Source organism: Chryseobacterium sp. BGA-UO-ETr-SB22, assembly GCF_059567885.1.
On the sequence record NZ_JCAQOV010000001.1, the window covers coordinates 1 to 230686 of the forward strand.

The window sequence follows — 230686 nt, forward strand, 5'->3', positions numbered from 1 at the left end:
TAAAGTTTTTCGTCTGTCTCTTTTTGAAGTTTTATAATGTTTCTGCTTATCTAAAAGCTCCTCTGCGCTTACTGAACCTCTTTCGTTTTTCAGTGGGGCAAAGATAGAAACTTCTACCATAACCCGCAACTTTATTTAACATAAAATTTACCGTTTCGTAATATTTAACCCTAATCAACTGACTCGCAGTAGGAAAAATTTTAAACATTTGTTTTAAATTTAAACTTACCAAAAACAAAACGAGTAATAATACTGTTACAGCCTATTCTTTTAGATTATTTTCTTTGTAGATGGCACTCAAAAATTCGGCATAAGACTTTTCCAGACCAATAATGTCCCCGGATTTAAGATTCAAACCTCCTACTCCTGAGTTATCCGGCTTTACTTTTAAAGATGAAACCTGAAAGTATAGGTTATCATCATTCGCTTTGGGCTGAACTTTTATCGTAGAGCCTAAAAGTTTTTTAGTTGAAATTGTATAGACTTCGCCAGGAACAATTTTTAATTTTAAAAATGATCTGGGAGAGATCGTATAATCTTTACGATTGATACTTATTTTCTGATCTTTTTCAGAGGATGCAAATACATACATCATTCTATGCTGGGCAGCCAACTTTTCTTTAGGTGTATAGTATAAAGCAATTTTATAATTGGCAACATTGAATGACTGGGCTGTCCCATCCACATTTTCGAAAGGTTTTAATTCAAAGGTATTAGCACCGATTTCTTTTGCTTTTTTATAGACTAAGGAAAAAACGAGTGCATCGTCTTTTGAAAATCCCTGGACTTCAACTTCTCCTAAATATATGACATCTGTAGTGGCTGCTTCTTTTTTATATAAGAATTTATCCTGATTATCATTTGTTTTTTCAACCTTAGTGAGATAAACATTCTGTGCATTCCATAGCTGGATACACAATACGGAAAAGATGATTGCAATATTCTTCATATATATTATTGTTGTGAAAGTGTTTCAACACATTCTTCAAGACTGTTTTCCCAATGTTTGGGTTCTATTTTGTAAGTCTCTTCTATTTTGTCTAAGGACATCGTACTTCTTACAGGCCTTTTCGCGGGTGTTGGGTACTGTTCGGTTGTTAATGGATTCAATTTTACTGAAGATTTTGAAAATTCAGCAATTTTTTGGGCAAATTCAAACCAGGTTGTCTCCGGATAGTTTGAGAAGTGAAAGACTCCATAGATTTTATGATGAGCTGTGATGATCTCCATAATAGCTTCTGCCAGGTCGTTCGCGTTGGTTGGCTGTCCGAACTGATCAGCAACAATTCCCAATTCTTTTTTCTGAGAGAATAGGTTCAGCATTGTTTTCACAAAATTCTTATTGAACTCAGAGTACAGCCATGAAGTTCTCAGAATAATTGTTTTAGGATTCAGTTCCAGTGCAAGTTCTTCTCCTTTTCTTTTTGATTCTCCATACACACCTATTGGGTTCGTAAAATCGTCTTCAGAGTATGGAAGGTTTGTAGTTCCATCAAAAACATAGTCTGTAGAAACATGAATCAGGGTAGATTTATTATCTGCGCACGCCTGAGCAAGGTGAGCTACCCCGTCAGCATTTACTGCAAAAGCTTTTTCTTTTTCAGTTTCTGCCAGATCTACTGCTGTGTATGCTGAAGCATTGATGCAGTAATCAGGTTTGTTATCATAAAAGAAATCGTTTACCTGGTCTTCATTGGTAACATCAAGAGTGGATGAGTCTGTAAATAAGAATTCATATTGATGTTCAAAGTCCAGGGCTATTTTTCTAATGCAGTTTCCTAATTGTCCGTTACTTCCTATTACTGCTATTTTTTTCATTTATATATTATTAATTTTTAAGTTGGAATCTTCAATAAGAGTTGCTGATTAAGAATTTTTCGCGTTTTGACTTCTTAAAAACTTCACTCTCGACTGGAAGTCTTTCTGTATCAAATCTACATAAAACTTATCGAAAATTTCTTTGATATCTTCGGGATGAACTTCAGATTTTCTTGTTTTGACATTGAAATAGATAATAGTTACCCAAAGTACAGCATGAGTTGTCTTTTCATCCAAACTTTTCATCAGGATTTCAACTTTTGCAGTTCTATCCTGTACATCGATGGTTTTGCTGCTGATGACAACCTGCGTATTATATCTTACTTCTTTTAAGTATGCTATTTCATTTTGAATCGCAATCCAGGTACAGCCGGTTTTCTTGGTATATTCTTCGTATGTAAATCCATAAAATGTTTCTACATGATCTTCTCTGGCATTGAACATATAATCAAGATATTTTACATTATTCAAATGTCCTATCGGATCACAGTCACTAAACCTAACTTTTACCGTAGTTGATACTTCTTTTTCCATTCCGCAAAAATAAAAAAACCACCTCTAAAAGAGGTGGTTAGTTTTATAAATCTTTGTTAATTTGCTGAAATTATTGAATTCCTAATTCTTTCTTTACAGCTGCAGTAGCATCAGCTCCTGCTTTATAAAGGAATGCAGGTGAATTTGCATCCATAATGTAATCGTATCCACTAGCTTTAGCTACTTTCTCTACTGCATCATTTAACTTTTTCTCAACTGGTCCGAAAGCCAGGTCTTGCTTAGCTTGTAGATCTTTTTGAGCTTTGTCCTGCATTTGCTGGATTTCTTCAGCTAATTTTTTCATTTCCGCTTCTCTTGCTGCGTTTTCATCAGCAGTTTTTTTCGGAGCTTCTGTCTGATATTGCTGATATTTAGTCTGAGCAGCATCTGCTTTTTTCTTAATCTCAGCTTGTTTTGTATCTAAGAATGTTTTAAGATCAGCATCTGCTTTCTTTTTCTCCGGCATAGCGTTAAGAACTCCCATTACATCTAAAGTAGCAATTTTTTGAGCTTTTGCCATACCTACAGATACAACCATCATTACTGCTGCAAATAATACACTTAATTTTTTCATAACTGGTAAATAAATAATTTAATTTGTTTTTAGATTTTAAAATATAGCAAAAGTTAATTTTTATAATTTATTTTTTGCTTTTGCTATTTGTTTTTTCCTTCTTATCTGTTCCTTTTAGCAAAACAGACAATACTTTCTCGGTGTAATCATATTTTGACTGAAGGAAAATAACACTAATGTTATTGCTTTTATCAAGAACTATGCCCAATCCATTTTTCTCGGACATTGTTTTGATGGCTCCCCAGATCTGATCCTGAAAAGGCAAAACAAGGTTTGTTCTCAGTTTTGTAATTTCACCGTTAGCTCCAAAACGTAAGCTAGTAGTAGTTTTAATATTTTTATCAAGGTCTACAACTTCTTTTTCTCTTAGTTTAAGCTGATCTCCTATTAATAATATTTTTTCGCTTTCAAAAGCAGCCTTTTTTCTTTCATATTCAGATTGAAGACTTTGAAGTTCAGACTCCCAGGTATCGATCTGAGAATTCAGTCTTGCTTCTGCTTCTTTATACTGAGGTAATTTATTTAAAATTTCATTAGTATCCACCACTCCTATTTTCTGGGCATTGCTGAATCCAAAAAACAAAAGTAATGCGAATGTAAAAGTTATTTTAAGGTGCTTCATATCTGTAATTATAATGTTTGGTTCATCAAGAAGTGGTTACGCCATCCTGACTTATCACCTGATAACGTTTTATCAAGACCAAGTGCAAAGTCGAATCCGATCAATCCAAATGCTCCCATATATACTCTTACTCCAATTCCGACTGATCTTTTCAATTGGAATGGGCTGTAAGAACTCCACGAGTTCCATACGTTACCTCCTTCAGCGAATGTCAATGCATAGATTTTTGCAGTCTGGCTCATTGAGATCGGGTATCTCAATTCTAAAGTAAATCTGTTATAGATTGTACCACCACCTGTCTGGGTAATATCATCTGCCTGACCTCCTTCTGTACTGGCATTTTCATATCCTCTTAAAGGAATCAATTCTCTACCGTCATATCTACCTCCGAAAAGACCTGTACCTCCCATATAGAATCTTTCAAATGGCGGAGCTCCCAATTTACTGTTATATCCATCCATGAATCCCATTTCTGCAGAAGATCTCAAGACAAGTTTTCCAATGATTTCATTATAAACATCTGCCTTGAATTTAATCTTATAGAATTCCATCCACTTATACTTGTCAATAGCTGACATTGTGGAGTAATCTTTCTTTTTAAACAATGAGTATGGAGGTGTCAGTTTTGCTGAAAGCTCAATATTGGATCCCATTGTAGGGAAGATTGGGTCGATACCTGCTGAGTTTCTGCTCAACCCTAAGTTGATACTGAAGTTATTGGCAGTACCATTATTTTCTGTAGTATTTCCAAACTGGAACGGATAGTTATTGAAGTCATACTTCTGGAACTGTAATCCTGTATAAAGTGAGAAATAGTCATCCGGCCAGTTCAATAGTCTGTTTAAACCTGCTGAAGCTGAGAAAATGTTCAATTTCTGAGCTGCTCCGTATTGATCTGTATATCTTACTCTGGAGTTATTCAAACTTACTGAAAGGGCTGTTGCTCTTGTACCAAATAACCATGGTTCTGTGAATGACACTCCATAGTTCTGGAAGTACTGTCCTGCCTGAACCTGAATAGAGAAGGTTTGTCCGTCTCCCTGAGGTACTGGTTTGAAGTCTTTAAACTTAAGGAAGTTCTTTAATGAGAAGTTATTGAAAGTTAATCCTAAAGTACCAATGAAGCTGTTACCACCGTAACCAGCCTGCAGCTGCACCTGAGAAGATCCTTTTTCTACCAGTTTCCAGTTAATATCAACGGTATTATCTACCTGATTTGGCTGAATATCCTGTCCAATCTGCTGAGGGTCAAAGAATGACATCCCTGCCAGATCGAAGTATGTTCTTTTAATTTCCGTTTTCTTGAACAGCTCTCCCGGTTTTGTTCTTAGGGCTCTAAGAATTACGTGGTCATGAGTTGTTGTGTTCCCCTGCCATGATACTTTGTTCCAGGTAGCCTGCTCTCCTTCGTTAATTCTAACTTCAAGGTTTACGGCATCTCCTGATACTGATTTTTCAACAGGTGTTACATTGGAGAAAAGGTAACCATTGTTCATGTAAACAGATTTGATATCTGAATCATCTTCTTTACCACCGTCTTCTCCTACTTTTTTGTTGAATCCTACAGCATCGTAAATATCTCCTTTCTTATATCCCAGCAATCTTTGTAAATATTCTGTAGCGTATACTGTATTACCTGTGAACGTAACGTCCCCGATGTAATATTTTTTACCCTCGTTAAGTTTTACATTGATTTCGTAGTTATTTCTTTTGTTTCTCCATACTGAGTCTGAAACGATTTTTGCATCTCTATATCCCAGGGAGTTATAATAATTGATAAGACCTTGCTTATCTTCCTGATATTTATCTTCAATGAATTTTGAGGATTTCAAAATACCACCAATACCGAAACGTTTTTGCTTCGTTTCTTTGAAAGCCTTATTTCTAAGCTTACTATCGGTTACACTTTCGTTTCCTTCAAATTCAATATGATCAATCTTAATTCTTTTCCCTTTCTCTACAGTAATAGTCCAGTCTACTAAAGCAGGATCTCCTGCGTTTACTTTATCCTGAATACTGATTTTGGCATCTGCAAAACCTTTTTTAATATAGTCTTTAGGGACATTCGTTTTAAGGCTAGAAACTAAGTTTTGAGTAATCTTAGTTCCTGGTTTAAGGTTGTTATCCTTTGCCAGTTTTTCACTTTTAGATTTACCAATTCCTTTTCCTGTGAATTTCACTTCTCCAAGCTCTTTCAGATCCTGCAGGTGAAATTTCAGAACGATTGTCTGTCCTTCAATGCTTTGAACATACACTTCCACCTCAGAAAAAGATTGGGTATCCCAAAGTTTTTTAACAGCATTGCTGATTTTCTGTCCTGGAATATCTACACTTTCTCCTTTTGTAAGGCCTGTAAATCTTAAGATCTGAGCTGGTGTATATTTTTTTACCCCATCTACGACGATGTCTTTAAGTGTATAAGTGCCTGCCTCATTTTCTGCATGAACAGCATTATTTACTTTTGTGCTGTCTTGTGGAGTTACTTGTCCATAAAAATGTGCAGAAGCAGCAAACATAATGATGGGTAATAGTCTAAACTTCATTTTATCGAGTCTTTCTTTTCTTAAAATTTTATTGGCCTTTTACTTGCTCACCGGTTAAACCGTATCTTCTTTCTTTGTTTTGATAATCAACAATACATTGGAAGAAAATATCTTTGGTAAAATCCGGCCACAGAACATTTAAAAACTGTAATTCTGCATAAGCGATCTGCCAAAGCAGAAAATTGCTTATTCTTATTTCACCGCTGGTTCTGATCAGTAGGTCTACAGGAGGAAAATCTTTTGTATAAAGATAGCTTTCAAATAAACTTTCGTTAATATCATTTATCTCTACTTTTCCTTCTTTTACATCAGAACTTATATTTTTAACGGCTTCCAACATTTCATTTTGTGATCCATAGCTTATAGCCAATACAAGGTTCCCCTTTGTGTTTTCTTTTGTGAGTTCTACCACACGTTCCAACTGCTCTTTTACTAAAGTGGGCAGTTTTTCCAGATTCCCTATCACATGCATTCTCAATCCTTTGCTGAAGATCTCTTCTGCCTCAAGCAGTAAGGTCTCTACCAACAGATTCATCAGTGTATTCACTTCTTCAGTTGGACGGCTCCAATTTTCTGAAGAGAATGTATAAAGTGTTAGATAAGGGATATTAATCTCATTACAAGCATTAATGGCATTTCTTACTGCATTAATGGCATTTTTGTGACCGAAAGTTCTTTCTTCGCCACGAGATTTTGCCCATCTTCCATTACCATCCATAATGATGGCTACGTGTTTTGGTAAATTCTCAGAATTTATTTTATTTTTAATCAACGACATATTATTCACAATAACATGGAGGTCTTCCGAACGAATACGTGAGTCCTAAGCTGAAAGTATTCATCCAGTCGTTCGATCTCGTATCTCCAATATTTCTCTTTTTAATAAACTCTGCTTCTCTTTCTTTAGAAACTGCATAATAATTTCCTGACTGCAATAATGAACCTCCTGTAGCAGGGTCCAAAATATCCGCATTAAAGGAAGTCTTTACATCTTTGTCAAGGATCTTACTATGATCCAACTGATCTGTCAATGTATATCTTAATGTAGCTTCTGCAAATATTGCCCAAGAATGGTTGAATTTATATTTCAAACCTACCCCAAAAGGAATATGCATCGTTACTTTTTTCCCTAATGAATATTCTGTTTTCGTAGTAAAATCCAATTCATTGATTGGAGCCTGCGCTACACCATCCGCATCTCTTCTGAAGTCATTCACAAGATTTGCTTTAGGAGCATCAAACATTAAAGCACCAACACCTCCGAAGATATAAGGGCTTAGCATGCTGATCTGCTCATTATTTACTGGGAAAAAGTTATATTCAAACATTAAACTCGCCTCATACACATTATTTTTTCCGTATGAGTTTCTATTTCTTCTATAATCCTCTTTGGCAGCTTTATCACTAAACTGAATCTGGTTGTATCCTAAATCCAATCTAACGGTCTGATGTGGGTTAAAATTAAATCTATATAACAAACCTCCATAAAATGGGACGCCCAAATCTGACACTCTGTTTAAATCCAACGGCTTCTGTAAAATATAATTTGTCCTTCCTACATCTCCCACTAGGTTACTCATACCTAGACGAACTCCCAATTCGTTTCTTTGTGCTTTAACACTTACCACTCCAAGGAAGGCAAGGAAGCTAAACAATAGTTTTTTATTCATAAAAGAATATGGATTTATGGTTATTTTAAAATTTAATTTTTGCAAATATAAAACTTTTTTATATTAATGATAATCTTAATGTTTAGTTAAAAATAAACAAAAAAACATAATTTGTTATAAAGTAAACGGCAAAGTGGCAAAAATATTCTTTTTTTCATAGAATGAAAATACATTAAATATGAAAAAACCCCCATTAAATGAGGGTTTAATGCTTTATTTTTTATTAAATAATACCTGTACCTTATTTCTGATCCTTATTAATAAAGGCTCTTTATAGTTTTTATCTTCATCAAAATATCCGTAACCATAACCATATCCGTAGCCATAACCGTAACCTTGTTTCGTATTATAATCATTATAAACAAGTCCCAGATTTTCAATTTCATCATTATGATACTTTTCCGTAATCATTTTCAGCATGTACTTTTCTGTGTATTCATGACGTACAACATAAAGGTTGGCATCAGAATACTTCATCAGTTCATATGAGTCTGCCACTAATCCTACTGGCGGTGAATCTATAATAATGAAATCGTATCTTTCTTTCAGTTCTTCTATAAATCTGATATTTCTCTGGCTCATTAAAAGCTCAGAAGGGTTTGGCGGGATAGGTCCTGAAGTGGCAACATCAAGATTCGGGATTCTTGTTTTGTTGACAATCTGATCAATTCCTACTTCTCCTGTCAGATAATTTGAAATACCATATTTATTATCAATCTTGAAGTCTCCAAAGATTTTTGGTTTTCTAAGGTCCATCCCCAATAAGATAGTTTTTTTATCACTTAAGCCTATTACGGATGCCAGATTAATGGAAATATAAGTTTTTCCTTCTCCACCGATGGATGATGTAATTAATATGACTTTACCTTTTTGATCATCATTATCCATCAAAAATCTCATATTCGCTCTTATTCCCCTAAAGGCTTCTGATACTGACGATTTTGGTTGTTCCAGAACAGTAAGCATATTTTCATTATTGTTATTTCCGATAACCCCAAGAAGTGGAATTTTCGTAGCACTTAAAAGCTCTTTGATATTTCGGAGCTTGTTGTCAAGCACTTCACCAATCAAGATAAACAATAGCGGAAGCAACAACATTCCTGAAATAATAGCTGTTTTTGCCAGTTTTACATTAGGGCCAATTGGTCTTTGTCCTAAATTTTTAGCCGGGTCAATTACTGTAATATCAGACTGATTGGTAGCCATTCTCATCTGGGTATCACTCTGTCTGCCCAAAAGGCTGTTATAAGTAGCTTCAATCATGTTATAGCCTCTCTCTGCATCCAGATATTTTCTTTCTTTTTCAGGATAAGTTGCTAAATCAGAATTGGCACCAGCCATTTCACGATCTATTTTATTGATCTCTTCATAATATCTGTTATAATAGCTTCTCAAACTATTCGATGACCCCATTCTTGCTTCATCAATAAGCCTGTTGATTTCTTTCATAGGCTCTGATGACGGCTTATAAATGGTAGCCATCTCCGCTTTTTTGGTATATAAAGCTTTAAGTTCAGAAACCGTTGCTGAGAAAATACCATCTTCAAAACCGGCTGCATTTGTTCCGATCATTTTATCGAAATTCTGAGACTGAAGGGTGTTCTTGATGTTATTTAGAGAACTGATTTTGCTTATAATATCAGCTTTTTTAGCTTCAAGTTCTTTTATTTTTTCAAGAGATTTTTCGTCTCTGTCTTTAATATTATAAAGTTTTTCTGAAGTCTTTAAATAATTAAGCACATTTGCGCTTGAATCAAGTTTTTTACGGATGTTCGCAAGGTTGTCTTTTAAGAAAATATCTGTATTCTTATTAACAATATTTTTATCAGCAAGTCTCTTTTTCTGTAGTTCTGCAACGGATTTATTCAGAAAATTAACTGTACTATTAAGGTTGTATCCTGTTTTAGTAATAATCATAATAGACCTGATTTCTTTATCAAAGTCTACTCCTGTGGTAGAAACAATTTCATTTACACTCTGGTTGACAGAGTTTAGGTTAATGATAATATTATCCAGCTTAATTTTGGTAGGAACAGGGTTTTGAAGCAGTCTGAATCTCAGGTTAGGAGAAGTATACCACTCATTAATTTTAATGGTTTTATCCGCTGGCCTGCCATAAGAGTTAATATCCTGAAAGCCTTCTACTTCATAGCTATATAAGCTCGTAGATTCTCCTTCTTCAGGCAAAACCACTTCATAAGTCCCATTCCCTTTCGGTATCAGAGTAATAGGATAATTGATCTGTTGAAGGTGCTTTTTATCAATCTGAAGAAAGACTGGTGAATCATCTTTATCTAGGTAAGTAGATTTTATAAGTCCTTTGGTAGAATAGTTCACAAAAAGGTCTAATTCTTTTACCAAAAATTCGTTATGGGATCTGGATAAAAGCATTTTCTTCAAATAAAGCCCATCCTGATTTCCTGTATCTCCCCAAATGAAGTTAATAGATTGGTTAGACTGAGTGGGCAGAAACTCGGAAGCTTTACTGGAAGTACTTAATGATAAGTCTGATGCATAAATATTTTGTGCATAATATTTACTGTACACCCAAGACATCGCATAGCCAACGATCAGCATCAATACAAACCAGTACCAGTTTTTTAGAATCCTTCTTAAAAAGTGCTCTAAATCAAATAATGCGAATGTCCCAGATTTATCTTTCTGAGAATTATTCTTCTCTGCAGCGTTTACTCTTTCTGGAATCATGACTAAAGATTTTTAAGGAGTAAATAAATAGACAATGCAGTAGTAATTACAGAAACTCCTGTAGTCAAAGTCTGGATTGGGTCTTTTCCGAATCCATTCAAGCTTTTCGCTCTTGTATTCAGGTAGATTTCATCTCCGTTTTGTACATAGTAGTAAGGAGAGTTCATAACATCTTCACGGGTAAGATCTATTTTGGCAATTTTGATTCCTTCTGGAAGTTTTCTGTGGATAACGACTTCTTTTTTATCAATAGTTCTGTTTAATCCACCATTAATCGCCAATGCTTCAGTAATGGTAAGGGTATTTTTGTGTGCTACTTTTTCGCCTGAAAGTCCTGTAGTTTCCACATCCCCAAGAATATAATAAGTAATACCGTCCGTATTCAGTCGTACTTCAGATTTTCCTTCCTGGAAGTTTTCGTTTACTTTATCCTGTATCTCTTTTGTAATATCATCAAGGGTTCTTCCTTCAGCTTTTATATATCCTATTCCGAAAACATTGATATCACCATTGGAATCAACTTTCAGTCCGTTAAAATAAAAATTCATATTTCCACCTCTGTTTCCTCCGGAGTTAGCACCAATTCCACCTCCTACGGATCCTCCTCCTGATATTGCAGAACTTGTTGCACCTCCACCAGAAATTCCGCCTGAAACATTGTAAGAGGAATAAAATTGTGCGGCATCACCTTTGGGAGTTGTCACAATATTAAGATTAAGGATGTCATTTTTGGTAATCCTGTACACGGGAATATTGTAAGGAATAAGACCTTCTTCGTTAATGACAAGGCTTTCGCTTGGCTGCAAGTATCTCACATCCTTTGTTGTGATACATGAGGTAACTAAAAAAGGGAATATTAAAAATAAATACTTAAAATTCTTCATCATATTTGAATATTGTTTACAAAAGTAATATTTAATTGTTAATTTTTGTTATTTCTTAATCGATATAGCAAATCTGGAAGATAAGCTCCGAAAAAGCCTAATGAAAGAATCACCAATAATAACAGATTGACATTAATATGTCTTAAATAATAAGCAGCCCCCACAATCATTAAATAGTACAGAATGATATAAAAAGTAGATCTTCTGTGGGTAAGATTTAGCTTCAATAGCTTATGGTGAATGTGATTTTTATCTGCATCAAACGGTGATTTTTTATTGTAAAGTCTCACCACTATTACATTTAATGTATCTACAATGGGAAGAATAAGGATAGCTACAGCAACTACTGGAGCAGACTGAAGGTGATACCGTGGCACATCTGCCAGGTTTTTATCAATAAAAATATCTATGAAACAAATAGAGGTAAATGCCAGTAAAAAGCCAAGCAGCATGGATCCGGTATCTCCCATAAATATTTTAAGGGTACGATAGTTGGACAGGTTATAATACAGGAAAGCCAATACAGTCCCAATAATAATAACAGACAATACTACCAGCGGATAATTATATTCTCCCAACCGATAATAGCTTATTCCAAATAAAGCACTACAGATTACAGAATAACCGCCTGCCAAGCCGTCGATCCCGTCGATCAGGTTGAAAGCATTAATCAGAATAATAAAGGTGATAATACTGAACAGGACACTTACAAAATACTCCAGCTCATACACGCCCAATATCCCAAATAAGCTTCTGATTCTAATATCTGAACCAATAACCACCAGTGAAGACACTACAATTTGTGCAACAAGTTTTTTGTAAGCCCTCATTACAACAATATCATCCATTACCCCTACATAAAGCAGGATAATTAATGAAGCAAATAAAAATTTGTAGAGATCAAAAAGCTCATAGGCAAAAATAGAAGCACAGATTCCTATTGAATAGAAGATGGCAATTCCGCCAAGATTAGGAATTTCTCTAAGGTGCGAACTTCTTATTCCAGGCTCATCCATCAGGTTCTTTCTTCTTGAGATCTTGACAATGGTAGGAATGGAGAAAAAGGTAATTAAAAAAGCGAATACGAAACCAAGTCCTATTTTTATGTAGAAAATAGGTATTCCTGATCCGCTTAAGAACAATTCAAAATTTTTCATTCTTTTCTTATTCAGCACTTGTATCTCCCAATAAAACTCACAATGCAGAACTTATAAAGAACTTCATCATCATTTTTCTATTGCTCGAAACAACAGTACATACATTTGTGTTTATTAAACCAACTTTCTTATCAATCTTTTCTGTCCTCCAAAAAACAAGAGATAAAAAATTTTTTTCTTCAAAGGCAAAGATAAAAGATAATTCTTACCAAAACGACTATACTTCAATATATCTTGAATTTTTATTTGTCTTTCTTTCATAAAAAGAACCAACTGATCAGACATACTATAAAATAATTCTTCTTTTTTCACAAACGCCAGATAGGCCAGAAATGAATAAACTCCTTCAAAGATCTGGAAGTTTTTCAATTCCTCTTTTTTGTGGGAATATTGAGATTCATTAAAAATATTTTCTACATCAGCCACTGCCTTCAGCATATCAATTCCCTTTTCTGTATGGGTTTTTGTAATAGAATCAGTACGTTCAAGATATTGATAATGAAAATTCTGGGTTTGAGCGATGGTATCACATTCCAATAAAAGTTGTGGAATCAGCTGAATATCTTCAAAATGAACTCCTTTTTTGAATCTTCTCTGATTAAAAAGTTCTTTTTTGAACAGTTTATTGCATGCAAAGTAACTGATATCTGAGAATACTGAAAAATTACTTTCAAGAGCAATTTTCTCGGGCATGTTGGGAAGCTGAGTTAGTTTTTGAGTAACCTTCCCATTTTCATCCACTTTCTGAATATTGCAGATTACCATTTTTGCCTGATGTTTTTCTGCTAACAAAAACATTTCTTCAAACATCGTTTCGGAAACATAGTCATCGCTGTCTACGAAACCTATATAATCTCCGGCAGCTCTATCAATTCCAAAGTTGCGGGCATCACTTAATCCTCCGTTTTCTTTGGTAAAAGCTTTTATTTTTTCCGGATACCTTTGTGCATATTCTTCAATGATTTTTTCAGAATTATCTTTGCTTCCATCGTTTACTACAAGAATCTCGATATTAGGAAGACTCTGCTTCACCAGGGAGTCAAGGCATTTTGTCAAATAATTTTCGACATTATAAACAGGAACAATAATGGATACTTTTGGGGGAGCATTTGTCATACATTAAAATTTCGTCAGTCTTGCATTCAGCCATCCTTTTTTAGCTTCATCAAAATCTTTTCTGGAGCATGGAATGCAGTTTTCTATATTTTCATCATCACCAAAATACCACAAATTACTGAAAGTATCACGCTTGAAAGCATATTGTCTGTCGTCTATCAAAACATAGAACAGCTCATAATGTCTTTCCTTCGGATGCGAGTGCTGGATATTGATTCCTTCAATCAGATACCATAACATTTGTGCTAAAAGCTGGTGGTTCAGCTGATTTTCTGAATAAATATTATAATTAAAAATCCCTACAGATTTCAGATTTTCACTTAATCCAATTTCTTTCATGTAAGCGCAAATCTCTCTTCTGTTTAATCCATTTACCTGTGGATTCATAGAAAAAGGCTCACTGAAGCTTTCCACAGCATCACAGTTTAAGGTAACCAGATCTGTTTTTCTGAAGAAAGGTTCTGTTTTTTCTGTAGAATTCATCATTTCAGCAAGACGGATAATATCAAACTCTACTTCTTTGATCAATCTTACAGAATCCATTTCATTCAAATGTTTTTGATATCCTAAATGATGATAATTTTTAATGGAGAAATTCTTGGCACCGAAAATTTTGCCTAGAAAAGTATGTTCATTGATTGTTTCCCCCTGCTGAAGGGAGATAATATTACTGATCTGGGTATAATTGATGTTTTTCTGATGAAAATTCAAAGCAGAAAATAATGAAAAGGCAAAATCATTGGATCCACCTACAATCACAGGAATTGCTCTTTTATAGTGACATGCTGACAGGACTTCCTGCAAAATATAATGGGTATCCTGAACAGATTTCCCAGACACCAGATCTCCAAGATCCACAACAGGAATCTCAAAGTCCATCTGTGAAAGTTTATAAAACTCATTCCTTACGGCTGTAAAATCCTGCACTTCTGCATCTCCGCCCACTCCTCTGTAATCTGACACAAACAAAAGAACAATACTGTCTTCTTTGATCTCTTTTGTAATCCGATTTCCTATCTGCCAGCTTTCTGTTTTGAAATTCCTTGGTGAAATGATAAAGTCTTCGAAATCCATATTTTAATTTGAATGTAATAATTTATTAATTGCTTGATGTAACAAACATACAAAAAACATAGGAACTGAGTGGAGCGTGTTTCTTTCTGTTCACAAAAAAAGCCGTCAACAAATTGTTAACGGCTTTGTATTTTCATCAACCTTGTCAAAGTTTAAAACTTTGATAAGGTTCCATTCATGAAACCTGTAAAAACAAATCCGCCTCATATATGACATGAGACGGACTTTTATTTTAATTCGTGTACTTGTTAATTAGCACTTTCCGAATGACTGGCTGATAATCGTTATTCCACCTATAATAATAGTAACTCTGATTCCTGTTGGAATTCCCCAGGTAGTACAAATAGATAAACAAGCCTGACCAGCCGTTCCATTAGGAATACTTAATGGTATACTAAAACAATATTTCCCGAAACCTAATGGTAAGTTGATACAAACTTTGTTGTTCTCAACAGTAATTGATATACACTCTGCTGTTACAAGAAGATAACCTGCGCTGGCGTTGGCAAGGCTTAAGTCTGATTCCGCCCCAGATGAACGGCGACTTGCCTGACTGTCTTCGTGTGATCTTTTTGCTGCTTCTAATGCGTGCGAAATAGCTTCTTCGCTAAATTTAAATTCTGCCATGATTTTATAGTTTTGTTTTCTTACTCGTTTGGCTTTTCAGAATCCGCCTCGTTTTTAAAGTGGTTTCTGAACTCCACCGTTTGTAATATTACGATGTAAAACTAAAGAATTAAAATGCTGAAAATCATAGTTTTAGTACTGAATTTTCAATTTCCGTATTTATACTTAGAGCTAAGTAATCATCGTCATTCACAAGATTAAATCCCAGTAAAGGGAAATTAATTTAACATATTATCCTATGTAGTTTTATTTTTTTTAAACGATTTCAATGAAAATCATAAGACAGAAAACTATGTTATCACTTAGCAGCTAACTTTATAAAAACAAAAAAAGCACAGACCTAAATCTGTGCTTTCCTATTTTATTAAAAACTATTTATTTTTTAGCTGCCGGTTTCTTAGCCGCAGGCTTTTTCGCTGTCGTAGCTGCCTTCTTGGTTGTGGCTGCTTTTTTCGCGGCAGGTTTTTTCTTTTCTGCAAAGGCTTTAGGATCCTGATCTGTAATCCATTTTTTAACCTCATCTAAAGAAAGTTCTTTCAATTCATCAGCTTCGTATTTTGTATCGTCTGCTTTCTTCGGAATTTTGAACATTGCTTTTCCGAATTTGATGAAAGGTCCCCATCTTCCATTTTCAATAGAAATTTTTTCTTTTTCCCACTGCTGGATATATCGGTTGGCTTCTTTTTCAAGTTTCGCATCAATTAATTCATTGATATCGCTTTGAGAAAGATTTTCAAAGTCATATTTCTTTGGAACATTTACGAAAATAGCCTTGTACTTAATAAATGGCCCGAATCTTCCTGTTCCTTTTGTAACCGGCTCTCCTTTATAAGTGGCAATAGGAGCATCAGCAATTTTCTTTTCGTTGATAATTTCCTCTGCACGTTTCTGATCTATAGAAAGAGGGTCTTCCCCTTTCGGAATGCTGATATAAGTTTCTCCCCATTTCACATAAGGTCCAAATCTACCAACCCCTACAGAAACCGGCTGTCCGTCAACTTCACTTAAATCGAATGGCAATTTGAATAATTCTAATGCCTCTTCAAAAGTAATCGTTGCAATATTCTGCCCTGTCATTAATGAAGCAAAAACTGGTTTTTCTTCATCATCTGTTTCTCCAATCTGGATCATCGCTCCAAATCTTCCGATTCTTGCATGAACATTTTTACCCGTCTTCGGATCTACTCCTAATAATCTGTCTCCTGTTGCACGGTCTGCATTTTCTTCTACGTCTTCAATTCTCGGGTGGAATTTTGAGTAGAAATTCGTCATCATTTCTTTCCATTTCTGGTCACCACTTGCAATTTCGTCAAAGCTTTCTTCTACTCTCGCTGTGAAACCGTAGTCAAGGATTTCTCTGAAGTTATCTGTCAGGAAATCATTCACCACTTCACCTATATCTGTAGGAAGAAATTTATTTTTATCTCCTCCAAATTTCTCTTCAAGAACTACTTTTTTGATCTTATCTTTTGCTAAAGACATTTTGACCACTTCACGGGTATGCGGCTCAACTTCTCTCTTATCCACATATTCTCTATTCTGAATCGTTTGAATCGTTGGAGCATAAGTAGATGGTCTACCAATCCCTAATTCTTCAAGTTTTCGCACCAATCCGGCTTCAGTATATCTTGCACTTGGTCTTGTGAATTTTTCAGTAGCGGTAATGGTTTTATAGTTTAAAACCTCTCCTACGCTTACTTTTGGCAACAATTTATCATTGTTCTCTTCATCTTCATCCTCTGTCTTCACAATACCGTAAGCTCTCAGGAAACCATCGAATATGATCACCTCTCCCTGTGCTTCAAAATGATGGGGTAATGATGCATTTCCAATTTCGATCACTGTCTTTTCAATTTTGGCATTAGCCATCTGAGAAGCTAGTGTTCTTCTGTATATAAGTTGATATAATTTATTCAGCTGTACATCACCTATGCTTTTCACTCCAAAATCCGTAGGTCGGATTGCTTCGTGAGCTTCCTGTGCTGAAGCAGATTTTGTAGTATAATTTCTTGGAGAAGAATATTCTGCTCCGTATTCTGATGTGATTTGTTTTTTTGCTCCTTCAATTGCTTCCTGAGAAAGGTTTACGGAGTCTGTTCTCATATAGGTAATGTACCCTTCCTCATACAGCCTTTGTGCCATACGCATGGTATTGGTTACATTATACCCAAGTCTTGAGGAAGCCTCCTGCTGTAATGTAGAAGTTGTAAAGGGAGCTGAAGCGGAACGTGTACCGGGCTTGGTTTCAACATTCAGAACTTTAAATTCTGTAGTTTTTGCCTGCTCCAGGAATTTTTCTGCATCTTCTTCTTTTTCGAAGTCTTTCTTTAGTTTAGCAGCTATTTCCTGCTCTGTTTTATTTAAAAAGATTCCGTCAAGTTTAAAACTTGCTTTTGGCATAAACTCACGAATCTCCTTTTCTCTTTCAACGATTAATCGTACAGCTACAGATTGTACTCTTCCTGCAGATAGTCCCGGTTTTACTTTCTTCCATAAAACGGGTGACATTTCAAAACCTACAATTCTGTCCAGCACTCTTCTTGCCTGCTGGGCATTTACTAAGTTCTGATCTATATCTCTTGGATTGTCGATTGCTTTTAGAATGGCATTTTTGGTAATCTCATGGAAAACAATTCTTTTTCTGTTTTCAGGCTTCAATTTCAATTCATCCGCCAGGTGCCATGCAATAGCTTCCCCTTCGCGGTCCTCATCGGAAGCGAGCCATACCATATCGGCTTTCTTTACTGCAGCCTTTAATTCGGTTACCAATTTCTTCTTGTCTGCTGAAACTTCGTAATCAGGACTGAATGTAGTAAGGTCTATCCCCATCCCTTTTTTAGGAAGGTCCCGGATGTGCCCGAAACTGGATTTTACTTCAAAATCCTTTCCTAAATATTTCTGAATAGTTTTTGCTTTTGCCGGGGACTCTACGATTACTAAATTTTTCGACATTCTAACTAAAAATTTTTGCAAAAGTAAAGCTTTTTTATTATATACTTTTTGTAAAACGGGTTTAATTTAACAATTCAGATGGTTTATACCTCTTTTCAACTCACATTTTTTAAAGATTCAAGTCCTTTGTAGTATAGGTTTTAGACCTTTATGTAGATTAAACATTTATTATATAGAATTTTTCATCAACCATAATAGATATAAGATATATGCCTATATATGAAAAAAGCAGAACAAGAGACCTTATTCTGCTTTTTGAATCCTCATTTTCAGGATTTATCGTTTTATAATTTTAACAACTGCTTCTGAATTATTTATTCTTATCAGATACACTCCTGCATTCAAAGATGACAAATCCGCCTGATTATTTATAAAATGCCCGGATTTTACAAGCTGACCCAATGCATTAAAAATCTGGAAACGATATTCTTTATTTTCCGCAGCTTTAATATACAGGACATTGGAAACCGGACTTGGGTATAAAGTAATCCTGTTCTCCATCTCTTCAATCTTGGTATTGGCAGTACTCAATGTGGGACTATCTGGGATTACTGTAATTCTGGAAGCAGGCCCTTCTTCATTACCATTGGCATCATATTCTATTTTCACACATCGGCACCCCGCAGCAAAATACGGATCATTATTATCATGAAAGACCATGATCCGGTTGGTAGAAGCAGCAGCATCAAAAAGTACATTAACCGGTCTTCCCAGATAATTTGAAGTTAAAGCAGCCGTCCAGACAGCCGGATACTGAAAATTGAGAACACTGAATGTTCCCTGTGCGGTCTGATTGGCAATCACACTCCTGAATCCTCTTGATCCTGAATCCGGATAGTTTCCTAAAGGATAGACAGGATTATTAAACAGATATCCTATGGTAGAATTGGTAGAATTTCTCACTCTGGTTCCTGAGTAATCTGTAACAATACTATATGATGTGGCTACATTTTTATCTTTCTTATACCAGGGTGTCTGCCCAAAATCATTTCCTGAAACCAAAGCTGCATTCGTCAGGTCAGGAATTCGCCAGCCTTCCGGACAAGGATCGAAAGGAGATTTTTCACCTCCTCTTCCCCATCTGTCAGGAGCCAGGCTTGGCTCTGTTGCCAGCCAGTCTGTCCCGTTGGTATAATTGGGTGTTGCACTGTTAAAAGGAGCAAACGTACTTGGAATCATATATACCAAAGGGTTTTTAACGGAATAAGACAGTATCTTGGAAACCTTATCTCCCGGCTTGTCTGTAATCTGTACATTTGATGCAGCAGCATAGGTATTGTAAGGAACTATATAACTACCTGAAAGATTGTTGTAATCAGCTGGAGTAAGGACAGCGTATGAAACTGTTCCATGGGCAGCAGCAGTTCCTAAAGAAATATTGTAGAAGCTTCTGTTATCTGCATTCTGGAAGGTAGGAATAGGGTCTTTTCTCCCCCATTGATAGTGCAATCCCGTAGAAGCGCGTATCTTCAGGAGTTCATCAGCAGTAGGTGTAAGGGGATTTGCAACATTGGGAAAAGCATCTGTTGCCCCAAGATTACGATCCATAAAAGTGGTCTGTAATATCACATCCGCTTTGTTTACATAATTCACATAATTCGATACTACTACAGGAGGTTCTGTGGTATAAGTGTAAGATTGTATAGGAGAATCTGTAACCCAGATATGCCAGCTCCAATATACCGGAGCTGATATACTGCCGTTATGCAATGTTACCACAGCATTTCCACTCTGATCAGGAGCTATTTCTACAGCTATTTTTGAATTAGCAATGTTTTGCACTGAAGAGGGTGATGGATTTATTATTGAAATTCTATTGATAAGACCAGTATTTGTAGTCCAGAGAACGTTTCCTTTTAAATTATTAAAATTGGAAGGGTTTAATACCTCTGAATTATTCAGCAATTGACTCTGTACCGAAAATGCCTTACTCACTGGAATTTCAATAACAACCGCTGTACCGCTTTTTACAATCTGGTAGGTATTTGGATTATCAATTCCTTCTCTATATTCTGTTTCTGCAGGCAGATATTCCGTAGGAAAGTCATAATCATTCACGAGATATAAAGGATCTTTTATACATCTGCATCCATTCGCATCTGAGGTATACATTACTGACATAGGAAAGTAATAATAACGCCCTTTGATATTGGGGTAATTAGCATCCGGAATATCAGGCTGTGTCTTATCCGGAATCATAGAAAGTCCTCTAACGGTAACAGCAGGGGAAGCATCAAACTGCCGGGCCATAGTAGCCGTCCACAATGCAATATGATGCTGATCACTATACTGTCCCAAGTGCGCTCCTCTGATAAGCTGCCCGTTTCCCGGAAATATTCCCATATTGTAACCTCCAACTGCAGAAAGATCAAAACCGAGGTTAGGATACACCTTAAACCCTGTCATAAATGCGGGAACTCCGGCATTAGTAGGCTTTATAATATGGTATTTATTGGTTTCAAAAACATTTTTCGCCATATTTGTTTTCACTCCGAAAGGTGAAAAGTCTATTCTGATATCATCAATATAGGATCCTGAGGCCAGATTCGCAACCAGCATAGACGGTATACGCCATCCGTTGGGACATGGGTCATAAGAAGATTTATCCCGATAAGGTTTTGCTTTGTCATCGGTATTATAAACAGCTTCTATTTTCCCTTGTGCATTATCAGACCAAAGATTAAGCTCTGAAAGCCGGTTGGTAGGCAAAGTTGTAGACTTCCCAAACCAATTAACAGGTAAATTAACATTATTATTGTAGTAAGCCTGACCGGAGTTATCCTCTTTATTGACATAGATAAGGCTGAGTGGATTTTTCACAGAAAGTCTTAAATTATTGGTAACCTCTGCACCGGAAAGTAAAACGAATTTTCTAAGATCATCAATACTTACAGCATTGGTCATATTTTTTGCGCCTCTATGTCTGACTCTTCCTATAGATCCTGAAGCTTCGTAGAAATCATTCCCTCTGGTGACCAATGGTGGAATTGGGTCTTTTCGTCCCCATTGATACAGAAGTCCTATACTTCGATTCCAGTCTGAGGAGGTGATAGAACTGGTAAGCGCGCCGAGATTCCTATCCATCCATTTCCAATCTGTATCGGGGATGACTTCGGTTATGCCGTCTGATTTCATCCTTTTAATGTTATTGAAGCTTCTATAGACTGTTCCATTGGTAGGATCATCAGTAACCCAGATATGCCAGCTCCAATAGATTTCTCCATTTACTTTAAAGGCAACCACGGCATTTCCTTGTTTTGTTTTGTTGATGGGAACTTTTATTTTAGCATCCTGCCCTGTCCCTATTATTTCGAGAGCATAATTTACTCCTGATTTTATCAGGCCATGAGCATCTTCCCAAAGTACATCCGCCGTCACGGTTCCTACCGGAATACCATTCCCGTTGAGATAGCCACCTCCTTCCCACATCGCATATGCTTTCTTTACCGGAACAAGCAACCCTTCACTATTCTGATTAGGGTCAAAGATGTAGCTGTTAGGTGCTTTTTTCCAATCCGGAAGTAATACTTTTTTCAATTCACTCGCTGGTCTGGTGAGTGAGTCTATACGATGATTAATTAATACATTATGCTCAGCTGAGGGAATACTTTTTCTGACACTACCTTTAGAATATATCCCCAACAATATCAGGCAGATAGCTGCCGTTAATTTTCCAACTAACTTTTTCATACCTTATTGATTTGAGTGCAATTTGCAAAGTGCAATTTTTAAGCCCACATCAACAAAAATAGATTTATTTTATATATTAAAATAAAATATTTAAATTATGTTATTAATAACACAAACAAAACCCTTATAAACAGTACAAACCCCAACAATCTCATTCCACAAAAAAAGACAGCTAAAAAAGCTGTCTTTATATTTTTACTTCCAAAAATCTTATGGAAGAATATGATTTCTATAACGCTCTATCGAAAATCGTCCCGCCTTGATATTATTAAAGAGTGAGAAGACAACAAAATTGAAGACAACGAGCGAAATAATAAATGCATAAATCATGTTTTTGGTCCTCGCCGAAACCACATACATGGCATTCGGAATAATGATATACGAGAATCCAATGAACGCTCCTGCAAGTCTCGATGAGAAAATAGGGTTATTTCTAAAGATAAAGTACAGGCAAATCCCTATCACAGCATAGTTTCTATGGTATTCATAATAAGGGTAAAGTTCTTTCATCTTGGTATCGAAAACAAAAAGGAAGAAGGTCAGGATCGCCATCATCACCTCCGGAATTCCGATGCCACCATTCAATCGCTGTACTGTTTCATCCATATATCCGTTGAAACCTTCTACAAGTGTACTATTCGACGCCATCCCATCCAGGAAACCACCAAAGCTCCTGTATATCTCAAACGGGGACAGAAAGACAGAGCCAATGATCATAATCAGCATTATTGTTTTGTTCAGCGGAACACGGGCCAGCCAGTACATTGGCAGGAATAAATAACAGACACTGTGTATACCAGATCCTATGAATATGAAAAATAAGTAATGCCAGAATTTCCGTTCTTTGATATACCGTATCGCAAAGTAAACGATAAAGGTTCCCAGGTTTTGTCTGATCTGTCCGCTTTCTCCGATAAAGAAATTGGGAATAAACATAAAAAGGGTAAAGGTAAATGGATAAAATGTATTGTCTTCTGTATATTCTACTTTAAAGATCATCGCAAAAATAGCAATGACCAGGGTCAGCATATAAAAAGGTGCATTAAAAAAATTGAGAAGTATTTTATTAATCAGCGTATACAGCCACTCTACATCCAGGTTTTCAGACCCTTCCATATGGAGCATCTTCATAAAGATACTGTAATAGCTTTTGGTGTCAGAGTAAATATAAATCCCTTTGTAACTTCCATAGTCAGGACCTACCTCATTTCTAAGCCCGACAATAATAATAAAATAAACAGCAAGGAACCAGAACCATTTTTTATCAACCTTTTTCCCATACACCTCCTGAATACTGAAGAACAGCATATAGAGGATTGCAATAATATAATATGGATGTAGTAAACTCATGCTAATTCTCTGATGTTTTTTTAAACTGATGATATGCTGTGATAATTCCTGTCAGAACTAAAGGCAGAAAAAGCCTCACCTCCCAAAAAAGACCTACTAAAGTGATCATGATAAGGTAAGGAATTGAAAAGAAGAAATATTTTCCAAAAATGTTTCTGTTTTCCTCGTCAGTACAAAGCCTGTATATAAAGTAAATCACTATGATCGCAAAGACCAATCCTGCAAGATTGAAGGGACTTGAAAAATTTCTATTAATATAAAACCCTTCTACAAAGGTAGTTTCATCCTGTACAAGCAGAGCTCTCAATCCCAGATAAGGAACAATAAAAGCAGTAACCAGAGGTATTATTTTCCAGATCACCTGATAATTCCCTTTCTTCAATTCGCCAATATTGAAAAATACTGCGGCAAAAAAAGCAATATTCAGACAGGCAGTCTCTCTTACCAAAGTGGAAATTCCGATAAGGCCAATGAGAATAAAATAGAAGATTTTTTTATTGGTATCTAAATATTTCAGGGTTAAAAACACACCTGCCAGATAGCAGAAAAGTGCAATCGTATCACAATTTGTTGGTGCATACTGAGTTATTACGATAAAAAAAACGGATAAAAGATGGATAATCCTTCTTGCATTAAGATTCAGAAGAAGACCTGTCGACTTCAGTTTAAATACAGCATTTAAGATCAGTGAGCATCCAATAAAAAACACACTATTCATAAGGAAAAGCCCGTGATAGAAAGGCGTTCCGTTTTTTGATAAAAAATCTTTAAAGAAAGAAAAAGGACCGTTGATCAGATGATACATCAAATCTGTAATCTGCACACTCAGGTAATTGGGAATCACCCTGTAGGCATATACCGAGGAAAATAAGAAGTCGGGAGTGGTTTCTGATGTTTTCAGTCTTGTATAGGAAGATTCAAATCCATAATAAGACATCGCAAACAGAAGAAGCGGAAGTACTATTACAAATAGAAATCCGTTTATTTTTTCATCATTTCTTTTCAACATATCTAAAACAGATTCTTATTTTTTAATAATAATTGTGATTTAAAATACATTTTTTTAAAGGGGAACTTTTGCAAAAGTAGAATATTTTTTCATTCTTCCTAGAATATTTTATTGATTTTCAGTCAAAACTTATCTCTAACTATTTTGAACTAATGCTTAAAAATTTAAATTTGCAGACTTGATTTACATGCAATGCACCGCTTTTTTATATTTTTATATTATCTGATTTCCAGAAATAAAATCCTATCTGTAGTTACAGCCTTAGGAATTGCTGTTTTATGTCTATTTTTTGCTTCCAAGATCAATTTTGAGGAAGACATTAATCAGATCATTCCTAAAAATGAAAAATCTGATCTTACGGCAAAAGTTCTTAAGCAGCTTAATTTTTCGGATAAGATCATCGTTATTATCGAGAATAAATCCAATGAAGACAGCTTCCAGCTTTCTGAAACGGCAGATACTTTTTTGAAAAAGATAGAACCTTTACAAAAGTATATAGGTTCTGTTCAGGGCAAAGTGAATGATAATGAGATATCGGAAACATTTGATTTCGTCAGCCAAAATTTACCATTATTCCTCAATGAAAATGATTATAAGGAAATTGATAGAAAGCTTCAGAAAGACAGCATTGCCAAACAGGTAGAGAACAATTACATCTCATTGGTTTCTCCCACCAGTCTTGTTACAAAAGAATTTATCAAAAAAGATCCTTTGGGGCTTACTTTTTTAGGGATCAAAAAACTGAATGCCTTAAATATCAGTAAGGACTTTAAGCTTGAAGACAGCTACATTGTAACCAAAGACGGAAAAAATCTCTTACTTTTTATTGATCCGAAAAACAAAAGTAATGATACGAAAGCCAATGAAGTTTTCGTAGATCAGCTCAACTTAATAAAAGACGGCATTAATAAACAATTCAAGGGAAAAACAGAAATCAGTTATTTCGGTTCTCCGGTGATTGCCGTAGCCAATGCCAAACAGATCAAAAAAGATATTCAGAATACGGTAGTAATTTCTATGACGGTTCTTTTGATCCTTCTGATCTATTATTTCAGGAATTTCTTTACTCCCATCATTGTCTTTTTACCAACAGTATTCTCGGTACTTCTCGCCTTATTGATTCTGTATTTTATTAAAGATAAAATTTCAGCAATTTCATTAAGTGTGGGAGCCATTCTGATCGGGATTACGATAGATTATGCCCTGCATATTCTTACCCACTACAAGCACAATAATAATATTGAAGAGCTTTACAAAGAAATTACCCAGCCTATTATACTGAGCAGTGCAACGACAGCTGTTTCATTCTTATGTCTGGTTTTTGTACGTTCCGAAGCATTGAAAGACCTCGGGCTCTTTGCAGCGATCACTGTCATTCTCTCTTCAATTTCGGCATTGATTATTGTTCCTCAGCTATATAAACCAAAAGAAAAGGGAAAAGATCTCAATACCAATTTCATCGACAAAATAGGATCTTATCCTTATGAGAAAAACAAACCTCTGATCATAGGATGCTCTATTATCATTCTTGCCTGTCTGTTTGGATTCAGACATGTAGGTTTTAATGAAGATATTGGTGATCTTAATTATATTCCAAAAGATCTGAAAATCAGTGAAGCCAAACTACAGAAGCTTTCGGATATTACTTCAAAATCTATTTATACAATTTCTTATGGAAATTCTGAAGAGGAGGCATTAACCAGAAATTCTGAACTAAACAGCTTCCTTGAAAAAGAGAAAAAAGAAGGGAAAATATTAAGCTACAATTCTATAGGAAGCATTGTACTCTCAGAAAAAGACCAGCAAAAAAAGATTGAAAAATGGAACAGCTTCTGGAATGACTCTAAGAAAAATCAGACTATTTCTGAACTGATCAGCAATGGAAACAAATTTGGGTTCAATGGTTCAGCATTTGACAACTTCAATGAAGCTCTGCATAAAAATTACACTGCATTAAGCCTTAAAGATTATGAAAAGGTAAAAGCTCTTCAGATTTCAGAATTCATGAGCAGTGAAAATGGTTTTTACACGGTTTCCAATGTCGTAAAAGTAGACGAAAATAAAAGAGATACTTTCATCAAAGATATCGAAAAGAAACATGATGCTCTTGCGATTGACCGCCAGCAGATGAACGAAAATTTCCTGGGCTTGCTGAAGAGAGACTTCAATACATTAATCAATTATTCTCTTTTAGCAATTGTTCTTACGATTATTGTGTTCTTCAGAAATCTTGAATTAACTATTCTTACGATGTTCCCGATTGTTCTGACAGGAATTGTAACAGCAGGAATTCTTTATTTCTTAGGATTAGAACTCAATATTTTCAGTACCGTAGTATGTACATTGGTCTTTGGAGTAGGAGACGATTTCAGTATCTTCCTCACACAGGCTATGCAAAAAGAGCACACAACAGGAAAAAATGAATTACCAACCTATAGAACATCCATTATTCTTGCGGTTTTCACCACCATCCTCTCCATTGGATCTCTGATCTTTGCTAAGCATCCCGCGCTGCATTCATTAGCATTAGTAGCCCTGATCGGAATGTTCTCTGTCATTATTATTACATCTACCCTCTATCCTTTCTGGTTCAGATTATTCATTACCAACCGGGCGAGAAAAGGTCTCTCTCCCATTACTTTCAGATTATTTTTACGGGCTGTATTTTCGTTTTTATATTACGGATTGGGTGGATTGGTATTTTCAGCTTTCGGAAGTTTATTTATTAAAAATTCGAAAGGAAAAACGTTAGATATTATCAAACTGATTCTGGCTAAATTTTTAACATCAGTACTTTATTTAAGTCCTTTTGTAAAGAAAAGAGTCATTAAAAATACAACTGAAGATTTCAGCAAACCAGCCGTTATTATCGCCAATCATACTTCTTTCTTAGACACACTGGCCATTGCCATGGCGACCCACAAAATCATCTATCTGGTGAATGACTGGGTATATGAATCCCCCGTTTTCGGAAAACTGGTAAAAGCATTGGGCTTCTATCCAGTTTCACAAGGGATTGAAAATGGAATGGATAAGCTGAAAGAAAAAATTGCACAGGGATATTCTTTGGTGGTTTTCCCTGAGGCAGAACGTTCTTATACCAATGATGTCAAAAGATTCCATAAAGGAGCATTCTATCTTGCTGAGCAATTCGGGCTGGATGTCCTTCCGCTTTACATTCATGGAAATTCTGAAGTACTACCCAAAGGAGATTTCATTATCTATGACGGAAGTATTACCGTAAAAGTAGGCAGCAGAATCAGCAAAGACGATATGAGTTTTGGCAAGAATTATTCTGAAAGAACAAAGAAGATCAATGCTTATTTCAGGGAAGAATTTGCCAAACTGAGAGAAGAGATTGAGGATGAGAATTATTTTAAAAAGAAACTGTTCCTGAGCTTCCTTTATAAAGACAGTGAAGTGGTAAAAGAAGTAAAAGAAGACTTCAACACCAAAAAATCAGTATATTTCGAACTGAATAAGCATATTTCCAATGAAGCCAACATTCTTCACATAGCAGATGACTTCGGACAAAAAGATGCTTTATTGACTTTATATCAGGCCAGCCGAAGAATTTTTTCTCTGATGAAAAATGATGAAAAAAGAGCAATAGCGGCGCACAGCTATCTGGTAAAAAGAAGAAAGATACAATATATAAAAGACCTTTCGGAAGTGAGTAAAAAAATTGATGTTCTTTTGATCTCAGATGATATCTTTACCATGAATGATATACAGGACCTTCCTGAGACCATCATTTTTGTCAATACAAAGAACTCTTCTTTTGAAAATGATAATTATACATTGGAATTTAGTTCTGAATCATTAAAAGTATTTAAAACTAAATAATAAATATGAAAAACATATTTTTGTAAACGCTAAAGAAAACTAATGAAGAAAAATATACTTGTCATATATTATTCGCAAACCGGACAACTCGAAGATATCGTGAGGAACATTGCTAAACCTTTTGAAGCTCAGAAGGAGAAATACGATGTAACCTATTATAACATTCAGCTTAAGGAAGATTTTCCTTTCCCCTGGCCAGGTGATGTTTTTTTCAACACTTTTCCAGAGTCTTATTTACAGATTCCAAATGAAATTCTGCCGCCTTCGGAAGAAATTCTGAACAAAAAATACGACCTTATCCTTTTTGGGTATCAGGTATGGTATCTCACACCATCCATTCCTATCATTTCATTCTTAAAGAGTGGTTATGCAGAACGCATCCTTAAAGATACACCTGTAGTCACAATCTCCGGAACCAGAAATATGTGGATGCTTTCCCAGGAGAAATTAAAGGTATATTTAAGAGATTTACAGGCTAAACTTATTGGGAATATTGCATTGGTAGACAGACACGACAATTATACGAGTGTATTGACTATTCTTCGATGGCTTACAACAGGCCAGAAAGAAAAATCAGGAATGCTTCCTGCAGCAGGGGTTTCTGACGAAGAAATTACAGGCTCAGTAAAGTATGGCGAGATTATTGAAAGACATTTTAATAATAATGACTTTAATAATTTGCAGCCGGAACTCGTTAAAAACGGAGCCATTGAAATCCGTGCGTTTTTGGTACGGGTAGAGAAGGTAGGAAACAAAATTTTCACAGTATGGTCTAATCTGATTATCAAGAAAAAAGAGAAACGTCCATTGCTGATAAAATTCTTTAAGGTATATTTGATGGCAGCGATATGGATCATCTCACCTGTCGTTTTGGTTTTACACCTGCTTACAACCCCTATATTTTGGTTTAAAAGACAAAAACAAAAAAGATATTTACAAGGAATTAATTTAAAATAGAATGTACGACGTATTTATAACAAAAGCATCAAAATACTTACCCAATGAGCCGGTAGCGAATGATGAAATGGAGACTTATCTTGGGCTTATCAATGATGCGCCATCTAAAGCAAAATCACTTATCCTAAGAAATAATAAAATCACGACAAGATACTACGCTTTAGACAAAGAAGGAAACCCTACACACTCTAATGCGCAGCTTACTGCAAAAGCAATTGAAGGACTTTTTGATGAGAATTTCAAAAAGGAAGATATGAAATTATTATCCGTAGGAACTACTTCACCAGACCAGATCCAGCCTTCTCACGCTTCTATGGTACATGGTGAACTGAACATCGGAAAATCTATTGAGATTAATACTTCAACGGGTCTTTGCAACTCTGGGATGAATGCACTTAATTATGGATTCCTTTCTGTAAGAGCCGGTGTACAGGAAAGTGCTGTATGTGCAGGTTCCGAAAGAATGTCTGCATGGATGACTGCTGATAAATTCAACCATGAAGCAGAAAATTTAAAATTACTGGAAGAAAGACCTATCATCGCTTTCAAAAGAGAATTCCTGAGATGGATGCTTTCTGACGGCGCAGGTGCTTTTCTGCTGCAAAATAAACCAAGAGAAACCGGTATTTCTTTAAAAGTAGAATTCATTGATTTCTATTCTTATGCTCACGAAATTGAAGCATGTATGTATGCAGGATGTGACAAACTGGAAGACGGAAGCCTGAAATCATGGGCAGATTACCCTTCTGATGACTGGTTGAAGCAATCTATCTTCGCCATCAAACAGGATACTAAGATCCTTGATAAATATATCCTTGTAAAAGGAGCAGAAAGCTTAAGATCTTCCTTTGATAAACATAATCTGGATCCGGAAAAAATTGATCATGTATTGGCTCATATTTCTTCAGGATACTTCAAAGACGGACTGAAAGAAGAGTTTGCTAAAAAAGGTATGGATTTCCCTGCAGAAAAATGGTTCTATAACCTATCTGACATTGGAAATATTGGTGCTGGATCTATCTTCGTTGCGCTTGAAGAATTAATGAATTCCGGGACATTGAAAAAAGGGGAAAAAGTACTTCTTTGTGTTCCTGAAAGTGGAAGATTCGCTTATTCTTGTGCTTTATTAACAGTTTGCTAATGGAAAACAGACTGCCGACCTCCGATAGAGATTTTGTAGAAAGTCTAATCCCGCAACGTTTTCCTTTTGTGATGGTGCATGAACTATCAGAATATTCTGAAAGCCATCTTTTATCTGGTTTTGAGATCAAAGAAGATAACCTTTTCATCCAGGACGGATTATTTCAGGCTTCCGGACTGATTGAGCATCAGGCACAGAGTGTAGCGCTGCATACCGGATACAAATATTATCTGCTGGGAAAAGATGCTCCTACCGGATATATCGGAGCCATCAAATCTTTTGAAGCTGAAATATTGCCCAAAATAGGAGACCAGCTGAAATCTGAAGTAACCATCCTCAATGAAGTAATGGGAGTTACCCTGGTAGATATCGTTACCAAACTAAACGGTGAAGTGATTGCAAAATCTCAAATGAAAACCGCTGTAAAATAAACAGGAAATGGAAATAAAGGAAGATAATATCATCAATATACACAACTTTTTACCGCATCGTGAACCGATGCTTATGGCAGACTATATTCTGGAACTGACCAAGGAAAAAGTAGTGACTTCCTTTGAAATAAAAGAAGATAATGTATTTGTTCACAACAATGAGTTTGTAGAAGCCGGATTAATTGAAAACCTGGCGCAGACCTGCTCATCCATCCTTGGACAAAGCTTCTTTGAAAATCCTGAAGCAGATACAAAAGTGATCGGGTTTATTACCAATATCAAGAAAATTGAGGTTTTTGCCCTTCCAAAAGTGAATGACAAAATTATTTCAAAGGCATCTCTTATTTCACAGTTTGAGAACATCTGCCACATCTTCTGTGAAACCTTTCATAATGATGAATTATTGATCAGGGCGGAAATCAACCTGTTTATTCAGGAGGTGGAATCTTAGAAAAATTAAAAATATAAACCAGCCAAATAAAGGCTGGTTTTTCTATACATTTCATTCTACCATATTTTATTTACTCCGTTTTTGCTAAAAAATCCATCCAAGCCAATAGAATCTCTTTAAAATCTTTTGTGGGTAGTACACCTAGAGGAATAGCACTTTTAAAATCTTTATCAAAATCCTCTCCACTGTATATAGTAATTATAGAAGATTTTATAATCATGCATTCTAAACTTTGAGTAGTATAAATGACATCTTCTAAACTATTCTCTATTACATCATTTATAATTTCCAAAACATCATTACTTTTACGAAGACTCTGCATATCGGTAAAAACACGTCCTAATGCAGAACCCATAGTAGATTTTATAAATTTATATTCAGAATGGTGAATTTTCTGAACACCAAAGCTCACATTATATTCATCTAAAACACTCATACTATTATTTATTAATGAGTAATCAATTTATAATTATTTCCGGGCTTATTGTCCTATTATCACAAATATTTCACGTGAAACATTAGAGAAATCGGTGAAACTCTGATCATCAGGGAGAAAAGGATTCCAACAACAAAAAAGCGGAACATTTCTGTCCCGCTTTGAGCATTATTTCTATCAAAAAAATTAATATCCAAAAATCTCTTCAAGAGATACTTCGTTGAATTCACCCATTTTGTTGATCGATTCCATATTCAGGTTTTCTTTCTTACCGATGATAGCTGTATTGTATTTTACAGGCTTCACTTCCGTATTGTAGAATCCTGTAAGCTGTGGTAATGTCAGCCCTTGGATTTCAGCATAAACATCTTTTCTTAAATCATAGTCTACGCCTAGTTTTTTTAAGGCTAACTGATTGAAGAAAATATTCGTTCTGTTGATTCTGTTGGAAGCAATCTGTTTTAAGGCAGACCCTCTTGCGTTTTCAAACTGTGCAGGAATCTGTGGTAATGAAACCATCAGGTCATTCATCGCATTCACTGCCAAAGGAAGCTTGTTAGACTGTGTTCCGATATAGTTCATCACATAGTTGGCACGGTCTTTTTCCGAAGCATTGTTATAAGAAACATAAGCAGTATATGCTAAAGACTTACTTTCTCTGATTTCCTGGAAAACGATTGAAGACAAGCCTCTTCCGAAGTATTCATTGAAAACATTTGCTTTACCGAAGTTGCTAAGGTTTACTGTATTTGCTTTTGCCACTTTAGACATTTCCATCTGTACCATGTCATAGTTGGTGAAATATACTTTTCCTTCAGTAGCAGGTTCAGCATATTCTTTTGCCTGCGCAGGCTGAAGGCTTGTATTGGTGATAAAAGGCTTCACTGCTTTTTCCAGACCAGACTGATCCTGTCCATAAAGAAGAACCTGATAAGGATATTGGTTTAATGTTTTCACTTTCTTCATCAACTCTACAGCATCAATGCTCTCAAGACGTTCTTTGGAAACGATATCCGTCATTCTTGAGTTTTTACCATATTTAGAATAATTTGAAAGAGCAGCCATGATTCTCACTTTATCTTTCTTAGCAGACGCTCTAGACTCCAGAATTGTTTTTACAGTCTGTGCATAAACAGCTTTATCTGCTTTTACATTTGTCATCCAGTGGTTCATCAGCTCTACTCCTTTCTTCATATTGCTTTCAAGCCCGCTCAATGTGATAATCATCTGATCGTTGGAAGTTCTCAGACTATAGCTGATTCCCAGTTTATAAAACTCTTCTTTCAGCTTTTCAGAAGTATATTTATCTGTTCCAAGATATTCAAAAAGAGTTCCTGCAATAGAAAGTTCTTTGTCATTATCTGTTCCGAAAGGGAAAACATAACTTACCTGAGCAATCTCATTATACTTGTTTTTCACAAAACTTACTGTCTTATCCTTGATTTGTGATGTCTGAATAGCCGTTTTAAAATCAATAAACTCAGGCTTTATTTCTGCAACCTTTGTATTCAGAATATCCTTAAGGAAAGGAGATTGAGCTTCTCTGTTCAGTTTAATAGGGGTAATCCCTGGGTTCTGTACGCGAACAAGCTTATCATTCACTCCTTTTTCCTTATAAAGAACAACATAATTGTCTTTAAAGAAATCGTTCGTAAATTTCACCACATCAGCTTTAGTGATCTTGTCATACTGGTTGATCTCATCAAGCTCCTGCTCCCATGTTCTCACATTGATATAGGAATCATAAAGTTCGGTAGCTAATCCATCTGCTGTTTCCCAGCCTTTCATACGCTGAACTTTTTTATCATTTACGATAGCTTTCAGCATCCAATCCGGAAACTGGCCTTTTTTCACAAGCTCCAGCTGATCCATCAATAGTTTTTTAGCTTCGTCAAAGCTTTGCCCTTCTTTTGGAGTCACTACCAGCCCAAATGTACCATACATTTTGTAAGGCGACTCATAAGCACCAGCTCCAAGAGTTTTTTGCTTCTGGTTGATGTTAAGGTCAATTAATCCCGCATCTCCTCTGTTGCTTAAGATTTCAGATACTACATCTGCTAATCTTGCTTCCTGCGTTCCATAAGAATCTGTTCTCCATGCAATCGTCATTCTTGGAGTAGTAGGGCTTTTTACTGTTCTGGTAATAATGCCGGTCATAGGCTCTTCCGTAACCATTTTTTTCATCGGAAGCTCTTTATATTTGAACGCTCCGAAATATTGATCAACTAATTTTATAGTTTTATCAAAATCAAGGTCTCCCACCAATACTACCGCCATGTTATTAGGCACATAATACGTATCAAAATATTTATGAATAGCCTCCATAGAAGGGCTCTTCAAATGTTCAGAAGTACCTATTGTAGTCTGCTGCCCGTTTGGATGTTTTGGGAAAAGGGCCTGCATCAATGAATAATATACAAGACGGCTGTCATTATCCTGCGCTCTGTTGTATTCCTCATATACCGCCTCAAGCTCAGTATGGAAAAGACGCAATACCAATTCTGAAAAACGTTCTTTCTCCACTTTTAGCCATTTCTCCAATTCATTGGACGGGATATTATTTTTGTACACCGTCTCATCCAGAGATGTGTGGGCATTTGTTCCTGTAGCTCCTAATGAAGAGATGGCTTTATCATATTCATTAGCAATAGCATATTTAGAAGCTTCCTGAGAAACTTCGTCAATTTTTTTATAAAGCTCTTTCTTTTTTTCAGGATCTTTTTCTGCTTTATGCTGCTCATAAAGATCAGAGATCTGCTGTAGTAAAACCTTTTCTTTTGCCCAGTCCTGGGTTCCCAGGTGTGAAGTTCCTTTGAAGACCATATGCTCAAGGTAGTGAGCCAATCCGGTATTATCACTTGGATCATTGTTCGATCCTGTTCTTACCGGAATGTAAGTCTGAATTCTCGGGGCATCTTCATTTTTAGCAAGATAAACCTTCAATCCGTTTTTCAGTGTATACACACGAACTCCGGCACGGTCGTTCTTTACCGTTTCATAAGTGTACCCTTGAGCATCTGTAAGCTTTTGGGTCTCAAACTTCTGTGCCATAGCGCTTATCATACAGAAAAGCGAAACAGAAATAAAAAACTTTTTCATAGTTGTTATTTAATAATTATTTTTTTTATCCAAATTTCTAATCCATTAGTCTTACTTATATAAACACTTGTTACAAAAGAATTGTTACAAGCAAAAACAATAAACCTTCACAGATCCCCTTTAAGATTCTTATATATATGATTAGTTAAAGGTCTCTTTCAAAATGGGAAAAATAAAAATCCGTTTTTATCACGATTTTGGATATTTTTTTTTGATACTCCCTCTGTTTCATAGTAATAACTCCCTCAGATTTAATATGATTTACATATAATGTATTTTCACTATTTTAGCCACCTGATTAAAAGAATCAAAAAACAGGTGAATTTTATTTCATCTGGAATCTAAAAAAATTGACATTATTTAGATGAAAAAACAAGACCTGCCTCAAGACGAAAGTAACCTGAAATCCGCCAACATGACTGAAGTTCTGTATGTGACGGATGAGAATGACAACTACACGACAGCAAACAGTACAGGCTGGGATGCCAAGAAAGCTGCTCTGGATGAATCAATGGAGCTTATTTATGAAAGAATTGAGGAAGCAAAACAAAATGTTGCCAATCAAATAGTAAGTCCTATTGTTTATTTTATGGAACTGAATAAAATGGACCTGGGTGTTCTTGCATCTTATGTAGGAATGTGGCAATGGAGGGTAAAAAGACATTTTAAACCCAAAATATTTAAGACACTAAGCGAAACTGCACTGAAAAAATATGCCGAAGCATTCGGAATTTCAGTGGATGAATTAAAAAACTTCAACGGGAAATAAATGAAATGAGGCATATAAAATGCCGGATTCCATTTTGCCAATGAAAAGATACAATCTGCAAATGAAATTAAACTTTGAACACCATCAGACTGCGCATTGCGAAAACGGTGTTGCTTCTAATCTACTGCTTAATAAAGGCCTGAAACTAAGCGAGCCGATGATCTTTGGGATCGGTTCAGGATTATTTTTTGTCTATCTTCCTTTTTTAAAGGTAAATTTCGCTCCGGGCTTCAGCTATCGTCCGATGCCGGGTGCTATTTTCAGTAAAGCAGCCAAAAGATTAGGAATTAAAATCAAAAGAGAAAAATTCTCAAATCCTAAAGATGCCCAAAAAGCTCTTGAAAGAAATCTGGATCAAAATATACCTACAGGACTTCAGGTAGGCGTTTTCAATCTGACCTACTTCCCGGAGGAGTACAAATTCCACTTCAATGCCCACAATCTTGTGGTATACGGAAAAGAGGATGGAAAATTCCTGATCAGTGATCCGGTAATGGATTATACTACGTCTCTTTCCGAAGCAGAACTGGAAAAAGTAAGATATGCCAAGGGAGCACTTCCTCCAAAAGGACATATGTACTATCCTATTTATGTTCCTGAAAATGTAAACCTTGAAGAAGCTATAAAAAAAGGAATTAAAGACACCTGCAAAAACATGCTGGCTCCGGTACCGCTTATCGGCGTAAAAGCAATGAGATGGGTAGCTAAAAGTATCCCGAAATGGGCTGAAAAGAAAGGTACAAAAGTGACCAATCATTATTTGGGACAGCTGATCAGAATGCAGGAAGAAATTGGAACTGGAGGCGGAGGCTTCAGATTTATCTACGGGGCATTTCTTCAGGAAGCATCCGTTATCCTTAAAAATGACGAGCTGAAAGAATTATCAAAGGAAATCACTTCTATTGGTGACCTTTGGAGAGATTTTGCCGTAGATATTGCCAGAGTGTACAAAAACAGAAATTCAAAAAGCAATATCTACAATGAACTTTCAAAAACGATGCTGCATATTGCAGATCTGGAAGAAGCTTTCTATAAAAAACTGAGAAAAGCGATCTGATATGGCAGAAAATATGATTGAGATCAAAAACCTATATAAGAAGTACAAAAATTCTGATGATTTTTCTGTAAATGATATCTCTTTGAATATCAGCAAAAATGAAATTTACGGAATTCTCGGACCCAACGGAGCTGGAAAAACGACTTTGATTTCCATGCTTTCGGGACTGATAAAACCTACTTCAGGCCAATTTACAATCAATGGATTATCTCCCCATTCAGATGGATTCAAAATAAGACAGATTATCGGTATTGTACCCCAGGAATATGCATTGTACCCAACACTTACAGCTAAAGAAAATCTGATGTTTTTCGGAAGCCTGTATGGTTTGAAACATAAACAGCTTATCAAAACAATTGATGAATCTCTGGAAATTATGGGACTTTCAAAATTTGCAGATAAGCAGGTAGGGCAGTTTTCGGGAGGAATGAAGCGCCGCTGCAACCTCATCGCCGGCACCCTTCACAATCCTAAAATTCTATTCTTAGATGAACCCACCGTTGGTGTAGACGTTCAATCTAAAAAAGCAATTATTGACTATCTTCTGGATTTAAATAAGCAGGGGACGTGCATTATTTATACTTCCCATCACTTGTCGGAAGCAGAAGAATTCTGTACAAAAATTGCCATCATTGACCATGGAAAAATTCATGCTGTAGGAACTCCTGAAGAACTGGTTTCACAAATTGCCAATGCCGAAAACCTTGAAGATGTTTTCATTTCATTAACCGGAAAAGAACTAAGAGATGTTGTTGTATAAACTGTGGAGAAGTTTTATTAAAGAAATTCTTCTGCTAAAAAGAGATATCGGAGGGATTGTCATCATCTTTGTGATGCCGCTGCTTCTGATTGTCACCATTACCCTTATTCAGGATTCTACCTTCAAAAACCTTGAAGGATCAAAGATTCCAATTATTTTCATTGATAATGACAAATCTGATGTTTCAAAAAACATCAAAGCGGAACTGGAAAACAGCAAAACCTTCCAGCTGCTGACCAATTTCAATGAAAAGTCTGCTCAGGATGCTGTTTTCTCCGGAGATTATCAGATGGCAATTGTCATTCCTTCCAATTTAACAAAAGATTTAAATTCCAATATTGATTCTAAAGTTCAGACCATTGTAAGTTCATTTGGACTGGAAGGAGATTCAGCAAAAGTAAAAGCGGTTGCTCCGAAAACAAAAGAGATTCATTTATACTTTGATCCGGCCACCAATGCAGGATTCAAAAACTCAGTGATGAATTCTGTCAACAAAATGGTTTTTGAGATTGAAAATAAAAAGATCTACAAAGCATTCCAGGATCAGCTGGGAACAACGGAGAATCTTAATGAAAATAAAAACCTCATCAGCTTTAAAGAAATCACACCCAAGAAAGGAGCAATGGACGTCATGCCGAATTCTGTTCAGCACAATGTTCCTGCATGGACTCTTTTTGCGATTTTCTTTATTGTAGTTCCTTTATCCATCAATCTGGTGAAGGAAAAGAGCCAAGGAACAAGTGTAAGAGCAAGAATAAGCCCTACTCCCTATTTTGTACATATTTTAGGAAAAACATTTACCTATCTTATCATCTGTATCATTCAGTTTTTACTGATGGTTGCCGTGGGAATTTATCTTTTCCCATATATGGATCTTCCGGCCTTTGATGTATCCGGAAAAATGTTCCAGCTTATCACTGTAACGCTGTTTGCAGGATTGGCGGCCATCGGATTTGGAGTTTTACTGGGAACTATTGCTGATACACAGGAACAGTCTGCCCCATTTGGAGCAACTTCTGTAGTGGTTTTGGCAGCTATTGGCGGTATTTGGGTTCCTGTATTTTTAATGCCGGAATTTATGCAGACCGTAGCCCAATTCTCTCCAATGAACTGGGGACTGAATGCTTATTATGATATTATTTTAAGAAATAGCGGAATTGGTGGAATAGCTAAAGAATTAGCATTCTTATTATTATTTTATTTTGCCACCGTAGCAATTTCCATTTTTTACGAAAGAAAACAAAATGCAGTCTAAAGAAAATATATTAACCTGTACTGAAGAAGTAAGAGTACGATTCAATGAGACAGATCCACTGGGAATTGTCTGGCACGGGCACTACATTGTTTATTTTGAAGACGGAAGAGAAGCTTTTGGCCGTCAGCACGGCTTAACCTATCTTGATATTCAGAATGCAGGATTTGTAACGCCTATTGTAAAAAGTACCTGCGAACATTTTCTTCCTTTAAAATATGGAGAAACCTTCAGAATTGTAACAACTTATGTAAATTCGATATCTGCCAAGCTGATATACAGATATGAAATCTTCAATAAGGAAGATCAGTTAGTATGCAGCGGTGAGACCATCCAGGTATTTCTGGACAGTAACGGAAGCTTATGCCTGTACAATCCGGAATTTTTTCAAAACTGGAAAGATAAAATGGGATTATCATGAGGAAGGAAATTTATATCACAGACTACAATTGTGTAACTCCCCTGGGGTTAGATGCAGATTCCAACTGGAAGGCACTTTCAGAAGAAAAATCGGGAGTTGCTTTACATAAAATTATAGACAATCAGGATGCTTTTTATGCTTCCATGATTGATTCTGAAAAACTGAATGAAGAATTCAGCAGATTCTTTACCCAGAATACTATTGATTTTACAAGACTGGAAAAGATGCTTCTTTTAAGCCTCCTTCCTCTTGTTGAAAAACACACCATTTCGGAAGACACAGCTTTTATCCTTTCAACAACAAAAGGAAATATCAGCCTGTTAAAAAACCAGACTGAATTACCGGAAGGCGTTTATTTATCAAAATTAGCACAGAAAATGGCAGACTTTTTTGGATTTAAAACAAGACCAATCATTGTCTCCAATGCCTGTGTTTCAGGGGTAATGGCAATTGCAGTTGCCAAGAATATGATTCAGGCAGGAAAGTATAAAGATGCTTTCGTTATTGCGGGAGATGAACTTTCTGAATTTGTTATTTCAGGATTCAATTCATTTCAGGCAATAGGATCAGGACCTTGCAAGCCTTATGATAAAAACAGAGACGGAATCAATATCGGTGAAGCAGCAGCAGCAGTTTATATTACTGGTCATAATTCTGACGAAGAAAAAGTCTCACAAAATGAAAAATTCAGATTTAAAATCCTGGGAGATTCTGCAGTGAATGATGCCAACCACATCTCCGGACCTTCAAGAACGGGTGACGGTTTGTATGCCAGTATTAAAAATGCAATGACAGAAGCCAATGTTTCATCAGAACAGATTGATTTTATTTCTGCTCACGGAACAGCCACTTTATATAACGATGAAATGGAAGCCATCGCTTTCAACAGAATGGAACTTCAAAATGTTCCTCTCAACAGTATGAAAGGCTATTATGGACATTGTCTGGGAGCGTCAGGACTTCTTGAAAGTATTATTTCTATGGAAAGTGCTCTTCACAGTACGCTGCTTCCATCAAAAAATTTCGAAGAAACAGGAGTTACCCAGCCTTTGAATATTATCAAAGAAAACCAAACTGCAGATATTAAATATATTCTGAAAACAGCTTCAGGTTTTGGAGGCTGCAATGCCGCAGTTGTGCTGGAAAAATGTTAAAATGAACATGATGAAGAAAATAAACACCTGTACTATAGAACATTCAAAGATAACCGTTGACGGAAATCTTATTTTTGAAAGCCAAAGCGAAACTTTTCAGGAATTTGCTAAAGAAGCTTATAAAAGTTTAGACCTCAGCTATCCAAAGTTTCATAAAATGGATCATTTGAGTAAACTGGCTTTTCTTTCTGCTGAAACCATATTGAAAGACGAAGATCACAGCAGAACGGCCATTGTTTTCGCCAACAGATCTTCCAGTCTGGATACTGATTTCAAATATCAGGAAAGCATCAACGATCAGGATAACTTTTATCCAAGTCCGGCAGTATTTGTCTACACTCTTCCTAACATCTGTGTGGGGGAAATCAGTATTAAACACAAAATGCAGACAGAAAATGCTTTTTTCATTTTGGATGAGTTTGACGAAAAATTTTTAAACGAATATTCTGAACAAATCCTCTTGTCTGGGAAGGCTGACAAAGTATTGTGTGGCTGGGTAGAATTGTATCAGGAAAATTATAAAGCTTTTGTATATTTGCTAACCTTATAAAAATGCAACAATATAACAGTGTAATTAGTTAACAGGCTTCATTGCTGAACTGACACGTAGATTACACTGATAAATCAACTAAATTATGGAAAACTTAAAAACAGAATTGAAACACAAAATTATTGAAGTTCTTAATCTTGAAGATGTATCTGTAGAAGAAATCAAAGATACTGATCCATTATTCGGAGGAGGATTGGGACTAGATTCTATTGATGCTTTGGAACTGATCGTTCTTCTTGATAAAGACTACGGAATAAAATTAGCTGATCCTAAAAAAGGAAAGGAAATCTTTCAATCTATTGATACGATGGCAAAATTCATCGAAGACAACAGAACGAAATAAATTAATATAAAAATCTAACAGTGCAGCAATGTAGCCATTATTGATAGGTTGGTACACTGTTACATTATTTAATACCATGAGTCAAAAAATTGCCATAACGGGAATGGGCATCATTTCCTCCATCGGAAACAATGTGGAGGAAAATTTTATTTCATTGCAATCCGGAAAACATGGAATTTCAGATATTGAAATGTTTGAAACCAGACATGCCGGAATCATTAAAACAGGTGAAATAAAATTATCCAACGAAGAACTTGTACAGAAACTTCAGCTTGATGAAGACAACAACGTAACAAGAACTTCTCTATTGGGTATGATTGCTGCGAAAGAAGCTTTAGAAAGTGCAGGAATTTCAGATATCAATGGTTACAGAACCGGATTGATCTCTTCCACCAGCGTAGGTGGGATGGATATTACTGAAAAATACTTCTACTCTTACGAAGACTTCCCTGAAAAGCAAAAGTATATTGACGCTCATGATGCCGGTAGCTCCTCATTGGCAATTGCTGATTATTTGGGATTAAAAGGCATGGTTTCTACCATCAGTACAGCCTGTTCATCAGCGGCTAATGCTATTATGATGGGTGCTAAGCTGATCAAAAACGGAGTTCTGGACCGTGTCATTGTTGGAGGAACAGATTCTCTTTCCAAGTTTACATTGAACGGATTCAATACATTAATGATCCTTACGGATTCTTACAATACTCCTTTTGACAACAACAGAAAAGGACTGAATCTTGGAGAAGCTGCGGCTTTCTTAGTTCTTGAGTCCGAAGAAGTAGTCAAAAAAGAAAATAAAAAGGTTCTGGCTTATCTTTCCGGATACGGCAATGCTAATGATGCACACCATCAGACGGCTTCTTCCGAAAATGGGCAGGGAGCATTTTTAGCCATGCAGCAGGCTTTAAAAATCTCAGGATTAGCTAAAGAAAATATAGATTATATCAACGTTCACGGAACGGCTACTCCCAACAATGATCTATCAGAAGGAATTGCTATGATCAGAATCTTTGGAGAAAACCAGGTTCCTGAATTCAGCTCTACAAAAGCATTTACAGGCCATACATTGGCAGCGGCAGCAGGAATTGAAGCGGTCTTTTCAATTTTAGCGATGCAAAACAGCGTTATCTTCCCGAACCTGAATTTCAAAACAAAAATGGAAGAATTTGATCTCACCCCTGTTACCGAATTGAAAGAGAAAAACATCAATCATGTGCTTTCCAATTCATTTGGCTTTGGAGGAAACTGCTCAACCTTAATTCTTTCAAAATCATGAGTTCAGTATACATCAACAGTGCATCCTGTATCTCAGTTCAGGACACTTTAAACGAAAATATTCTTCAGAACCTTACCCCGGAGAATTCTTCCAATATCATCAAAGCAATAGAACCTAATTACAAAGAGTTCATACCACCTGCCATGATCAGAAGAATGTCCAAAACGGTAAAAATGAGTTCTGTAGCATCACAATATGCCTTAAAAGAAGCAGGTATTGAACAACCGGATGCCATCATCGTAGGAACCGGAATGGGCTGTTCTCAGGATTCTGAAAAGTTCCTGAAAAATGTGATTGATAATCATGAAGAGTTCCTTACACCTACCTTTTTCATCCAGTCTACCCACAATACGGTAGCAGGGCAAATTGCTCTGGGATTACAGTGTCATGCTTATAATTTCACCTATGTAAATACTTCTTCTTCACTGGAGTTTTCATTATTGGATGCTCAGCTTCAGATCAATGACGAAGAAGCGGAAAATGTTTTGGTGGGTTCTACAGACGAGCAGACTGCCAGAACAATGGAGCTTTATTGTTTAAATAATATCATAAAAAAAGAAGAAGATCTTCCTGCCGATTATTTACATTCCACCACCAATGGAGTGATCTGGGGTGAAGGAGCCAGCTTCTTTGTTCTAGGAAAAGATAAGACCGAAAATTCTTACGCAAAGCTTAAAAATATTAATATCACTAATAAAGTAGAGTTGAATGAAGTACAGAATTTTATCCAGAATTTCTTAACTCAGAATAATCTCTCTACTGGTGATATTGATGCTGTTATTTTAGGATTCAGTGGAGACGCAGATTCTGATGTGTACTATACAACAGCAATGGATCTGTTTCCGGACTCATCTTTGCTTTATTACAAACATTTGAGCGGAGAATTCAATACAGCCAGCGGCTTTTCAACGTTTATGGCCTGCCATATCCTTAAAGAACAGCAGATCCCGGAAATCATGATGATCAATGCAGAGAAAAAAGAACACGTAAAGAATATACTTCTTTACAACCATCTTGCAGGTAGTGATCACAGTCTGGTATTATTGGAAAAGGCATAATTGTTGAAAATTATACGGTCTATTTGTCATTCAGAGCGAAGTGAAGCGTGGAATCTAAATTAATCCAGACTCCTACGGAGTGACAATAATAGATATCATGACCATAACACTCATAATGACAAGTTTAACATAAAAACAGCCAGCAATGAAACACTATCCATTCATCCTGTTCTATCTTTTCTGTAACGTTTTTATTTATGCGTTCCACGGAAGTTTTTGGGTGTATCTGTTTTGTTTTTTTGCTTTTTCAGCGGTTGTAGTCTGGGGTTCATTTGACATTGAACTAGGATATTTTGTCAACAGTATTACTCATAAGCGGACCAGAATCAAAGAAGTTGCCCTTACTTTTGATGACGGCCCTACAGAGTTTACCCCAAAGTTTTTAGACTTACTTAAAGAACATCAAGTAAAAGCAACCTTTTTCTGTATTGGGAAACAGATTGAAAAATATCCTGAAACCTTTCAGAGAATCATTGCGGAAGGTCATACGATCGGAAATCATACGTTATCACATTCCAATTCCACGGGTTTTTTATCCACTTCAAAAATGATTGAGGAAATTGAAAAGTGTGATGAGGTGATTAAAAATATTGGAAATATAACGACTCATCTTTACAGACCACCTTTCGGCGTAACAAATCCCAATATTGCAAAGGCAATCAAAAAAACGCATAAAGAAAGTATCGGATGGAATGTCCGGTCTTTAGACACCATCATTGATGACGAAAAGAAAATCTACAGCAGAGTAACCAAAAGCCTGAAAAAAGGCAGTATTATCCTACTTCATGACACTTCGGAAAAGACCTGTCGTGTGCTGGTAGATTTATTAGTATTTTTGAAGGACAAAAAATATTCAACCTTTACTGTTGATACAGTTACAAATTCAAATAGAAATGATTAAAAATATTGCTTTCGGAGCATTCTTACTGGTTTCCGGTTTCTTTTTTGCCCAAAATACGGCAATGTCCGGCGCGGAAGCTAAAGCGTTTGTCTCGAAAGTTTCTTCGGAGACCAAAGAGATTAAAACTTTACAGAGTGACTTTACTCAGACCAAAAAAATGGACTTTCTGGATAAAAGCATTGTAACTTATGGGAGAATGTCACTGCAGACTCCCAATATGCTGAGTTGGAAATATACCAAACCTTATCAATACAGTATTGTTTTTAAAAGCAATAAGATCTTCATCAATGATCAGGGGAAAAAGTCATCTGTAGATGCCAAAAGCAAAACATTTGAAAAAATAAATAAACTGATTGTAGGAAGTTCAAACGGAACGATGTTCAACGATCCAGAATTTACGGTAACCTATTTTAAGAACGGAAATTACAATGTAGCTAAGTTTATTCCTAAAACATCACAGCTGTTGAAATACATCAAACAGATCGAGCTGTATTTCCCAAAGAACCAGTCGACGGTTTCTCAGGTTAATATGACCGAGGCTTCCGGAGACACCACCAATATTGTTTTCAAAAATACCAAGATCAATGCTTCAATTCCTGCGTCAGAGTTTACTTTATAGCCTGATTCTGATTCTGATTCTGGCTGTTTCCTGCAAAACTTACAAGCTGACTGATGTCAAGCCTGTTTCTGCCTCTGAAAAAACGGTTGAAAACTTATATTTCTCTTCCAGCGAAGATTATGTATACAAATGCCAGATGGATATTTATAAAAACCATGTGAGCGGTATCCTGATCGTCAAAAAATTGAATGAAACGACACACCGGGTCGCCTTAACCTCAGATTTTGGAAATAAACTGATTGATTTTGAGGTTTCTGACAATAATTTCAAACTGAACTATGTACTTCCTGATCTGGATAAAAAAATTGTCATCAATTTTCTGAAGAATGATTTCCAGCAGCTACTGAAAAGACAGTATCCCGTGAGCGAAACTTTTGAGAATGACAATGCTAAAATCTATCTTTCAAAAATTGAGAATAAAAGCTATTATTTATTCTTCAACAAAGAAAACGGTTTACTGAAACAGGTCATTTACACGAAAAATAATAAGGAAAAAATCGATTTTACTTTTGATGCAAAAAAACCTATCTTCGCGGATAGCTTAAATCTACAGCACAAAGATTTTAAGATCAATATAAAACTATTTCAAATAACCGAAACAGAATAATTTCCAACATGAAAAACTATAAACACACAGCAGTATAGTTTTCCAGAAAGAAGTTGCTTACCTATTCAATCTTAAAAATAAGATCATGCAAACTATTCTTACAGATTTTTATACATTAACATCTTATGAGAAAGCAGAAGACGGAAAGTTTACTGCCCACATCAATCTCAATAAAGACCACGATATTTTCAAGGGCCATTTCCCTGGAAATCCGGTGACTCCCGGTGTTTGTATGATGCAGATTATCAAAGAACTGACTGAGGAATTTACGGGTTCAAAATTATTCTTAAAAACCGCGTCCAATGTAAAATTCATGGCCATCATCAATCCTTTTGAGACTCCTGACTTACAACTTCAACTGGATATTAACGAAAATGAAGATGATGTTAAAGTAAAAAATATTACTTCTTTTGGCGAGACTATTGCATTGAAACTGTCTGTAAGCTATAAAAAAATATCGTCATGAATCTTATCTTCTCATTCATAGCAGCATTTGTTTTTTTCTTTCAGTCTGACCTTGAAACGCTGAGAAACAGCTATGCTAAAGCCAACGAATCCAATACCAATACCGCCAGCTTCATTGAAACTGCGGAAAAACAATCCGGTTCTGATGCCGTAACTGTTGGGTATAAAGCTGCAGCAAAAATTATGGAAGCAAAAATTGCCAAAAGCAACAGAAAGTCTCTGGTAAAGACAGGCGCTACAAGTCTTGAAGGCATTATCAAAAGTAATCCTAACAATGCTGAACTTCGTCTGATAAGAATGAGTGTTCAGGAAAATATCCCGAAAATTGTGGGATACCGCGGAAGTCTGAAGGATGATAAAGCATTCCTTCTGAATAATTACAGCAAACAGAATGCAGCATTAAAAGGCTATATCAAAAGGTTTGCAATGCAGTCTAAAACCATTACAGAGGCCGAAAGAGCCACTTTAAAATAAAAGAATGTCCCTCGCTGAAGTACAAAATGCAATTTCTGAAAAGAAGATATGCGTTTTAATACCTACCTACAATAATGAAAAGACTCTGAATAGGGTTATTGACGGTGTTCTCGAGTATACCGGAAATATTATTGTGGTCAATGATGGTTCCTCAGATTCTACGCCTCAGATTCTTGCCCAATACCCTCAGATTACGATCATCTCTCTACCGGAGAACAAAGGAAAAGGAAATGCCCTTAAAACAGGTTTTAGAGCAGCAAAGAAGTCAGGGTATGACTATGCCATCACTATTGATTCGGACGGACAGCATTATCCGGATGATCTTCCTGTATTTGTAGAAGCCCTACTTCAGGAAAAAGAAGAGGTTCTTTTGATTGGGAACCGAAATATGTCTCAGGACGGTATTCCCAAGAAAAGCAGTTTTGGAAACCGTTTTTCCAATTTCTGGTTCTGGTTTGAAACCGGTATCAAACTGGAAGATACACAATCTGGCTACAGGCTTTATCCTTTACATAAAATTCCAAAAAAATATTTTACACCTAAGTTTGAATTTGAAATCGAAATCATTGTAAGAACCGCATGGAGACATGTTCCGGTAAAAAATGTTCCAATCAAGGTTTTGTATGATCCTGCAGAACGTGTTTCCCATTTCAGACCTTTTAAAGATTTTACAAGAATCAGCATTCTGAATACGATTCTGGTAACAATCACCCTATTTTATATTATTCCGAGAAATTTTCTGAATAATTTCAAAAAAAAAAGCTTTAAAAAATTCATCCAGGAAGATGTCTTAGAAAGTGACGGAAGCAACCGTACAAAGGCATTTTCTATTGCGTTGGGAGTCTTTATAGGACTTTCACCTTTCTGGGGATTTCAGACACTTCTGGTCATCAGTTTATCTGTACTTTTTAAACTCAATAAAGTACTTGCTTTCGTAGCCTCTAATGTGAGCCTTCCTCCTTTTATTCCTTTTGTCATTGCAGCCTCATTATTTCTGGGAGCGCCATTTGTAGGTGGTGACAGCGATATTTTAAGTCAGGATTTAAATTTTGAACTGATCAAGAACAACCTGCTGCAATATATCATTGGCAGTTTTATTTTAAGCACTACACTTTCTGCTTTGTCTGGAATAGCTGTCTTTTTATTTTTGAATAAAGTAAGTCCGGAAAACAATTAAAAAAGCCCGGAATAAAATTCCAGGCTCATTACAATTAGTTATTATTTTTCTATTTTACGCTGAAAACATTATTTTAGAATAAACTGTGTCAGGTCTTTCAAAAACTGTTCATCAACTTTTCCTTTTGTTTCATAATCTTTTGGAGAGGGTTTTCCGGAACCGGTTATGAATAAGTGACTTAATGTTGGGTACAATTTAAATGTTGCTGTTTTATCGTTTTTCAATGCTTCTTTCCAAAGGTTGAAATCTTTCTCTGTTACCTGATAATCTCTTCCTCCCTGGGCAAAAAACATCGGAGCTTTTATTTTTTTAACCTCATTAAGCTGATTGTATTCTTTTAAATATTTCCAATACGCAGCAGATTGTCCCAACGGAAGTTCTGATGCTGGTGAGCTTAGGGTGAATTGGGATGAATTCAAATAGGCAACCTGTTTTTTTATTTCCTGAACAGCTTCAGCAGGAACTTTAGACGAATCCAGAGAATGAAGATAATCATACTGTTCTACCAACAGATCCTGTAACGGTCTGGCATTTCCAGCCATAAAAACATATTTTGAAACCTGAGCTTTTTCTACAATTTTAGGCATCATATACGCTCCCTGGCTATGTCCCAGGATAATGATTTCATATCCTTTATAGTCTGCATTATTTTTAAAATATTGGGCAGCATTTACTGCATCATTGATGGTTTCCTCTTCTACAGTAGATTTTTCATTGAACGCTTCCGGGTAAGAATATGTTCTTTTATCATATCGGTAAGATGAGATTCCGTTGTTGAGAAGGTATTCTGCTATGTCTTTAAACGGTTTATTCTCTCCAATAGTCTCATCCCTGTCATGTGCTCCTGAGCCATGAACAAAAATGACTAATTTCTTTTTGTTGTTGGAAGGAGGAACTAATAATATTCCATTCAATTCAATAGCATCGCTTTTGATTTTCAATGTAGTCTTCTCGTCCGGTTTTTCAATTGTTTTATGGGGAACTAAAAAGAAACCGAGCATTTTATTATTTTCTCCGAAAGTAAGCTGAACATCCAGTTTGGTCTTTTCAAATTCGGAATAATAATAGTAAATATTTCCTTCGTTGTTTACTTCAAGAATAGTTTTCAAACTTCCAATCTGTCCCTGAAGTTGTTCTGTAATAGCTTTAAGTTGTTCCACCGGAATCTGCCCTGCTATGGAAGGATCAAAATAAGAATGTGCTTTTTCTATGTTTTTATCGATTAATAAAGTTTTGATAAAAGTTTTTCCTATTTCTTTTCTGTCCTGAGAAAATGATAATAGAAACCATGTGGTAAGGAAAAGGGTTAAAAGTTTTTTCATAATCAATTATTTATAAACAATATCAGAAAATGCTAATGGCGTCATCATGATGGTAACAAATATCGCAATAATTACCAGGGCCAACTGTGTTATATGATATATTTTTTCCCTTTCGTCTTCTTTTATTTCAAAAGTAAATTTTATCTTATCCGGTCGTCTTATAATCAACCAGATAAAGAGAAGAACGGCCAGATTCATGAGTACCGGGAACACAACAAATATTTTACTTCCATAGTTATCTTTCATATTTCCATAGCCGTGAATGGGTATAACGGCAGGGATGGAACTGTATACCGTACACAGATACACCGAATAGCAGATAATAATGACAAAAGGGATGCAGAACAGCAGTTTTATATATTTAGGGATCATTTCAGTTTGTTTAAAGTTTTCTTCAGATATTTTTCTACATTTTTTCTGTCCGGAACCGTTGTAATTTCTTTCGTTAAAGCTTTTTCAAATGCTTCTTTTGCCTTTGAGTATTCTTTTTTGCTAAAATAATATTTTCCTGATTGATAATAGACCAGCCAAAAGTCAGGGTTCATAGATTGATAGGAAGGGATAATACCATCTGTCAGCAGTGTATTTTTATCGTCTGCAGCTTCATTTATTTCTTTGCCGTACATTTTAGACAGCTCATAGTTTTGGAATTCTTCAGAATCTGCGAAGGGATCACGGGGAATATTTAAACCTGATTTTGAAAAGTTATCAGGCTGTAATCCTTTTTCTGAAAAGATTTCGTTCAAATCATAGCATACAAATTCTCCCAGCTGATAAGGATTTGAAGATACCCAAACCAATTTTTTCTGTGGCGAAAATATAATAGCATGGTGAGCCAAAAGCTGGTTAAGAGCCTTTTCATTACCATAACCGATCTTCTCTCCTTTTAATCCGGATCTGTCTCTTAAAACAGAAGCCATCTTTTCCGGAGTCATTTTTTTTTCTTCCTGCAAAAGCTCCTGAAGTTTCTCATACCGGTATTCGGAATGGCTTTCTTCAATATGCTTCTGATTTCTTTTGTCATCTTTATAAGCTTCTGACTGGAAATGATTGGTACAAAGAACCTTGCTGGTGTTTTGTACTCTGTACACACCGAAATTCTTAGGTGACACTTCAATGATTACGGCATTTTTATCATGAGCACTTCCTACCAGAATAGATTCAGATACAAAAACCTTCCTCTTTTTAGCAATGGCAATCGCTTCATCAATATTTTTAGCATACTGCAGAATCTCCCTGGTAACAAGGGAAATAGGCGTTTTTGCAGTCATGGGAATTTTTGATTTTCCTGCGTTAATGGTTACCGTAATTCCTTCTTTATTCATCCCGGACACCACCCCTATCATTCCCGGCCAGCTTACCGACATATATGGGATTCCGGATTCCGGCTGAACAAATTCTACCAGTTTATTTTTTGCAAAATCATCTCCCACATAAAAATCAAAATTTCTTCCGATCAACAGATCGCCATCTTCAGTATTTTCGTTCCATACCGCAAGGGAAGTACAGCCAACCATGGCCAGATCCTGCATTGCATGCCCAATATCATGAGCTCCGTGCAGATAAAGATTTCTTAAATATTTGGGAGCAATAAAATCATATTGATTGGATGAGTATTGTGATAAACCGTATAATTCTGCCTGATAGTCTTCTCTTACATTGAGGTACATTTTTCTGTTGTACCATTTTAAAAAGCCTCTCAGCAGCTTCTGTTTAAATTTTGACGGTACAAATCCCTCAACTTTTGAAAAGAAGATTCCTTCCTGTTTCTGCATTAAACTTTGAGTCAAAGCTCCATTATTATATCCCAGCTGAAGAGGATTCCCTTTGATATAAAGTTCCCAGAGCTGCTGTTTATTTTTCGTAAGGTAATTTTGGTTATAACTGAAAGTACTGTCATTGATACGGGATACTTTCGGAACCTCCAGCGAATATTGTTTTACATCAGGAATATGATGGATAGATTTTGATATTCCGCAGGAAGTGAGGAAAAAACAAAAAGCAAGGTAAAAAAGAGTTCTTGTATAAGATGAATGAATGGTTTTCGTTTTTTTCACTTTAGTTTTTATTAATCATTTGTGTCAACCGCATATCTATCTTTTCTTTTCCTAAGATCTCTGCGCAGGTATTAAAAGCTCCAATGGTGACTCCTAAAATCCCATGCATATTAACAGATTGTCCTGTCAGAAACAGATTGTCTATCTTGGTACGGGGAGAAACCATGGTTTTAAGAGGATTCTCCGAGTTTTTCATGTATCCGTACATATTCCCTTCGAAATTCCCGATATAGTCTCTGTACGACAAGGGAGAAGAAGTATATATTGTTTTGATGGCGTGCCTTAAATTTGGAATTTTCTTTTCCAGGGCATCAAGCATCTTTTCTGTTTTTTCAAGTTTAAATCTTTCATAAGCCTCTCCTCGTTCATGCTCATCTGCTACGGTATTGAATGTATTTTCCCATTCTCTAACCTCATCAAAATCCATATAGGAAATTGCGGTAAGACTTTCTGCAAATTCAGGATGATGTTTTGAGGGCGTGGATGAAAGCATATAAGTTTCCGGCCATGCTTCTTTCCGGTAACGGAATGCATTCCAGACCTGCTCTTCTGATGAATAGTAATATCTGTTGTAATTGAAGTTCGGAAGACTGTGAGGTCTTAAAACCAGATAAATACTAAAGCATGATGAAACCGGTTTCCAGCTCAAAACCCTGTTGAGAAAAGACTTCTTAAGCCTTTCTTCTCCAATTAGTTTAATCGTGGAACGTATCTCTATATTTGAAATAAACTGTTTTGCTGAATATTCTTTTCCTTCTTTCGTTTTTACGGATGTCAATACATTATTTTCATTAAAAACAAAGTCAGACACTTCTGAATGCTTGTGAATTTCCGCTCCATATTCCCTAAGTTTTCTGATCAGAAGTTTAGAGATCTGGCTTCCGCCTTTTACACATTTGTAAGCGCTCTGGATATAAGAATTTACGGTTAGAGCATGTACATAAAAAGGAACATCTTCGGAGTCTCCGGCATATAAAAAGTTGGAACCCAGTAAAACAGCCTGGAGTCTTTTGTTCTGGGTAACGGATTCTATAAATCTTTTGGTATTAAGATGCAGAATTTCCTCGTTGTAATTGTCTTTTCCTACTACATAATATCTTGGAAACTGGCTGCAGACATACTGAATCTCTTCACAGTAGTTTTCAAGGTTTACTTTTTCTTCAGGAAAATACCTGGAAAGCTGTTCAACGAAATTCTGATAGCCCTGTGCATGCGGATATTCTATTTCGTCCTCTCCAAAACTTATCCTGTCATACCCATCTTCATCCATCAGCTGAAGCTCAAGATCATCCATAATTTCCAGATAGGAAAAGAATTGGTTCAGATTCTGGCCTTTGGATAAACCTCCAAGATAATGAACACCTGTATCAAAAATCAGTTTGTCGCGTGAAAAAGTCTGCAGATTTCCTCCATATTGGTTATTTTTCTCAAGAACACACACTTTCAGACCTTCTTTCGCCAAAATAAGAGCCGAAACAAGACCTCCCAACCCGCTGCCGATTACAAGTATGTCGTATGCTTTCTTCAAAAGAAAATGTGCTTATAATAATTAAGAATAGGGGAATTTAAGATATTTAAAGATTACTTTGGTACAGTAGACAAAGAAATTTTATTTGGAAAATACTATTTAATGATCTTAATTCTCAGTAAATCTTAATGGTTTTTAGTTTTTCGTTAGTTTTTAGGGGATAAAAATAGAAAAATTAATCTATATCGTCCCAAAAATCAAAATAATTAAACCACTGAAGCGGATATTTTTTCACCATGGTTTCAAGATTTTGAACATACGATTGCAAAAGCCCCTGTGAATCACGGTTCTTGATATTCTGAGCTACTCTTGCATACAGGTGGTAATGAAGATTATTTTCCTTCATCACATACACGTATACTACGGGAACTCCTAATCTTGAGGCAATCAAAAACGGACCGGCCGGAAACTTTGCACTTTTTCCCAGCAGTTCTGCTTCCAGATATTTGGAACCTTCAAAATAGCGGTCTCCGGTGAAGCAGATCAGTTCATTATCTGACAAAGCTTTGTTGATCTCAAAGATATGCGACATATCTTCTTTTACATAAATAAATTTGATATTACTCTCTTTTACGGCAACACTTTCCAGATACTCCTTAATGACGGTAACTTCCTGATCTGTAGTTACAAGATTAATCTGACAGTCAAAATCAATATCGGCGAAAAAATGCTCTGCAATTTCAAAATTACCGATATGCGCACTGATGAGGACACCTCCTTTTTTAGCCGCCAAAAGATCTCTGAGGTTTTCAATACCGTCAAATTCATAAGTGTATTTACCTCTGAGCCCGGCAGAAATAGCGGTTTTATCAATCAGAACTTTTCCGAAGGTAAAATAACTTTTAAATATAGAAGCTTTGGATTTCCAGTATCCGTAGTTCAGTCTTTTTTGAAAGTAATAGAGAATATATTGATTACTCTTTTTCTGAAACAGCGAGTAGTAGGCTGCCACAAAGTAAAGCACGCCATATGAACTTCTGATCCCGATATTTCTAATACACCAGACGAATATTCTGTATCCGAGTACTGTTCCTTTAGATTTACCTTTCCACTTGTTCATATATAGAATTTAATATAACAGAGAACCAATGTAATACTATCTTTTTTTAAAGCGTTCGTTACCGGAACACAGTGATATTATTACATTGGCTCATTTTTTATAGAATAAAGATGTACTCAATAACTACGCGTTTTTTTCAGCAATCTTGTTTTCAATCGTTGTATAGAAATCATCAAATGTTATCATTTTCTTGAAATCTGCTTCTCCTAATTTCACTCCGAAATTGGATTCGATCACGACGACCATGTCGATATAGTCCAGGCTGTCTAAGCCCAGTGTATTTTTAAGGTTGGCATCATTACTGATTTCGTCTCCGTCTACCTCGAATTCATTTACCAGAAAATCATTAACAATGGCAACAATTTTTTCCCTTTCCATGTTTTTAATCAAATTTTTTAACTATTAGTGCAGAATTGGTTCCCCCAAACCCAAAAGAATTCGACAAAAATACATCAATTTTTTGATTTTTTGTTTTTGCGACCAAATTTATCTTTTGTGCTTCATTATCAGGATTTTCCAGATTAATGTTAGGAGCAACGAAATCATTCTGCATCATCAGAATTGAGTAGATCACTTCACTTGCACCTGCCATCCAGCACTCATGTCCGGTCATAGATTTGGTAGAACTTACCGGAACTTCACCTCCGAAAATCTCATAGATTGCTTTTGCCTCATTGGCATCACCAATAGGGGTAGAAGTTGCATGAGCATTAATATAATCGATATCTGAAGCTTTTAATCCTGATTGTTTAAGTGCTCTGTCCATTGCCAAAGCAGGTCCATCTACATTGGGTGTTGAAATATGCCCTCCGTTTGAAGAGAAACCGTACCCAATAATTTCTGCAAGGATCGGAACACCTCTTCTTTGGGCAGATTCTAAACTTTCAACAATCAGACTGGCAGCACCTCCGCTTGGAATCAATCCATCTCTTTCTGCATCGAAAGGTCTGGAAGCTTTTGTAGGCTCGTCTTCTCTGGCTGAGAAAACTCCCAATCCGTCAAAGCTCGCCATAGAATATTTGTTGGTTTCCTGAGCTCCTCCACAGATAATCATATCCTGAAAACCATTCTTGATCATCATATAGGCCAGTCCCAACGAGTGCGAACCGCTTGCACATGCTGCACTTATGGTAAGGTTAATTCCTTTCAGTTTAAAGATGGTGGAAAGGTTCATTGTCACCGTTGAATTCATTGATTTGAAGATCGCTCCCGACCCCATCAATGTAGTATCTTTCTTTTCCCTTGCAATATCAATAGATTCTACGACTGCCTGGGAAACACTGTCATTTCCGTATAAGATCCCCACTTCATGAGAATCCAGGAACTCTTCATCCAGATTTGCCTGCTTCAATGCATCCATGGTTGCCAGATAAGCATATTCACTTTCTTCTCCCATACTGACACGCTGGCGTCTGTTTAAAAGGTTTTTAAGATCAGGTTTTGGAACAACGCCTGTAAGACCTGACCTAAAACCAAATTCTTTTCTGTCCGGATCTAAAACAATACCGGATTTTCCTTGATATAGGGATTCCCTGACCTCTTCTAAAGACGTCCCGATGCAGGAATAAATTCCCATTCCGGTAATTACAACCCTATTTTCCATTTGTTTATATTTAATTTAACAATGTAGCAGTTTAACAATGTAACAATATTTTATTGAGATTCATTCAACATTGGTACACTGGTACATCGGTATATTGTTAGATTATTATGAATAAATTCCTCCGTTAATATTAATCACTTCTCCTGTAATGTAAGAAGATTTTTTAGATGCTAAAAATGCTACAAGATCTGCCACTTCTTCTGCTTCTCCAAATCTGTTGGCAGGAATCATAGCTTTCAATTCTTCTTCATTGAACTCCTGAGTCATATCTGTTTTGATAAAACCCGGAGCTACTGCATTCACAGTAACGTTTCTTTTGGCAACTTCTTGCGCAAGAGCTTTTGTAGCACCTACTACAGCACCTTTTGCAGCTGAGTAATTTGTCTGACCTGCTGTTCCTTTTACTCCGGATACTGAAACCATATTGATGATTCTTCCGTATTTGTTACGAAGCAGCTTTTGAATGAAGAAATTGGTTACATTGAAGAACCCATCCAGACTTGTATTGATTACACTGTTCCAGTCTTCTTTCTGCATCCACATAAAAAGACCGTCTCTTGTGATTCCGGCATTATTGACAATTACTTCTACTACTGCGCCAGGGTTTCTCTCCTGCCAGTCTGTTAAAACAGTCTTTGTCTCTTCGGTATTTCCTACATCAAATTTAAGGATTTCTCCAGTAGCACCCAATTCTTCTACTTTAGCCAATGTTTCTTTAGCTGCGGTTTCGTTTGAAGCGTAGTTGATAAGAATGTGATAGTTTTTCTCTTCAGCCAGTTTTATACAGATTGCCCTCCCGATTCCTCTGGAGCCTCCTGTTACAATTGCACATTTCATGCGTTAGTGTTTATATCGTTTTTAGTTTTTTTAAGTTGAAAGAGTGTCTTTAATTGAATAGACAATCCATGACAGCTAATAGTTACATTCCTTTCAGATATTTCTTCACTTCCTCCAGGTATGGATACATCACCATATCATCTGAGAAAGCAGGAATTATTTTTCTAATTTCATCATACAATTCTTTTGTAGAGGACGAAACCTTATCCTGGAACCCAAGATATTCAACAGCCTGAATGATTGTAATGGCTTCAATCGCCAATACTTCAAAAGCATTTTCAATGACTTTTCTGCAGATCACCGCAGCATTGGTTCCCATGCTAACGATATCCTGGTTGTCATTATTGTTTGGAATACTGTGAACATACATAGAATTCGACAGCATCTGGCTTTCTGCCGTAGTAGAAGTTGCCGTAAACTGTACTCCCTGCATCCCGAAATTGAAACCTAATTTACCTAAATTTACAAAAGGAGGCAAAATTTCATTGATTTTAGCATTCAGAAGATAGTTCAACTGTCTTTCTGCAAGCATTGTCAGTTTGGTTACCACAATTTTCAGTTTGTCCATTTCCAGAGAGATATAATCTCCGTGGAAGTTTCCTCCGTGGTAAACGTGCTGGTCTTCAACGTTGATAATCGGATTATCATTGGCTGAATTGATCTCATTTTCAAGTACTTTCTTCGTATATTCCAAAGTGTCCAGTACCGGACCTAAAATCTGAGGAACACATCGTAAAGAATAATATTCCTGAACTTTTTCTTTGAATACCTTTTCCTGTTCTTTAAAATGGGTATAAAGGTGATCTTCTCTTTTTCTGATCAGTTTACTGTCTGCCAGGTGAGCACGCATTCTTTCTGCTACTTTCTGCTGACCGTAATGTCTTTTGGTTCCGTTCAGTGCTTCAGATAAATGGTCATCGTAAGCCTGTACAATTTCATTGATGGCACAAGAAAGTCTCAGGGAAATATCTGTAAGCTGATTGGCTTTATAAGCATTCACAATACCGATTCCTGACATCACGGAAGTTCCGTTCATCAAAGCAAGTCCTTCACGAATCTCTACTTTTATCGGTTCTAATCCTTCTGTTTCAAAAACCTTTTTCGTTGATGTTCTTTCTCCTTTATAAAAGACTTCTCCTTCTCCTATCAGTACCAAAGCCATGTGAGCCAGCTGAACAAGGTCACCACTTGCTCCTACTCCTCCATGTTCAAAGATCAATGGGGTAATATCTCTGTTGATCAGCTCCTGAAGAAGATAAACAACAGATTGGTGTACTCCTGAATTCCCTAATGATAAGGTATTCAGTCTTGCCAGCATACATGCTTTCACCTCATCTGCAGGCAAAGGGTTTCCGATTCCTGAAGAATGGCTTCTTATCAGGTTATACTGAAGCTGGTGAGTGTCTTCATCACTGATTTTAAACTGAGCCATTGGCCCAAAACCGGTGTTTACACCATATATTACTTTATTTTTTGAAAACTCCTTTAAAAACTGAAAACTCTTATCCACTCTTGATAAAAGTGATTCATCCAGTTCTATTTTTTCATTCTCAATGATAATTTTTTGAAAGTCTTTCAGTTCTAAAAAGTTATTTATTTTCATCAATTAAAAGTAATAGTTGATAATTTTGTAAAATATTAATTATTTGTCACTAATTTTGCGGCAAAGATAAAAGTTATTATTAAAATAAAAAATCAAAGATGAGCAAAGAATTTGTTGACGTTCTTGTAATCGGAGCTGGACCTTCCGGATGCGTGTCTTCTTCATACCTGAAGAACAATAACGTCAGCGTAAAAGTAGTCGAAAAGACAAAATTCCCAAGACTCGTAGTGGGTGAAAGCTTAATTCCGAGGGTAATGGATCACTTTGAAGAGGCCGGACTTTTCCCTGCATTAGACAAAATGGGCTTTGAAAAAAAGCTTGGGGCACGTTTTCTTCGCGGTGATGAAGTCTGCATTTTTGATTTCAGCAACAAATTCGGGGAAGGCTGGGACTGGACCTGGCAGGTTCCGAGAGCTGATTTTGATAATACCCTTGCTCAGGAAGTTATTAATAAAGGAGTTGATCTTGAATTTGAGACTGAAGTTATTGACATAAAATTTAACGGAACAGATTCTGTGACGACGGTAAAAAATAAGGATGGAGAAACGAAAGAGATCCATGCAAAGTTTGTTATTGATTCCAGTGGGTACGGAAGAGTACTGCCTCGTCTGCTGGACCTTGAAAAACCTTCAAAATTATCTCCTCACTCTGCTATTTTTTCCCATGTAAATGATAGCAACAGAGAACAGGGAGAGGAAGGGACTTTAATTTCTTTTGACATCATTGAAACAGAAGTATGGCTTTGGGTAATTCCTTTTTCCAATGGAAATACAAGCTTAGGAATTGTAGGCCCTACTGAATATATTGACAAATTATCTGAAAACGGAGATACAGCCGAGGCTTTAAGAAAAGCTATTTCTCTTTCTGATTATTATGTAAAACGTTTTGGGGATGTAGAATTCCTTTTTGAGCCTAAACACCTGAAAGATTACTCTTGTTCGGTAAAAAGTTTATTCGGAGATGGGTTTGCTTTAACGGGGAATGCATCAGAATTCCTTGACCCGGTATTCTCTTCAGGAATGGCTTTTGCCACAGAATCCGGAATGCTGGCCGCAAAACTTGCGTTAAGACAATTAAACGGAGAAAAAATCAACTGGCAGACAGAATACACTGATTATATTTTATACGGAGTAGATGTTTTTACCACGTATGTAAAAGAATGGTATACTGGAAATCTTCAGGAGCTTTTCTTTCACCAGCCGGAAAATCCGGACGTAAAGAAAAAGATCTGTGCTGTTTTAGCAGGGTATGTCTGGAATAAAGACAATCCTTTTGTAAAAAAGCACGATACAGTGATTAAAAACCTTGCCAACCTGATCAAACTAGAAAAACAGGAACAGCAAAACCAAGCATAAAAAAACGGTCTGAATTTTCAGACCGTTTTTTATTATTTCATAGATTTTTTGATTTCTTTTCCCAGATATCTTCCCGCGGATTCGTATACGGTAGCAATTCTTCCATATTCCATAACCTCTTCCTTACTCTGAATAAATTTATCAAATTGGTTCAGCTCCACTTCAGCCAAAACGACCGATGGATTACCGGCTTCCATCAATTTTATGGTTCCGCTTACTTGTGCTTCCATTACGATCATTCCGCCATGCCATCCGGGGGAAAGCCATTTTGTGTCTACAATTAAAGTATAATGAGCAGAACCATCTTTTTTAAATGTAACATCTTTATAGTATTTGCCTAAGCCTTTTGTAAAGTAGTTGATATATTCTTCTTTTTTATATCGTTCCCATTCTCCAATCCATTTTTTCCATCCTTCTTTTCCTCTTTTCGGATTGGCAAGAACATCTTCTTTTCTATTTTCCAGATATTGAGCTTCAGTAAAGTTTTCTTTCATAAACAGTACATTGTCAAATCTAAGTTCTACATTCACTTCTTTCTGATCTTTTAAGGCTTTAAAATCTCCTGAAGTGAGTTTCATTTTCTCCTGTCCGAAAGCCATTGTCATCATGATCAACAACGTAATCAATAATAATTTTTTCATGTGTATTAGTTTTACTATTTAAGTACTCAAAGATATTTACTTTTATTAATTATTGACCACAAAAAAAACGGTCTGAATTTCTCAGACCGTTTTTTGTTTTATTTTAAAGCACTTTTAATAGCTTTTCCTAATTCTTTTCCTGTTTTTTCATATGCTGCAGATATTCTTCCATATTCCATATGATAACTAACTTTACTTCCTATCCCCTCAATCTTATCACCTTGAATTTTAGTTAACACTTTAGATGGGTTTTCAGTTTCAACAAATATCAATTCTGAGGTTAATTTAGCGGGCTGCGTTACAAATCCTGTCCATCCGGCATAGATCCACTTTGTATCTAGTATTAATGTGTACTTTGCCGCAACACCTTTACTGAATTTTATTTTTTTCGCTTTGCCATTTAGTCCTTGAATAAATCTATCTAAAAAAACAGATTCTTTATGCTTTTGCCACTCTTCATCCCATTCTTTCCAGGATTCTTCGCCTTTCTTAGCCAACGTTTCTGCCTTTCTTCTTTCAAGATATTGGGCTTCAGTATAATTATCTGCCTGAAAAAGTGGCTTTTCAAATTTATACTGAACATTTATCTCAGTCTGATCTTTCAGAAAGTCAAAATTCCCGGATTCAATATTAATTTTATTTTGGGCGAATGTTGTCGTTGCAATAGCTACAAAAAGTAGCAATAATAATTTTTTCATAGTGTATTAGCTCTAATATTTAAGTGACCAAAGATATATAAAAATACAGCTCTAGGTCTTTTTTCAGGTTTAATTTTATCTTAAATCAATAAAAGTAATTGGCTTTCTGCTGTTTGGATTAAAAACAGTTTTAGATAGAATATTAAAATCAATGATTTCAATTTTCGGACTTACTCTCAACTTTGCGCGGAAGTGGTCTCTTACCTCATTGACAAAGCTGTCATGTTCTTCTTCGGTACTTAGTTTGATGATAATTTCATCAAGACCTATTTCATTAGCCTGAATCACGATCTGATAGCATAAAATATTATTGAAATCATTCAGAATATCATTCATTGCCGGCGGATACAGCGTTGTTCCTTTGTATTTGATCATCTGCTGTTTCCTCCCTACTACAGGCCCTAATCTCATTGTATTTCTCCCACATTGACATAGTTCATAGTGTGCTTTTACAATATCTCCGGTTTTAAATCTTAGCAAAGGAATTGCTTCAACGCCTAAAGTTGTGATCGTAAGTTCTCCACTTTCTCCTTCTTTTACAGGATTTCCATTATCATCCAGAATTTCTGTGATAATTAATTCCGGGTGGTGATGTCCTCCGATCTGGAATTCGCATTCAGTAAAGGCGGTACTCATTTCGGTAGAAGCATAGGTGGAAAAAAGTTTTATATTCCACTTCTCTTTGATCTTCTGTGAGAGAATATTATCCGTAAAATCCTGATTTTTGATACTCTCTCCGATACATACAGCTCCATAGACACTTGAATTTTTATAATCCAATCCATGTTTTTCAGCATAGTCAATCATTTTCAACAGAAAAGAAGGAACGGTAATCAAATATTTAGGCTTGTATCTGAAAATAGAATCCCATTGCAGTTCAGGAATCCCAGGACCCATTCTCACAACGCTTGCCCCCATTTTTCTTAAACCTAAAAAATAAGCAAGTCCTGCCATAAACCTTTTGTCTATGGTAGTAATCATCTGAACAACGTCTCCTTTCTGAATTCCTGCGCAGGCAAAAGAAATCGCTTCATTATAAGCAAGCCTTTCAAGATCATTATCGGAAAGCCCGAAAGTAACCGGATCTCCCAACGTTCCGGAAGTGGTACTGTAATCGACAATTTTATCTGGTGTTATGCAGAAAAAATCATGATTATACTGCTGGAGATCATTCTTTGTGGTGGTAGGAATTCTCTGAAGATCCTCCAAAGTACGAATATCAGCAATATGAATATTATTTTCTTTAAACAGTTTTTGATAAAAAGGTGAATGAGCCTCAAGATAAATCAAAAGTTCATGAAGTTTTTCTTCCTGAAATAGTTTGATTTCCTGAATGCCTGCTTTCTCGATTGACGGATGAAATTCCAATGATTTTAATTTTTAAAGAGCAAATTTATTTAATTAAAATTAAAAGATTTAAGTATTAAAAAATTATTTATCTCTGGAAGGTAAAGGTTTGTATGTTTGCATTTCCAGCGGTATTTATGGTTGTTACTTTTAAAGTATGAGCACCAGAACCTTTTGTACATTTTTCATCAAAAGTATAGACAAAATTATCTTTTACCCGGGCAAAGCGAAGCCATTTCCCATCCAGTTCAGCCCGGAATGAAATAATATCTCCCACTTTCGCTGTTCCTTTTAATAATAAAGAACTGTTATTCACCAATGCTCCTTCAGCCCAACCTGATGAAACAGACGGCTGGGTATTATCTATCAATAATTTTGCTGTACCTAATCTATTGAACTGCCCTTCTGCCCTGTCACCATTCCATTTTGCTTTTACCACATTATTATCACTGCCGTAATCAAGGAGGATAACGGCTTTATCTTTTTCAGCGGCAGTTAATTTTCTATTGGGTTTTATTTTCAAAGTATATTCGTCCTGAACCGGAATGTATGGGCTATGCAAAACGATACTATTTGAAATAGCATTGGGATCCGTATCCGGTTTTTCATGGGCATTGAAATTTACCGGATCATAGACTGCGTTTTTGCTGAAATTAATCTCTGCATTTTCGGTGGAAATTGTTTTTCCTTCATTAGGCATTACAGTTTTCCCTGTAGAAGATACCTTGTCCGAAATTTTATTTAACTGAACTTTTGTTGTTAACCGACTTGTATTTCCTCTCGTATCTTTCAGTACTATTTCAATGTTATGAACTTCCTCATCCTGAAGATTGATTATCCCTGTCAAATTCGGAGTGCTGTAATTCTGAAGTTTCATCCCCGGTAAATCAGCCAAATGCTGAATTCCCATTTTATCCCTGATGAATTTAGTATAATCTATACAGCCGTTGATATATCGGGTATCATCATAGTGTATCTTATCAATTTTAAAACTATAAATCAGCTTTCCATCCATCAATAGTTCTGCATGATAAATCCCCAGATTAAAACCTTGATTGGCCTTATCTACAGCTTTAATAGCAAAACTTATTTCTGGAGAATTAACCTGAATGAGGTTAGAAGTATAAACATTTCCAGCTTTTTTCACTGCAATTCCATTCGCGCCAGGTTCATAAGTACTGAAACGTCTGTCATACCAATACAGGCCGCTGATAATAGGTGCAACAGTATCAGGAATAGCAAAACCGAAAAGTAAAGGATTAAGGCATTCTTCTGTTTTGGTGTCTCTTATTTCAAAATGTAAATGTGGACCAGCGGAGCCTCCCGTATTTCCACTCAATGCAATTTGCTGTCCTTTCTCCACAGGAAATTGGCCGGGTTGAAAAGTAATGTCTTGCTCCCATTTTTCATCTTTGTATTGTCTTTCCTTTACATATTCATCAAGTTTATTGAAGTATTTGTTCAGGTGAGCATACACTGTGGTATACCCGTTAGGATGCGTAATATACACGGCATTTCCAAATCCGTACCGCTCTACTTTTATTCTGCTTACATAACCTTCTGCTGCTGCTAAAACCGGCAAATTCTCCTGACTGTTGGTTCTTAAATCAAGTCCCATATGAAAGTGATTTGTCCTTACAGCTCCAAAGTTAGCCGCCAGCTGCATGGGAATGTTTAATGGGTTTCGGAAATAATTCTGAGGGTAATTATTTTGAGCCTGTACAATACTTGTGTTGATAAAACAAACAAAAAGCATCAGTTGATAAAAGGTTTTCATACAGCATTTGGTTTTATAGGTCTATTTAAATGTACGAATTTTTAAGAGATGGCTCTATTTTTTTTCAGATTCTCACATAGAATTATGGGAAATAATTGCTAGAATTTGTTTTTAAGTTTGGGCTAAAGCCAACGGAGCATTTCGCCATTCCCAAACGAGCTAAAGCCCATTTCTATTGAACAATTTGCATAAAATTTCACATGAAAAACAGCCGGAAAAATTCACTTATTGATCATTCACCATTTGCTTTTTATCACCTCTCCCATTTATATTTCTGAAATTGAACTTTTTAATAGAATATATCGAAATAAAACATATATTATAAACCGACAAAATTTAGTAAATTTGCAGACTTAATTAATCAACGATATTGAGATATTTACAATGAGCCAATTTAAAGAATACAAAAACCTCAACCTTATTGACGTAGCAGAGAATGTAGCGGAATTTTGGAAACAAAATAAAACTTTCAATAAGAGTGTTGAGATTCGTCAGGGAAATCCTGAGTTTGTTTTTTATGAAGGTCCACCTTCAGCAAACGGTATGCCTGGAATTCACCACGTAATGGCAAGAGCATTGAAAGATATTTTCTGCCGTTACCAGACTCAGAACGGGAAACAGGTTTTCCGTAAAGCAGGCTGGGATACGCATGGTCTTCCTGTGGAACTGGGTGTAGAAAAGGAATTAGGAATTACTAAAGAAGATATTGGCAAAAAAATATCTATTGAAGATTATAACAGAGCTTGCCGTGAAGCGGTAATGCGCTATACAGACGTATGGAATACCCTTACGGAGAAGATTGGATATTGGGTAGACCTTGATGATCCGTACATCACGTACAAGTCAAAATATATGGAAACGGTTTGGTGGTTGTTGAAACAGTTATACGACAAAAGCTTGTTGTATAAAGGGTACACCATCCAGCCTTACTCTCCGAAAGCAGGAACAGGACTTTCTTCTCACGAGTTGAATCAGCCTGGAACCTACCGCGATGTTTCAGATACTACGGTTGTAGCTCAGTTCAAAGTAAAGAAAGACTCTTCAGCATTATTTAATGATGTTGACGGAGCTGTTCATATCCTTGCATGGACGACGACTCCATGGACATTGCCATCCAATACCGCTCTTACTGTAGGTAGAGATATTGAATATGTTGTAGTTAAAACTTTCAATCAATATACATTTGAGCCTGTAACTGTTGTTTTATCAAGAGTCCTTTTACCTAAAGTTTTCGGTAAAAAATTTACAGAAGGCACAGATGAAGATTTTGCCAACTATACTCCGGAAGCTAAAGTAATTCCTTTCAAGGTTTTAAAAGAGTTTACAGGAGAAAAACTTGTTGACACGAGATACGAGCAATTAGTTCCTTGGTTTACGCCAAACGATAATGCTGAAAATGCATTCAGAGTAATCCTGGGGGATTTTGTAACAACAGAAGACGGTACAGGTGTTGTTCATACTGCCCCTACTTTCGGTGCTGATGATGCGAGAGTTGCTAAAATGGCTCAACCTGAGATCCCGCCAATGTTGGTGAAGGATGAAAATGACAATCTTGTACCATTGGTAGATTTACAGGGTAAATTCATCAAAGGAGAGAATGTTCCTGAGGTATTCTCCGGAACCTATATCAAAAATGAATATTACGATGAAGGAGCTGCTCCTGAGAAATCTTGGGATGTAGAACTTGCGATCTTGTTGAAAACGGAAAACAAGGCTTTCAAAGTAGAAAAATATGTTCACTCTTATCCACATTGCTGGAGAACTGACAAACCAGTATTGTATTATCCGTTGGATTCATGGTTTGTAAAAATGACTGCTGTAAAAGACAGACTGGTTAATTTGAACAAAGAAATCAACTGGAAACCAAAAGCTACCGGAGAAGGACGTTTTGCCAACTGGTTGGAGAATGTAAACGACTGGAATCTTTCCCGTTCAAGATATTGGGGTATTCCGTTGCCAATCTGGAGAACAGAAGACCTGAAAGAAGAAAAGATCATCGGTTCTGTAGAAGAATTATACAATGAAATCGAGAAATCAATTGCAGCTGGAGTGATGGCTGAAAACCCATTCAAAGGTTTCATCATCGGAAATATGGCTGAGTCTAACTATGAGCTTGTGGATCTTCACAAAAATGTAGTAGATAAAGTAATATTGGTTTCTGATTCAGGAAAAGCAATGAAACGTGAAAGCGACTTGATCGACGTTTGGTTTGATTCAGGCTCTATGCCTTATGCTCAACTGCATTATCCTTTTGAAAATAAAGAATTAATCGACAACAATAAAGCATTCCCTGCTGATTTCATCGCAGAAGGTGTTGACCAGACTCGTGGATGGTTCTATACACTTCACGCAATCGGAACTGCTGTTTTTGATTCTGTTGCTTATAAAAATGTAATGAGTAACGGTCTTGTTCTGGATAAGAACGGACAGAAGATGTCAAAACGTTTAGGAAATGCTGTAGATCCGTTCGAAACCCTTTCTGTGTACGGACCAGATGCTACCCGTTGGTATATGATCTCGAATGCAAACCCATGGGAAAACCTGAAGTTTGACATTGAAGGAATTGACGAAGTAAGAAGAAAGTTCTTTGGAACACTTTATAATACCTATTCATTCTTTGCTTTATATGCGAATGTGGATGGCTTCAACTATTCAGAAAAAGAAGTGGAAAACCGTCCTGAAATTGACAGATGGGTTCTTTCTGAACTGAATCTTCTGATCAAAGAAGTGAAAGCTTTCTATGAAGACTATGAACCTACAAGAGTAGCAAGAGCGATCAGTAACTTTGTGAACGATAATTTAAGTAACTGGTATGTAAGATTATGCAGAAGACGTTTCTGGAAAGGAGATTATTCTGATGACAAGATCTCTGCTTATCAGACTTTATACACTTGTCTTGAGACGGTTGCAAAACTATCTGCTCCTATTGCTCCATTCTTTATGGATCAATTATATCAGGATTTAAATAAAGTAACAGGGAAAGAAAACTGTGAATCTGTACACTTAACAGACTTCCCAGTAGCTGATGAAAGTCTAATTGATCAGGATCTGGTTGAAAAAACGCATTTGGCTCAGAACATTACAAGTATGGTTTTCTCATTGAGAAAGAAAGAAAATGTAAAAGTTCGTCAGCCGTTACAAAAAGTATTGGTTCCTGTATTGGATAAGAAAACTGAAGAGCAGATTCTTGCCGTAGCAGAACTGATCAAACAGGAAGTAAACGTAAAAGAACTACAGTTAATCAATGCTGAAGAAGCATCTCACTTAATTGTAAAACAGATAAAACCAAACTTCAAAGCGCTTGGTCCTAAATTAGGAAAAGACATGAAGGTGGTAGGTGCCGAAATTAGCAATCTTACTGCAGAACAGATTTCCAGTCTGGAAAAAGAAGGAAAGATAGACGTTCAGGGATATGAGATCACTCTTGATGATGTAGAAATCTCTACAAAAGATATCCCGGGATGGACGGTAACTTCTGATGGTAAAACAACTGTGGCATTAGATTTGACATTAACCGATGAGTTAAAATCTGAAGGAATTGCAAGAGAATTCATCAACAGAATTCAAAACTTGCGAAAAGAGAAGGACTTTGAACTGACAGACAGAATTTCAATCACATTAGAAGAAAGCTCTCCTTTCCTGAGTGATATTAAGAAAAATGAGGAATATATTTCTTCTGAAGTCTTGTCAAATAAAATAGAAATTGTATCTTCACTTTCAAATTTTAACGAAATCGAAATAGATGAAGTTAATTTTAAGATAAATGTTGAAAAAAATTAACATGTAGTTATTATATTTCAAATTCCATTTCATAATTTTATTAAAAAAGAGAAAGAATATGTCAGACGAAAGAGTTAGATACAGCGATGCTGATTTACAGGAATTTAAAGCGATCATTAAAGAAAAAATAGAAAAAGCAGAAAAAGATCTTCAGCTTATCAGAGAAAGTTTTATCAACGACCAGAATAATGGAACCGATGATACCTCTCCTACCTTCAAAGCTTTTGAAGAAGGGGCAGAAACTCTGAGCAAAGAGCAGAACTCTATTTTGGCAGGAAGACAGGAAAAATTCGTTCGTGACCTTAAAAATGCTTTAATCAGAATCGAAAATAAAACGTATGGTGTTTGCAGAGTAACTGGAAAATTGATTCCTAAGGAAAGACTTTTAGCCGTTCCTCACGCTACGCTGAGCATCGAAGCGAAAAACATGCAAAAATAACCGTAAGGTTTGTAAAATACTATTGGGTTTATATTGTATTCACGGATACTTTATAAACCTAATTTTTAATGTATACCCATGAGCGAATTATTAATTTTGGGAGCTATTGTTGTAATAGTATTATTATTTTTCAACAGAGACCGGATCAAAAATAGATTCTTTCCTGAACCACAGAAAAACTATACTATTGATGACAAGTTCAATTCTGATAAACGCGACCGGGAAAAAGAGATCGACAGACTTTTAAGCAAAATGGGCAAAAACGGAGTCAATGATTTATCAGAAAAAGACAGAAAACGACTCGACGAATTGTCCAAAATGTAAAAATTAAATACAAGAAATGGAATCTATTATAGTACATCCAAAAAATGCAATGGAGCTTAGTGCACTGAAAAGTGTTCTGAAAGAAATGAACATTAAGTTTGAAAAAGCTCATGTCAAAAGTTCATATAACGGACAGAAAGTGGTCAAGAAAGCCAGCGATAATAAAAATATAAAACCTGCTGCAAAACCTTCAAAACCTAAAGGACAGTAATGAAAAAGATATTAGCGATAACATTTTTAGTGTTGTTGATTGACCAGGCTTCAAAAATTTATATCAAAACTCATTTTGAACTGAATGAAAGTATTCCTGTGGTAAACGGTTTCTTTAACAAGACTTTTGTTGAAAACCCGGGAATGGCTTATGGATTTCATTTCGGAGGAATCATCGGAAAGTACTTTCTGGTAATCCTAAGAGTTTTCCTGATTGGAGGAATGGTATATATGTTTAAAAAATGGCTGAAAGACGGAGCTTCCAATTATCTTTTGATTCCTATGGCTATTATTTTCGCCGGAGCAATCGGCAATCTTATTGACGGAATGTTTTATGGGATGATTTTCGATACCGGAACCGTTTATGATGCCAGTACCGACCGATGGATTGGCTATGGGGGTATCTCTAAGCTTGTTCCTTTCGGACATGGATATTCTACCTTTATGAAGGGCTGTGTAGTAGATATGCTTCACTTTCCGGTAGTAGACTGGTACGTTCCCGAAAGCTGGCCTGTAATAGGAGGAAAACATATTGAATTCTTCAAATATATTTTCAATGTTGCCGATTCTGCCATTACGGTAGGTGCAGCATTCTTGTTAATATTCAGAAAAAAAGCATTCCCGAATGGGCTTGAGTTTTAAAAGATCTATTTTCGAATGAAAAAAATAATTAAAAATATTTTTAAAATTTTCCTGCTTCTTCTGGTTGCAGGAATTATTTTTATTGCCTGGGCGAATTACAGCATCAAAAAGGACAGTGAACCTTTCGTTTCCTACAATATCGCTGATCTACCGGAAGCAAAAACGGGTCTGTTACTGGGAACCGGAAAACTTCTGAGCAACGGAACCCCGAATGCTTATTTCTATAACAGAATTGAAGCAGCTGCCAACTTATACAAAAGCGGAAAAATACAATACATCATCGTAAGTGGTGATAACAGTACCAAAGACTATAATGAACCCGAAGATATGCAGCTGACACTGATGCAGCAGGGAGTTCCACAGGGTAAAATCATTTTAGACCATGCCGGATTCAGAACACTGGATTCTGTAGTAAGGGCAAAAGATATTTTCAGCCAGAAAAAGCTGGTGATCATTTCTCAGAAATTCCATAATGAAAGAGCCGTTTTTCTAGCCAGAAAAAATGGAATGGAAGCCTTTGGATATAATGCTGCTGATGTGAATAAATATGCAGGGTTGAAGACTAATATGAGAGAGTATGCTGCTAAAGCTAAAGCCTATTGGGATCTTATCTTTGGTGTACAGCCAAAATTTGGCGGGGAAAAGGTTTTGATTCCTTAGTATTAAAAAAATACAACCATAAAAAATGAGTGTCTTCACCTATCATTTAGTAAAAACAGATTACCTTTCTGCACTCAAAATTCTTTTTTCTTCACCGAAGTCAAGAAATATCTCGGGGTTAATTCACGCAGAAATTATGACAGTGATGACTTTAGGCTCTCCTATTTTTTCACCCTCTCGAATGTTGATAAGACAAATCGCCGTATTTGCACAATGGGAAGATGAAATTGATATCGAAAATTTTTTAGCTAAAGACAGTTTAGGAAAAATTTTATCTGAAGGTTGGCACACTAGATTAACTTTTATGAGAAAATGGGGGAAGTTCAATAAGTTTGAAATTCCTGCTGAACCCGCAGGATTTGAAGATCCGAATTCACCAGTCGTCGCAGTAACCATTGCCAGGATGAAATTTTCGGAAATCCCTAGATTTATTCAGTGGGGAAGACCAGTTGAAAAATTGGTTCGAGACCATCCGGCAACGACTTTGTCTTTGGCCTCCATCAAATTCCCTAATACCGTTTCCACTTTTTCAATTTGGAAAAATCAAAAAGAAATGACTGATATGGTTCATGGACATAGCAAAGTTCCAAAACCAGAAAGACACGCTGACGCAATGAAAGAAAGAGACCGAAAAGATTTTCATTTCGAATTTACAACTTTGCGCTTTAAACCTATTTCAGAATTTGGGGAATGGAATGGGCAAAGTAACATTATTCCATCTCTTAAAAACAACTAAAATGAGTTTTGCTTATCCTATACAAAAGTTTCAGGATTGGCTTACTCAACAATGGGTAATTCTGCGTGGAAGAAAAATTAAGCCTGAAAATTATCTCTGGTTGATGGGACCTTTTGGTAGTTTGAATGCAATGAGTGAAGATTTTATTCATCAATTTGCAGAAAAAGAAAATTTAATTGTAGAAAAAGACTCAAAAGCAAAAGGTATTATTCCTTCAATGCTAAAGCTCAACTTATCTGAAACTGAATTCTCAAATTTATCCAAAAATGTGATTGACTTCTATGAAAACACCTCAAATCATACCTTAAATTTTTCTATAAAATGGAATCCCTATTTCAAATTTTTTGGAATTTTAATTAATAAATTATTCAGTAATAGAATTAACCAACTGAATATTCCTACAAAAAACATTGACGGTTCAGAATCTATAAAAAGCGAAATCATCAACCTCACCGACCCGAAGACCAATGAAATAAAACACACGTTTTGGTTTCGTTCAATTGAATCCTCCGGGCAAGTTATTTATTCCGGAGTTTACGGTATCAGCAATTTACCTTCAGGAAAAACTTGTATAAAGGCTGTATTTCCTTTACCCAATGGGAATGCAACCGTATTGATGATTCCTAGTGTTGGAAAAAATGGAGAACTGATTTTAGATTCTTCAGGAAAAAAATTTGGTGATGCTGGTTTTTATTTTTTACTTAAAGATTCTAAAGGTGAATATTGGTCACAATTTATACGTTCTTTCCGTGATTGTCTCATTATTGGTTCCGAAAATGATATTATATCAGCAGAACAAACTTTAACACTGTGCCATTTCAAGGTTCTTACTTTTATCTATAAAATTGAAATAAAGAAATAGGTTATTGATGAAAAATTCTTCATTAAAGAAAATTTATATGAACCCACACAAGTTTTTGAAAGAGATAAGTTCTAAATTTTCACTATTTTTGCAGAAATAATTTTAAACAAATGTCAAGAATTCTTACCGGCATTCAAGCCACCGGAACACCCCATCTTGGAAATTTATTAGGGGCCATTATTCCTGCTATCGAACTATCCAAGCAGGAAGGAAATGAATCATTTCTATTTATTGCGAATCTTCACACGCTTACCCAGATAAAAGATGCGCAGATTTTAAGACAAAATACCTACGAGATTGCTGCGGCTTGGCTTGCTTGTGGATTAGATACTGAAAAAACATTTTTCTACAGACAAAGTGATATCGCTGAAACCTGTGAACTTTCTTGGCATTTATCATGTTTTTTCCCTTATCAAAGATTAACATTGGCCCATTCATTTAAGGATAAGGCTGACAGACTTCAGGATGTGAATGCAGGTCTGTTTACTTACCCTATTCTGATGGCTGCAGATATTTTACTGTATGATGCAGAGATTGTTCCTGTAGGAAAGGATCAGCTTCAGCATTTGGAAATTGCAAGAGATGTAGCTTCCAGATTCAACAACCAAATGGGAGAAGTTCTTGTTTTACCACAAGCTGAACTTCAGCAGGATACAAAATATGTTCCGGGAACTGATGGGCGTAAAATGTCTAAATCTATGGGAAATATCATCAATATTTTCTTACCTGAAAAAGAGCTGAAAAAACAGATCATGAGCATTGAGTCCGATTCTAAATCTTTGGAAGATCCTAAAGATCCTGAAACGGATAAAACCTTCCAGATCTATGAACTTATTGCTACTCCTGAACAAACAGAAGAGCTAAGAACTAAATATCTTGCCGGAAACTTCGGATACGGACATGCTAAAAAAGAATTGCTTGATCTTATCCTTGTACGTTTTGAGAAGGAAAGAGAAACGTTCGCTTATTATATGAATAATCTTGACGAGCTGGAAGCAAAACTACAGCAAGGAGCTGAGAAAACCAGACCTATCGCACTGGAGACTCTTAAAAGAGTAAGAACAAGCTTAGGATTTTAATGCTGAGTTATTAATATAAGAAAGCCTTTCGTTTGAAAGGCTTTTTCTATTTATTGTCGTTTTCTGAATACTATTTTCCGTTACTCTTTGTCAGGATAAAGTAATGCATCTGATCTCCAAATTCGTAAGCAATATCCCAGCCAGGGTATTGTTTTATAATAGTTTTAATGATAGACAATCCTAATCCGGTAGACGTATGATCTGACCCCTGTTTATAGAAACGGTTAAAAATCCTGGTTTTATCCAAAGGAATAGAGGATCCGCTATTTTGGAATGTTATCCGGTTATTTTCAACGATAATATTCAAAGTTCCTTCTTCATTGTTATATTTAACCGCATTTTTAAGAAGGTTAGACAACAGAATATCAGCAAGATCCTGATTAAAATCTGCAACAAATTTTCCTTTCTCTACAACATTGACCTCTACTTTTTTAAATGCAATAAAATCTTCATAATTCTGAACTAACTGAGCAATCATTCCATTAAAATCAATGTCTGATGTTTTATTGAACTGGCTGTTTTCAATTTTGGAAAGCATTAATAAAGATTTGTTTAAGCCTACCATTCTTCTGAGATCATTTTTAACTTCAGAAAGGAAGGTCAGATTCTTTTTATCAAGGTCATCATTCTGAATCAGAAGATCAATTTTATTAATCACAATAGCCAAAGGGGTCTGAAGTTCGTGGGACGCATTTTCAATAAACTGTTTCTGTTGATAAAAGACAAGCTCGTTACGCTCAATCATTTCATTGATTTCCACATTCAATTCTTCAAACTCAGTGATCTTGTAAGTCTGTTTTTCCTGTGAAAAAGGGATTCCGAACTGATATTTTTTAAGTTTATCCAAAATCAGGTAGAAGGGTCTCATTGCCTTATTCAACAGATATCCATTAACAACCACAATACTGATCACCAAAAGGATATAGAGAACACTTAATGCCGTTGTAAGATCATAAATCAATTCGTCCTCTTCTACGGTAGAAGTTCTTATGACAAGTCTCTGCTGATTTTTGAACTGATCAATAAAGTCTGCCTCAAGAACTCTGTAAGGCTGGTCTTTATCATCATATTCCATATAATACATCTTATTGTAAAGCCTGCTTTTATTCTGGTAATCTTTAGCTTCAATGGGATTGATTTTAAATTCATTGAATCCAAAATCATTATTCTTCAGCAGCTGAGGATTCAGGTAAACGGCTTTTATGATCTGGATCTTCCTATTCTTCAATCCGTCATCCACATTGTCATGCACTTCATCCAGAATATAAGCATAAAACAACCCTGCCCAAACTGCAATAATAAACAGCAGGATCATAATCAGGTATTTTATGGTATAATATTTTAAAGAGACTTTCATCAGATGAATTTATATCCTATTCCGTACACCGCCTGGAAATCAGCTTCTGCGTTGAGTGTTTTTAATTTTTTACGAAGATTTTTAATTTGAGAATAAATAAAATCCAGACTGTCCGCCTGATCGATATAATCTCCCCAGATAGCTTCTGCCAGTGTAGTTTTCTGTAACGTTTTCTCTGGATGGATGACAAAATAATACAGTAAATCATATTCTTTACGGTTAAGAATAAGTTCTTCACTCCCAACTTTCACAGTTCTGTTCTCCGGATCGATGCTTATATTTTTATATCGGATAATATTCTCACCATCTTGATTTTTTCTTCTGATTACAGACTTGATTCTCGCCATTAGCTCTGCAAGGTGAAAAGGTTTGGCAAGGTAATCATCAGCCCCAATTTCCAATCCGGTTACCTTATCATCTACTGAGTCTTTAGCGGAAAGGATGATCACCGGATCCTTCTTATGCATTTTTTTGATTTCCTTTAGCAGATCAATTCCATTACCGTCAGGGAGCATAATATCAAGTAAAATACAGTCATATTCGTAAGAAATGATTTTCTCCAGTCCATTGCTGTAATTTTCGGCATATTCTACAATGAAATGCTCTGCTTCCAGAAACTTCTGTACTATATCTTTCAGCTCGGGTTCATCTTCTACTATTAAAATCTTCATAACCTCTGGGTCTATATGCACTGCCGCATGATTAACTTATATCAAATATAGGGAAATTATAAGCTGGAATTTATTTATCCTCCATCAAGTGATGCTATCACTTTCTGCTTCCCATCTCAATCTTCCTACTTAAAATTAATTCGATTTCACATAACGGCCGTCTGCATCAAAAACAAGGCATAGACCATTCATCAAATGAATTTTGTAAGCATTGTATTTTTTCTCAATAGAATCAATGATGCTGCACGGGTGATTCCTTGTCATAAATGAAACCATATTTTTTCTAATCTGCGCAGAAGAAATCTTTCTGCCGTTGCTGTTTATTAAATTCCAGTTGACCATACTATTAAAATTTAGTGTTTATATTACTTCTGAATTAATCGTCAATTCTTTTAAAATTTCCATTTCTGTCAAATTCAAGCTCCAATCCGTTGGAAAGTTCAGCTTTAAATGACCATCTTTTCTTTTCAATCTTGATGATGTAAGTATTGGGAAAGTTTTTCGCACTGTAATTTCTGATTGATGCCGGGATGAAACCATAGGGCAGTTTCTGATGTTTCCCATCCACTTCCTTCCAGTCTCCATTGCTGTCGAACTCCATTTTCATTCCATTGGTCAGATATACTTTATATTCGTCTACTCCATAAATTTCTCTGTCTTCTATGGCTGAGTTTACAGGTATTCCTTTAAAATGACTCCCAAGAAAGTTTTTGGCTGTTCTGGGTAACTGATTTGCATTGATCGCTCTATCCTGAGCAGAAACCCAACCTCCCATTAACAAAAACATGATCATCAATACTCCTGTGATTTTTTTTACATTTTTCATAACATTTAATTTTTCTGTCATTATTATGGAGCAAAGTTGCCAATCAATTTGGGAAAGAATTAGGAACAATTATTTCAGTAAAAAATAAGCAGACTTATGATTTAGTTTTAACCACAAATGTTTGGGTTTATTTCTCAATCTATAAAAACAGAAAAACCACTAAGATGATCTTAGTGGTCAATATTATATGTTAGACTTTATGGTCTTACATCTTATAAGTATTCTTTAATCTGCTGAAGATGGGTAATCGCTTTTAACCCTTCCTTCTGCTTATCTTCTTTATAAACATCAAAGAAGATGGCATCCATTCCGAAGTCTGTAGCTCCCATGGCATCAGCAATCCAGTCATCTCCAATCAGAATACTTTCTTCTTTTCTGGCTTCAGAAAGTCCTAAAGAGTACTCAAAAATCCTGGGATTAGGTTTTCTTACTCCTACGGCATCTGCACTGGTAATTGTCTTAAAATAAGGTGCAATTCCGGACAGAGTACATTTTCTTTCTGTTACATCCTGAAATCCATTAGAAATAATGTGTAACGTATAATTTTTAGCTTTCAGATATTCCAAAACATCTTCAGCTCCTTCTACCAGTTCATTATGACTCACAATATTATCAAGAAAGTTTTCTTCAAAATAAAGGGCAAGCTCTTTATTTTCTACTCCAAAATGTTTAAATGAATCATAAAAACGGTGTTCTCTCAAGTACTCTTTGCCAATAATCCCATCTCTGATTTTTTCCCATAAATCTTCGTTGATATCATGGTAAACAGAGTGAAACTCTTCAAAGTCGATATGATACTTTGAAGTAATTTCCTGTTTTTCAAAAAGTTCTTTGATGGTGAGATAGGCATTTCTGCGGTGATCCCAGAGCGTATTATCCAGGTCAAAAAAAACATGCTGCATTTTCATACAGCACAAAGTTAATCATTTTAATTTTTTAAAATTGGATAATTTTTGCTCTTACTTTTCACAATCTCAAGACTTTTAGAAAAATTAAGCAAAAAATCAATGGTTTGTTTCTTAGGTTTCAAAGTTTTCACTTTTAAAGAATCATTTTTTTTCATAGGCGAAGTATGTTTTCTTTAAAACGTGAAATTTTCCAAAATATTATCTATCTGGTTAATATTATATTATTTTCATCCATGATTTTTCTCAGGTTTATCAATGCATATCTTACTCTGCCTAAAGTAGTATTAATGCTCATATCCGTATGATCTGCAATTTCCTTGAAACTCAGCCCGTCAAAAAACCTAAGTTTGATTACTTCTTGCTGATTTTGCGGTAAAAACTGCAGCATCTTTAAAAGATCTTCCTGAATCTGATTCGTCACAAGCTGATCTTCGATATTTTCAGAAGGCTCTCTGATCAAATCAAAGATAGAATATTCGTCAGTTTCAAAAGTAGTTTCTGAAACTTTGATATTCTTTGCTTTTGATCTGAAATGATCGATGATTAAATTGTAAGAAATCCTTTTCGCCCAAAGAATAAATTTACCTTCTTCGTTATAGCGCCCTTCTTTCAGCATAACAATAATCTTCATGAATGTATCCTGAAAGATATCGTTGGCTAAATCTTGATCATTAATTTTGTAAAAAATGAATGTAAACAGTTCTCTCTGATGTCGGTGAATAAGGGTTGACAATGCACCCTCGTCTCCTTTCTGGTAAAGGGAAATTAGTAAACTATCCGATTTTGATTTCATAACTCTTCTCAATATAAATATTTGTAGACAGGCATTCTACCAGATATTTCATCTGGCTTTTGCTGTATAAACAAAACAGTTCTAGAGTAGAGTCTCTTCTATAGGCGGTAGTACAATTATTATGATGTAAATATAATAATTTTTTAATAACTGTTAACCTATTATTAAATTTTCGAAAGAAAAATTTAATAAAAATCACTTAAACATGTCATGAATGAATACAGTAGGGATATTTAATGTAAAATTAATATTCAGACCTTTCATTTCTTTTCCGTTCAATCGGGTGTCTCCGATAGGAAAAGCATAGCCTCCGGTAAGGTCCAGCATTCCAAATAAAGTAACTCCTATTTTTGGGGCAATATATTTATTGGTTCCTTCTACTCCTGCTAAAAAGTAATAGGAGTGATAGAAGTCTACATTTTTTTCAAAATTTAGAAGAACATCTGCCTGCAGCTTTGGCATAATAGCAAACTTAGAATCCGCAACTCCCATCAGGGCAGATCCTCCCAATCTGTAAATCACATCATCATTTTTAAGAAAAAGCAACTTCCCTCCTACTTCACCAAAACTTTGATTTTGGTAAGTATACCCCACACTGATCATTTTATGCATGGTATATTGTGCCTTTGCTAATGTACTTAGCAAAAACAGGGAAAGGACAGCAACTACAGTTCGAAAATTCATCATCTTTCTATATTATTAAGGTGTAAAATTAAAAAAAACTGCCTTATCCAAAGATAAAGCAGCCCATTTATTATTTTTTAAAAGGAAAATTAAATTCCGAAAGCGGTTTTAATTTCCTCTACTTTGTCTAATTTCTCCCAAGTAAAGAACTCAAGATCTTTTAAAGTAAGCTCATTTTTCTGTCCTTTATTGAACGTTTTATCAGCTATATAGTGCTCTTTACCCATATGTCCGTAAGAAGCTGTTTCCTGATAAACAGGATTTCTTAATTTTAGGTTCTGCTCAATAGCATAAGGTCTTAAATCAAAAATTGCAGAAACTTTTTTAGCAATCTCACCATCATGAAGGTCTATTTTTGCTGTTCCGTAAGTGTTGATGTATAAACCACAAGGCTCAGCTACCCCAATAGCATAAGAAACCTGTACTAAAACTTCATCAGCTACTCCTGCAGCTACTAAATTTTTAGCAATATGTCTTGTTGCATACGCTGCGCTTCTGTCTACTTTAGAAGGATCTTTTCCTGAGAAAGCACCTCCACCGTGAGCTCCTTTACCACCGTAGGTATCAACAATGATTTTTCTACCTGTAAGACCTGTATCTCCATGAGGTCCTCCGATTACGAATTTCCCTGTAGGATTGATGTGATATTTGATCTGATCGTTGAATAAAGCTTTGATTTCTTCCGTCTGTTGTGCAACAACTCTTGGAACCAGAATGTTTTTAATATCTTCACGGATTTTGTTCAGCATTTCCTCTTCAGCGGCGAAGTCATCATGCTGAGTAGAAACTACAATAGAATCAATTCTGATAGGTCTGTGGTCATCAGAATATTCAATAGTTACCTGACTTTTTGCATCCGGACGAAGATAAGTGATTTCCTTATTTTCTCTTCTGATGGCAGAAAGTTCTTTCAAAATTGTGTGAGCAAGGTCTAATGCAAGAGGCATATAGTTAGCCGTTTCATTGGTAGCATACCCAAACATCATTCCCTGGTCTCCAGCTCCCTGTGCATTTGCTTTCGCTTCAAAAGATCCATCATTTACAGCTCTGTCAACTCCCTGGTTGATATCAGGTGACTGCTCATGGATAGCAGAGATTACTCCACAAGAATCTCCATTGAACATATATTCACCTTTTGTATACCCAATTCCGTTGATTACTTCTCTGGCAATGGTCTGTACATCAAGATAAGCATCAGATTTTACTTCTCCTGCCAATACCACCTGTCCGGTAGTTACAAGAGTTTCACATGCTACTTTTGAGTTTTTATCGTATGCTAAAAAATGGTCGATTAATGCATCGGAGATTTGATCGGCAATTTTATCCGGATGTCCTTCTGAAACTGATTCAGACGTAAATAAATAAGACATATAATTCTTTTGTTTTTAAAGATTTAAAAAAATAATGTTTGCGAAAAATATGAAATAAATTGCCCAGAAAAAAAGAATACTGTTTTAGCATATTTTTATAGAGGTTGCAATCAGGTCAAATTTTTCCTCGTAATAAACGTCAGCAAATTTAAGTACTATTTTCGTAATACTCAAAAATTTTGTTTATTAATTATAATTTTATTTAAATTGATGATTTCTATCACTTTAAAACATTACTATTACTGAGGCTTAATGCTTACAAATTCTTTTGGACTTTCGTGATAATTCAGCTTAAGTTCTAAAGAAGTTTTGATAGAATGTGACAATTCATCAATGATTTTTTGCTTAAAGGTTGGCTTATAATAAATAATACTGATTTCTCGGTAAGGGAAAGGTTTTTTGAATCTGAAAACATTTTTCTTCTGTTCTTCTGAAAGCTGGCTCAGTGCAAGCTCCGGCAGAATACTGATTCCTCCTACTTTATCCACCATGTGTACCAAAGTCTGGATATTGGAAGCCAGGAAGTCTAAATTTTTAGGCTTTAATGTATTTTCCTTAAGGTGACAGATATTTTCAAACTGATTTCTAAGACAGTTTCCTTCTTCAAGCAGCCATACTTTCTCTACATTCAAATCCTCCGGAATGATGTAAGAATTCTTTTTGTTGGCTTCCGTATTGGAACTGTAAATCATCAGCTCTTCATTGAATAAGAAATCCTGATAAAACTCGTCAGCTGTATCATAAGGAGTTGAGATAATTCCCGCATCCAGTTCTCCGGCTTTTAGAGCTTTAATAATATTATCAGTTGTCATTTCTTTTACATTCATCTGGATCTTTGGATTATCTTCAAGGAATTTGAAAATTTCCGTAGGCAGAATGAAAGAAGAAACAGTAGGAATAATTCCCAGATTAAGAGTTCCTCCTAAAATATTATTCAAAAGGTTCGCTTTATTTCTCAGCTCATTGACAGATTCTATAATTACTTTTGCCTGATCAATAATCTGCAGCCCTACATCTGTGGTACGAATTGGGTGGGTAGTTCTGTCGAAAACCTTCACATCCAGTTCATCCTCAAATTTCTGTATCATGGCACTTAACGTAGGTTGTGTAATAAAACATGCCTGGGCTGCTTTACCAAAATGTTTATACTTATCAACAGCGATAAGATACTCCAGTTGCTGAATGTTCATTTGATTAATATTATCTATTACAAAGATATAACGTTTTTGTTATTAGCAATTAAAAATTCAAGTAAATTTGATATTCATTACCTTTACACTTCGATTTAGAAAAAAGAAAAAGAATTATTCAAATCATCAATTATATGGATTCTAAAAAATTAACGTTAAGCAACGGCGCACCTTACTTTGAGCATCAGGATTCACAGACGGTAGGACCAAGAGGCCCGGTATTGCTGCAAGACTTTATTCTTCAGGAAAATCTTGCCCATTTCGTTAGGGAAAGAATTCCTGAAAGAATAGTGCACGCCAAAGGAAGCGGAGCATACGGAACCTTTACCGTAACCCATGATATCAGCCAGTACACAAAAGCAAAGCTGTTTTCGAAAGTAGGAAATTCATGCAGAATGTTTGCACGATTCTCTACTGTAGGAGGAGAAAAAGGAAGCGCAGATACCGCAAGAGACCCTAGAGGTTTTGCTTTAAAATTTTATACAGAAGATGGGAACTGGGATCTTGTAGGAAATAATACTCCGGTATTCTTTATTAAGGATGCAAAAAAATTTCCGGACTTTATTCATACCCAAAAAAGGCTTCCAAAAACCAATTTAAAAAGCGCCACCATGATGTGGGATTTCTGGAGTTTAAATCCTGAATCACTTCATCAGGTTCTTATACTAATGTCAGACAGAGGAACGCCATACGGATACAGACATATGCATGGATTTGGGTCTCATACTTTCTCTATGATCAATGATAATAATGAAAGAGTATGGGTGAAATTTCATTTCAAAACAAAACAGGGAGTAAAAAACTTCACTGATGAGGAAGCTGTAAAAATGGCTGGAGAAAACCCGGATTTCGCTCAGGAAGATCTTTGCAATGCAATTGAAAATGGAGACTTTCCGAAATGGACTCTATACATCCAGGTGATGACTGAGGAACAGGCAAAAGATTTCAGATGGAATCCTTTTGATGTAACCAAAGTATGGTTCCACGATGACTTCCCATTGATTGAAGTGGGAGAGATGGAACTTAATGAAGTTCCTGTTAATTATTTTGCTCATGTTGAACAGTCTACTTTTTCACCAAGCAGCCTGATTAACGGAATTAGTTTCTCCCCTGACAAAATGCTGCAGGGAAGATTATTCTCTTATCCTGATGCACACCGTTACAGAGTGGGCGTCAATGCACATCAGCTGGAAGTGAACAGATGTCCTTTTGCTATCAATAATTATCAAAGAGATGGTTATATGGCAGACTCAAGCTCTTATCAGGATAAACCCAATTACCATCCGAACAGTTTCGATGATATCAATGTGGATTCTGATTACAAAAGCTTTGAGTATGAACTAGACAGTGCTCATGTAACGAGCTACAACAGAAATGATAATGACAGTGATCATTATACTCAACCCGGACTGCTTTATTCAAAAGCAATGGATGCGGAAGACAGAAATCGTTTGATCCAAAATATTATTGGCAGCATGCAAGGCATCAGCGGGCCGAAAAAAGATGAGATTATCAACCGACAATTATGTCACTTTTTCCGTGCCAATATTGAGCTTGGCATGAAAGTAGCTTCTCAGCTAAACGTCAATATTGATGCAAATATGATGAATCATTCCAAATAATCATATTGAATAATAAATTAAAAAAAAGGAAAAAAAAATAATATTTTTTCCTTTTTTTTGCAAAAAATTCATAATTTGCAAAGGATGATATTTTAAAGTGGAAAAATGAGTTACGACAACATATTATTAAAAAAAGAAGATAAATTATCTATCATTACCATAAACAGACCTGAAAGTTTAAATGCTTTAAATGCAAAAACAATTCAGGAAATCAGTACCGCACTGGATGAGCTTAAAGCTGACAACTCCTGCAGGGTAATTATCCTTACAGGAAGTGGAGAAAAATCTTTTGTAGCAGGTGCTGACATCAAGGAATTCAGCGACTTCGGACAGGAAAAAGCGGAAGAACTTGCAAGAAACGGACAAAATACATTGTTCAATAAAATTGAAAATATGTCTAAACCTGTTATTGCAGCCGTAAACGGTTTTGCATTAGGAGGAGGTTTAGAGCTTGCCATGGCATGCCACATCAGATATGCATCGGAAAACGCCAGACTAGGGCTTCCTGAAGTAACTCTTGGATTAATCCCGGGATATGGTGGAACTCAAAGGCTTCCAAAGCTTGTAGGAAAAGGTATTGCCAACGAAATGATCTTCTCTGCCAAAATGATCCCTGCTCAAAAAGCAAAAGAGATCGGACTGGTAAATGAAGTATATCCTATTGAAGAACTATTAACCAAAACGAAAGAATTAGCAAATACGATTGCCCACAATTCACCAATGGCAATCTCGAAGGCTATAAATGCCGTGAATTTATCTGACACAGAGAAAGGTTTTGAAACTGAAATTAAATATTTTGGGGAACTTTTTGAAATGGAAGATAAGAAAGAAGGAGTTACTGCGTTTCTAGAGAAGAGAAAGCCTAACTTCTAAATCTTTTTAAAAGATTTTAATCCAAATTATTTCGAAAAAAAACAATGCTGCGGTATGAATAAGTTTGATAAAGCTTATCTAAAAATGGCTCAGGAATGGGCAAAACTCTCCTACTGTAAGAGAAAACAGGTAGGGGCTCTTATCGTAAAAGATAGGATGATTATTTCAGATGGTTACAACGGGACTCCTTCGGGATTCGAAAACTGCTGTGAAGATGGAGAAGGGAAAACACACTGGTACGTATTGCATGCTGAAGCCAACGCTATATTAAAGCTGGCTGCTTCTACTCAATCTGCAAAAGGAGCAACGTTATATCTGACGCTGTCTCCTTGTAAAGAATGTAGTAAGCTGATTCTGCAGGCAGGAATTGCGAGACTGGTGTACATTAATGAGTATTCGGATGACGATGGAATATCGTTCCTGAGAAACCATAATATTGAAATAGAACAAATATCGGACTGTGAACTAAAAAAATAAGCACAAATGACTTGGGATGAAAAGATCAAAGATTTTGAAATATTTCTTCGTTTCGAAAGAAATTTTTCAGAAAACACTCTCGACGCCTACGTTCGGGACATTAAGAAATTAAAAGAGTATGCAAAAGAAGATCTGGCAAACGTCGGCCCAGAATCTATCGGTTACGAAAACCTGCAGGAATACATTTTCAATCTTTCTAAACAGAAATTCAGTGAGAGATCACAGGCAAGGTGGATATCTTCCATTAAAGCCTTTTTTAAATTTCTGCTAGAGGATGAATATCGTGAAGACAATCCTGCGGCGTTACTTGAAGGCCCTAAACTGGGATTGTATCTACCTGATACCTTAAGCCTGTCTGATATCAACAAAATTATCGCTGCTATTGAAGTCAATACAGATCTTGGAAAAAGAAACCACTGCATCATAGAGGTACTCTATGGGTGCGGACTTCGTGTTTCTGAACTGATTGATCTTAAGATTTCCAATATCAACTTTAAAGAGCAATACATCAAGGTAAATGGAAAAGGTAACAAAACGCGTTTTGTTCCTTTGGCCGACTATACCGCAGATTTGCTTGAAAGTTATATCAAAGAGGTACGTTCTAAAGGTAAAATCAATAAGAAATATGAAGACACTCTGTTTTTGAACAGCCGTGGAACATCTATGTCCAGAGTGATCGTGTTTCTTATTATTAAAGAACTTACAGATAAAGCAGGGGTTAACAAAAAAATATCTCCACACACCTTCAGACATTCATTTGCTACGCATTTACTGCAGAATGGAGCAGACCTCCGTTATATTCAGGAAATGCTGGGACATTCCAGTATTACAACAACGGAAATCTATACGCATCTGAAAACAGAAGAATTAAGGGATGTTATTTTGAGTTATCACCCGAGAAATATTAATATTGCTCAATGAAATTATTGAAATATTGTCCAAGCTGCGGCAAAGAGTCCTTACATTGGGATGGCGAAAAGAAATGGAGCTGTCCGGAATGCGGTTTTACTCTGTATAACAATGTGGCAGGCGCTGTAGCGGTTGTCATCAGATGTGGTGATGAAATCTATCTTACACGAAGAAACAGAGATCCTAAAAAAGGAAAACTAGATCTTGCCGGCGGATTCGTTGACCCTAAAGAAAGTGCAGAAGAAACCTGTAAAAGAGAACTTTTTGAAGAACTTCAGCTTGATATCGATATTTCAAACCTGAAATACCTTACCAGCCTTCCTAACATCTATCAATACAAGGAAATTGATTACAATACTATCGATCTCTTTTATGAGTATAATGTTTCGGAAAAGTTTGAGGTAAATCTTGAACTCTCAGAGATCTCAGAAGCGGTATGGATTCCTTTACAGGAGCTAGATCTTGAAGACATTGCTTTTGATTCTCAGAAGAGATTTTTTGAGAGCTATTTAAAGAAATAATTTTTGTAATATATTCTCTCGCAGACTTTGCAGATTAAGCAGATTGTTAGAATACAGCCATTTGCCGGATCCGCAAAATCTGCGAGAGTTTTATTTTAATCTTAGAATGAATTGAACATTGAAGAATAAAGCGTTGAGAATTCTCTCAGCCTTTCATTTTTTCAAGCATTACGCTCAAAACTAATAGGTTTCAGTCTTCAGCATTTCTTCAAAATACTGAATCAGCAATGCTCTTTCGGCTTCTGAAAGATTAGCTTCTTTATGATAAACGATATAACCAGGCATTGGCATTGCCTTGCTTTGGATAGTCTGAATAGATTTAGTAATCATATTCTTTTTCAAATCCTTATTATATGTTTCCCAGGTAGAAAAATTAAGATGTTCTCTACCTTCATTGACATGGCTTTTTACAGACCATGAAACAGGTGCGATAAAAGCATATTTCGGATAAACGGTTTCATTGGAGTGGCAGTCATAACATGCATTTTTAAGCAGTGTTCTTACTTTTTCCGGTGCTTTCCTTCCATCAACGAAGTTCGTGGCAGAATCAACAGGTTTATTCGTCCTGTCAATAGGAAAAAACTGAATCAGGGCAAACGCCACCAATGTCCAAAATATTATTTTCTTAGCCATTTTCATCTGTTTACTTTGACGGAGTTAAAACGGCATTACCAGACTTAAATTCTTTTTTCAGTACTTGTTTCGTCGTTGTAGCAGGTGTTGCCGGCAATGAAGTTTCTGATGACGAAGCTGGAGTTGGAGTCGAAGCTGGCGCTGGAGTTGAAGAAGTTGATTTAGGACTGTCAAGTGTTCTGGTATCCTTCAGATCCCAATCTTCTCTTGTTTCCCACAATCCTCGTACGATCACTTTTTTATGGAAAATATACGCATCTTCCGCAAAAATGTCATTGGCGAAATCGGCCTCATCCCAATATTTATTTCCGTTATTATCCACCAGTATTCTTACAATGTATTCCCCTGGTTTCAATATATCAAACTTTACTTTATCTCCTTTTATATATTTCTGATAAGCTATTTTATCAGAAGAATCTACCATCTGAATCCAGTAATTTGCAGCCGGAGCATTCTGAATAGAGAATTCAACGCTTCCAAACTGGTCTATTTTAGCAACATCAAAGTCGAAACGCTTTGACTGGGTATTTTTTGTATAGAATGAAGATACAGTTTCCTTAGGAACAGTAAGCTCATAGCTTTTTCCCATCACAAAATCTGACTGAACATGAATCTGATAAGGATTTGTTTCCGAAATCTTAGCAGTGAATGGTAAAGTGGTTAAGCTGTCACCTTTGATCTTTAATGTCCATTTTGAAGGATCAATTTTATCAACAATATAATTTGATGCAATTTTCAAATCTGCCTTTGGAGCAATTGAAGTTCCGTCATTATCACTAAAGACATCCATTGCATTCTTCTTATTGTATCTGTAAAATAAAGAAACGCTGTAGGCACTATCTTTTTTCGGGCCTTTATTGTGAGTGAATGTGAGTTTTTCATTGGCTGTCTGCCCCACATCATCTTTTACAGCATCAAACCATATTCTTACAGAATCGGATTTTGGATTGTGTGTTATTTTAAGATCCTTTATTTTCTCATTCAGTGACTGAACTTTTACTTCGTCAGGATTTCCTTCGAATGACATTAAAATTCCGCCCGCAATTTCTTTCATATCCGAATACTTCACAGCCTTTCTGGAAGGATATACCTTTAAATTCAATCCTGAAACGGATTTTTCAACATCTATCGGATCTTTCTGGAACCCAACTTTTTCTTTTCCTGGGTCGTACATAGAGTTTCCGTTTTCATCATCAAAAGCGATAATTTTATATTTTCCCGGGGTCAGATAATTCAGTTCATAATATCCATCTTCATCTACTTTTGTAATGTAGTAAGGTTTTTTCTTGTAATCCATTGTATCTTTTACCTGATACAACCCAACTACAAGTTTATTTTCCGTTGTTGTGCCCGTTTTCTTTTTGATATCCATTGCATCTTTTACCTCACCGCTGATGTAAAGATCATCCAGTTTGTCTCCCGTGGAAAAAGCAAAATTGAAATACCTCAGTATATTCGACTCATTATTATCTACAATAGAATTTCCGAAATTGAAATTATAGGTTGTATTGGCCTGAAGAGTGTCTGTCCATTGGATCAGCACAAATTTGTTGGCTATATTGGAAGGAAGAATTCTCGTTATCCCTTTAATTGGAGGTGAAATAATCAGGTTTTTATTGATGTCTTTCAATGTCACATATTCATCAAAATCCAGACGGAGTTCGTGAATATCTTTTTTAACATTAATTCTTGTAGTATCAATGTTTGAACTTAAAAACCTTGGTGCTAAAGTATCCTTAGGCCCTCCAACAGGAGATCCCACTCTTGCACATGAATGTACAAGAAAGCAGATAACAAATAATAAAAGAAACCTTTTCATGAAAATGTTTAGGCAAAAATAAACATTATTCTCCAAAAACTTCCTGTCCGGAATTTAAAGTATCTTTATTGTCATGCATAACAGTATGCAGCTTCTCCTTCTGTAAAGGAAAATCTTCAAATAATCCTGATAAAGCAAGGGCTGTATATACTTTGTTTGAATATTTGTTTCCGATAGCAACAATAGTAACTTTAGATTTTAAAAGATGGGCAAATACAGAGTTTGTACCATGCCACCAGCCGTTGTGATACGTTAGCTTTTCACCATTATCAAAAATTTTCATCCTGAATCCTAATCCATAATTATTCATTCCTGCCTTTTCATTGCTGTAAGGAGCAAAAACCATCTCCATCAGTTCTGACTTCAGGAAATTTTTCGAATACATTGCTTTTGAGAAGTTGTACAAATCTCTTGGGGTAGTATATACATTTTTATCACCATAAATAAGATCCAATCTGTCCAGAGGATACAATTTATTTCCTCCATAATAGAAAGACTGTGACGCTGTAGGAATATCTTTTTCCTGGAAGATGTACGTATTATTCATTTTCAGCGGAGTGAAAACCATTTCTTTCATTGCCTGCGGGAAAGGAGTTTTTGTTACTTTCTCAATCAATAAAGCCAATAAAGCAAAGTTGGTATTACAGTACATAAATCCTGTATCGGTATCTCTTGCCAGATCAGGTTTGTATTTGATAATCATATTCAATACATCCTGATTCGTAATAAATTGTTTGGAAAGTTCTGCCGGTGCGGGCTGTATTTTGGTAATAAAATATTCGTATTTCGGAAGGCCGCTCCTTTGGTCCAACAAGGTCTGAACGGTAACATTCGGATATGGGAACCCCGGAAAAAACTGAGTAAGATGATCTGTAAACTTTATTTTCCCAGCCTCAATCAGTTTCATCATCGCCATCGCCGTTAATGTTTTTGAAACCGAAGCTACGTGCAATGGTGTATTTTTATCAATCGGCATCTGATTACCTTCTCTTCCGAAGCCTCTATAGTTTTCGTAAAGAATTTCATCTCCTTTAGCAACCAGAATTCCACCGCTAAGGTTACCTTCTTCCCATATTTTTTTGTAATACTGATCTATATAGCTTACCGTTGTCTGTTTGTTCAAAAGCTGCCCGTCACCTTTGACGAAAATACTTCCGAAGTCTACATTTCCATAGTTGGGCAGATTAGTCGTGTTTTCAGCTGAAACTTCTTTGGCTTCAGACTTTTTTTTACAGGAAAATATCGATAAAAGAACAGTTAGGATAAGTACAAAATTACGCTTCGTCATGAGATTCAAAATGAGCGGCAATTTAATAAAACTCAAAAATAAATAATAACCAAGAGAGGGACATTATGAATTATTTAACATAAATAAAAGGAAAAGTAAAATTTGACGGGGCAAAATCATAAAAAAAGCGAATTCACTTTTTGTAAATCCGCCTTTTATCTTTTTATTTTTCTTTTTCTAACAATGTGAAGCAACAATTTTATCTACAATAAATTGAGCCAGCTTTTCTTTGCTCTGATGGGTCCAGCCGGCAATATGCGGCGTAACAATTGCTTTTTCAGATTCAAGAAGGTATTTTAAATCTTCATTTTCTGTTTCAATATGCTCAAAGGAAGATTTTTCGTATTCTAATACATCCAGACAAGTGCCTTTTACCTTTCCTGACTTCAACGCTTCTACTAGATTTTTAGTTTTCACATTCTTTCCTCTTGCCGTATTGACAAAATAGAAGTCGTTTTTCATTTCTGCGATGAACGTTTCATCGATAAGATAATGTGTTTCTGAAGTCAAAGGAATATGCAGACTCAAAACCTCAGCAGACTGCTTCAGTTCTTCCAGTGAAACCTGTGTTGCATATTCATCCGAAAGGCCAGGAAGCAGATCATGGAAGACCACTTTGCATCCGAACCCCGAAAGTCTTTTAGCGGTAGCTTTTCCCATATTTCCATATCCAATAAGTCCTACTGTTTTCCCCAACAATTCATCTCCTCTGTTCTCTTCACGTTTCCATATCCCGTTTTTCACCTCCAGAGAAGCAATAAAAAGTCTGTTCATGATCACAAGCAGCATTCCTACCACATGTTCTGCTACAGAATCTCTGTTCCCTTCCGGAGAATTGATCAGTTGAATTCCCAGTTTCTCAGCAACAGGAATATCAATATTTTCCATTCCCGCTCCTACTCTTGCAATAAATTTCAGATTCTTACCTTTTTCCAGAAAGTTTTGGTCTAATGGAATACGGCTTCTGATGATAATCCCATCGTAATTTTCAATTTTATCACAAACCTCATCATAAGACGATGTAAAATCCTCTTCCAAAATAAAATTCTGAGCCAAAAGCTGTTCTGTAATAAGAGGATGGTTTTTATCTAAAAGAAGTATTTTCATAGTTTAAACACAAATGTCACTAATTGATTTCACAAATAACACAAATTACAAGGTACCGTTAATCACTCTTTTCACTCCATTTTTAAACTGGATTGTATTAAAGTTGATCAACATACCAAGCTTACAATTGCTTAAACGAAGGTAGGTGAGTATCTGCGCCAGATGAATATCATGCAAAGATTCTACAGATTTTATTTCCAGCACAAATTTTTCTTCAATCAAAAAGTCAAGTCTATAGCCAACATCCATTTTTATCTCATCATAAACTAATGGCATTGGTTTTTGCCTTTCTACAAGAATATCATGTTTATTTAATTCATAAAACAGACATTCTTCATAGGCACTTTCCAAAAGTCCTGGTCCCAATGACTTATGAACTGTATATCCTGCTTCGTAAACAATTTTTGATATATCGTTTTCAGAAATATCCATTTTAATATTTTTTTTCATGTGACCTTACACAAACCATTTGTGAAAATTTGTGTAAGACATTCGTGTTTTTTGTGTTTTATAAGGGTCTTACTTTTTGTCTTTCTTAGATTCCTGAGGTTCCTGGAAAAGTTTTTTAAGCTCTACAGATTCCAAAGGCTTCATTCTTCCGGAAAGGATTAATGAAAGTTCTTTTCTACGGAATGCTGCTGCAAATCTTTCTTTTTCCTCTTCTGTTTCCGGAACCATTTCCGGGATAGGAATCGGACGGTTGAACTCATCCACTGCAACGAAAGTATAAATACCTGCATTGGTATGAATTTTCTTTTGATTGATAGGGTCATCCAACCATACATCTACATACACCTCCATAGAAGTAGAGAATGCTCTGGAAACTTTAGATTCCAAGACCACTACTCCGCCTTCCGGAATCGGATGATTGAAAGATACGTGGTTTACTGAAGCGGTTACTACTCTTCTTTCGCAGTGTCTTGCTGCAGAAATAGACGCGCAACGGTCCATTTTTGCTAAAAGTTCACCCCCAAAAAGATTTCTTAAAGAATTGGTTTCGTTCGGAAGAACGATATTGGTCATAATGGTCAGAGATTCTGACGCTTTTTTTATTTTTGCCATCTAGTCTTAGTGTTGTTTGGAACGGCCGGAGCGGATTTTACTCCTTTTCCGACAGGTTTTGCTAATGAATCTTTTTTCAAAGAATCTGAAACGGATGTTTCCGGGGTATGTACCATCACCTTAATTGTATCTTTTACAATTCTGTGGGTAGAGGTCTGTACAGAAACCTTATTGAAAGATTTCTTACCAAAAAGAAGTTCCTGCTGGGTAAAAGCCAGGTATAAAATCCCCAAAACCGGAATAACCAAAAGGAAAATCCAGAGAATAGTTTTTCTGAATTTAAAATCCTTTTCGCGGTTGACTGAAGGATTCACCTTCTCACCGTTATTGATATCTGAAAATCTGATTTCTTCCAGTCCATAAAAGTCCGGACGTCCTGATTCTATTCTTTTTCCTTTGAAATGGGTATGCCCTTCTTCAATGAAGACTGTTCCAAGGTTTTGAATTTCAAGAACCTGTTCGGCCTGAAGTTTTTTCTTCCAAAAATCTGTCTGGATCTTCAGATCACTTCTTGAAGCTTCTAAGGACATCTGTTTTTGTCCTGCAATAAAAGCAGTAAGATCTTCAGCCTTTACTTCGTAGTCTATTGTAAATTCAATCTGACTGGCTGGAGGTAAGATGCTCCCGTTTTCGGAATTGATAATTGCCTTAGAATTTTTCAGTGAAAACACCCCAAAGCCTGGAACCGTGGCAGTTCCAAATTGTTTTATGTATTCTAAAATGTATGCTGAAATATTCATTTGGCAGCAAATTTATGACTTTTTCATGACTTTTTAAGATATTTAACCTATATAAAAAAAGACTGCCGAAACAGTCTTTTGATTATTCTGTATCAAAATAGGAATACAGGTATTTAAACTTCTTTTTTTAAGCTTAACAATTATAATGAAATGGGTAAAAGGACAAATCTGCAAATTCATTTATTTGCTTCCCAGACCTTCTCATTATTGAATCTTCCAGCTTACACCAAACATGAAATTGGTTCCTGCCTGTGAAAAATAATACGGCTGTCCTTCGTACACAGATCCGTTGTTGACATATTTTTTATTGAAGAGGTTATTGACCAACAGTTTTAATGCAACTTCATTATTAGCAATTTTAAACTGATACTGCGCGTTGAAATCTGTCAGGAAATAATCTTTAAGCTGTAAGTTGGCATCTTCTGTATTGTCCAGATATTGTTTTCCAACATATTGGTTCATTAAAACAAACTGAAAATTCTTTGTAGGATTGAATTTCAGACTTAAATTGGCAATTACATTCGGAGAAAATGAAATCTCTGTATTTCCAAGACTTTTAGGAATATCTCCATTTTGAATATTAAAATCCTGATTTCTACTCTGACTTAAGGTTACGTTTCCAGAAACCTCCCATTGTTTGGATAATTTTGCCAAAGCACCCAGTTCCACTCCTCTTCTGTAGCTCTTCCCGGAATTGGTTCTGATGAAAGCCCCTACATTATTAAGTACACCATTTAAAACAAGTTGGTTAACATAGTACATGTAATAAACGTTCGCGGTAAGTGATACAATCCCAAACTGTTTTTCAAAACCTGCTTCAATGTCATGAAGTTTTTCTGCTTTCACATCGTTATTCGCCATCAGATCATCTCTGTTCGGTTCACGGTGGGCATGGGCATAGGAAAGGAAAACTTTCCCTCCTTCAATTCTGTAATTTACCCCTGCTTTCGGATTAAAAAACAACCAGTTTTTACTTAAATCAGCTCCTTCACCATCACCAGCCATCAGGATCTTGGTATTGTAATTGATTTTTCTTAGTTGTAAATCACCAAAAAATTCAAAATTATCTACTCTTAACAAAGCTTTTGCAAAACCGGATACTTCATTCTTTATTGAGCGGCTTCTGTAATACTCACTTTCTTCAATCTGAGGAAAAAATACTCCCGTAACATTTCCGTAATGTCTTCCGTAATATTGATTGGCTACTACTCCAACGTTCAGATCTAAGTTTTCAAACTTTCCGTAAAGTGTTGAAACCACTCCATAAAAATCATTATTCAACCATTTTTTTCTGATAAAGTCTGAATATTTTACGGTTTGCCCACCCTCAGCCAAATCAGGTAAATTGTATCTGGAAAAAGGATCTCCCTGCTTATAGTTTTCGTAATAACCTTTTCCTTTGGTATAGTGAAAAGTAGTTTCCAAATTCCATCGGTCACTGAATTTCTGCTCCCAAAGCAATTGGTAATGATTCTGTCTGTAATTATCTGTTTCGTTGTCATAGAAACTTACGATATTCTCCCAATTGGCATCATAAATTGCTCCTGAAACATTAAATTTAGGATCGGTCTCCCATGTTTTGCGGTCAATCCCGTTCCAAGCCTGGTAGGTTTTCTCTTTTCCACCAAAAGCCATTAAACGTAATTTGGTGTTTCCTTCTTCAAATAAGGCCGTAAAATTATAAGAATGCAGATTTGATGAAGCTCTGTCAATATATCCATCAGAGTGAATATGAGTATATCTTCCCATTACGGAAAGGCGGTTTTTCCAGAATTTCCCGGAACCTATCTCAGCTGAATATTTGTAGGTATTGAATGAGCCGTAGCTGTCATCTGTTTTAAAATAAAACTTTTCTTCAGGATCTTTAGAAATCACATTGATACTTGCTCCGAAAGCAGAAACACCATTATTGGAAGTCCCTACCCCTCTTTGAATAACAATCTGTGAAGCAGAACTCGTTAAATCCGGAACATTCACAAAAAATGTTCCCTGACTTTCAGAATCATTGTACGGAACGCCATTCATCATTACATTAATCCCACTTCCTGAGACTCCACGAATTCTAAAACCGGTATACCCCACTCCATTTCCTGCATCTGAAGTGGAAATAATGGAAGTTTGATTTTTTAAAAGAATAGGAAGATCCTGTCCTAAGTTTTTTCCGTCTAAATCTTTCTGTACATTAATGATTTCCTTTGCTACAGGAAGTCTTCTGGTAAAGTTGACGGCTTCAATTTCTCTGACTTTCAGAGAATCCTTATTCTGAGCCTGGATAAAAGCTACAGAGCCTACGCTAAGCCCTAAAAAAAATAATCCTTTCATTCTATAAATCTTTGACATTTAATGAATAAAAGGGGATCGATAAGATATTATACAATTCAGCGCCTGATGAAGACGCATCCCTAAACAGCATTACCTGTTCCAGGTTCATTGGGTATAATCTCAGCCTGTTAAAGCACCCCTTTATTTCAGCCGCAAAATTACAAAAAATATATGAATTGAGATTCGGGGTGCGAGGTGAGGGGTTTTGAGTTATGGGATAGAAAAAAGTAGAATGAAAAATAAGAGTTATTGGATGAATCATTCATCATTCATCATTCATCATTTATAATTTTTTTAGTAGGTTTTATTATCAGCATCCACATAATAGTAGCTTTTTCCGTCTTTGGTGACTTCAAACATCTTACCCAGCTTCCAGCTAAAATTTCTTTTAATATTCGCGTATTCAAAAGGAATGATGATCTTATTGTTAACGTCAATAACTCCAAATTTATCATTATTGGAAGCAACAATCATTGGGTTGGCTACATCGTCTCCTTCCATAATGTACAGATACTGATATTGAGGATAAATCTGAAACTGTCTGTAATCTGCAGCATTCACAAATTTTGATTTTTCAATAATTCCGTAAAAGCCATTCATAGTATAAGCCTGAAATAGCTGCTGTTTATATTCTTCGAAGATGCATTTTCCAAAATCGGCTTCTTTGAACTGGTACACTCTCTTTCCAGACTGGTCTACCCGGTAAGAGATCATATCTTTCTCTACTGTAGCATAGTCTTTTGTTCCAAATTTTCTGACCTTTTCATTAGGTGAATTCAGAAGGTTGCAGTCTTCGTAAAAAAATACAGCAATGTGATATTCTGGCTGAATAATAAATTTCCCATTCTGGTTAACATACCCAAACTGATCACCTTTCTTTTTAGGAATCAAAACCGGAAGATCTTTATTGATCACCACCAAATCAGGATTAGGCTTATTGGCTGCAGTCCCTTTCTTAACCATAGTTTTAGCCCCTTTTTTCACTGTTACTTTCTTCACAGATTTAGTCTGTGAAAAAACGAAAACCGAAGTAAAAATGCATAAAACATTCAGGATATTTTTCATATTCGCCATATGTCTACAAAAATATGACCAAAAATAGATATTATAAAATTCATATTTATAAAGAATCTAAATAATTTCGTTTCTATAAAATATTAAAAATTCGTAATTTTGGGAACATTTTGAATTGTTTGATAATTTTAAAAACTTTTAAAAAAGTGTAGATTATGCTGACTTTATTCGGTTAATGTTGCATCAAAATGCGAGAACTCAAAATGTCATTAACTGTATTTGTACAGACCGGTAAAGAAGAAGCAGACCTACCTTTAATGTTGAAAGACCTTCTATTATGAATATTTATAAGGATTACATCAAAGAGATTGAAGAAAGAAAAACCCAAGGGCTTCATCCAAAGCCAATTGATGGTGCTGAATTACTAAGCGAAATCATTACACAGATTAAAGATTCAGGTAATGCTGACCGATCGGATTCTCTTAAATTTTTCATTTACAACACGCTACCCGGAACGACAAGTGCGGCGGGAGTGAAAGCAAAATTTTTAAAAGAAATTATTCTGGGTGAATCCGTAGTAGAAGAAATTTCTCAGGCATATGCTTTTGAACTATTATCTCACATGAAAGGCGGACCTTCTATTGAAGTATTGCTTGATCTTGCTTTAGGTAATGATGCAGCTATTGCTAAAGAAGCGGCAAACGTTCTTAAAACACAGGTTTTCCTTTATGAGGCAGATACAACCCGTCTGAAAGAAGCATTCGACAGCGGTAATGAAATTGCAAAAGAAATTCTAGAAAGCTATGCAAAAGCTGAATTCTTTACCAAACTGCCGGAAGTTGTTGAAGAAATCAAAGTAGTAACATTCATCGCTGGTGAAGGAGATATCTCTACAGATTTACTTTCTCCTGGTAACCAGGCTCACTCAAGATCAGACCGTGAACTTCATGGTAAATGTATGATCACTCCTCAGGCGCAGGAAGAAATTAAAGCTTTACAGGCACAGCATCCTGATGCAAGCGTTATGCTTATCGCTGAAAAAGGAACAATGGGTGTTGGTTCATCAAGAATGTCAGGAGTAAATAACGTTGCTCTTTGGACAGGGAAACAAGCAAGCCCATATGTACCATTTGTAAACATTGCTCCAATTGTAGGAGGAACAAACGGTATTTCTCCCATCTTCCTTACAACGGTAGACGTTACCGGAGGTATTGGTGTTGACCTTAAAAACTGGGTAAAGAAAGTTGACGAAAACGGAAACCCAATTCGTAACGAAAATGGTGATATCGTTCTTGAAGAAGCTTATTCAGTAGCAACAGGAACTGTTTTAACAATTAATACAAAAGAAAAGAAATTATATAACGGCGATAAAGAACTTATTGACCTTACTAAATCTTTCACTCCACAAAAGATGGAATTCATCAAAGCGGGCGGATCTTACGCTATCGTATTTGGTAAGAAACTACAGACCTTTGCAGCTCAGCTTTTAGGAGTTGAAGCTCCTGCTGTTTTTGCTCCATCAAAAGAAATTTCTCACGAAGGACAAGGACTTACTGCTGTAGAAAAAATATTCAACAGAAACGCTGTTGGAACTACTCCAGGAAAAGTATTACACGCAGGTTCAGACGTTCGTGTAGAAGTTAATATCGTTGGATCTCAGGATACGACAGGTCTTATGACTTCTCAGGAATTGGAATCTATGGCTGCGACAGTGATTTCTCCAATTGTAGACGGTGCTTACCAGTCAGGATGTCACACCGCTTCAGTATGGGATAAAAAAGCTCAGGCTAACATTCCTAAGCTGATGAAATTCATGAATGAGTTCGGTCTTATTACAGCCCGTGACCCTAAAGGTGAATACCACGCAATGACTGACGTAATTCACAAGGTTCTTAACGACATCACTGTAGACGAGTGGGCAATCATCATTGGTGGTGACTCTCACACAAGAATGTCTAAAGGGGTGGCTTTCGGAGCTGACTCAGGAACAGTTGCTCTTGCATTAGCTACAGGTGAGGCGTCTATGCCAATTCCTGAATCTGTGAAAGTAACGTTCAAAGGAAACATGAAAGAACACATGGATTTCCGTGATGTAGTTCATGCCACTCAGGCTCAGATGTTGAAGCAGTTTGGAGGAGAAAACGTATTCCAGGGTAGAATCATTGAGGTTCATATCGGAACACTTCCTGCTGACCAGGCATTTACCTTTACAGACTGGACTGCTGAAATGAAAGCCAAAGCTTCTATCAACATTTCTGAAGACAATACTTTGATTGAATCACTGGAAATTGCAAAAGGCAGAATCCAGATCATGATTGATAAAGGTATGGATAACCATAATAAAGTTCTTCAGGGATTAATTGACAAAGCTGATCAAAGAATTGCAGAGATCAGATCAGGAGAGAAACCTGCTTTGACTCCAGATGCAAACGCTAAATATTATGCTGAAGTAGTAGTAGATCTTGACATAATCGTTGAACCAATGATTGCTGACCCGGATGTAAACAATGATGATGTATCTAAAAGATATACACATGACACCATCAGAGATCTTTCTTACTATGGAGGAGAGAAAAAAGTAGACCTTGGTTTCGTAGGATCTTGTATGGTTCACAAAGGAGACCTTAAGATTGTTTCTCAAATGCTTAGAAACATTGAAAAACAACAAGGGAAAGTAGAATTTAATGCTCCTCTTGTAGTAGCAGCGCCTACTTATAACATCATTGATGAACTGAAGGCAGAAGGAGACTGGGAATTATTAGAAAAATATTCAGCTTTTGAATTTGATGATAATGCTCCAAAAGGAGAAGCTCGTGTTGAATACAAAAACGTAATGTACCTTGAACGTCCTGGATGTAACCTTTGTATGGGTAACCAGGAAAAAGCAGCTAAAGGAGATACAGTATTGGCAACTTCTACACGTCTTTTCCAGGGAAGAGTAGTTGAAGATTCTGAACGTAAAAAAGGAGAATCTCTGCTTGCTTCAACTCCAGTTGTTGTTTTATCTGCTATTATTGGAAGAATTCCTAATATTGATGAGTATAAAGCAGCTGTAGAAGGCATTGATCTTACAACTTTTGTACCTTCCATTAAAGAATTGACAAGTACAAGCGCTCACTAATAGAAGCAATACAATAAGTCGTAAGACTATTGAAAATTATATAATTGGAAGATTTTAGTCCTTTAGGATTTAAAATCTTCCAATTTTTTGTTTAGAATGTTTCTATTTTAAGATAAATACATTTTTTTTCTGATAAAATCTTGAAAATAGAATCTATTTTTTCTTAAATTGAAAGTTATAAAATCTCTTAAAATTATAGTCAAAACCGTCCTGTTTATAGATTATAGGAACGTTTTTTGATGTATAAAGAAATGATTTTTCTTTTTCAAACATCAGAGAAAGAAGCATTAAACGGAAAAAGAACAAAATTAAAATACGATATGACTTTTGATATTGATATGATCAAAAAAGTGTACGAGCGTTACCCTGAAAGAATTGCTGCGGCAAGACAAATCGTGGGAAAACCTCTTACCCTTTCAGAAAAAATCCTTTACACCCACCTTTGGGAAGGAAATGCTACACAAACCTATGAAAGAGGAAACTCTTATGTAGACTTCGCACCAGACCGAGTAGCAATGCAGGATGCCACTGCACAGATGGCCCTTTTACAGTTCATGCAGGCAGGAAAAACTAAAGTTGCTGTTCCTTCCACTGCTCACGCAGATCACCTGATCCAGGCGAAAGTAGGTGCTGATAAAGATTTACAGGAAGGTATCAACAAAAACTCTGAGGTATTCAACTTCCTGAGTTCTGTATGTGATAAATACGGAATTGGATTCTGGAAGCCGGGAGCAGGTATCATTCACCAGGTTGTACTGGAAAATTATGCATTCCCGGGAGGAATGATGATCGGTACAGACTCACACACCGTAAATGCAGGAGGACTGGGAATGGTAGCTATTGGTGTAGGAGGTGCTGACGCAGTAGACGTAATGGCAGGAATGGCCTGGGAGCTTAAAATGCCTAGACTTATCGGGGTAAAATTAACCGGTAAAATGAATGGATGGACTTCCGCAAAAGATGTCATCTTAAAAGTAGCCGGAATCCTTACTGTAAAAGGAGGAACAGGCTGCATCGTAGAATATTTCGGTGAAGGGGCAGAATCTCTTTCTGCTACCGGTAAAGGAACTATCTGTAACATGGGTGCTGAAATTGGAGCTACAACTTCCACTTTCGGATATGATGATTCTATGAGAAGATATCTTGCTGCTACCGGAAGACAGGATGTGGTAGATGCTGCTGATACAATTGCTGAGCACTTAACGGGTGATGCGGAAGTATATGCAAACCCTGAACAATATTTCGATCAATTAATAGAAATCAACCTTTCTGAACTTACTCCTCACTTAAACGGACCTTTCACTCCAGATTTAGCGACTCCGGTTGCTGAATTCAGAGCTAAAGCTGAGGCTAACGGATGGCCTTTAGAAGTTGAGTGGGCTCTTATCGGTTCTTGTACCAACTCTTCATATGAAGACTTATCAAGAGCAGCTTCTATCGTAGAAGATGCAGTAGCAAAAGGAGTAAAACCAAAAGCTATTTTAGGAATCAACCCAGGTTCTGAGCAAGTAAAATTCACAGCGGAAAGAGACGGTTTCTTAGATTCTTTCAGAAAATTTGAAAACGCAAGAATCTTTACCAACGCCTGTGGACCATGTATTGGACAATGGGACAGAGAAGGAGCAGAAAAAGGAGAAAAAAACTCTATCATCCACTCGTTCAACAGAAACTTTGCAAAAAGAGCTGACGGTAACCCGAATACTCATGCCTTTGTAGCTTCACCTGAAATGGTAGCAGCTGTTGCTATCTCCGGAAGATTAGATTTTAACCCGATTACAGATACTTTAACGAACCAGGCTGGTGAACAGGTAAAACTTGATGAGCCTAAAGGTTTTGAACTTCCTGAAAAAGGTTTTGCGGTAGATGACAACGGATATCAAGCTCCATCAGAAGACGGTTCAAGCGTTGTTGTGAACGTAAGCCCTACTTCAGACAGACTTCAATTGTTAGAGGAATTCCCGGCTTGGGATGGTAAAAACATTGAAGGCGCTAAAGTATTGATCAAAGCTTTCGGAAAATGTACTACTGACCACATTTCTATGGCTGGACCATGGTTAAAATACAGAGGTCACTTAGACAATATTTCAAACAACATGTTGATAGGAGCTGTAAATGCTTACAACATGGACACTAATAAAGTTAAAAACGAACTTACCGGGGAATACGGTGAAGTTCCGGCTGTGCAGAGAGCTTACAAAGCGGCAGGCATTCCAACAATCGTTGTAGGAGACCAGAACTACGGTGAAGGTTCTTCAAGAGAGCACGCTGCTATGGAGCCTAGACATCTTGGGGTGAAAGCTGTATTGGTAAAATCATTTGCGAGAATCCATGAAACCAACCTTAAGAAACAAGGAATGCTTGGAATCACTTTCGCTAATGAAGCTGATTATGACAAAATCCAGGAAGATGACACGGTTAACTTCTTAGATCTTGATCAGTTTGCTCCGGGAAAACAATTGACATTAGAATTCGTACATGCTGACGGAACTAAAGATATTATCACCGCAAACCATACTTACAACACTCAGCAGATTGATTGGTTTAAGGCAGGTTCTGCCCTTAACCTTATTAAGAAGCAGGAAAAATAATTAATTGTTAGATTAATATAGAGGCGGCTTCAATAGAAGTCGTCTTTTTTTTATTATCATACCAAAAATTACTGCTAATAAATTCAATAGGAGCAGACATTAGCCCGCTTTTAAAATTATAAATACATCTGGCTTTAGCCAAAACTTACAATTTTACTTTAATCTATCCAGAAGACCTGCCCTATAACTTTCTCCAATGGGGATTTCAAACTCGGTAAGAATAACTTTTTTAGCTCCGATACTTTTGATTTTATCCAGATTGACAATAAAGGACTTATGAATCCGCACAAATTTTTCAGAAAGCTGGTTTTCCATTGATTTAAGAGTATCCAAAACGATATACTCATCACTTTCTGTCCGGATATTGACGTAGTCTTTGATGCTTTCAACATATAAAATTTCATTGAAACCAATGCGATGCCTTTGCCCGGAGGATTTCACAAAGAAATGGGTATTTTCCTCCTGTGGAAAGGAAAACCGTTCCTGGGCTTTCACTACGCTCTTCTGAAATCGCTCAAATGAGATCGGCTTTAGAAGATAATCAACAATATTATGTTCATAGCCTTCCAGGGCATATTCTGAATAAGCAGTTGTCAAAATATACTTTTGATCAGCTCCTACGATCTTCATAAAATTGATTCCTGTAAGCTCCGGCATCTGAATATCCAGAAAGATGAGGTCTGAATCATTTTTCTGAAGATATTCCAAAGCAAGAATAGGGTTCTCTGTAGAAAAAACCGGCTCAAGAAAAGGTATCTTCTCTACATAATGTTCAAGAAGAGAGATTGCTAATGGTTCATCATCAACGATGATACATTTTATCTTATTCATCCCTTAAATCAATTTTTAAATCTACAATAAATTCCGTTTCCGAATCTTTGATCTCGAGCTGATGTTTAGGATATAATATTTCTAATCTTTTTTTTACGTTCTGAATTCCTATACCGGAAACAATATCTTTCATTTTCTGGGCTTTAAAATTTGAAAGATAAAAATGCAGAACTTTATCATGATCTGAAATTTTCATTTCAAAACCTTTATTACGGAAATCACCATGTTTAAATGCATTCTCAACAAAAGGGACTAACAACATCGGGGAGATCTTAAGATGAGGATGCTGAATATCTTTTTCTATACTCAACAGCTCAGGATTTCTGATTCTAAGCTTTTCTAGTGCAATTAAACTGTCAATATATCCAATTTCCTTATCCAAAGAAATAAAGTCTTTTTCCAGATCTTTTGTACTATATCTCAGCAATTGTCCAAGTTCTTCAATGGCAGGCAATGCTTTATCCGATTTTTGATAGACAAGGGAATAGATATTATTTAAGGAATTAAAAATAAAATGAGGATTGATCTGCGTCTTCAGCGCTTGCAGTTCCGCTTGTTTCTTTTCAATCAGAAGCTGCTTTTTATCATTTTCAGCAACTCCATATTTCTCCACGATCCACAGAATTCCGGCAATGAAAACCGTCAGTGAAGCATTGTAGATATTATCGGTCAAATAATATAAAAGTCCGGTATCTTTATTATAGTTTCTGAAACCAAGGGTAATAGGAAGCAGTACTTCTTCAATTCCATACCGAATTACACCAAAGCTTAAAATAGAGATCAAAAAAACTAAAACGGCAGAATAAAGTTTCTCCAGATTTAATACTTTCGGAATAATAACCAGATACAAAAGGTAAAAAGTAGAAATTTCAGTAATAGAATAAGTAAAATTCAGCACATACGTTTGAAGTCCTCTTCGCTCAGGAAAAAAGAAATAAGGTGTAATGTTGTTTCCTATAAAATTGAAACTCCAATAAAAAATCTGAAGCCAGATAATTTGCTTTTTATTCATATTCAAATATAAATCTCTACACACAATTCATCAACTCTTTTCGATAAAAAGCTATTTTTTTCCGATGAAACTATTTTGATATGCATAATCATGCCCTTCATCTAAACGCTATTTCTCTTCAAAGAGCCTTCTTATACTTTTGTCCGAGAAATTCAACATAAAGATCATTTAATCTGTCATTGATAACCTATGAAAAAGCAACTTTTATTTATAACTACTCTAGTTTGTTCTTTTATAACAGCACAAACAAAAGATACCGTCAATATCAACACAATTGAAGCAGTGGCAGTGAATGGTAAAAAAGTTCTGGTAGAGCGTAAAGTAGATCGTCTTGTTTATAATGTTCAGAATTCTATGCTTTCACAGGGAAGTTCAGGAACTGAAGTTTTGGCAGGAACACCTTTATTACAGGTGGATGAAAACAAGGGGTTACTTTCTATTGCCGGAAAAAATGGAGTTTCTGTGATGGTAAATGACCGTATGCTTAATCTTTCCGGATCTGAGCTGATGAATTATCTTCGAAACCTTCGTTCTGAAAATATCCTGAAAATAGAAGTAATCACCACTCCTCCTGCCAAATATGAAGCTCAGGGAAACAGTGGAATTATCAATATCGTTCTTAAAAAGAACCTAAACCTTGGATGGAGCGGCTATCTGAATACAAATTATATTCAAAAAACATATGCTGCTTTCACTAGTGTGGCGGGAGTTAATTATCAGAATGAAAAAATTAAAGCTTCTGTAAAAGTGCTGGGCTATGATGGAGATAAAAGATCAATAGAAAAATATAATATTATTGGCCAAAACTCTTCCGTAAGTAAGGATGATAGAAGGGATATGAATGATGGACTTGGCCTGAATGCCAATTTTGATTATTCGCTGTCTAAAAACTCCAATGTAGGGCTGGTATATGATATAACGAAGGGGCATACCAATATGGATATCAATTCTAAGCAAAACTATTTCACAGGAAACACTCCCACTTTGCAAACAGATACAGATTCCAAACACCGTTCTGCTTTCACTTCCCAAATGCTGAACCTCTATTTTGATCAGAAATTTGGAGAACATAAGCTAAGCCTGGGCGCCAATTATTATGGAAACTTACCCGATACGGAAGTTAATTTTACAACAAGAAATATCGCCAGCAATTCAACTCAGATCGTAAAAAATCTTTCTTCGGTAGATTATAAGATTTATTCCGGACAGGCTGATTTAACTTTAAACTTCAAAAAAATACAGCTGGAAACCGGAGCGAAATACAGCCAATTTTCTAATAATTCAGACATCGGATATTTTAATTTCACCAATGGGAATTACATTATAGATCCTGAAAAAAGTAATCTTTTTGATTATAATGAGAAGAATTATGCCGCTTATATCAGTGCCAGCAAAGATCTTGGTGAGAAATGGTCTGTGAAGGCAGGACTTCGCTATGAATATTCACAAACCAATGGTTTTTCCCAAACTACACAATCTAAATCCGATAATAATTATGGGAAATTTTTCCCTACAGCCTATCTTTCTTACAAAGCCAATGAAAATAACCAGTTCAGCATTAATTATTCCCGAAGAATCAACCGTCCTTATTTCCGGGCTTTAGATCCGTTCCGATGGTATTCTAATCCTAATACTTACTATTCAGGAAACCCAAGTCTGCAGCCCTCTTTCAATCACAATATTGAATTGAATTATATTTTTAAAAATAAATTTTCTGCCAATCTTTATTATCAGAGAACAACGAATAATTTTGACCAGATTTCCTTCTTAAACGGAATTGATCTTACCAGTACCTACGAAAATTACTACAATCAGGATAACTACGGGATCAATCTCAACTACACGGATACATTTTTCAAAATCTGGGAAAGTAATATCTCCACTTCGTTCAGTTATAATGAGACTCAGATTACCAGATTTAACCTGGTTCCTAAAAACGGGCAGTCATTCTATTATTCTCTCAACAATACTTTCCAGCTGAATAAGGCCAAAACATTCCTTTTATTTGTCAATTACTGGCAGAATCTGCCTTCACGTGACGGATACACAGCAGCAAGAAACAGTGCCAGTATTGATGCAGGAGTAAAGATGAGCTTCGTAGAAAAAGCATTACAGGTCAATCTTTCGGTGAGTGATATTTTCAGACAGTCCGGATATAAGGCAGATATGTACTTTACGGATAATACACAGTCATTCGACAACTATTGGGATGCCAGAAGAATGACTCTAAGCATTACGTACAACTTTGGAAATCAGAAAGTAAAATCGAACAAAAGAGACGTGAATTTTGAAGAGAAAAACCGTGCTCAATAATTGAATACAAAAAAAAATAATAATACTATGAAAACCATTATTTATATTTTCCTATTATGCCTTTCTACATCTATTTTTGCTCAAACAAAGCCTTCAGACTATTTTAAAAATCCAAAGACTAAAGTGCTGGTTGTAGGTTCCTTCCATTTTGATTATCCTAACCTTGATGCTCTTACAACCAGCAAGGAAGATCAGGTAGATGTACTTTCTCCAAAAACGGCAAAAGAAGTTACCGAACTGGTAGATTATATCAAAAAATTTAAGCCCACTAAAATTGCAATTGAAGCCTGGCCAAACTGGAATGCCAATCAAAAACTTAAAGAATACAGCGAGGGCAAACTCCGGGACAAAAGAGACGAGCGGTATCAGCTTGCTATGAGGATCGCCAATGAACTTAAAATCAAAGAACTATTCAGCATTGATGCAGAATCTATTTGGGATGATCTTCAGAAACAGTTTGGAAAAAAAGATTCTACATTTTTTAACAACCTCAGCAAAGATTATGATTTTAAAAGTGATGACGCGCTTTCCCAACAGTTTAATAATTTCTTCAAGAGCTCTGAACCTAAGAATTTCAAATCGCTCTTAGACACTTTTATTTATATGAATTCAAAAGAAAGTCATCAATACGGATATGGGGCCTATCTTAGCGGAGATTTTAAACTAAAAGAACATGATGGGGCCGATATGCTCGCTCTTTATTGGTACAGCAGAAATCTGAGAATGTTCCGTAATATTCAAAACATACCACACAACAGCGAAGATAGAATTCTTGTGATTGCAGGAAATGGCCATGCAGCAGTATTAAGACAGCTTTTCTCTTCTTCTGCAGAATACAATTTTATTGAATTTTCTTCATTGAAATAAAGAAAATTATAAAAATAACTATACCAAAAAAATTATTTTTTATTGTTAACAGAATATAAAAAAACAGAGAAGACATCTCTGTTTTTTTATTAAATTTTCTAAGCTTTACTGATTAGAATCTGAATTCAACTCTTGCAAATAAAAACCTTCCGCCAATACCGTACTGAGAAACCTGTCTGGAATATACAAACTGGTTATCAGCCGTTAATGAACTTATATTCGGACTTTTGGACGGTAATATATTCAGTATGTTATTGCTCCCAATCGTTGCTGAAATATTTTTATTAAAATCATATCCTACAGATAAATCTGTCACGAAGCGGTTATTAAGAACAAAATGCTCTGTACTTCCTGTTACTCCGTCAAAATTAGCATCCAAAACATCTGCATCAGTCACTTTACCAAAGAAAGAATTACGCAGCAGGAAAGTAAATCCGGAAACTCTTAAAGTATTAGACAAAGTAGCTTTTACGCGCGGTACAGCTTCTTCAAAATACACTCTATTCGGTTCTGAGAAATAATTATCAATCTGACTTACTAATTTAGGCGACGCATGAATATCTCCGATTCTTTTGGTCTGATTAAAATTGATTCCCAAATTATTCTCCAAAGAAATCCCCGATGAAATATTTGAATTCTGAGAAATGGTAATATCCAAACCTTTTGTCTGAGAATCTACCGCATTGGCAAAGAAGTTGGCAGCACTTGCTCTTGCAAGATCAAAAGCACTTTGCAGAACAGCCTGATCGGAACCTGGAGTAAAACTACCATCAGGACGATAGAAAAGATCTGTAAGCACTACCCTGTCTTTAATCTTTATTAAATAAGCATCTGCTGTAAAAGTCAGGCTTAATGCCGGAATCTTCCAGGTAATTCCTGTGCTGTAAGATTGTGAAGTCTCCTGTTTTAATTTTGGAATACCTAATGCCTGTGCAGCCTCGGAATTATTTCTGAAAGTACCTACCTGTGTTGTTTTCCCCTGCTGAATCAACGTAGAAGTAGAACTATAATAGATTTGTGCTAAAGAAGGCGCTCTGAATCCTGTGGAAACAGCACCTCTCCAGTTCAGATTGGGAGCCAGTTTTACATTAGTAGCCACCTTATAATTGAATGTAGACCCGAAGTCTGAATAGTTCTCATATCGCAAAGCTCCTTCCAACAGCCATCCGTCAGTAACCTCCAGCTCTGCATCGGCATAAGCAGCAACACTGTTTCTGTTTCCGGAAACAGCATTTTCCGGACTAAAGCCCGGGAAAACCTGTGCTCCGGCTGGTCTCGTATTTCCAAAAAAATCGGTTACTTTTTCATTTTCAGGAGTTTTTGCTGTTACTATACGTCCATAAATGTCGTAAGAAGCATAAGAATTTTCTTTTCCTGCATTTACTTTATAATTTTCATGTCGGTATTCAGCTCCGAATGCAATATTCAATCCTTTCAGTACATCATACTTTTTAGAGAAATCCAGATTGACAGTATTTTGAGAGAACTCAGAACCTCCGGCATCAAAAGTTCTTGGGGAACTGTCTGTAAGCGATGCATTAAAAGTATTTACCACCCCAAAACCAAAGGTATTTTTCCCGAATGTATTACTGAAATCCACATTCCAGCCATCCCATTTTCCTTTAATTCCGGCAGCAAGAGAATAATCGTTTACGGCTGCTTCAATCTGAGGAAGGTATCCGTTGGGAGTAACTGCATTAATATTTCTCTCAGTATTCGGAAGACGGTAAAATCCCCCGGCATTTCCAAGACGATAACTATAACCACCAAAAGAGTATACTTTCCAATCATCATTCACAGGAATTTCAGAGTTGAAAAAGAGCTGTCCAGACTGTAGTTTAGACTGTCCTGCTCTCAGGCTGAAGTCTTTTCTCTCTAATCCTCTGTAATTAAGTTCCTGGGATGTAAAATCTTTACCCAATATTTTTTGAAGATCGGAAATACTGCTGGCTCCCGAAATCTGATTTTGAAAATCAGGGGCAAAATAGTTTACCTTGGCTGCATATTGCTTAACAGTATTAATAATCTGCTGGGTGTTGGAAGTGTTGGTAATATTTCTATATAAACCGTCAATATTCACTCCATCCTGTAATGCTCTGTAATTAATAGCATTATAAGCATTGTAAATATCTCCTTCCCTTAGTCCGGCTCTGGAATAGGGATCGCGGTATTGAGCAGAACCCGTAATGTTAATAAATCCGGTTTTTCCTATTTTCGCTCCATAATTAAGATCTACAGAAATAGTCTGTCCGTCCACTCCTCCGGAGAAATTATTGGCAACAGGAGAAGCATATCCTCCCAGAAACACCTGTCCGGAAAGACCTAATCTTTTTTTCAATCCCAGATTAACGACACCTGCAATAGCATCCGAGCCATATTGGGCGGAAGCTCCGTCTCTTAAAACCTCTATTTTATCCAAAGCAAAGGCCGGAATAGCATTAAGGTCAGTTCCCACAGATCCTCTTCCCGGTGTAAGGGTAACATTAATCAATGAAGACTGATATCTTCTTTTCCCATTGAGCAAAACCAAAACCTGATCCGGTCCCAATCCTCTTAAAAGAGCGGGATCTACAAAATCAGTTCCGTCATTGACGGTATGTGATGTGGATGAAAATGAGGGTACAATATAATTTAAAGCCTGACTGATATTGTTAGTCGGGCTTTGTTTTAAAATTTTTGATATGTTAATGATATCTACAGGAACAGGTGTATCTGTAAGTGATCTTCCGGAACCCCTTGACCCCAGGATCACCACATCTTCTATTTTTTTCGATTGTAAAGTATCCGTCTGTGCGTAATAAAATGTAGAAATAAGCGCAAAAGAAGGAATAAATATTTTTGTTTTGAAATTATGCATGTTGTTGGTTGTTTACTTTTGTTGTTAAAAATTGTTTTTTGAGCAATACAAATCCTGTAGCCTTACATTTTAAGGTTACCATTGATGATCGGAATGTTTGTATTATTTTTTAGAAATAGAAAGTGCTAGCAGCAACAACACATGCGCATATAGAAATGGCATGAAAACATATTGGAATAATGAAGATTCACTTCATGATCCGAAGAATAAAAAATTACTGATGGAATGTGATTTCCCTTGTCTTTAAACATTTGGTTTTAACTTTAAAACAAAAATTCAAGATGGGAGAATGATAGAAATGATAAACATTTTTTCCGGAAGATCCGGCTTATCGATTGCAGCACCTTGCTTGTTTTTGCAGGTTGCTATCCCATCTAGAGATTCTTGATAATTACCCGGCAAAGATATAATTATTTCGGAAATAAAAAAAATTTTAGCCTAATTTTTCGATTTTCACAATTTTAGAGTAACAAATTATCTTTTTCAGCGTCTAACCGGATATCAGTAAAAACATTATGAAAAAAACGATTTTCGCTTTATCCTTACTAGGCTCTGTTTTTGTTTTCTCACAGGAGAAAGGTAATAAACCTCAGGAGAAACAAATTGAAGGGGTAGTTATCACCAAAACTAAAAAAGCCGTTGAACAAAAGGCAGACCGTACTATTTTTGACTTTTCTGAACAGCCTCAGCTGAATAACGGGAATGTTCTGGAAGGGATTAAAAAACTTCCGGGACTTGTATCTACCGACATCGCAGGGATGATGTATCAGGGAAAAATGCTGGAAGTATATCTTAACGGAAGACCTTTGAATATCACTTCCAATGAATTGAATTCTTTCCTTGAAGGAATGCCAGCCAATTCTGTAGAAAGAATTGAAGTGATTACGCAGCCTGGTGCAGAATTTCCTGCCACTTCCGGAGGTGCGATCATGAATATTATCACCAACAAAAACGCCAATAAATATTTAACAGCTACTTATTCAGGAAATTACTCTTTCACGAATTATGATAAATACAGAAGCAGAACGACCAATTCTGTTAATTTAAATGCAAGAAATAAATATTTTGGATGGCAGTTGAATGTAGGTCAAAATTATCGTGAAAGTATGCTTAATGGCCAGCAGGATGAACTTTTGAAAAGTCATACTGACCGATATGGACGTGGATATTTTGCAAAATCAGGATTGACGTTTGATTTGGGGCAGGACAGATTATTATTAAACTACGATATTTATCACAACAATAACGACAATTATACTTTAAGTGACGGGCATGGGGATCTGCCTTTTCAGAATAATCCAAAGGATCTAAGAGAAGCTTTTTATACTTCTTCGGATGTAGCTCATACCAATAGTTTGAGACAGGAAGCAGTGGTAACCTATCAGAAACGTTTTGCTGACAAATCTCAAAAGCTGGATTTCCAGTTGGGTTACACGAGATCGAATAGTAAATTTTCTCAGGACAACTTCTTTCAAAATGGCACATTTGCAGCGGCTCCCAATCCGCCAATTAACAGTGCAATGAGTGGCTTAAAAGATATTCTGAACAACGAATCTGTAATGAATATTGCTAACTTCAAAGTAGATTATGCCCAGCCTATCAAACTTCTTGATGGTGGAAAGGTAAGCTTCGGAGGATTGTATGAAAGACAGGATTATGATACGGAAAGCTTTGGATTAACCAATCTTGAATATCAAAGACAAACCGCTTCTACCTATTTAGAATTTCAGGCTAAACTGAAAAAGTTTGATTTCACATTGGGCTCCCGTGCTGAAAACTATGATATTTCCGGGGTAACAAGATATTTTGATAAAGATGCAAAGCTGGTGGAAGCTAATTTGATTCCTTTCAATAAATTTAAGCTTTTCCCGAACGCAAGCGTGCAGTATAACATGATGAACCAGGTTTATATTGCTGCGAATTATAACAAAAAAATCAGTTTACCAAGTATTTCTGCGCTAAACCCGAATAACGTAACATTCTCCGGACCAAGTACGGAAGTAAATGGTAACCCGAATCTACAGCCTACTATTTTTGATAATTATGAAATAAAAGTATCGGCTTTTGATTATGCATTTATTGGGTATAGCGTAAGTTCGGCAAGCAATCAGGTGGCACAGATCATCCGAAAAGACGGAAGAAAACTCTATAATGAGCAGGTGAATATTTCAAATATGAAAATTCACAATTTCAACGTGGGTCTACCGGTTCCTTTTATGATTTTCAGCAAACCTTTGAGTGAGATTATGAAATTTGATTTCAATCCTGATAAGATTAATTTCATGTACTTATATGCCGGTTATCAGAAACATCAAATCGATAATCTGGACAATAAAGGTTTCTGGATTTTCAATATCATGACTCAGATTCTTTTACCTAAGGACATCAAAATGACAGCCAATTACAGCTATCTGACTCCAAAGGCAGGATATTTCTATTTTACAGCAGAGAAACCATTCAACAACTCTCTTGATATTACGCTGACGAAGAAGTTTATGAATAACCGCCTGACACTTTCTGTTTTTGCGAATGATATTTTCAACGGACAGATGATGCAGGTACGTTCTAACCCACCATCAGGAACTCCTGTAATGATCAGCAGCAAGTATGATACGAGAAATTTCGGATTCTCTATCAACTATAAAATTCCTACACGAAATAAACTGGCAAAAGAGGATCCAAATATCCTTAACCAGACTAAAAAAGAAGATAACGGTGGTGTAATGCAGCAGGCACAATAATTCTTTAAGATAAAGTAAAAGAGGCGGCACCAATGGTGACCGCCTCTTTCTATTGATATTAAAATGGTGTTATTTGTGAAAATATTAGTGATATTAGTGTTTATATTACATCAAAAATCAATCGTCTGAAATCTCCAATCCAGCGTATCCACCAGCGTCAATTGGTCTAAACTCACCGGAAGATCTGTGATAATTTTCAACGTCTGAAGCGCCATCATACTGCCTATGATTCCAGGAAGAGCTCCCAAAACACCAAGACTATCACAATCCGGCATATCTTCATCGGAAGGAGGTTCCGGGAACAGATCTCTGAGGTTTTTACTTCCTTGATGATTGAAGACAGCAACCTGGCCTGAAAATCCTAAGATACTTCCATAAATAAGAGTTTTTTTCAATTTCACACAGGTATCATTCACCAGATATCTCGTTGAGAAATTGTCTGAGCCGTCAACAATAATATCATATTGAGAAATTATTTCTTCAGCGTTTTTTTTACTTATTTTTTCCTCAATTCCAATCAATATAACCTGATGATTAAGGTTTTCTACGAATGTTTCAGCACTTTTTACTTTGGATAATCCTACCCTATTTTCAGTATGAATGATCTGACGGTTCAGATTATGAAGTTCTACATGATCAAAATCTGCAACCCCCAGCGTTCCTACTCCTGCAGCGGCCAGATATTGTATGATTGGACTTCCCAACCCTCCGGCTCCGATAACAAGGACTCTGGAAGACATTATTTTCTTTTGTCCTTCCAATCCTATTTCTTCAATAAATATCTGTCGGCTGTACCGTGAAAAATTATCTTCTTTTTTCATACTTTATGATAATTGAACCATTAAGATTCTTTAAGCTTATAAGAATATTTAAGGTGAGCTTTGCTTGAAAAAGATACTGTCTTAAAAATCTTCGATTTCTCTTAATTCAACTTAACTTCTTCAAAATTCTTAATGGTTTAAAAATTTTAAAATCCACTGTACACGGAATCCCAATCTTTCATCACGGGATCATAGCCTGCTTTTTTGATCATGAGTCTCATCTCATCCATACTTCTTTCGTCACTGGTTTCAAACTGTTCCAGAGATTCTTTATCTACGGCATACCCTCCCGGATTGGTTTTTGAGCCTGCACTCATGGCTGTGGCTCCCAGCGAAACAATATGATTTCTGAACACTTCATTTTCTCTGGTAGAAATGGAGATTTCAAGGTCTTCATTCCAGATTCTATATGCGCAGATCAGTTGAAGCAGATCTTTATCTTCCATAATAAAATTGGGTTCAATGATTCCTTCTGCCGGTCTGAGCCTTGGAAAGGAAACCGAAAACTTACTTTTCCAGTACTGTTTCTGAAGATAATCAATGTGTAAAGCATTAAAAAAGCTGTCAACTCTCCAGTCTTCAAGCCCCAGCAAAACTCCAAGCCCGATTTTATGAATTCCAGCTCGTCCTATTCTATCAGGTGTCTCCAGACGGAAATCAAAATTGGATTTCTTTCCTTTTGGATGGTATTTCTTATACACATCCTGATGATAGGTTTCCTGATATACCAGCACAGAGTGTACTCCTTCTTCATGAAGCAGTTTGTATTCTTCCTCCATTAAAGGCTGAACTTCAATGGAAATATTGGAAAAATGAGGTTTTAATTTACGGACAGCGTTCTGAAAGTAAGGAACTCCTACTATTTTATTGGCTTCACCACTTACCAGCAATACGTGGTTCACTCCCATAGATTTCAGTACTGATGCTTCTATCATCAGTTCCGTATCAGAAAGTGTTTTTCTCTTTAACTGGTTATCAAGACTAAATCCGCAATAGGTACAGATATTCTGGCATTCATTACTGAGATACAGCGGAGCATAGAGCTGAATGGTTTTTCCGAATCGTTTTTGGGTAAGCGCCTGTGTCATTCCTGCCATCAGTTCCAATTCCCGGGATGCGGCTGGTGACAAAAGATTCAGGAAATCATCAAGGGTTTTATTCTTTTTCTGAAGACTGGATCTTACATCATACAGACTTACTTTTTCAAGCTTATCTTTTATCTCTTCCCATTGATAGTTTTCAAAAATATCTTTAAAGCTTTTCATGATTCCGGTTTATTCAAATAAAAACGAGGTGAGCGGACTTGAAGCTTCGGCATGGTTCGCAATAGCTCCCAACCCGGATTCAAAGGCTCTTCTTCCGGCAATAACTCCTTCTTTAAAAGCCACAGCCATATTAAGCGGATTTCTGGCAACAGCAATGGCGGTATTTACCAAAACAGCATCTGCTCCCATTTCCATAGCCTTTGCAGCATCTGATGGCGCCCCGATTCCTGCATCTACCACTACGGGAACATTACTCTGGCTGATGATTATTTCCAGAAAGTCCTGAGTTCTTAATCCTTTATTGGTTCCAATAGGTGCTCCCAAAGGCATTACTACTGCTGTTCCAGCATCTTCAAGACGTTTGCACAATACAGGATCAGCATGGATGTAAGGCATTACTACAAATCCTAATTTGGCCAATTCTTCTGTCGCGTATAACGTTTCAATAGGATCTGGTAATAAATATTTCGGGTCCGGATGAATTTCCAGTTTTACCCAGTTGGTTTCCAGCGCTTCTCTGGCTAGTTGTGCAGCCAACACTGCTTCTTTAGCAGTTCTCGCTCCGGAGGTATTGGGCAAAAGATGAACATTGGTTTCTCTTAATGAATCAAGCAGATCATCTTCACTGGATTGGGCATCAATTCTTTTTAGTGCCATGGTCACCATATCGGTTTCTGATGCGATGACAGACTGTACCATATCTCTGAGACTTCCGAATTTTCCTGTTCCTAAAAACAGTCTTGATTCAAATGTTCTTCCTGCTATTTCTAATTTCTGGTTGTTCATATCATTACTTTTTTTAATTCATTAATAATAGTCGGCTGCTTTGTAATAATCCCGGATACAGCAACACCGTAAATTCCGATCTTCTGTAACTGCAAAATATCTTCAAGAGCAACACTTCCGATTGCAAATATTTTGGGAATATCAATTGATTTTTCTTTTAATCCATTTATGATATCCTGATACCCTTCAAACCCAAGAACGGGACTTAATTTTTCTTTGGTTGTGGTAAATCTCAGTGGTCCCAAACCAATATAATCACAAGATTCATTGATTCTCTGGATTACATCTGAAAGAGTATTGGCTGTTCCCCCAATGATTTTATTTTCGCCTAAAATCAATCTGGCTTCGTTTATAGAGCTGTCACTCAATCCCAAATGCACCCCGTCAGCATCTATTTCTTTAGCCAGCTTTACATCGTCATTGATGATACAAACTGACTGATATTCCGTACAAAGTTGTTTTGATATTTCGCAAAGATTAATTAATTCATTTTCAGGGGCATTTTTCCATCTTACCTGTACCCATTTGATTCCGTTATCAAGGGCTTTTCGGATATGAAGTTCCTGTTCCTGTATTGTGTTCCCTTGTGATATGTATTGTAATTTTTCCATATTTATAATGAATGCGTTCCCAGCAAAGAGGAATTGCTTTTTAAAAATTTTTCGATGTATAATTTCCCATTTCGGCAGGCCATTTCCATATTTTCACCTTTTGCAAGCTCAGCTGTAATGGCGGAAGATAAAACACAGCCAGAACCATGTTTAGGAAAACAGATTTCATAATCATCTTGTGGATGCAGAAGGATTTCTTTTTCTTTTTCAACTAAAATATCCGTTCCCAAAAGGTCTTTCCTATGTCCTCCTTTGATCAGTAATGAACATCTATCAGTATCCGGTAATAGATTATTTTCCTTTAAAACTTTGTATTCATTATAATTGGGAGTTATTAAACTGAGTTTATTAACAACCTCTTTTAACTGAGGAAGTGTTTCAAGATCAAAAAAGGTAAATTCAGAAGTACTTTTCAAAACCGGATCCCATACGATTTTTGTTTCAGGATTACCAGTCTTTACCGTTTCTATAATTTTAGCCAGAAATTCTGCATCCTTCACAATTCCGATTTTCACCGCTGAAACGGCATAATTTTCCATCAACACCTGAATCGCCTTAGTCACTTCATCCAAAGAACGCCATTCCAGGCTCAGACATTCTGAAGCTGTTTGCAATGTCAATGCAGTACACACTCCCAGTCCCATCACTTTTGATTGTTCAAAGGTTTTACTATCTGATAACAAGCCTGCTCCACCACTTGGATCAAAGCCTGCAACACTTATGACATAAGGACGTTCCTGCATTTTTTGAATATTTTTAGAGGTTCTTCACTTTCCCAAATAGCACCTAGCAAAGCAGCTCCGTCTACCTCTGATTCAAAAACTTCTTGAATATTATCCTGATGAATTCCTCCTAAAGCAATCAGTTTTACATCCGGATTGTTACGCTGTTGTATTTTTTCTTTAATCGTAGAATCCATTCCATATCCTTTTTTGGAGATACTTGGAAAGAACGGGCTTATAAAAGTATAATCCCATTCTTTTTCCAGCGTATTGTAGGTTGCGATATCATGTACTGAGGTTGACATTGTATTTTCTTCGGCAAAAGATTTACATCTCTCTTCCGCCCGATCAGCCTCTCTGAAATGAAGTCTTGAAATATGATATTCTTTTCCAAGATCAAAATGAGTATGCAGCACCAGCTTTGGATAAAAAGCCTCATCAATCTGAGTGATGAATTCAATCATTTCATGGCGACTGATCCATGGTTTACGGATGTGAAGCAAATCAAGCCCCTCCTGAAACATCTGATTAATAATATTAGTTTCGTTTGGAACCATCAACTCAGGAGTGATGACGAGGATCATATATAAATTTCTTTTCCTTTTTCGATAAATTCCTGAGACTTATCAAACATCCCTTTTTCTGCAGATTCACGGATTTCCTGAGTAATTTTCATTGAACAGAATTTTGGTCCGCACATAGAACAGAAGTGAGCAATTTTGGCTCCTTCCGCCGGAAGTGTTTCATCATGATACGCTCTTGCCGTCTCAGGATCCAAAGAAAGATTGAACTGATCTTCCCATCTGAATTCAAATCTTGCTTTACTTAATGCATTGTCTCGGTATTGTGCCCCCGGATGTCCTTTTGCCAGGTCTGCCGCATGGGCTGCCAGTTTATAAGTAATTACCCCTACTTTTACGTCGTCTCTATTTGGGAGTCCTAAATGTTCTTTCGGTGTTACATAACAAAGCATTGCACAGCCAAACCACCCGATCATGGCAGCCCCAATTCCGGAAGTGATATGATCATAGCCCGGAGCAATATCTGTAGTCAAAGGACCTAAGGTATAAAACGGAGCTTCATGGCATTCTTCCAGCTGCTTTTCCATGTTTTCTTTAATCATATGCATCGGAACGTGTCCAGGGCCTTCAATCATTACCTGTACATTGTGTTTCCATGCTATTTTTGTCAGTTCACCTAAAGTTTCCAGTTCTGCAAACTGAGCGGCATCATTGGCATCTGCAATAGATCCTGGACGAAGACCATCTCCAAGAGAGAATGCAACATCGTACTTCTTCATGATCTCACAGATCTCCTCAAAATGAGTATATAAGAAACTTTCCTGATGATGAAACAAACACCATTTAGCCATAATAGATCCTCCTCTGGATACAATTCCGGTTACTCTGTTGGCTGTCAAATGAATATATCTTAATAAAACTCCGGCATGGATCGTAAAATAAGAAACACCTTGTTCTGCCTGTTCAATCAGGGTATCTTTAAAAATTTCCCAAGTCAGATCTTCTGGAACTCCTTTTACCTTTTCCAATGCCTGATAGATGGGAACAGTACCAATTGGAACCGGGCTGTTTCTGATGATCCATTCTCTTGTTTCGTGAATATTTTTTCCGGTTGAAAGATCCATAATGGTGTCGGCTCCCCATCGGCAGGCCCATACCGCTTTTTCTACTTCTTCATCAATACTGGATGAAACAGCACTGTTTCCAATATTGGCATTAATTTTCACAAGGAAATTTCTTCCGATAATCATCGGTTCACTTTCCGGGTGGTTAATGTTATTGGGGATAATTGCTCTTCCTGCTGCTATTTCGTCTCTTACAAATTCCGGAGTAATCTTACTTTTCGGAGTGTTCGCTCCAAAGCTGTGTCCCGGATGTTGGAAAGCCATTTCTTTTGATACAGATTCAAGCTGTTCTATTCTTTGATTTTCCCTAATCGCTATATATTCCATTTCCGGAGTGATGATTCCCTGCTTTGCATAGTAAAGCTGGGTCAATTCTTTTCCTTCTTGTGCAACTTTAGGTTTATGATCATAAGAAAACCGCAGTTCATCCAAACGCGGATCTGCTAAACGAGCTTTTCCGTATTCAGAGGTAATCCCGTCCAGGATATTCACATCATTTCTGTCCAGAATCCATTGCTCTCTGATTCTTGGAAGCCCTTTCTGGATATCAATGACTGCATTTTCATCCGTATAAGGACCTGAAGTGTCATAAATGGTTACCGGAGCATTATGTTCAAAGCCGCCATTGGTCAATTTGGTCGGGCTAAGCTGTATTTCACGCATTGCTACATTGATAGGGTGTATTGTTCCCTCAACATAGATTTTCTTTGAGTTCGGAAATGGCGAACATGTAATGGAGTGAGCCATAAGTATTGGTATTAAATATGAGAATTAACCGCCTTGAGTGGCAGTAATGATTAAAACTGAATCGTTGTTATTAAGGAGTGTTTCTGCCCAGACTGACAGCGGAATAATACGGTTGTTGAGGGCTACAGCAATGCCTTTCTTTTTTCCAGGCAGCTCAATAGCCAATAATGCTTCCAGGTTTGCAGGAAGTACATCAAATGTTTTTCGGGTGTGGTTGATTATAAGTTCCATTCCTAATAATTTAAAATATACTTTAGGAATGGCTATCATTGTACAATAGAATGTACAGCAAAAGTCATCTACTTTTCCCTACGCTGGTATAATCCAGATCAGGTTCAAAGGGTAAAGTCTCAGTCTGTTCATAACAGACACCCCTAAAGTTTGGGACGAAGTTAGACATTATTTTGAAATAAGCAAAATTGATTTTTGCTTGGAATGAAAAAAGACCATCTCGATTTTGAGACAGTCTTCACTTTTATTTTAAATAGTTCGTTAGTAAAAAAGCTTCAGGCTTCCATCAGAATTATATTGATTAGTCCAATTTGATTGGTTCAGAAAAAATTCGGAGCTATAAGGTTTATACTCTTTCGAAATTCTTCTTTGAGGATTATTTTTTGATAATGAAAAGTAGAAATAATCTTCAAAAACACCTAAGTTCTTAAATGGATTTTGTGCAGAATCAAAGTTATCAAATGTAATTTCATTCGTAATGTAAGCATCAATATTATTATGCTTTTCAGTTTTAGTTGCCTTTTCTAAATTTCCTGAATTATTATAGATAAACTTTTCTAAGTATGTCAAAATATAATCTTGTGGATCAGTCGGATCGTATGGAACATTAGGATATTGAGTTAAAATTTCAATTAACTTTCCTGAAGTGTCATAAGTATAGGTCAAATACTTATCCATATATGAATTATTAACCTGTGGAATAACTACTTTAATAACTCTGCCTTGATTATCAAACTCAAGTTTCCTTTCATTCAATTGAACATTAAATGATGGATCTGAGCTATAATTTCCTACAACAGCTGTATTTCCTGTATAAGATATTTTAGTATAGATCAGATTTGTAAATCGGTCCGGAGCCCCCGAAGCTCCTGTCAACTTCAAAATTCCTCCTACTTTTTTACTAATTCTTCCCTGAGCATCATATTCGAACATATAATTTTGTTCCAATCCATTAAAGACAGGCGACAAAAAAGGATAATTCCATGATATTTTACTTGTATTTTCAGTAATCATCTGTTGTGAATTATCAACTGGCATTTCATCATTGTCTGAACAAGATGCCATAACCAGCAATGTGGTTAATAAAAGTGATTTGAATTTCATGTTATAGTTTTTGTGATATACTTATTCTTCACAAGCTCTCCAGATTGCATCATTTTGCGGTACGGGAGCTATGATTTCAATGTTTTCTTTCGTTACCGGATGAATAAATTCCAGTTTTCTAGCATGAAGATTGATTCCTCCATCCGGATTGGAGCGTGGCGCTCCGTATTTCAGGTCTCCTTTGATTGGAACTCCTGTTTTGGATAATTGTGCTCTGATCTGATGGTGTCTTCCTGTTTCAAGATCAATTTCAAGAAGCTGATAATTATCCAGAGTTTTGATTACATTATAGGTCAGAATCGCTTCTTTTGCACCTTCAGTAGCTTTTGGAAAAACAATGGCTTTATTATTTTTTTCATTTTTCATTAAATAATGTACCAATCTCTGCCTTTGTGGAATCATTTCTTTCCCTACAACGGCCCAATACGTTTTTTTTATCTCCCGGTTTTTGACCATCTGCGTAAGACGGGAAAGTGCTTTGGAAGTTTTTGCATAGATCACCAACCCAGAAGTAGGACGGTCTATACGATGAACCAAGCCGAGAAAAACATTTCCCGGCTTAGCATCTCTTATTTTTATAAAATTCTTGATAGTTTCTAATAGTGATTCGTCTCCGGTTTTGTCCCCCTGTACAAGTTGACCTACCTTTTTATTGACCACCAGAAGATGATTGTCTTCATATATAATCTGCTCCTTCATAATGTGTCGTTCTATCTTCTGTTTCTATTGGACAGTGAAAGAATAATCCCCGCCAGAAGACCAACAGTCTTTACGGCTGAAAGTTTTGATCCTTCCGGTATAAATGCACCTAATACACAAATTACAGCGGCAGCATACATTGCATAGACAAAATTTTTGTTGCTAAGCAGCGGAGCCTGAATAAAAAAGCTGGCTCCTATCAAAACATAGAAAACCTTTCTTGAAAGTAAGTGATTGATTTCCGGGGAAAATAAATTAAACCATCCTACAGCAAGACAAATCAGTGCTGCGATAGATAATATTCCTTGGATAGATTGTTGTTGATTCTGCATGGATTAATAGCTTTCGTTTTCGTTTGGAAACTCTACACTCTTCACATCTTTTACATATTGAGCTACAGCTCCTGTAATTTCTGTGTAAAGGTCAAGATATCTTCTTAGGAATTTCGGACTAAAACCTTTGTTCATTCCTACCATATCATGATATACCAAAACCTGTCCGTCACAATCTGCTCCGGCACCGATTCCGATAGTAGGAATAGAAATGCTTTCTGTAACCTTTTTCGCTAATTCTGCAGGAATTTTCTCCAATACAACAGAAAAACAACCCAATTCTTCTAAAAGTTGTGCATCAGCGATCAGTTTTTCAGCTTCTGCTTCTTCTTTAGCTCTTACTTTATACGTTCCGAATTTATAAATAGACTGTGGTGTTAATCCCAAATGTCCCATTACCGGAATTCCGGCATTGATGATTTTTTTGATAGACTTGGAAATTTCTTTTCCGCCTTCAATTTTCACAGCATGTGCTCCACCTTCCTTCATCATCCTTACCGCAGATTCTAATGCTTTTTCAGGGTTACTCTGATAAGTTCCGAAAGGTAAATCTGCTACCACCAAAGCTCTGTCGGTTCCTCTTACCACACTTTGCGCATGATAGATCATTTGATCCAGCGTAATAGGTAAGGTAGTTTCAAAACCAGCCATTACATTCGCTGCAGAGTCTCCAATCAAAATAGCATCTACTCCACCTGCATCTACCATCTTTGCTGTGGTAAAATCATAAGCTGTAAGCATTGTTATTTTTTCCTTGTCGAATTTCATTTTACGCAAGGTTTCAGTCGTAACTTTTTTAATTTCAGAGTGAACAGACATAATTTATCTATTTTTAAAAGTTAAAAAGTCGGCCTTCGGCCGACTTAAGTTTTTGTATGATTTATAAAACTACGTGACCGAGTTTCATGAGTTTGTCGTGATTTAAGATCTTGATATTTCTTCCGTCCACTTCAATCAGGCTATCCTGTTTGAATTCTGAGATCAGACGGATGGCACTTTCTGTAGCGGTACCTATGATATTGGCAATTTCTTCCCTTGTCAATGAGATCTTAATAAAACCTTCAGGATCTACTCCCAGCTTCTGTTCCAAAAGCAGCAGTATTTCTGCCAATCTTTCTCTTACCGTTTTCTGGGCAAGGAAAGTAATGGTATTTGAAGATTCTCCTAATTCGTATGAGATTTTTTGAAGCATTACGAAAGACAGCTGTGGATCAACTTCCAGAAGATACATGAAAATATCTGCGGGTAAGAAAACACACTCAATATCTGTCATAGCTTCTGCTTTGGCCTGGAAATTTTCCCCGCAAAGCAAAGAACGATAGCCGATGATATCCCCTTCTTTGATAAATCTTAAAATTTGGTCTTTCCCGAACGCTCCTGATTTCGAAAGTTTGGCAGCACCTTTTTCCAAAACAAAAACTCCTCTTGGAGTTTCACCATCCTCGAAAATGGTATCGTGTTTCTGAAAACTCAGTTTCTTTTTGCCATTAATGTATTTTTCAAAATCTGCGCTAGAAAGTCTTTCTTTAAATGATTTATCATTAAAAACTCTGGCGAACCTCTCTTCAATTGCTATCTGTTGTTCCTGCGGCATTTTATATGATATTTATCACAAAAATAGAACTTTTTAACGCGATAAACAAAAAAATTTGTTATAATTTTGTAGTTCAATATTTTATGGGGTGAGCGAGAACTGTTTTCATTGTGGTCAAGGGATAGAAAAAGAGAGAATTTTATTTGATGAAAAGACTTTCTGTTGTAATGGATGTAAGTCTGTTTACGAAATTCTAAATTTAAATAATTTAAGCAATTTCTATGAGCTTAATAAAGGGGCAGGAATTCGTCCGAATGATGAAAATTCTACCCAATTTGACTACCTGGATACGCCGGAAATTTTTGAAAAAGTCACTGATTTCTCTGAAGGAAACACCAGTCTTGTTACATTCAAAATTCCTGTAATTCACTGTTCTTCGTGTATCTGGCTATTGGAAAGTCTTCATACTTTACATAAGCACATCAAATATTCTCAGGTAAACTTTACTAGAAAGACCTTACAGATCTCATTCAATCATAACGATCTGAAATTAAGTGAACTCGCTAAATTTTTAACCAACCTGGGGTATAAACCTGTCATCAGTCTTGAAACTGCTGATAAAAATGAAGATCATCTCGACAAATCTTTATTGGTAAAATTTGCCATTGCTGCCTTTGCTTTTGGTAACGGAATGTTCCTTGCTTTCCCTGAATATATTGGAGGGGAAGATTATTGGATGGAGCATTATAAAGGTTTATTCAGAACCTTGATATTCCTTTTGGCAACACCTGTTGTATTTTACTCAGCTTCAGACTATTATAAATCTGCCTGGTACGGTTTAAAAAATAAGATTGTCAACATTGATGTTCCGATTGTCTTAGGAATTTTCGTACTATATGGAAGAAGTATTTATGAAGTTGTAACAGATTATGGTCCAGGATATTTCGATACCCTTTGTGGACTTTTATTCTTCATGCTTCTCGGGAAAATTTTCCAAAAAAGAACATACAGTGCTCTTTCATATGACAGAGATTACAAATCTTTCTATCCGATTGCCGTAACAAAAGTTGATTTTGAAGGAAAGCAGGATAATATTTTACTGTCTGAAATAAAAGTTGGCGATAGAATTCTAGTTAGAAATCAGGAAATCATCCCCGTGGATGGAATTCTGATCAACGGAGAAGGAAATATTGACAACAGTTTTATTACCGGAGAAAGCGAAAGTATCAGCAAACAACCCGGAGATAAAATTTTCGCAGGAGGAAAACAGGTTGGATCTTCTTTAGAGCTTGAGGTGATTAAAAACGTAGATCAAAGTTATCTAACGCAACTTTGGAATAAAGAAGCATTTAAAAAACACGAAACAGGACTTGATACGTTAACAAACAACGTCAGCAAATATTTCACATTCATCATTTTAGGTATCGCTTTAGTCGCTGGAACTTATTGGTATTTCATTGATTTAAATATTATGTTCCAGGTAATTTCTGCGATCCTGATTATCGCATGTCCTTGTGCACTTGCTCTTTCTGCACCGTTCACTTTTGGACACATTATGAGGATTTTAGGCCGAAATAAGTTTTATGTAAAAGATACTTTAACGATTGAGAAAATCGCGAAGCTTGATACCATTGTCTTTGATAAAACTGGAACCATTACCCACAGAAAAAAATCAAACATTAAATATGAAGGTTCAGAGATCAATGAATTTGATTCTCTGAATATTAAAACGTTATTAAAGAACTCCAACCACCCGCTTTCAAAATCATTGTATGAATTCATCGAAGTAAATGATGATTATTTCCCGGTAGAGAATTTTGTTGAAATTTCAGGAAAAGGATACGAAGCAAGCGTAAGGGGAAACCAGTATAAAATCGGCTCTGCCCGTTATAACGATCAGGAACCTAAAAATCTTGAAACAGCAGTTCACATCAGTAAAAATGATCAGTATTTAGGTAAATTCATCTTTAAGAATGAGTACCGTCCGAAACTGAGAGAACTTTTCACAAAATTAACCCACTACAAAATATTTATACTGAGTGGAGATAATTCTTCAGAAGAAAACCAGCTTAAAGAGCTTATCCCAAATTACAAAGGAATGGCCTTTAATCAAAGTCCGGAAGACAAACTGAATTATATTAAAAACCTTCAGGATCAGCACATGAAAGTAGCGATGCTTGGAGATGGTCTCAATGATGCCGGAGCTTTAAAACAAAGTAATGTAGGAATTGCAATTGCTGACGACACAAATAGTTTCACACCATCTTCTGATGTGATTATGAATGGTGATAAAGTGGTTACTCTGGACAATTACCTGAACGTTTGTAAGGGCTCTATCACCATTGTGAAAATGACATTTATAATCAGTTTTCTGTACAATATTGTTGGTTTAAGTTACGCTGTTACAGGCCATATGCATCCGCTCTTCGCTGCAATCATCATGCCAATCAGTTCGATCACTGTGGTTACCTTTACTACACTTTCAACCTGGATTTTAGGTCGGAAATATTTCAAAAAGCGGGCTTAAAAGCCCTTATTTAGACTGATTTTAAATTAGCTGAAATCGTCTTTTCGTGATGAAAGTCATTATTTTTCACTAAATTTGAACCCCGAAAATAGGTTAATTTTGTTGTCCAATGGATATTCTATATTTAATGATCCTCTGCAGTGTTTCTTTAGCTGCGATTTTCTTGGTCGTATTTATAGTGTATGCCCGAAAAGGACAGTTTGAAGATGATGAATCTCCGGCTGTCAGAATCCTTTTTGATGATGAAAAAGTCAAAGAAAATGATGAAGCAGGCAACAAAAATAAAGACGAGAAAGAAATAGGAGAAAATAATAAAAATTGAGAAAAATAGTGAATAGTTGATATGGAAACACAGAAGTTTAGTTATGACAATAGTATTGTCCGTGCGTTCCTTTATGCGACCTTAGTTTTCGGTCTTATAGGGTTTACGTTCGGGCTTACGGCGGCATTAATGCTTTTCTACCCTGAATTACCTGAATTCTTTTTCGGGACAGATGACACAACCATCAAAAGTTTGGCATCAGGAAATATTCAAGGGTTGATAAACACTCATGGTGCATTTGGTTTTGGTAGAATCAGAATGCTGCACACCAACACCGTAATCTTTGCATTCGTTTGTAACATCGTTTACACGGGTATTTATTACTCATTACAGAGATTATTAAAAACAAGAATGTACAGTGACACCTTGTCTTGGTTACATTTCTGGACTTGGCAGTTTATGATCGTTGCTACGTTCGTTACGTTCTTTATGGGGATTAACACCTCTAAGGAATATGCTGAACACGAGTGGCCGATCGACATATTGATCGCATTCTCATGGATCATTTTTGGTATCAATATGTTCCTGACTATTTCAAAGAGAAGAGTGAGACACCTTTATGTAGCCATCTGGTTCTACATTGGTACATGGATTGCGGTAGCAATGCTTCACATCTTCAACAACCTTGAAGTACCTTTATCTTTCACAGGCTGGAAATCTTATTCAGCATATGCAGGGGTAAAAGATGCTATTGTACAGTGGTGGTATGGACACAATGCGGTTGCATTCGTATTGACGACTCCGGTTCTAGGTTTAATGTATTACTTCCTTCCGAAGGCTGCAGACAGACCGGTATTCTCTTATAAACTGTCTATTATTCACTTCTGGTCATTAATTTTCGTATATATCTGGGCTGGTCCTCACCACCTTCAGTATACAGCTCTTCCAGCTTGGGCTCAGGCGGTAGGAACAGGGTTCTCTATCATGCTTATTGCACCATCTTGGGGAGGAATGTTAAATGGTCTTCTTACCTTAAGAGGAGCTTGGGATAAAGTAAGAGAAAATCCTATCCTTAAGTTCTTCGTAGTAGCTGTTACTTGTTATGGTATGGCAACGTTTGAAGGACCGCTTTTAGCAACAAAAAACATCAACAAAATTGGTCACTTTACAGACTGGGTTATCGGTCACGTACACTTAGGAGCTCTTGGATGGAATGGTTTCATGGCATTCGGGGTTATCTATTATTTGGTACCAATTATGTGGAGAACAAAAATTTGGTCTGTAAAATTAGCTAACTGGCATTTCTGGTTAGGTACTTTAGGAATCATTTTCTATGCAGTACCAATGTATATTTCAGGATTTACACAAGGATTAATGTGGAAGCAATTCAACCCAGACGGAACATTATTGTGGAAAAACTGGTTGGACACTGTAACGGCTATTATCCCTTACTTCAAAATGAGATTCGTAGGAGGTTTATTCTACATCTCAGGATCTATCCTAATGATCGTAAACGTAATTGCTACGGTAAGAAAAGGATCGTTCCAGAAAGAAGTTCCAGCTGAAGCACCTGCATTGGCAAACATCAGTAAGAACAGAAAAGAAGGAGAAGGTACTCACCTTTGGCTGGAAAGAACTCCGGTATTATTAGGTATTTTATCTTTCATCACAATATCTATTGGGAGTTCAATTGAAATTATTCCTACACTATCTCTTAAGAAAAGTGTACCTACGATTTCAGCGGTAAAACCATATTCACCACTTGAACTTGAAGGTAGAGATATTTATATCCGTGAAGGATGTAATGCTTGTCACTCTCAGATGATCAGACCGTTCAGAGATGAGATCACAAGATTCAATGGTAAAAACGGACAATACTCCAAAGCTGGAGAATTCGTATACGACAGACCATTCTTATGGGGTTCTAAAAGAACAGGACCGGATTTACATAGAGAAGGTGGCAAAAACCCAAGTTCTTGGCACTTCAAACACATGTATAACCCAAGATCTACCTCTGCAGGTTCTATCATGCCTCGTTACCCTTGGTTAATTGCTACTGACTTAGACAGAACTAAGATGGTAGACAAAATGAAGCTGATGAAAAATGTATTCGATGTACCTTATACTAAGGCTCAAATCGATTCTGCAGACAAATGGGCTAACAACCAATCGGCAAAAATTGTAAAAGATATCTTCTCAGAAGCAAATGACGTAAAAGAAAATTATGCTAAGAGACCTCAGGGAGAATTAGAGAAAAAAGAAATTGTAGCTCTTATTTCTTATCTTCAGAGATTAGGAACAGATATCAAAACAACTGAAATCAAAACAGCAAGTAATAACTAAAAAACATTAAAAGGCTCATACTATGATTCCTCAGAACTTTAAAGATATATTATCCAATACAGAAAACGCTGGTTTCTACCAGACGCTGGCTCTGATTTTCTTTATGCTGTTCTTCGTTGCTTTGGTAATTTATGTTTTTAGCAGGCCTAAAAAATATTACAAAGAAGAAGAAGAGGCTCCTCTTGGGGATGAAGAAGATGATGATTTTAATTTAAAAAATTAAACTATTTTTTATGAAACAAAGAACACCTGTTGTTATAAACATCTTAATAATAATCGGACTTTTAATAGTTTTTTATTATTTATTTGTACAGAGCTACGCGTTCCTAGCTTCGCCTTACTTCTGGGGAACTGTTGTGATCGCTGCTATCCTTGCCTATATCCATGGCGCAATTGGAGATCTGATTGAAAACAACAAATTCAAGAAATTATCTCCAGAGGAAAAAGCTGCTTATTTAGCTGAAAAGAAAGTACCTTTCTTAAAAAGAATGTATTTAGCTGCATTCAAGAAGCAATCTGAAACTGAAGAAAAAGATATCCTTATCGACCACGGTTTCGATGGCATCATGGAGCTGGATAACCAGTTACCAAAATGGTGGGTAGGTTTATTCTATTTTGGGACCGCTTTTTGTATTGTATATATTGCTGCATACTCATTCACAGACTTCGCTCACCCGTTAAGCGAATATGAAAAAGAATATAAAGAGCAGTTAGCTAGTATTGAAGAATACCAAAAAACTCAGCCTCCTGTAACAATAGAAACAGCAAAATACTCTGCTGATAATATTGCAGAAGGTAAAGAATTATTCAAAACAAACTGTGCATCTTGTCACAAAGAAGACGGTAGTGGAGGTATTGGACCAAACCTTACTGATAACTACTGGATCAACCAGCCTGAGAAGACATTATTTAAAAATGTATTCCATATGGACTGGAATGGTTCTCCTACTAACCCTGCGATGAGAGCATTCGGTAAAAACGGAGAAGTTTCAGGTGCAGAGATTGAGAAGATTGCAGCGTATGTATATCACATCAATCAAGAGCAACCACCAGTGACTCAGGCTCAAGGAGGAGCAGCTCCTCAAGGAACTGAAGCACATTGGGAAAAAGAATAATTTAAAAAATTAGAAACATATGAAAAAAACATAATTTGTTATTAGATTAAAATAGTAACGAATTATGTTTTTTCTTTTTTAAAACCTATTACATATGTCAGACATAGAAGAAATAGAAGTACGCGGTGGACAGGGACAGGTTCTGGACCCTGAAACTTACAGAGATTCTATAGGGACAATGGAGCAATCCGGAAAGAGAAGATGGGTATTCCCCAGAAAACCTAAAGGGAAATACACCAACTATAGAAACATTGTAAGCTATCTATTATTAATTATTTATTTTTCGTTACCATTCATCAAAATCAATGGTAATCCATTATTATTGTTCAATGTCATAGACAGAGAATTTTTCATCTTTGGACAGCCTTTCTATCCACAAGACTTTTTTATCCTCACTTTAGGTGCTATCGCATCTTTGATCTTTATTATTGTTTTTACGATTGCGTTCGGAAGAATTTTCTGCGGGTGGATTTGCCCTCAGACAATTTTTATGGAATCGATCTTCCGTAAAATAGAATATCTGATTGAAGGTGACCGAAACAGGCAGATGAAGCTGGACAGACAGGAGTGGAATACTGAGAAGATCTGGAAGAGAAGTTTAAAATGGACTATTTATGTCATTATTTCATTAGTCATTACCCACTTTATGTTTATGTATATCGTAGGATATGAAGAGGTATTTAAGATCGTTGGTGAAGGGCCATTTGCACATCCTACCAATTTTATTGTAATGATTCTTCTTGCCGCTGCATTCTACTTTGTTTTTGCATGGTTCAGAGAGCAGGTTTGTACATTAGTATGTCCTTATGGAAGACTTCAGGGGGTACTGATTGATAAAGATACAATCAATGTTTTCTACGACTTCAAAAGAGGAGAAAACAGATCAAAATGGAGAAAAGGTGAAGACCGTAAAGCTGCCGGCAAAGGAGATTGTATCGACTGCCATCAGTGTGTAGTGGTATGTCCTACGGGAATTGACATCAGAGACGGGCAGCAATTGGAATGTATCAACTGTACAGCCTGTATTGATGCCTGTGATGAAGTAATGGAAAAAGTAGGTCTTCCGAAAGGATTGATCCGATATGCTTCTGAAAACGAAATTGAAAAAGAAACTCAGTTTAAGTTTACAGGAAGAATGAAAGGATTTACCGTATTCTTATTCCTTCTTGTAGGGTTCTTAGGATATCTTCTCTACAGCCGTGGTGAAATGGAGGCTAAATTCATTAAACCGGCAGGGAGTACCTTCTTTGTAAAAGAGGGTAAAATTACCAATACTTATAATTATACTTTCCTTAATAAAACAAACGAGAAAAAAATCGTTACCATCAAAGTAATCGATCCGGTACATGGTGAAATCACTTACAGTGCATCCAGTAAAATTCAGGTAGACCGGGATAAAATCTCTAAAGGGACTATTAATATCAGTTTCCCGGAAGATGAAATGAAACTATCCAAACAGAATATTACAATTGGCGTTTATGATATGAAAGGAAAACTGATTGATTCATATCAGACTTATTTTGAAGGGCCATTTAAACTGCAATTTTAATTAGAAAAAAATGAAGAACTTTAGTTGGGGACACGGTGTTGTAATTGCATTATTTGCATTCATAGTTTTTATATTATCAATGTTATTTCTTTTTCCAAACGGACAGAAGAACTCTGAAATGGTAACAGATAATTATTATGAAGAGGAGTTGAAGTATCAGGATGTCATTGATGCAAAGAAAAAGGCAGATGAATTACCAGAAAAACCTGTATACAGCCAGGATCCTAAGGGAATTAAAATTACTTTTCCAAAAGATTATAATAACTCAAATACTACGGTAAAATTTGTTTTAAACAGAACCGACGACCAGAATTTAGATATCAAAAAATCTGTACAGCTTGATGCCAGCCAGTCTTTCATAATCCCTTCACAGGTATTGAAAATGGGTAACTATACACTAAGACTGAGTTGGACAACAAATAAAACAGACTACAGAATGGATTATGATGTGATATGGAAATAGGACTTATTGTATCGGCTATTGCGTTAGGCTTTGCTTCCGGTTTTCACTGTATCGGAATGTGCGGTCCTATTGCCTTGTCGATGGGATTAACCAAAAAACAGGCTGCTAACTTCTATCTTCAGAACCTTACTTATCAATTCGGAAGAATATTCACCTATTCTTTATTGGGTGCTCTTCTCGGAATTATAGGACAAGGATTTGAAATGGCCGGCTTTCAGAAATATCTGACCATTGCGGCAGGAGCTCTTCTGATTATTATGGCTGTGTTTTCATTTGGAGGAAAAGATTTTGCTTCAAAAATTCCATTTCTTTCCAAGTTTTTATACAGTGTAAAAATGAACTTGGGAAAGCTGCTTCAAAAAGCGGATTACCGTTCCAGATTTACAACAGGTCTTCTTAATGGCTTTTTGCCATGCGGAATGGTGTACATGGCTCTTACGGCAAGTCTTGCAGGCGGTGGAATATGGCAGGGAGCTTTATATATGGCTTTATTTGGTCTTGGAACCCTTCCGTTCATGTTTGCTATCGTTTTAGCCGGAAACCTCATGAATCAGGCTTTCAGGGTAAAGGTTTTGAAAGCTGTTCCTGTAATTATGATCATTTTAGGAGGATTATTCATTCTAAGAGGTCTTGAGTTGGGAATTCCTTATGTTTCCCCAAAAGCGGAAGCGATGACAATCTCTAAAGATCCAAACGGGGCCGTTAACTGCCATTAATTTGTATTTAAATCAACCATGAAAAAAACCATTGTCTTATTTCTGATAAGTCTTTTTACATTGCAATCCTGCAATATTAATACTGAATTAATCTACCATAAAGATGCAGCTTCATCTATAATTACTGATATTGGTACCAGAGAATTTATGGCTGAGATGCAGGCTATGACACCAGATTCATTACAAGAAGATAAGTTCAAGGATATGGACAGATTTCCAACAATCTGGACGAGCATGTATGATATGTTAAAAAAAGAAGGAAAACTGAAAACTGAAAATCAGGATACTATTAAAATCCTGAAAAAGTTTTTTTTGAAATCTGTAAAAGAAGATAATAAACCTGTTCCTATTGGCTATTCCTTCAAAATGGACCATATCACACCAAATGATTATGAATTAATTAAAAATTTTAATAAAGACGAAAAGCTGCCTTTTGATCAAAACTTACTAAATACCTGGGATGGAAAAACATTAACTATTAATACAGATCTTTTCAATGTTAAAAATATTGAAGAAGTTCTTCAATCTAAAGGTTCAAAAGAGGAAACTCAACAAATGGAAGGAATGATGATGATGTTTTTCAAAAATATAGGAACAACACTAAAATTTGAAAATCCAATACAGTCAATCACAGGTAAACATGACTGGCTGAAACAAGTTGATGACCATTCGGTGAGAATAGAATATGATCTGAAAGCCATGTATGATAAGGATACAAAACTCAAAAATGCTGATAAAAAAATAATCATCATTACAGAATAAAACAAAACCCACCGAGATCCGGTGGGTTTTATTATATAGTAAACTAATTGATTAATTTAGTTAATTACTTCAAATCTTGCATATTCTGCAATTTTCTTAGGAAGCCTGATTCCTTCTGCTGTCTGATTGTTCTCTAGCAAAGCCGCCATAATTCTTGGCAGTGCCATTGCAGATCCGTTCAGGGTGTGAACCAATTGAGACTTACCATCACCTTTGTAACGGCATTTTAATCTGTTCGCCTGGAATGTTTCAAAATTAGAAACAGAGCTTACTTCCAGCCACATTTCCTGAGCTGCACTCCATACTTCAAAATCATAAGTCATAGCAGATGCAAAACCAGTATCACCGCCGCAAAGTCTTAATACTCTGAATGGAAGCTCAAGATCTGTAAGAATTTCTTTGATATGCTCTACCATTTCTTCCAAAACAGCATAAGAGTTTTCAGGCTTTTCAATTCTTACGATTTCTACTTTTTCAAACTGGTGAAGACGGTTCAACCCTCTTACGTGGGCACCATAGCTTCCCGCTTCTCTTCTGTAACACTGAGAAAATGCTGTATTCTTTATTGGAAGATCTTTCTCTTCAAGCAATACATCACGGTAAAGGTTCGTTACCGGAACTTCTGCTGTAGGAATCAAATATAATTTATCTTCGTTGATATAATACATCTGCCCTTCTTTATCAGGCAGCTGTCCGGTTCCAAATCCAGATGCTTCATTCACAACATGAGGAGGATTTACTTCTGTATATCCTTTTTCTACGTTTTTATCTAAGAAATACTGAACCAAAGCTCTCTGTAATCTTGCTCCTTTTCCTAAGTAAACAGGAAAACCTGCCCCAGCAATTTTCACTCCTAGTTCAAAATCGATAAGGTTATATTTTTTAGCCAGTTCCCAGTGAGGAATAGCTCCTTCACCAAGACCTTCTACCGGATGAGACTGGAAAATCATTTCATTATCGTCAGCAGAAGCTCCGCTCTTTACCAATTCGTTTGGAATGTTCGGAAGCTGGTACAGAATATTCAGTAAGTCATTTTCCTTAACTTCTAACTGGGATTTCAATTCTGAGCTCGACTCTTTGTATTGTGCTGTTTTAGATTTTGCAGATTCCGCTTCTTCTTTTTTCCCTTCTTTCATCAAAAGCCCGATTTCTTTCGAAATTTTATTGATTTCGGATAGCTGGGAATCTAGTTCAAACTGGATTCTTTTTCTTTCGTCGTCGGCAGCGATAGCCTCGTCTACCAACTCAAGATTTTTGAATTGTCTTTTCTTAAGACCTTCTAAAACGCGTTCTTTATTGTCGCGCAAAAAATTGACTTGTAACATTTTATTTAGATGTTAAATATTAGATGTTTAGCTCATAATAAGCAAACAGTTGTACAAATTTAAAAATTATTTTGTGATAGTAACGGTATTTATCGAAGTTGGTGTGTCAGCATCTTTTGAAAATACTGGAACTTTGTTATACAAAACTTTTGAAACTTGGAATACCGTTGGTGTATTACGATACTGAATTTCCAAAGTATCAATCACATTATCAATTACATTAGTACTTTTTGTATACGTAATTCTCATTCTGGAATAATAGGAGTTTCCTGTTCCTGGATTATCAGGACTTATAGAATCCAGCCTTCTTCTTTTTGCTCCTGCCAGATACTCCATATAGAATAAAGAATCCGTTGTCATTCTTAACGAAAAACTTACCGGAGAAATATCTTTGGTTCCAAACATATCATTTACCGAAAATCCAGTATAAGATCCTGTCTTTTTACTGTTCAGAAGATCCTGTCCAGTACTGTTTTTCACATAGATATTAAGTAACTGATCTATTCTCTGCAAAGAATCATCATCACTTTTACAACTTACAAGTGCAAAAACCGCAACAAGTATGCCCCAAAAATATTTCATCATAACTACAAAGGTAAAATATTAATCTTTAGGCTGCTTCTTTATTTTTCAAAATATTTCTGATACCACAGTTCAAAAGTAACCAGCTGCCATATTTTCACCCAATCATATTCATGTTCCTGGTGATTCCACCACCCATCTATCACTGCGGCATTGAAAAAATTTCTTTTCTTTAAACTTTCAAGATTTTCAACAATAAAATCTCTTACTCTTTTTTCGTTTTTAATAAAGTAATGAACCGGAAAGGAAAATCCTTTTTTAGGCATATTCAAAACTTCTTGCGGAAGATATTTTTCAGCTGTTTTACGAAGCAACGGTTTATTCTTAATTCCATTAAATCTAATATTCTCAGGCAGAGAAGCTACATAATTGATCAGACTGTTGCTCAAATAAGGATAACGAAATTCCACGCTATATTTCATTGCACTCAGGTCATCACGGAAAACATGATGGGATGACAGCGAATATTTCATATCATATTCGAAATATCCGGAATAGCTTTTCGCTTCCGAAGCATGGTATTTTGAAAGCTTTGAATCAATTTTACTGTAAATATCCGGTTGTATGAGAGCTTTAGCTTCAAGAGGCATCATGCTGATCTGGCTCTGTCTGAAAAAATCAAACATATTATCCTGAGAGAAATAATTTTTTACCCGTTGCGAAAATTTATCTTTTGTAAAAATAAGAGGTCTTACAAAATTAAAATTCCTCATCAGCAGCCATCTATTCAGCTTCAGAGTATGGGAATAACCGCCGAAAAGCTCATCCGCACCATTTCCACTTAATACCACTTTAAAATTTTTATCATGTGCGTATTTTGCCGCATTGATCAAGACTTCAAAGCTGCTGTAAGGTTCTTCAAAATGCTGGATGTTTTCTTTAAGTTTTTCAAGTGCTTCTTCATCGCTCACCTCCTTTATCTTATGTGACACTCCAAAATGTCTGGCAGCCAGAGAGGCATTTTTCACTTCTTCTTCAGAAAATGGATAAGATATGGTGTATGTGTTGATATTAGGGTTAAAAGGTTTTGATTTTGAAGCGATTAAGGTGGAATCTATTCCTCCGCTCATCATCACGGCTACAGGAACATCTGCATATAATTGTTCTGCTATACTTTCAGAAAGCAGCTCATCTATTTTTCTTACGGCTTCTTCTTCCGAAACATCTTTTACAGACGGTGAAGGCAGTGTCCAGAATTTCTCTTTGGTAATTTTCTGATCTTTTAAATCAATAGTCATAAAAGAAGCAGGTTCCAGTGATAAAATATCCTGAAAGCAGGTTTGCGGAGCCAACGTAGTCTGAAAAAGAAAGTTGGTATAAACGCCATTCCAATTGATTTCAGGTTTTACAAATTCATTTTTTAGCAATGCTTTTATTTCTGAGCCCCAAACTAATCCGTCTTTACTCTGATGATAAAAAAGAGGCTTCATTCCTACTCTATCTCTTGCCAGTATAAGTTTTTGACTGGAGAGATCAACAATACAGATAGCAAACATTCCATCCAACTTAGCAAAAGCTGAGTTTCCCCACTCCTGATAAGCTTTGAGAATAACTTCAGTATCAGAATTGCTATGCAAGAAATGTCCTAAAGACTCAAGTTCTTTTCTTAACTTTTTAAAATTATAAATCTCTCCGTTAAAGGTGATAATAATTTGCTCATTCTCCGAAAGCATGGGCTGATGTCCTTTTTCAGATAAATCAATAATGGATAACCTGCGAAACCCCAAAGCAATCTCTGAACTTCTATCCTGTAAAACCGGAAATTGTTCTTTAATTTTGAGAGTAGAATCATTTCCTGAAAAAGGAATTCCCTGGCCAGCATCATACAGCCAGAACCCTTCATCATCTGGTCCGCGATGTTTGACCGCCTGATTCATTTCCAGAATATTTGTAGAGGAAATACTTTTATGAAATGAATAATACCCGCTGATTCCGCACATAAGATGACTTAATAGATTTGTAAAAATAGGAAAATGACTTTGTTTTCTGTACCTGAACAGAATAAATTATTTTTTCAGAAATTTTTCTTTTAAAAGCTGAATTTCCTCTTTTGAAATCATATAATCTTTCAAACTGAATGTGGTAGAACTATAAAATTTCCGGAACAGCAGAAACGCTGAAACCAAATATGACGATGTGGTTGCAAGACAAGCCCCCAAAATTCCCCATCTGGGTATTGCGATGAAAGAAAAAACGACTGTAACAACCAATCCTACTATTGATTTTACATTGAGAATTTTTAGTTCTCTCATTCCTGAAAAATAATGCCCTACCATATCACTTACTGCAATGGCAAAAATTCCGGGAGATAAAAGGAGCATGATTTCTTTAGTATTTCTGAATTCTTTTCCGAAAATCATTTCATAGACCTGCGACGGAATGATAATGATTCCCAGTACAAAACCTATCATCAAAATGAAGGTCAGTTTTAAAGAATCTTTGGTTTTCTCTACAGATTCTTCCCTGCTTTTACTATTGACTACATCTGAGTATAAGACTACAGCAATACTGCGGGTAATCGTCCATATGGCTTCGGAAAAAGTGACCCCGATCGAAAAGATTCCTACGCTGGCAATGCCTTCAAAATATTCTAAAAAATAAAAGGAAAGTCTATAGTTCAGAAACTGGACAAAAGCGCTCAGCTGGGTTTTCCAGCCATATTCAAACATATTTTTGGCAACATCTTTACAGAATGATATTTCGGAAATATTACATTTTTTAATGATTTGAAAAAAACTGGTCAGGAAAAGAAGTGAAAGACACCCAATTTGTGCCAGAAAGTATACTGAAACATCTTTCTTTCCAAACAGATATACCAATATTCCGATAAAGATGATGTGTATAAGCTGTTGTAAAACAGTATAAATATTAAACTTCCTAATATCCTGTTTTCCAATAAACAAACTAATATTTGTGGATAACAATGAAGAAAAAACAGAGATCCCGATAAGATATAAAAGATACTCACTCTGAATAGAAGCCAGACTGAATAAAAACGGGATTAAAAGCCCGGTCAGAAGAGACCACAAGTAGGCAAATAATAAAACTTTTTCTATTTTAAACCTTGAAGCAAAATAAGAAGCACTGCTTCCTGAAAAGATACTGCTGAAAAAACTCACAGCAGCAGCATTAGCTACTACAATAGAGATGGTTCCCTTTCCTTCACTTCCCCACATATTCGTAGAATAGATCACCAGCCCGAAACTCAGGATCAGAATAAGAAAACGTGAGACAAAAGTTTTAATAATAGTAAGCTGCATAGCGATTATTTATCAATAGATCTTTTCACAAAATCAACAAAGGAATTTTTTATCGTTCTCCAATTGTATTTTTCTTCAAATTCTTTCCTGGCATTAAGAGCATGCAACTGATACAGCTCCGGTTTTTTTATATAATTGAGAATTACTTCTGAAATGGATTCTGCATTCTGCGGATCTACCAGACTGCCAAATGAAAGTGTACCCATATGCTTTCGGATCCCCTTCAGATTTGAATAGATGACAGGCTTTCCTGCTCCCATAAAGTAAAACAGTTTGATCGGCAGGGAGTGATTGTTTTCAAAATTGATTTCCCGCAGGTCAAAACAAATATCTGAATCTGCCAATGCTTCTGTAAACCGTTCAAAAGCAGTAGGTTTTCTGATTTCGATATCATCAAAAGAATATTTTTTCAATAATGTTGAAAAATAGAGTTCATCACTTTCCAGTACTGTTGATCCGATAATCAGAATTTTAATATGGATTGCGGGAACTTTTTGACGGAGGAGATCTACAGCTTTAAAAAAATTATCAATTCCTTTATCTTTAGAAATCTGACCTGTATAACAAAGGGTTATGGTATCAGAATTAAGTTCTTTGATACTTTTATTGATGTAAACAGAATCCGGATAATAAGGAAGAATCATTTGCTTTTTGAAACAAAAAAAATATGCTAAAGGAAACTTTTTGGTAGTTTCTCCAAAAATAAAATGAGTACTTAAAAATCCTGCATACCAATGGATAAGAGAAAATTTAACGGCCTGAAAAACTGCAGCCGGAAAACCATACCCTTCAAGCATGGACATGGAAGGATACCACTCTGTAACATCATAGATACAGCTTGCATTATGCTCTTTTACAAATTTCTTTGAAGCTACTACTGCCAAAGGTTCGGAGCAGATAATAGTCTGGGGTTGAAAATCATCACAAACCTTACGGAAGGTCTCCATTTTCTTTTCTATACTTTCTTCCAGAACGGCGTAAGATTCTATTTCAATTCCGTCAATAACTCCTTTATACTCTGCATATAAGCTGCATATTTTTACTTCATACTCATTATCTCTAAGAGCCTTTGCCTGATGGTAAAAAATACGGTCATCATTATAGCTGTGGGATGTCGTTAAAAAAAGTATTTTAGGCATTAATCTTACTCGAATCTATGCAAATATACATTAAAACAAAAAAGTGAGAAACAGGTTCTCACTTTATGATTATTCAGCTGTATAAGCTTAATAGCGTTTATTTTATAGAAGCCGCCCAGCTTTTCTCCAAAGGAAGAAGGAAGTGGCTCAAAAAGTCAAGGTACGTATTTTTTGAGAAGTCAAAAACCTGGATATCATCTGAAAGTTCTCCGTTTCTCAATTTCGTTTTAAAATCAATCAGCTTTAAGGTCTTCACTTCATCATTTTCTACAAAACTGGCTTTCATTCTGTCGAAAAGACCCAATTGATATTCTTCATCAATTTCTCTCATTACCTTTCCTAGAGCATCAATGCTGCATCCTGAAGCCATTTCTTTTTCTTCATCTACACACACCACAATAAACTGATTCTTTTCAATTTTAAATGAAGAAGAAAGCGGTTTTCCATGAGCAGCCCATGTAGCAAGGAAATCAAATAGTTTTTCAGTAATAGCTTTTGCTTCTTTAGTTTCAAAAGGTCTTGAAGCCGGGTATATAATGACTCTATAGTCGTTGGTTTCTACAATACTAGATTCTTCGATTTTCATAATGTAAGTATTTATTTTTCAATGAATTGTACAATCACTTTCAAGTCTTATTCTTGAACAAAATCGTGATTTCAAATCCTTATCATCTTAAAGACAAAATTACGCAATTTTCTCGAGTTTGAGATCATTGTATTTTTTGCTCAATACATAGAGCATCATAATGAAAAGCGGAAAAATAAACGGAAAGAAAAATCTCAATGCCGCCGACTGTGGAAAGAAAAAGAATTTGATGTACACATTCACCAGGAAAAGAACTGAAATCATTCTTACCCATGCATCTTTCGAACGCCAGAAGATTACCGCAATCATGATGGTTACAGATAAAGTCACTTTTTTAAAGTAGATAATCTTGATATAAATAATGCTCAGATAGTCTTTTAAACTGACTTCGACGGGATGTGTGGAAATAATAGGTCTTCTGTCGATAAAAGTATCATAAAAAACGTCTTTCCATCCTGGATAATGATAAAATTTAATGATTGCCAGGTACATCAGCAAAAGTACTGTGCCCTGTGCAATAAGGGAAACATCTATTTTCTTTTCTCTAAAATAGTAAAAGAAGAAAACAGCGATAATATACGTCAGGGTAAATGTAATATAATCCGGACGTATAAAAGTGATTGTAAAAAGAAGCACAAACATGCCCCATTTGCTCCATTTTTTGATCAAACCAATAATAAAGATCAGAATAAACTGAAAAATGAACATATCCGGTGTGGAAACTCTGGACATATACGTCATTGGCGGCAAAAGCATAGCAGCAACCGTTAACCCTATTGCAAGCCAGTATTTCTTCGGAAACAGGAGTTTTAAAATATAAAAGAATAATAAACCTGAAAAAAAGTAAGAAATAAGACTGGTAAACAAGACGGCCATTGGAGAGGTAAGTCCCAGTTTATAAAAAAGAGTTATCACAAGAATATACCCTACTTTGATTTGAAAATAGGGTAATTGTTCTGTAAAAGATTGTGTATTTTTTACGAAATACTGCCTGGGAATATCCCACTGCTTTATTCCGATAATGTCTGTATAATGTTCTGCAGGAGCCTCTTTTTTTATTTCTTCATAAGTCATGATTCGAACTTTATCTGGTGAATTCGGGAACTCAGAAGTATACATACTTCCTAAATAACCCGGCATATCCCAGTCATATACTCTATTTTGGTAATTCCAGAATGTAAGAGCTGTAAGTATCGAAATTATAAACAAAAAGGAGAGTCTCCATTCTAACTTCATAAACCTGTATAAGATTACAATTATAAATCTTCTGCCTCAGCAAGAAGTTCAACAATATCTTTTACAGCAACTTCGTCATTTTTGTTAAAGTGTTTTACACCATCCGTCATCATGGTATTACAGAAAGGACATCCTGTAGCAATTACCTTAGGTTCAAAAGATAAAGCTTCTTCTGTTCTTTCTACATTGATGTCTTTTTTTCCTTTTTCAGGCTCTTTAAACATCTGTGCTCCTCCTGCTCCACAGCAAAGACCGTTGGTCTTGCAACGTTTCATTTCTACAAGTTCTGCATCCAGCTTTTCAAGCAGCATTCTTGGAGCTTCATATTCATCATTGGCACGTCCTAAATAACAAGGATCATGGAATGTTATTTTTTTCCCTTTGAATGCTCCTCCTTCTATTTTCAGTCTCCCTTCTTCCATTAAGGTTTTAAGGAACTGGGTATGGTGTACAACGTCAAAGTGGCCACCTAAGCTTGGGTACTCATTTTTCAGAGTATTGAAACAGTGTGGACAAGCCGTTACGATTTTCTTTACTTCGTAAGCATTCAGTACTTCAATATTGGTAAGGGCCATCATCTGGAAAACGAATTCGTTTCCGGCTCTTTTTGCAGGGTCACCGGTACAGCTTTCTTCCTGTCCCAACACTGCAAATTCTACCCCTATCTTATTTAATATCTTGCAAAATGCTTTTGTAATTTTTTTAGCACGGTCATCAAAGCTTCCCGCACATCCAACCCAAAATAAAACTTCCGGGGCTTTTCCTTCGGCAGCATATTCTGCCATTGTTTTTATATTGAAATCCATTTCTTTTTCAATTTGAAAATGTGAGAATTTGGAAATTTGAAATGATGCAGACTGGTATCAATTCAAATTTTCAAATTGATTATTTATCTAGTTTTCCGATGCCCAGTTCAGACGGTCCGCCTGATTGTACTGCCAAGGGGCTGCATTGTTTTCCACATTGGTCATCATCAGATTCAGTTCCTGTGGGGCAGCAGACTGTTCCATCACCAGGAATCTTCTCATCTCAAAAATAATGGAAAGTGGATCAAGCAATACAGGACAAGCATCTGTACATGCATTACATGTTGTACAAGCCCAAAGTTCTTCTTTTGTAATATAATCGTTCAACAGTTTTTTACCGTCATCAACGAATTTTCCGTTTGCATCAATGTTTCTTCCTACTTCTTCCAATCTGTCTCTTGTCTTCATCAGGATAAGTCTTGGAGAAAGTTTTTTACCGGTTATATTAGCCGGACAAACAGAAGTACAACGTCCGCATTCTGTACATGAATACGCATTCAGCAGCTGTACCTGGTTCAGATCAAAGATATCTTCAGCACCGAATTTAGAAGGTACATCAGCTTCAGCTCCCTCTGCTGGTGCAGCATAAGGATCTGCGTTAGGATCCATCATTAGTTTGATCTCCTTTGTTACAGAGTCAAGATTATTGAATTTTCCTTTTTTATCAAGATTTGCATACCATGTACTTGGAAATGCAAGGATAATATGCAGGTGTTTTGAATAATAAAGATAGTTCATGAAAAAAAGAATTCCTACAAAGTGGAACCACCAGGCTCCTTTCTCTGTGAACATCAAAAATCCACTATCAAAATTAAATATTTCTAAAAACGGAACCAATGTCATTTCACTGATCGGGAAGCTTCCATGTTCAGGAAAAACACCTCTCGCCTGTAAAATAAAATCTGAAGCATTCATCATAAAGAAAGCCATCATCAAGGCAAATTCAATGATCAAAATCCAGTTTGCATCATTTTTCGGCCATCCGAAAAGTTCTTTCATGGTCAATCTTTTCACTCCGTAAAAATTTCTACGGATAAAGAAAATAACAACCCCAATCACGACTAAAAGTGCTAAAACTTCTAATGTTGCAGTGAAAAAATTATAAAATGTATGTCCGAAAATACTTGATAAGAAACGATGTGTTCCAAATATTCCATCAACAACTATTTCTATTAATTCGATATTAATAATCACAAAACCTACATATACAAAAAGGTGTAAAACTCCAGCAACAGGACGTGCCGTCATTTTACTTTGTCCCATGGCTACACGAGCCATCGTTCCCCAACGTTCTCCTTTTCTGTCATTTCTATTGATTTCGTGACCCAATCTGATATTTCTATAGATCTTCAGCAGGCTTTTGGTAAATAAACCAAATCCGGCCACTAATAAAATCAGGAAAATAATGTTATCGATGTACTGCATAAGGTGTATTAGTCTTTATTATTTTTACCGAATACCGAGAAGTTGATATATCTCTTCGGGTTCGCTTTCATATCTTCGATTAATGTATTAAGGTTGGAAGAAGCCGAATTCAGGTTATTGTAAAGCTGATCGTCTTTCATCAGTTTACCTAAACTTCCTTCTCCTTTGTCTATCCCACCAATCACCTGATTCAGTTTTCCTACAGTAGCATCCAGATTTGCAATAGTTGCATTCAACTGTTTAGTATCAATACTCTGAGCTAGATTTCCGTATTTATCCAGGGTCACTTTTCCACTCTGCATGGTAAGACTTGCGTCATCCAACACTTTCTGCAGTTTAGGGTCATTGTGTCCTACCAGGCTGTTTACACTTCCTGCTGTAGTCTGTAATGCACCTACCGTTTTGTTAAGATTGGATAATAAAGCTTTTATTTCAGCTCTGTTTTGGGCATCAACAAGCAAATTGGCATTAGCCATTAAAGAGTCTACTCTGTGTAGAACTACCTGCAGCTGATCTTTTACCGGACCTACCTGAGAAGAAAGGCTTCCCAATGTTCCCAGTTTGAAAGCTCCTTTCAGGGTATCACCGTCTTTTGCAGTCGGGCCGCCATACATAAGGTTTACTCTCATTTCTTTGCCGGACATTAATCCTGGTTCAAAGATTTCTAATGATGAATTTTTTGAAAATTCAAATTTGTTATCTACTGTAATTTTTACAACAAAATTAATTTTACCGTCTTTTGAGGTTAGAGGAATAATTTTATCCACCTGACCTACTTTCAATCCGTTGATAGAAACCGCAGAAGACTGTGCCAGACCTTCTACATTATCATATTTTGCGTAAAATATATTGTCGGTAGTAAAAAGGCTTTTCCCTTTCATAAACTGAAACAACACCACAAAACCTACAATAGCCAGAAGTGTAATCACACCAGCTTTTAATTCTTTACTGAACTTCACTTGCTAATTTTTTCTAATAAGCAAATATAACACATTTTAAATAAATCCTTTCCAATATTGTTCTGCGTTAAATACAAAAAAAGCGACAAAAAATTTTGTCGCTTTTTATATCATTGAAATGAATTTCTTATTGTTGCTGATTTCCAAGTTTACCCCAGATCTCGATTCTAAAATCTTCAATATCTGCGTTATCCTGAAGACTCTTCATCCAAGCCTGTCCGAACATTCCCGAACTTCTCTGAGTAAGAGACTCTGTAAACTGCTTAAGATCACCAGGCTGTTTGTTTACCGTTTCTGATTTTTTGATCAAAACATAAACTCCTGTTCCACCTTCAACCGGGTTGGAAAGTTTACCTTTTGCAACACCGAATGCTGCACCGGCAACTTTAGGTTCCATTGCACCCGCTACTGAAGGGTTCAATAGGTTTACCTGAGCAGACTGTTTTGGAGCTGCAAATAATTTAGCAATCTGATCTAAACCAGAAGCCTTTGCTGCTGTAATTTTATCAGAGATTTGTTTTGCAGCCAATTTATTTTTAACGATAGTTTCAATCTGATCTCTTACAGATTCCGGATCAGCAAGACCTGCATCTTGTTTTCCGTTTAGATAAACTACAATTTTATCACCTGTTCCATCTACAGTAAATAGTTCAGTATCTCCTTTAGTTCTTTTCTTATCGAAAGCCCAAGTAAGAATTTCTGAGTCTTTTTCAGTACCTAAGCCCTGAATTTGCCCTTCAAATCTTTTTGCTGCTTTTGGATTTGAGAACTGGTAATTTCCTTTTTTAGCAATATTCACGAAATCGTTGAAAGATTTCCCTTGAACCTGCTGAATGAATTTTCTTGATTTTTTGTCAGATTCAGCCTCAGTAGCATCTGAAGGTTTAATTGCTTTCACAAGGTTGGCAACTTTATACCCCATTGATCCTGATTTTTTATCTTCAATATTGATGATATGGTAACCGAACTGTGTTTCTACTACGCCTGTAGCTCCTTTAGGATTGCTTGCAAGGTAAGCAAGGAATTCAGGAACGAAAGGTGTTTCCGGAGTTGTCCATCCTAAGCTACCTCCCTGAGCTGCAGAATTCGGATCGCTGGAAAGCTTAAGGAATTCTGTAAATTTAGCAGGAGCTGCTTTTACAATAGCACCGATAGAGTCTGCTAATTTCTTAGCCTGTTCTTTAGATCTTGTTACTCCTTCACCTGCAGGACTTCCTTTGAATGCAATAAGGATATGTCTTGATAAAGTAGAATCTGAAGCTTTTTTACCAACAAGTTTAGAAACTACATAAACGTCTTGCTCTTTATAAGGACCAAAAGTCTGACCTACAGCTGCTGCAGTGATCTGATCTTTGATTGTTGGAGGCAATTGTGTAGGATTCATATACTGAGGGTTGAATGGCGCATCAGAATTTGCCATTACAAACATAGAATCGTTTTTCGTATTCTGGAAGTTTTCAGTTCCTCCGCTTGCATCTGTACCTCCTGAATATAATTTTGTAATTTCTTTCAAGGTTGCTGCATCATCTGCTGCGCTAGGTTTTGATGGAAAATATACGACACCGATATTTCTGCTTGGTTCAGCTTTGAACATTACAGGGTGCTTCTGAATGTAGTCTGCAAGATCCTGTGTTGTAACATTGATCTTGGTTTTCTGAAGATACGCTGCATAATCCACTTTCACAAAGTCGATATCTGCAAGCTGATCTCTCTGCTTCATCAATTCTTCTGCTTCTTTCTTACCGGTAGTGATACCTGCTGAAATATTGGTAAACACCTGTCTTGCCATTAGTCTGTATTCAATCGTCTTTTTAGTTTTCAACCATTGATTATATCCTTCAGGATTGGTGTTTTTTAATGTTTCAATTTCTTTTTTAAGCTCTTGAGTTTTAAAGTTACCTTTCTCATCAAAGAACTGTTGATTCTGGGCAAACATCTGATCGTACTGGATTTGATTCCAGAAATAATCGTCAGTCATTTCAAAGCCTAGTTTCTCAAACTGTTGTTTGATAAGTTTAGATTGTACAAGTAATTGCCAAGCCTGCTCTTCAAGACCCGTTTTCGGACGACCTTGTTGTTCAGCCTGCTGTTGCAACACGAAAAGCTGATCATTGAACTCTTCGCGGGTGATTTTCTCACCATTTACTTTTCCTAAAACATCAGGATTCTTACCAAAAACCTTGTCGATACTATCGGGGTTCACAAGGAACGCCAAAAGCGCTAAGGCTATTACTCCCATTAAAAGCCAAGGCTTACTCCTAATCTGTCCTAAAATTGCCATTTTATAAATTATAGTTTTTTATCAGTTTGCGAAAATACACATTTTTAAGAAATTACAGAAACAGAACTGCTTTATTTTGATTTTTTATATTAAAGATTATTTAAAAAAGGAAATTTTGACCGTATTTTTAAGTAAAAAACAAATGGCATAAGTATTGTGCATTTTTAGAATATTACAATATGCCACCCGTTTTCAGAGCATATTGTAAAAAATTCCTTTAACGATAAAAAACGAAAATGACAATTTGTCATTCTATTGAGTATGATAGAATTTGAAGATATTAGTTTAGAAGAAATGATCAGTGACGGATTTGATATCGTAACTGAAGAAATCAATCTTTCCGACTTCGCTGAGACTGATAAAAATTCCGAACAGAAAATATTCCCTATACTTCCCGTAAGAAATATGGTCATGTTCCCCAATGTGGTAATTCCTATTACTGCCGGGAGAAAAACCTCGATACAGCTTCTTGAGGAGGCACAGAAGAACGGAGATTTTATTGGAATTGTAAGCCAGAAAAATTCGGATATGGAACAGCCTGCCGAAAAAGATATTTACACTACCGGTACATTGGCAAAGATTATCAAGATCATCAAGCTTCCGGAAGGAAATATTACGGCAATCACAAAAGGTTTTCATCGATTCAAGATTAAAAAGATCATTGAAAACCAGCCTTATTTCCGAGCAGAAATATCAAAATTAAAAGATACACGTCCTAAGAATCAGGAGGAATATGAAGCATTGCTTGAGAACATCAAGGATCTTGCTTTAAAGATCATTGAATTGGATCCGAATATTCCTAATGCAGCAAATTTTGCGATCAAAAACATTAATAATAATGATGATCTTCTGAATTTCATCTGTACCAATGCTAATTTTTCTTCAATAGCAAAACAAAAGCTTCTTGAAGAGAAAAACCTGATGATAAGGGCTAATCAATGCTACGAAATGATGCATGAGGATTTCAGAAAACTGGAATTAAGAAACCAGATTCATCAGAAGACCTCAAAGGATCTTGACAAACAGCAGAGAGAATATTTCCTGAACCAACAGATCAGAACCATCCAGGAAGAATTGGGCGGAGGACCTGAAAGTGATGTTGAAGATCTGCTTACCAAGGCTAGAACCAAAAAATGGAATAAGGAAGTAGAGGAGCATTTCCAGAAGGAAATCGGCAGACTACAGCGTCAGAATCCTAATTCTCCGGACTATAATGTACAGAGAAATTATCTGGATTTCTTTACAGATCTTCCTTGGGAAACGTATACAAAAGATATTTTTGATATTGCAAAAGCTGAAAAAGTGCTTGATAAAGCCCACTTCGGACTGGAAGACATCAAGAAAAGAATCCTGGAGCACATGGCTGTTTTAAAATTAAAAAACAACATGAAGTCTCCTATTCTATTGCTGGTAGGGCCTCCTGGAGTTGGTAAAACCTCTTTAGGAAAGTCTATTGCAGATGCTTTAGGAAGAAAATATGTACGATTATCTTTAGGCGGCCTTCATGATGAGAGTGAAATCCGTGGACATAGAAAAACGTATATCGGTGCTATGGCGGGAAGAATTTTACAGTCTATCAAAAAATCCGGTACTTCAAATCCGGTAATCGTTCTTGATGAGATTGATAAAATCGCACAGGGTCTTCATGGGGACCCAAGCTCAGCACTCTTAGAAGTCCTTGATCCTGAACAAAATAAGGCTTTTTATGACAATTTCCTTGAGATGGGTTATGACCTGTCAAAAGTGATGTTTATTGCGACAGCCAATTCACTTTCAACGATACAGACTCCTCTTTTAGACAGAACGGAGATCATTCAGATTGCCGGTTATACTTTGGAGGAAAAGATTGAGATTGCAAAAAGACACTTAATCAAGAAACAGCAGGAAGAAAATGGTCTGGATGCAAAATCATTCAAACTTGGAAATGCAGAGCTTAAGCATATTATAGAAGCACACACATCAGAAAGCGGTGTAAGAACTCTGGAGAAAAGAATTGCTGCCATTGGAAGATGGGTAGCGCTTCAGACTGCTTTGGTAAAAGAATATGATCCAAAAATTTCTGTTGATAAAGTAGATGAAATTCTTGGGGTTCCAAGACCGAAAAGCTTATCTGAAATCACTGGAGTTCCCGGCGTTGTAACAGGTCTTGCCTGGACAAGTGTAGGAGGAGATATTCTTTATATTGAGAGTATTTTAAGCAATGGAAAGGGTTCTTTGACAATGACCGGAAACCTTGGAACGGTAATGAAAGAGTCTGCAACGATTGCCTTGGAATATATCAAAGCTAAGCATGACGAATTGGGAATTCCTCAGGAGGAACTGGACAAGAAAAATATTCACGTACACGTTCCTGAAGGGGCAACTCCTAAGGACGGACCGTCTGCAGGTATTGCCATGCTTACTTCAATGGTTTCTTCTTTTAAAAACAAAAAGATAAAACCCCACCTTGCGATGACCGGAGAAATTACTTTAAGAGGAAAAGTACTTCCTGTAGGAGGAATCAAAGAAAAACTTCTTGCCGCTACAAGAGCAGGAATCAAAGATGTTATTCTTTGTGAAGCCAACAGAAAAGATGTGGAAGAGATCAAAAAAGATTATTTAAAAGATCTAAAAGTACATTATGTCAGCAGAATGGAAGAAGTCATTGACATCGCCATTGAAGAATAAAACAATTTATAACATATTAACTTCTCAATAAGGAAACACGTTCTGGATACCAGAGCGTGTTTCTGTTTTTATCAGTAAATGCATCCTTATCTGCATTGCATGGAATAAAATTTGATGCAATAGAAGAAAATTTCAAAGGATTGAATAAAAAATTTTTCAATTCAGAGGGGTTTTCATATTTTTATTCCACACTGCAGATTTTTAGATTATGAATTTTCTTAGACTTCCTTTCCTTATCAAGCTTACGCTCGTGATTATTTCAATCATCGGTCTTGGCTATCTTCTGGCGTTAGGACAGAGTATTTTAGCTCCGTTTTTTCTTGCCTTCCTTATGGCTATGCTATTTTTGCCAGCCGCCACCTTTATGGAAAAAAAGTTAAGATTTCCAAGATCAATGTCCACAATGACCTCAGTATTCACTATGTTGATTATTTTAGGTGGGATCATTTATTTTTTCACCAATCAGCTATCGGATTTTAGTAAGGATCTTCCTCATCTCAGTGAGCAGTTTACTACTGTTTTCAATGGTCTGCAGCACTGGGTTTCCAAAACATTCAATGTGAAAGTAGATGAGCAGGTAGATTATATCAATCAGGGATTGAGTAAGCTTCTGTCTTCTTCTGGTGCTATTTTAGGTTTTACTTTTGGAATTTTCTCTACAGGATTTGGCTTTATAATATTTTTCACCCTGTTTTTTATCTTTATTTTAAATTACAGAAGACTTTTAAATAATTTTATCGTTACCGTTTTCAATGAAAGACATAAAGCAAGTGTGCAGGAAGCTGTAAATGAGATTCGTATTATGACCAAGAAATATATCTTCGGACTTTTTCTTCAAGTGATTATCGTATCTGTTCTGACTTCAATTCTTCTTTCAATTCTGGGTGTGAAATACGCCATTCTTTTAGGAGTTCTTACCGGATTATTAAATGTAATTCCTTATCTGGGAATTTTTATTTCACTTTTAATTTCCTGTTTTATAGCTTTTGCAACGTCTACCCCTTCAACGTGTATTTATGTTGCTTTAGGATATATTGCCATTCATGCTGTAGACGGAAATATTGTCCTGCCATTTGTGGTGGGCTCCAAAGTAAAGATCAATGCTTTATTTTCCTTTATCGGTATTCTTTTGGGAGAGCATCTTTGGGGAATTGCAGGAATGTTCCTGTGCATCCCGGCCATTGCTATTATAAAAATCATCTGTGAAAGAGTGGAAGATCTCAAACCTTGGGGAAGATTACTCGGAGAAGAACAGAAACCCAATAAAAAGAAGAAAAGTTATAAGATTTCTAAGAATATTACGCTGAAGGAAATGGACTAATCATGAATAATGAGTAATAAATAATATTACTTTGAAAGCTTTCAAATTTAAATAAAAAAGACTGCCTTTTTCAAGACAGTCTTTTTTTATTTTCATTATGGAAGAGCGCAGTAAGGGCTCATTCCGTTTGGACAGGTTTCTGTACATAGAATATTAGCTTGAATATCCGGGCAGTATCCATAATCCGGCCCTGGCGGCGTTCCACCTCCACCTCCTAAACAAGGATCTCCAGGTGGAATTTTACATGGACACCCGATTGGGCCAATATCGCATTTTCCAATTCCGCCTCCCCCTTGGATTTCTCTTAAATCCGTACGGTTCAATTTTTTAAGATTTTTTAGCATGATGTATTAGTTTTAATTTGCTTTTCGAAGATATACAATAAAATTATACAATAGCACTAATTAACGTACATTAACAATTGATTCTATATTTTATGTTAAATAAAATCCAAAATATCCTATTTTTATTTTACATTTGATATTAAATCATCAATCATGAAAATAGTAAAATTCATTGTATGCTTACTTTTCGGGCTTATGTTTATTAATGCCGGACTAAACAAGTTTTTTAATTATATGCCCATGGAGAAACCCACTCCGGAGCAAATGAAACTCTTCGCTGCTTTTGGAGAAATCAGCTGGCTGATGCCTTTAGTGGGTATTGTAGAGGTAATTGGCGGACTTCTATTTATTTTTCCAAAAACAAGAGCGTTAGGAGCCATTGTTATTTTACCTGTCATGGTAGGAATTGTTACCCACGTTTTCACTATGGATAAATCTCCGATGGGGATGGGTATTGCCGGGGTAATGTTTCTTATCAACCTTTGGATGTTGATTGATAACAAAGAGAAGTATAAACATTTAGTTTCATAAGATTACAGATAATAGGTTGCAGGTCGCATTACCTACAACCTATTATTTGATTTCTGCTACCTATCCTCTACACAAAAGCACTGAATCCTGTAATCGATCGTCCTACGATGAGCGAGTTGATTTCTTTTGTTCCTTCGTAGGAATAAATTGCTTCGGCATCAGCTACAAATCTGGCAACATCATATTCCAGAAGAATTCCGTTTCCTCCCAGTACTTCCCTTGCTCTGGACACAATATCTCTCGTTCTCAGGGTACAGAAAACTTTCGCCAAAGAGGCATGCTCATCTTTTAAAATTCCTTCATCCTGCATTTCCGACAATCTGAAAACCATAGTCTGCATCGCAGTAAGATTGGAGAGCATTTCTACTAAATGCCCCTGAATCATTTGAAATGAAGCTATAGGTCTTCCAAACTGTTCTCTTTTTCGGGTATAATCCAGGGCACTTTCATAAGCTCCACGTGCACATCCGGTTGCCATCCATGCCACTCCTGCTCTGGTCATTCTCAGTACTTTCCCAGTATCTTTAAATGAGTTGGCGTTCTGCAGACGGTTTTCTTCAGTTACGAGACAGTCTTTTAAAGTAATCAGTCCGTTCTGGACAATCCTTAAAGCCATTTTCCCTTTAATCTTTTCTACGGAATATCCCGGATTGTCTTTTTCTACAATAAATCCTTTCACTTCTCCGCTGTCCAGATCCCTTGCCCAGATAATGATAAGATCTGCAAAAGTGGCATTACCAATCCATTTTTTCTGACCATTCAAAACCCAACCTTCAGGTGTATTTTTGCAGGTTACGGTAAGTCCACCTGCTGCTCCTGATCCTACTTCCGGCTCTGTAAGCCCGAAAGCGCCTATTTTTTCAAAATTCTGCATCTGCGGAAGCCATTTTTGTTTCTGCTCTTCTGAACCACAGATATAGATAGAACCCATTGCTAGCCCGGATTGCACCCCGAAAAATGTAGCAATAGAAGCGTCTATTCTTGCCATTTCCATCGCAATAACTCCTTCCATCAGAAAAGGCATTCCCGGACAACCGTAGCCTTCATAAGTCACTCCGCAGATATTCAGTTTTTGGAATTTTGGAATCAATTCAAAAGGAAATTCATCTCTGAGCCAGTAATGATTGACCAGAGGTTTTACTTCTTTTTCCATGAAAGCTCTTACTTTAAGCTGAATTTCACGCTGTTCGGGAGTAAGAGTGTGGTAGATATCATAAAAATCTCCGTCAATAGGCGGAAGTTCTTTCTTTTTCTTTTCCGGATCCAGCATTTTCATGAGCCCGGAAAGCTGTTTATCATCCAATTTTGAAAAATTGTGCATCAGTTTTGGTAAATCCACCTTTTTAGAAATGGTACTCAACTGATCAAAATCTATAGATGTGAATAGTCCTATTGCGTTTCTGATTTTGGAAAAGGTATTTGACATAGTGATAGATTGTAGTTTTGGTTTGTAAAAGATAAGCAAAAATTGCTCCGAAAGCAAAGCATGAAGCGCCATCCTATTTTACAAAACACTTAATTTCAATTAATTAAAAGAGAATATTCCGTTTACAAGTTTTTTACTTTTGATTTTCAAGCGTTACAAAAGATTCTGACTGAACTTTGACTTCAGGAAAACAATAAAAATCAACGCTATGAAAACGACTTACATTAAATTATCTCTATCCGCTGTACTTTTATTAGGAATTTATTCATGTAAAAAAGGAGAAGTTGCTGAAACAGATCTTAATGCTTATGCTACAACAGATTCAGCCTCTGCTATTGTTTCAGATAGTATTTCATCTGTAGCCGATATGAAGATAAAGGACAAACAGTTCATCAAGACAGCAGATGTCAGCATGGAAGTAAAAGATGTATATAATGCAACTATCGCCATTGAAAAATCGGTTCAGGAACTTGGAGGTTTTGTTACCAACAGCAATCTTCAAAGCAATGTAATTTCTGAAGACACTTACAACACTTCCAATGAAGAAGCTATGCTGGTTAAAAAATACCAGTCGGAGAATAGAATGCAGGTGCGTATTCCTACTGAAAAGCTGGGTGAACTTTTAACAGCAATCAATACAAACAAATTATTTCTGAATTCAAGATCCATCAATGCGGAAGATGTGACAGCCAACATTAAGTATTCTGAACTGGAGGGAAAAAGAAATCAAAAAACCTCTGACAATATCAGCAAGCTGAAAACAAATAAAGATAAAGTAACGCTGGATGATGAGAATATGTCTGAAGGAAATCTCCAAAAGCTGGCAAGCATGAATATGACCGATGACCTGAAGTACAGCACCATTGACATTTACATCAAAGAACCTCAATTGCGTATCGCTGAAATTGCCGTTGCCAACACGACAAGCATTGATAATAAATATAAATACAATTTCATCTATGATGCAAAAGATGGCTTTGTCTATGGTTTTTATCTGATTCAGAGAATTATAGTTGCCCTTATCAACATCTGGCCAATCCTATTAATTGCAGCTGCTGTGATCTATTTCCTAAGAAAAAGAAAAATTTCAAAAGCTGAACAACCAAAAATCCAGCAATAAAAAAACTCTACTAACCTATTGGTTATCATCATAATTTTAGATTTTACAGCCTCCTGTTTTCGGGAGGTTTTTATTTTTTTGAAAAAAAACTGTAACGATTGTAACGCCTGCTTTACCTACTCTTTAAAAGAACAGAAAAATCAAAAAAATTAATACTATGAAAAATTTAATAAAACTTGGATTCGCAGCATTATTATCATTGAATTCTATGACAGCCAATGCACAGAGCAGCAAAGATAACAGCCTGCTATGGGAGGTTTCCGGGAACGGTCTTTCTAAGCCTTCCTATATTACCGGAACTTTTCATATCTTATGCAGTAAAGATTTTGAGATCAAACCTAAGGTGTTGAAAGCTCTTGAAAAATCTGACAACTTTGTCATGGAAATCAATTATACAGATCCTGCTGAAATGATGTCACTACAAAAAATGTATCAAAAGACCGATAAAAAGATCTCTGATCAGCTTTCTCCGGAAGAAGCCCAGGAACTGAATACCATTCTCGCCAATTACGGAACGGATCTGAAAAGTGTAAATTCTTCAAATCCCCAAACTCTTTATGCCCTGCTTTCCACCAAAGCGATCCCTTGTCCCCAGACCGAAATAAAGCTTTACGAAATGGAACTGCTTCAGAAAGCCATAAAAGATAAAAAAAGCATTCAGGGATTGGAAAAAGTAGATGACCAAATGAAATCCATCAGCGAAGCCTATGATCTGAAAAGCACCATCGCACAACTGAAAATGGGTAAAGAATATGAAATACTCTTCAGACAGATGATTGAAGCTTTCAAAAATGAAAATGTACAATCCCTTTACAGTCTTTTTAAGGATAAAAGATTTATGAATGCTCAACAGGAAAAGGCAATGCTGACCAACAGAAATCAAAACTGGGTAAAGATAATGCCAGAAATGATGAAAAAGGAAAGCTCTTTATTTGCGGTAGGCGGATCTCATCTTATGGGTGAAAACGGCATCATCCCTCTTCTTCAGTCAAAAGGCTACACGGTAAAACCGGTGTCAAGTTTATAACAGTAACCAAACCATGAAATTATTGTGAGTAATCCAACTGAAACCGCTTTTTTAAAGCTCGTCAACCAGCACAAGGGTATTTTATACAAAGCCTCGCGGATCTATGCAGATTCTGTAGAAGACCGGGAAGACCTGCAGCAGGAAATTCTTATCCAGCTTTGGAAGTCTTATCAGAATTTCAAAGGAAACAGCGAATTCTCTACCTGGATGTATCGGGTTGCCATCAATACCGCTATTACTTTTTTAAAAAAGGAAAAACAGCGATCCAATAACCATACAGATGCTCCCCATCATTTTGAAGTACAGCAGGAGGACTACAATCCCACAAAGGACAGGCAGCTGGAAATCTTTTACAGTGCAGTTCAGGAGCTGAATTCCTTAGAAAAAGCCGTCATATTTTATTTCATGGAAGGAATGTCACATAAAGAAATTGGAAACAATTTAGGGCTCAGCGAAGGCAATGCCCGCGTAAAACTTAACAGAACAAAAGAAAAAATACAGCAAATCATAAAAAAATCAGGTTATGAATTTTGATCAATTAAAAGAACAGTGGAATAAAGAAGACAGCAATGTCCATATTCCTGACACCATAGAACAGTTAAAAGAAAGCAAACACCCTATAGAAAAGATTCAAAAGAGCATGAAAAAGGAATTTCCTGCACAGGTTCTTTCCATCATACTTATTGGTTTCTTCCCGATGCTATTCCAATTTCCGCCTTCACAGTATACCATTTATTATATATCTTATACTTTATTGGTAGTAGTATCCTGTTATTATTTATTTGGATTTTATCAATTTTACAAACAAGCGGAACTTTATACCGGGAATACAAGAAACAGCCTGTGGAAGATTTACCACGAACTCAAATTAAACATGGAAAGATACCAGTCGTTTGGATTCTTGCTACTTCCCCATTTTCTAATAACATTAGGCTTAGTGGCATTTAATCTTTTGGAGAAAAAAGGTGAATCGTTAGCGGATATTTCTCATGAACATCAAGTATCCCTTATTTTATTAGTATTGATAGGCGTTCTTTCTGTTGTAGTAAGTATTATTTTATGGACAAAATATTTTTATGGGCCTAGCGCCAAACAATTGGAAAAGATCCTGAATGAAATGGAAGAATAATTAAACCACTCTTTATAAACAGTAAAAATGAAGTCTCAGAGAATATCTGAGGCTTTGTTCTTTAAAAAAACGTTATTTCTCACGTTCAAATTTATCTGAGGTTTTATTTTTCCGTAAATTTGCAGATCAGAAATAAATCATTATGGATTATGGGCTATTTTCAGCCGATACATGATTTTCTGAACGATAAAAATTCTGTAATATGCTATCAAAAATAAATCCAACACAAACCAATAGCTGGAAAGCACTTGATGAACACTTCGGTGGAAATGACTTTGATCTTAGAAGCCTTTTCCATTACAATCCGAACCGTTTTAATGAGTTTTCCCTGCAAAAGGACAACTATCTTTTTGATTATTCTAAAAATTTAATCGATTCAAGAACAAAGGATCTTTTATTACAATTGGCTGAAGAAAGCCAGCTAAAGGATGCCATTTCCAAAATGTTCTCCGGTGATAAAATAAATGAAACCGAAGGAAGAGCTGTTCTTCATACAGCACTGAGAGATTTCTCGGATCGTGAAATTTTTGTGGATGGCGAAAATATCAAGCCACAGATCAAAAGAGTTCTTGATCATATGAAATCTTTTTCTGAGAAAATCATTTCAGGAGAACATAAAGGTTTCAGTGGAAAAGAAATCACAGATGTAGTAAACATCGGGATCGGAGGATCAGATTTGGGTCCTGTAATGGTTTGTTCAGCATTAAAGCATTTTAAAACAAGATTAAACGTTCACTTTGTTTCCAATGTGGATGGAAATCATATCGCAGAAGTGGTGAAAAATTTAAATCCTGAAACCACTTTATTCATCATTGCTTCCAAGACTTTTACGACTCAGGAAACAATGACGAATGCAAACTCAGCAAAGGACTGGTTCCTAAAAGCCGGAACGCAGGAGGATGTAGCGAAGCATTTTGTTGCTTTATCTACTAATATTGAAGAAGTTAAGAAGTTCGGAATTGCTGAAGAAAATATTTTTGAGTTCTGGGATTGGGTAGGCGGAAGATATTCTCTTTGGAGTGCGATCGGACTAAGCATTGTACTTTCTGTAGGATATGAAAACTTCGAGCAGCTTTTAAGGGGTGCTTATGATACTGATCAGCATTTTCAGACTGCTGATTTCTCTGAAAACATTCCTGTATTAATGGGACTTCTGGGAATCTGGTATCGTAATTTCTATGCAGCAACAACATATGCCATCTTACCTTACTCTCAATATCTGGACAGGTTCGCCGCTTATCTTCAACAGGGAGATATGGAAAGCAACGGAAAATGTGTGGACAGAAACGGTGAATTTGTAGAATATGAAACAGGGCCTATCATTTGGGGAGAACCAGGTACAAACGGTCAGCACGCTTTCTACCAATTGATTCACCAGGGTACAGAATTGATTCCGGCTGACTTTATTGCTTATACAAAAAGCCCGAACAAAGTTTCTGATCATCAGGATAAATTATTAGCTAACTTTTTCGCACAGACTGAAGCACTTGCCTTCGGGAAACTGGAAGAAGAGGTTGAAGAAGAGCTTAGAAATGCAGGAAAATCTGATGAAGAAATAGACAGATTGATCAATTTCAAAGTCTTCCACGGAAACACACCTACTAACTCTATATTATTCAAAGAATTAACTCCTTTTTCATTAGGTCAGTTGATCGCGTTGTATGAGCATAAAATTTTTGTTCAGGGCGTGATCTGGAATATATTCAGCTTTGACCAGTTTGGAGTGGAACTAGGAAAAGTCCTAGCCAACAAAATCCTTCCTGAGCTTGAGAACAATGAAGCAGTAAGCTCTCATGACAGTTCTACTAACGGATTGATCAGTTACTATAAAGAAAATAAATAGTAAGTAAAAAGAAGTAAAAGTAAATCTATAAAGTAAAAAAGTAAAAATGGCAGAAATTCTTGACGGACTTAAAATATCCAAAGAAATAAAAGCAGAGATCAAGGTTGAAGTAGACAAGATTCTCGAAAGCAAAAGAAGAGCACCGCATTTGGTAGCTATTCTTGTAGGAAATAATGGAGCAAGCAAAGCCTATGTCAACTCTAAGGTGAAAGACTGTGAGGAAGTAGGATTTCAATCCAGCTTAATCAAATTCCCAAGTACAGTTGCAGAATCTGAACTATTGGAAAAAATTGACGAGCTTAATAAATCTAAAGCAGTTGACGGATTTATCGTTCAGTTGCCTTTACCAGACCAAATTGACCAGGAAAAGATTATCAACGCAATTGATCCAAGAAAAGATGTAGATGGTTTCCACCCTGAAAACTTCGGAAAGATGGCTCTTGAAATGGATACTTTCTTACCTGCAACTCCTTTCGGTATTTTAACATTACTGGAAAGATACAATATTGAAACTAAAGGGAAAGACTGTGTAATTATCGGAAGAAGTAAAATTGTAGGAAGACCTATGAGCATCCTGATGGGAAGAAAAGATTTCCCTGGAAACTCTACCGTTACCCTTACACACTCTTACACAAAAGATATTGAAGAATATACAAGAAAAGCAGACATCGTAATTACCGCTTTGGGAGATCCTCACTTCTTAAAAGGAGATATGATCAAAGAAGGAGCAGTAATTGTTGACGTGGGTATTACAAGAGTAGATAATGACTCTCCAAAAGGATATTACCTTGCAGGTGATGTAGATTTTGACAGCTGTGCAGCTAAAGCAAGCTGGATTACTCCGGTACCTGGAGGAGTAGGCCCAATGACAAGAGCGATGTTGATGAAAAACACCATCATTGCTTACAAAACTTCGGTCTATAACGACTAATTTTAAGATGAATAAAGAAGAAGATATTTTATTAAAAGAAGGTAAAATGCTCCCTGTAATGGAGCATTTTTACACTTTACAGGGAGAAGGAGCCCACACCGGGAAAGCCTCTTATTTCATCAGACTTGGAGGCTGCGATGTTGGCTGTCACTGGTGTGATGTGAAAGAAAGCTGGGATCCGAAACTCCATCCTTTGATGAATGCAGAAGAAATTGCAGAAACAGCTGCCAAACATTGTAAAACAATTGTTTTAACAGGCGGTGAGCCATTAATGTGGAATTTGGAGATATTGACCTCCAAACTGAAGGAACTGGGATGTACAGTTCATATCGAAACTTCGGGAGCTTATCCTATGAGTGGACATCTGGACTGGATTACACTGTCTCCAAAGAAAACAGGATTGCCTAAAGAAGAGATCTATCAAAAGGCCAATGAGCTTAAAATGATCATTTTCAACCAGCACGACTTCTCATTCGCGCAGGAACAGGCTTCAAAAGTTTCCGACAGCTGCAAACTTTATCTACAAAGTGAATGGAGCAAAAGAGATGAAATGTATCCTAAGATCACAGATTTTATCCTGGAACATCCGGAATGGCAGGCTTCAGTTCAGACTCACAAATATCTGAATATCCCATAAAAAAGCTTAAATTAGCTGGGATTATCCGTTATAATACCGATAGATGCAGAGAATTCGATACTCTAGATACCTGAAATCGATCATTATGTTGCTTGACCTCATGGTTATTGCATCTATCTTCATATTCTTTTTTATAAGCAGAAACGAAAGTTTAAAATACCATAAAGAGACCTGGTATCAGAATTCCTTTTCTTTGATTCTGTTGTTTTTGTTCTGGGTGCTTCTGAGCGGTAGGACAAAAATATACAACATTCCAAGGAACCTTACTTATACCTTGTTTCTTGAACGCCTTTTAATCCACTTCCTCTTTTTTATACTTGGTGTCCTGCTTATAGGAAAGGTAAGTAAAAATGTATTTTTCAATTCGGATATTTACTGGCTTTCATTTTACCTTTTCGTTTTCATCTTCCTAGTAAAATCATTTATTTATTTTGCGATCAAGTACTTACGATCCCTTGGTGCCAATTACAGGAACGTAATGTTTTTAGGAGACAGCCTCTCCACAGAGATCCTGAAAAATATTTTTACAGACCGTAAAGACTACGGATACAGGATATTTGAATATGAAAATTCTGACATCAATATCAACGAACTGGTTGCTTTCTGGAAAAAGAACGGAATTCATACCCTGTTTTTATCAATGGAAAACAATTATAGTGAGGGGATTCAGAATGAAATTTTCAAATTGGCTGAGGATAATAAGATTCACATTTCATTGATTCCAAGTATCACACAAAGCGATTTTTTCCTGTATGATCTCGGATACATTCAAACCCAGCCGGTACTCAACCAGGCAAGATATCCATTAGATTATTATTCTAATTTTCTGATGAAAAGAACGTTTGACATTATATTTTCTGTTATTATACTGGTTTTTATCTGCTCATGGATATTCCCTATCATTGCGGTTTTAATCAAGGCAACTTCCAAAGGTCCTGTATTTTTTCTTCAGAAAAGATATGGCTTCCATGAAGAGGTTTTCAATTGTTTTAAATTCAGAACAATGATTGTGAATGATGAATCCACAACCAAAACCACATCGGAAAATGATTCAAGAATTACCAGGATAGGTAAGTTTTTAAGAAAAACCAGTCTTGATGAACTTCCACAATTCATTAATGTACTGAAAGGTGAGATGTCTGTGGTGGGGCCGCGTCCTCATATGCTTTCTGTTGATAATTATTATAAACCAAAAATCGGGAGATACAGCTTAAGAAGTATGGTAAACCCGGGTATCACAGGATTGGCACAGGTAAATGGGCTTCGTGGTGACTTTGGTGATGTGGAGGTAGAGATGAAAAAAAGGGTTCTGGCCGATACTTTCTATGTAAGAAACTGGAGTTTTGTACTTGATCTGGTGATTATTTTAAAAACCGTTTTATTGGTTATAGGAGGAGATAAAAACGCAAAATAAAGAACGGGATAAGGTCAATATTGAAATAATTTTAACACAAAACCAGGCTTTAGTCTTATTCTCGACTCTAGCCCAATTCAATAAAAAAGTCTAATTTAGCAGTATGTTAAAAAAGTTTTTCACAGCAGTAGGGGAATACATGATCCTCTTGGGAAAATCCCTGCAGAAACCTCAGAAAATGAGGGTTTTCTGGAAGCTGTTCATGAGAGAAATTAATGATTTGGGAGTAAATTCTTTCGGACTTGTCATCTTCACTTCCATATTCGTTGGAGCTGTAGTGGCTATTCAGATGTTCAACAACTTTGATGCTTCTTCTTTTCCTATTCCGCCTTCATTTGTAGGATATGCTACGAAAGCGGTTTTGGTATTGGAATTTGCACCAACCATTATCAGTCTTATTCTAGCGGGTAAAGTAGGTTCTTATATTGCGTCCAGTATTGGAACAATGAGAGTTTCCGAACAGATTGATGCGTTGGATATCATGGGTGTTAACTCACCCAATTTTCTGATACTTCCTAAAATCATCGCCTGTATGTTATTTAATCCCCTTCTTATCGCTATCAGTATCGTTTTTGGTATTGGCGGAGGTTATATTGCCGGGATTTTAACAGGAAACTGGACAGAAAATGATTATATCGTTGGTATTCAAATGTATATGCCTAATCTGTTTATTTACTATGCATTTAGTAAGACTATAGTTTTCGCTTTTATCATTGCAACGGTTCCTTCTTATTTCGGATATAATGTAAAAGGAGGATCACTGGAAGTAGGTAGAGCCAGTACGCAGGCAGTGGTATGGACAATGGTATTCATTATCATTTCTGAATTAATTTTAACCCAATTAATATTAAGCTGATGATTGAGGTAAAAGATCTTAAGAAAAGTTTTGATGATGTTGAAGTATTGAAAGGAATTTCAACTTCATTTGATAAAGGAAAAGTAAACTTAATCATTGGGCAGAGTGGTTCCGGTAAAACCGTTTTTTTAAAAAGTTTATTGAATGTTTATATGCCATCTTCAGGAGAAATCTTATTCGATGGTAGGAATGTAAACACCATGAACAGGGAAGAAAAACAACATCTCCGTTCAGAAATCGGAACGGTATTCCAGGGAAGTGCCTTATTTGATTCCTTAACTGTGGAAGAGAATATCATGTTCCCTCTGGACATGTTTACCAACCTTACGTACAGAGAAAAAAAGAAAAGGGTCTTCGAAGTAATAGGAAGAGTACATCTGGACAAAGCCGGAAGAAAATATCCTTCTGAAATTTCGGGAGGGATGCAGAAAAGGGTAGCAATTGCCAGAGCAATTGTCAACAATCCCAAGTACTTATTTTGTGATGAACCCAATTCCGGGCTGGATCCGTATACTTCAAAGATAATTGACGATCTTCTTTATGAGATCACCAAAGAATATAATACAACAACCATCATCAATACTCATGATATGAATTCTGTAATGACAATTGGCGAGAAAATTGTATACCTAAGACTGGGAATCAAAGAATGGGAAGGGAATAAAGACATCCTGATTACCGCAGGCAATAAAAATCTGATTGATTTCGTTTATTCTTCAGAACTATTTAAAGAACTGAGAGAATATTTACTTGAGAATAATAAAACGATTGAAACTTCAAATACAAAAATAGACGATAATGAAAAAGATACTTAGTATAGCGTTAATAGGATTTTCAATGTGGGCTTCTGCACAGATTTCACTGGCAGGTAAGGCTAACTTAATTTTTCCTACCGGCTCACCTTCATGGTCCAATATTAAAGGAACTGTGAATGATGCCATTGACGGAACAGGTAAAAACAATGTAGGTTTCAATGTGGGACTTTCATTAAAAGTGGGTCTTCCTACTTCATTGTTTGTGATGCCGGAAATCTATTATACTCACTTCAAAAATGAGTTTACTACAGAGAACACTACTTTTGATGTTAAAAGCAACCGTATTGACGTTCCGGTTCTTTTAGGCTACAACCTTTTAGGAAATATGCTGGGGGTCTTTGTAGGACCTGTTGGAAGTTTTAACTTAAATAAAGACAATACTTACAACGACTTCAAAGAGAATGCTAAAAATGACTTTACCGTTGGCTATCAGTTTGGAGCACAGCTTGAAATCAAAAAGTTTCTTGTAAATGCAAGATATGAAGGTGCTTTCAGTAAAGATGAAAGAAACTTCATCAACAAAGTTTCCGGTTCAGAAATCAGATATGATAACAGACCTAACCTGTTTATGGTAGGTTTAGGATATAAATTCTAATCAGATATCAAAATAATAAATAAAAACCCTCAAATTTAAATTTGAGGGTTTTTATTTTGATCTTCAAGTTCAGCCTGGCGCTTTGCAATGTCTGCAGCCTGTTTTTCAAGCTCTTCTTTGTCTTTCTGCAGCTGTTTGAATTCTTTTTTCTTCTGGTCCGCTTTTATAGCGCTTCCTTTGCTTACATACCCTACCATTCCTCCAATGATAAGCCCTATCCCCACTCCTGCCATGATTCCCATAATATGGGAAATTTTTATTTGTTCTACAGCAAAGTCAGTAGTTAAATAAAAAAGCAATGCAGAAACAGCTAAAAGTATAAGTCCGGTAATTGATAAACTCTTCATAATATTGTGTTTAGGTGGTTACATAAAAAAGGCCTTATCAAATTTACTAAAAATTTAATAAGGCCTTATACAAGATTAAAATTCTAATTATATTTTTCCTCCCGCAGCCTTATAATATTCTAAAGCTTTCGGAAGATCTTTATTGATATCTGAAATTCTTGTTTCCGGATTCGGGTGGGTAGATAAGAATTCAGGTTGTCTTGCTCCTGTAGATGCCGCTTCCATTCTGTTCCAGAAAGGAATTGCTGCTCTTGGATCATATCCTGCCATAGACATCAGGTAAAGCCCCATCTCATCCGCTTCAGATTCCTGACCTCTTCCGTATTTCAATAAAGCCACTTGTGAACCAATAGGATATACCTTCTGGAAAACACTTGCCCATTGTGAATTTGAGATTGTTCCTCCCAGGATAGCACCTCCGTACTGGGCAACCATTGCCTGAGAAATTCTTTCGTTTCCGTGGCCTGCCAGTGCGTGAGAAACCTCATGTCCCAGTACTACGGCAAGTCCGTTATCGTCTTTTGTTACTGGTAATATTCCGGTATAAACTGCTACTTTACCACCAGGCATACACCAGGCATTCAGCTCACTGCTTTGCAGAAGATTAAATTCCCAGCTGTAGCTGGCAAGATCTGCTGATCTTCCTATACTCTGATAGTATCTTTCTGCTGCACTTTTAATTCTGTTTCCTACATTTACCACTCTCTTTGCATCTGCCGTACCGGTAATCACTTTACCTTTAGACAATGTCGTCTTGTATTCCTGCGAAGACATTGTTAAAATTTCTGAGTTGTTGGCCAGCTGTAAAGATGATCTTCCTGTAATTGGGTTTGTAGTACAGGCAACAGCCGACAGAGCAATAGCTCCCATTCCTAATAGATGTGTAACTTTCATAGTTTGAGTGTTAATAATTCAACCTTAACAATTTTTATTCCAAAATATTTGAGAAAGAATATATTTGCATACATTTTGCTGTTTAAATTTAATAATTATCTCATTATGAAAAAGTATATTTCTTTACTGATGATTTTTGGATTCCTGTTCTTATTTCAGAGCTGTGCATCACAAGGCTCATTAGATTCGAAAACCGTGGACAATCTGGTAAATTCCCAAGAGTTTACTTTCTATGCACAAAGAGCCAATCCTACGAATTATGACGTAATTAATGTCATGAATTCTATGCCGAATGCTACTGCAACAAGAATACTGAACCTGAACGGAGATTATACCATTGATGTGAGTAAAAATACGCTGGATGTAGTGCTGCCTTATTTCGGAAGACTGTTCAACCCAACCTATGGAAATACAAGCGATAATGGCTACAGATTCACCTCAAAAGATTTTACAGTAACTAAAACTCAGAATAAAAAGGGAAAATGGACTTTAAAGTTCAAGCCTAATGATGTAAGAACCGTTGATGAAATGAATATTGAGATCTTTAAAAACGGTAAAGCTTTCGTTTCTATGAGAAGTAATGACAGACAGCCGATTAGCTATGACGGCTATATCTCTAAAACTGAGGTAAAACAGGAAAAAGAGAAACCTTAATCCCTGTTTTCTTTCGATAAAAATTTTTCAACAAATAATTTTGCTTCAGTACTTGGATTGGAAACCATAGCTGAAGCATTTTTTTTGTGCATATGATAAGCTTCTTCCACGGCATTGCTCTTCTTCATCAGGGATAAAATATATTCCTGAACCCAATATTCAAATCTCTTTTCCGCCTGCTGAACACGAATTTCTTCAAAACGTCCGGCTTTCTTTTTCAGATTAATAAATTCAAAGATTGTATCATAAACATCCTGCAATCCTTCATTGTACAATGCAGAACCTAATAAAACAGGAATTTTCCAGCCTTTTTCTTTAGGTGGAATAAAATCCAGGGCTCTTTTTAATTCCAGTCTTGTATTTTTTGCTTTCTGGAGATTATCCTGATCTACTTTATTGATAAAAATAAGGTCTACCATTTCCATGATACCACGCTTTATCCCCTGAAGCTCGTCTCCGCCCCCAATGATTTTAAGGAATAAAAAAACATCAGTAATATCAGCAACAAGGACCTCCGACTGCCCTACTCCTACTGTTTCTATTAAAATATAATCATATCCTGCAGCTTCACAGATCATCATCGTTTCAAAAGTAGTATTGGCGACTCCACCCAGAAAACCTGAGCTTGGAGAAGGACGTATGAAAGCATTTTCTTCTTTGGAAAGCTCTTCCATTCTTGTTTTATCGCCTAAAATGCTTCCTTTATTGATTGCTGAACTCGGGTCAATAGCCAGGACTGCCACTTTTTTACCCTGAGCAATCACCAATCGGCCAAAGTTTTCTATAAAAGTAGATTTTCCTACACCGGGAACTCCTGTTACTCCTACCCTCACAGAGTTTCCGGTAAATGGCATAATCTTCTTCAAAAGTTCTTCTGCCTGTACCCTGTGCTCTGCTTTTTTACTTTCAACCAATGTAATAGCTTTTGCAATCAGGCGTTTGTTTCCTGACTGTATTCCGTCTATTAGCTCTTCTGTAGAAAATTTCATTGACTCAAAATTAATAATTAAAATGGGAATGATCAATAGCCGGCTCATAATGATGAGATAAAAGGCTTAAATTATCTTCACTGGGAATTACCGATTTTTCTTAAATTCAATTTTTATTTCTTCTAAATTAAAACTACAACACCCTGTATCAAGGGCTTAAGGAATTTATTACATTTGTTATATATCAAAAGAAGAAACATGAAAAGAATCATCGCTGCGGCATCGTTTACTGCTATATTGCTGGTTTCCTGTACGCCGAAAGCTGCTACATCCACTGCTACTGCAGGAACGTCTACGTCTACTGCAGAACAGATTGCCCAAGGGAAAACCATTTTTGAAAACTCTTGTGGAAGATGTCATAAGTTACCTGATCCTGCTTCACACAATCCTGTACAATGGGTAGGAATCATGAATTCTATGGCTCCAAAGGCAAAATTAACGGATGAACAGCACCAATGGGTTTATGATTATATTGTTTCTGTGAAGAAGTAATCATCAAAATAAAAATAGGTATGAAAAAACTCATCTTAACCGGTATCGCAGCATCAGTATTTCTGGTATCCTGCGGACCAAAAAGTGTGGCTGTAACAGGGCCAAAGTATACCTCATCTGAGCAATTGGCGCAAGGGAAAACCGTTTTCGAAAATTCCTGTGCAAAATGTCATAAACTGCCAGAACCAACGAAGCATGACGACAAGGGATGGATCAACACGTTAAGCAGAATGGCTCCCAAAGCTAAGCTGACTGATGACCAACATCAAATGGTGTATGATTATCTGATCTCTGTCAATAAAAAATAAGCTTTCAATTGAAAGCTTATTTTTTGTTATGGTTTTGAAAACAGATTATTCTGTCTTTTTTACGGTTCTTGTTCTGGTTACCTTTCCTTTAACCAGCTTTTCTCTGTCTTCAATTATTTCAAGTGCTGCCCGGCTGTAAGCAAATTTTTTAGCTTCTTTAAGGGTTCCTAAAGCCTGTTTATATTCAAAGTTTCTTTCCTGCAGAAGAGAAAGACAGTTCAGAATTTCCGATTTGTCAATTCCTTTTAGCTTTATAGCAAATGTTATCAATTTTTCTGCTTCCTTATAATCTTCATTATTCAAAAGACATTCGATGTAATATTTGGGAGTATTGATATTTCCGATGTTACTCTGCATGGCTTCATCAAAGTATTTCTTTGCCGTTTCATAATCTTTCAGTTCTTCGGAATATACTCTTCCCATCAGACAAAGACTATCTGCATCTTCAGGTTCGTAAGAAAGGGCATAGTTCAGCGCATCCATACATTCGGAAAGATTGAATGGAAAATAGTCTAACGCTTCAAAATAATATTTACTTTTAGTTAAGGTCATTTTTGTAGTTTTTAAGGTCATTTTTCAAGACATTTCTCTGTTTTTTGAATGTCTTGTCTTCGTAATTCTTTTTAAAATCAGTTCCTGAAAATGTACGCACCGGATTTCCACGTTCTACCTGCATTTGGAGAGACCACGTTTCTTTCAGCTTTCTTTCCAGCCGCTGAATATAAACCGCCATTACCTTTTCTTTTAATCTGATAACAGAAAGTTTTTTATTCTCTAATTGTGAACGTGAGTCCTGTACAAAAACAGTTTCTTTAGTAGGGATATGAGTAGCACGCACAGCTGTATTCACTTTGTTAACATTCTGCCCGCCACTTCCCTGGCTTCTCGCTGTCTGAAACCGGATATCTTTTTCGTTGAAATCAATTATTTTTACATCTTCCAATTCGAAGATTCCGATAAACCAATTGCTTCTTTTGTGCAGTTTTCTGAAAGTACTTTTTCCTATCCAGCAAACAGTTCCCAGCCAGCTTTTAAGAAACAGGCTTACCTCTTTTCCTTTTAAAAGTAGGGTTACTGATTTCAGTGTCAGATTTTCATCACCGTTCTCACGATGTATGATTTCGTATTCTATTGTATTTTGTTTGGCCTCTTCAAGAAATGTTTTCAGAACCTTTGCGGCTACCCACTGGCATTCTAAAGGTCCTCTTCCTGAAGAGATTTGTATTAATTTTTCCATTTTTTACGTCGGCATTTTGCTTAATAAGGAATGTCCTACCGGATCTATTCCCTTTTGTAATAAATCTTTTGCAGCCATCACTGCCCAGCATTTGTCACTGGAATGAATATTTCTGTAAAATGAAAGTAAAACATCAGGCTTCACAACGGTAAAGCCATCCGTTTCAATAGTTTCAAGATCATCTTTTTCAAAAAAATCTATGGTAATTCTATGGAACTTATCATTTTCCAATTCTACCGTTTTCTCGTACCTGCGAAAATTTTCCTCACTCGGCAGATGATCATATCGGGTCCAGACTTTCTGAAATCCTTCCTGCTGAAGAATGATAGCCACGTCTGCTACATTTTCCTTTTTTACAAAAACATCAATATCTTTATGGTCGTGAGCATGCTTGTATTCTGTATGTCCTGTTTCAGACATAAAATGCCATGCCCAGCCTCCCGATATAATAATTTTATCTTTTAATCTATTTAAAATTTCGAGCCCCAACCGGATTCTGAATTCCGGCCAGACTTCACCGTATCTTTTTATGTTATGTGGTGCTCCCATTTTTTGTTTTTTAATTGAACATTTTAAACCTTACAGGCTATTGAAGCCTATAAGGTTATAAAGTATTACATTGATTATCTGTCCATCCTCACAATTCTCGGCTGGAATGTCCCCAGAATATCTACCAGTTCACTCTGCGCATTCATCACTTCATTGATGTCTTTGTAGGCCATAGGTGCTTCTTCAGCATTTCCGCCCATCAGGGTGACATTTTTTAATTTCAGTTCTTTTTTGATATCATGCTGAGTGAAAAGGGCTCTGCATTCTCCTCTTGAGTGCGCTCTTCCGGCTCCGTGAGATGCAGAGTTCAGTGCTTCCGGATTTCCTTTACCACGAACGATGAATCCTTTGGCTGTCATAGATCCCGGAATCATTCCCAGTTCATTTTCATTGGCAGGTGTTGCTCCTTTGCGGTGAACAATCACTTCTTTGCCGTTATGGATTTCTTTCCATGCAAAGTTGTGATGGTTCTCAATTCTGGCTTTTACTCTTCCACCAACGGCTTTTACCAGCCTCCTGTGAATATCATCATGACAGGCTGAGGCATAATCTCCTGCGAGATTCATTGCAGTCCAATATTCCAGTCCAAGATGTGTACTGAGATCCAGCCAGGCGAAGTTTTGGGCTTCTTTTGGTAATGGACACTGTTCTGTCGCTACTCTTGAGTAATATTGAGCGATTTCTGCTCCGAGACCTCTTGAGCCACTGTGAGAAAGGATTCCCAGATATTTTCCTTTTGGCAGACCAATCTGCTCGTCTTCTTCGGTGAGTTCTACTTCTCCGAATTCAACAAAGTGATTTCCTCCGCCTGAAGATCCCATCTGTTTGATAGCTTTTCCTTTTAATCTCCTTAAAATAGGGATCATATCGAATGTATCCCTGTCGAAGATCTCGTGATCAATATGAGATTTGTGCGTCTCATACATCCCGAATTTTGTATGTTCGGCAAGAGCTTTTTCATATTTATCTCTTGCTCCTTCAAGATATGAAACCGGTGTATCCAAAATACTGAGGCTCATTCTGCAGCCAATATCCATTCCTACACCATAAGGGATTACCGCATTTTCCACGGCAAGAACTCCGCCTATTGGAAGTCCATAACCACTGTGGGCATCGGGCATTAACGCACCCTGAGTAGCAATAGGCAGTTTCAAAGCTGTATATAACTGATTTTTTGCCTCTTCAGAGATATTGTTACCAAAAATCTGAAATGAAGCACGCTGTGAATTCAGCATCCGTTTTTCCGTTTTTCTGGATGAAAGCAGGGTTTCTGCAATTTGTCCGAAAGTCAGATCTTTTTCAAATTCTACCGGATTCAGCAGGATTTCCTTTAAAAGAGCTTTTACATGGTGAATATTCTTCGTTGCAAAATTTCTTTTCATAACTTCCAATGCTACGTTTACGCTTTGGTTATTGGGATAGCCCAGTTTTAATATATCTTTTCCTTTTAGTTTTAAATTTCCCATTGTTTTTGTTTTAAATAACAGTTGGACTCATAAGTCCTGTAAGTTTTCTGCAATCTCTGTTGCAGACATTGTGCAGGTAATATATTTCCTGCTTTTGATAAGTTGTCTTTGATACCTCTCTTTCCATGGATTTGGTTTATATAAATTAATTTTATACATAATCCCTATCACCTTATACCGTTCCAAATAGGAATCCAGCGCTGCATTTTCTTTTTCCAGCTCCAGATCCAAGGGTTTGTAATGGGTAATCATGTTGGGTTTTACCCTCAGCGTAAATCTCCATGGTTCAGTAAATTGGTAGTACGTCTCGAATATCTTACGGACAGGACAGTAGTCTTCTTTCTTTTCAAAGTATTGTCTTTCTCTATCGGTAAGTTCTAATTTTGGATAATTCCAGGAATATGAAGTAATATACCTGAGCTTCTGCTCTCTTTCTACATATATCTTTCTTCCGAATTTTCTTTTCTTTTTTAGAAATTTTCGGTTATCAGAATACATATAGGTATTTATCTTCTTTAAAATTCCTTCGAAAAAATCTCCATCCTTTGATTCTTTTACTTCATCTCTTACTACAAAGAATCTTATAAATCCTTTTTGATAGGGTTTATCTAATGGAATCAGCGGAAGATTTCTTCTTATTTTCCAAAGTTCTCTACTACGTTTGTATTTTGTTCTTATCTGCTTTTCTACATCTTTTCTAATTGTTCTTTTTCTGCTTCTTACGCTTCTCAGGCGGGAAAACAGAAGGTTATCATTTTCCATTGTTAACACAAGTTGGATGTGAGATACCAGAAATTGGTTTATTTTATCTCACATAACTTTTAATCAACTAAAATAATAGTTGAATGGATTAATAATAGACAGAAACAGTGCTGAGGGATATACCTCATCCTATTTTGTCCTTAATGACACTAAAAAAAATTTCGGGTAAACTTGGGAGTTTGAAATATTGCGCAATAAAAAACCCGAAATCTCTGCGACTTCGGGTTTTGATATTGTATTGTACTATTATTCTAAGAATGTACCAAACCGCGAAGCCTTACCACCATAAGGGGTAATCCAACTGTAGAATTCTGTTTTGTTCTGAACATTGCTTCGTCGTTTTTTAATTGGTTAAACTTGATTTTCAGGTGCAAATATATAAATTTTTCTGATAATCAAAATATTTTTTTCACTTAAGGTGAATAATACTGAGAAAAATGGCATCAATCACTTTGGTCATTCGCTTGGTATCTAACGTTTCCAAAGTATCGGTAGTTTCGTGATAATTTTTATTTCTAAAGAAAGAGGTGTCGGTGATCATGAGTGCCGGGAAATCAAAATTCCAATAATTCAGATGGTCAGAATAGTCTATCCCTGCTACAAATTTCGGCGCTGAGAAGGTTTCTGTTTTGATCTGTCCTGAATCTTTGAAATTTCCTATAAAGTTTCTTACAAAAGGACCTGCTCCACTCATCTTTTTAACCAAAGTAATGAAATCTCCTTTATCACCATATATCCAGGAAAGAGCACCCAAAGGAAAGCTCTGAGAACCTTTTTCATCTTTAAAATAGCCAATCATTTCTACACTTGCCATTCCATAGACATCAATTTTGTTATCTTTCAGGTATTTTGCATGAATATAGCTGCCCATATTTTCAGTTCTGAAATAAGGAGGTTCTTCTAATGTGTAGGCAACAAGATCTATTCTGTAGTTCAGCTTTTGTCCTTTAAGCATTCTTGCCAGCTCCAAAAGGGCTGTAACTCCGGTAGCATTGTCATCTGCACCCTGCTGGTCACCGCAAACGTCGTAATGAGCTCCAATGATGATCCGTTTCTTGTTTTCTGTTCCAAAAGAAGTCATTACGTTCTTATAGATTTTCCCATCCACTTTATATTCCTGGTAAACGGTGCTGTCACCATAGGTGTTGAAAGTCTGATGGATATAGTCTGCAACCGCATTCAGCTGTTCTATATTTTTATGATTTCTAAATTGTGGGGTTTGGGTAAGTGCTGCCAAATGCTTTTTAACCAAAGAAGTATCTGCAGTAATCTTCGAGCTTCGTATAGATACATGTTTCTTCCCTGAAGCTAACAGAAAAACACCAGCGATAATAAATAAGCCTACAAGAAGAAACAGTTTTCTCTTTGTAGGCTTTATTATATTTTTCAGATTCATAGGTTGCGTTTTAATTTCAAATTGAAATTAAAGCTTTTCTGTTTATTTTTCTAAAAATCTCTCTAAAATTTCTACTGCACATTTCGGAAGGTTAGTCCCAGGGCCGAAAATAAAGTCTGCACCGTTGGCATAAAGGAATTCATAATCCTGCTGAGGAATTACTCCGCCTACTACAATGGTGATATCATCTGCTCCCAGTTTGGATAATTCTTCCACTACCTGAGGAACTAATGTTTTGTGTCCTGCAGCCAATGAAGAAACTCCTAAAATGTGAATATCATTTTCCACGGCTTGTTTAGCTACTTCTTCCGGTGTCTGGAACAACGGAGCAACGTCTACGTCAAATCCCATATCGGCAAATGCTGTTGCTACTACTTTTGCTCCTCTGTCATGACCATCCTGCCCCATTTTAGCTACCATCAATCTTGGGCGGCGTCCTTCTTCCTCTTCAAATTTCTGAGTCAGATTAAGGGCTTTTTCAAAGTATTCGTTTTTACCGGCATTCATTGCGTATACACCAGAGATTGTTTTAATATTTGCTTTATATCTTCCAAAGGTTTCTTCCATGGCATCGCTCATTTCACCAAGGGTAACTCTTCTTTTCGCAGCTTCGATACATAATGCGAGAAGGTTTCCTTTTCCTGTTTTAGCACTTTCACGGATCTCATTCAGGATCTGTTCTACAGCATCAGCATTTCTCTCTGTTTTGATTGTATTTAATCTCTCTATCTGCTTTCTGCGAACTTCTGTATTATCAATGTCCAAGATTTCTATCTGATCCTGTTTTAATGAAGATTTGAATGAATTAACTCCAATAATGAATTCTTCTCCACTGTCGATTTTAGCTTGTTTTTTAGCGGCAGCTTCTTCAATTCTCATTTTTGGAATTCCGGCTTCGATAGCTTTAGTCATTCCTCCTTCCTGCTCTACCTCATTGATGTACCTCATCGCTTCTTCGATCATTTGCTGAGTAAGGCTTTCCACAAGGTTACTTCCTCCCATTGGATCTACCACATCACATATTCCGCTTTCCTGCTGAAGAATGATCTGAGTATTTCTTGCAATTTTTGCTGAATAGTCTGTAGGAAGAGCAATGGCTTCATCCAGTGCATTGGTATGAAGAGATTGTGTTCCTCCTAAAGCCGAAGACAAAGCTTCAATGGCTGTTCTTGTAATATTATTGAAAGGTTCCTGCTCTGTCAGAGACCATCCGGACGTCTGGGAGTGGGTTCTCAATGCCAGAGACTTTGGATTCTGAGGATTAAACTGTTTTAAAAGGGTTGCCCAGATATATCTTGCAGCACGCATTTTAGCAATTTCCATGAAATGATTCATCCCGATTGCCCAGAAGAAAGATAATCTTGGGGCAAAATCGTCTACATTCATTCCTGCTTTAATTCCTGTTCTTACGTATTCAAGACCATCTGCCAATGTGTAAGCCATTTCAAGAACCGGTGTAGCACCTGCTTCCTGCATGTGGTATCCGGAAATAGAAATAGAGTTGAATTTTGGAATGTTTTGCGAAGTATATTCAAAAATATCTGCGATGATTTTCATTGAAGGCGCAGGCGGATAAATGTAAGTATTTCTTACCATGAATTCTTTCAAAATATCATTCTGAATAGTCCCTGATAATAACTCCTGCTTTACACCCTGCTCTTCTGCTGCAACGATATAGAAAGACAAAATAGGAAGTACCGCCCCATTCATGGTCATGGATACTGAAATCTGATCCAATGGAATCTCATTGAAAAGTATTTTCATGTCTTCCACAGAATCGATGGCAACTCCTGCTTTTCCTACGTCTCCTACTACTCTTGAGTGATCTGAATCATACCCTCTGTGAGTTGCCAGGTCAAATGCTACAGAAAGACCTTTCTGACCTGCAGCAAGATTTCTTCTGTAAAAAGCATTGGATTCCTCTGCAGTAGAAAATCCTGCATACTGACGAACCGTCCATGGTTTTTGAACATACATCGTGGAATACGGTCCTCTCAGATAGGGTGCAATTCCTGGAGAAGTCTGCGTTAATGATTCATCTTTTACATCTTTTTTATCATAGGATGATTTAAGTTCAAGCCCGTCTTTTTCAAAATTGTAAATCTCTCTTTCCTGAGGTAATACATTAAAATCCGGTTTTTTCACAGAAATTGTCTTTCGCATTCCAATTATTTTTGTCCCCGTAAAGTTAATTTTTTTGAACGAAACATGAAACTTCTGTTAACGTTCTGTTTTTCTATATTTTAACTAAAGAAAAAGGCCGGACAAATGCCCGGCCTTTCGTATTGTTATATCGTCTGCTTATTTTTTGATAAGCTTCGTATTGTAAGTATTTTTGTCATCTTTTATGGTGATCACATACATACCTTTGATTAATGAAGCGACATTAATTCTTTGTCCATCAATCTGGCCTTCCTGAGCTAATCTTCCGTCAGCAGTGTAGATTTTGTAATCTGCCTTACCTTTAAGGTTTTTAACTTCTACGAAAGTATCTGCAGGGTTCGGATAAATTGAAATTTCAGATGATTTAACGTCTTTTGTTTCATTTACCGCAAGAGTTTCTGTAATTTTTACAGAGAAATCTTTGAATGAACCTTGTGAAATAACTCCACCTCCCTGTACTGGAACTGATGGGCTACCACATGGCCCTGTAGCTGCATTAAAGAACGTATTTGCCACTCTCATTCTTAGGAGTTTATCTCCTGCATATGCAGTAGCTGGTACAGTGAATACCATTGTCCCTGTATATTGTCCATTTGCAGGAGGAACAGTTGTTTTAGTACCTATTTTCTCTGAAGCTTCAAAAACTCCGTTTCTGTTAAAGTCAATCCAAACTTCCATTTTGTCATTATAACCTGCTGTGTTACCAACATTGAAATATGACAGCGTATATTGTGTGCCCTTGGTTAAATTAATCTGTTTAGTTGCATCTTCAGTAAAATCCTGATAAGTACTGAAAATAGTTTTATAGGTTAATTGAGAATACGCTAAGTTCGCTAAATTTAATTGAGCTAAACCACTGTTAAAGCTAAAGCTTGCAAAGCTGTTTCCACCTGTTGTCATTAAACAATAGTCTGAACCAGTTCTCAATCCTTTTGTTTTGAAAGCATAAGTAGAAGAGAACGTTCCAGGAACTGTATTCACTACTGCAGCCACCTGAACTTCATAATTAGTCTCATCTTCAAGAGAGCTCAATGATACAAAATTAGTAGCACTGGTAGTATTTGTCCAGTTAGTCTCTCCCAGTTTTCTATATTTAATAGCATATGTAGCACCTGGTACACTATTCCATCCAATAGTACCAGATGTTTTCAAAATCCCTGCAGCTATTGAGCCTACCCCTGTTGGAGCATCTGTAGTTGATGTAGGAGCAGTTCCAACTATAACCTTAGGAGATACCGCATAGAATACATTTCCAATGGCAGAAATTCTCAATTTAACAGGACCTGTTAAACCAGAAGGCATTTGAGCTGTATAGCTTCCCGTGTTAGGAGTAGAAGCTACAAGTTCTGTCCATGCTGATCCGTTAACAAGATCTGTTGTATATTCAATTTTTACATTAGTTGCATTATAAGGTGCAGCATTGGTATTGGCTACATCCCATGAAATGGTATTAGTCGCATTATTATATAATGTTGTATTATCAATAAGACCATTAAATTTGAAAGGTCCGTCATTGGTAACAGTTACTGTAGTTTCAGCAGATACCAGCATTGGTTTAGCAGCATTCTCATCTCTAACAGTTACTGCATATTTAAGTACTCTTGGAATATAAGAAACAGTTTCCCATTTAGTTTTATCAGTTAAAGATCCTCCCATTACTACAGGAAGGCTTGGGAAGTATCTTCTTCCACTTGCTGTACCAAAATAAGATCTTGTTAAAGCTCCTTGAGCACTATATCCCCAACCGCTGTCTCCTGAGATTGAGTTGTAAGAATCAACGCTATCATATTGTTCCCAAGTATATTTAATAGGATCAGTATCTGTAGCTGCAGCATCAAGATAATATGCTGTTCCTTTTGGAATACTGTAAGCAGGAAGAGCTGAAATTACCGGAGCGGTATTGGTTGTTATATTTTCTGATGTTCCGCATCCAGGCTTGCTGTCTAAGCTATTAAGAATCTGATTAACGGAAGAATAATGAAAATAAGCATCAGTAAAATCCTGAACATTATCTCCTGTAATTCCGGCATACCCCATAATAGTAGTTCCTCCTCCTGGCTCAATATTTACTCCTGAACCTTCTGAAACATGCGAGAAAGTATGGTTACCTCCCAGCTGATGTCCCATTTCATGAGCAGCATAGTCAATATCAAAAGAATCCCCTACAGGGTTTGTATTCTGTGTAAATGCAGATCCTTTTGCTAATGAAGTAGGTGTGGCAGGATCAACACATGTAGATCCGATAGAACCAGCATTTCCATTACCTCCAGAAGCATTGAAAACATGCCCCATATCGTAATTAGCATTTCCTACCGCACTTGTTAAAGTTTGTTGAAGCTGTAGATTTAAGTTTCCAGTATAAGGATCATTTGCAGGATCTGTATAGATAATATTTTGAAGATCCTGAATAATCAGTTTGATTGCAAAATCTTTCTGGAAAATACCGTTTACACGAGTCATCGTAGCATTCATCTGAGTAACCGTATTGGTTATTCCTCCAGATGGATCAAATTTCTTTGTATATTCTCCTGTTGTTGAAAGCGCTAATCTATACGTTCTGTATTTTGTACTTGCTGGTCTGCTTGTAATTCCTACATTAGAAAGATTCTTCTTTCCAAAAGCTTCTAAAGACTTTATATCTTTTAAGCTTTTTTCTTCTGTAGAACATTCAAAGCCATGATCAGCATCTGTTCTTTTCGTTTTATAAAAAACTCCATACACCTGCTTATCTGTAGTAATAGGTTCTATAAACTGGAATTTTCCGTCTTTGATTATCATTGACTGCATTTCAGTAGGTGCAGTACTGAATCTTACATATTTGCCGGGATCATCTACTCCTACTCCTATATAAGACCCTAACTGATATCTGTCGGCCATAGATTTTTCCATAACAGGATCGCTATATACCGCAAACTTTTCAATCTTTCCTTCTGCTGTAGGTAAAGAAACGATAACAGCCTGAGCCCCTTTCCCTGTTTCTACAGCATCTTTTAAAATATTCCTAAGCGACTGTAAGTCAAATCTGTAAGAATACTGTACTTCTACTTCTTTTCTGATTTGAGACGTTTTTTGTGAGGTTGGCTCCCACCTCTGTGCATTAAAACTGGATAGCCCAGCAGCCAATGCACAAACTAGTAAAATTCTCTTTTTCATAATTACTTAATTAATTTAGAATTAATAAACTTTAAATATCCGCCATAAAAATAAGAATTATAAACATAACAACATAAAAAAAACGGCTTATTTTGTTTAAAATAAGCCGTTTTTTTAAATATTATATTTTTTAGAGTTATTTCTTTATTCCCATCTCAAATAAAGCAAATGATATAAGATCTGCATTTTCACTAATCACCTGATCTGTTGCTCTTCCGGCTCCGTGTCCTGCATTCTTTTCAATTCTCAGCAAAATAGGATTTTTACATGCCTGCTTCTCCTGAAGCTCTGCTCCAAATTTGAATGAGTGTGCCGGAACAACCCTGTCATCATGATCACTGGTGATGATCATTGTGGATGGATAGCAAGTTCCTGCTTTTACATTATGTACAGGAGAATATGATTTAAGATATTCAAACATTTCTTTGCTATCTTCTGCTGTTCCATAATCGTAAGACCAGCCTGCACCTGCTGTAAATTTGTTATACCTCAACATATCCAAAACACCTACTCCCGGGAATGCTACTTTGGCAAGATCCGGTCTCATCGTCATTGTTGCTCCTACCAGTAATCCTCCGTTTGATCTTCCTGAAAGAGCCATGTATTCTTTTGAAGTATATCCTTTGCTTTGAAGATATTCTCCGGCAGCGATAAAGTCTTCAAAAACATTTTTCTTCTGCTGTTTTGTTCCTGCATCATGCCACTTTTTACCATACTCTCCTCCACCACGGATGTTTGGAACAGCATAGATACCTCCATTTTCCATCCAGATTGCATTCACCACAGAGAATGAAGGCTGCAGACTGATGTTGAACCCTCCGTAAGAGTATAGAATAGTAGGATTTTTACCATTAAGCTTAGTTCCTTTCTTATAATTGATCATCATAGGAACTTTTGTACCATCTTTTGAAGTGTAGAAAACCTGTTCTGAAACATAATCATCCGGGTTAAATTTCACTTTTGGCTTTTGATACACATCAGATTTCCCTGAGTCTACATTGAATTTATAAGTAGTTCCCGGTGTAATATAATTGCTGAAAGAAAAATAAACCTCTTTCTCTTTTTCTTTTCCACCGAATCCTGAAATATTTCCTTTACCCGGAAGTGTAATTTCTCTAACCAGTTTTCCTGTTTTATCAAACTGTTTTACCTGATCTATGGCATCAATCATATAGGTTGCAAAGAAATATCCTCCACCTGACGAAATTCCCAATACGTTTTCAGTCTGTGGAATTACATCTTTCCATGTTGCAGGAGCGGGATTACTGATGGTTGTTTTTACAAGACGCATGTTCGGAGCATCTTTATCTGTAAAAATGAAAAGATCATCACCTTGTGTATCTACAATGCTGGCATTGATGTCAAATCCGTTTACAATCTGTACAAAGTCTCCTCCTTTTTGAAGGTCTTTGATGTACAGTTCATTACCATTGGTAGCATTAGCCGCAGAAATAATCAGGTATCTCTGGTCTTCAGAAACTCCGGCTCCTAAATATCTTCTAGGTGTTTTATCTCCTCCGAAGATCAATTGATCCTCAGACTGTTTTGTTCCCAGCTTATGAAAGTATACTTTATGCTTATCTGTCATTCCGGAAAGTACGGTACCTTCCTTAGGTTTGTCGTAGCTTGAATAATAGAATCCTTCGTCTCCCTGCCATGAAATTCCACTGAATTTCACATCCACTAATGTTTCATCAATCTGCTTCTTGGTAGCAGCATCAATGATGATGATTTTGTTCCAGTCACTTCCTCCTTCAGAAATAGAATAGGCAGCAAGGTTTCCTTTTTTATTGAATGAAAGGTTGGAAAGAGATGTCGTTCCTTTTTCTGAAAATTTATTAGGATCTAAAAATACGTCTGTAGCATTGGTCTTATTGTTTGTTCTGTACAAAACAGACTGTGCCTGCAACCCATCATTTTTATAATAATAAGTATACTCTCCCTCTTTGAAAGGGGCTGAAATTTTTTCATAATTCCAGATATCCTTCAATTGGCTTTTAATTTTATCCCTGAACGGAATTTTTGAAAGGTAATTCTGGCTGTACGCCACTTCTTCATCTACCCATTTTTTAGTAGCTTCAGAATCGCTTTCAAGATCTCTGAAAGGATCAGAAACTGCGCTTCCGAAATAGGTGTCTGTCTGGCCTCCTTTTAATGCTTTAGGATAATTCATTTTCTGAGAATAAAAAGATGCTGAAAACAAAACTCCAGCTGTTAACAATATAGGTCTAAAATTCATACTGATCGGTTTTTCTCAAAAATACGCAAAGTATGTGAAATAAAAAAAGTCCCTTTACATTGGGACTTTTTATTCTTTAATGGAGGATTTTTTCAACTATTCATTTGCTCCGAAGCTTTCAAAATAGAAATCGGTAAGATTGGTAACAATCTCATCAGGACTTCCGTTCCAATAGTATATTTTATCGCCTTCTTTAAGTTCATATAGAGTAAAGTTTTGATCCGTGGTTACTGTTTTATCAGCATTTTTAAAATCCTGGGCTGCCTGCACCAAATACTTCTTCAGATCCTCTGCCTTTATTTTATTCAGATCACCTTTTGGTCCGGAAGTCAATTTTGATGGAACCTGGAAGTTCACTGAATAAGATATTTCTGCAATTTTTTGTCCTTCAACGTATTCATTGGGAACAACTTTTACATCTTTAATGGTTAGTTTTCCCGTTTTAAAATTTCCAAACATTGCTGTAAAGTACTCCTCCGCCTCTTTTTTACATGCAGCGGCCGTTGCTTTTGGAAAAGCAGACAGGAAATTCTCCACACTGCCATTCATCATTTCTTCAGAGGTTTCTTTAAAATCTACCTGGTAAGCATTCTGCCCTTCCACTGTCGGTTTTAAGTAATCATTCAGCTTATTCAATGCCGTTTCATCATTATTCACAAAAGTACCAAAGAACAGTTCAAAAGCTTCTTTAGGCTTCTTCACTTCAGTCTGAGCGATAAGTTGCTGCCCCATCATGGTAAGAAGCAGCAAGAAAATAATTTTGTAGTTTTTCATAGTTTATATTTTTATGTTTAGTGATTTGAAAAGATAAAGCCCCTGAAGAATCAGAGGCTTTGTATTTATTTGTTTTAATTTTAATAATTTTCTTCTTCTCCCTTCATTTTCTCTGCATTTTCTGCCATGATTACGGCATCAATCATTTCAGAAATATCCCCGTTCATGTAAGCATCAAGGTTGTACATAGACTTATTGATTCTGTGGTCTGTAACTCTACCTTGCGGGTAATTGTATGTTTTAATTTTTGCAGAACGGTCTCCTGTAGATACCATAGATTTACGTTGTGCTGCAATATCTCCCTGTACTTTCTGCAATTCGATGTCGTAAAGCTTTGTTCTTAGCATTTCCATCGCCAATTCACGGTTAGCCAGCTGAGAACGGGCTTGCTGACATACGACCACCATTCCTGAAGGTTTGTGGGTAAGCTGAACTTTGGTTTCAACCTTGTTTACGTTCTGACCTCCGGCACCTCCTGAACGTGAGGTCTGCATTTCAATATCAGCAGGATTCAGTTCAAAATCTACTTCTTCAGCTTCCGGAAGTACAGCAATGGTAATGGCAGAAGTGTGTACTCTTCCTTGAGATTCTGTTTCAGGGACACGTTGTACACGGTGAACTCCTGATTCAAATTTCATGATTCCATAAACACCTTCTCCTTCCACTTTCATGATCAGTTCCTTGTATCCTTTTGCTGCTTCATTAGAATCTGTCACTTCATGTCTCCAACCTTTTGTTTTAAAGTACATGGTATACATCCTGTAAACGTCTTCCACAAAAATAGCTGCTTCATCACCACCTGTTCCGGCACGTAATTCCACGATGATGTTTTTATCATCTGCAGGATCTTTAGGAATAAGCAATACTTTAAGCTCTTCTTCCAATCCTGGAATTTTAGCCTGAGCCTCTAATTTTTCTTCTTTAGCCAAATCTACAAGGTCTCTGTCTGAACCATCAGCAATAATCTCATCCGATTCTTCAATGGCATCCAAAGCCCCTTTGTATTGATCATAAACCTTTACAATTTTCCCCAAATCACTATATTCTTTGTTTAAAGAAGAATATTTCTTTTGGTCTGAAATGACATCAGGCTGTATAATAAGGTCTGCAACCTCATTATATCTTTGTTTTATAGCTTCTAATTTTGGAATTAATGATTTAGACATTGTAGAAATTTTGTGGGTGCAAAGATAAGGATTATTAATTCAAAATTAAAATTACTGATCAGCATAAATTTTTGAGCATTAGGGATAAAGGGAGCAAAACTGTAAAAAGGTGGATTTACAAATTGCTTATCAGCCATTCTGTAGCGTTAAGACTTACTCTGATGTTGTTTGGAAAGTCTCCTGTCAACCCAATATAAAATAATGCCTACTGCAATTATTCCCACTCCTATAAGGCTTTCTTTAGGGTTATGAATAAATGTAAAATAGAGAATATAAATACTGAATAATAGAAAAACAGCCGGAAAAATATGGAAAGCATTCGACTTAAAAATTTTCCTGTCTTTTTTCTTAAGGAAGAATACGGTAGAAATTGCCAGACTTGCAAAAAGCTGTAAAATAAAAGCCGTGTAGACAAAGATTTCTTTAAAACTTCCTGTGAGAATAATAACCGCTGCGATAACTGCATGGGCAAATATCGCTCTTACAGGAATGCCTTTTGTGTTGCCTGCTGATAATGGTTTCCAAATGTAGGTATGTTTTGCAAAAGCCTGCGTCAACCTTGAACCTACCCATAAATAGCCACTAATTGTTGCAATCAGCTGCAAAGCGATAAAGATATTGACAATTTTTCCAAAAGCGGGTCCCAGCATATTGACAGCAGCTTCTCCCATCACGTCTTCTTTTCCTGCCAATTGGCTCACAGGAGCATGTTTCAGCATAATATAATTCACCAAGATATAGCTTATCGTCACGAAAACAGTTCCAATAATTAAAGATTTAGGAAGGTTTTTCTGAACATCTTTTATTTCTCCTGCAATATAAGAAGCCGAGTTCCAGCCTGTATAGGAATAGGTCACAAATACCAGAGAGGTAGCAAAGGCTGGAAGCATGATCTCATTCTTCCAGCTGTCACTAAAATTCAGACTGTTCCCGAACTGTGGAGATTCTGAAAGTCCAACGCCAAGGATGACCAGGACAATTATAAAAGCTATTTTAATGAAGGTAAAAAAGTTATGAAATCTGCTGGATGTTTTTAAGCTGAATGATAATGAAATTGCCACGACAAAAATAGCGGCGATCGCAAAACCATTTCCAAAGGTATAATCAAATACGGAAAGATATTTTGACATTGCCAACGCTGCCAGTGCGACAGGAGAGGAAAACCCAATAATCAGAGAAACCCAGCTTATCAGATATCCGAACAAAGGATGATAGGTTCCTTTAAGGTAAATAAAATCGCCCCCGTTCCCTTTGAAATGGGAACCTAATTCGGCGTAGCAAAAAGCCCCGAACAAAGCGAGAATTCCTCCGATGGCCCATAACAGGAAAATACTGTAGGTATTGGTAATATCGGACAACTGAAATCCAAGCGTTGTAAAAATCCCGGTTCCTATCATATTGGAAACGACAATGGCAGCGGCTGTTTTCCAGCCAATCTGATGTGAGGTAGTACTCATTTAATGATTAAAAGTTAAAATTAAGTCTTCCGAAGAAATAATTCCCCAGTGTTCCCATCTGAACCGGTGCATATTTGAATACTCCATAGTATGAATTTTCGTAAATCTGGCGATCCGGAAAGACATCAAATACATTATTGGCTCCTACTGTAAAGTTGATACTTTTGGTGATATCATAGCCAACGCTGATGTCAGTCACTACTTTTGGTGAGAATTCCTGAACTCCTCCAAATGGATAACCATCTCTTATTACTTTACCAAAATAAGTATTTCTTACGAGAAAATTGAACTTCCCGATTCCATAATTTAATCCTAATGATGCTTTTGTTTTTGGAGATAGGGTTTCGATGATATTGATCTGATCGGGACCAAAAAACTGATTCTGGGGAGTTCCTAAGTTTTCGGGAAAATGGAAATCTGTGATTTTTGTTTCTGTATAATTTCCGGCAAGATTCATGTTTAATTTTCCATTTCCAAGAATCCAGTCATAAGAAACCACTACATCTACTCCTTTTGTTTCTGTATCAATAGCATTGGCAAAGAATCTTCCGCTTTCTACCTCATTTCCATTGCCAACAATTGCGGGATCTGATAATCTTGGATCTGTTATATTTCCTGTAATAACTATTCTGTCTTTTACTTTAATAAAATAGCCATCTATTGTAATGAATAGCCCTTTTAATGGTTTTAATGTCAATCCTGCACTTGCATTGACAGAAGTTTCCTGTTTGAGTTTGTCAAATCCAAGAATTTCAGCAGCTTTGCTATCATTACTAAAGATTCCTTTTGTGACTATCTTCTCGCCTGAAGTAGAAATATCGGCATAGGAATTATTAAAATACTGCTGTTGAAGGGAAGGCGCTCTGAATCCTGTCCCAACCGCAGCTCTTACTGCATAATTTTTTACGAACTCATATCGCACAGCAAGCTTTCCATTCAAGGTATTTCCGAAATCTGAATAATTTTCAAATCTGGCAGCGGCGTCGATATTTAATTTTTTATCTAAATCATACGAAACATCCGCATACACAGCGGTGGAATGCCTGTCTTTTTTCAAGGCATTGTTGGGAGAAAAACCGATAAAGGATTGAGAACCGCCTGCACCAAGTACTGTTGATCCTTCCGTAGCAATGTTTCCATTGATGTCATATTGGGTATAGGAAGCTTCATCACCTGCTTTGATCTGGTATTGTTCAAATCTGAACTCTCCTCCGAATGCGATATTGAAACGGTTTATATTTTTAGAAACATCAAGATTCACGGTATTCTGAAGAAAACTATGGGCTCCTGCGTAAAACCGGGTTGGTGATTTTACCCCGAGAGATGCATTGTTGGTATTGCTTACATTATAATTGAAGGTATTGCTGCCAAATGTATTGCTTAGATCGAATAACCAATCGTTGACATTATATTTTGCGCCTACAGCATAAGAAACGTCATACACCTGAGATCCTAAACTTGCTTGAAAACCGTTCGGATAGATGGATGAAACCACATTGGATGTTTCACTCGGAAGTCTTCTGAAACCAAATCCTTTTCCTTCTTTGATGCTGAAACCTCCAAAAGAATATACTTTAAAGTTATCGTTAAAAGGGTATTCTGAATTGAAAAACAACTGCCCTTGTCTGATCTGGGCATCTCCGATCTGAAAATTGAAATCATCCCGGGTTAATCCTCTTTTTTCAATTTCTGCATCATCCGCAGCTCTGGCAGCTTTCACAGCTTCAGCGTCACCAGCAAATTCATAAGCGAAATTATCTCCAAAAATATCTAAATCATGATTTTGAGTTCTTGTAGTTTTTCCTCTGTGGCTTAATTGCAGGGAAAGGTTGATATACCCGTCTTTCTTTCCTAATGATGTTCCGTAGTTGGCTCCTGCCTGATAGGTCTCACCATCATTTCGCCCAGTCAATCCGTAAGTAAGACTTGCTGAGGCTCCTGCATTTTTTTTAAGAATAATATTGATTACTCCTGCAATGGCATCAGACCCGTATTGTGCTGCGGCACCGTCTCTTAACACTTCTATTCTATCAATTGCAATGACAGGAATTGTGCTCAGATCTGTTCCCACAGAGCCATTTCCTACTGTATTCTGATAGTTGACTAAAGAAGTTGTGTGCCTTCTTTTTCCGTTAAGTAATACCAAAACCTGATCTGGTCCCATTCCTCTTAGAGTTACAGGATCAATATGTTCTGTACCATCAGAAGCAGACTGCCTTACTGCATTAAATGATGGGATCACATAGTTCAGAAGATCCTGAGCCGTCATTTGCGGAGAACTCCTCTGGATTTTGTCAATATTGATAACATCTACAGGAACGGGGGTTTCCAGTTTTGTTCTTTTGACATTACGGTTTCCAACGATGATGATATCTTCGATTTGTTTTCCTTTTTCCTCGTTTTCCTGAGCAGCAACCCAAATTACCCCAAGCAATAATACCGCTGTACTTAATTTTTTCATTTTTCTTCTTGCCAATTAATAATAACAGTCTGACGGATCTTTCCGCAGATAAACAAGACTTCAAGAAATGGAATTCATATAAGAATATTGACTTCACTTATCTCCCCCGCAGGGTTGGAATTAGCACCTTTACACTTCTCGAATCGTGCAGGTTGCTAAGGTTTCTTTGGGCCAAATCCCTCCACCTTTCTTGATAAATCTACTGCAAAAGTAGACTAATTTTTTAAATATACAAAAAAGCAGATCTGCTGTACTGCAAATCTGCCTTTTATTATTTTATAGAACTTGTGTAAACTTTTATTTTCGAAACATTAAGAGTATATTAAGGCGATAAGAGTATTAAGATAAGCTTCGCTTTAAGCTTAAACATCAGAATGATTCATCTTAACTACACTTTATTTCTTAAATCCTTCTTAATGGTTTTAATATATTCAACATTTTTATAAGTCTAAACAACTTCATAATTTGTTTTTATTTGATCATCATCTTTTGAATGGCAATTCCTGTTTCCGACTTCAGCTGAACCAAGTAGGTTCCTGCCGGATAATTGATTTTCACTTCATAGATTCCGCTTTCTTTATCCAGTTTGAATGAATCCAGTTTTTTACCGGTCATATCAAAAATCAAAATCTCTCCGTTTTTCGCTTTGTTAAAAATTAATTTTGCAGTTCCGTTTTGTATCGGATTGTCAGCAATCTGAAGCGATAATTTATTTACAGCGTTTGGATCTGTTGTTGATAATGCACCTGCATAATTTCCGAAAATCCTGAATTCTCCCGGTTGCAAAGTTATCGGAGCCGTGGTAGAAGCTACACTCGAAATACTGTCATCCATCAGATTCTGCCATTGGCCAGTGTAAGGAAAGTAAGGAACAACGTTTTTTGCAGATGTATCATAGTTGGCCAATACCACCACATTTTTTATCCCGGTTGTAATAGCCGGATCATAGAGATAAATTCTCGTAATCAATCCATTAGGATCATTAGCCAGATTATTGGATTCTATACTGTATGTTTTAGTTTTAAAAATCTGATGGGTATTTCTGATCGTGATTATTTTCGCCCATGTATCATACACGGCTTTTCTGTTTACGTTGGTATCGTAGTTTAAAGTAAATGCAACTGGTTTTTCATCGGTTCTGCACCCGTTATTAATGGTACCGTCAGCACATCTGTTGATACTGAACTCATATCCTAATTCGCCAAACTGCCAGATCATTTTCGGACCTGGAATGGTAAAGAAAGTTGCTCCGAAGGTTTTCATTCTTTCAAGAGCAGTATTCAGGTTTTTAACATCATAACTTCCGTTGACAGCTCCATAGGTAAGGTTTTTAAACATCAGTCTTTCTTCATCATGACTTTCTCCATATCCTACAGCACGCATATTGGTAAAACCATGCAGACTATGATTCATTCTGTCATAGTTGCTGTTGTCTTTATATCCCATGGTATTCTGGTTATAAGGATCTGTTTGTTTATTCCAAAGCATTACTCCTTTTCCCTCTGCTACTCTATAGTTTGCCCATTGCTGTTCTTCTGCATCCGTTCCCAGATGTTCAAAGATCATATAAGAATTCGGATCAATGGCCCATTGTCTGTCTGCATAATGCTTCATAATATCCACTCTGTCCTGCTGATAAGCATTGGTACAGGTTTCGTCATTCTCAGAACAGCTTTGGGTAAAACCTTTTGTCAAATCCCAACGGAATCCATCTATGCGGTATTCTGTCAGCCATTGTTGAAGACATCTTTCAACGTAATATTGAGTTGAAAGGCTTGTATGATTAAAATCGTTAAATACATTGTATGAATGTTTCGGAACCTGATTGAAATAGGGGTTGTTTGCTGCAACATCTCCGTAGCCGTCTCCATCAGGATCTACATTCCAAAGTCTTACCAGAGGGGAACGTCCTGTTGCATGGTTAAATGCTACATCCAGAATCACTGCAATTCCATTCTGGTGGCATAGATCCACAAATTCTTTGAATTTTTCGGGAGTTCCGTAAGCTTTGTCCAATGCATAATGGAAAGAGGTGTTGTAACCCCATGAAAGATTTCCATCAAATTCCATGATGGGAAGTAATTCTATAGCATTAATTTTTAGGTTTTTTAAATAAGAAATTTTATTGATTAATGACTGCCAGTTTTTTTCCTGAGTAAAGTCTCTCAATAATAATTCATAGACCACCAGATCTTCTTTCGCTGGTCGCTGAAAATTGGTTGTCTGCCAGTTATAGGCGGTCGGCCCTGTTTTAAATGTTGAAACCTCAAACCCTTGTCCGGCTGGAAATACTGGTAAATTCGGATAAGTTGAAGCTGAAATCCACGGATCATCATAAGACGATAAGATCTGTGATGAATAAGGATCTGCCACTTTTCTCAGGTCATTTGTTCTGTACTGGAAAGTATAGAGTTGCTGAGGAGTCAGACCAATTAACTCAATCCAATAAAGATCAGGGTTTGTGGTATCTTTTTTCATTAAATACGTATCATTCACCGTCCAGTTATTAAAACTTCCGATGACATGTACAAAACTTTTGCCTGGTGCATATATCGCAAGCCCTACCTTAGTCTGATCTGTTGGATGATAATTAATCCCCTGCTTGATCCAGTTTGGAATGGTTTCAGAAACAACATTTCTTGGAACCTGTAAAATGAATGTTGCAGCTTTAGAACTGGATCCCTGTGTGGCCACAAGTTCCATACTCGCATCCTGAGTGACGGTATAACTGTAAGAATAGGTCTGTGAAGGCGTTGTTGCTGAGTTGACAACAGCTCCATTTGCTTTTAGCTGAAACGTTGCGTTTGTATTTGTTGCTGCAGTAATATTAATGGAGCTTCCTGTTGGAACAGAAGTAAGACTATTGGCCAGCGGATTGGTGAGATTTAAGCTTAAAGTACCTACATTGACAAAAATATCCGGGGAGGTTTGATGGGATCCTGCTTTATCTTTTAATAAAAAACCAAATCTTCCGATTCCTGTTCTTCCATAAAAAGAAGTTGGTGTAAAAGTAAGTGAATAACTATCTGTAGCAGCATTATAATTTAATTTATTCAGATCATTGGAGTTATTCCAACTTCCATTGGTAGGGCAATCCTGGCTGTTCTGATAATTGGTATCAAAAGACCACGTCCAGATATAAATGGCATTATTGGAAACACCCCATGCAGACTCATCAATCTGATCTCCAGGAACAGTAAGCGTAACGGCATCTGTTTCGTTGAATGGATTTGGACTGATGGTATAATTGATCTGTCCAAAAACAGCCATTGTAATCAACAGAAAAACAACGGAATAAAACTTTTTCATTTCTTATTTTTATCGAATATAGTATAAATTTTTCTTCGTAACGATTATTCCTCCTCAGTCTTCATCAAATATTTCAATTTCCTGGGAAAAAATAAAATTAAAAAAGGCTCATGAAATTTTCATGAGCCTCTCGATAAAAGTAATTGTAATGAACTATTTTTTGGACGAAAATCTTTCTTATTGCAATTCGATTAGTTTTTTATAATCTTTTTAGAAACGGATTGTCCGTTCTTTAATTTTAATTCGACGATATATAATCCTGAAGGAAGTTCAGTCATATTGATCTGATTATCCGAGAACTGCACATTCATTTTTTGTCCTACTGCATTGACAACGTTTACTTTGTCAATCGCGGAATCTGATTTAACAGTAAGAAATCCTTTTGTAGGATTAGGATACATTCCTGTTACCGCATTATTCAACCTGATATCTGAAGTGCCTAAAGAAGATGAAGGCTTAATACATCTTACTGAAGACCCCTGCCCTCTCATAGATCCAGCAGATGGATTGGCAATAGTAGATCCGATATACAGATATTTCGCTCCTAAACTTGAGGTATCTGAACTCCAGAAATATCCTCTTTGGCCTACGAAAGTAAAGTTACCATCACTGGAGTTTCTGTATCCTCCTGCCGGTAATTTAAGATTACTGCTGTAAGCTGTTGTCGGGTTACCGATACCTTCAGCACCTATTAAGATAGTCCAATCTCCCTGGGAAGGCATTTTCCACTCGGCTCCAATAGCTTTACAAGGATCTACCCCAGTAGATGCATTAGCCTGCGAAGCCGTTATTCCATTCCATGTATCTGAACTTGCAAAACCTGCCCACCATGCCGGAGATCCTACAATATATGCACCTCCTGCAGCAGCAATTCCTTCCGGCGTATTAAGTGAAGGCGCTTGTGCTGTCTGTGAATTTCTAAGCTGGTGTCCGTCATCCCATCTTCCCCATTGGAAAAGATCACCATATGAATTCACATCTGCTATTGATGATGCAACCTGTGTACTTCCAAGATTCTGCTGAAGCCATATTTTTCCGTCAGCACCTCTTACCGTGGAATAAGCCACCTGCTGACCACGATACATAAAACTTACACAACCTACATCTCCTGCATTGGTTCCGGGGTCTGTATTGCTGCATGTCTGAGGATTTAATGTCAGAGAAATTCTTTTAACTTTCGTGGTATCATCAGAATAAGTCAGCACAAGATAGTTGTGCACTTTATCTATAGCAAGGTCATTATATTTTGCTTCACCATCAGAGACAAAGTCACCTCCAAAAGCAACCCAGTTTTGTGAATCGTCTAATTTATAAACTGTATTTCTCAGAAAATTATCATTTTCAAAACGGCTGGCAACGACATATGGTTTTCCGGATTCCGTCACTGCTAAAGCAACATGTTGAACTTTTCCGTCTGAAAAATTAGCATTTCCAACCTGTACCCAAGAGTTTCCGTCAAACTTTTTAACATTCACTTTTTTACCGCCACCTGAATTTGAAACATAGGCTACATAAATTGTATTAGAGCCATCCAATGCGATATCAGCATTGTATTGTTCTCCTGAAGAAGAAGCATCTGCTGCTGCACCTCCTACCAGAGTCCAGTTTTGTAAAGGACCTGCACCTGTACTGTTCTGATATACTTTTAACCCTCCGGAAACATTACATGTATACACCATATCATTGGTTCCGATAACCATTTCCGCAAATTCTGCACCTCCTGAAAATCCCGCATTTCCTACCTGTTCCCATGCACCTGCTGAATATCTTTTTACAGTTCCAGAACCATAAGACCCATACGTAAAGAGAATATTATCAGAGGATACCGCAGAAGCCTGATAATTAACAGTAGCATCTGTAACATTGGGAAGCTGGGACCACAAAGATCCGGTAAACAGACGGACTTCCATCCCTGACTCCGGATAACCAAGCTGATTGGTATAATAAAGACTGTTTCCATTAGGACTTATAGACAGTGAATTGTAAGTTGCGGTTCCTGTTGTAACTCCAGCACTTCCTCCTAAATATGACCATGAATTTCCGTTAAATTTCTGAACAGAGCCTCTGGTTACGGAAACATCATAATATGACAAATAATAATTTCCTGAGTTGTCAATAACTAAATTATTAAAACTGCTTCCCCCTGCTGATACATCCTGAATGCCTCCAACATTTTCCCATTGCTGTGCAGACAGGCAGCTTCCGGCAATAGTCAGTAACGCTAATCCCGTTCTGATTTTCTGTATTGCAAAATGTAAATCTCTAAACATATAAAATATTATTTTTAATTATTCTAAATTTAATTTAATTTTGCGCAAAAGTACCTTTCCTGTTTAACCCCGAGTTATCATTTCCGAACTTTTGGTTATCCTATGATGGTCTTTTACCTTAAGTAGTTGTACCATGGCCGTAAAAATGTGTTGTATGAGGAAACCATCTAAAAGTGGACTTTTGTTCAGATCCGAAGACATCAAAATCATCATGCAGGAAGATCTGTGCCCTGATCAAACCTTCAAGTCTCATATGCTGGAAGGGAAATCCAGCTTTAATCTTCTTTTTCTGTTAAGTGATGAAATCAATTTGGAAGCTCATGACTGCGGAACCAAATTTTTATTTAGGAAAAATCAATATATTCTCCATTATTCGCCTAAAGAAAGTGTTGCCGAGCTATGGACGGAAAACCAGGAAATTCTGAAATATCTTCAGATTCAGATCAATTATCAATATGTTTTCAACCTCATCAACCCGGATCTCAACCGCGAGAATGCAGAAATCCTGGAAAACATGACTCATAATAATTTCATATTCCTTCATAAAGAAACACCGCCGGATATGACTGTTGAAATGCATATGATTGTAAAGGAAATTCTGGGTTATACCAAGAAAGGAATCATGCAGAAGCTATTTATAGAGGCTAAAATTATCAAGCTTCTAATTTTGATTTTTGAGCAGTTCAATGAGAAAAACATTTTGGAATCTACTCCAAAGACTTCTGAAATGATCAGAAAATTCATTGATGAAAATTACCACAGAAATATAAAAGCGGAAGAAATTGGAAAGTATATCGGCATGAATCAGAATATGGTCAGAAAGGAATTCAAGGCACAGTATCATACAACAATTGCTCATTATATATCGGAACTCAGAATGCTGAAGGCAAAAAAACTGATCACTGACAAGGAGATTATGATCAAGGAAATTGCTATTGAATGCGGTTATGAATATCTCCAGAACTTTACACGGGCTTTTAAAAAGAAATTTGGGGTGTCACCGGAAAGCCTCAGGAATAATAAATAGAAAAACCGCCTAACGAATTAAGCGGTTTTATATATGTTGTTTTGCTTTGATATTACTTTTTCAGAATTCAGGTGAAAAAGCAATGACAATCAATTAATGATGATGTCCGTGATCGTGAAGGAAAGGTCCGTTTCCTTTAGGCTCGCTATAGATAACTTCTACACCTTCCTGCTCAGAAACAAGTTTTCTTCTGATATCTTCAGGATCGAAAGGTTTTACTTTTCCGAAATACTCTTTCAAACCTTCAGTTAGCCACATTGGGATTACTAATCCGAAGAACATAAAAATACACCAGAACCCCACTAAGAACATAGTGATGAAGAAAATAGTCCAAAGGAACTGGTAGAATGGCCAAAATGCTGATAATATCGTTATCATTCTCTTTAAGATTTTAGGCAAAAATAAAGCTTTTTTCTTTTTTACACAAAAGATCAGTGCTCTATTTTGTTATTTATTTTAATTTTAAACTAATTAGTGAGCAAGATTTGCGAAGAAATCGTTGCCTTTATCATCGGAAATGATGAATGCAGGGAAGTCTTTTACTTCGATTTTTCTTACTGCTTCCATTCCTAATTCCGGGAAGTCTACTATATCTACAGACACAATATTGTCTTTGGCAAGAATAGCAGCCGGCCCTCCGATAGATCCAAGGTAGAAACCTCCGTATTTTCCGCAAGCATTGGTAACATCTTTACTTCTGTTTCCTTTTGCCAGCATGATCATGCTTCCACCGTGGCTTTGGAACTCATCCACATAAACGTCCATTCTACCTGCAGTAGTAGGTCCGAAACTTCCTGAAGCCATTCCTTCCGGAGTTTTTGCAGGTCCTGCATAATAGATTGGGTGATTTTTGAAATATTCCGGCATTGGTTTTCCGCTGTCAATGATTTCTTTGATTTTTGCGTGGGCGATATCTCTTGCTACGATTAATGTTCCGTTCAGTTTCAATCTTGTTTTGATCGGATATTTTGACAGCTCAGCAAGAATTTCCGGCATTGGTTTATTCAGGTTAATCTCAACTGCTTCTTCCAGGTGTGGAGGGGTATCAGGTAAGAATCTTTTTGGATCCTGCTCCAACTGCTCAAGGAAGATCCCTTCTTTTGTGATTTTCCCTTTGATATTTCTGTCTGCTGAACAAGAAACCCCCATTCCTACAGGACAAGATGCCGCGTGTCTTGGAAGTCTGATCACTCTTACATCATGCGTAAGGTATTTTCCTCCAAACTGAGCTCCGATGGCACTTTCCTGACAGATTTTCTGAACTTTCGCTTCCCATTCAAGATCTCTGAATGCTTGTCCGGCCTCATTTCCTTCTGTCGGAAGATTATCATAATATTTTGCTGAAGCTTTTTTTACTGTGGCAAGGTTCGCTTCTGCTGAAGTTCCTCCAATTACCAATGCTAAGTGGTAAGGCGGGCATGCAGCTGTTCCAAGGTCTGAAATCCTTTCTTTAACGAATGCTTCAAGAGATTTTTCGTTCAATAAAGATTTCGTTTTTTGATATAAGAATGTTTTATTGGCTGAACCTCCTCCTTTTGTTAAGAATAAAAATTCATAGTAATCTCCTTTTTTAGCATAGATATCAATCTGTGCAGGAAGGTTAGACCCTGAATTTTTCTCATCAAACATCGTTAAAGGAACTACCTGAGAATATCTTAAGTTTCTTTTTTGGTAAGTATTGAAAATTCCTTGGCTCAGGTATTCTCCGTCATCTACTCCCGTGTACACATTTTCTCCTTTCTTCCCCATTACGATAGCTGTTCCTGTATCCTGGCAAGAAGGAAGAGCTCCCTCAACGGCTACTGCAGCATTTTGTAAAAGGTTGTAAGCAACGAATCTGTCGTTATCTGTAGCTTCAGGATCATCAATGATTTTTCTAAGGCTTTCCAGGTGTGAAGAACGAAGCATGAAAGAAACATCTGCCATAGCTTCTTCAGCTAATAACTCCAGTCCTTTTGGATCAATCGTTAAAATTTCTCTGTCACCCAGTTTTTCAACCTTTACATAATCTGATGTAAGCTTCTTATACACCGTATCATCTTTCTGAATTGGATACGGATCCTGATATCTAAAGTCCATTCAATTTTTGTTTGTGCAAAAATACGGCTCATTAAAAAAAATATGAGTAAAATCAGTGATTTAAATTGATATTTATAATGATTATAAATTGCGGGTTTCTGAGTTTATAAGTACCTTTATAGGAGATAAATAAACGAAGCCAAAACATTATTTTTTTCATTAAACATGAATAATATCAACAATATGTATGGCTTTAGAATAAACAGATCATACAAATTTCAATCACAATGAATTACAGAATAGAAAAAGACACCATGGGAGAAGTGCAGGTACCTGCAGATAAGCTTTGGGGTGCACAAACGGAACGTTCCAGAAACAATTTTAAAATAGGACCTGAAGGTTCAATGCCGCATGAAATCATTGAAGCGTTTGCTTATCTGAAAAAGGCAGCCGCTTATACCAATACTGATCTGGGAGTACTTCCTGCTGAAAAAAGAGATATGATCGCCAAGGTATGTGATGAAATTCTGGAAGGAAAATTGAATGATCAGTTTCCTTTGGTGATCTGGCAGACGGGTTCCGGAACACAGTCGAATATGAATATCAATGAAGTAGTTTCCAACAGAGCTCATGTGAATAATGGCGGAACATTGGGTGAAAAATCAGAGATCCACCCGAATGACGATGTTAACAAGTCCCAATCTTCCAATGATACGTATCCTACTGCCATGCACATTGCGGCTTACACAAAAGTAGTGGAAGTAACGATTCCGGCAGTGGAAAAATTAAAGAATACGCTGGCTGAAAAGTCAAAGGCGTTCAAAGATGTTGTAAAGATCGGAAGAACCCACCTGATGGATGCTACACCGCTTACTCTGGGACAGGAGTTTTCCGGATATGTAGCACAGCTGGAATTCGGATTGAGAGCTTTAAGAAATACATTACCTCATCTTTCTGAGCTTGCTTTAGGCGGAACAGCTGTAGGAACAGGTTTGAATACTCCTAATGGTTATGATGTAAAGGTTGCTGAATATATTGCCCAATTTACGAAACATCCTTTCATTACTGCTGAAAATAAATTTGAAGCGCTTGCAGCTCATGATGCTATTGTTGAAAGCCATGGTGCCTTGAAACAGCTTGCGGTTTCTTTATATAAGATTGCTCAGGATGTGAGACTTTTAGCTTCGGGACCTCGTTCTGGGATCGGGGAAATTCATATTCCTGAAAATGAACCGGGTTCTTCAATTATGCCTGGAAAAGTAAATCCTACTCAAAATGAAGCTCTAACAATGGTTTGCGCTCAGGTTTTAGGAAATGATACAACGATTTCATTTGCCGGAACTCAGGGGAATTATGAACTGAATGTTTTTAAACCGGTAATGGCTTACAATTTCCTTCAGTCTGCACAATTGATCGCTGATGCATGTATTTCTTTTAATGACCACTGTGCTGTAGGTATTGAACCGAATCATGAAAGAATTAAAGAGCTTGTAGACAAATCGTTAATGCTCGTTACCGCTTTGAATCCTCACATAGGATATGAAAATGCAGCCAAAATTGCTAAAACAGCCCATAAAAATGGAACAACGCTAAAAGAGGAAGCAATTAATCTTGGTTTACTAACAGCTGAACAGTTTGACGAATGGGTAAAACCTGAAGATATGGTAGGAAGCTTAAAATAAAACGTTCTATCTCATCTATAACAAAACTCCGGGAGCTTTCCCGGAGTTTTTAGTTTACTGTCAATATTTATTTAATCTAATCCAATGGTTAAACCGAATATCAAGGCTTTATCATTTTTAAAATAACTGTCTTTAAAGAAATTGCTGAAATCTTTTTTAACAAATACACTGACGCTGTTATATGAGAAAGTAAGCTGAGCCCCATACACAAAAGGATTTACCTGATAATTTCCGCGGTCTCTGGTTTCACCATCACTCCCTTTTACAATATTGTTGGTAGACATTTTTACTCCTCCATATACATTGGCTCCTACTTTGAATCCTCTGTAATAGCTTCTGTACTGGATATCCATTCCTGCATTTTTAAGTTTGGAGAAATTATACTGCATCCCAAGGGGAACGACAATATATCCTGTTCTCAGTTTACTTTTATCAAGATTTCCATTAGCCTGCGCTAAAGCAACTCCCTGATCGGCACTTCTTGTAAAAAGCATATTGTTATCTGCTCTCACTGTTCTCCAGGAGAATCCTAATCCTGAAATAACAGCCCACGGGCTTGTTCTGCTAAGCTGATAATTCAGTTTCAGACCAAATTCCAGGTTATTGGCATATCCGATATTTTTATCCAGCTCATTATCAGGAGAACTGTTTGTCATAGTCATGATTCCGTAAGAGAAATATCCTGTAAAGCTTCTGCTGGGACGAAACTTTTTCAACAGTTTTTCTTTAAGTTCTTCTTTGGAAGTAACATCTGTATTCAAAAGGGAATATCTTACCTGCTTCTGAATAACATCATCCAGATCAAAGCCAAGTTCTTCAATTCTTTTATCCATTTTCTCAGAATAACGGTCTGCAATCTGAGCTTTTTCTCTGTCAAAGTCTGCCTTATCAAGGTTTCTGGCCTGCAAAACGACAAGCTCATCTTCCATCAGCTTTTTTTCTTCCTGAATGATTGTGTTGATTTTAGTAGCATATTCTTCCACTTTTTCCTTTACAATCGGGCTTACTTCATTCTCTTTTTTAGAAGGTAAATTGATATTCAGGGTTCTTTGTGCATGGAATGATGCTGAAAATGAGCATAACAATCCCATTACGATTAATTTCTTGATCATAGTATTAATTTTTAATTTTTTACGGGTAAATTATCTGGCATTCAAATCAATAGTAGTAGCCACGTTGCTTCCATCTTTTGTTTTTTCAATCACATCTTTATGTTCCACTGAAAAAAGGAGTGTGGAGGGGTCAACATATTTTTTCTTTTTAACCAGAGTTTTTAAAGAATCGGCTTTTGCCAGAAGTTTAGGATTGGAAATCTGAGGAATCTCAAGTTTCTTTACACCGATTTCTCTGGGAATAAGTTTATTTTGACCTATTGCTACTGCAGAAATCACTTCTTCTTTTTCCTGGGAAGGCATTTTCTTTACTTCCTTCTTATCGTTATTCTGAACAGCCAGAGGTGAATTATGCTCAGAAGGATTTTTTATGATTTCACCTGCCTTATCCTTTTCTGTTTTCTTTACTATTTCAGGTTGAATTTCTGCGGGTTGATTAAGAAAAAACAGAACAGTTCCTAAACTCAATGTCAAAACCAAACAGGCAGCCACTAAAACCCAGTTCATTTGTAATTTGGGATGACTATTACTGCTGTTTTGAGCTTCAATTTCAGACCACAGATCACGGGATGGAGCTATCTCTCTTTCTTCGATCTGTTTTTTTATCTGAAAGTCAATATTATCTTTAGACGTTTTCATTTTTCACTTTTTTTTGTTGTTGAAAGTAGATCTTTCTTAATTTTTCTTTTGCCCTGAACAGTTGTGTTTTGCTGACAGCCATTGAAATCTGCAAAGTATCAGCAATTTCCTGATGAGAATATCCTTCCAGCACATAGAGGTTAAAAACCATCCTGTAGGCATCGGGAAGCTGATCCAAAAGGTCCTGCGCATTAAAATCACAATCAATCTCCGGTTCGTGGATATCTTCATGAAAAGATTGGTTGATCTCATCCAGATAGAATACCGTTTTGTGACTTTTGATAAAATTCAGGCATTCATTCACAACAATTCTTCTTGCCCAGCTATCCAGGTTCGACTCTCCTCTGAAGCTTTCTATGTGTTTAAAAATTTTACAGAATGCTTTAATGAGACAATCTTCCGCCTGATACAAATCGCTCACATAGCTTTTGCTTACGCTCAGGAATCTCTTTACATTCTGTTCATAGAAAATCTTCTGTGCAGCCGGATCCTGTTTTTTCAGGAGGCTCAACAAATCATTCTTTTTATTTCCGAACAAAAGTTTCATGCTTATGCTGTTTCTATACTAAAGACAATCAAAACAAAAAAAGGTTACATTTTTTTGAAAAATATTTTTCTAATTAATATAATGAGTTGATTTTTTTTACTCAGAGTTACAAATTCTACCTCTTTCTTTATTTCAAATAATAAGAGAATTCACTTAATTACCTATTTTTCGTGTTTGGTTTTTACCTATATTGGGATAAAACTAATTTAAAACGAAAACCATGAAACATCTTAAAAAATTAAGAAGAGAGAACTTAAAAACAATAAAGGGAGGTGATACACCACTTTGTAATATGTATCTGGTGCAATACAACGGATTTTATGCGTGCTGCAGCGTACCTACAACCAATCCCTGTGAATTGAAAAAAAGAGAGTGCCTGGTGGAAAACGGCATGTGTGATTCATACAATCTGGGGAATCCGACATAGCTCCTCTAAAAAATAACTGATAAAAAAGCTGTCTCAGAGTGAGGCAGCCTTTTCTATTTTATCCGGAGAATTCATCAAGCATATTTCTGGTGGGAACAAAGAAAAGCGTTCCTGTAACGGCTGTGCTGAAATCTAAAATTCTATCATAATTTCCTGGAGGATCACCTATAAACATATTCGTCAACATTTTTTTTGTCGTCGTGAATGTACTTGCATAAGCAATAAAATAGGTTCCAAACTCATTCTTAGAAGGACTTCCGAAAGGCATATTGTCTCTGACAATTTTCAATTCTTCTCCATTTTTACCTTCAACATTGGCTAAAGCAATATGTGAGTTGGAAGGTTTTACATCATCAGACATTTCAATATCATTTTCTTTTGATCTTCCGATCACCTTTTCCTGATCTTCTGTAGAAAGCCCTTTCCAGGCATCCATGTTGTGAAGGTATTTCTGAACAAAAAGGTAGCTTCCTCCTTTGTACTGAAGGTCTTCATCACCGATTTTTGCAAAGTAATCACGATTTTCACCATGAGGATTTTCAGTTCCGTCTACAAAGCCAAGAATGGAACGTGCATCCCAATATTTAAATCCATGAATTTCCAGAATACTTTCGGCTACTGAACTCAATAGCTTAGAAATTTCAACGGCCATATCAAAAATCAGGCTGTTGTTATCTGCTCTTAAGTGAAAATGAAGATCTCCGGGAGTAGAAACAGCGGTATGCTTTGCTCCTTTTATTTCTTCAAAATTGATTAGCTCCTTTGGCAGTGGGGTCGGAAGTTCCAGTTTTCTCCATGCTTCAGCACCTATTCCCATTACACAGCTTGCTCTGCTGTCTGGAAAACGATTGAAAACTGAGTTATTAAGATTCAATACCAAAGCACACAATTCCTGAAAAACGTCTTTCAACTGTGCACTGTCGTTAAGTTTCCAGACCATGAAAATGGTATTGCTGTTTGGATAATCGGTTACATTTTGTGAGTCTATCGTATTCATCCCTCTTTTTTGTGGTATTAAATATCCGAAACAGAAACCTGATCTGCAAAATATTGTTCCAAATCTTTCAATGTTTCCGGATTGGTCTTAATATCCTTCACCATAAGCCCCTTATTCACCACCACAATTCTGTTGCAGACTTCCGTTGTATGGGAAAGATCATGGCTGGAAATCAGAAAAGTAACTCCATCCTGTTTTGATAATTCCTTGATCAGGTTTTTCAGCTTGATCTGGGTGGACGGATCGAGGTTGGCAAAAGGTTCATCCAGGATGATAATCTCAGGATTTCCAATAATTGCTCCTACGATACCTACTTTCTTCTGATTACCCTTTGACAGGTCCCGGACATACTTCCCGGACTTCAGGATTTCACCATTGAAAAAGTCATGAAAAGGCTTCAGGAGTTCATCTACTGATGCTTTGTTCTGACCTCTCAACTCTCCAAGGAAGTAAAAGTATTCTTCAGGAGTAAGATAGCCGATAAGGAAAGTATCGTCTACGAAGGCTGAAACTTTATTTTTCCATGCTTCAGATTCATTGACTTTAATACCATCAATGCTTACAGATCCTGTAGTAGCCTGAATCAAGTCCAGCATCAGGCTGAAAAGGGTAGTTTTTCCGGCACCGTTGTTTCCCACAAGACCAAATGTTTCTCCGTTTGGTATTTCAAGCTGTTCGATGTTAAGAACAGTTGCTGTTCCGTATGTTTTAGATAAATTTTGTATGTTGATCATGGCTTAACCTATATTTTTAAATGCATCCAGTGTGCTGTATTTTTCTTTTTTATAAAGTTTTACAATGATATCGAAGATCTTTTCTCTCAGGAAAAATCCGATAATCCCGATAATAGCAATGCTTATCACTCCTCCGGTAATACCCCATAAATACTTTGTTAAGGCAAATACTCCCATTGGAAGAAGCATTTTCGGAATCAGCAAAAGCATAGCTACCATATTGAAGCTCCCTTTCTGTCCCAATCTTTTTTCTTTTGAATTAAGATCAATCTGAGTTTTATTGAAGGCTCCAGACCACAAGGTAAATTGAGAATTCACGCCAATATTATATAATCCTGCTGCAAAAAATGTAACGTAGACTTCCCAGCCGAAATAGGCGTAGCAAAGGGCTATAATGATAGAAACTCCTGTCACAATATTCATCAGCCACCATTTCGCCTTTAAATATTCTTTATAGGGAACATTCAGGGTCATCATCAATGGATAATAAGAACTGTCAAAAGCAGGTACTCTCTGCCCAAACAGAAACTGAAAACCTCCTGTTACAAAGAGTCCCATCACCATCATCATTGCAGGTGTTTTGTACATTGAAGAAGTGAACATCAGCAATCCGTAGAACAGAAACATGAAGCTGCCCAGCAAAATTCCCTTGGGTACTTTATTGCGTCTCAGCATTTTAATATCGTTATTGATAAATGTTCCAATAACTCCATATTTATTCAGGAAAGCAATATTCTCTGTTTTCCCTACTGTTTTCTTGGCTTCAAGACCTTGATCCAAATAAAATTCATTACGAAGGTAACGGAAACATATCCACCACAGCATTACGAACAAAGCAACAGGTATCAGGGCAAAGTAAGGTTTCTCATAGAAGCTGAAGAAAACAGCTTCAGAATAAGAAAGAACCGGAATTATTTTATAATACCCCAGCATTCCTATGCCTAAAAAGCATACTCCTATGATCACGGCCAAGGTTTCTTTACCGTTGAAGAAAATGTTGATAAAATTATTCAGATAGAGCAATGAGATCACTCCTATAAGCCATACCAAAATTCCTAAGATACTATATCCGTTGAACAAAGCAATCAATGAAAATGTGATAAAGAATAACGAACTCAGCCAGCTGAAAGCTGAAAGAAAGGTTTTCGCCAGCATATAATTGACCAGGGTATTCTTTCTGATGTTCATAGTAAGGAAGGGCTTAATATTCTGGGTAGGTATTTCCTGCCAGAGGTATTTCAGAACAAGATCAACAATCCAGGCAACAATCATGAATTTTGAAACGACCTTCAAAGGATTCTGATGCATTTCCTCCTGCACATAGAAAAAAGCAATAAAAGCCCCACCTACAAGGCATCCCACGAAATAAAGTATTCCAATAAAACGGAGGATTTTCATGGTCAGATTGATCCCTAAAGATGTACCGCGAAAAAAGCTTTTGATTTCAAGCCTAAGGAACTTTAGAAACATATGTTAGTTTTTTACATTAGTAAATATAATGTAAAATATGTTACAAGTTTTTTAAAGAAAAATAGATTTTTTTAATTATCCTATAAGTTCTTTTGCCTGTGCTAATGCGGCTTCTGTAATTTTACTTCCAGAAAGTAACTGGGCAATTTCGTTCAGTTTCTCGTCGTCGCTCAAAGGAATTATAGTAGATTGTGTTTTACCGGAAATATCCTGCTTTACCACTTTATAGTTGTCGTTTCCTTTTGCAGCAACCTGCGCCAGGTGTGAAATAACGATCAGCTGCATATCTTCAGACATCTCTCTCATAAGATTTCCGATCTCTTCGGCAACTTTTCCGGAAACTCCGGTGTCAATTTCGTCCAGAATAAGAGTTGGAAGCTCATCACTTTCAGCAATAATTTTCTTTACGGCCAGCATTACTCTTGATCTTTCACCTCCAGAAATAGCGGTCTGAATAGGTTTTAAAGGAAACCCAGAATTCGCCTGAAACAACAGCTGTATATTTTCTTTTCCAAACGGATTGAATTCCTCAGCATCCTGCAGTTCTATATCAACTTTAGCTTTTTCAAGACCTAATTTTTTCAGAAGAGTTTCTGCTTTTTTGATGAAGACAGGAATGTTTTTATGCCTGTTCTTTGAAAGCTTTGCAGCAAGACTTTGAAGTGCTTTCTCTTTTTGAGAAATATTCTCTTCTGTTGCTTCTATCTGTTCCTCCAGCTCAGAAGCTCCTCTCTGATCTCCTGACAGCTGGTTTCTGATCTCAATCAATTCATTAAGATCTGAAACATTATGTTTAAGAAATAGAGCGTTTATTTTATTATTAAGATCGGTAAGGTGTATCAGGTTTTCTGGATTGATTTCCACTTTTTCTGCGGTATGCTCCAGTTCAGAAATAATATCTTTCAGTTCTACAAAGGAAGTTTCCAGCCTTTCATCAAGCTCTGCAAAACTGGTAGAAACTTCAGAAATTTTTGAAAGCTTATGGGTAGCTTCATGAAAGAAAGACAAAATCCCTATTTCTTCCTGATGGAACCTGGACAGAATCTGACCTACGTTTTCGGAAATCATTCCTGCATTTTCCTGAATGGAAAGCTGGTTCTGAACATCTTCATAGTCTACATCATCAAGTTTCAGTTCTTCCAGTTCATTGAGTAAAAATTCTTTATAATCGCTTTCTTTATTGGCTTCAGAAAGTTGAGTTTTCAATTTCTTCAACAGCAGTTTCAGATTTTGAAAGTCGGAAAAATCCTTCTGATATTCTTCAATAATTTTTTTGTTATCAGAAAGTCCATCGATAATTTTAAACTGATATTCTGAGGTAAAAAGGTTAGATGTTTCAAACTGGGAATGAATATCGATCAGCTGTGAGGAAAGTTCCTTTAAAATATCCAGCGTCACCGGAACATCATTGATGAAGGCACGGGATTTTCCCGATGGCAGAATTTCTCTTCTTATAATTGTCTGAAGCTCGTAGTCGAGATCATTTTCAATAAAGAATTTCTTAAACTGGTTGTTCAGGGAGAATTCAGTTTCAACGACGCTTTTCTCTTCAGATTTGGCAATGGATTTCACATCTGCTCTTTCTCCCAAAATAAGTCGTAGAGCCCCTAAAATAATAGATTTACCCGCACCCGTTTCACCGGTAATTACCTGTAAACCATTTTTAAGAGATACTTCAAGAGTATCTATCAGGGCAAAGTTTTTAATGTAAATTCTCGAAAGCATTGATAATCCGGGTTATGATCCAATTTGAGTTTGAACTGTAAAAATAAGTTTTTTTTTAATGAACTGAGAAAATGTTTACGTGCTTTCTGCTCATTAACATTTTTTTCATCTCTAACTTGTTATTAAGTTATTTCTCGAAAATTTTAAAGAGTTTCAATGGATTCCAATCTTACACTTTCCACTTATTCCATTTATTATCAATGTTTTTCGGAGAAAGAATAATCATTGTCTGTTTAAGATCATTAAGAATCAAACCTCCGTTATTTCCGGAATTGAATATATTGAAGATCTCATCACTTTTGGTATCGATGAACAGGTTAAAGAAAAATGCCTGCTGAAATGTATTTTCATACATTTTCAATTGCATCAGGGCATCAAAAATCACTTTTTTCCCGGCAGTCTGATCCTGATTAAAAAGGTTATCCATTCCGGCTCTGTGGTAAGTATAAATAGTAGAACGCAACTGATTCCAGTTAGGATTCATCACTTCATTGATCAATATAGAGCGGCTTCTTGGTTCATTGATGGTATTCCAGCCTTCATAGTTTCTGTTCTGGGAATTCTGCGCAATCTGCTGCGCTTTTGCATACCATTGAGACCCTCCCATAGATTGGAAACTATCTGCATCCAGCCCCAAAATAAGATAAATATAGAAACTGACTACATCCGTAAGATTTTTTCCTGAAAACTGTCTTTCATTAAAAATAAGACTTTCATTTTCAATATATTCAAAACCAAATCTCTGATCCTGAAGATTGATTAAAGGGGATTCGTAAGTCGTATTGTAAACAGGACGCATAGCCTGAACAACAATAGATCCTTTGAATCTATTTCCATCTCTTTCTCCAATAACAACGGAAAAACCACATTTTATTTTTTCAAAATTCTGAAGCTTTTTCCCTGTCCAGCTTGTATTATTGATAAAGTCTCTGAGACTTTTTTCCAATGCTTTAAATGCCTGCTGGTTACTTCCTCCTACCTGTTGAGAGTTTACCTGAACGGTTGCCAACAGCTCTTGAGAAAAACTTTGGGTATATATAAAAAACAGAAAAAATAAGCTTATAATTTTTTTCATTGTCTATTAAAAATTGAGAACGGAAATTTATTAAAATTATTTTAAAAGTTGAGACTCAACAAAATTAAGAATATCCTTCGCTACATCATCTTTGGATTTCAGCTCGAATTCTTTTTTCTCCGTTTTGGTAAATATCCTTATTTTATTGGTATCATTCTTAAATCCGGCTCCTTCATCACGAAGAGAGTTCAATACAATCATATCCAGATTTTTCTTCTCCAGCTTTCCTTTTGCATTTTCCTCTTCATTTTGGGTCTCCAGGGCAAAACCTACCAAAAACTGGTGTGTTTTCTTTTCACCCATCGTTTTAAGGATATCCGGATTCTTAACCAGCTCAATGGTCAGGTTATCGTCATTTTTCTTGATCTTCTCTTTCGCCACTTCTTTTGGCGCGTAATCAGCCACCGCAGCACTTGCAATACCGATGTCTATGCTGTCATAAAATTCAAATACTTTTGCAAGCATTTCTTTTGCTGAAGTGACTTTATGAAGCTCAACATTGGGATCATTAATGGTTTGGAAACTCGGTCCTGAAATCAGAATCACTTTGGCTCCTCTTTTTGAAGCTTCTTCAGCCAGAGAAAATCCCATTTTTCCAGATGAATGATTTCCGATGAATCTTACCGGATCTATGGCTTCATAAGTAGGACCAGCCGTAATTAAAACGGTTTTTCCTTCAAGACTCTTGGAATGGCTGTTTGTTGTAAAATAATTTTCAATTGTATTAAAAATCGTTGACGGTTCTGCCATTCTACCCTGCCCGATCAGTCCGCTTGCCAATTCACCATTTTCTGCAGGAATAATAATATGTTCAAAGCTTTGTGCAAGCTCCAGATTTTTCTTTGTGGATGGATGTACATACATATCAAGATCCATCGCCGGAGCTATGAAAACCGGACATTTTGCAGACATATACGTTGCAATAACCAGATTATCACACATCCCGTGGACCATTTTAGACAGTGTATTGGCCGTACAGGGAGCTACAATCATCACATCTGCCCACAGTGCCATTTCCACATGGCTGTTCCATGTTCCGTTATCACCATAAAATTCTGAATACACCGGTTTTTTGGATAGTGTAGACAGGCTCAGTTTCGTCACAAAATGTTCTGCATCAGGGGTCATAATGACCTGTACTTCGGCACCTTTTTTCACAAAATCCCTTATCAAAAAATGAATTTTGTAGGCTGCAATTCCACCAGAGACGGCGATAAGTATCTTTTTACCGGAAACACTCATTGAGTTCTAATTTTTTGAAATACTAAAATACTTATTTTTTCCCACACAATCAGGCTTTAAAACAACAAAGGTCATAAAAGAACTAATTTCTTTTATGACCCTCATTTATAAAAAACACAGAAGATTATTTTCTTTCTTCTGTTTTTCTGAAATAAACATCTTCGTTTAACCACTCTTCAATAGCAATTGAAGTTGGCTTTGGAAGCTTTTCGTAATGTTTAGAGATCTCAATTTGCTCTCTGTTTTCGAAAACCTCTTCTAATGTAGAATTGTGAACGGCAAATTCATCCAATTTGTTGTGAAGTTCCGTACGGATCTCCGCATTGATTTGCTCTGCTCTCTTTCCCATGATAACAATAGCTTCATAGATTGAACCTACTTTATCTTCAATCTTATCTTTATCGTAAGTAATAGTATTTACTTCTGCTTTTGTATCTTTTACACTCATTTTGAGAAAATTATTTTTATTTTAAGATGGCAAATTTACGAATTATCTTTGAATTTTGAAAGTCGCTGCAGGAGGAGGGGTCTTAAGTGCTGCACTGTCCCTCTGTAACTGCATTGCTTTCTTTTCATTGCTAATCTGATCTTTAATTTGCTGTTCTGTTTTACCTTGATCAGCCAATTTTTCAGCTTCTTTTTTCTGTCTTGCTGTTAAAGCTGCAATTCTTGCATCCGTTTCTTTTTTAACGACAACAAAGTGTTCTTTTTCTTTTTCCAATTTTTCTTTCAGATCTGTAGCTGTTTTAGAATATTCTGTATTAGGAAGCTCTTTCTCTACAAATCTTGTATACGTCAATGCACTTTCAATACGCTCTGCCTTAAGACCATAAATAGATTTCATTGCCAATTCATAGCGGGACTTCATGATATAATCATAAATTTTTGAACGAAGTTTTGTACTCGGAAAATCTTCCAAAACGTTTTCCAATGATACATTGGCCGCTTTATAATCACCCATTTTGAAGTATTGTCTTCCATTTTCATAGGCTTTAAACTCAAGCTTATAAGACAATTCATCAATTAACTGGCTGATATTTTTAGACCTTTCAGAGTTTGGATAGTTGTTCAGGAAATCCTGAAGCTCATTGATTGCCAATTCTGTACTGGATTGGTCTAAGTTATAATCCATTGATCCTTCATAATAGCACAGTGCAGACATATAGGCTGCCTCTTCTGCTCTTGGATCTTTTGGAAAACTAACTGCAAAGTTCTTGAACTGGTGACCTGCCAGTTTATAACTCTTGTCATAATAGTTGGCATAAGCAGTGTTGAAACCTACATTAGGGAAATCATCTGTTCCTGCCACAAGATTTGCAAGTCTGTCATAAAGAGCCAATGCATTTTTCCACTTTTTCTTAGCGAAGTTTTCATTAGCTGCTTTCAAGATAAATTCTTTATCAGCACTCCTCATTGCTCTTTCCTGCTGGCTTACACAAGATGAAATCACCGCTACAGCAAAAAGACCTAAAATATATTTTTTCATATAAAAAGTTCAACAGTTTTCGGATTATACAGCCGATTTACTAATTTGCAAAAATATAACTTTTTTGTCAATAGATTTTTTTTTATGAATATTTAACGTAATTTTAGTCTGCAGCGTATCCCAAAATCGCAAAAACACTTAATAAAAGATTCATTCTCACCTTTTTTTCAGCTTCTTTGGTATATGTTTCTTCATTTTTACTTGGAACATACAACTCATAAAAGTTTTTATTTCTGATTACAAATAAAGTAGACCCAATAATCATGGTAAGAATATCTTCAGGCTTTGGGGTAAAAGTAAAAACTCCTGAAGCCACCCCTTTTTTGATTACTTCATCCAGTTTTTTCACGAATAGTTGGTAGAAATCAAGCAATTCGTCTTTCAGGTTTTCTGTATGGCGAAGTTCCTGGGTAACAAACCCATGGAAATAATTATACTTGAACAGTTGAGAAACGATATATTTAATCATTTCCCGCATCTGCATTTCCGGTTTTCCATCTTTGATGGTATCTGCAAATTCTGAAAAATTCTCTCTGGTCTTCAGTACTCTGTACTGGTAGAGATAAGACATCATTTTCTCTTTAGACCCGAAGTAATAAGAGATCATGGCAACGTTAATATTTGCTTTGGAACAGATATCTCTTACAGAAGTTCCTTCATACCCTTTTTTTGCAATGAGCTCTTCTGCAATGTCCAGTATGTGAATCTGTTTTTCCGTAAATTTTTTTTTCATGAAGTGTACTTTGAGTAAAGTTAAGAAATTTTTAACACATTTATAAACGATCGTTTAATAATTTTAAATTAAATCTTAAAAATACTTATTTTTGAACATGGAGTTTTTTGATTTTCATCATCATAAAAAATATATCAGAAACGGAATTTACAATCTGGGGAAAGAGATTCCGCCTGATTTCCCTTACTCTATCGGCATTCACCCAAATGATATTGATAGTAACAATATTGAACAGCAATTATCATGGATGAGAAGTATGATGTTTGAAAATTGTTTTGCTATTGGTGAATGCGGTCTGGATTCTTTGGTTTCTATAGATCAGAAAATTCAGGAGGAAGTTTTTTTAAGGCAGATAAAAATCGCAAATGAGGTAAAAAAGCCTCTGATTATTCATTGCGTAAGAAAATTTTATGAGGTTATTTCTTTTAAAAAGAAGGCCGAGCAGCCCATGATCATCCATGGTTTTAATAAAAAACGACAAATTGCTGAGGATCTTCTGAGCAATAATTTTTACCTGAGTTTTGGAAAAGCTGTTTTGTATAATTTATCTTTGCAGGATATTATAAAAAACACTCCATTAGACAGAATCTTTTTAGAAACTGATAATGAAGACTTTAACATTGAAGAATTGTACATTAAGGTTTCAGAAATAAAAGCGATTTCTCTGGAACAGCTGAATGAACAAATTTTGGAAAATTTACACTCAATAAAAAATGGATAAATACTGGCTGGAAAGAACTGAACTTTTGATAAAGGAAGAAGGATTAGATAGGCTGATCAAAGCGAATGTGCTTGTTGTAGGTTTAGGCGGAGTAGGTTCTTTTGCCGCAGAATTTCTTGCGAGAGCCGGGGTAGGAAATATGACCATTGTGGATGGTGATACAGTAGATATTACCAACATCAACAGACAGCTGCCTGCTTTACACTCTACTGTCGGAAAACATAAGGTGGATGTTGTTGCTGAAAGGCTTCTTGATATCAATCCGCAGCTTAATTTAACGAAAATCAATGAATTCCTGAATCCGGAAAGAATGGATGAAGTGCTGGATTCTGCAAAATTTGATTATGTTTTGGACTGCATTGACAGCGTTACTCCAAAACTGTCTTTAATTATTGCTGCCAAAAGAAGAAGGATAAAAATCGTAAGCTCAATGGGAGCCGGCGGAAAAACCGATCCAAGCAAAGTATTGGTAAGAGACATCAGTAAAACCGAACACTGCCACCTTGCAAGACAGGTAAGAAAAAGGCTGAAAAAAGTAAAAATTGACAAAGGTGTCCGTTGTGTTTTTGCCAATGACATTCAAGATGAAGAAAGTTTGAAAATGACTGACGGAACCAATTATAAAAGATCTTTTTACGGAACAATAAGTTATATGCCTGCCATTTTCGGGTTGTACACGGCTTCAGAAGTGATTAATCATTTATTAAATCAGGATTAAATTTTACACTCCGTAAATGACAAACTCCAAATATCCCAGAGCGGAAAAGCTCAAAAAAAACACGGAAATCAGTTTGCTTTTTGACAAAGGCAAATGGAGAACCAGCGGAAATCTGAGAATCATTATTCTGAAAGACAAACCTAATCTTCCTGTAGAAATCTCCAGATTCGGGGTTTCTGTCTCTAAAAGATACTTTAAAAGAGCTGTGCACAGAAACCGCATCAAAAGATTGCTGAGAGAATGCTACCGTCTGAATAAGGATTTATTTAAACAATCCTTTGGAGAGAAAACAATGGCTATGCTGTTTTGGGCATCTCCTGAAATGCCTCCGAAATTCCAGGATGTGGAAGCGCAGTTTATAAAGCTTTGTGAAGCTCAGAAAAAATAATTTTTCATTAGAATAAAAGATCTGTGAGAAGTTTTTTATCCCACAGATTTACACTGATCATTGTGTAGATACTTTATTTTTATTCTAAATCTCAAATAGCGAAACTCGCATCCCATCTCATATTCCGGACTTAGAAATTAACAACTCTTAATATCATATACTTTTTGTAATTTAGGGAAAACAATAAATCTGAAAATTAATATGTTAGATAATATTCCCTATTTTTCTTATGTCATCAGTGCATTTATCGGGATTGGATTGGCCGCGGCTACGGGATTTCGGGTATTCCTCCCGATGTTTATCGTAAGTCTTGCTTCATATTTTAACTGGATCCCTATGAATGAGCATTTTGAGTGGCTTGCAGGCCTTCCTACGCTTATTATAACAGGAATTGCCACAGTGGCTGAGATCCTTGCTTATTACATCCCTTTTGTTGATCATTTGCTGGACACGATCTCTATTCCCATGGCTACGGTAGCGGGATCTATATTATTTGCCAGCCAGTTTGCTGAACTGGGAACATTTCCACAATGGGCGCTGGCATTAATTGCGGGTGGAGGTACAGCAGCCACGATAAGTTCCGGATTTGCGGGAATACGAGCCGCTTCTACAGCAACAACCGGAGGATTGGGGAATTCTGTGGTAGGAACCACGGAAACAGCCGGAGCAGGTCTTATGTCTGTTCTTGCCATGGCAGCGCCAATTATTGCAGCAATTCTTGCAATAATTATATTAATTCTTGTTATTGTCTTTGGGCGGAGGGCCTGGAAAAAATTAAGAGGAAGTAAAAATAACCCATAGAATTTATAAATAAAAAAGGTACTGCTCTAAACAGTACCTTTTTCTTTTAATTTTTACTTCTAAAGTCCTTAATATTCTGAATTTTAGATTCAAAATATTCTTTTTTCTCAGGACTCTTTTTGATTAATATTTCAAACGCTTTTATCGCTTTTGTGTATAGTTTCTGTTCAAAATAAAGATTGGCCAACGTTTCTGTCATCAAATGGGAGATATCGTCATTCTTTTCTTTAACAACATAGGAACTTTCTTCTTTTAACTGGCTGATTCTAGGGTTATTTTCCAGGAAGGTTTCAATAGCCTTTTCTTTGATTTCTGATTTTTCCTTTTCAACTTCTTCAGTTCTGTCAATCTTAAGCCAGCTTTGCCAGGTATTGATAAAACCGGGAACATTACTGTCTAATGTTGACTGTGTTGTATTCTTCATAGTAACTTCCTGTATTTTCTCTACAGGCTCTTCTTTCTGCTTTTCTTCCACCTTAAGAGTAGAAATATCGGTTCCAAAGAAAGAAACATTCATCACTGGAACTTCTTCTTTTGCATCCGTTTTATCAGCATTTTCTTCGGATGCTTCAACAGGGGCAGAATGATCTTCAATAACTTCTACATTATCTTCTACTGCAGGTAAAGTATCTTCCTGAGCAATTTCTGTAACAACGTCAACTGTTTCAGATGGAGCTTCAATTTCAATTACCGGTTCCTCCGCAGGGATAATTTCTGCTATGGGAACTTTTATTTCAGGAACTGATGTTGCAGCTGATTTATTGATTAAAGAATCCGGCCTATTGGATTCCACACTCATTGGCTTCCATGCGGACTGAACTTCATGGACTTCTTCTTTTTCTTTTTCTTCTGCAGCTTCAACCTTAGCTTCTTCTACAGGCAATTGATCTTCAACAATTTCTTCCTGTACCGGCTCTTCTTTGATTTCCTCAGGCTTTTCTTCATTTGTTGACCAGAAATGGAAATTCTGGGTTTCAGCGAAGCTAATTTCATGATCTCCAGTTGCTTCAAGCTCTGCCTTTTCTTCTTGAGCAACAGGTTTAGCCTCCTTCATCTTTTTCTCAACTTCTTCAATCAGACGTCTCATTTCCTCTTCATGCTTATTCACATGAGGTTGGGAAACTTCAGCTGTTTCAGAGATTTCATCGTTGTTAGCCTGGATTTTAACATCTGGCATGAATGATTCCGTGCCATGGAAGCTTACTTCAGCATCGGATAATTCTACTAAAGGTTCTTCTTCATTACCTTTTGTATCTTCTTTTTCAGCAGAAATCTGATCTTCGTCGATAATGGCTTCTGGTGTAAAATTTTCACCAGCATTCTCTTCTACTTCAACCTGTATTTCTTCTTGCAGAGCAGACTCTTCTTTAGAAACAGTTATAGTTTCATTAGCTGTTGATTCTGCTTTTACAGGTTCTTCAGCTACTTCTTCAATATTTTCTTCAGGAACTAAAGGAGCGATCTCATGGAAACTTATATTTTCGTCTTCTTCAATCTTCTCTTCTTCTTTTTCTGAAGAAATCTGATCTTCATGAATAATAGTTTCTGGGGTAAAGTCTTCTTCTGATTTCTCTACTTCAGATGGTAGCTCTTCTATTTGTTCGGTAACAGATTCTACTGCAGTTTCAGTCTTTTGGGTTACCAAAGTTCCTGATTCAAGAGTAGATTCAATATCTATCGTTTCAGAATTTTGTTCATCAAGGAAATTTTCTTCTCCTTCAAATAAAATTCTGTTTCGTTCACCGTTTACATAGATAGGTTCAAGCTGTTGTAAAGTTGGTATTACACATGCGTTTCCTTGCTCCTCTTCTTGTTTCTCCAAAGAGACTTCTTCCTCTCTTTTAAGAGGAAAAGATTTACTTTTAGGGGCAAATTGAACCGGTTTTTCAATTGTTTTGGAAGGAATCTTCTCTTCAACAATTTCTGGTTTAGCCTCCTGAATGATCTTCCCGTTGATCAGTTGATATAAAATCTTTTTATCAGTAGTATATGCTGCTGTTATAGAAAGCTCTTTCTGATAATTTTCTTTTTCGTACAGATGCACTCCATAGAGATGAAGCGCCCTGATATTTTGAATATAAGGAAAAGTGTGAATCTCTTCTTTCAAAAGACTAAGGTCTTCTGACTGAATATTTTTCGGATTTTTTATTAATTCTAAAACTCTCGGATTCATCTTACCAATTCGCTACAATGTCGTTAAATATCTTATTAATAATTCTATCTGTTACCAGCTTTACCTGCTGGTCTTCGATTTGACTTAGTGATACATCACTGTTGAAAGCTGCTTCATCGGAATAGGTTCTGTCAAAACTTGCATCTGGATGAATTTTATTTTCATAATGTACTTTCACTGTAATCGTAAGTTTATTCTGTGCCTGCTGAATGACTCCACCAGAAGGATTGGTCTGGGTATTGGAGCTGATGGTAGTAGGAGTAATTGAATAGTCGGTAATTTCCCCTTCTATCAGAATATCAGGATTTTCTTTTGTTCCTTTCAAAGTTGTTCTCTGAAGGAATCTATTTTGTATTGCTGTAGAAAACTGTTGAGATAATGCAGGATTTACCAAGGGTGCATTATTAGGAAATTCATTGATCTGAACAGTTTTTTCATCTGTAAGAGATGATCCCGTAAAGCTGTAACATGAGTTTAGAACTCCCAGCACAGCAAAAAGTATCCCCGTCAGTAATGACTGTTTCAGACTGATATTTTTAATTTTAAAATTCATTTTTAGATCCAATTTCAGTAATTTCATCATACTCAATTTGTTGCATAGCATCTTCATAAGCAAAATAGTTTGCTGTGTATAAAAACGGCAGGGTAAGGAAAAGTCCTATCCCACAGGCAACAACACCAATCTGAGCTAAAATACTCACTACTAATGAGAAAAGAAAAATTGACAACAGATTTCCCTTCGTCATTACTTTTGAGATATTCCAGGCTTCTTTTATTTCTTTAACTCCTTTAAGACTGATTAATGGAATGATATAAAAGCCTTTCAATACGAAGTAATATATCGCTGCAATCAATAAAAACACATAAGGAATCATAAAAAGCCCAACCATCGGGTTAGGTTCACTACGTTCTGATATTGCCCCTGATATACCCAGGACAGCAAATAAAGGAATGTAAAGCAGTAAAACACCTCCAAAAATAATTAACTGCAACATAAAGTAAGGCATGAAGTCTTTAAAATCAAAGATATCTCCGGGACTTGCCGGTTGATTTCGGCTTAGCCTTTGAAGGTACTTGTATAAATTACCCATTGCCAACAGTCCGCAGAACGGAATAATTGACATGATAAAGCACACTAAAAATGCTATAAAAATGTTCCCGAAATCTTTCTTTAAAAGTTCGAAACCTTTATTAATGTATTCTCCGAGTTTAAAATTGATCGGCTTAGGTGTTAAATTTACTTTCATTATTGATGTTGTGCTTAATCTTCCAGGTTATATTGTTTTATTTTTCTGTATAAAGTTCTTTGTGAGATTCCCAGCTCATCTGCTGCTCTGTTTCTGCGTCCTTTATGCTTCTCCAACGCTTTGATAATCAAATCCTTTTCGTTATTCTGAAGAGAAAGTGACTCTGGTCTGTTTTCTTCCACTTCGATATCTTCAATATCTTCATAACTGTCTTCAGGAGTTGAAATAATCGTAGGCGTCTGAACTACTGGTGCATCATTACTATTATCAAAATACAATAAAGATCCGGAGTTCACCTGTGGCTGACTTTCAGGGGTATAAATCCTGTTGATCAGGTTTTTCTCATGGTTACTCAGATCTGCTGTTCCTCTGTTCTTAATCAATTCCGAAGTTAAGGATTTTAAATCATTAATATCATTCCTCATATCGAATAGAATTTTATACATGATTTCTCTTTCGCTTCCGAAATCGTTTTGCTTAGTAGCATTTTGAGTATTTACCACCATCGGAAGGTGGGTTTCCATAGGAATATACTCTGCAAGTTTCTCAGCCGTTATATTTCTGTTTCTTTCCACAACGGTCATTTGCTCCACTAAGTTTCTTAATTGACGGATATTCCCCGGGAAAGAATAACTTTCTATGTAATGAACAGCACTCTGTTCCAGCTCCAACTCCGGCATTCTGTACTTTTCTGCAAAGTCTATGGCAAACTTTCTGAACAGCAAGTGAATGTCTCCTTTTCTTTCTCTCAAAGGCGGCATATCAATCTGAACAGTATTCAAACGGTAATATAAATCCTCACGGAATCTTCCGTCATGGATGGCTTTCATCATATTAACGTTGGTAGCTGCTACAATTCTCACATTGGTTTTCTGTACCTGCGAAGAACCTACTTTCATAAATTCACCACTTTCCAGCACTCTCAAAAGACGAACCTGTGTCTGAAGTGGAAGTTCTCCTACCTCATCCAAGAAGATGGTTCCACCATCTGCAACTTCAAAATATCCTTTTCTTGTAGCGGTAGCACCGGTAAAAGCTCCTTTTTCGTGCCCAAAAAGCTCAGAGTCTATTGTTCCTTCGGGAATTGCACCACAGTTTACCACAATGTAGGGCTGATGCTTTCTTTTGGATTCTGAATGAATGATTTTCGGAATAAATTCTTTTCCAACTCCACTTTCCCCAATTACCAGAACAGAAATATCTGTAGGGGCAACCTGAATAGATTTTTCCAGTGCCCGGTTGAGTGCCGGAAAGTTTCCGATAATTCCGAAACGGTTTTTTATGTTTTGTAACTCGTTGCTCATAAGTAAATTTTTGATTATTGATTTAATGTTAATCTTCTACAGCTCTTCAATTTCCTTTCTGTAGACTTTGTTAAAATGATGAGTGTAGACATCTTTCATGGTCTTCCCTTCGTCATACGTTTGTAAGGCTAACATTTTTAAATCTAAATAATCTTTGTTTCTGATCTTAGAAACTTTACTCTTAAAGTATATGTTCTCGGCAAAGTTGTATTCTTTGCTTTGTTTTTCAAAATTTTCCAGAGCTTTGTCATATCTGCCCAGTTCGAAATACGTAACTCCCAACTGGTAATGATCAAACATTCCCTTCACATAACCTCTGGCTGCCAGAAGGCTTTCTATAATCCCTGCTGCTTTTTCTTTCTGTCCTAATGCGCTGTAAGACATTGCTCTTACCACGTCAAGATTATAATCTCCGTTCTGAGATCTTCCCAGGTCTCCGGGATAATATTTTTTTAACCCTTCTAAATCCAGAATGGCTCCTTTGTAGTCTCTTAAAAACTGAAACTTCGTCCAGCCTCTGTAGCCAAGGTGCATTTGAGGATCTAAAGCAACTGCTTTATCAATTAAAATTTTCCAGGTTACAAAATCTCCGTTCTTAAGATAGGGAACGGCCTTTTCCATATAAGCACGGGAGAAGTCGGGACACAGTTCAATCGCTTTATCAAAGCCTTTCTGAGATTCCGCATATCCTTGTAAATCTGAAGCCCAGTTGTATAACTCGCACGCTTTTTTGCAGTTCTCACCCTCTACTGCATTACAGTTGACCTGTGCAATAGTATTGGTGTAAACTATAAGTAACAAAAAGCTAAGGTAATACCTCTGAAACTTTTCCATTTTCAATTTTATAGGTTAAATACTGATAATAATCTACTTTTAAACCTTTTATCTCTTTCGGCATCCAGCCATCGAGTGATTTTGTAAACTGAAGCAGCTTATTTTCCAATTCTTCATCCAGAACAGTTTCTTTCAGATCCGGGCTCATATGCTGTAACCTGAACAGTCCTGTCTTTCCTTCACAATTTACTAAAAATCTTACGGTAATATAACCGTTGATTTTCTTTTCAGAATATATATTTTCTTTTTTAAGTTTTTCTGTGATCGCAATCTTTTCTCCTTTATAGCTATATTCCTTTGTACCTTGATAGTACTGAAAGCTGAAATGTCCCCATTTTTCTGAACCACACTTTTTAAAATCAGCATCATCCAGTTTTTTATCAAACTCGATATCTCCTACAGTACCGGGATATTTTTTTACATTTTTTTCTGTCTGACAGGATGCCAGAGCAAACGAAAACATAGCAAAAAGATAAACTGCTTTGATCAAAACTTACTGTTATTCCACTGTTCTCCCTAAAAGTGTGCCTTGTGTATTGTCATAAGCAAAAACGTTCACAATGTCACCTATTTTCTGTCCTTCAAGTTGATCGAAGACACATACTGCGTTCTGAGAGTTTCTTCCTTTCCATTGGTTTTTGTTCTTCCTGGAAATTCCTTCAATCAGAATCTGGTGTATTCTTCCTACATAAGACTTCATTCTTTGGTTTGAAAGCTCGCCCTGAAGTTTAATAACCTCAGCAAGACGTCTCTGCTTCACATCGGCAGGAATATTGTCTTCCATTTTCTTGTGAGCCGGAGTTCCTGGTCTTTCTGAATAGGCAAACATATAACCATAGTCATATTCAACCTCTCGCATCAGGCTTAAGGTATCCTGGTGATCTTCTTCTGTTTCATTACAGAATCCAACGATCATATCCTGAGAAAAAGATACTTCAGGAACAATTTCCTTTGCTTTTTTAATCAGATCGAGATATTGTTCACGGGTATGTTGTCTGTTCATTGCTTCAAGCATATTATTGCTTCCGCTTTGTACAGGAAGATGTACATAGTTACAAATGTTATCATGTTTTGCCATCATTCTGAAAACATCCAGATTCATATCCTGAGGATTTGAAGTGGAAAATCTGATTCTCAATTCAGGGACTGCTTTAGCCACCAAGTCAAGAAGCTGGGCAAAGGTAACAGCTGTTGCTTTCTGCATTTCAGAAGCTTTGGCGAAATCTTTTTTAGGACCACCTCCGTACCACAGGTAAGAGTCTACGTTCTGTCCCAAAAGAGTAATTTCTTTATATCCGTTATTGGCAAGGTCTTTACATTCTTCTATAATAGAATGTGGATCACGGCTTCTTTCTCGTCCTCTGGTAAAAGGGACTACGCAGAATGTACACATATTATCACAACCTCTGGTGATTGTAACAAAAGCTGTAACTCCGTTTCCGCCTAGACGAACGGGATTGATATCTGCATATGTTTCTTCTTTGGAAAGGATCACGTTAATGGCATCTCTCCCATCGTCAGTTTCTTTTAAAAGATTGGGCAAGTCTCTATAGGCATCAGGACCTACAACAAGATCAACCAGTTGTTCTTCTTCTAAGAATTTGGTTTTCAGCCTTTCTGCCATACATCCCAGAACACCAACCGTCATATTCGGTCTTTCTTTTTTTAGATTTTTGAACTGGGCAAGACGCATTCTTACAGTCTGCTCTGCTTTTTCGCGAATGGAGCAAGTATTTAGAAGAATAAGGTCTGCTTCTTCCACCTTCATTGTTGTATTGTATCCTTGTTCATTAAGAATGGATGCAACAATCTCAGAATCAGAAAAATTCATCTGACAACCGTAGCTTTCTAAAAACAATTTTTTAGAATTTTCCGGTTTTTCAGCAACGGCAAAAGCTTCACCCTGTTTCGTTTCGTCTATATATTTTTCCTGCACGATAATCAATTTAAGGTTCGCAATTTTAAATTACGAACAAATAAGTTTGCAAAGATACAAAATATTGTGACAGAATGTCAGCGCTATTATTTTAACAAAATCATAAAGTTACACGCATCGCGAAACTGGATGCTACCGGAAGGCCGCGGAAAGATTCTGGCTGCCACTTTTCAGTAATCTGTCCTATAGCTTTCATCATCTTATATTTAATATCCTCCTGTAAATCATCAGGTTGTATTCTAACATCATGTAAAACACCTTCCTGATTAACTTTAAATCGTATTTCAACTGTTACACCATCAGCATTTTTGATGTTCTGGCTTTTCAGATTAGTGATCAGACGATTTCTGAATCCTCCCATTCCTCCAGGAAATTCAGCATATTTTTGCAAACCCTGCGTGGTATAATTTTCTTTAAAGTTGTCAAAATAATCGATCGGATAGAACATGATGGAAACATATTTCTATACATCCGCACCTTTTTTCCATTTTTTTAGTTTATTTATTTCATCGAGAGCCTTTACAAATACTGTGGTAGGGCAATTATCAGAAAGAGTTTGATTAATAATTTTAGCCTGTCCCTTTTCTATTTCAAGTTCAGCCAGAAACATTTCGGACATTCTATTATTACAACGTCCTGAATGATTTTCAATCAGAACCTTATTCAAATCTTTATAAAACTGTACAGCACCTCCTTTATAAGGATTCACATCTCCCTGAAGAAGATCAAATGTCTGGGCTTTTCCTACAGCAAAAAACAAAATCAGACCCAGTACCTGTAGAATTTTTCTAATCATGATCATAGGTATTATTATCAAACCTGATTTTCATTATCAACTTAGAATCAACCGGAACTCCATTTTTGGTAGCTGGCTTCCATTTTCCTTTTACTTTTTTAGCAGCATACTTCATATCATCGATAAAAGTTTCACTGTTTTTGAACTTAGGAAGAATATCCACTTTATCAATTTTACCTTTCGGGTCAATATTAAAAATGAAGGTCACTTCTCCTTTGATCGCATATAAAGCCACATCAATATAGGCATACACCATATTCAGAAATTCTTTTCTAAAGGCATCTTCACCTCCCGGGAATTCTGCTTTTTTGAAATCGTCTCCAGGCTGTAGTTGAATTTGAGCTGTTGTTTCTTGTGAAAAACCTTTAAAACTTAAAAGTAAAAAAGGTAAAACCATAAGGTATTTTTTCATTTATTGGGTATTAGTCTATATCTGTTGATATTGAAGAGAAGTTCATTTTAACTTTAATCTGTGAAGCTACAGGCTGTCCGTTGCAAGATGCTGGCATCCAGTTTTTCTTTATTCTTCTCACGACATACTGCATATCATCAAAAAAAACCTGGCTGTTCTGAACTTTAGGCATTCCTTTCACATCCACAACTTTTCCTTTAACATCAAGCACTAAGGTAAATGTAAAGTCTCCTGTCAGCGCATAGAAATCTGAATTCAGATAAGCATACATATATTTGTTCAGAATATCTTTGTAAGCTGCTACTCCACCTTCATATGCTGCTGGTTTAAAATCATTACATTTCACGGCAACCTGCATAAAAGGCTCTTTAATATCTATTTTTAAAATATTTTTATTACTATCTCTTATGAAAGAATCATCCCGCTCTTCCTGATCCTGTGCAAATGAAAAATTCGCTGCACATAAAGCCAAAAATAAAAATAGAGTTTTCATGATTTTGTTTCCTAATAATAAACAAAGATAAATATTTAGCTCATTTATAATAAAGAAAAACTTCACACAAAGCATGAAGTTTTACCTATAGATTCTGAATCTCAGATAGTTTTCCAATTATTTCTTTTGATCCTATAACATTCCTTTGATATGCTTATAATTACTCTTCACCGTTTCAAAAACCTCATCCATTTTACCACCAAGCATCAGCTGAGCCATGGATTTGGTCATTCCCATGATCTGATCAAATTCAATTTTAGGAGGAAGAGCAAGTGCATTGGGATTGGTAAAGATGTTCAGAAGATAAGGGCCATTATGATCTAAACATTCTTTGATCGCACTTTCCACCTCTTCGGGAAGATGTACATTCTTACCTGGATATCCCATTGCATGAGCTACCATAGCAAAGTCGGGATTAATCATATCAGTTTCATTATCCGGCATTCCACCAACTTCCATTTCCAGTTTTACCATTCCAAGGGTTCTGTTGTTGAAAACGATGAGCTTTACTGGTAATTTATACTGAAAAATAGTTGCCATATCTCCAAGCAGCATAGATAACCCACCGTCGCCACACATTGCAATAACCTCCTTTTCTGGATGGGCTAAAGCAGCTCCAATCGCCATCGGCATAGCATTGGCCATTGAGCCATGATTAAAAGAACCAAGCATCTTTCTTTCACCTGTTCCTGTAATAAACCGGGCTCCCCATACACAGCACATTCCGGTGTCAACAGTAAAAATAGCATCTTTTTTAGCAAGCCTATCTAAAGTATGAGCAACATATTCCGGCTGGATAGCATTCTCTTTTCCAAAATCTTTTACATATTCCAACTGATTTTCTTTTACTTTATCATAAAACGCCAGCTGCTCATTCAGAAAGTGAACATCCGTTTTTTCTTCCAATAAAGGCAGTAGTGCTTTTATTGTTTCTTTGATATCCCCTGCAAGACCTAATTCCAGTTTTGCTCTTCTTCCCAATCTTTCCGGACTTTCATCTATCTGTACAATTTTATTTTTTACCGGCATAAATTTCTGGTATGGAAAATCGGTTCCTAACAGAAGAACCAGGTCTGCTTCGTGCATTGCATGATACGCCGAAGGAAACCCCAGTAATCCTGTAAGCCCCACTTCATTAGGATTATTAGGCTGAATCGCCATTTTGCCCCGGAATGAATATCCTACGGGTGCTTTTAAGAATTTAGACAGTTCTATAACTTCTGCACTTGCCTCCCCTGCGCCAACTCCGCAGTATAAAGTTACTTTCTTGCTGTTATTCACTAATGCTGCCAATTGCTTTAATTCATCATCTGAAGGTCTTATAACAGGATTGGTTTTAAAGATTTGGGTAGAAGTAGATCCTTCCTCTGCATCCAGTTCGGAAACATCTCCGGGAAGACCTATCACAGCAACTCCTTTTTTCGAAATTGCATGTTGAATGGCAGTCTGAATGGTTCTCTGCACCTGTTCCGGGCGTGTAATCATTTGATTATAATGACTGCAGTCATCAAACAGTTTTATTGTATTGGTCTCCTGAAAGTAATCCATTCCCATTTCGTCACTGGGAATTGTGGAAGCAATCACCAACATCGGAACATGGGATCTGTGTGCTTCATATACTCCATTGATGAGATGAACGTGTCCCGGGCCGCAACTTCCTGCACATACCGCCAGGCCATCCAGTTCCGCCTCTGCAGCAGCAGCATAAGCTCCTACTTCTTCGTGCCTTACATGAATCCACTGGATGCTGCTTTTTTTGACTGCAATATTCAGATGGTTGAGACTGTCTCCGGTTACTGCATAAATTCTTTTCACATTGGCATTTTCGAGCATTTCAACAATCTGCTCTGCAATATTTTTTGCCATAATTACTATGTTTTGGTATTATTTCTTGGTGAACAATAGGATCTGAAATGAATATTAACAACCCTATATCTATCAAATTTAGCTAATAAAGTTGGAACCTCCACCCAGTTTCAATGTTAAAACTTTGTAATTTAATTTTGATCTTTTTACTACTTAAACCTCATAGATTTTGAAAACCATGAGGCTTAGTACATCAACAAAAGCCAACATATTAATTTTAAAACAAAACAAAAACAGCCACCCAAAAAGGTGGCTGTTCATATATTATCTCTCGAGTTTACATCACTATTTCGATCTGATTTCTCAATAGATCTTCAAACTCATCTCTTTTACGGATCAGGTGAGCTTTTCCATCCAGGAATAATACCTCTGCAGGTTTCAATCTTGAGTTGAAGTTTGAACTCATTTCAAAACCATAAGCTCCTGCATTATGGAAAGCAAGGACATCTCCTTCTCTTACTTCGTTCAGTTTTCTATCCCAAGCAAAAGTATCGGTCTCACAGATATTTCCTACTACGGTATAAATTCTTTCTGCACCTTTTGGATTGGATAAGTTTTCAATCATGTGGTAAGAATCATAGAACATAGGACGAATAAGGTGGTTGAATCCTGAATTTACTCCCACAAAAACGGTAGCCGTTGTCTGCTTGATTACATTAGCTTTAACCAATAAATATCCGCTTTTCCCCACTAAGAATTTCCCTGGTTCAAACCATAATTCGAACTTCTTCCCAGTATTTTTTGAAAACTCAGAAATTACTTTTTCTACTTTTTTCCCTAATGTCTTAACATCAGTTTCTTCTTCACTGTCCTGGTAAGGGATTTTGAATCCACTTCCCATATCCAGATATTTCAGGTTCGGAAAATGCTCAGAAAGCTCCAACATGATATCCAAAGCCTGCAGGAATACATCCGGGTCTTTGATCTCACTTCCTGTATGCATATGAAGCCCTTCCACATTCAGATTTGTACTCTTCATTACTCTTTCGATGTGACGAACCTGGTGAATAGAAATACCGAATTTACTGTCGATATGCCCCGTTGAAATTTTATAATTCCCTCCGGCAAAAATATGTGGGTTGATTCTTACTAAAATAGGATATGTATTTCCGTATTTGTTCCCGAATTGCTCAAGAATAGAAATGTTATCAATGTTAATATGAACACCAAAAGTCATTGCTTCCTCTATTTCAGCCAAGTCAACACAATTTGGAGTAAAGAGTATTTTCTCTTTCGGAAATCCGGCCTTTAATCCAAGTTTAACTTCATTAATAGATACACAATCCAAAGAAGCACCCAGGTTCTTGACATACTTAAGGATATTGATGTTTGTCAACGCCTTCGCTGCATAGAAGAACTTTGTATGTTTTAAAAAAGAAGATGTAAGTTTTTCGTATTGAACTTTGATGGACTCTGCATCATAAACGTACACCGGTGTGCCAAACTCATTGGCAATCTTTAGTAATTCTTTTGAATTCATAATTTCATTTTAACATAAAAAAAGACAGATCCTTCGAAAAAGAGTCTGCCAAATTGATTATTTTTTATGCAAGACAACTCTTTTAAATATTCCAAACCTTAGAGAACTTTACAGTTCCCTTTTTTCCAGTTTTTATTTGTTTAAAATTTTGCATTGCTACTATTTATTTTTTGCAAAAATACTATTTATTTTTTATTTTACGAAAATTGATTTGAAAAGCACCTCCTTCCCAATAAAAACGGGCAAAGGTTAAAATTCTCTATCATTTCGGCAATGGCAGCGTCTCAAAGTCACCCCGAAGCAGTGCCAGCTGCAATTCATTATTTAAATCTGTAGAAGATAACGGAAGATCAATTTTCAATTTAGCCAGCTTACTTAAGGTCTGAATCTGCGTAAACAGCTCATAAAAACCAAATGAAATCACTTTTCCGTTTTCGATGATTAAAAATAATTTTTCACCCAATTTTCTTCCCGGTCCCAGCCACAGTTCATTTCTTTTTCTGAACTCTATTTTCTGTTTCAGCACGTCATAATCATTAAACTCTTCCTGAGAACCAATAAACTGAACCGCTTTTGTCCCCTGGGTAAATGATCTGAATTTCAAGCCGGGTTTTTCTGTCTTATTGAGTGTATTTTTTTCAACAACATATTTATTATTCCTGAAATAAAGCCCGAAAGGCAGCACTTCCTTCTTTTTAATATTTTTTGAATTCAGAATCAGCTTTGCAATAATATCTGTTCCTGTAAGTTCAAAATTAATCTGTCCAACCCCATTTTGAACCTTCTCCCATTTCTTTGATTTGGAATTGAAAACTTTTTTTGAAAATTTGTTGATATCCTGTACATAGTCAGAGAAAATAATACGCCCTGCTTCATCCTGAAAATAGACAAAGCCTTTATCATTAGGAAGATCCTGAGTAAGCTCTTTGATCTTATTGATATAGGTTTTTGCGTTAGATTCTTCATGCTGTTTCTGAATAATTTCATTTTCTATATCTTTAGAAACCAGGAGTTTAAAAAGCTCCAATGTAGCTCTTGCATCACCTTCAGCTCTATGATGATTAGTCAAAGGAATTCCCAATGATTTCACGAGTTTTCCCAATGAATAACTTACCTCATCAGGAATCAGTTTCTTAGCTAAAGGAATGGTATCTAAGGTATTGGTTTTGAAGTCATAACCCAACCTTTTAAATGACTGGCGAAGCATTCTGTAATCAAAATCTATATTATGACCCACCAACGTTGTATTTTGGGTAATTTCAATGACTCTTTTAGCAATTTCGTGAAATTTCGGAGCCGTTTTAACCATTTTTGGGGTAATACTGGTCAATTTCTGTACAAAAGGGGTAATATCTCCTTCAGGGTTGACAAGGGATATAAACTGGTCCGTAATTTTCTGACCATCATATCTGTAGATGGCAATATCTATAATGCATTCATTTCTATAACCTGCACCATTACTTTCTATGTCTATAATTGAATACATTTTAATGTGTGTTAACTGCTGTTTTATAATTCATATTTAAAACCTCTGTTTTATTCCCCAATAAAATCAGGTTTCATTTCTCACTGTTAAGTAAAGATAGCCTGCTAAAATAACAAAAAATATGTCAAAACCCAGCAGATCATCCCTTATTATACCTCAAAATTATCTTCTTCTGCCTCCCAGACCAAACATCCCAAGAATCGCTTTTGCTCCTTCTCTCATTAATGTATTGGTAAAAGTACGGCCGGCTTTACTCTGTAATACCTGTTCAAACATTCCCGGTTCTTCTTTTACCGGTCTTGTCTTTTGTGCAGGAGTTGGATTTTGTGCTGCCTGCTCCATTCTGTTGGTTAGCATTTCGTAAGCAGACTCTCTGTCAACTGCCTCTTCATATTTGGCAACAAGTGCTGACTTACCGGTTAGCTCAGAGATTTCCGCTTCACTCAGAACATCCATTCTTGATTCCGGAGAGATCAGATAGGTATGTACCAATGGTGTAGGTATTCCTTTTTCATCCAAAGCTGTGACAAAAGCTTCTCCAATTCCTAAATTCTGAATCAGGCTGGAAGCATTGTAATATTCTGTGGTAGGATAATTTTCAACAGCTTTAGTAATTTCTTTTTTATCTTTTGCCGTAAAGCCTCTCAATGCATGCTGAATCTTTAATCCTAATTGAGAAAGTACATTTTCAGGAACATCACCTGGAATCTGGGTAATAAAATAGATTCCTACTCCTTTGGAACGAATCAGTTTTACCATTGTTTCAATCTGTGAAAGAAGCGCTTTGGATGCTTCATCAAAAATCAGGTGAGCTTCATCTATAAATAATACCAGTTTTGGTTTACCGCTGTCTCCTTCTTCCGGAAACGTCATATAAATTTCTGCAAAAAGCGATAGCATAAACGTGGAAAAAAGCTGCGGCTTATTCTGAATATCTGCTACTCTTAAGATATTGACCACTCCTTTTCCGTCTCTTGTCTCCAATAAATCCTGAACATCAAAACTTAATTCGCCAAAGAAATCCGCAGCTCCCTGCTGTTCTAGAGCAACAATAGATCTTAAAATTGTCCCAAGAGATGCTGGCGCAATGGATCCGTAATTCGCGGCAAGCTCAGCTTTTCCTTGTGCATTATCCGTTACATACTGCAGTACTTTCTTCAAATCATTAAGATCAATCAATGGAAGTCCTTTATCATCACAGTATTTGAAAACAATAGACATGATACTTTGCTGAGTATCGTTAAGTTCAAGGATTTTACTTAGTAAAACGGGCCCGAATTCTGTAACAGTAGCTCTTAACTTCACACCTTCTCCACCGGAAATACTCATCAGCTCTACCGGAAAGCTCTGTGGATTATAAGGAAGCTGTGTTTTGGCATATCTTTCTTCAATGACAGGACTCATCTGGCCTGCTTCTGCAATCCCGGAAAAATCTCCTTTAATATCAAGAACCAAAGATGGAATTCCTGCGTGGGAAAGCTGTTCTGCAAACACCTGCAATGTCTTTGTTTTACCGGTACCCGTGGCTCCGGCAATAAGACCATGACGGTTAATCGTTTTCAGGGGAATTGTTACATTTACTTCTGTAACGACTTCTCCATCCAACATTCCTTTTCCTAATATAATATGTTCTCCTTTTGGAGTATATCTCGTATTCAGTTCTTCAATAAATTGTGTTTTGTCTGCCATCTGATCGCTTTTTTTAACTTATAAATATAAAATTTTTGGAGGATAAATAAAGATATTTTCTGATGAACTTATCTTTATTTCTTTGGAAAATAAATTTTCATCTTCATAAACAAATTTCAAACCATGTGTATTAAATCCCCTACTAATATATGATTTCTACAGAGGACATGATAAAAAACAGCATTTGTAGATTCATAGTATGTAAGGCATTCTTTTTGCTGAAAAACACAATAGATTAAACATCCGTTTAACAAAGTATTGAAAGAAACTATCAATGGGATTTAACATTTCATTTAGAATTTATCTAATACTTTGTATCTTTAACTCATTAAAAAAAGACCCCAATGAAAATTGAACAAATATATACGGGCTGTCTGGCTCAGGGTGCCTATTATATTGTATCAGAGAATGAAGCAGTCATTATAGATCCTTTAAGAGAAGTAAAACCTTACCTGGATCGTCTGGAAAAAGACAATGTCACTTTAAAATATATTTTTGAAACTCACTTCCATGCTGATTTTGTATCAGGACATTTGGATTTAAGCAAGAAAACAGGTGCTCCGATTGTATACGGACCTACTGCTGCTCCTGAATTTGAAGCAATTATTGCTGAAGACAATCAGATTTTTGAGATCGGAAAAGTAAAAATAAAGGTAATGCACACTCCGGGACATACGATGGAAAGCAGTACTTACCTTTTAATAGATGAAAATGGTGTTGAAACAGCAATTTTCACGGGTGACACCTTATTTTTAGGAGATGTCGGAAGACCAGATCTTGCACAGAAAGCAACTAATCTTACACAGGAAGACCTTGCAGGAATTCTGTATGACAGCCTTCAGAACAAGATCATGCCTTTGGATGACAGCATCACTGTTTATCCTGCTCACGGTGCAGGTTCTGCTTGTGGAAAAAATATGCAGAAGGAAACGGTAGACATTTTAGGAAACCAAAAGAAAACGAACTACGCGCTTAATCAACCCGATAAAGCCTCTTTCATCAGAGAGGTTCTTGATGGTTTAATGGCACCGCCGAAATATTTCGGAATGAATGTCGCATTAAACAAAGGTGGATATGAAAGTCTGGATGTCGTAATGGACAAAGGGCTGCAACCTGTAGCACCGGAAGATTTTGAAGCACTGGCTGAAGAAACCGGAGCATTAATTTTAGATACAAGAGGAGCTGCGGATTTCCATAAAGGATTTGTTCCCAACTCTATCAATATAGGATTGAAAGGTGATTTTGCCCCATGGGTAGGAAACCTTATCGTGGATGTAAAGCATCCTTTATTACTGATAACAGATGAAGGAACTGAGGAGGAAGTCATTACAAGACTAAGCAGAGTAGGTTTTGATAATGTAATGGGTTATCTGGAAGGAAGTTTTGAAGGCTGGAAAAATGCAGGTAAGGAAACCGATGAGATCAAAAGAATTACCCCAGCTGAGTTTGCTGAACAGTTTACAGAAGATGCAAAAGTAATTGACGTAAGAAAACTGACTGAATATTCTGCCGAGCACATTGACAATGCTTACAATAAGCCATTAGACGCCATCAGTGACTGGGCACGCACAATGGATGATTCTGAACATTTCTTCCTTCACTGTGCAGGCGGATACAGAAGCATGATCGCAGCAAGCATTCTTAACTCACACGGAATCAGAAATTTCACTGAAATAGAAGGAGGCTTTAACGGCATCAAAAAGACGGAAAAATTTCCAACTACGGATTTTGTATGCCAATCCAAAACATCATAAGGTCATGAAGATTCAATTTTTCGGACTTGTTTTAGCAATAACTTTTACGCTAAGTGCCTGTAAAACAAACCATACATCTGCCATACCCCAAGCTAACATCAAAGAAGTAGTCAACAGCTCTGATGTAACGTTGGTAGATGTCAGAATTCCGGAACAGTATGCGGCGGAAACGGCAAAAAATGCCATTAATATTCCGTTGGCAGAGATTCAGAATAATATAGAAACCCTGAAGGGTAAAAAAGTTGTTGTTTTCTGCAATAAAGGAGTTCAGGCAGATCAGGCGATGGAAATTCTGAAGAAAAATGGAGTGGAAGCCTATGATGGTACAAGTTGGAAGAATGTAAAGGCTATTCAGGACAAAACAACCAAAAAGACAAACTAATAAAAACCAAACTATGTCACAAAAATTTCAGGAAATCATTGATTCCGAAAGACCTGTACTGATCGACTTTTTCGCAACATGGTGCCAGCCCTGTAAAGTACAGTCTTCAGTATTGAATACCGTAAAAGAAAATATTGGCGAAGAAGCCAGAATCATCAAGGTAGATGTAGATCAATATCCCGCATTAGCCGCTCAATATGGAGTGCGTGGAGTTCCTACACTGGCGATTTTCAAAAAAGGAGAAATGCTTTGGAAAGAAAGTGGTGTGCATGATGTGAATACACTAACGAACCTTCTGCAGCAATATGTTTAGATAAAAAAATAAAGGCTGAAATTCAAATGAATTTCAGCCTTTATTTTTATTTATAATTGAATAGAGAAACTGTCCCGGTCATTCAAAAACTGGAAGTGATTTCTAAAATCTTTCAATTCATCCATATTGAGTTCTGCTGATACAAGATTTTCTTGTTTTTCAGAAATTTCTTTTCCATCTGCAAAGAAGCAATGAGAACTTTCCTGATAAAAAAGATTATTCCCATCGGTACCAATCCTGTTTAAGCCAAATACAAAAGATAAATTTTCAATAGCCCGGGCTTTTAACAAATGTTCCCATGCTCCTACCCTTTTCTCAGGCCAGTTGGCCACATATAAAATAGCATCATAATCATCATTATTTCTTGCAAAAACAGGAAAACGGAGATCATAGCAGACCTGAAGCAGAAATCGTATTCCTTTATACTCAACAATCACCCTATCTTTTCCAGGTGTATAGACTTTATCTTCTCCCGAAAAGGAGAACAAATGCCGTTTATCATAAAAAGAAAATTCACCATCCGGCTTTACAAAATACATTCTGTTGTAAAAACTTCCGTTTTGTTCTACAGGAGCACTTCCGCAAAAGGCAGCATTTTTATCTTTTGAGATTTTTTTCAAAAACTCCAGTGATTCATTATTTCTATCAGAAACTTCAGAAGCGTCCATACAGAAGCCTGTTGAAAACATTTCAGGAAGTAGAAACAGATCTGCTTCTAGATTCTGAAGCTCATTTTCTATGAGTTTAAAATTTTCAGCTTTATTTTTCCAGATGATATCTAAATTAAGCCCTACAACTTTCATCTTTTATTCTTTTTAAATTATTTCAAATCTGAAGTATAAAAATACGCCTTTTATTATTACAAAAAGAAACACTCAGGAGAATTCAACTGCAGAAAAACAGAGTCTTCACCTCCAATCCCAAACGATATTTCATAATAATTTATTAAAGTCTTTCATTTTTATAATACAGACTCTCTTTCGGTTTCATTTTTGATAGAGATATTTTTTTATTACTATCCTTAAAATTTAAAATTTATGAAGAAATTGTTTTTTATGGTGACGATCTTCTTTTTTGGGGCTATGGCTAATGCTCAGGCCTGGACAGGAAAGGGAGATCAGAAAGTACAACTGGGGCTGAGTGCCTGGGGATATGGGACCGGAGTAACGGGAACTTACGACTATGGGCTCAACAAGCTTATTTCAGTAGGAGCCGGAATCAATGGCTATTTTGACAATTATAAAAACAACGATAAAGATAATCGTGTTTTTGTCTTCGGAAGACTGAACTTTCATTTACAGGAAGCACTGAACCTACCTTCAAAATGGGACATCTACCCCGGTGTAGACCTTGGAGTACTTGGAAAAGACTTCGGAATTGGCGCTCACATTGGAGCCCGTTATTTCTTCACAGAGAAAATAGGGGTATTTGCAGAAGTAGGTAATAATGGCAGTCTGGGAGTTTCTTTCAATTTATAATCAAATCGTCTTTAAATATGACAAAGCTTCTCGTTTCGGGGAGCTTTTTTATTTGGCATAGTTTTGATAATTGTTACCTTTGCAAATTAAAATCTAAAATTTATTAATGGAAATAGCAATCAAACTTTTTCAGTTCATTCTGAGCATCTCTATACTTGTGCTTCTTCATGAGCTTGGGCATTTTTTACCGGCAATATGGTTCAAGACCAGAGCAGAGAAGTTTTTCTTGTTTTTTGATCCTTACTTCTCCATATTCTCCATGAAGAAAATCAACGGAAAATGGCAGTATAAGTTTTTATCAAAGAACCTGCCGGATTCTGAAGTAATAGAGGTCAACGGGAAGAAGGAAGAAGTTCCTATCGATATATCAAAACTTCCGGATAATGACTGGAGAAAACACCCTGAACAAACCAAATACGGAATTGGATGGCTTCCTTTCGGAGGATATGTGAAAATTGCCGGAATGGTGGATGAAAGTATGGATACTGCCCAAATGAAAAAACCGGCAGAATCATGGGAATTCAGATCGAAACCGGCTTGGCAGAGACTTATCATTATGCTGGGAGGGGTTACTGTTAACTTTTTCCTTGCATGGTTAATTTACAGCTGTCTATCTTTCTTCAACGGAGAAATGTATACTGATATCACAAAATTTGACAATGGTATTGAGGCTACTTCAGCCGGAAAGAAAATGGGCTTCCAGAATGGTGACAAAATTATCAGCGTAGACGGGAAACCTGCAGAAAGACTTGAAAATACATCAATCAATATTCTTTTAGGAGACAATGTTACTGTAAACAGAAACGGACAGGAAGTTACTTTCCCGGTAAATGCTGACGGTGTGGCAGATGTTCTTAAACAGAGAGAAGCAAAACTATACATTACTCCAAGAGTTTCTATGGTTATTGATTCATTAGCTACTCCTTCTTCTCAGGCTTCTGGCTTGGTAAAAGGTGATAAAATTGTAGGAATCAACGGTCAAAAAGCGGCATTCTTTGATGAAGTAAGCACTCTTTTAAGTGAAAACAAAGGAAAAACAGTTTCTGTAGATGTTGAAAGAAACGGTGCTTTACAGACATTACCAGCAGTTTCTGTTGATAAAAACGGAAAACTGGGTATTGCAATTGATACAAAAAGTATTGCAAAATCTATTGTAACGAATAAAAAATATTCTTTTGGAGAGGCTATTCCAAGAGGATTTACAAGAACGATTGAAGCACTGACTACTCAGGTTAAACAGTTCAAGATCATGTTCAACTCTAAAGTTCAGGGGTATAAAAATGTAGGCGGTCCTATTGCGATTGTAAAGAATATGCCTATTGATAAAGATGCTGACGGAAGCTTTAAGATCAACTGGGTTGCTTTCTGGAGCTTTACTGCAATGTTCTCTATATGGCTGGCATTCCTTAATCTTATTCCTATTCCGGGACTTGATGGCGGACACGTTTTATTTACATTATATGAAATGATTGTAGGCAAACCGGTTCCTCAAAAAGTTTTGGAAAACGCACAGATGATTGGGGTTATCTTCCTGTTAGGCTTGATGTTACTAATCTTTGGAAGCGACATCTTCAAGGTAATTACAGGGAAACTATAATTTTTTTTAAAATTTCTCTTAAAAATATTTGTAGGGTATAAATATTCGTCCTATATTTGCACCACTTAAAACAAAGGACATTCCTCCTTAGCTCAGTTGGTTAGAGCATCTGACTGTTAATCAGAGGGTCGCTGGTTCGAGCCCAGCAGGAGGAGCAAAAAGACTTACAGAAATGTAAGTCTTTTTTTTGTGCTTTAATCTCAACAATGACCTTACAATCATTAAAAAGAGATATTTTGTTCTCAAAATTATCATTCCCCTCAGTATTTACGTGTAACGATTGCCTCAATAATCCGACTATTCTTTTAGAGTAATCCAGATTGAGAAAACCCTCAGCAAATGGACACTTAATAAATCAATATTATAGTATTGCATAAATACCCAATTATACCATGAAGAAAACTATTATTTCGTTATTAACAGCATTTTCTATTATAGGGATTTCAGCGCAGGAAAAGTCTTATTTTTTATCAAGTCCCTCATTGAGCCCTGATGGGAAAACGGCTTATTTCGCTTATGACGGTGATATCTGGAAAGTAAATTCCAATGGTGGAAATGCATCAAGGATTACAGCACTGGATGGAGAAGAAATCAATCCCCGCCTTTCTCCGGATGGGAAATGGCTTGCATTCAGTTCTAACCAATATGGAAATTATGATGTGTATGTGATGCCTGCTGAAGG

General features: G+C 36.4%; 207 protein-coding genes, 1 tRNA gene, 1 pseudogene and 3 riboswitches (1 of these 212 cut by a window edge). Of the genes and pseudogenes, 81 read left to right on the forward strand and 128 right to left on the reverse strand.

What is annotated here, in order from left to right; all coding sequences use genetic code 11:
• Positions 1–262: 262 nt before the first annotated feature.
• From AC57AW_RS00005 to AC57AW_RS00090, 18 genes are all read right to left on the reverse strand, one after another.
• The gene (locus tag AC57AW_RS00005; protein ID WP_496350372.1) at positions 263–949 is read right to left on the reverse strand and encodes a hypothetical protein; all 687 of its coding nucleotides are present in this window, start codon (positions 947–949) and stop codon (positions 263–265) included.
• Between the two features lie 5 nt (positions 950–954).
• On the reverse strand, positions 955–1818 hold the full coding sequence (gene rfbD, locus AC57AW_RS00010) for a dTDP-4-dehydrorhamnose reductase (protein WP_496350373.1): 864 nt from the start codon (positions 1816–1818) through the stop codon (positions 955–957).
• A 48-nt stretch (positions 1819–1866) separates the two neighbouring features.
• The gene (locus AC57AW_RS00015) at positions 1867–2352 is read right to left on the reverse strand and encodes an acyl-CoA thioesterase (RefSeq protein WP_318848321.1); all 486 of its coding nucleotides are present in this window, start codon (positions 2350–2352) and stop codon (positions 1867–1869) included.
• Positions 2353–2422: 70 nt separating this feature from the next.
• Positions 2423–2926 carry an OmpH/Skp family outer membrane protein gene (locus AC57AW_RS00020; RefSeq protein ID WP_318848322.1) on the reverse strand — a complete coding sequence of 168 codons (504 nt, stop codon included), beginning with the start codon at positions 2924–2926 and terminating at the stop codon, positions 2423–2425.
• 67 nt (positions 2927–2993) lie between these two features.
• Positions 2994–3548 (reverse strand): OmpH/Skp family outer membrane protein, encoded by a 555-nt coding sequence (locus AC57AW_RS00025; RefSeq protein WP_496350374.1) that lies wholly within the window; start codon positions 3546–3548, stop codon positions 2994–2996.
• Between the two features lie 8 nt (positions 3549–3556).
• A complete protein-coding gene (bamA, locus tag AC57AW_RS00030; RefSeq protein WP_496350375.1) occupies positions 3557–6091 on the reverse strand; it encodes an outer membrane protein assembly factor BamA in 2535 nt (844 codons plus the stop codon).
• Between the two features lie 28 nt (positions 6092–6119).
• Entirely contained in the window at positions 6120–6869 is a 750-nt protein-coding gene (gene uppS / locus AC57AW_RS00035) for an undecaprenyl pyrophosphate synthase (protein ID WP_496350376.1), read from the reverse strand.
• A gap of 1 nt (position 6870) precedes the next feature.
• On the reverse strand, positions 6871–7761 hold the full coding sequence (gene porG / locus AC57AW_RS00040) for a type IX secretion system protein PorG (protein ID WP_496350377.1): 891 nt from the start codon (positions 7759–7761) through the stop codon (positions 6871–6873).
• 213 nt (positions 7762–7974) lie between these two features.
• The gene (locus AC57AW_RS00045) at positions 7975–10467 is read right to left on the reverse strand and encodes a polysaccharide biosynthesis tyrosine autokinase (RefSeq protein ID WP_496350378.1); all 2493 of its coding nucleotides are present in this window, start codon (positions 10465–10467) and stop codon (positions 7975–7977) included.
• Between the two features lie 2 nt (positions 10468–10469).
• Complete coding sequence (locus AC57AW_RS00050) at positions 10470–11351, reverse strand: polysaccharide biosynthesis/export family protein (protein WP_496350535.1); 882 nt, start codon at positions 11349–11351, stop codon at positions 10470–10472.
• Between the two features lie 38 nt (positions 11352–11389).
• Positions 11390–12508 (reverse strand): glycosyltransferase family 4 protein, encoded by a 1119-nt coding sequence (locus tag AC57AW_RS00055; protein WP_318848329.1) that lies wholly within the window; start codon positions 12506–12508, stop codon positions 11390–11392.
• Positions 12509–12622: 114 nt separating this feature from the next.
• Positions 12623–13624, reverse strand: a complete 1002-nt coding sequence (locus tag AC57AW_RS00060) for a glycosyltransferase family 2 protein (RefSeq protein WP_496350379.1) — start codon at positions 13622–13624, stop codon at positions 12623–12625.
• Between the two features lie 3 nt (positions 13625–13627).
• A complete protein-coding gene (locus tag AC57AW_RS00065) occupies positions 13628–14698 on the reverse strand; it encodes a formimidoylglutamase (RefSeq protein WP_318848331.1) in 1071 nt (356 codons plus the stop codon).
• Between the two features lie 252 nt (positions 14699–14950).
• Entirely contained in the window at positions 14951–15325 is a 375-nt protein-coding gene (locus AC57AW_RS00070) for a hypothetical protein (RefSeq protein ID WP_496350380.1), read from the reverse strand.
• Between the two features lie 375 nt (positions 15326–15700).
• The gene (gene topA, locus AC57AW_RS00075; RefSeq protein WP_496350381.1) at positions 15701–18277 is read right to left on the reverse strand and encodes a type I DNA topoisomerase; all 2577 of its coding nucleotides are present in this window, start codon (positions 18275–18277) and stop codon (positions 15701–15703) included.
• Between the two features lie 276 nt (positions 18278–18553).
• Positions 18554–21967 (reverse strand): T9SS type A sorting domain-containing protein, encoded by a 3414-nt coding sequence (locus AC57AW_RS00080; RefSeq protein ID WP_496350382.1) that lies wholly within the window; start codon positions 21965–21967, stop codon positions 18554–18556.
• Positions 21968–22177: 210 nt separating this feature from the next.
• Positions 22178–23317, reverse strand: a complete 1140-nt coding sequence (locus tag AC57AW_RS00085; RefSeq protein ID WP_496350383.1) for an EpsG family protein — start codon at positions 23315–23317, stop codon at positions 22178–22180.
• A 1-nt stretch (position 23318) separates the two neighbouring features.
• Positions 23319–24326, reverse strand: a complete 1008-nt coding sequence (locus AC57AW_RS00090) for a hypothetical protein (RefSeq protein ID WP_496350384.1) — start codon at positions 24324–24326, stop codon at positions 23319–23321.
• Between the two features lie 192 nt (positions 24327–24518).
• Here AC57AW_RS00090 and AC57AW_RS00095 point away from each other — a divergent pair, with 192 nt between their 5' ends.
• The 5 genes from AC57AW_RS00095 to AC57AW_RS00115 are packed head-to-tail and all read left to right on the forward strand — an operon-like array spanning position 24519 to position 31152.
• Positions 24519–28172 carry an MMPL family transporter gene (locus AC57AW_RS00095; RefSeq protein WP_496350385.1) on the forward strand — a complete coding sequence of 1218 codons (3654 nt, stop codon included), beginning with the start codon at positions 24519–24521 and terminating at the stop codon, positions 28170–28172.
• 42 nt (positions 28173–28214) lie between these two features.
• Positions 28215–29129, forward strand: coding sequence for a dialkylrecorsinol condensing enzyme DarA (locus tag AC57AW_RS00100; protein ID WP_318848338.1), 915 nt, complete (start codon positions 28215–28217; stop codon positions 29127–29129).
• Position 29130: 1 nt separating this feature from the next.
• Positions 29131–30270 carry a dialkylresorcinol biosynthesis protein DarB gene (gene darB, locus AC57AW_RS00105; RefSeq protein ID WP_318848339.1) on the forward strand — a complete coding sequence of 380 codons (1140 nt, stop codon included), beginning with the start codon at positions 29131–29133 and terminating at the stop codon, positions 30268–30270.
• On the forward strand, positions 30270–30701 hold the full coding sequence (locus AC57AW_RS00110; protein WP_496350386.1) for a hotdog family protein: 432 nt from the start codon (positions 30270–30272) through the stop codon (positions 30699–30701). Before darB ends, AC57AW_RS00110 begins: the two co-directional genes overlap by 1 nt.
• 7 nt (positions 30702–30708) lie before the next feature.
• Positions 30709–31152 (forward strand): hotdog family protein, encoded by a 444-nt coding sequence (locus tag AC57AW_RS00115; RefSeq protein ID WP_496350387.1) that lies wholly within the window; start codon positions 30709–30711, stop codon positions 31150–31152.
• A 70-nt stretch (positions 31153–31222) separates the two neighbouring features.
• Here the strand turns inward: AC57AW_RS00115 and AC57AW_RS00120 are convergent, their stop codons facing one another.
• Both AC57AW_RS00120 and AC57AW_RS00125 read right to left on the reverse strand, forming a co-directional pair.
• A complete protein-coding gene (locus tag AC57AW_RS00120) occupies positions 31223–31588 on the reverse strand; it encodes a hypothetical protein (RefSeq protein ID WP_496350388.1) in 366 nt (121 codons plus the stop codon).
• 186 nt (positions 31589–31774) lie between these two features.
• Positions 31775–34687 carry a M16 family metallopeptidase gene (locus AC57AW_RS00125; RefSeq protein WP_496350389.1) on the reverse strand — a complete coding sequence of 971 codons (2913 nt, stop codon included), beginning with the start codon at positions 34685–34687 and terminating at the stop codon, positions 31775–31777.
• A gap of 364 nt (positions 34688–35051) precedes the next feature.
• Between AC57AW_RS00125 and DarG the strand changes: the two genes are divergently transcribed.
• The 16 genes from DarG to AC57AW_RS00205 all read left to right on the forward strand — a co-directional run bounded on the left by DarG (position 35052) and on the right by AC57AW_RS00205 (position 47570).
• On the forward strand, positions 35052–35456 hold the full coding sequence (gene DarG, locus AC57AW_RS00130; RefSeq protein ID WP_318848343.1) for a flexirubin biosynthesis protein DarG: 405 nt from the start codon (positions 35052–35054) through the stop codon (positions 35454–35456).
• Positions 35457–35517: 61 nt separating this feature from the next.
• Positions 35518–36513, forward strand: a complete 996-nt coding sequence (darH, locus tag AC57AW_RS00135; protein WP_318848344.1) for a BtrH-related acyltransferase DarH — start codon at positions 35518–35520, stop codon at positions 36511–36513.
• A 1-nt stretch (position 36514) separates the two neighbouring features.
• Positions 36515–37273, forward strand: coding sequence for an ABC transporter ATP-binding protein (locus tag AC57AW_RS00140; RefSeq protein ID WP_318848345.1), 759 nt, complete (start codon positions 36515–36517; stop codon positions 37271–37273).
• A complete protein-coding gene (locus tag AC57AW_RS00145; RefSeq protein ID WP_496350390.1) occupies positions 37260–38528 on the forward strand; it encodes an ABC transporter permease in 1269 nt (422 codons plus the stop codon). The genes AC57AW_RS00140 and AC57AW_RS00145 overlap by 14 nt, the downstream gene beginning before the upstream one ends.
• Positions 38518–38946, forward strand: coding sequence for an acyl-CoA thioesterase (locus tag AC57AW_RS00150; RefSeq protein WP_047424884.1), 429 nt, complete (start codon positions 38518–38520; stop codon positions 38944–38946). The genes AC57AW_RS00145 and AC57AW_RS00150 overlap by 11 nt, the downstream gene beginning before the upstream one ends.
• Complete coding sequence (locus AC57AW_RS00155; RefSeq protein WP_496350391.1) at positions 38943–40100, forward strand: beta-ketoacyl synthase N-terminal-like domain-containing protein; 1158 nt, start codon at positions 38943–38945, stop codon at positions 40098–40100. The genes AC57AW_RS00150 and AC57AW_RS00155 overlap by 4 nt, the downstream gene beginning before the upstream one ends.
• 10 nt (positions 40101–40110) lie before the next feature.
• Positions 40111–40650, forward strand: a complete 540-nt coding sequence (locus AC57AW_RS00160; protein WP_496350392.1) for a 3-oxoacyl-ACP synthase — start codon at positions 40111–40113, stop codon at positions 40648–40650.
• 85 nt (positions 40651–40735) lie between these two features.
• Positions 40736–40993 carry a phosphopantetheine-binding protein gene (locus tag AC57AW_RS00165; RefSeq protein ID WP_034692439.1) on the forward strand — a complete coding sequence of 86 codons (258 nt, stop codon included), beginning with the start codon at positions 40736–40738 and terminating at the stop codon, positions 40991–40993.
• A 76-nt stretch (positions 40994–41069) separates the two neighbouring features.
• Positions 41070–42269, forward strand: coding sequence for a beta-ketoacyl-[acyl-carrier-protein] synthase family protein (locus AC57AW_RS00170; RefSeq protein WP_496350393.1), 1200 nt, complete (start codon positions 41070–41072; stop codon positions 42267–42269).
• Positions 42266–43327 carry a beta-ketoacyl synthase N-terminal-like domain-containing protein gene (locus AC57AW_RS00175; RefSeq protein WP_496350394.1) on the forward strand — a complete coding sequence of 354 codons (1062 nt, stop codon included), beginning with the start codon at positions 42266–42268 and terminating at the stop codon, positions 43325–43327. Before AC57AW_RS00170 ends, AC57AW_RS00175 begins: the two co-directional genes overlap by 4 nt.
• A 145-nt stretch (positions 43328–43472) precedes the next feature.
• Positions 43473–44228 (forward strand): polysaccharide deacetylase family protein, encoded by a 756-nt coding sequence (locus tag AC57AW_RS00180; RefSeq protein WP_496350395.1) that lies wholly within the window; start codon positions 43473–43475, stop codon positions 44226–44228.
• The gene (gene lolA2, locus AC57AW_RS00185; RefSeq protein ID WP_149835513.1) at positions 44221–44847 is read left to right on the forward strand and encodes a flexirubin biosynthesis/transport protein LolA2; all 627 of its coding nucleotides are present in this window, start codon (positions 44221–44223) and stop codon (positions 44845–44847) included. Before AC57AW_RS00180 ends, lolA2 begins: the two co-directional genes overlap by 8 nt.
• Positions 44813–45454 (forward strand): flexirubin biosynthesis protein LolB2, encoded by a 642-nt coding sequence (lolB2, locus tag AC57AW_RS00190; protein WP_496350396.1) that lies wholly within the window; start codon positions 44813–44815, stop codon positions 45452–45454. The genes lolA2 and lolB2 overlap by 35 nt, the downstream gene beginning before the upstream one ends.
• An 85-nt stretch (positions 45455–45539) precedes the next feature.
• Complete coding sequence (locus AC57AW_RS00195) at positions 45540–45920, forward strand: ApeI family dehydratase (protein WP_496350397.1); 381 nt, start codon at positions 45540–45542, stop codon at positions 45918–45920.
• Positions 45917–46393 (forward strand): hypothetical protein, encoded by a 477-nt coding sequence (locus AC57AW_RS00200; RefSeq protein WP_496350398.1) that lies wholly within the window; start codon positions 45917–45919, stop codon positions 46391–46393. Before AC57AW_RS00195 ends, AC57AW_RS00200 begins: the two co-directional genes overlap by 4 nt.
• 4 nt (positions 46394–46397) lie before the next feature.
• The gene (locus AC57AW_RS00205) at positions 46398–47570 is read left to right on the forward strand and encodes a DUF2062 domain-containing protein (protein WP_496350399.1); all 1173 of its coding nucleotides are present in this window, start codon (positions 46398–46400) and stop codon (positions 47568–47570) included.
• A gap of 68 nt (positions 47571–47638) precedes the next feature.
• Here AC57AW_RS00205 and AC57AW_RS00210 read toward each other — a convergent pair whose 3' ends face one another.
• The 9 genes from AC57AW_RS00210 to flxA all read right to left on the reverse strand — a co-directional run bounded on the left by AC57AW_RS00210 (position 47639) and on the right by flxA (position 57580).
• The gene (locus AC57AW_RS00210; RefSeq protein ID WP_496350400.1) at positions 47639–48892 is read right to left on the reverse strand and encodes an alpha/beta hydrolase; all 1254 of its coding nucleotides are present in this window, start codon (positions 48890–48892) and stop codon (positions 47639–47641) included.
• Between the two features lie 6 nt (positions 48893–48898).
• Positions 48899–49264, reverse strand: coding sequence for a hypothetical protein (locus AC57AW_RS00215; RefSeq protein ID WP_496350401.1), 366 nt, complete (start codon positions 49262–49264; stop codon positions 48899–48901).
• Positions 49261–50949 (reverse strand): C45 family autoproteolytic acyltransferase/hydrolase, encoded by a 1689-nt coding sequence (locus AC57AW_RS00220; protein ID WP_496350402.1) that lies wholly within the window; start codon positions 50947–50949, stop codon positions 49261–49263. Before AC57AW_RS00220 ends, AC57AW_RS00215 begins: the two co-directional genes overlap by 4 nt.
• A 1-nt stretch (position 50950) precedes the next feature.
• A complete protein-coding gene (locus tag AC57AW_RS00225) occupies positions 50951–52477 on the reverse strand; it encodes a phytoene desaturase family protein (RefSeq protein WP_496350403.1) in 1527 nt (508 codons plus the stop codon).
• A 175-nt stretch (positions 52478–52652) separates the two neighbouring features.
• Positions 52653–53537 carry a lysophospholipid acyltransferase family protein gene (locus AC57AW_RS00230; protein WP_496350404.1) on the reverse strand — a complete coding sequence of 295 codons (885 nt, stop codon included), beginning with the start codon at positions 53535–53537 and terminating at the stop codon, positions 52653–52655.
• Between the two features lie 123 nt (positions 53538–53660).
• Positions 53661–53915, reverse strand: a complete 255-nt coding sequence (locus tag AC57AW_RS00235; protein WP_101240639.1) for an acyl carrier protein — start codon at positions 53913–53915, stop codon at positions 53661–53663.
• Between the two features lie 4 nt (positions 53916–53919).
• Positions 53920–55140: a beta-ketoacyl-[acyl-carrier-protein] synthase family protein gene (locus tag AC57AW_RS00240; RefSeq protein WP_496350405.1), complete on the reverse strand. Its 1221-nt coding sequence runs from the start codon at positions 55138–55140 to the stop codon at positions 53920–53922.
• 105 nt (positions 55141–55245) lie between these two features.
• Positions 55246–55977, reverse strand: coding sequence for a flexirubin biosynthesis SDR family reductase FlxB (flxB, locus tag AC57AW_RS00245; protein WP_496350406.1), 732 nt, complete (start codon positions 55975–55977; stop codon positions 55246–55248).
• Between the two features lie 82 nt (positions 55978–56059).
• Positions 56060–57580 (reverse strand): flexirubin biosynthesis tyrosine ammonia-lyase FlxA, encoded by a 1521-nt coding sequence (gene flxA, locus AC57AW_RS00250; RefSeq protein ID WP_496350407.1) that lies wholly within the window; start codon positions 57578–57580, stop codon positions 56060–56062.
• A gap of 98 nt (positions 57581–57678) precedes the next feature.
• Here flxA and AC57AW_RS00255 point away from each other — a divergent pair, with 98 nt between their 5' ends.
• On the forward strand, positions 57679–58935 hold the full coding sequence (locus AC57AW_RS00255; RefSeq protein WP_496350408.1) for an NAD(P)/FAD-dependent oxidoreductase: 1257 nt from the start codon (positions 57679–57681) through the stop codon (positions 58933–58935).
• Between the two features lie 32 nt (positions 58936–58967).
• Here the strand turns inward: AC57AW_RS00255 and AC57AW_RS00260 are convergent, their stop codons facing one another.
• The 4 genes from AC57AW_RS00260 to AC57AW_RS00275 form a co-directional block, all read right to left on the reverse strand.
• Positions 58968–59576 (reverse strand): hypothetical protein, encoded by a 609-nt coding sequence (locus tag AC57AW_RS00260; RefSeq protein ID WP_496350409.1) that lies wholly within the window; start codon positions 59574–59576, stop codon positions 58968–58970.
• A 98-nt stretch (positions 59577–59674) separates the two neighbouring features.
• Positions 59675–60274, reverse strand: coding sequence for a hypothetical protein (locus tag AC57AW_RS00265; RefSeq protein ID WP_496350410.1), 600 nt, complete (start codon positions 60272–60274; stop codon positions 59675–59677).
• A 75-nt stretch (positions 60275–60349) separates the two neighbouring features.
• Complete coding sequence (gene flxY, locus AC57AW_RS00270; protein WP_496350411.1) at positions 60350–61642, reverse strand: flexirubin biosynthesis putative acyl-CoA ligase FlxY; 1293 nt, start codon at positions 61640–61642, stop codon at positions 60350–60352.
• 67 nt (positions 61643–61709) lie between these two features.
• Entirely contained in the window at positions 61710–63398 is a 1689-nt protein-coding gene (locus tag AC57AW_RS00275) for a M23 family metallopeptidase (RefSeq protein WP_496350412.1), read from the reverse strand.
• A 384-nt stretch (positions 63399–63782) separates the two neighbouring features.
• Between AC57AW_RS00275 and ileS the strand changes: the two genes are divergently transcribed.
• The 9 genes from ileS (at position 63783) to trpS (ending at position 72130) form a co-directional block, all read left to right on the forward strand.
• The gene (ileS, locus tag AC57AW_RS00280; protein ID WP_496350413.1) at positions 63783–67178 is read left to right on the forward strand and encodes an isoleucine--tRNA ligase; all 3396 of its coding nucleotides are present in this window, start codon (positions 63783–63785) and stop codon (positions 67176–67178) included.
• A 58-nt stretch (positions 67179–67236) separates the two neighbouring features.
• Positions 67237–67617, forward strand: a complete 381-nt coding sequence (locus AC57AW_RS00285; RefSeq protein ID WP_002983772.1) for a TraR/DksA family transcriptional regulator — start codon at positions 67237–67239, stop codon at positions 67615–67617.
• A 78-nt stretch (positions 67618–67695) separates the two neighbouring features.
• Positions 67696–67941, forward strand: a complete 246-nt coding sequence (locus AC57AW_RS00290; protein WP_496350414.1) for a DUF6576 domain-containing protein — start codon at positions 67696–67698, stop codon at positions 67939–67941.
• 16 nt (positions 67942–67957) lie between these two features.
• Positions 67958–68152 (forward strand): DUF2683 family protein, encoded by a 195-nt coding sequence (locus AC57AW_RS00295; RefSeq protein WP_318848373.1) that lies wholly within the window; start codon positions 67958–67960, stop codon positions 68150–68152.
• A complete protein-coding gene (locus AC57AW_RS00300; RefSeq protein WP_318848374.1) occupies positions 68152–68793 on the forward strand; it encodes a lipoprotein signal peptidase in 642 nt (213 codons plus the stop codon). Before AC57AW_RS00295 ends, AC57AW_RS00300 begins: the two co-directional genes overlap by 1 nt.
• A gap of 15 nt (positions 68794–68808) precedes the next feature.
• Complete coding sequence (locus AC57AW_RS00305; RefSeq protein WP_496350415.1) at positions 68809–69453, forward strand: SanA/YdcF family protein; 645 nt, start codon at positions 68809–68811, stop codon at positions 69451–69453.
• 25 nt (positions 69454–69478) lie between these two features.
• Entirely contained in the window at positions 69479–70189 is a 711-nt protein-coding gene (locus tag AC57AW_RS00310; RefSeq protein ID WP_496350416.1) for a hypothetical protein, read from the forward strand.
• A gap of 1 nt (position 70190) precedes the next feature.
• On the forward strand, positions 70191–71051 hold the full coding sequence (locus AC57AW_RS00315; protein WP_496350417.1) for a hypothetical protein: 861 nt from the start codon (positions 70191–70193) through the stop codon (positions 71049–71051).
• Positions 71052–71161: 110 nt separating this feature from the next.
• A complete protein-coding gene (gene trpS / locus AC57AW_RS00320) occupies positions 71162–72130 on the forward strand; it encodes a tryptophan--tRNA ligase (protein ID WP_496350418.1) in 969 nt (322 codons plus the stop codon).
• A gap of 70 nt (positions 72131–72200) precedes the next feature.
• Here the strand turns inward: trpS and AC57AW_RS00325 are convergent, their stop codons facing one another.
• The 9 genes and pseudogenes from AC57AW_RS00325 to AC57AW_RS00365 all read right to left on the reverse strand — a co-directional run bounded on the left by AC57AW_RS00325 (position 72201) and on the right by AC57AW_RS00365 (position 79929).
• Positions 72201–73487, reverse strand: a complete 1287-nt coding sequence (locus AC57AW_RS00325) for a sensor histidine kinase (protein WP_496350419.1) — start codon at positions 73485–73487, stop codon at positions 72201–72203.
• Positions 73487–74158: a response regulator transcription factor gene (locus AC57AW_RS00330; protein WP_496350420.1), complete on the reverse strand. Its 672-nt coding sequence runs from the start codon at positions 74156–74158 to the stop codon at positions 73487–73489. Before AC57AW_RS00330 ends, AC57AW_RS00325 begins: the two co-directional genes overlap by 1 nt.
• 135 nt (positions 74159–74293) lie before the next feature.
• Positions 74294–74503 (reverse strand): annotated as a pseudogene (locus tag AC57AW_RS00335) (PepSY-like domain-containing protein); the annotation flags it as partial.
• A gap of 31 nt (positions 74504–74534) precedes the next feature.
• Entirely contained in the window at positions 74535–74984 is a 450-nt protein-coding gene (locus tag AC57AW_RS00340; RefSeq protein ID WP_496350421.1) for a PepSY-like domain-containing protein, read from the reverse strand.
• Between the two features lie 212 nt (positions 74985–75196).
• On the reverse strand, positions 75197–75892 hold the full coding sequence (locus AC57AW_RS00345) for a YjjG family noncanonical pyrimidine nucleotidase (RefSeq protein WP_318848381.1): 696 nt from the start codon (positions 75890–75892) through the stop codon (positions 75197–75199).
• Positions 75893–76094: 202 nt separating this feature from the next.
• Positions 76095–76685: an RNA polymerase sigma factor gene (locus AC57AW_RS00350; protein ID WP_318848383.1), complete on the reverse strand. Its 591-nt coding sequence runs from the start codon at positions 76683–76685 to the stop codon at positions 76095–76097.
• A gap of 195 nt (positions 76686–76880) precedes the next feature.
• Positions 76881–77372 carry a hypothetical protein gene (locus tag AC57AW_RS00355; RefSeq protein ID WP_318848384.1) on the reverse strand — a complete coding sequence of 164 codons (492 nt, stop codon included), beginning with the start codon at positions 77370–77372 and terminating at the stop codon, positions 76881–76883.
• An 86-nt stretch (positions 77373–77458) separates the two neighbouring features.
• Complete coding sequence (gene metK / locus AC57AW_RS00360; RefSeq protein WP_496350422.1) at positions 77459–78739, reverse strand: methionine adenosyltransferase; 1281 nt, start codon at positions 78737–78739, stop codon at positions 77459–77461.
• A 239-nt stretch (positions 78740–78978) separates the two neighbouring features.
• Positions 78979–79929 carry a LysR substrate-binding domain-containing protein gene (locus AC57AW_RS00365; RefSeq protein ID WP_318848386.1) on the reverse strand — a complete coding sequence of 317 codons (951 nt, stop codon included), beginning with the start codon at positions 79927–79929 and terminating at the stop codon, positions 78979–78981.
• Positions 79930–80063: 134 nt separating this feature from the next.
• On the opposite strand from AC57AW_RS00365, the gene AC57AW_RS00370 reads away from it, so the two are divergent.
• The 5 genes from AC57AW_RS00370 (at position 80064) to AC57AW_RS00390 (ending at position 84331) form a co-directional block, all read left to right on the forward strand.
• On the forward strand, positions 80064–81551 hold the full coding sequence (locus AC57AW_RS00370; protein WP_496350423.1) for a catalase: 1488 nt from the start codon (positions 80064–80066) through the stop codon (positions 81549–81551).
• Positions 81552–81656: 105 nt separating this feature from the next.
• Positions 81657–82424 (forward strand): enoyl-CoA hydratase/isomerase family protein, encoded by a 768-nt coding sequence (locus tag AC57AW_RS00375; protein WP_496350424.1) that lies wholly within the window; start codon positions 81657–81659, stop codon positions 82422–82424.
• Between the two features lie 54 nt (positions 82425–82478).
• Complete coding sequence (locus tag AC57AW_RS00380; RefSeq protein WP_076356921.1) at positions 82479–82901, forward strand: deoxycytidylate deaminase; 423 nt, start codon at positions 82479–82481, stop codon at positions 82899–82901.
• 6 nt (positions 82902–82907) lie between these two features.
• Positions 82908–83822 (forward strand): site-specific tyrosine recombinase XerD, encoded by a 915-nt coding sequence (gene xerD / locus AC57AW_RS00385; RefSeq protein ID WP_318848389.1) that lies wholly within the window; start codon positions 82908–82910, stop codon positions 83820–83822.
• A complete protein-coding gene (locus AC57AW_RS00390) occupies positions 83819–84331 on the forward strand; it encodes an NUDIX hydrolase (RefSeq protein WP_496350425.1) in 513 nt (170 codons plus the stop codon). Before xerD ends, AC57AW_RS00390 begins: the two co-directional genes overlap by 4 nt.
• Positions 84332–84511: 180 nt before the next feature.
• Here AC57AW_RS00390 and AC57AW_RS00395 read toward each other — a convergent pair whose 3' ends face one another.
• The 9 genes from AC57AW_RS00395 to AC57AW_RS00435 form a co-directional block, all read right to left on the reverse strand.
• Positions 84512–84970: a heme-binding domain-containing protein gene (locus tag AC57AW_RS00395; RefSeq protein WP_496350426.1), complete on the reverse strand. Its 459-nt coding sequence runs from the start codon at positions 84968–84970 to the stop codon at positions 84512–84514.
• 4 nt (positions 84971–84974) lie between these two features.
• On the reverse strand, positions 84975–86783 hold the full coding sequence (locus AC57AW_RS00400; RefSeq protein WP_496350427.1) for an Ig-like domain-containing domain: 1809 nt from the start codon (positions 86781–86783) through the stop codon (positions 84975–84977).
• A 25-nt stretch (positions 86784–86808) separates the two neighbouring features.
• Positions 86809–88071: a serine hydrolase domain-containing protein gene (locus AC57AW_RS00405; protein WP_318848393.1), complete on the reverse strand. Its 1263-nt coding sequence runs from the start codon at positions 88069–88071 to the stop codon at positions 86809–86811.
• 177 nt (positions 88072–88248) lie between these two features.
• On the reverse strand, positions 88249–89178 hold the full coding sequence (locus AC57AW_RS00410; protein WP_318848394.1) for a 2-hydroxyacid dehydrogenase: 930 nt from the start codon (positions 89176–89178) through the stop codon (positions 88249–88251).
• 45 nt (positions 89179–89223) lie between these two features.
• Complete coding sequence (locus tag AC57AW_RS00415; protein WP_496350428.1) at positions 89224–89610, reverse strand: GxxExxY protein; 387 nt, start codon at positions 89608–89610, stop codon at positions 89224–89226.
• Positions 89611–89697: 87 nt separating this feature from the next.
• Positions 89698–90240, reverse strand: coding sequence for an acyl-CoA thioesterase (locus tag AC57AW_RS00420; protein ID WP_047381641.1), 543 nt, complete (start codon positions 90238–90240; stop codon positions 89698–89700).
• Positions 90228–90980, reverse strand: a complete 753-nt coding sequence (locus tag AC57AW_RS00425; RefSeq protein WP_496350429.1) for a hypothetical protein — start codon at positions 90978–90980, stop codon at positions 90228–90230. Before AC57AW_RS00425 ends, AC57AW_RS00420 begins: the two co-directional genes overlap by 13 nt.
• A 204-nt stretch (positions 90981–91184) precedes the next feature.
• Positions 91185–93302: a TonB-dependent receptor gene (locus tag AC57AW_RS00430; protein WP_496350430.1), complete on the reverse strand. Its 2118-nt coding sequence runs from the start codon at positions 93300–93302 to the stop codon at positions 91185–91187.
• Positions 93303–93596: 294 nt separating this feature from the next.
• On the reverse strand, positions 93597–94367 hold the full coding sequence (locus tag AC57AW_RS00435) for a WG repeat-containing protein (RefSeq protein WP_496350431.1): 771 nt from the start codon (positions 94365–94367) through the stop codon (positions 93597–93599).
• Positions 94368–94653: 286 nt separating this feature from the next.
• On the opposite strand from AC57AW_RS00435, the gene AC57AW_RS00440 reads away from it, so the two are divergent.
• Both AC57AW_RS00440 and AC57AW_RS00445 read left to right on the forward strand, forming a co-directional pair.
• On the forward strand, positions 94654–97437 hold the full coding sequence (locus AC57AW_RS00440; RefSeq protein WP_318848399.1) for a bifunctional aconitate hydratase 2/2-methylisocitrate dehydratase: 2784 nt from the start codon (positions 94654–94656) through the stop codon (positions 97435–97437).
• Positions 97438–97757: 320 nt separating this feature from the next.
• Positions 97758–100025, forward strand: a complete 2268-nt coding sequence (locus AC57AW_RS00445) for an aconitate hydratase (protein WP_496350536.1) — start codon at positions 97758–97760, stop codon at positions 100023–100025.
• 153 nt (positions 100026–100178) lie between these two features.
• On the opposite strand, the gene AC57AW_RS00450 is transcribed toward AC57AW_RS00445, so the two are convergent.
• Positions 100179–100856 carry a LytR/AlgR family response regulator transcription factor gene (locus tag AC57AW_RS00450; protein ID WP_496350432.1) on the reverse strand — a complete coding sequence of 226 codons (678 nt, stop codon included), beginning with the start codon at positions 100854–100856 and terminating at the stop codon, positions 100179–100181.
• Entirely contained in the window at positions 100849–101868 is a 1020-nt protein-coding gene (locus AC57AW_RS00455) for a sensor histidine kinase (protein ID WP_496350433.1), read from the reverse strand. Before AC57AW_RS00455 ends, AC57AW_RS00450 begins: the two co-directional genes overlap by 8 nt.
• A 189-nt stretch (positions 101869–102057) precedes the next feature.
• Here AC57AW_RS00455 and AC57AW_RS00460 point away from each other — a divergent pair, with 189 nt between their 5' ends.
• The gene (locus AC57AW_RS00460; protein ID WP_496350434.1) at positions 102058–104181 is read left to right on the forward strand and encodes a TonB-dependent receptor domain-containing protein; all 2124 of its coding nucleotides are present in this window, start codon (positions 102058–102060) and stop codon (positions 104179–104181) included.
• Between the two features lie 27 nt (positions 104182–104208).
• On the forward strand, positions 104209–105048 hold the full coding sequence (locus tag AC57AW_RS00465; RefSeq protein WP_496350435.1) for a DUF5694 domain-containing protein: 840 nt from the start codon (positions 104209–104211) through the stop codon (positions 105046–105048).
• 112 nt (positions 105049–105160) lie between these two features.
• Here the strand turns inward: AC57AW_RS00465 and AC57AW_RS00470 are convergent, their stop codons facing one another.
• A complete protein-coding gene (locus AC57AW_RS00470) occupies positions 105161–107905 on the reverse strand; it encodes a TonB-dependent receptor plug domain-containing protein (RefSeq protein WP_496350436.1) in 2745 nt (914 codons plus the stop codon).
• 298 nt (positions 107906–108203) lie between these two features.
• Positions 108204–108301, reverse strand: a riboswitch (SAM-I-IV-variant riboswitch).
• Between the two features lie 119 nt (positions 108302–108420).
• On the opposite strand from AC57AW_RS00470, the gene AC57AW_RS00475 reads away from it, so the two are divergent.
• Positions 108421–110646, forward strand: coding sequence for an outer membrane beta-barrel protein (locus AC57AW_RS00475; protein ID WP_318848405.1), 2226 nt, complete (start codon positions 108421–108423; stop codon positions 110644–110646).
• A gap of 110 nt (positions 110647–110756) precedes the next feature.
• On the opposite strand, the gene AC57AW_RS00480 is transcribed toward AC57AW_RS00475, so the two are convergent.
• The 13 genes from AC57AW_RS00480 to AC57AW_RS00540 all read right to left on the reverse strand — a co-directional run bounded on the left by AC57AW_RS00480 (position 110757) and on the right by AC57AW_RS00540 (position 121203).
• Complete coding sequence (locus AC57AW_RS00480; protein WP_496350437.1) at positions 110757–111467, reverse strand: HesA/MoeB/ThiF family protein; 711 nt, start codon at positions 111465–111467, stop codon at positions 110757–110759.
• Positions 111468–111613: 146 nt separating this feature from the next.
• Positions 111614–112732 (reverse strand): 2-iminoacetate synthase ThiH, encoded by a 1119-nt coding sequence (thiH, locus tag AC57AW_RS00485; protein WP_496350438.1) that lies wholly within the window; start codon positions 112730–112732, stop codon positions 111614–111616.
• Between the two features lie 9 nt (positions 112733–112741).
• Complete coding sequence (locus AC57AW_RS00490; RefSeq protein WP_318848408.1) at positions 112742–113518, reverse strand: thiazole synthase; 777 nt, start codon at positions 113516–113518, stop codon at positions 112742–112744.
• The gene (locus tag AC57AW_RS00495; RefSeq protein WP_496350439.1) at positions 113515–114129 is read right to left on the reverse strand and encodes a thiamine phosphate synthase; all 615 of its coding nucleotides are present in this window, start codon (positions 114127–114129) and stop codon (positions 113515–113517) included. The genes AC57AW_RS00490 and AC57AW_RS00495 overlap by 4 nt, the downstream gene beginning before the upstream one ends.
• 2 nt (positions 114130–114131) lie before the next feature.
• Positions 114132–114872: a hydroxymethylpyrimidine/phosphomethylpyrimidine kinase gene (locus AC57AW_RS00500; protein WP_496350440.1), complete on the reverse strand. Its 741-nt coding sequence runs from the start codon at positions 114870–114872 to the stop codon at positions 114132–114134.
• Entirely contained in the window at positions 114848–115435 is a 588-nt protein-coding gene (locus tag AC57AW_RS00505) for a thiamine phosphate synthase (protein ID WP_496350441.1), read from the reverse strand. Before AC57AW_RS00505 ends, AC57AW_RS00500 begins: the two co-directional genes overlap by 25 nt.
• The gene (thiC, locus tag AC57AW_RS00510; RefSeq protein WP_318848412.1) at positions 115432–117243 is read right to left on the reverse strand and encodes a phosphomethylpyrimidine synthase ThiC; all 1812 of its coding nucleotides are present in this window, start codon (positions 117241–117243) and stop codon (positions 115432–115434) included. The genes AC57AW_RS00505 and thiC overlap by 4 nt, the downstream gene beginning before the upstream one ends.
• A gap of 24 nt (positions 117244–117267) precedes the next feature.
• Positions 117268–117474 carry a sulfur carrier protein ThiS gene (gene thiS / locus AC57AW_RS00515; RefSeq protein WP_318848413.1) on the reverse strand — a complete coding sequence of 69 codons (207 nt, stop codon included), beginning with the start codon at positions 117472–117474 and terminating at the stop codon, positions 117268–117270.
• A gap of 58 nt (positions 117475–117532) precedes the next feature.
• Positions 117533–117629: riboswitch (TPP riboswitch) on the reverse strand.
• A 106-nt stretch (positions 117630–117735) separates the two neighbouring features.
• Positions 117736–118578 carry a hypothetical protein gene (locus AC57AW_RS00520; protein ID WP_496350442.1) on the reverse strand — a complete coding sequence of 281 codons (843 nt, stop codon included), beginning with the start codon at positions 118576–118578 and terminating at the stop codon, positions 117736–117738.
• Positions 118579–118599: 21 nt separating this feature from the next.
• A complete protein-coding gene (locus tag AC57AW_RS00525; RefSeq protein ID WP_413228604.1) occupies positions 118600–119277 on the reverse strand; it encodes an RluA family pseudouridine synthase in 678 nt (225 codons plus the stop codon).
• An 11-nt stretch (positions 119278–119288) separates the two neighbouring features.
• The gene (locus AC57AW_RS00530) at positions 119289–119609 is read right to left on the reverse strand and encodes a hypothetical protein (protein WP_318848415.1); all 321 of its coding nucleotides are present in this window, start codon (positions 119607–119609) and stop codon (positions 119289–119291) included.
• Positions 119610–119612: 3 nt separating this feature from the next.
• Positions 119613–120428: a 3-methyl-2-oxobutanoate hydroxymethyltransferase gene (gene panB, locus AC57AW_RS00535; RefSeq protein WP_103232094.1), complete on the reverse strand. Its 816-nt coding sequence runs from the start codon at positions 120426–120428 to the stop codon at positions 119613–119615.
• Positions 120429–120489: 61 nt separating this feature from the next.
• The gene (locus AC57AW_RS00540) at positions 120490–121203 is read right to left on the reverse strand and encodes a Crp/Fnr family transcriptional regulator (protein ID WP_318848416.1); all 714 of its coding nucleotides are present in this window, start codon (positions 121201–121203) and stop codon (positions 120490–120492) included.
• A gap of 88 nt (positions 121204–121291) precedes the next feature.
• Between AC57AW_RS00540 and AC57AW_RS00545 the strand changes: the two genes are divergently transcribed.
• From AC57AW_RS00545 to AC57AW_RS00585, 9 genes are all read left to right on the forward strand, one after another.
• A complete protein-coding gene (locus AC57AW_RS00545) occupies positions 121292–123670 on the forward strand; it encodes a heavy metal translocating P-type ATPase (protein WP_496350443.1) in 2379 nt (792 codons plus the stop codon).
• A gap of 109 nt (positions 123671–123779) precedes the next feature.
• The gene (ccoS, locus tag AC57AW_RS00550; RefSeq protein WP_318848418.1) at positions 123780–123992 is read left to right on the forward strand and encodes a cbb3-type cytochrome oxidase assembly protein CcoS; all 213 of its coding nucleotides are present in this window, start codon (positions 123780–123782) and stop codon (positions 123990–123992) included.
• A gap of 21 nt (positions 123993–124013) precedes the next feature.
• A complete protein-coding gene (gene ccoN / locus AC57AW_RS00555) occupies positions 124014–126275 on the forward strand; it encodes a cytochrome-c oxidase, cbb3-type subunit I (RefSeq protein WP_318848419.1) in 2262 nt (753 codons plus the stop codon).
• Positions 126276–126297: 22 nt separating this feature from the next.
• Entirely contained in the window at positions 126298–126498 is a 201-nt protein-coding gene (locus AC57AW_RS00560; protein WP_077419481.1) for a cbb3-type cytochrome oxidase subunit 3, read from the forward strand.
• A gap of 10 nt (positions 126499–126508) precedes the next feature.
• A complete protein-coding gene (locus AC57AW_RS00565) occupies positions 126509–127390 on the forward strand; it encodes a cbb3-type cytochrome c oxidase N-terminal domain-containing protein (protein ID WP_318848420.1) in 882 nt (293 codons plus the stop codon).
• Positions 127391–127484: 94 nt separating this feature from the next.
• A complete protein-coding gene (ccoG, locus tag AC57AW_RS00570; protein ID WP_318848421.1) occupies positions 127485–128939 on the forward strand; it encodes a cytochrome c oxidase accessory protein CcoG in 1455 nt (484 codons plus the stop codon).
• 10 nt (positions 128940–128949) lie between these two features.
• Entirely contained in the window at positions 128950–129402 is a 453-nt protein-coding gene (locus AC57AW_RS00575; protein ID WP_496350444.1) for a FixH family protein, read from the forward strand.
• A complete protein-coding gene (locus tag AC57AW_RS00580; protein WP_318848423.1) occupies positions 129393–130118 on the forward strand; it encodes a sulfite exporter TauE/SafE family protein in 726 nt (241 codons plus the stop codon). The genes AC57AW_RS00575 and AC57AW_RS00580 overlap by 10 nt, the downstream gene beginning before the upstream one ends.
• An 18-nt stretch (positions 130119–130136) precedes the next feature.
• On the forward strand, positions 130137–130880 hold the full coding sequence (locus tag AC57AW_RS00585; protein WP_496350445.1) for a hypothetical protein: 744 nt from the start codon (positions 130137–130139) through the stop codon (positions 130878–130880).
• 56 nt (positions 130881–130936) lie between these two features.
• Here AC57AW_RS00585 and serS read toward each other — a convergent pair whose 3' ends face one another.
• From serS to AC57AW_RS00640, 11 genes are all read right to left on the reverse strand, one after another.
• Positions 130937–132205 (reverse strand): serine--tRNA ligase, encoded by a 1269-nt coding sequence (gene serS, locus AC57AW_RS00590; RefSeq protein WP_496350446.1) that lies wholly within the window; start codon positions 132203–132205, stop codon positions 130937–130939.
• 66 nt (positions 132206–132271) lie between these two features.
• The gene (locus tag AC57AW_RS00595) at positions 132272–132790 is read right to left on the reverse strand and encodes a hypothetical protein (protein WP_496350447.1); all 519 of its coding nucleotides are present in this window, start codon (positions 132788–132790) and stop codon (positions 132272–132274) included.
• Positions 132791–132828: 38 nt separating this feature from the next.
• Positions 132829–134727 carry an asparagine synthase (glutamine-hydrolyzing) gene (gene asnB / locus AC57AW_RS00600; RefSeq protein ID WP_496350448.1) on the reverse strand — a complete coding sequence of 633 codons (1899 nt, stop codon included), beginning with the start codon at positions 134725–134727 and terminating at the stop codon, positions 132829–132831.
• 66 nt (positions 134728–134793) lie between these two features.
• Positions 134794–136047 carry an oligosaccharide flippase family protein gene (locus AC57AW_RS00605; protein WP_496350449.1) on the reverse strand — a complete coding sequence of 418 codons (1254 nt, stop codon included), beginning with the start codon at positions 136045–136047 and terminating at the stop codon, positions 134794–134796.
• Positions 136048–136052: 5 nt separating this feature from the next.
• Positions 136053–137186, reverse strand: a complete 1134-nt coding sequence (locus tag AC57AW_RS00610; protein WP_496350450.1) for a glycosyltransferase — start codon at positions 137184–137186, stop codon at positions 136053–136055.
• A gap of 97 nt (positions 137187–137283) precedes the next feature.
• Positions 137284–137772 carry a hypothetical protein gene (locus AC57AW_RS00615; RefSeq protein ID WP_318848429.1) on the reverse strand — a complete coding sequence of 163 codons (489 nt, stop codon included), beginning with the start codon at positions 137770–137772 and terminating at the stop codon, positions 137284–137286.
• A 99-nt stretch (positions 137773–137871) separates the two neighbouring features.
• The gene (locus AC57AW_RS00620) at positions 137872–139008 is read right to left on the reverse strand and encodes a hypothetical protein (protein ID WP_496350451.1); all 1137 of its coding nucleotides are present in this window, start codon (positions 139006–139008) and stop codon (positions 137872–137874) included.
• 20 nt (positions 139009–139028) lie between these two features.
• Positions 139029–139814 (reverse strand): (Fe-S)-binding protein, encoded by a 786-nt coding sequence (locus AC57AW_RS00625; RefSeq protein ID WP_318848431.1) that lies wholly within the window; start codon positions 139812–139814, stop codon positions 139029–139031.
• An 87-nt stretch (positions 139815–139901) separates the two neighbouring features.
• Positions 139902–141239 (reverse strand): 4Fe-4S dicluster domain-containing protein, encoded by a 1338-nt coding sequence (locus AC57AW_RS00630; protein WP_496350452.1) that lies wholly within the window; start codon positions 141237–141239, stop codon positions 139902–139904.
• An 8-nt stretch (positions 141240–141247) separates the two neighbouring features.
• A complete protein-coding gene (locus AC57AW_RS00635; RefSeq protein WP_077419466.1) occupies positions 141248–142198 on the reverse strand; it encodes an MlaD family protein in 951 nt (316 codons plus the stop codon).
• Positions 142199–142325: 127 nt separating this feature from the next.
• The gene (locus AC57AW_RS00640) at positions 142326–144479 is read right to left on the reverse strand and encodes a peptidylprolyl isomerase (protein ID WP_496350453.1); all 2154 of its coding nucleotides are present in this window, start codon (positions 144477–144479) and stop codon (positions 142326–142328) included.
• Between the two features lie 261 nt (positions 144480–144740).
• On the opposite strand from AC57AW_RS00640, the gene lon reads away from it, so the two are divergent.
• Both lon and AC57AW_RS00650 read left to right on the forward strand, forming a co-directional pair.
• Complete coding sequence (gene lon / locus AC57AW_RS00645) at positions 144741–147146, forward strand: endopeptidase La (RefSeq protein WP_496350454.1); 2406 nt, start codon at positions 144741–144743, stop codon at positions 147144–147146.
• A gap of 208 nt (positions 147147–147354) precedes the next feature.
• The gene (locus AC57AW_RS00650) at positions 147355–148467 is read left to right on the forward strand and encodes an AI-2E family transporter (protein ID WP_496350455.1); all 1113 of its coding nucleotides are present in this window, start codon (positions 147355–147357) and stop codon (positions 148465–148467) included.
• A gap of 95 nt (positions 148468–148562) precedes the next feature.
• On the opposite strand, the gene AC57AW_RS00655 is transcribed toward AC57AW_RS00650, so the two are convergent.
• Complete coding sequence (locus AC57AW_RS00655) at positions 148563–148811, reverse strand: bacteriocin-like protein (RefSeq protein ID WP_496350456.1); 249 nt, start codon at positions 148809–148811, stop codon at positions 148563–148565.
• 153 nt (positions 148812–148964) lie between these two features.
• On the opposite strand from AC57AW_RS00655, the gene AC57AW_RS00660 reads away from it, so the two are divergent.
• Entirely contained in the window at positions 148965–149342 is a 378-nt protein-coding gene (locus tag AC57AW_RS00660; protein ID WP_318848437.1) for a DoxX family protein, read from the forward strand.
• Positions 149343–149409: 67 nt separating this feature from the next.
• Here the strand turns inward: AC57AW_RS00660 and AC57AW_RS00665 are convergent, their stop codons facing one another.
• Positions 149410–150768, reverse strand: coding sequence for an acyl-CoA dehydrogenase family protein (locus tag AC57AW_RS00665; RefSeq protein WP_496350457.1), 1359 nt, complete (start codon positions 150766–150768; stop codon positions 149410–149412).
• Between the two features lie 208 nt (positions 150769–150976).
• Here AC57AW_RS00665 and AC57AW_RS00670 point away from each other — a divergent pair, with 208 nt between their 5' ends.
• The 11 genes from AC57AW_RS00670 to AC57AW_RS00720 all read left to right on the forward strand — a co-directional run bounded on the left by AC57AW_RS00670 (position 150977) and on the right by AC57AW_RS00720 (position 161135).
• The gene (locus AC57AW_RS00670; protein WP_496350458.1) at positions 150977–151888 is read left to right on the forward strand and encodes a DUF4349 domain-containing protein; all 912 of its coding nucleotides are present in this window, start codon (positions 150977–150979) and stop codon (positions 151886–151888) included.
• A gap of 157 nt (positions 151889–152045) precedes the next feature.
• Entirely contained in the window at positions 152046–152915 is an 870-nt protein-coding gene (locus AC57AW_RS00675) for a TraB/GumN family protein (protein WP_496350459.1), read from the forward strand.
• Between the two features lie 24 nt (positions 152916–152939).
• Complete coding sequence (locus AC57AW_RS00680) at positions 152940–153449, forward strand: RNA polymerase sigma factor (protein WP_309436617.1); 510 nt, start codon at positions 152940–152942, stop codon at positions 153447–153449.
• The gene (locus tag AC57AW_RS00685) at positions 153439–154044 is read left to right on the forward strand and encodes a hypothetical protein (protein ID WP_496350460.1); all 606 of its coding nucleotides are present in this window, start codon (positions 153439–153441) and stop codon (positions 154042–154044) included. The genes AC57AW_RS00680 and AC57AW_RS00685 overlap by 11 nt, the downstream gene beginning before the upstream one ends.
• Before the next feature lie 202 nt (positions 154045–154246).
• Positions 154247–155887 carry a glucose-6-phosphate isomerase gene (gene pgi / locus AC57AW_RS00690; protein WP_496350461.1) on the forward strand — a complete coding sequence of 547 codons (1641 nt, stop codon included), beginning with the start codon at positions 154247–154249 and terminating at the stop codon, positions 155885–155887.
• Positions 155888–155933: 46 nt separating this feature from the next.
• Positions 155934–156818, forward strand: coding sequence for a bifunctional 5,10-methylenetetrahydrofolate dehydrogenase/5,10-methenyltetrahydrofolate cyclohydrolase (locus tag AC57AW_RS00695; RefSeq protein ID WP_496350462.1), 885 nt, complete (start codon positions 155934–155936; stop codon positions 156816–156818).
• Between the two features lie 7 nt (positions 156819–156825).
• Complete coding sequence (locus AC57AW_RS00700) at positions 156826–157455, forward strand: 7-carboxy-7-deazaguanine synthase QueE (protein WP_496350463.1); 630 nt, start codon at positions 156826–156828, stop codon at positions 157453–157455.
• 43 nt (positions 157456–157498) lie between these two features.
• On the forward strand, positions 157499–158869 hold the full coding sequence (locus tag AC57AW_RS00705) for an exopolysaccharide biosynthesis polyprenyl glycosylphosphotransferase (RefSeq protein ID WP_496350464.1): 1371 nt from the start codon (positions 157499–157501) through the stop codon (positions 158867–158869).
• A gap of 103 nt (positions 158870–158972) precedes the next feature.
• Entirely contained in the window at positions 158973–159725 is a 753-nt protein-coding gene (locus tag AC57AW_RS00710; RefSeq protein ID WP_318848446.1) for an MlaE family ABC transporter permease, read from the forward strand.
• The gene (locus AC57AW_RS00715) at positions 159725–160540 is read left to right on the forward strand and encodes an ABC transporter ATP-binding protein (protein WP_496350465.1); all 816 of its coding nucleotides are present in this window, start codon (positions 159725–159727) and stop codon (positions 160538–160540) included. The genes AC57AW_RS00710 and AC57AW_RS00715 overlap by 1 nt, the downstream gene beginning before the upstream one ends.
• On the forward strand, positions 160524–161135 hold the full coding sequence (locus AC57AW_RS00720; RefSeq protein ID WP_496350466.1) for an outer membrane beta-barrel protein: 612 nt from the start codon (positions 160524–160526) through the stop codon (positions 161133–161135). The genes AC57AW_RS00715 and AC57AW_RS00720 overlap by 17 nt, the downstream gene beginning before the upstream one ends.
• Positions 161136–161170: 35 nt before the next feature.
• On the opposite strand, the gene AC57AW_RS00725 is transcribed toward AC57AW_RS00720, so the two are convergent.
• Positions 161171–161482, reverse strand: a complete 312-nt coding sequence (locus AC57AW_RS00725; RefSeq protein ID WP_318848449.1) for a hypothetical protein — start codon at positions 161480–161482, stop codon at positions 161171–161173.
• Positions 161483–161569: 87 nt separating this feature from the next.
• On the reverse strand, positions 161570–162376 hold the full coding sequence (locus AC57AW_RS00730) for a M48 family metallopeptidase (protein ID WP_047381756.1): 807 nt from the start codon (positions 162374–162376) through the stop codon (positions 161570–161572).
• Between the two features lie 105 nt (positions 162377–162481).
• Between AC57AW_RS00730 and AC57AW_RS00735 the strand changes: the two genes are divergently transcribed.
• Positions 162482–163030: a DUF4251 domain-containing protein gene (locus AC57AW_RS00735; protein ID WP_496350467.1), complete on the forward strand. Its 549-nt coding sequence runs from the start codon at positions 162482–162484 to the stop codon at positions 163028–163030.
• On the opposite strand, the gene meaB is transcribed toward AC57AW_RS00735, so the two are convergent.
• Entirely contained in the window at positions 163027–164019 is a 993-nt protein-coding gene (meaB, locus tag AC57AW_RS00740) for a methylmalonyl Co-A mutase-associated GTPase MeaB (RefSeq protein ID WP_496350468.1), read from the reverse strand. The genes AC57AW_RS00735 and meaB overlap by 4 nt on opposite strands.
• Before the next feature lie 198 nt (positions 164020–164217).
• On the opposite strand from meaB, the gene AC57AW_RS00745 reads away from it, so the two are divergent.
• Positions 164218–164511, forward strand: coding sequence for a c-type cytochrome (locus tag AC57AW_RS00745; RefSeq protein ID WP_496350469.1), 294 nt, complete (start codon positions 164218–164220; stop codon positions 164509–164511).
• 20 nt (positions 164512–164531) lie between these two features.
• Positions 164532–164819: a cytochrome C gene (locus tag AC57AW_RS00750; RefSeq protein ID WP_318848454.1), complete on the forward strand. Its 288-nt coding sequence runs from the start codon at positions 164532–164534 to the stop codon at positions 164817–164819.
• A 45-nt stretch (positions 164820–164864) separates the two neighbouring features.
• Here the strand turns inward: AC57AW_RS00750 and AC57AW_RS00755 are convergent, their stop codons facing one another.
• From AC57AW_RS00755 to AC57AW_RS00825, 15 genes are all read right to left on the reverse strand, one after another.
• Positions 164865–165371, reverse strand: a complete 507-nt coding sequence (locus AC57AW_RS00755; RefSeq protein WP_496350470.1) for a tetratricopeptide repeat protein — start codon at positions 165369–165371, stop codon at positions 164865–164867.
• The gene (gene prfH / locus AC57AW_RS00760; RefSeq protein WP_496350471.1) at positions 165358–166056 is read right to left on the reverse strand and encodes a peptide chain release factor H; all 699 of its coding nucleotides are present in this window, start codon (positions 166054–166056) and stop codon (positions 165358–165360) included. The genes AC57AW_RS00755 and prfH overlap by 14 nt, the downstream gene beginning before the upstream one ends.
• Before the next feature lie 3 nt (positions 166057–166059).
• The gene (locus AC57AW_RS00765; protein ID WP_496350472.1) at positions 166060–166605 is read right to left on the reverse strand and encodes a nucleotidyltransferase family protein; all 546 of its coding nucleotides are present in this window, start codon (positions 166603–166605) and stop codon (positions 166060–166062) included.
• 74 nt (positions 166606–166679) lie between these two features.
• Positions 166680–168071, reverse strand: coding sequence for an RtcB family protein (locus AC57AW_RS00770; RefSeq protein WP_496350473.1), 1392 nt, complete (start codon positions 168069–168071; stop codon positions 166680–166682).
• A gap of 27 nt (positions 168072–168098) precedes the next feature.
• Positions 168099–168833, reverse strand: a complete 735-nt coding sequence (locus AC57AW_RS00775) for a hypothetical protein (protein WP_496350474.1) — start codon at positions 168831–168833, stop codon at positions 168099–168101.
• 409 nt (positions 168834–169242) lie between these two features.
• Positions 169243–170229, reverse strand: a complete 987-nt coding sequence (locus AC57AW_RS00780) for a M28 family peptidase (protein WP_496350475.1) — start codon at positions 170227–170229, stop codon at positions 169243–169245.
• 42 nt (positions 170230–170271) lie between these two features.
• On the reverse strand, positions 170272–172392 hold the full coding sequence (gene scpA, locus AC57AW_RS00785; RefSeq protein ID WP_496350476.1) for a methylmalonyl-CoA mutase: 2121 nt from the start codon (positions 172390–172392) through the stop codon (positions 170272–170274).
• Positions 172393–172530: 138 nt separating this feature from the next.
• Positions 172531–175545 carry a reprolysin-like metallopeptidase gene (locus AC57AW_RS00790; protein ID WP_496350477.1) on the reverse strand — a complete coding sequence of 1005 codons (3015 nt, stop codon included), beginning with the start codon at positions 175543–175545 and terminating at the stop codon, positions 172531–172533.
• Between the two features lie 136 nt (positions 175546–175681).
• Positions 175682–177718 (reverse strand): prolyl oligopeptidase family serine peptidase, encoded by a 2037-nt coding sequence (locus AC57AW_RS00795; RefSeq protein WP_496350537.1) that lies wholly within the window; start codon positions 177716–177718, stop codon positions 175682–175684.
• A gap of 162 nt (positions 177719–177880) precedes the next feature.
• Positions 177881–178558 (reverse strand): hypothetical protein, encoded by a 678-nt coding sequence (locus AC57AW_RS00800; protein WP_496350478.1) that lies wholly within the window; start codon positions 178556–178558, stop codon positions 177881–177883.
• Positions 178559–178638: 80 nt separating this feature from the next.
• Entirely contained in the window at positions 178639–179724 is a 1086-nt protein-coding gene (prfA, locus tag AC57AW_RS00805; protein WP_318848464.1) for a peptide chain release factor 1, read from the reverse strand.
• Between the two features lie 146 nt (positions 179725–179870).
• Positions 179871–181181: an APC family permease gene (locus tag AC57AW_RS00810; RefSeq protein ID WP_496350479.1), complete on the reverse strand. Its 1311-nt coding sequence runs from the start codon at positions 181179–181181 to the stop codon at positions 179871–179873.
• Between the two features lie 7 nt (positions 181182–181188).
• Positions 181189–183642 (reverse strand): TonB-dependent receptor plug domain-containing protein, encoded by a 2454-nt coding sequence (locus tag AC57AW_RS00815; protein ID WP_496350480.1) that lies wholly within the window; start codon positions 183640–183642, stop codon positions 181189–181191.
• Between the two features lie 94 nt (positions 183643–183736).
• Positions 183737–183842: riboswitch (SAM riboswitch) on the reverse strand.
• Positions 183843–184113: 271 nt separating this feature from the next.
• Entirely contained in the window at positions 184114–186951 is a 2838-nt protein-coding gene (locus tag AC57AW_RS00820) for an alpha-amylase family glycosyl hydrolase (RefSeq protein ID WP_496350481.1), read from the reverse strand.
• 191 nt (positions 186952–187142) lie between these two features.
• Positions 187143–189221, reverse strand: a complete 2079-nt coding sequence (locus tag AC57AW_RS00825) for a T9SS type A sorting domain-containing protein (protein ID WP_496350482.1) — start codon at positions 189219–189221, stop codon at positions 187143–187145.
• 154 nt (positions 189222–189375) lie between these two features.
• On the opposite strand from AC57AW_RS00825, the gene AC57AW_RS00830 reads away from it, so the two are divergent.
• A complete protein-coding gene (locus AC57AW_RS00830) occupies positions 189376–190248 on the forward strand; it encodes a helix-turn-helix domain-containing protein (protein ID WP_496350483.1) in 873 nt (290 codons plus the stop codon).
• A 93-nt stretch (positions 190249–190341) separates the two neighbouring features.
• Here the strand turns inward: AC57AW_RS00830 and AC57AW_RS00835 are convergent, their stop codons facing one another.
• A complete protein-coding gene (locus AC57AW_RS00835) occupies positions 190342–190626 on the reverse strand; it encodes a hypothetical protein (RefSeq protein WP_172625768.1) in 285 nt (94 codons plus the stop codon).
• 93 nt (positions 190627–190719) lie between these two features.
• Positions 190720–192327: a fumarate hydratase gene (locus tag AC57AW_RS00840; protein ID WP_496350484.1), complete on the reverse strand. Its 1608-nt coding sequence runs from the start codon at positions 192325–192327 to the stop codon at positions 190720–190722.
• Positions 192328–192554: 227 nt separating this feature from the next.
• Here AC57AW_RS00840 and fumC point away from each other — a divergent pair, with 227 nt between their 5' ends.
• A complete protein-coding gene (gene fumC / locus AC57AW_RS00845) occupies positions 192555–193949 on the forward strand; it encodes a class II fumarate hydratase (protein ID WP_496350485.1) in 1395 nt (464 codons plus the stop codon).
• 71 nt (positions 193950–194020) lie between these two features.
• On the opposite strand, the gene AC57AW_RS00850 is transcribed toward fumC, so the two are convergent.
• Genes AC57AW_RS00850 through AC57AW_RS00860 form a run of 3 tightly spaced genes read right to left on the reverse strand, consistent with a single transcriptional unit; the run spans position 194021 to position 196247 of the window.
• Entirely contained in the window at positions 194021–195061 is a 1041-nt protein-coding gene (locus tag AC57AW_RS00850; protein ID WP_496350486.1) for a porin family protein, read from the reverse strand.
• 30 nt (positions 195062–195091) lie between these two features.
• Positions 195092–195700: a hypothetical protein gene (locus AC57AW_RS00855; protein ID WP_496350487.1), complete on the reverse strand. Its 609-nt coding sequence runs from the start codon at positions 195698–195700 to the stop codon at positions 195092–195094.
• A complete protein-coding gene (locus AC57AW_RS00860) occupies positions 195687–196247 on the reverse strand; it encodes an RNA polymerase sigma factor (RefSeq protein ID WP_047377276.1) in 561 nt (186 codons plus the stop codon). Before AC57AW_RS00860 ends, AC57AW_RS00855 begins: the two co-directional genes overlap by 14 nt.
• 220 nt (positions 196248–196467) lie before the next feature.
• Here AC57AW_RS00860 and AC57AW_RS00865 point away from each other — a divergent pair, with 220 nt between their 5' ends.
• On the forward strand, positions 196468–196674 hold the full coding sequence (locus AC57AW_RS00865; protein WP_318848475.1) for a bacteriocin-like protein: 207 nt from the start codon (positions 196468–196470) through the stop codon (positions 196672–196674).
• Between the two features lie 58 nt (positions 196675–196732).
• On the opposite strand, the gene AC57AW_RS00870 is transcribed toward AC57AW_RS00865, so the two are convergent.
• The 9 genes from AC57AW_RS00870 to AC57AW_RS00910 form a co-directional block, all read right to left on the reverse strand.
• Positions 196733–197671: a Dyp-type peroxidase gene (locus AC57AW_RS00870; RefSeq protein ID WP_496350488.1), complete on the reverse strand. Its 939-nt coding sequence runs from the start codon at positions 197669–197671 to the stop codon at positions 196733–196735.
• A gap of 17 nt (positions 197672–197688) precedes the next feature.
• Positions 197689–198405: an ABC transporter ATP-binding protein gene (locus AC57AW_RS00875; RefSeq protein ID WP_496350489.1), complete on the reverse strand. Its 717-nt coding sequence runs from the start codon at positions 198403–198405 to the stop codon at positions 197689–197691.
• Between the two features lie 3 nt (positions 198406–198408).
• Positions 198409–199875, reverse strand: coding sequence for a DUF5687 family protein (locus tag AC57AW_RS00880; RefSeq protein WP_496350490.1), 1467 nt, complete (start codon positions 199873–199875; stop codon positions 198409–198411).
• A 75-nt stretch (positions 199876–199950) separates the two neighbouring features.
• The gene (locus tag AC57AW_RS00885) at positions 199951–201600 is read right to left on the reverse strand and encodes a DNA repair protein RecN (RefSeq protein WP_496350491.1); all 1650 of its coding nucleotides are present in this window, start codon (positions 201598–201600) and stop codon (positions 199951–199953) included.
• Positions 201601–201769: 169 nt separating this feature from the next.
• Positions 201770–202675, reverse strand: coding sequence for a type IX secretion system protein PorD (gene porD, locus AC57AW_RS00890; protein ID WP_496350492.1), 906 nt, complete (start codon positions 202673–202675; stop codon positions 201770–201772).
• Between the two features lie 36 nt (positions 202676–202711).
• Positions 202712–203917 carry a bifunctional phosphopantothenoylcysteine decarboxylase/phosphopantothenate--cysteine ligase CoaBC gene (gene coaBC / locus AC57AW_RS00895; protein ID WP_496350493.1) on the reverse strand — a complete coding sequence of 402 codons (1206 nt, stop codon included), beginning with the start codon at positions 203915–203917 and terminating at the stop codon, positions 202712–202714.
• A 124-nt stretch (positions 203918–204041) separates the two neighbouring features.
• Complete coding sequence (locus AC57AW_RS00900; RefSeq protein ID WP_034681463.1) at positions 204042–204365, reverse strand: DNA-directed RNA polymerase subunit omega; 324 nt, start codon at positions 204363–204365, stop codon at positions 204042–204044.
• 42 nt (positions 204366–204407) lie between these two features.
• The gene (locus AC57AW_RS00905) at positions 204408–205403 is read right to left on the reverse strand and encodes an outer membrane protein assembly factor BamD (RefSeq protein ID WP_318848482.1); all 996 of its coding nucleotides are present in this window, start codon (positions 205401–205403) and stop codon (positions 204408–204410) included.
• A 103-nt stretch (positions 205404–205506) separates the two neighbouring features.
• On the reverse strand, positions 205507–206136 hold the full coding sequence (locus AC57AW_RS00910; RefSeq protein ID WP_027372956.1) for a TetR/AcrR family transcriptional regulator: 630 nt from the start codon (positions 206134–206136) through the stop codon (positions 205507–205509).
• Positions 206137–206233: 97 nt separating this feature from the next.
• Here AC57AW_RS00910 and AC57AW_RS00915 point away from each other — a divergent pair, with 97 nt between their 5' ends.
• The 4 genes from AC57AW_RS00915 (at position 206234) to AC57AW_RS00930 (ending at position 208764) form a co-directional block, all read left to right on the forward strand.
• Positions 206234–206857, forward strand: a complete 624-nt coding sequence (locus tag AC57AW_RS00915; protein ID WP_496350494.1) for a TatD family hydrolase — start codon at positions 206234–206236, stop codon at positions 206855–206857.
• Positions 206850–207575 (forward strand): tRNA threonylcarbamoyladenosine dehydratase, encoded by a 726-nt coding sequence (locus AC57AW_RS00920; RefSeq protein WP_318848484.1) that lies wholly within the window; start codon positions 206850–206852, stop codon positions 207573–207575. The genes AC57AW_RS00915 and AC57AW_RS00920 overlap by 8 nt, the downstream gene beginning before the upstream one ends.
• A gap of 16 nt (positions 207576–207591) precedes the next feature.
• Complete coding sequence (gene rnpA, locus AC57AW_RS00925; RefSeq protein WP_318848485.1) at positions 207592–207963, forward strand: ribonuclease P protein component; 372 nt, start codon at positions 207592–207594, stop codon at positions 207961–207963.
• A gap of 201 nt (positions 207964–208164) precedes the next feature.
• The gene (locus tag AC57AW_RS00930; RefSeq protein WP_496350495.1) at positions 208165–208764 is read left to right on the forward strand and encodes a DUF4126 domain-containing protein; all 600 of its coding nucleotides are present in this window, start codon (positions 208165–208167) and stop codon (positions 208762–208764) included.
• A 46-nt stretch (positions 208765–208810) separates the two neighbouring features.
• On the opposite strand, the gene AC57AW_RS00935 is transcribed toward AC57AW_RS00930, so the two are convergent.
• From AC57AW_RS00935 to AC57AW_RS01005, 15 genes are all read right to left on the reverse strand, one after another.
• The gene (locus AC57AW_RS00935) at positions 208811–210937 is read right to left on the reverse strand and encodes a DUF8458 domain-containing protein (RefSeq protein WP_496350496.1); all 2127 of its coding nucleotides are present in this window, start codon (positions 210935–210937) and stop codon (positions 208811–208813) included.
• Position 210938: 1 nt separating this feature from the next.
• Complete coding sequence (locus tag AC57AW_RS00940; RefSeq protein ID WP_318848488.1) at positions 210939–211490, reverse strand: LptE family protein; 552 nt, start codon at positions 211488–211490, stop codon at positions 210939–210941.
• Complete coding sequence (locus AC57AW_RS00945; protein WP_318848489.1) at positions 211480–212184, reverse strand: hypothetical protein; 705 nt, start codon at positions 212182–212184, stop codon at positions 211480–211482. Before AC57AW_RS00945 ends, AC57AW_RS00940 begins: the two co-directional genes overlap by 11 nt.
• Positions 212185–212198: 14 nt before the next feature.
• Positions 212199–213488 (reverse strand): sigma-54 interaction domain-containing protein, encoded by a 1290-nt coding sequence (locus tag AC57AW_RS00950; RefSeq protein WP_496350497.1) that lies wholly within the window; start codon positions 213486–213488, stop codon positions 212199–212201.
• A gap of 36 nt (positions 213489–213524) precedes the next feature.
• Positions 213525–214322 (reverse strand): tetratricopeptide repeat protein, encoded by a 798-nt coding sequence (locus AC57AW_RS00955; RefSeq protein WP_496350498.1) that lies wholly within the window; start codon positions 214320–214322, stop codon positions 213525–213527.
• A complete protein-coding gene (locus AC57AW_RS00960) occupies positions 214294–214812 on the reverse strand; it encodes a hypothetical protein (RefSeq protein ID WP_496350499.1) in 519 nt (172 codons plus the stop codon). The genes AC57AW_RS00955 and AC57AW_RS00960 overlap by 29 nt, the downstream gene beginning before the upstream one ends.
• Positions 214813–214821: 9 nt before the next feature.
• The gene (gene miaB / locus AC57AW_RS00965) at positions 214822–216258 is read right to left on the reverse strand and encodes a tRNA (N6-isopentenyl adenosine(37)-C2)-methylthiotransferase MiaB (protein ID WP_496350500.1); all 1437 of its coding nucleotides are present in this window, start codon (positions 216256–216258) and stop codon (positions 214822–214824) included.
• A 100-nt stretch (positions 216259–216358) separates the two neighbouring features.
• Entirely contained in the window at positions 216359–216706 is a 348-nt protein-coding gene (locus tag AC57AW_RS00970) for a hypothetical protein (protein ID WP_496350501.1), read from the reverse strand.
• Positions 216707–216721: 15 nt separating this feature from the next.
• Positions 216722–217054, reverse strand: coding sequence for a hypothetical protein (locus AC57AW_RS00975; RefSeq protein ID WP_496350502.1), 333 nt, complete (start codon positions 217052–217054; stop codon positions 216722–216724).
• A complete protein-coding gene (locus AC57AW_RS00980) occupies positions 217047–217466 on the reverse strand; it encodes an energy transducer TonB (RefSeq protein WP_496350503.1) in 420 nt (139 codons plus the stop codon). The genes AC57AW_RS00975 and AC57AW_RS00980 overlap by 8 nt, the downstream gene beginning before the upstream one ends.
• A 10-nt stretch (positions 217467–217476) precedes the next feature.
• Positions 217477–217959, reverse strand: coding sequence for a hypothetical protein (locus AC57AW_RS00985; protein WP_496350504.1), 483 nt, complete (start codon positions 217957–217959; stop codon positions 217477–217479).
• A 132-nt stretch (positions 217960–218091) separates the two neighbouring features.
• Complete coding sequence (locus AC57AW_RS00990) at positions 218092–219825, reverse strand: thiamine pyrophosphate-dependent enzyme (protein ID WP_496350505.1); 1734 nt, start codon at positions 219823–219825, stop codon at positions 218092–218094.
• A gap of 277 nt (positions 219826–220102) precedes the next feature.
• Entirely contained in the window at positions 220103–221305 is a 1203-nt protein-coding gene (gene lysA, locus AC57AW_RS00995) for a diaminopimelate decarboxylase (RefSeq protein WP_496350506.1), read from the reverse strand.
• Positions 221306–221567: 262 nt separating this feature from the next.
• The gene (locus AC57AW_RS01000) at positions 221568–222791 is read right to left on the reverse strand and encodes a 3'-5' exonuclease (protein ID WP_496350507.1); all 1224 of its coding nucleotides are present in this window, start codon (positions 222789–222791) and stop codon (positions 221568–221570) included.
• Between the two features lie 162 nt (positions 222792–222953).
• A complete protein-coding gene (locus tag AC57AW_RS01005; RefSeq protein WP_496350508.1) occupies positions 222954–224480 on the reverse strand; it encodes a helicase HerA-like domain-containing protein in 1527 nt (508 codons plus the stop codon).
• A 344-nt stretch (positions 224481–224824) separates the two neighbouring features.
• Here AC57AW_RS01005 and AC57AW_RS01010 point away from each other — a divergent pair, with 344 nt between their 5' ends.
• The 3 genes from AC57AW_RS01010 to AC57AW_RS01020 are packed head-to-tail and all read left to right on the forward strand — an operon-like array spanning position 224825 to position 226929.
• Complete coding sequence (locus tag AC57AW_RS01010; RefSeq protein ID WP_496350509.1) at positions 224825–226234, forward strand: MBL fold metallo-hydrolase; 1410 nt, start codon at positions 224825–224827, stop codon at positions 226232–226234.
• A gap of 4 nt (positions 226235–226238) precedes the next feature.
• On the forward strand, positions 226239–226616 hold the full coding sequence (locus tag AC57AW_RS01015; protein WP_496350510.1) for a rhodanese-like domain-containing protein: 378 nt from the start codon (positions 226239–226241) through the stop codon (positions 226614–226616).
• Positions 226617–226629: 13 nt separating this feature from the next.
• Positions 226630–226929, forward strand: a complete 300-nt coding sequence (locus tag AC57AW_RS01020) for a thioredoxin family protein (RefSeq protein WP_318848503.1) — start codon at positions 226630–226632, stop codon at positions 226927–226929.
• A gap of 50 nt (positions 226930–226979) precedes the next feature.
• On the opposite strand, the gene AC57AW_RS01025 is transcribed toward AC57AW_RS01020, so the two are convergent.
• Entirely contained in the window at positions 226980–227732 is a 753-nt protein-coding gene (locus AC57AW_RS01025) for a nitrilase family protein (RefSeq protein WP_496350511.1), read from the reverse strand.
• A gap of 234 nt (positions 227733–227966) precedes the next feature.
• Between AC57AW_RS01025 and AC57AW_RS01030 the strand changes: the two genes are divergently transcribed.
• The 4 genes from AC57AW_RS01030 to AC57AW_RS01045 form a co-directional block, all read left to right on the forward strand.
• Positions 227967–228407 carry a DUF6646 family protein gene (locus tag AC57AW_RS01030; RefSeq protein WP_318848505.1) on the forward strand — a complete coding sequence of 147 codons (441 nt, stop codon included), beginning with the start codon at positions 227967–227969 and terminating at the stop codon, positions 228405–228407.
• A 106-nt stretch (positions 228408–228513) separates the two neighbouring features.
• On the forward strand, positions 228514–230004 hold the full coding sequence (gene rseP / locus AC57AW_RS01035) for an RIP metalloprotease RseP (RefSeq protein WP_496350512.1): 1491 nt from the start codon (positions 228514–228516) through the stop codon (positions 230002–230004).
• Positions 230005–230085: 81 nt separating this feature from the next.
• Positions 230086–230159 (forward strand) — tRNA-Asn (locus AC57AW_RS01040).
• A gap of 237 nt (positions 230160–230396) precedes the next feature.
• Positions 230397–230686, forward strand: the start of a protein-coding gene (locus AC57AW_RS01045) for a S41 family peptidase (RefSeq protein WP_496350513.1). It continues 2890 nt past the right edge of the window; the window shows 290 of its 3180 coding nt (coding positions 1–290); the start codon lies at positions 230397–230399; its stop codon lies off the right edge, out of view.

Bases quoted from the DNA above. Each gene is read 5' to 3' on its own strand.
- AC57AW_RS00005 (WP_496350372.1), bottom strand. From the start codon at position 949: ATGAAGAATATTGCAATCATCTTTTCCGTATTGTGTATCCAGCTATGG.
- rfbD (WP_496350373.1), bottom strand. From the start codon at position 1,818: ATGAAAAAAATAGCAGTAATAGGAAGTAACGGACAATTAGGAAACTGC.
- AC57AW_RS00015 (WP_318848321.1), bottom strand. From the start codon at position 2,352: ATGGAAAAAGAAGTATCAACTACGGTAAAAGTTAGGTTTAGTGACTGT.
- AC57AW_RS00020 (WP_318848322.1), bottom strand. From the start codon at position 2,926: ATGAAAAAATTAAGTGTATTATTTGCAGCAGTAATGATGGTTGTATCT.
- AC57AW_RS00025 (WP_496350374.1), bottom strand. From the start codon at position 3,548: ATGAAGCACCTTAAAATAACTTTTACATTCGCATTACTTTTGTTTTTT.
- bamA (WP_496350375.1), bottom strand. From the start codon at position 6,091: ATGAAGTTTAGACTATTACCCATCATTATGTTTGCTGCTTCTGCACAT.
- uppS (WP_496350376.1), bottom strand. From the start codon at position 6,869: ATGTCGTTGATTAAAAATAAAATAAATTCTGAGAATTTACCAAAACAC.
- porG (WP_496350377.1), bottom strand. From the start codon at position 7,761: ATGAATAAAAAACTATTGTTTAGCTTCCTTGCCTTCCTTGGAGTGGTA.
- AC57AW_RS00045 (WP_496350378.1), bottom strand. From the start codon at position 10,467: ATGATTCCAGAAAGAGTAAACGCTGCAGAGAAGAATAATTCTCAGAAA.
- AC57AW_RS00050 (WP_496350535.1), bottom strand. From the start codon at position 11,351: ATGAAGAATTTTAAGTATTTATTTTTAATATTCCCTTTTTTAGTTACC.
- AC57AW_RS00055 (WP_318848329.1), bottom strand. From the start codon at position 12,508: ATGAAAAATTTTGAATTGTTCTTAAGCGGATCAGGAATACCTATTTTC.
- AC57AW_RS00060 (WP_496350379.1), bottom strand. From the start codon at position 13,624: ATGACAAATGCTCCCCCAAAAGTATCCATTATTGTTCCTGTTTATAAT.
- AC57AW_RS00065 (WP_318848331.1), bottom strand. From the start codon at position 14,698: ATGGATTTCGAAGACTTTATCATTTCACCAAGGAATTTCAAAACAGAA.
- AC57AW_RS00070 (WP_496350380.1), bottom strand. From the start codon at position 15,325: ATGGCAGAATTTAAATTTAGCGAAGAAGCTATTTCGCACGCATTAGAA.
- topA (WP_496350381.1), bottom strand. From the start codon at position 18,277: ATGTCGAAAAATTTAGTAATCGTAGAGTCCCCGGCAAAAGCAAAAACT.
- AC57AW_RS00080 (WP_496350382.1), bottom strand. From the start codon at position 21,967: ATGAAAAAGTTAGTTGGAAAATTAACGGCAGCTATCTGCCTGATATTG.
- AC57AW_RS00085 (WP_496350383.1), bottom strand. From the start codon at position 23,317: ATGAGTTTACTACATCCATATTATATTATTGCAATCCTCTATATGCTG.
- AC57AW_RS00090 (WP_496350384.1), bottom strand. From the start codon at position 24,326: ATGTTGAAAAGAAATGATGAAAAAATAAACGGATTTCTATTTGTAATA.
- AC57AW_RS00095 (WP_496350385.1), top strand. From the start codon at position 24,519: ATGCACCGCTTTTTTATATTTTTATATTATCTGATTTCCAGAAATAAA.
- AC57AW_RS00100 (WP_318848338.1), top strand. From the start codon at position 28,215: ATGAAGAAAAATATACTTGTCATATATTATTCGCAAACCGGACAACTC.
- darB (WP_318848339.1), top strand. From the start codon at position 29,131: ATGTACGACGTATTTATAACAAAAGCATCAAAATACTTACCCAATGAG.
- AC57AW_RS00110 (WP_496350386.1), top strand. From the start codon at position 30,270: ATGGAAAACAGACTGCCGACCTCCGATAGAGATTTTGTAGAAAGTCTA.
- AC57AW_RS00115 (WP_496350387.1), top strand. From the start codon at position 30,709: ATGGAAATAAAGGAAGATAATATCATCAATATACACAACTTTTTACCG.
- AC57AW_RS00120 (WP_496350388.1), bottom strand. From the start codon at position 31,588: ATGAGTGTTTTAGATGAATATAATGTGAGCTTTGGTGTTCAGAAAATT.
- AC57AW_RS00125 (WP_496350389.1), bottom strand. From the start codon at position 34,687: ATGAAAAAGTTTTTTATTTCTGTTTCGCTTTTCTGTATGATAAGCGCT.
- DarG (WP_318848343.1), top strand. From the start codon at position 35,052: ATGAAAAAACAAGACCTGCCTCAAGACGAAAGTAACCTGAAATCCGCC.
- darH (WP_318848344.1), top strand. From the start codon at position 35,518: ATGAAATTAAACTTTGAACACCATCAGACTGCGCATTGCGAAAACGGT.
- AC57AW_RS00140 (WP_318848345.1), top strand. From the start codon at position 36,515: ATGGCAGAAAATATGATTGAGATCAAAAACCTATATAAGAAGTACAAA.
- AC57AW_RS00145 (WP_496350390.1), top strand. From the start codon at position 37,260: ATGTTGTTGTATAAACTGTGGAGAAGTTTTATTAAAGAAATTCTTCTG.
- AC57AW_RS00150 (WP_047424884.1), top strand. From the start codon at position 38,518: ATGCAGTCTAAAGAAAATATATTAACCTGTACTGAAGAAGTAAGAGTA.
- AC57AW_RS00155 (WP_496350391.1), top strand. From the start codon at position 38,943: ATGAGGAAGGAAATTTATATCACAGACTACAATTGTGTAACTCCCCTG.
- AC57AW_RS00160 (WP_496350392.1), top strand. From the start codon at position 40,111: ATGAAGAAAATAAACACCTGTACTATAGAACATTCAAAGATAACCGTT.
- AC57AW_RS00165 (WP_034692439.1), top strand. From the start codon at position 40,736: ATGGAAAACTTAAAAACAGAATTGAAACACAAAATTATTGAAGTTCTT.
- AC57AW_RS00170 (WP_496350393.1), top strand. From the start codon at position 41,070: ATGAGTCAAAAAATTGCCATAACGGGAATGGGCATCATTTCCTCCATC.
- AC57AW_RS00175 (WP_496350394.1), top strand. From the start codon at position 42,266: ATGAGTTCAGTATACATCAACAGTGCATCCTGTATCTCAGTTCAGGAC.
- AC57AW_RS00180 (WP_496350395.1), top strand. From the start codon at position 43,473: ATGAAACACTATCCATTCATCCTGTTCTATCTTTTCTGTAACGTTTTT.
- lolA2 (WP_149835513.1), top strand. From the start codon at position 44,221: ATGATTAAAAATATTGCTTTCGGAGCATTCTTACTGGTTTCCGGTTTC.
- lolB2 (WP_496350396.1), top strand. From the start codon at position 44,813: ATGCTTCAATTCCTGCGTCAGAGTTTACTTTATAGCCTGATTCTGATT.
- AC57AW_RS00195 (WP_496350397.1), top strand. From the start codon at position 45,540: ATGCAAACTATTCTTACAGATTTTTATACATTAACATCTTATGAGAAA.
- AC57AW_RS00200 (WP_496350398.1), top strand. From the start codon at position 45,917: ATGAATCTTATCTTCTCATTCATAGCAGCATTTGTTTTTTTCTTTCAG.
- AC57AW_RS00205 (WP_496350399.1), top strand. From the start codon at position 46,398: ATGTCCCTCGCTGAAGTACAAAATGCAATTTCTGAAAAGAAGATATGC.
- AC57AW_RS00210 (WP_496350400.1), bottom strand. From the start codon at position 48,892: ATGAAAAAACTTTTAACCCTTTTCCTTACCACATGGTTTCTATTATCA.
- AC57AW_RS00215 (WP_496350401.1), bottom strand. From the start codon at position 49,264: ATGATCCCTAAATATATAAAACTGCTGTTCTGCATCCCTTTTGTCATT.
- AC57AW_RS00230 (WP_496350404.1), bottom strand. From the start codon at position 53,537: ATGAACAAGTGGAAAGGTAAATCTAAAGGAACAGTACTCGGATACAGA.
- AC57AW_RS00235 (WP_101240639.1), bottom strand. From the start codon at position 53,915: ATGGAAAGGGAAAAAATTGTTGCCATTGTTAATGATTTTCTGGTAAAT.
- AC57AW_RS00240 (WP_496350405.1), bottom strand. From the start codon at position 55,140: ATGGAAAATAGGGTTGTAATTACCGGAATGGGAATTTATTCCTGCATC.
- flxB (WP_496350406.1), bottom strand. From the start codon at position 55,977: ATGAAATGTGCAATTGTAACAGGAGGCTCCAGAGGAATCGGGAGGGCA.
- flxA (WP_496350407.1), bottom strand. From the start codon at position 57,580: ATGAAAATAAATAACTTTTTAGAACTGAAAGACTTTCAAAAAATTATC.
- AC57AW_RS00255 (WP_496350408.1), top strand. From the start codon at position 57,679: ATGAGCAAAGAATTTGTTGACGTTCTTGTAATCGGAGCTGGACCTTCC.
- AC57AW_RS00260 (WP_496350409.1), bottom strand. From the start codon at position 59,576: ATGAAAAAATTATTATTGATTACGTTGTTGATCATGATGACAATGGCT.
- AC57AW_RS00265 (WP_496350410.1), bottom strand. From the start codon at position 60,274: ATGAAAAAATTATTATTGCTACTTTTTGTAGCTATTGCAACGACAACA.
- AC57AW_RS00275 (WP_496350412.1), bottom strand. From the start codon at position 63,398: ATGAAAACCTTTTATCAACTGATGCTTTTTGTTTGTTTTATCAACACA.
- ileS (WP_496350413.1), top strand. From the start codon at position 63,783: ATGAGCCAATTTAAAGAATACAAAAACCTCAACCTTATTGACGTAGCA.
- AC57AW_RS00285 (WP_002983772.1), top strand. From the start codon at position 67,237: ATGTCAGACGAAAGAGTTAGATACAGCGATGCTGATTTACAGGAATTT.
- AC57AW_RS00290 (WP_496350414.1), top strand. From the start codon at position 67,696: ATGAGCGAATTATTAATTTTGGGAGCTATTGTTGTAATAGTATTATTA.
- AC57AW_RS00295 (WP_318848373.1), top strand. From the start codon at position 67,958: ATGGAATCTATTATAGTACATCCAAAAAATGCAATGGAGCTTAGTGCA.
- AC57AW_RS00300 (WP_318848374.1), top strand. From the start codon at position 68,152: ATGAAAAAGATATTAGCGATAACATTTTTAGTGTTGTTGATTGACCAG.
- AC57AW_RS00305 (WP_496350415.1), top strand. From the start codon at position 68,809: ATGAAAAAAATAATTAAAAATATTTTTAAAATTTTCCTGCTTCTTCTG.
- AC57AW_RS00310 (WP_496350416.1), top strand. From the start codon at position 69,479: ATGAGTGTCTTCACCTATCATTTAGTAAAAACAGATTACCTTTCTGCA.
- AC57AW_RS00315 (WP_496350417.1), top strand. From the start codon at position 70,191: ATGAGTTTTGCTTATCCTATACAAAAGTTTCAGGATTGGCTTACTCAA.
- trpS (WP_496350418.1), top strand. From the start codon at position 71,162: ATGTCAAGAATTCTTACCGGCATTCAAGCCACCGGAACACCCCATCTT.
- AC57AW_RS00325 (WP_496350419.1), bottom strand. From the start codon at position 73,487: ATGAAAGTCTCTTTAAAATATTATACCATAAAATACCTGATTATGATC.
- AC57AW_RS00330 (WP_496350420.1), bottom strand. From the start codon at position 74,158: ATGAAGATTTTAATAGTAGAAGATGAACCCGAGCTGAAAGATATAGTA.
- AC57AW_RS00340 (WP_496350421.1), bottom strand. From the start codon at position 74,984: ATGAAAAATGTAAAAAAAATCACAGGAGTATTGATGATCATGTTTTTG.
- AC57AW_RS00345 (WP_318848381.1), bottom strand. From the start codon at position 75,892: ATGAAAATGCAGCATGTTTTTTTTGACCTGGATAATACGCTCTGGGAT.
- AC57AW_RS00350 (WP_318848383.1), bottom strand. From the start codon at position 76,685: ATGAAATCAAAATCGGATAGTTTACTAATTTCCCTTTACCAGAAAGGA.
- AC57AW_RS00355 (WP_318848384.1), bottom strand. From the start codon at position 77,372: ATGATGAATTTTCGAACTGTAGTTGCTGTCCTTTCCCTGTTTTTGCTA.
- metK (WP_496350422.1), bottom strand. From the start codon at position 78,739: ATGTCTTATTTATTTACGTCTGAATCAGTTTCAGAAGGACATCCGGAT.
- AC57AW_RS00365 (WP_318848386.1), bottom strand. From the start codon at position 79,929: ATGAACATTCAGCAACTGGAGTATCTTATCGCTGTTGATAAGTATAAA.
- AC57AW_RS00370 (WP_496350423.1), top strand. From the start codon at position 80,064: ATGGATTCTAAAAAATTAACGTTAAGCAACGGCGCACCTTACTTTGAG.
- AC57AW_RS00375 (WP_496350424.1), top strand. From the start codon at position 81,657: ATGAGTTACGACAACATATTATTAAAAAAAGAAGATAAATTATCTATC.
- AC57AW_RS00380 (WP_076356921.1), top strand. From the start codon at position 82,479: ATGAATAAGTTTGATAAAGCTTATCTAAAAATGGCTCAGGAATGGGCA.
- xerD (WP_318848389.1), top strand. From the start codon at position 82,908: ATGACTTGGGATGAAAAGATCAAAGATTTTGAAATATTTCTTCGTTTC.
- AC57AW_RS00390 (WP_496350425.1), top strand. From the start codon at position 83,819: ATGAAATTATTGAAATATTGTCCAAGCTGCGGCAAAGAGTCCTTACAT.
- AC57AW_RS00395 (WP_496350426.1), bottom strand. From the start codon at position 84,970: ATGAAAATGGCTAAGAAAATAATATTTTGGACATTGGTGGCGTTTGCC.
- AC57AW_RS00400 (WP_496350427.1), bottom strand. From the start codon at position 86,783: ATGAAAAGGTTTCTTTTATTATTTGTTATCTGCTTTCTTGTACATTCA.
- AC57AW_RS00405 (WP_318848393.1), bottom strand. From the start codon at position 88,071: ATGACGAAGCGTAATTTTGTACTTATCCTAACTGTTCTTTTATCGATA.
- AC57AW_RS00410 (WP_318848394.1), bottom strand. From the start codon at position 89,178: ATGAAAATACTTCTTTTAGATAAAAACCATCCTCTTATTACAGAACAG.
- AC57AW_RS00415 (WP_496350428.1), bottom strand. From the start codon at position 89,610: ATGGATATTTCTGAAAACGATATATCAAAAATTGTTTACGAAGCAGGA.
- AC57AW_RS00420 (WP_047381641.1), bottom strand. From the start codon at position 90,240: ATGGCAAAAATAAAAAAAGCGTCAGAATCTCTGACCATTATGACCAAT.
- AC57AW_RS00425 (WP_496350429.1), bottom strand. From the start codon at position 90,980: ATGAATATTTCAGCATACATTTTAGAATACATAAAACAATTTGGAACT.
- AC57AW_RS00430 (WP_496350430.1), bottom strand. From the start codon at position 93,302: ATGAAAGGATTATTTTTTTTAGGGCTTAGCGTAGGCTCTGTAGCTTTT.
- AC57AW_RS00435 (WP_496350431.1), bottom strand. From the start codon at position 94,367: ATGAAAAATATCCTGAATGTTTTATGCATTTTTACTTCGGTTTTCGTT.
- AC57AW_RS00440 (WP_318848399.1), top strand. From the start codon at position 94,654: ATGAATATTTATAAGGATTACATCAAAGAGATTGAAGAAAGAAAAACC.
- AC57AW_RS00445 (WP_496350536.1), top strand. From the start codon at position 97,758: ATGACTTTTGATATTGATATGATCAAAAAAGTGTACGAGCGTTACCCT.
- AC57AW_RS00450 (WP_496350432.1), bottom strand. From the start codon at position 100,856: ATGAATAAGATAAAATGTATCATCGTTGATGATGAACCATTAGCAATC.
- AC57AW_RS00455 (WP_496350433.1), bottom strand. From the start codon at position 101,868: ATGAATAAAAAGCAAATTATCTGGCTTCAGATTTTTTATTGGAGTTTC.
- AC57AW_RS00460 (WP_496350434.1), top strand. From the start codon at position 102,058: ATGAAAAAGCAACTTTTATTTATAACTACTCTAGTTTGTTCTTTTATA.
- AC57AW_RS00465 (WP_496350435.1), top strand. From the start codon at position 104,209: ATGAAAACCATTATTTATATTTTCCTATTATGCCTTTCTACATCTATT.
- AC57AW_RS00470 (WP_496350436.1), bottom strand. From the start codon at position 107,905: ATGCATAATTTCAAAACAAAAATATTTATTCCTTCTTTTGCGCTTATT.
- AC57AW_RS00475 (WP_318848405.1), top strand. From the start codon at position 108,421: ATGAAAAAAACGATTTTCGCTTTATCCTTACTAGGCTCTGTTTTTGTT.
- AC57AW_RS00480 (WP_496350437.1), bottom strand. From the start codon at position 111,467: ATGAAAAAAGAAGATAATTTTTCACGGTACAGCCGACAGATATTTATT.
- thiH (WP_496350438.1), bottom strand. From the start codon at position 112,732: ATGAAAAGCTTTAAAGATATTTTTGAAAACTATCAATGGGAAGAGATA.
- AC57AW_RS00490 (WP_318848408.1), bottom strand. From the start codon at position 113,518: ATGAACAACCAGAAATTAGAAATAGCAGGAAGAACATTTGAATCAAGA.
- AC57AW_RS00495 (WP_496350439.1), bottom strand. From the start codon at position 114,129: ATGGAAAAATTACAATACATATCACAAGGGAACACAATACAGGAACAG.
- AC57AW_RS00500 (WP_496350440.1), bottom strand. From the start codon at position 114,872: ATGCAGGAACGTCCTTATGTCATAAGTGTTGCAGGCTTTGATCCAAGT.
- AC57AW_RS00505 (WP_496350441.1), bottom strand. From the start codon at position 115,435: ATGATCCTCGTCATCACTCCTGAGTTGATGGTTCCAAACGAAACTAAT.
- thiC (WP_318848412.1), bottom strand. From the start codon at position 117,243: ATGGCTCACTCCATTACATGTTCGCCATTTCCGAACTCAAAGAAAATC.
- thiS (WP_318848413.1), bottom strand. From the start codon at position 117,474: ATGGAACTTATAATCAACCACACCCGAAAAACATTTGATGTACTTCCT.
- AC57AW_RS00520 (WP_496350442.1), bottom strand. From the start codon at position 118,578: ATGAAATTCAAATCACTTTTATTAACCACATTGCTGGTTATGGCATCT.
- AC57AW_RS00525 (WP_413228604.1), bottom strand. From the start codon at position 119,277: ATGAAGGAGCAGATTATATATGAAGACAATCATCTTCTGGTGGTCAAT.
- AC57AW_RS00530 (WP_318848415.1), bottom strand. From the start codon at position 119,609: ATGCAGAATCAACAACAATCTATCCAAGGAATATTATCTATCGCAGCA.
- panB (WP_103232094.1), bottom strand. From the start codon at position 120,428: ATGTCTGTTCACTCTGAAATTAAAAAAGTTACGACTGAAACCTTGCGT.
- AC57AW_RS00540 (WP_318848416.1), bottom strand. From the start codon at position 121,203: ATGCCGCAGGAACAACAGATAGCAATTGAAGAGAGGTTCGCCAGAGTT.
- ccoS (WP_318848418.1), top strand. From the start codon at position 123,780: ATGGATATTCTATATTTAATGATCCTCTGCAGTGTTTCTTTAGCTGCG.
- ccoN (WP_318848419.1), top strand. From the start codon at position 124,014: ATGGAAACACAGAAGTTTAGTTATGACAATAGTATTGTCCGTGCGTTC.
- AC57AW_RS00560 (WP_077419481.1), top strand. From the start codon at position 126,298: ATGATTCCTCAGAACTTTAAAGATATATTATCCAATACAGAAAACGCT.
- AC57AW_RS00565 (WP_318848420.1), top strand. From the start codon at position 126,509: ATGAAACAAAGAACACCTGTTGTTATAAACATCTTAATAATAATCGGA.
- ccoG (WP_318848421.1), top strand. From the start codon at position 127,485: ATGTCAGACATAGAAGAAATAGAAGTACGCGGTGGACAGGGACAGGTT.
- AC57AW_RS00575 (WP_496350444.1), top strand. From the start codon at position 128,950: ATGAAGAACTTTAGTTGGGGACACGGTGTTGTAATTGCATTATTTGCA.
- AC57AW_RS00580 (WP_318848423.1), top strand. From the start codon at position 129,393: ATGGAAATAGGACTTATTGTATCGGCTATTGCGTTAGGCTTTGCTTCC.
- AC57AW_RS00585 (WP_496350445.1), top strand. From the start codon at position 130,137: ATGAAAAAAACCATTGTCTTATTTCTGATAAGTCTTTTTACATTGCAA.
- serS (WP_496350446.1), bottom strand. From the start codon at position 132,205: ATGTTACAAGTCAATTTTTTGCGCGACAATAAAGAACGCGTTTTAGAA.
- AC57AW_RS00595 (WP_496350447.1), bottom strand. From the start codon at position 132,790: ATGATGAAATATTTTTGGGGCATACTTGTTGCGGTTTTTGCACTTGTA.
- asnB (WP_496350448.1), bottom strand. From the start codon at position 134,727: ATGTGCGGAATCAGCGGGTATTATTCATTTCATAAAAGTATTTCCTCT.
- AC57AW_RS00605 (WP_496350449.1), bottom strand. From the start codon at position 136,047: ATGCAGCTTACTATTATTAAAACTTTTGTCTCACGTTTTCTTATTCTG.
- AC57AW_RS00610 (WP_496350450.1), bottom strand. From the start codon at position 137,186: ATGCCTAAAATACTTTTTTTAACGACATCCCACAGCTATAATGATGAC.
- AC57AW_RS00615 (WP_318848429.1), bottom strand. From the start codon at position 137,772: ATGAAAATCGAAGAATCTAGTATTGTAGAAACCAACGACTATAGAGTC.
- AC57AW_RS00620 (WP_496350451.1), bottom strand. From the start codon at position 139,008: ATGAAGTTAGAATGGAGACTCTCCTTTTTGTTTATAATTTCGATACTT.
- AC57AW_RS00625 (WP_318848431.1), bottom strand. From the start codon at position 139,814: ATGGATTTCAATATAAAAACAATGGCAGAATATGCTGCCGAAGGAAAA.
- AC57AW_RS00630 (WP_496350452.1), bottom strand. From the start codon at position 141,239: ATGCAGTACATCGATAACATTATTTTCCTGATTTTATTAGTGGCCGGA.
- AC57AW_RS00640 (WP_496350453.1), bottom strand. From the start codon at position 144,479: ATGGCAATTTTAGGACAGATTAGGAGTAAGCCTTGGCTTTTAATGGGA.
- lon (WP_496350454.1), top strand. From the start codon at position 144,741: ATGATAGAATTTGAAGATATTAGTTTAGAAGAAATGATCAGTGACGGA.
- AC57AW_RS00650 (WP_496350455.1), top strand. From the start codon at position 147,355: ATGAATTTTCTTAGACTTCCTTTCCTTATCAAGCTTACGCTCGTGATT.
- AC57AW_RS00655 (WP_496350456.1), bottom strand. From the start codon at position 148,811: ATGCTAAAAAATCTTAAAAAATTGAACCGTACGGATTTAAGAGAAATC.
- AC57AW_RS00660 (WP_318848437.1), top strand. From the start codon at position 148,965: ATGAAAATAGTAAAATTCATTGTATGCTTACTTTTCGGGCTTATGTTT.
- AC57AW_RS00665 (WP_496350457.1), bottom strand. From the start codon at position 150,768: ATGTCAAATACCTTTTCCAAAATCAGAAACGCAATAGGACTATTCACA.
- AC57AW_RS00670 (WP_496350458.1), top strand. From the start codon at position 150,977: ATGAAAACGACTTACATTAAATTATCTCTATCCGCTGTACTTTTATTA.
- AC57AW_RS00675 (WP_496350459.1), top strand. From the start codon at position 152,046: ATGAAAAATTTAATAAAACTTGGATTCGCAGCATTATTATCATTGAAT.
- AC57AW_RS00685 (WP_496350460.1), top strand. From the start codon at position 153,439: ATGAATTTTGATCAATTAAAAGAACAGTGGAATAAAGAAGACAGCAAT.
- pgi (WP_496350461.1), top strand. From the start codon at position 154,247: ATGCTATCAAAAATAAATCCAACACAAACCAATAGCTGGAAAGCACTT.
- AC57AW_RS00695 (WP_496350462.1), top strand. From the start codon at position 155,934: ATGGCAGAAATTCTTGACGGACTTAAAATATCCAAAGAAATAAAAGCA.
- AC57AW_RS00700 (WP_496350463.1), top strand. From the start codon at position 156,826: ATGAATAAAGAAGAAGATATTTTATTAAAAGAAGGTAAAATGCTCCCT.
- AC57AW_RS00705 (WP_496350464.1), top strand. From the start codon at position 157,499: ATGCAGAGAATTCGATACTCTAGATACCTGAAATCGATCATTATGTTG.
- AC57AW_RS00710 (WP_318848446.1), top strand. From the start codon at position 158,973: ATGTTAAAAAAGTTTTTCACAGCAGTAGGGGAATACATGATCCTCTTG.
- AC57AW_RS00715 (WP_496350465.1), top strand. From the start codon at position 159,725: ATGATTGAGGTAAAAGATCTTAAGAAAAGTTTTGATGATGTTGAAGTA.
- AC57AW_RS00720 (WP_496350466.1), top strand. From the start codon at position 160,524: ATGAAAAAGATACTTAGTATAGCGTTAATAGGATTTTCAATGTGGGCT.
- AC57AW_RS00725 (WP_318848449.1), bottom strand. From the start codon at position 161,482: ATGAAGAGTTTATCAATTACCGGACTTATACTTTTAGCTGTTTCTGCA.
- AC57AW_RS00730 (WP_047381756.1), bottom strand. From the start codon at position 162,376: ATGAAAGTTACACATCTATTAGGAATGGGAGCTATTGCTCTGTCGGCT.
- AC57AW_RS00735 (WP_496350467.1), top strand. From the start codon at position 162,482: ATGAAAAAGTATATTTCTTTACTGATGATTTTTGGATTCCTGTTCTTA.
- meaB (WP_496350468.1), bottom strand. From the start codon at position 164,019: ATGAAATTTTCTACAGAAGAGCTAATAGACGGAATACAGTCAGGAAAC.
- AC57AW_RS00745 (WP_496350469.1), top strand. From the start codon at position 164,218: ATGAAAAGAATCATCGCTGCGGCATCGTTTACTGCTATATTGCTGGTT.
- AC57AW_RS00750 (WP_318848454.1), top strand. From the start codon at position 164,532: ATGAAAAAACTCATCTTAACCGGTATCGCAGCATCAGTATTTCTGGTA.
- AC57AW_RS00755 (WP_496350470.1), bottom strand. From the start codon at position 165,371: ATGACCTTAACTAAAAGTAAATATTATTTTGAAGCGTTAGACTATTTT.
- prfH (WP_496350471.1), bottom strand. From the start codon at position 166,056: ATGGAAAAATTAATACAAATCTCTTCAGGAAGAGGACCTTTAGAATGC.
- AC57AW_RS00765 (WP_496350472.1), bottom strand. From the start codon at position 166,605: ATGGGAGCACCACATAACATAAAAAGATACGGTGAAGTCTGGCCGGAA.
- AC57AW_RS00770 (WP_496350473.1), bottom strand. From the start codon at position 168,071: ATGGGAAATTTAAAACTAAAAGGAAAAGATATATTAAAACTGGGCTAT.
- AC57AW_RS00775 (WP_496350474.1), bottom strand. From the start codon at position 168,833: ATGGAAAATGATAACCTTCTGTTTTCCCGCCTGAGAAGCGTAAGAAGC.
- AC57AW_RS00780 (WP_496350475.1), bottom strand. From the start codon at position 170,229: ATGAATCTGAAAAATATAATAAAGCCTACAAAGAGAAAACTGTTTCTT.
- scpA (WP_496350476.1), bottom strand. From the start codon at position 172,392: ATGCGAAAGACAATTTCTGTGAAAAAACCGGATTTTAATGTATTACCT.
- AC57AW_RS00790 (WP_496350477.1), bottom strand. From the start codon at position 175,545: ATGAAAAAGAGAATTTTACTAGTTTGTGCATTGGCTGCTGGGCTATCC.
- AC57AW_RS00795 (WP_496350537.1), bottom strand. From the start codon at position 177,718: ATGAATTATCCTAAAGCATTAAAAGGAGGCCAGACAGACACCTATTTC.
- AC57AW_RS00800 (WP_496350478.1), bottom strand. From the start codon at position 178,558: ATGAAAAACTACAAAATTATTTTCTTGCTGCTTCTTACCATGATGGGG.
- prfA (WP_318848464.1), bottom strand. From the start codon at position 179,724: ATGTCTAAATCATTAATTCCAAAATTAGAAGCTATAAAACAAAGATAT.
- AC57AW_RS00810 (WP_496350479.1), bottom strand. From the start codon at position 181,181: ATGAGTACTACCTCACATCAGATTGGCTGGAAAACAGCCGCTGCCATT.
- AC57AW_RS00815 (WP_496350480.1), bottom strand. From the start codon at position 183,642: ATGAAAAAATTAAGTACAGCGGTATTATTGCTTGGGGTAATTTGGGTT.
- AC57AW_RS00820 (WP_496350481.1), bottom strand. From the start codon at position 186,951: ATGAAAAAGTTTTATTCCGTTGTTTTTCTGTTGATTACAATGGCTGTT.
- AC57AW_RS00825 (WP_496350482.1), bottom strand. From the start codon at position 189,221: ATGTTTAGAGATTTACATTTTGCAATACAGAAAATCAGAACGGGATTA.
- AC57AW_RS00830 (WP_496350483.1), top strand. From the start codon at position 189,376: ATGAGGAAACCATCTAAAAGTGGACTTTTGTTCAGATCCGAAGACATC.
- AC57AW_RS00835 (WP_172625768.1), bottom strand. From the start codon at position 190,626: ATGATAACGATATTATCAGCATTTTGGCCATTCTACCAGTTCCTTTGG.
- AC57AW_RS00840 (WP_496350484.1), bottom strand. From the start codon at position 192,327: ATGGACTTTAGATATCAGGATCCGTATCCAATTCAGAAAGATGATACG.
- fumC (WP_496350485.1), top strand. From the start codon at position 192,555: ATGAATTACAGAATAGAAAAAGACACCATGGGAGAAGTGCAGGTACCT.
- AC57AW_RS00850 (WP_496350486.1), bottom strand. From the start codon at position 195,061: ATGATCAAGAAATTAATCGTAATGGGATTGTTATGCTCATTTTCAGCA.
- AC57AW_RS00855 (WP_496350487.1), bottom strand. From the start codon at position 195,700: ATGAAAACGTCTAAAGATAATATTGACTTTCAGATAAAAAAACAGATC.
- AC57AW_RS00860 (WP_047377276.1), bottom strand. From the start codon at position 196,247: ATGAAACTTTTGTTCGGAAATAAAAAGAATGATTTGTTGAGCCTCCTG.
- AC57AW_RS00865 (WP_318848475.1), top strand. From the start codon at position 196,468: ATGAAACATCTTAAAAAATTAAGAAGAGAGAACTTAAAAACAATAAAG.
- AC57AW_RS00870 (WP_496350488.1), bottom strand. From the start codon at position 197,671: ATGAATACGATAGACTCACAAAATGTAACCGATTATCCAAACAGCAAT.
- AC57AW_RS00875 (WP_496350489.1), bottom strand. From the start codon at position 198,405: ATGATCAACATACAAAATTTATCTAAAACATACGGAACAGCAACTGTT.
- AC57AW_RS00880 (WP_496350490.1), bottom strand. From the start codon at position 199,875: ATGTTTCTAAAGTTCCTTAGGCTTGAAATCAAAAGCTTTTTTCGCGGT.
- AC57AW_RS00885 (WP_496350491.1), bottom strand. From the start codon at position 201,600: ATGCTTTCGAGAATTTACATTAAAAACTTTGCCCTGATAGATACTCTT.
- porD (WP_496350492.1), bottom strand. From the start codon at position 202,675: ATGAAAAAAATTATAAGCTTATTTTTTCTGTTTTTTATATATACCCAA.
- coaBC (WP_496350493.1), bottom strand. From the start codon at position 203,917: ATGAGTGTTTCCGGTAAAAAGATACTTATCGCCGTCTCTGGTGGAATT.
- AC57AW_RS00900 (WP_034681463.1), bottom strand. From the start codon at position 204,365: ATGAGTGTAAAAGATACAAAAGCAGAAGTAAATACTATTACTTACGAT.
- AC57AW_RS00905 (WP_318848482.1), bottom strand. From the start codon at position 205,403: ATGAAAAAATATATTTTAGGTCTTTTTGCTGTAGCGGTGATTTCATCT.
- AC57AW_RS00910 (WP_027372956.1), bottom strand. From the start codon at position 206,136: ATGAAAAAAAAATTTACGGAAAAACAGATTCACATACTGGACATTGCA.
- AC57AW_RS00915 (WP_496350494.1), top strand. From the start codon at position 206,234: ATGGAGTTTTTTGATTTTCATCATCATAAAAAATATATCAGAAACGGA.
- AC57AW_RS00920 (WP_318848484.1), top strand. From the start codon at position 206,850: ATGGATAAATACTGGCTGGAAAGAACTGAACTTTTGATAAAGGAAGAA.
- rnpA (WP_318848485.1), top strand. From the start codon at position 207,592: ATGACAAACTCCAAATATCCCAGAGCGGAAAAGCTCAAAAAAAACACG.
- AC57AW_RS00930 (WP_496350495.1), top strand. From the start codon at position 208,165: ATGTTAGATAATATTCCCTATTTTTCTTATGTCATCAGTGCATTTATC.
- AC57AW_RS00935 (WP_496350496.1), bottom strand. From the start codon at position 210,937: ATGAATCCGAGAGTTTTAGAATTAATAAAAAATCCGAAAAATATTCAG.
- AC57AW_RS00940 (WP_318848488.1), bottom strand. From the start codon at position 211,490: ATGAATTTTAAAATTAAAAATATCAGTCTGAAACAGTCATTACTGACG.
- AC57AW_RS00945 (WP_318848489.1), bottom strand. From the start codon at position 212,184: ATGAAAGTAAATTTAACACCTAAGCCGATCAATTTTAAACTCGGAGAA.
- AC57AW_RS00950 (WP_496350497.1), bottom strand. From the start codon at position 213,488: ATGAGCAACGAGTTACAAAACATAAAAAACCGTTTCGGAATTATCGGA.
- AC57AW_RS00955 (WP_496350498.1), bottom strand. From the start codon at position 214,322: ATGGAAAAGTTTCAGAGGTATTACCTTAGCTTTTTGTTACTTATAGTT.
- AC57AW_RS00970 (WP_496350501.1), bottom strand. From the start codon at position 216,706: ATGTTCTATCCGATCGATTATTTTGACAACTTTAAAGAAAATTATACC.
- AC57AW_RS00975 (WP_496350502.1), bottom strand. From the start codon at position 217,054: ATGATTAGAAAAATTCTACAGGTACTGGGTCTGATTTTGTTTTTTGCT.
- AC57AW_RS00980 (WP_496350503.1), bottom strand. From the start codon at position 217,466: ATGAAAAAATACCTTATGGTTTTACCTTTTTTACTTTTAAGTTTTAAA.
- AC57AW_RS00985 (WP_496350504.1), bottom strand. From the start codon at position 217,959: ATGAAAACTCTATTTTTATTTTTGGCTTTATGTGCAGCGAATTTTTCA.
- AC57AW_RS00990 (WP_496350505.1), bottom strand. From the start codon at position 219,825: ATGGCAAAAAATATTGCAGAGCAGATTGTTGAAATGCTCGAAAATGCC.
- lysA (WP_496350506.1), bottom strand. From the start codon at position 221,305: ATGAATTCAAAAGAATTACTAAAGATTGCCAATGAGTTTGGCACACCG.
- AC57AW_RS01000 (WP_496350507.1), bottom strand. From the start codon at position 222,791: ATGTATTCAATTATAGACATAGAAAGTAATGGTGCAGGTTATAGAAAT.
- AC57AW_RS01005 (WP_496350508.1), bottom strand. From the start codon at position 224,480: ATGGCAGACAAAACACAATTTATTGAAGAACTGAATACGAGATATACT.
- AC57AW_RS01010 (WP_496350509.1), top strand. From the start codon at position 224,825: ATGAAAATTGAACAAATATATACGGGCTGTCTGGCTCAGGGTGCCTAT.
- AC57AW_RS01015 (WP_496350510.1), top strand. From the start codon at position 226,239: ATGAAGATTCAATTTTTCGGACTTGTTTTAGCAATAACTTTTACGCTA.
- AC57AW_RS01020 (WP_318848503.1), top strand. From the start codon at position 226,630: ATGTCACAAAAATTTCAGGAAATCATTGATTCCGAAAGACCTGTACTG.
- AC57AW_RS01025 (WP_496350511.1), bottom strand. From the start codon at position 227,732: ATGAAAGTTGTAGGGCTTAATTTAGATATCATCTGGAAAAATAAAGCT.
- AC57AW_RS01030 (WP_318848505.1), top strand. From the start codon at position 227,967: ATGAAGAAATTGTTTTTTATGGTGACGATCTTCTTTTTTGGGGCTATG.
- rseP (WP_496350512.1), top strand. From the start codon at position 228,514: ATGGAAATAGCAATCAAACTTTTTCAGTTCATTCTGAGCATCTCTATA.